At 69.7% G+C, this 224,353-nt stretch carries 200 protein-coding genes and 1 riboswitch (2 of these 201 only partly in view); of the genes, 99 read left to right on the plus strand and 101 right to left on the minus strand.

Annotation, left to right across the window (positions count from 1 at the left end; translation table 11 throughout):
- The 3 genes in view from ACO06I_RS20045 to ACO06I_RS20055 are tightly spaced (at most 19 nt apart) and all read left to right on the plus strand, a layout consistent with a single transcriptional unit that may run on beyond the window.
- On the plus strand, positions 1-970 hold the 3' end of the coding sequence (locus tag ACO06I_RS20045) for a CoA transferase (RefSeq protein ID WP_421934381.1). Its footprint begins 1,340 nt before the window's first position; only the last 970 of its 2,310 coding nucleotides appear in the window; the start codon falls outside the window, past its left edge; the stop codon is at positions 968-970.
- Between the two features lie 5 nt (positions 971-975).
- Entirely contained in the window at positions 976-2,292 is a 1,317-nt protein-coding gene (locus tag ACO06I_RS20050; protein WP_421934382.1) for a 2-hydroxyacyl-CoA dehydratase subunit D, read from the plus strand.
- A gap of 19 nt (positions 2,293-2,311) precedes the next feature.
- The gene (locus tag ACO06I_RS20055) at positions 2,312-2,806 is read left to right on the plus strand and encodes a MarR family winged helix-turn-helix transcriptional regulator (protein WP_421934383.1); all 495 of its coding nucleotides are present in this window, start codon (positions 2,312-2,314) and stop codon (positions 2,804-2,806) included.
- A gap of 138 nt (positions 2,807-2,944) precedes the next feature.
- Here ACO06I_RS20055 and ACO06I_RS20060 read toward each other — a convergent pair whose 3' ends face one another.
- The 6 genes from ACO06I_RS20060 to ACO06I_RS20085 form a co-directional block, all read right to left on the minus strand.
- Positions 2,945-3,871: an aldo/keto reductase gene (locus ACO06I_RS20060; protein ID WP_421934384.1), complete on the minus strand. Its 927-nt coding sequence runs from the start codon at positions 3,869-3,871 to the stop codon at positions 2,945-2,947.
- 68 nt (positions 3,872-3,939) lie between these two features.
- A complete protein-coding gene (locus tag ACO06I_RS20065; protein ID WP_421934385.1) occupies positions 3,940-6,327 on the minus strand; it encodes an ATP-binding protein in 2,388 nt (795 codons plus the stop codon).
- Positions 6,328-6,405: 78 nt separating this feature from the next.
- A complete protein-coding gene (locus ACO06I_RS20070; RefSeq protein ID WP_421934386.1) occupies positions 6,406-7,878 on the minus strand; it encodes an amino acid permease in 1,473 nt (490 codons plus the stop codon).
- 112 nt (positions 7,879-7,990) lie between these two features.
- Positions 7,991-8,767 carry an ethanolamine ammonia-lyase subunit EutC gene (gene eutC, locus ACO06I_RS20075; protein WP_421934387.1) on the minus strand — a complete coding sequence of 259 codons (777 nt, stop codon included), beginning with the start codon at positions 8,765-8,767 and terminating at the stop codon, positions 7,991-7,993.
- A complete protein-coding gene (locus tag ACO06I_RS20080; protein WP_421934388.1) occupies positions 8,764-10,143 on the minus strand; it encodes an ethanolamine ammonia-lyase subunit EutB in 1,380 nt (459 codons plus the stop codon). Before ACO06I_RS20080 ends, eutC begins: the two co-directional genes overlap by 4 nt.
- A 334-nt stretch (positions 10,144-10,477) precedes the next feature.
- On the minus strand, positions 10,478-10,627 hold the full coding sequence (locus tag ACO06I_RS20085; RefSeq protein WP_304699850.1) for a hypothetical protein: 150 nt from the start codon (positions 10,625-10,627) through the stop codon (positions 10,478-10,480).
- Between the two features lie 300 nt (positions 10,628-10,927).
- Here ACO06I_RS20085 and ACO06I_RS20090 point away from each other — a divergent pair, with 300 nt between their 5' ends.
- Genes ACO06I_RS20090 through ACO06I_RS20100 form a run of 3 tightly spaced genes read left to right on the plus strand, consistent with a single transcriptional unit; the run spans position 10,928 to position 15,602 of the window.
- A complete protein-coding gene (locus tag ACO06I_RS20090; RefSeq protein ID WP_421934389.1) occupies positions 10,928-12,715 on the plus strand; it encodes an FAD-dependent oxidoreductase in 1,788 nt (595 codons plus the stop codon).
- Positions 12,703-14,550 (plus strand): 2-oxoacid:acceptor oxidoreductase subunit alpha, encoded by a 1,848-nt coding sequence (locus ACO06I_RS20095; protein WP_421934390.1) that lies wholly within the window; start codon positions 12,703-12,705, stop codon positions 14,548-14,550. The genes ACO06I_RS20090 and ACO06I_RS20095 overlap by 13 nt, the downstream gene beginning before the upstream one ends.
- On the plus strand, positions 14,547-15,602 hold the full coding sequence (locus tag ACO06I_RS20100) for a 2-oxoacid:ferredoxin oxidoreductase subunit beta (protein WP_421934391.1): 1,056 nt from the start codon (positions 14,547-14,549) through the stop codon (positions 15,600-15,602). The genes ACO06I_RS20095 and ACO06I_RS20100 overlap by 4 nt, the downstream gene beginning before the upstream one ends.
- A gap of 134 nt (positions 15,603-15,736) precedes the next feature.
- Here ACO06I_RS20100 and ACO06I_RS20105 read toward each other — a convergent pair whose 3' ends face one another.
- Entirely contained in the window at positions 15,737-16,525 is a 789-nt protein-coding gene (locus tag ACO06I_RS20105; RefSeq protein WP_421934392.1) for a phytanoyl-CoA dioxygenase family protein, read from the minus strand.
- Between the two features lie 56 nt (positions 16,526-16,581).
- On the opposite strand from ACO06I_RS20105, the gene pseH reads away from it, so the two are divergent.
- The gene (pseH, locus tag ACO06I_RS20110; RefSeq protein WP_421934393.1) at positions 16,582-17,142 is read left to right on the plus strand and encodes a UDP-4-amino-4,6-dideoxy-N-acetyl-beta-L-altrosamine N-acetyltransferase; all 561 of its coding nucleotides are present in this window, start codon (positions 16,582-16,584) and stop codon (positions 17,140-17,142) included.
- A 143-nt stretch (positions 17,143-17,285) separates the two neighbouring features.
- On the opposite strand, the gene ACO06I_RS20115 is transcribed toward pseH, so the two are convergent.
- Positions 17,286-17,978, minus strand: coding sequence for a cytidylyltransferase domain-containing protein (locus tag ACO06I_RS20115; RefSeq protein ID WP_421934394.1), 693 nt, complete (start codon positions 17,976-17,978; stop codon positions 17,286-17,288).
- Positions 17,979-18,024: 46 nt separating this feature from the next.
- Between ACO06I_RS20115 and ACO06I_RS20120 the strand changes: the two genes are divergently transcribed.
- Positions 18,025-19,419 (plus strand): AMP-binding protein, encoded by a 1,395-nt coding sequence (locus ACO06I_RS20120; protein ID WP_421934395.1) that lies wholly within the window; start codon positions 18,025-18,027, stop codon positions 19,417-19,419.
- Between the two features lie 231 nt (positions 19,420-19,650).
- On the opposite strand, the gene ACO06I_RS20125 is transcribed toward ACO06I_RS20120, so the two are convergent.
- The 6 genes from ACO06I_RS20125 to ACO06I_RS20150 form a co-directional block, all read right to left on the minus strand.
- Positions 19,651-20,016, minus strand: a complete 366-nt coding sequence (locus ACO06I_RS20125; protein ID WP_421934396.1) for an MmcQ/YjbR family DNA-binding protein — start codon at positions 20,014-20,016, stop codon at positions 19,651-19,653.
- A complete protein-coding gene (locus ACO06I_RS20130; RefSeq protein ID WP_421934397.1) occupies positions 20,003-20,593 on the minus strand; it encodes a TMEM175 family protein in 591 nt (196 codons plus the stop codon). Before ACO06I_RS20130 ends, ACO06I_RS20125 begins: the two co-directional genes overlap by 14 nt.
- Before the next feature lie 89 nt (positions 20,594-20,682).
- Complete coding sequence (locus ACO06I_RS20135; protein WP_421934398.1) at positions 20,683-21,036, minus strand: GFA family protein; 354 nt, start codon at positions 21,034-21,036, stop codon at positions 20,683-20,685.
- Between the two features lie 8 nt (positions 21,037-21,044).
- Complete coding sequence (locus ACO06I_RS20140; RefSeq protein ID WP_421934399.1) at positions 21,045-21,566, minus strand: Mov34/MPN/PAD-1 family protein; 522 nt, start codon at positions 21,564-21,566, stop codon at positions 21,045-21,047.
- Positions 21,548-23,176: a ThiF family adenylyltransferase gene (locus tag ACO06I_RS20145; RefSeq protein WP_421934400.1), complete on the minus strand. Its 1,629-nt coding sequence runs from the start codon at positions 23,174-23,176 to the stop codon at positions 21,548-21,550. The genes ACO06I_RS20140 and ACO06I_RS20145 overlap by 19 nt, the downstream gene beginning before the upstream one ends.
- On the minus strand, positions 23,173-24,399 hold the full coding sequence (locus ACO06I_RS20150) for a CBASS cGAMP synthase (RefSeq protein ID WP_421934401.1): 1,227 nt from the start codon (positions 24,397-24,399) through the stop codon (positions 23,173-23,175). Before ACO06I_RS20150 ends, ACO06I_RS20145 begins: the two co-directional genes overlap by 4 nt.
- Before the next feature lie 80 nt (positions 24,400-24,479).
- Here ACO06I_RS20150 and ACO06I_RS20155 point away from each other — a divergent pair, with 80 nt between their 5' ends.
- The 3 genes from ACO06I_RS20155 to ACO06I_RS20165 all read left to right on the plus strand — a co-directional run bounded on the left by ACO06I_RS20155 (position 24,480) and on the right by ACO06I_RS20165 (position 29,069).
- On the plus strand, positions 24,480-25,205 hold the full coding sequence (locus ACO06I_RS20155) for a hypothetical protein (RefSeq protein WP_421934402.1): 726 nt from the start codon (positions 24,480-24,482) through the stop codon (positions 25,203-25,205).
- Positions 25,206-25,225: 20 nt separating this feature from the next.
- Positions 25,226-25,418, plus strand: a riboswitch (cobalamin riboswitch).
- Positions 25,419-25,571: 153 nt separating this feature from the next.
- On the plus strand, positions 25,572-27,548 hold the full coding sequence (locus ACO06I_RS20160) for a TonB-dependent receptor plug domain-containing protein (protein WP_421934403.1): 1,977 nt from the start codon (positions 25,572-25,574) through the stop codon (positions 27,546-27,548).
- Positions 27,549-27,605: 57 nt separating this feature from the next.
- Positions 27,606-29,069: a cobyric acid synthase gene (locus ACO06I_RS20165; RefSeq protein ID WP_421934404.1), complete on the plus strand. Its 1,464-nt coding sequence runs from the start codon at positions 27,606-27,608 to the stop codon at positions 29,067-29,069.
- On the opposite strand, the gene ACO06I_RS20170 is transcribed toward ACO06I_RS20165, so the two are convergent.
- Positions 29,047-31,386, minus strand: coding sequence for a TonB-dependent receptor (locus ACO06I_RS20170; protein ID WP_421934405.1), 2,340 nt, complete (start codon positions 31,384-31,386; stop codon positions 29,047-29,049). The genes ACO06I_RS20165 and ACO06I_RS20170 overlap by 23 nt on opposite strands.
- 151 nt (positions 31,387-31,537) lie before the next feature.
- Positions 31,538-33,502: a sulfotransferase gene (locus ACO06I_RS20175; protein WP_421935110.1), complete on the minus strand. Its 1,965-nt coding sequence runs from the start codon at positions 33,500-33,502 to the stop codon at positions 31,538-31,540.
- Positions 33,503-33,673: 171 nt separating this feature from the next.
- Between ACO06I_RS20175 and ACO06I_RS20180 the strand changes: the two genes are divergently transcribed.
- From ACO06I_RS20180 to ACO06I_RS20200, 5 genes are read left to right on the plus strand one after another with little or no spacing between them, the layout of a single operon-like run.
- Positions 33,674-34,480 carry a hypothetical protein gene (locus ACO06I_RS20180; RefSeq protein ID WP_421934406.1) on the plus strand — a complete coding sequence of 269 codons (807 nt, stop codon included), beginning with the start codon at positions 33,674-33,676 and terminating at the stop codon, positions 34,478-34,480.
- Positions 34,480-36,603, plus strand: coding sequence for an alpha-galactosidase (locus tag ACO06I_RS20185; protein WP_421934407.1), 2,124 nt, complete (start codon positions 34,480-34,482; stop codon positions 36,601-36,603). Before ACO06I_RS20180 ends, ACO06I_RS20185 begins: the two co-directional genes overlap by 1 nt.
- Positions 36,600-37,733 (plus strand): galactokinase, encoded by a 1,134-nt coding sequence (galK, locus tag ACO06I_RS20190; protein WP_421934408.1) that lies wholly within the window; start codon positions 36,600-36,602, stop codon positions 37,731-37,733. The genes ACO06I_RS20185 and galK overlap by 4 nt, the downstream gene beginning before the upstream one ends.
- Positions 37,730-38,743 carry a UDP-glucose--hexose-1-phosphate uridylyltransferase gene (locus tag ACO06I_RS20195; RefSeq protein ID WP_421934409.1) on the plus strand — a complete coding sequence of 338 codons (1,014 nt, stop codon included), beginning with the start codon at positions 37,730-37,732 and terminating at the stop codon, positions 38,741-38,743. Before galK ends, ACO06I_RS20195 begins: the two co-directional genes overlap by 4 nt.
- Positions 38,740-39,717 (plus strand): aldose epimerase family protein, encoded by a 978-nt coding sequence (locus ACO06I_RS20200; protein WP_421934410.1) that lies wholly within the window; start codon positions 38,740-38,742, stop codon positions 39,715-39,717. Before ACO06I_RS20195 ends, ACO06I_RS20200 begins: the two co-directional genes overlap by 4 nt.
- Here the strand turns inward: ACO06I_RS20200 and ACO06I_RS20205 are convergent.
- Positions 39,714-40,940 carry an MFS transporter gene (locus tag ACO06I_RS20205; RefSeq protein ID WP_421934411.1) on the minus strand — a complete coding sequence of 409 codons (1,227 nt, stop codon included), beginning with the start codon at positions 40,938-40,940 and terminating at the stop codon, positions 39,714-39,716. The genes ACO06I_RS20200 and ACO06I_RS20205 overlap by 4 nt on opposite strands.
- Before the next feature lie 182 nt (positions 40,941-41,122).
- On the opposite strand from ACO06I_RS20205, the gene ACO06I_RS20210 reads away from it, so the two are divergent.
- Genes ACO06I_RS20210 through ACO06I_RS20220 form a run of 3 tightly spaced genes read left to right on the plus strand, consistent with a single transcriptional unit; the run spans position 41,123 to position 44,195 of the window.
- Positions 41,123-42,016, plus strand: a complete 894-nt coding sequence (locus ACO06I_RS20210) for an aldo/keto reductase (RefSeq protein ID WP_421934412.1) — start codon at positions 41,123-41,125, stop codon at positions 42,014-42,016.
- Positions 42,013-43,080 (plus strand): LLM class flavin-dependent oxidoreductase, encoded by a 1,068-nt coding sequence (locus ACO06I_RS20215; protein ID WP_421934413.1) that lies wholly within the window; start codon positions 42,013-42,015, stop codon positions 43,078-43,080. Before ACO06I_RS20210 ends, ACO06I_RS20215 begins: the two co-directional genes overlap by 4 nt.
- Positions 43,077-44,195, plus strand: coding sequence for a YeiH family protein (locus tag ACO06I_RS20220; RefSeq protein WP_421934414.1), 1,119 nt, complete (start codon positions 43,077-43,079; stop codon positions 44,193-44,195). Before ACO06I_RS20215 ends, ACO06I_RS20220 begins: the two co-directional genes overlap by 4 nt.
- 155 nt (positions 44,196-44,350) lie before the next feature.
- Here ACO06I_RS20220 and ACO06I_RS20225 read toward each other — a convergent pair whose 3' ends face one another.
- The 3 genes from ACO06I_RS20225 to ACO06I_RS20235 form a co-directional block, all read right to left on the minus strand.
- On the minus strand, positions 44,351-44,944 hold the full coding sequence (locus ACO06I_RS20225) for a DUF3501 family protein (protein ID WP_421934415.1): 594 nt from the start codon (positions 44,942-44,944) through the stop codon (positions 44,351-44,353).
- A gap of 12 nt (positions 44,945-44,956) precedes the next feature.
- On the minus strand, positions 44,957-46,312 hold the full coding sequence (locus tag ACO06I_RS20230) for a (Fe-S)-binding protein (RefSeq protein WP_421934416.1): 1,356 nt from the start codon (positions 46,310-46,312) through the stop codon (positions 44,957-44,959).
- 226 nt (positions 46,313-46,538) lie between these two features.
- The gene (locus tag ACO06I_RS20235; RefSeq protein WP_304698448.1) at positions 46,539-46,955 is read right to left on the minus strand and encodes a rubrerythrin family protein; all 417 of its coding nucleotides are present in this window, start codon (positions 46,953-46,955) and stop codon (positions 46,539-46,541) included.
- Between the two features lie 298 nt (positions 46,956-47,253).
- On the opposite strand from ACO06I_RS20235, the gene ACO06I_RS20240 reads away from it, so the two are divergent.
- On the plus strand, positions 47,254-48,753 hold the full coding sequence (locus ACO06I_RS20240) for a flavin-containing monooxygenase (RefSeq protein WP_421934417.1): 1,500 nt from the start codon (positions 47,254-47,256) through the stop codon (positions 48,751-48,753).
- Positions 48,754-48,906: 153 nt separating this feature from the next.
- Here ACO06I_RS20240 and ppc read toward each other — a convergent pair whose 3' ends face one another.
- From ppc to ACO06I_RS20265, 5 genes are all read right to left on the minus strand, one after another.
- Positions 48,907-51,591, minus strand: a complete 2,685-nt coding sequence (gene ppc / locus ACO06I_RS20245) for a phosphoenolpyruvate carboxylase (RefSeq protein WP_421934418.1) — start codon at positions 51,589-51,591, stop codon at positions 48,907-48,909.
- Positions 51,592-51,676: 85 nt separating this feature from the next.
- On the minus strand, positions 51,677-53,863 hold the full coding sequence (locus ACO06I_RS20250; protein WP_421934419.1) for a penicillin acylase family protein: 2,187 nt from the start codon (positions 53,861-53,863) through the stop codon (positions 51,677-51,679).
- Between the two features lie 74 nt (positions 53,864-53,937).
- A complete protein-coding gene (locus tag ACO06I_RS20255) occupies positions 53,938-54,540 on the minus strand; it encodes a TetR/AcrR family transcriptional regulator (RefSeq protein WP_421934420.1) in 603 nt (200 codons plus the stop codon).
- A 67-nt stretch (positions 54,541-54,607) separates the two neighbouring features.
- Complete coding sequence (locus ACO06I_RS20260; RefSeq protein ID WP_421934421.1) at positions 54,608-55,630, minus strand: glutathione S-transferase family protein; 1,023 nt, start codon at positions 55,628-55,630, stop codon at positions 54,608-54,610.
- A 12-nt stretch (positions 55,631-55,642) separates the two neighbouring features.
- Complete coding sequence (locus ACO06I_RS20265; RefSeq protein ID WP_421934422.1) at positions 55,643-56,737, minus strand: ribonuclease Z; 1,095 nt, start codon at positions 56,735-56,737, stop codon at positions 55,643-55,645.
- A 110-nt stretch (positions 56,738-56,847) separates the two neighbouring features.
- On the opposite strand from ACO06I_RS20265, the gene ACO06I_RS20270 reads away from it, so the two are divergent.
- Entirely contained in the window at positions 56,848-57,750 is a 903-nt protein-coding gene (locus ACO06I_RS20270; RefSeq protein WP_421934423.1) for a haloalkane dehalogenase, read from the plus strand.
- 5 nt (positions 57,751-57,755) lie between these two features.
- Positions 57,756-58,169 (plus strand): DUF1330 domain-containing protein, encoded by a 414-nt coding sequence (locus ACO06I_RS20275; protein WP_421934424.1) that lies wholly within the window; start codon positions 57,756-57,758, stop codon positions 58,167-58,169.
- Between the two features lie 21 nt (positions 58,170-58,190).
- Here ACO06I_RS20275 and ACO06I_RS20280 read toward each other — a convergent pair whose 3' ends face one another.
- Positions 58,191-59,870 (minus strand): sulfatase-like hydrolase/transferase, encoded by a 1,680-nt coding sequence (locus ACO06I_RS20280; protein ID WP_421934425.1) that lies wholly within the window; start codon positions 59,868-59,870, stop codon positions 58,191-58,193.
- A gap of 92 nt (positions 59,871-59,962) precedes the next feature.
- The gene (locus ACO06I_RS20285; protein WP_421934426.1) at positions 59,963-60,976 is read right to left on the minus strand and encodes a formylglycine-generating enzyme family protein; all 1,014 of its coding nucleotides are present in this window, start codon (positions 60,974-60,976) and stop codon (positions 59,963-59,965) included.
- A 224-nt stretch (positions 60,977-61,200) separates the two neighbouring features.
- Between ACO06I_RS20285 and ACO06I_RS20290 the strand changes: the two genes are divergently transcribed.
- The 7 genes from ACO06I_RS20290 to ACO06I_RS20320 all read left to right on the plus strand — a co-directional run bounded on the left by ACO06I_RS20290 (position 61,201) and on the right by ACO06I_RS20320 (position 70,147).
- Positions 61,201-61,581 (plus strand): c-type cytochrome, encoded by a 381-nt coding sequence (locus ACO06I_RS20290; RefSeq protein WP_421934427.1) that lies wholly within the window; start codon positions 61,201-61,203, stop codon positions 61,579-61,581.
- A 140-nt stretch (positions 61,582-61,721) separates the two neighbouring features.
- Positions 61,722-62,183 carry a CopG family ribbon-helix-helix protein gene (locus ACO06I_RS20295; RefSeq protein ID WP_421934428.1) on the plus strand — a complete coding sequence of 154 codons (462 nt, stop codon included), beginning with the start codon at positions 61,722-61,724 and terminating at the stop codon, positions 62,181-62,183.
- Complete coding sequence (locus ACO06I_RS20300) at positions 62,180-63,007, plus strand: urea amidolyase associated protein UAAP1 (protein ID WP_421934429.1); 828 nt, start codon at positions 62,180-62,182, stop codon at positions 63,005-63,007. Before ACO06I_RS20295 ends, ACO06I_RS20300 begins: the two co-directional genes overlap by 4 nt.
- Entirely contained in the window at positions 63,004-63,633 is a 630-nt protein-coding gene (locus ACO06I_RS20305; protein ID WP_421934430.1) for an urea amidolyase associated protein UAAP2, read from the plus strand. Before ACO06I_RS20300 ends, ACO06I_RS20305 begins: the two co-directional genes overlap by 4 nt.
- A gap of 5 nt (positions 63,634-63,638) precedes the next feature.
- A complete protein-coding gene (gene uca, locus ACO06I_RS20310; RefSeq protein ID WP_421934431.1) occupies positions 63,639-67,256 on the plus strand; it encodes an urea carboxylase in 3,618 nt (1,205 codons plus the stop codon).
- A 4-nt stretch (positions 67,257-67,260) separates the two neighbouring features.
- Complete coding sequence (atzF, locus tag ACO06I_RS20315; RefSeq protein ID WP_421934432.1) at positions 67,261-69,039, plus strand: allophanate hydrolase; 1,779 nt, start codon at positions 67,261-67,263, stop codon at positions 69,037-69,039.
- A 61-nt stretch (positions 69,040-69,100) separates the two neighbouring features.
- The gene (locus tag ACO06I_RS20320) at positions 69,101-70,147 is read left to right on the plus strand and encodes a hypothetical protein (protein WP_421934433.1); all 1,047 of its coding nucleotides are present in this window, start codon (positions 69,101-69,103) and stop codon (positions 70,145-70,147) included.
- Here the strand turns inward: ACO06I_RS20320 and ACO06I_RS20325 are convergent.
- The 3 genes from ACO06I_RS20325 to ACO06I_RS20335 are packed head-to-tail and all read right to left on the minus strand — an operon-like array spanning position 70,122 to position 72,866.
- On the minus strand, positions 70,122-70,901 hold the full coding sequence (locus ACO06I_RS20325; RefSeq protein WP_421934434.1) for an ABC transporter ATP-binding protein: 780 nt from the start codon (positions 70,899-70,901) through the stop codon (positions 70,122-70,124). The genes ACO06I_RS20320 and ACO06I_RS20325 overlap by 26 nt on opposite strands.
- Positions 70,898-71,722, minus strand: a complete 825-nt coding sequence (locus tag ACO06I_RS20330; RefSeq protein ID WP_421934435.1) for an ABC transporter permease — start codon at positions 71,720-71,722, stop codon at positions 70,898-70,900. Before ACO06I_RS20330 ends, ACO06I_RS20325 begins: the two co-directional genes overlap by 4 nt.
- Before the next feature lie 40 nt (positions 71,723-71,762).
- Positions 71,763-72,866 carry a putative urea ABC transporter substrate-binding protein gene (locus ACO06I_RS20335; RefSeq protein ID WP_421934436.1) on the minus strand — a complete coding sequence of 368 codons (1,104 nt, stop codon included), beginning with the start codon at positions 72,864-72,866 and terminating at the stop codon, positions 71,763-71,765.
- A 253-nt stretch (positions 72,867-73,119) separates the two neighbouring features.
- On the opposite strand from ACO06I_RS20335, the gene ACO06I_RS20340 reads away from it, so the two are divergent.
- Positions 73,120-74,115, plus strand: a complete 996-nt coding sequence (locus ACO06I_RS20340; protein ID WP_421934437.1) for an isopenicillin N synthase family dioxygenase — start codon at positions 73,120-73,122, stop codon at positions 74,113-74,115.
- Between the two features lie 406 nt (positions 74,116-74,521).
- Here the strand turns inward: ACO06I_RS20340 and ACO06I_RS20345 are convergent, their stop codons facing one another.
- The 16 genes from ACO06I_RS20345 to ACO06I_RS20420 form a co-directional block, all read right to left on the minus strand.
- On the minus strand, positions 74,522-75,010 hold the full coding sequence (locus tag ACO06I_RS20345) for a CopG family ribbon-helix-helix protein (RefSeq protein WP_421934438.1): 489 nt from the start codon (positions 75,008-75,010) through the stop codon (positions 74,522-74,524).
- A 102-nt stretch (positions 75,011-75,112) separates the two neighbouring features.
- Positions 75,113-75,838, minus strand: a complete 726-nt coding sequence (locus tag ACO06I_RS20350) for a hypothetical protein (RefSeq protein ID WP_421934439.1) — start codon at positions 75,836-75,838, stop codon at positions 75,113-75,115.
- 2 nt (positions 75,839-75,840) lie between these two features.
- Positions 75,841-76,017: a hypothetical protein gene (locus ACO06I_RS20355; protein ID WP_421934440.1), complete on the minus strand. Its 177-nt coding sequence runs from the start codon at positions 76,015-76,017 to the stop codon at positions 75,841-75,843.
- 67 nt (positions 76,018-76,084) lie between these two features.
- Positions 76,085-76,402 carry a c-type cytochrome gene (locus ACO06I_RS20360; protein WP_421934441.1) on the minus strand — a complete coding sequence of 106 codons (318 nt, stop codon included), beginning with the start codon at positions 76,400-76,402 and terminating at the stop codon, positions 76,085-76,087.
- A gap of 148 nt (positions 76,403-76,550) precedes the next feature.
- Positions 76,551-77,003 (minus strand): hypothetical protein, encoded by a 453-nt coding sequence (locus tag ACO06I_RS20365; RefSeq protein ID WP_421934442.1) that lies wholly within the window; start codon positions 77,001-77,003, stop codon positions 76,551-76,553.
- Positions 77,000-77,596 (minus strand): response regulator, encoded by a 597-nt coding sequence (locus tag ACO06I_RS20370; protein WP_421934443.1) that lies wholly within the window; start codon positions 77,594-77,596, stop codon positions 77,000-77,002. The genes ACO06I_RS20365 and ACO06I_RS20370 overlap by 4 nt, the downstream gene beginning before the upstream one ends.
- Positions 77,597-77,620: 24 nt before the next feature.
- Complete coding sequence (locus ACO06I_RS20375) at positions 77,621-77,998, minus strand: hypothetical protein (RefSeq protein ID WP_421934444.1); 378 nt, start codon at positions 77,996-77,998, stop codon at positions 77,621-77,623.
- Positions 77,998-78,555, minus strand: a complete 558-nt coding sequence (locus ACO06I_RS20380; RefSeq protein ID WP_421934445.1) for a chemotaxis protein CheD — start codon at positions 78,553-78,555, stop codon at positions 77,998-78,000. The genes ACO06I_RS20375 and ACO06I_RS20380 overlap by 1 nt, the downstream gene beginning before the upstream one ends.
- The gene (locus ACO06I_RS20385; RefSeq protein ID WP_304698491.1) at positions 78,552-78,941 is read right to left on the minus strand and encodes a response regulator; all 390 of its coding nucleotides are present in this window, start codon (positions 78,939-78,941) and stop codon (positions 78,552-78,554) included. The genes ACO06I_RS20380 and ACO06I_RS20385 overlap by 4 nt, the downstream gene beginning before the upstream one ends.
- Positions 78,941-79,990, minus strand: a complete 1,050-nt coding sequence (locus ACO06I_RS20390) for a protein-glutamate methylesterase/protein-glutamine glutaminase (RefSeq protein ID WP_421934446.1) — start codon at positions 79,988-79,990, stop codon at positions 78,941-78,943. The genes ACO06I_RS20385 and ACO06I_RS20390 overlap by 1 nt, the downstream gene beginning before the upstream one ends.
- A complete protein-coding gene (locus tag ACO06I_RS20395; protein WP_421934447.1) occupies positions 79,987-80,871 on the minus strand; it encodes a CheR family methyltransferase in 885 nt (294 codons plus the stop codon). The genes ACO06I_RS20390 and ACO06I_RS20395 overlap by 4 nt, the downstream gene beginning before the upstream one ends.
- A complete protein-coding gene (locus ACO06I_RS20400) occupies positions 80,868-81,338 on the minus strand; it encodes a chemotaxis protein CheW (RefSeq protein WP_421934448.1) in 471 nt (156 codons plus the stop codon). The genes ACO06I_RS20395 and ACO06I_RS20400 overlap by 4 nt, the downstream gene beginning before the upstream one ends.
- Positions 81,339-81,340: 2 nt before the next feature.
- Complete coding sequence (locus ACO06I_RS20405) at positions 81,341-83,707, minus strand: chemotaxis protein CheA (protein ID WP_421934449.1); 2,367 nt, start codon at positions 83,705-83,707, stop codon at positions 81,341-81,343.
- Positions 83,708-83,736: 29 nt separating this feature from the next.
- Positions 83,737-84,108, minus strand: coding sequence for a response regulator (locus tag ACO06I_RS20410; protein WP_421934450.1), 372 nt, complete (start codon positions 84,106-84,108; stop codon positions 83,737-83,739).
- The gene (locus tag ACO06I_RS20415; RefSeq protein WP_421934451.1) at positions 84,105-84,413 is read right to left on the minus strand and encodes an STAS domain-containing protein; all 309 of its coding nucleotides are present in this window, start codon (positions 84,411-84,413) and stop codon (positions 84,105-84,107) included. Before ACO06I_RS20415 ends, ACO06I_RS20410 begins: the two co-directional genes overlap by 4 nt.
- Positions 84,413-86,038, minus strand: a complete 1,626-nt coding sequence (locus ACO06I_RS20420) for a methyl-accepting chemotaxis protein (RefSeq protein WP_421934452.1) — start codon at positions 86,036-86,038, stop codon at positions 84,413-84,415. Before ACO06I_RS20420 ends, ACO06I_RS20415 begins: the two co-directional genes overlap by 1 nt.
- 474 nt (positions 86,039-86,512) lie before the next feature.
- On the opposite strand from ACO06I_RS20420, the gene ACO06I_RS20425 reads away from it, so the two are divergent.
- Entirely contained in the window at positions 86,513-87,706 is a 1,194-nt protein-coding gene (locus tag ACO06I_RS20425) for an acyl-CoA dehydrogenase family protein (protein WP_421934453.1), read from the plus strand.
- Complete coding sequence (locus ACO06I_RS20430; RefSeq protein ID WP_421934454.1) at positions 87,706-88,797, plus strand: acyl-CoA dehydrogenase family protein; 1,092 nt, start codon at positions 87,706-87,708, stop codon at positions 88,795-88,797. The genes ACO06I_RS20425 and ACO06I_RS20430 overlap by 1 nt, the downstream gene beginning before the upstream one ends.
- Positions 88,798-88,845: 48 nt before the next feature.
- On the opposite strand, the gene ACO06I_RS20435 is transcribed toward ACO06I_RS20430, so the two are convergent.
- On the minus strand, positions 88,846-89,160 hold the full coding sequence (locus ACO06I_RS20435; RefSeq protein WP_421934455.1) for a GNAT family N-acetyltransferase: 315 nt from the start codon (positions 89,158-89,160) through the stop codon (positions 88,846-88,848).
- A gap of 163 nt (positions 89,161-89,323) precedes the next feature.
- Between ACO06I_RS20435 and ACO06I_RS20440 the strand changes: the two genes are divergently transcribed.
- The 5 genes from ACO06I_RS20440 (at position 89,324) to ACO06I_RS20460 (ending at position 94,298) form a co-directional block, all read left to right on the plus strand.
- A complete protein-coding gene (locus ACO06I_RS20440; RefSeq protein ID WP_421934456.1) occupies positions 89,324-89,872 on the plus strand; it encodes a Spy/CpxP family protein refolding chaperone in 549 nt (182 codons plus the stop codon).
- Positions 89,873-89,954: 82 nt separating this feature from the next.
- Positions 89,955-90,686 (plus strand): response regulator, encoded by a 732-nt coding sequence (locus ACO06I_RS20445; RefSeq protein ID WP_421934457.1) that lies wholly within the window; start codon positions 89,955-89,957, stop codon positions 90,684-90,686.
- Entirely contained in the window at positions 90,683-92,155 is a 1,473-nt protein-coding gene (locus ACO06I_RS20450) for an ATP-binding protein (RefSeq protein WP_421934458.1), read from the plus strand. The genes ACO06I_RS20445 and ACO06I_RS20450 overlap by 4 nt, the downstream gene beginning before the upstream one ends.
- 114 nt (positions 92,156-92,269) lie before the next feature.
- Positions 92,270-93,331 carry a helix-turn-helix domain-containing protein gene (locus tag ACO06I_RS20455; RefSeq protein WP_421934459.1) on the plus strand — a complete coding sequence of 354 codons (1,062 nt, stop codon included), beginning with the start codon at positions 92,270-92,272 and terminating at the stop codon, positions 93,329-93,331.
- Positions 93,332-93,416: 85 nt separating this feature from the next.
- Complete coding sequence (locus ACO06I_RS20460) at positions 93,417-94,298, plus strand: CPBP family intramembrane glutamic endopeptidase (RefSeq protein WP_421934460.1); 882 nt, start codon at positions 93,417-93,419, stop codon at positions 94,296-94,298.
- Here ACO06I_RS20460 and ACO06I_RS20465 read toward each other — a convergent pair.
- Positions 94,288-94,815 carry a hypothetical protein gene (locus ACO06I_RS20465; RefSeq protein ID WP_421934461.1) on the minus strand — a complete coding sequence of 176 codons (528 nt, stop codon included), beginning with the start codon at positions 94,813-94,815 and terminating at the stop codon, positions 94,288-94,290. The two genes, ACO06I_RS20460 and ACO06I_RS20465, sit on opposite strands and share 11 nt — an antisense overlap.
- 387 nt (positions 94,816-95,202) lie before the next feature.
- On the opposite strand from ACO06I_RS20465, the gene ACO06I_RS20470 reads away from it, so the two are divergent.
- Genes ACO06I_RS20470 through ACO06I_RS20480 form a run of 3 tightly spaced genes read left to right on the plus strand, consistent with a single transcriptional unit; the run spans position 95,203 to position 98,762 of the window.
- Positions 95,203-96,312, plus strand: coding sequence for an S-(hydroxymethyl)glutathione dehydrogenase/class III alcohol dehydrogenase (locus ACO06I_RS20470; RefSeq protein WP_421934462.1), 1,110 nt, complete (start codon positions 95,203-95,205; stop codon positions 96,310-96,312).
- A gap of 2 nt (positions 96,313-96,314) precedes the next feature.
- The gene (gene fghA, locus ACO06I_RS20475) at positions 96,315-97,139 is read left to right on the plus strand and encodes an S-formylglutathione hydrolase (RefSeq protein WP_421934463.1); all 825 of its coding nucleotides are present in this window, start codon (positions 96,315-96,317) and stop codon (positions 97,137-97,139) included.
- 51 nt (positions 97,140-97,190) lie between these two features.
- A complete protein-coding gene (locus tag ACO06I_RS20480; RefSeq protein WP_421934464.1) occupies positions 97,191-98,762 on the plus strand; it encodes a carboxylesterase/lipase family protein in 1,572 nt (523 codons plus the stop codon).
- On the opposite strand, the gene ACO06I_RS20485 is transcribed toward ACO06I_RS20480, so the two are convergent.
- Entirely contained in the window at positions 98,759-99,229 is a 471-nt protein-coding gene (locus tag ACO06I_RS20485; protein WP_421934465.1) for a hypothetical protein, read from the minus strand. The genes ACO06I_RS20480 and ACO06I_RS20485 overlap by 4 nt on opposite strands.
- Before the next feature lie 132 nt (positions 99,230-99,361).
- On the opposite strand from ACO06I_RS20485, the gene ACO06I_RS20490 reads away from it, so the two are divergent.
- On the plus strand, positions 99,362-100,312 hold the full coding sequence (locus ACO06I_RS20490) for an NAD(P)H-dependent flavin oxidoreductase (protein ID WP_421934466.1): 951 nt from the start codon (positions 99,362-99,364) through the stop codon (positions 100,310-100,312).
- Between the two features lie 36 nt (positions 100,313-100,348).
- Positions 100,349-100,717, plus strand: a complete 369-nt coding sequence (locus tag ACO06I_RS20495; RefSeq protein WP_421934467.1) for a hypothetical protein — start codon at positions 100,349-100,351, stop codon at positions 100,715-100,717.
- A gap of 44 nt (positions 100,718-100,761) precedes the next feature.
- On the opposite strand, the gene ACO06I_RS20500 is transcribed toward ACO06I_RS20495, so the two are convergent.
- Entirely contained in the window at positions 100,762-101,157 is a 396-nt protein-coding gene (locus ACO06I_RS20500; protein WP_421934468.1) for a hypothetical protein, read from the minus strand.
- 160 nt (positions 101,158-101,317) lie between these two features.
- Between ACO06I_RS20500 and ACO06I_RS20505 the strand changes: the two genes are divergently transcribed.
- From ACO06I_RS20505 to ACO06I_RS20515, 3 genes are read left to right on the plus strand one after another with little or no spacing between them, the layout of a single operon-like run.
- On the plus strand, positions 101,318-101,860 hold the full coding sequence (locus tag ACO06I_RS20505; protein WP_421934469.1) for an NADPH-dependent FMN reductase: 543 nt from the start codon (positions 101,318-101,320) through the stop codon (positions 101,858-101,860).
- A 54-nt stretch (positions 101,861-101,914) separates the two neighbouring features.
- Positions 101,915-102,901, plus strand: a complete 987-nt coding sequence (locus ACO06I_RS20510; protein WP_421934470.1) for a helix-turn-helix transcriptional regulator — start codon at positions 101,915-101,917, stop codon at positions 102,899-102,901.
- Positions 102,895-104,613 (plus strand): hypothetical protein, encoded by a 1,719-nt coding sequence (locus tag ACO06I_RS20515; RefSeq protein ID WP_421934471.1) that lies wholly within the window; start codon positions 102,895-102,897, stop codon positions 104,611-104,613. The genes ACO06I_RS20510 and ACO06I_RS20515 overlap by 7 nt, the downstream gene beginning before the upstream one ends.
- On the opposite strand, the gene ACO06I_RS20520 is transcribed toward ACO06I_RS20515, so the two are convergent.
- The 3 genes from ACO06I_RS20520 to ACO06I_RS20530 all read right to left on the minus strand — a co-directional run bounded on the left by ACO06I_RS20520 (position 104,610) and on the right by ACO06I_RS20530 (position 112,729).
- Positions 104,610-105,425, minus strand: coding sequence for a PIG-L deacetylase family protein (locus ACO06I_RS20520; protein ID WP_421934472.1), 816 nt, complete (start codon positions 105,423-105,425; stop codon positions 104,610-104,612). The genes ACO06I_RS20515 and ACO06I_RS20520 overlap by 4 nt on opposite strands.
- Positions 105,422-106,453 (minus strand): serine hydrolase domain-containing protein, encoded by a 1,032-nt coding sequence (locus tag ACO06I_RS20525; protein ID WP_421934473.1) that lies wholly within the window; start codon positions 106,451-106,453, stop codon positions 105,422-105,424. The genes ACO06I_RS20520 and ACO06I_RS20525 overlap by 4 nt, the downstream gene beginning before the upstream one ends.
- A gap of 186 nt (positions 106,454-106,639) precedes the next feature.
- Entirely contained in the window at positions 106,640-112,729 is a 6,090-nt protein-coding gene (locus ACO06I_RS20530; RefSeq protein ID WP_421934474.1) for a hypothetical protein, read from the minus strand.
- A gap of 1,084 nt (positions 112,730-113,813) precedes the next feature.
- Here ACO06I_RS20530 and ACO06I_RS20535 point away from each other — a divergent pair.
- Positions 113,814-114,311, plus strand: coding sequence for a GNAT family N-acetyltransferase (locus ACO06I_RS20535; RefSeq protein ID WP_421935111.1), 498 nt, complete (start codon positions 113,814-113,816; stop codon positions 114,309-114,311).
- A gap of 59 nt (positions 114,312-114,370) precedes the next feature.
- On the opposite strand, the gene ACO06I_RS20540 is transcribed toward ACO06I_RS20535, so the two are convergent.
- A complete protein-coding gene (locus ACO06I_RS20540) occupies positions 114,371-116,890 on the minus strand; it encodes a TonB-dependent receptor plug domain-containing protein (RefSeq protein ID WP_421934475.1) in 2,520 nt (839 codons plus the stop codon).
- A gap of 725 nt (positions 116,891-117,615) precedes the next feature.
- Between ACO06I_RS20540 and ACO06I_RS20545 the strand changes: the two genes are divergently transcribed.
- Positions 117,616-118,113, plus strand: coding sequence for a RidA family protein (locus ACO06I_RS20545; protein WP_421934476.1), 498 nt, complete (start codon positions 117,616-117,618; stop codon positions 118,111-118,113).
- A 56-nt stretch (positions 118,114-118,169) separates the two neighbouring features.
- Here the strand turns inward: ACO06I_RS20545 and ACO06I_RS20550 are convergent, their stop codons facing one another.
- Positions 118,170-119,369: a CaiB/BaiF CoA transferase family protein gene (locus ACO06I_RS20550; protein ID WP_421934477.1), complete on the minus strand. Its 1,200-nt coding sequence runs from the start codon at positions 119,367-119,369 to the stop codon at positions 118,170-118,172.
- Between the two features lie 127 nt (positions 119,370-119,496).
- On the opposite strand from ACO06I_RS20550, the gene dctP reads away from it, so the two are divergent.
- On the plus strand, positions 119,497-120,534 hold the full coding sequence (gene dctP / locus ACO06I_RS20555; protein ID WP_421934478.1) for a TRAP transporter substrate-binding protein DctP: 1,038 nt from the start codon (positions 119,497-119,499) through the stop codon (positions 120,532-120,534).
- A gap of 74 nt (positions 120,535-120,608) precedes the next feature.
- Positions 120,609-122,714, plus strand: coding sequence for a 3-hydroxyacyl-CoA dehydrogenase NAD-binding domain-containing protein (locus ACO06I_RS20560; RefSeq protein ID WP_421934479.1), 2,106 nt, complete (start codon positions 120,609-120,611; stop codon positions 122,712-122,714).
- A gap of 3 nt (positions 122,715-122,717) precedes the next feature.
- Here ACO06I_RS20560 and ACO06I_RS20565 read toward each other — a convergent pair whose 3' ends face one another.
- On the minus strand, positions 122,718-123,788 hold the full coding sequence (locus tag ACO06I_RS20565; protein ID WP_421934480.1) for a sensor histidine kinase: 1,071 nt from the start codon (positions 123,786-123,788) through the stop codon (positions 122,718-122,720).
- A gap of 230 nt (positions 123,789-124,018) precedes the next feature.
- Here ACO06I_RS20565 and ACO06I_RS20570 point away from each other — a divergent pair, with 230 nt between their 5' ends.
- The 3 genes from ACO06I_RS20570 to ACO06I_RS20580 all read left to right on the plus strand — a co-directional run bounded on the left by ACO06I_RS20570 (position 124,019) and on the right by ACO06I_RS20580 (position 126,054).
- Positions 124,019-124,498, plus strand: a complete 480-nt coding sequence (locus ACO06I_RS20570) for a MarR family winged helix-turn-helix transcriptional regulator (RefSeq protein WP_421934481.1) — start codon at positions 124,019-124,021, stop codon at positions 124,496-124,498.
- Positions 124,499-124,609: 111 nt separating this feature from the next.
- Positions 124,610-125,095: a toxin-antitoxin system HicB family antitoxin gene (locus tag ACO06I_RS20575; RefSeq protein ID WP_421934482.1), complete on the plus strand. Its 486-nt coding sequence runs from the start codon at positions 124,610-124,612 to the stop codon at positions 125,093-125,095.
- Positions 125,092-126,054, plus strand: a complete 963-nt coding sequence (locus tag ACO06I_RS20580; RefSeq protein WP_421934483.1) for a DUF4097 family beta strand repeat-containing protein — start codon at positions 125,092-125,094, stop codon at positions 126,052-126,054. Before ACO06I_RS20575 ends, ACO06I_RS20580 begins: the two co-directional genes overlap by 4 nt.
- Here the strand turns inward: ACO06I_RS20580 and ACO06I_RS20585 are convergent, their stop codons facing one another.
- The 5 genes from ACO06I_RS20585 to ACO06I_RS20605 form a co-directional block, all read right to left on the minus strand.
- Complete coding sequence (locus ACO06I_RS20585) at positions 126,055-127,065, minus strand: DUF2891 domain-containing protein (RefSeq protein ID WP_421934484.1); 1,011 nt, start codon at positions 127,063-127,065, stop codon at positions 126,055-126,057.
- Positions 127,046-127,996 (minus strand): DUF979 domain-containing protein, encoded by a 951-nt coding sequence (locus tag ACO06I_RS20590; protein WP_421934485.1) that lies wholly within the window; start codon positions 127,994-127,996, stop codon positions 127,046-127,048. The genes ACO06I_RS20585 and ACO06I_RS20590 overlap by 20 nt, the downstream gene beginning before the upstream one ends.
- Complete coding sequence (locus ACO06I_RS20595) at positions 127,993-128,658, minus strand: DUF969 domain-containing protein (protein ID WP_421934486.1); 666 nt, start codon at positions 128,656-128,658, stop codon at positions 127,993-127,995. The genes ACO06I_RS20590 and ACO06I_RS20595 overlap by 4 nt, the downstream gene beginning before the upstream one ends.
- Positions 128,659-128,723: 65 nt before the next feature.
- Entirely contained in the window at positions 128,724-129,932 is a 1,209-nt protein-coding gene (locus tag ACO06I_RS20600; RefSeq protein ID WP_421934487.1) for a thiolase family protein, read from the minus strand.
- Positions 129,929-131,482 carry an AMP-binding protein gene (locus ACO06I_RS20605; RefSeq protein ID WP_421934488.1) on the minus strand — a complete coding sequence of 518 codons (1,554 nt, stop codon included), beginning with the start codon at positions 131,480-131,482 and terminating at the stop codon, positions 129,929-129,931. The genes ACO06I_RS20600 and ACO06I_RS20605 overlap by 4 nt, the downstream gene beginning before the upstream one ends.
- Before the next feature lie 134 nt (positions 131,483-131,616).
- On the opposite strand from ACO06I_RS20605, the gene ACO06I_RS20610 reads away from it, so the two are divergent.
- The 11 genes from ACO06I_RS20610 to ACO06I_RS20660 all read left to right on the plus strand — a co-directional run bounded on the left by ACO06I_RS20610 (position 131,617) and on the right by ACO06I_RS20660 (position 142,015).
- Positions 131,617-132,798, plus strand: a complete 1,182-nt coding sequence (locus ACO06I_RS20610; RefSeq protein WP_421934489.1) for a cytochrome P450 — start codon at positions 131,617-131,619, stop codon at positions 132,796-132,798.
- Positions 132,798-133,970: a 4-hydroxybenzoate 3-monooxygenase gene (pobA, locus tag ACO06I_RS20615; protein ID WP_421934490.1), complete on the plus strand. Its 1,173-nt coding sequence runs from the start codon at positions 132,798-132,800 to the stop codon at positions 133,968-133,970. Before ACO06I_RS20610 ends, pobA begins: the two co-directional genes overlap by 1 nt.
- A gap of 63 nt (positions 133,971-134,033) precedes the next feature.
- Entirely contained in the window at positions 134,034-134,714 is a 681-nt protein-coding gene (locus tag ACO06I_RS20620) for a 4-carboxy-4-hydroxy-2-oxoadipate aldolase/oxaloacetate decarboxylase (protein WP_421934491.1), read from the plus strand.
- A gap of 5 nt (positions 134,715-134,719) precedes the next feature.
- Positions 134,720-135,811 carry a 4-oxalomesaconate tautomerase gene (locus ACO06I_RS20625; protein WP_421934492.1) on the plus strand — a complete coding sequence of 364 codons (1,092 nt, stop codon included), beginning with the start codon at positions 134,720-134,722 and terminating at the stop codon, positions 135,809-135,811.
- Positions 135,808-136,674, plus strand: coding sequence for a DUF1932 domain-containing protein (locus ACO06I_RS20630; RefSeq protein ID WP_421934493.1), 867 nt, complete (start codon positions 135,808-135,810; stop codon positions 136,672-136,674). The genes ACO06I_RS20625 and ACO06I_RS20630 overlap by 4 nt, the downstream gene beginning before the upstream one ends.
- Positions 136,671-137,690, plus strand: coding sequence for an amidohydrolase family protein (locus ACO06I_RS20635; protein ID WP_421934494.1), 1,020 nt, complete (start codon positions 136,671-136,673; stop codon positions 137,688-137,690). The genes ACO06I_RS20630 and ACO06I_RS20635 overlap by 4 nt, the downstream gene beginning before the upstream one ends.
- Complete coding sequence (gene dctA / locus ACO06I_RS20640; protein ID WP_421934495.1) at positions 137,687-138,955, plus strand: C4-dicarboxylate transporter DctA; 1,269 nt, start codon at positions 137,687-137,689, stop codon at positions 138,953-138,955. Before ACO06I_RS20635 ends, dctA begins: the two co-directional genes overlap by 4 nt.
- A gap of 8 nt (positions 138,956-138,963) precedes the next feature.
- Positions 138,964-139,845, plus strand: coding sequence for an amidohydrolase family protein (locus tag ACO06I_RS20645; RefSeq protein ID WP_421934496.1), 882 nt, complete (start codon positions 138,964-138,966; stop codon positions 139,843-139,845).
- Positions 139,838-140,221: a protocatechuate 4,5-dioxygenase subunit alpha gene (ligA, locus tag ACO06I_RS20650; protein WP_421934497.1), complete on the plus strand. Its 384-nt coding sequence runs from the start codon at positions 139,838-139,840 to the stop codon at positions 140,219-140,221. Before ACO06I_RS20645 ends, ligA begins: the two co-directional genes overlap by 8 nt.
- Complete coding sequence (locus ACO06I_RS20655) at positions 140,221-141,066, plus strand: class III extradiol dioxygenase subunit beta (RefSeq protein WP_421934498.1); 846 nt, start codon at positions 140,221-140,223, stop codon at positions 141,064-141,066. The genes ligA and ACO06I_RS20655 overlap by 1 nt, the downstream gene beginning before the upstream one ends.
- A 7-nt stretch (positions 141,067-141,073) precedes the next feature.
- Positions 141,074-142,015, plus strand: coding sequence for a Gfo/Idh/MocA family oxidoreductase (locus tag ACO06I_RS20660; RefSeq protein WP_421934499.1), 942 nt, complete (start codon positions 141,074-141,076; stop codon positions 142,013-142,015).
- A 21-nt stretch (positions 142,016-142,036) separates the two neighbouring features.
- Here the strand turns inward: ACO06I_RS20660 and ACO06I_RS20665 are convergent, their stop codons facing one another.
- The 3 genes from ACO06I_RS20665 to ACO06I_RS20675 all read right to left on the minus strand — a co-directional run bounded on the left by ACO06I_RS20665 (position 142,037) and on the right by ACO06I_RS20675 (position 143,932).
- The gene (locus tag ACO06I_RS20665; protein ID WP_421934500.1) at positions 142,037-142,507 is read right to left on the minus strand and encodes a GNAT family N-acetyltransferase; all 471 of its coding nucleotides are present in this window, start codon (positions 142,505-142,507) and stop codon (positions 142,037-142,039) included.
- A 13-nt stretch (positions 142,508-142,520) separates the two neighbouring features.
- Positions 142,521-143,135: a hypothetical protein gene (locus ACO06I_RS20670; protein ID WP_421934501.1), complete on the minus strand. Its 615-nt coding sequence runs from the start codon at positions 143,133-143,135 to the stop codon at positions 142,521-142,523.
- A 146-nt stretch (positions 143,136-143,281) separates the two neighbouring features.
- Positions 143,282-143,932, minus strand: a complete 651-nt coding sequence (locus tag ACO06I_RS20675) for a hypothetical protein (RefSeq protein ID WP_421934502.1) — start codon at positions 143,930-143,932, stop codon at positions 143,282-143,284.
- A 282-nt stretch (positions 143,933-144,214) separates the two neighbouring features.
- On the opposite strand from ACO06I_RS20675, the gene ACO06I_RS20680 reads away from it, so the two are divergent.
- Positions 144,215-144,961 (plus strand): calcium-binding protein, encoded by a 747-nt coding sequence (locus ACO06I_RS20680; protein WP_421934503.1) that lies wholly within the window; start codon positions 144,215-144,217, stop codon positions 144,959-144,961.
- 6 nt (positions 144,962-144,967) lie between these two features.
- Here ACO06I_RS20680 and ACO06I_RS20685 read toward each other — a convergent pair whose 3' ends face one another.
- On the minus strand, positions 144,968-146,035 hold the full coding sequence (locus ACO06I_RS20685; protein ID WP_421934504.1) for an alpha/beta hydrolase family esterase: 1,068 nt from the start codon (positions 146,033-146,035) through the stop codon (positions 144,968-144,970).
- Between the two features lie 202 nt (positions 146,036-146,237).
- On the opposite strand from ACO06I_RS20685, the gene ACO06I_RS20690 reads away from it, so the two are divergent.
- From ACO06I_RS20690 to ACO06I_RS20705, 4 genes are read left to right on the plus strand one after another with little or no spacing between them, the layout of a single operon-like run.
- The gene (locus ACO06I_RS20690) at positions 146,238-147,353 is read left to right on the plus strand and encodes a flagellar hook-length control protein FliK (RefSeq protein ID WP_421934505.1); all 1,116 of its coding nucleotides are present in this window, start codon (positions 146,238-146,240) and stop codon (positions 147,351-147,353) included.
- On the plus strand, positions 147,350-147,622 hold the full coding sequence (locus ACO06I_RS20695) for an EscU/YscU/HrcU family type III secretion system export apparatus switch protein (RefSeq protein WP_421934506.1): 273 nt from the start codon (positions 147,350-147,352) through the stop codon (positions 147,620-147,622). The genes ACO06I_RS20690 and ACO06I_RS20695 overlap by 4 nt, the downstream gene beginning before the upstream one ends.
- A 56-nt stretch (positions 147,623-147,678) precedes the next feature.
- A complete protein-coding gene (locus tag ACO06I_RS20700; RefSeq protein WP_421934507.1) occupies positions 147,679-148,473 on the plus strand; it encodes a transglutaminase-like domain-containing protein in 795 nt (264 codons plus the stop codon).
- Positions 148,466-149,368 (plus strand): NAD(P)/FAD-dependent oxidoreductase, encoded by a 903-nt coding sequence (locus ACO06I_RS20705; protein WP_421934508.1) that lies wholly within the window; start codon positions 148,466-148,468, stop codon positions 149,366-149,368. Before ACO06I_RS20700 ends, ACO06I_RS20705 begins: the two co-directional genes overlap by 8 nt.
- A 50-nt stretch (positions 149,369-149,418) precedes the next feature.
- On the opposite strand, the gene ACO06I_RS20710 is transcribed toward ACO06I_RS20705, so the two are convergent.
- Complete coding sequence (locus ACO06I_RS20710) at positions 149,419-149,811, minus strand: hypothetical protein (RefSeq protein ID WP_421934509.1); 393 nt, start codon at positions 149,809-149,811, stop codon at positions 149,419-149,421.
- 204 nt (positions 149,812-150,015) lie between these two features.
- Between ACO06I_RS20710 and ACO06I_RS20715 the strand changes: the two genes are divergently transcribed.
- The 4 genes from ACO06I_RS20715 (at position 150,016) to ACO06I_RS20730 (ending at position 155,344) form a co-directional block, all read left to right on the plus strand.
- Complete coding sequence (locus ACO06I_RS20715; protein ID WP_421934510.1) at positions 150,016-150,183, plus strand: Flp family type IVb pilin; 168 nt, start codon at positions 150,016-150,018, stop codon at positions 150,181-150,183.
- A 258-nt stretch (positions 150,184-150,441) separates the two neighbouring features.
- Positions 150,442-152,766, plus strand: a complete 2,325-nt coding sequence (locus ACO06I_RS20720; protein WP_421934511.1) for a TonB-dependent receptor — start codon at positions 150,442-150,444, stop codon at positions 152,764-152,766.
- An 18-nt stretch (positions 152,767-152,784) separates the two neighbouring features.
- Positions 152,785-154,059, plus strand: coding sequence for an MFS transporter (locus ACO06I_RS20725; RefSeq protein ID WP_421934512.1), 1,275 nt, complete (start codon positions 152,785-152,787; stop codon positions 154,057-154,059).
- 88 nt (positions 154,060-154,147) lie between these two features.
- Positions 154,148-155,344, plus strand: coding sequence for an MFS transporter (locus ACO06I_RS20730; protein ID WP_421934513.1), 1,197 nt, complete (start codon positions 154,148-154,150; stop codon positions 155,342-155,344).
- On the opposite strand, the gene ACO06I_RS20735 is transcribed toward ACO06I_RS20730, so the two are convergent.
- From ACO06I_RS20735 to ACO06I_RS20760, 6 genes are all read right to left on the minus strand, one after another.
- Positions 155,341-156,555 carry a glycosyltransferase gene (locus ACO06I_RS20735; protein ID WP_421934514.1) on the minus strand — a complete coding sequence of 405 codons (1,215 nt, stop codon included), beginning with the start codon at positions 156,553-156,555 and terminating at the stop codon, positions 155,341-155,343. The two genes, ACO06I_RS20730 and ACO06I_RS20735, sit on opposite strands and share 4 nt — an antisense overlap.
- Positions 156,552-158,411 carry a hypothetical protein gene (locus ACO06I_RS20740; protein ID WP_421934515.1) on the minus strand — a complete coding sequence of 620 codons (1,860 nt, stop codon included), beginning with the start codon at positions 158,409-158,411 and terminating at the stop codon, positions 156,552-156,554. Before ACO06I_RS20740 ends, ACO06I_RS20735 begins: the two co-directional genes overlap by 4 nt.
- Positions 158,412-158,465: 54 nt before the next feature.
- Positions 158,466-159,221, minus strand: a complete 756-nt coding sequence (locus tag ACO06I_RS20745; RefSeq protein ID WP_421934516.1) for an ABC transporter ATP-binding protein — start codon at positions 159,219-159,221, stop codon at positions 158,466-158,468.
- Positions 159,218-160,057, minus strand: a complete 840-nt coding sequence (locus ACO06I_RS20750) for an ABC transporter permease (protein ID WP_421934517.1) — start codon at positions 160,055-160,057, stop codon at positions 159,218-159,220. Before ACO06I_RS20750 ends, ACO06I_RS20745 begins: the two co-directional genes overlap by 4 nt.
- Before the next feature lie 118 nt (positions 160,058-160,175).
- The gene (locus ACO06I_RS20755) at positions 160,176-160,901 is read right to left on the minus strand and encodes a methyltransferase domain-containing protein (RefSeq protein WP_421934518.1); all 726 of its coding nucleotides are present in this window, start codon (positions 160,899-160,901) and stop codon (positions 160,176-160,178) included.
- Between the two features lie 26 nt (positions 160,902-160,927).
- Positions 160,928-161,965, minus strand: coding sequence for a dehydrogenase (locus tag ACO06I_RS20760; protein WP_421934519.1), 1,038 nt, complete (start codon positions 161,963-161,965; stop codon positions 160,928-160,930).
- A 110-nt stretch (positions 161,966-162,075) separates the two neighbouring features.
- Here ACO06I_RS20760 and ACO06I_RS20765 point away from each other — a divergent pair, with 110 nt between their 5' ends.
- On the plus strand, positions 162,076-163,152 hold the full coding sequence (locus ACO06I_RS20765; RefSeq protein WP_421934520.1) for a glycosyltransferase family 2 protein: 1,077 nt from the start codon (positions 162,076-162,078) through the stop codon (positions 163,150-163,152).
- Entirely contained in the window at positions 163,149-163,511 is a 363-nt protein-coding gene (locus ACO06I_RS20770) for a hypothetical protein (RefSeq protein WP_421934521.1), read from the plus strand. Before ACO06I_RS20765 ends, ACO06I_RS20770 begins: the two co-directional genes overlap by 4 nt.
- Here ACO06I_RS20770 and ACO06I_RS20775 read toward each other — a convergent pair.
- Together ACO06I_RS20775 and ACO06I_RS20780 are read right to left on the minus strand one after the other, a co-directional pair.
- A complete protein-coding gene (locus tag ACO06I_RS20775; RefSeq protein ID WP_421934522.1) occupies positions 163,465-164,223 on the minus strand; it encodes a PIG-L family deacetylase in 759 nt (252 codons plus the stop codon). The genes ACO06I_RS20770 and ACO06I_RS20775 overlap by 47 nt on opposite strands.
- The gene (locus ACO06I_RS20780) at positions 164,223-165,074 is read right to left on the minus strand and encodes a GNAT family N-acetyltransferase (protein ID WP_421934523.1); all 852 of its coding nucleotides are present in this window, start codon (positions 165,072-165,074) and stop codon (positions 164,223-164,225) included. Before ACO06I_RS20780 ends, ACO06I_RS20775 begins: the two co-directional genes overlap by 1 nt.
- A gap of 110 nt (positions 165,075-165,184) precedes the next feature.
- Here ACO06I_RS20780 and ACO06I_RS20785 point away from each other — a divergent pair, with 110 nt between their 5' ends.
- Positions 165,185-166,567, plus strand: a complete 1,383-nt coding sequence (locus ACO06I_RS20785; protein ID WP_421934524.1) for a hypothetical protein — start codon at positions 165,185-165,187, stop codon at positions 166,565-166,567.
- A 2-nt stretch (positions 166,568-166,569) separates the two neighbouring features.
- On the plus strand, positions 166,570-167,352 hold the full coding sequence (locus ACO06I_RS20790; protein WP_421934525.1) for a hypothetical protein: 783 nt from the start codon (positions 166,570-166,572) through the stop codon (positions 167,350-167,352).
- Here ACO06I_RS20790 and ACO06I_RS20795 read toward each other — a convergent pair.
- The 3 genes from ACO06I_RS20795 to ACO06I_RS20805 are packed head-to-tail and all read right to left on the minus strand — an operon-like array spanning position 167,342 to position 172,703.
- Entirely contained in the window at positions 167,342-168,472 is a 1,131-nt protein-coding gene (locus tag ACO06I_RS20795; protein WP_421934526.1) for a glycosyltransferase family 4 protein, read from the minus strand. The genes ACO06I_RS20790 and ACO06I_RS20795 overlap by 11 nt on opposite strands.
- On the minus strand, positions 168,469-171,666 hold the full coding sequence (locus ACO06I_RS20800) for a glycoside hydrolase family 99-like domain-containing protein (RefSeq protein WP_421934527.1): 3,198 nt from the start codon (positions 171,664-171,666) through the stop codon (positions 168,469-168,471). Before ACO06I_RS20800 ends, ACO06I_RS20795 begins: the two co-directional genes overlap by 4 nt.
- Positions 171,667-171,671: 5 nt before the next feature.
- Positions 171,672-172,703, minus strand: coding sequence for a sulfotransferase family protein (locus tag ACO06I_RS20805; RefSeq protein WP_421934528.1), 1,032 nt, complete (start codon positions 172,701-172,703; stop codon positions 171,672-171,674).
- A gap of 132 nt (positions 172,704-172,835) precedes the next feature.
- Between ACO06I_RS20805 and ACO06I_RS20810 the strand changes: the two genes are divergently transcribed.
- The 4 genes from ACO06I_RS20810 to ACO06I_RS20825 all read left to right on the plus strand — a co-directional run bounded on the left by ACO06I_RS20810 (position 172,836) and on the right by ACO06I_RS20825 (position 177,854).
- Positions 172,836-174,740: a hypothetical protein gene (locus ACO06I_RS20810; protein ID WP_421934529.1), complete on the plus strand. Its 1,905-nt coding sequence runs from the start codon at positions 172,836-172,838 to the stop codon at positions 174,738-174,740.
- Positions 174,737-175,759 (plus strand): hypothetical protein, encoded by a 1,023-nt coding sequence (locus ACO06I_RS20815; protein WP_421934530.1) that lies wholly within the window; start codon positions 174,737-174,739, stop codon positions 175,757-175,759. The genes ACO06I_RS20810 and ACO06I_RS20815 overlap by 4 nt, the downstream gene beginning before the upstream one ends.
- A 65-nt stretch (positions 175,760-175,824) precedes the next feature.
- Complete coding sequence (locus tag ACO06I_RS20820) at positions 175,825-176,688, plus strand: hypothetical protein (protein ID WP_421934531.1); 864 nt, start codon at positions 175,825-175,827, stop codon at positions 176,686-176,688.
- A 2-nt stretch (positions 176,689-176,690) separates the two neighbouring features.
- The gene (locus ACO06I_RS20825) at positions 176,691-177,854 is read left to right on the plus strand and encodes a hypothetical protein (protein WP_421934532.1); all 1,164 of its coding nucleotides are present in this window, start codon (positions 176,691-176,693) and stop codon (positions 177,852-177,854) included.
- Here ACO06I_RS20825 and ACO06I_RS20830 read toward each other — a convergent pair.
- Positions 177,851-178,678: a DUF6270 domain-containing protein gene (locus ACO06I_RS20830; protein ID WP_421934533.1), complete on the minus strand. Its 828-nt coding sequence runs from the start codon at positions 178,676-178,678 to the stop codon at positions 177,851-177,853. The two genes, ACO06I_RS20825 and ACO06I_RS20830, sit on opposite strands and share 4 nt — an antisense overlap.
- Positions 178,679-178,842: 164 nt before the next feature.
- On the opposite strand from ACO06I_RS20830, the gene ACO06I_RS20835 reads away from it, so the two are divergent.
- The 4 genes from ACO06I_RS20835 (at position 178,843) to ACO06I_RS20850 (ending at position 186,080) form a co-directional block, all read left to right on the plus strand.
- A complete protein-coding gene (locus ACO06I_RS20835; protein ID WP_421934534.1) occupies positions 178,843-180,573 on the plus strand; it encodes a type I secretion system permease/ATPase in 1,731 nt (576 codons plus the stop codon).
- Positions 180,570-181,937 (plus strand): HlyD family type I secretion periplasmic adaptor subunit, encoded by a 1,368-nt coding sequence (locus tag ACO06I_RS20840; protein WP_421934535.1) that lies wholly within the window; start codon positions 180,570-180,572, stop codon positions 181,935-181,937. The genes ACO06I_RS20835 and ACO06I_RS20840 overlap by 4 nt, the downstream gene beginning before the upstream one ends.
- Positions 181,938-182,161: 224 nt before the next feature.
- Positions 182,162-184,282 carry a beta strand repeat-containing protein gene (locus ACO06I_RS20845; RefSeq protein ID WP_421934536.1) on the plus strand — a complete coding sequence of 707 codons (2,121 nt, stop codon included), beginning with the start codon at positions 182,162-182,164 and terminating at the stop codon, positions 184,280-184,282.
- A 103-nt stretch (positions 184,283-184,385) separates the two neighbouring features.
- Positions 184,386-186,080: a glycosyltransferase family 4 protein gene (locus tag ACO06I_RS20850; RefSeq protein WP_421934537.1), complete on the plus strand. Its 1,695-nt coding sequence runs from the start codon at positions 184,386-184,388 to the stop codon at positions 186,078-186,080.
- A gap of 246 nt (positions 186,081-186,326) precedes the next feature.
- Here the strand turns inward: ACO06I_RS20850 and ACO06I_RS20855 are convergent, their stop codons facing one another.
- Both ACO06I_RS20855 and ACO06I_RS20860 read right to left on the minus strand, forming a co-directional pair.
- Entirely contained in the window at positions 186,327-187,388 is a 1,062-nt protein-coding gene (locus ACO06I_RS20855) for a M23 family metallopeptidase (RefSeq protein WP_421934538.1), read from the minus strand.
- Between the two features lie 58 nt (positions 187,389-187,446).
- Positions 187,447-188,169: a sulfotransferase domain-containing protein gene (locus ACO06I_RS20860; RefSeq protein ID WP_421934539.1), complete on the minus strand. Its 723-nt coding sequence runs from the start codon at positions 188,167-188,169 to the stop codon at positions 187,447-187,449.
- 220 nt (positions 188,170-188,389) lie between these two features.
- On the opposite strand from ACO06I_RS20860, the gene rfbF reads away from it, so the two are divergent.
- The 5 genes from rfbF to ACO06I_RS20885 are packed head-to-tail and all read left to right on the plus strand — an operon-like array spanning position 188,390 to position 192,936.
- Positions 188,390-189,163: a glucose-1-phosphate cytidylyltransferase gene (rfbF, locus tag ACO06I_RS20865; RefSeq protein WP_421934540.1), complete on the plus strand. Its 774-nt coding sequence runs from the start codon at positions 188,390-188,392 to the stop codon at positions 189,161-189,163.
- Complete coding sequence (gene rfbG / locus ACO06I_RS20870; protein ID WP_421934541.1) at positions 189,160-190,218, plus strand: CDP-glucose 4,6-dehydratase; 1,059 nt, start codon at positions 189,160-189,162, stop codon at positions 190,216-190,218. The genes rfbF and rfbG overlap by 4 nt, the downstream gene beginning before the upstream one ends.
- On the plus strand, positions 190,218-191,459 hold the full coding sequence (locus ACO06I_RS20875; RefSeq protein ID WP_421934542.1) for a methyltransferase domain-containing protein: 1,242 nt from the start codon (positions 190,218-190,220) through the stop codon (positions 191,457-191,459). The genes rfbG and ACO06I_RS20875 overlap by 1 nt, the downstream gene beginning before the upstream one ends.
- Positions 191,459-191,989: a dTDP-4-dehydrorhamnose 3,5-epimerase family protein gene (locus ACO06I_RS20880; RefSeq protein ID WP_421934543.1), complete on the plus strand. Its 531-nt coding sequence runs from the start codon at positions 191,459-191,461 to the stop codon at positions 191,987-191,989. Before ACO06I_RS20875 ends, ACO06I_RS20880 begins: the two co-directional genes overlap by 1 nt.
- 2 nt (positions 191,990-191,991) lie before the next feature.
- A complete protein-coding gene (locus ACO06I_RS20885) occupies positions 191,992-192,936 on the plus strand; it encodes an NAD-dependent epimerase/dehydratase family protein (protein WP_421934544.1) in 945 nt (314 codons plus the stop codon).
- A 110-nt stretch (positions 192,937-193,046) separates the two neighbouring features.
- Here the strand turns inward: ACO06I_RS20885 and ACO06I_RS20890 are convergent, their stop codons facing one another.
- The 4 genes from ACO06I_RS20890 to ACO06I_RS20905 all read right to left on the minus strand — a co-directional run bounded on the left by ACO06I_RS20890 (position 193,047) and on the right by ACO06I_RS20905 (position 198,389).
- The gene (locus tag ACO06I_RS20890; RefSeq protein WP_421934545.1) at positions 193,047-195,332 is read right to left on the minus strand and encodes a tetratricopeptide repeat protein; all 2,286 of its coding nucleotides are present in this window, start codon (positions 195,330-195,332) and stop codon (positions 193,047-193,049) included.
- Between the two features lie 144 nt (positions 195,333-195,476).
- On the minus strand, positions 195,477-195,758 hold the full coding sequence (locus ACO06I_RS20895; protein ID WP_421934546.1) for a SemiSWEET family sugar transporter: 282 nt from the start codon (positions 195,756-195,758) through the stop codon (positions 195,477-195,479).
- 117 nt (positions 195,759-195,875) lie between these two features.
- A complete protein-coding gene (locus ACO06I_RS20900; protein WP_421934547.1) occupies positions 195,876-196,901 on the minus strand; it encodes a sulfate ABC transporter substrate-binding protein in 1,026 nt (341 codons plus the stop codon).
- Between the two features lie 30 nt (positions 196,902-196,931).
- Positions 196,932-198,389: an OprO/OprP family phosphate-selective porin gene (locus tag ACO06I_RS20905; RefSeq protein WP_421934548.1), complete on the minus strand. Its 1,458-nt coding sequence runs from the start codon at positions 198,387-198,389 to the stop codon at positions 196,932-196,934.
- 195 nt (positions 198,390-198,584) lie between these two features.
- Here ACO06I_RS20905 and ACO06I_RS20910 point away from each other — a divergent pair, with 195 nt between their 5' ends.
- The 6 genes from ACO06I_RS20910 to phoB all read left to right on the plus strand — a co-directional run bounded on the left by ACO06I_RS20910 (position 198,585) and on the right by phoB (position 205,106).
- Positions 198,585-200,000, plus strand: coding sequence for an ATP-binding protein (locus ACO06I_RS20910; protein WP_421934549.1), 1,416 nt, complete (start codon positions 198,585-198,587; stop codon positions 199,998-200,000).
- Between the two features lie 92 nt (positions 200,001-200,092).
- Positions 200,093-201,535 carry a phosphate ABC transporter permease subunit PstC gene (gene pstC / locus ACO06I_RS20915; RefSeq protein WP_421934550.1) on the plus strand — a complete coding sequence of 481 codons (1,443 nt, stop codon included), beginning with the start codon at positions 200,093-200,095 and terminating at the stop codon, positions 201,533-201,535.
- Positions 201,528-202,820: a phosphate ABC transporter permease PstA gene (gene pstA / locus ACO06I_RS20920; protein WP_421934551.1), complete on the plus strand. Its 1,293-nt coding sequence runs from the start codon at positions 201,528-201,530 to the stop codon at positions 202,818-202,820. The genes pstC and pstA overlap by 8 nt, the downstream gene beginning before the upstream one ends.
- A 34-nt stretch (positions 202,821-202,854) precedes the next feature.
- Positions 202,855-203,700 (plus strand): phosphate ABC transporter ATP-binding protein PstB, encoded by an 846-nt coding sequence (gene pstB, locus ACO06I_RS20925; protein WP_421934552.1) that lies wholly within the window; start codon positions 202,855-202,857, stop codon positions 203,698-203,700.
- Between the two features lie 9 nt (positions 203,701-203,709).
- Positions 203,710-204,411 carry a phosphate signaling complex protein PhoU gene (gene phoU / locus ACO06I_RS20930; protein ID WP_304701434.1) on the plus strand — a complete coding sequence of 234 codons (702 nt, stop codon included), beginning with the start codon at positions 203,710-203,712 and terminating at the stop codon, positions 204,409-204,411.
- Between the two features lie 2 nt (positions 204,412-204,413).
- On the plus strand, positions 204,414-205,106 hold the full coding sequence (phoB, locus tag ACO06I_RS20935; protein WP_304701435.1) for a phosphate regulon transcriptional regulator PhoB: 693 nt from the start codon (positions 204,414-204,416) through the stop codon (positions 205,104-205,106).
- A gap of 23 nt (positions 205,107-205,129) precedes the next feature.
- Here the strand turns inward: phoB and ACO06I_RS20940 are convergent, their stop codons facing one another.
- Positions 205,130-206,128, minus strand: coding sequence for a class 1 fructose-bisphosphatase (locus tag ACO06I_RS20940; RefSeq protein WP_421934553.1), 999 nt, complete (start codon positions 206,126-206,128; stop codon positions 205,130-205,132).
- 185 nt (positions 206,129-206,313) lie between these two features.
- Here ACO06I_RS20940 and purD point away from each other — a divergent pair, with 185 nt between their 5' ends.
- Both purD and ACO06I_RS20950 read left to right on the plus strand, forming a co-directional pair.
- Complete coding sequence (gene purD / locus ACO06I_RS20945; protein ID WP_421934554.1) at positions 206,314-207,591, plus strand: phosphoribosylamine--glycine ligase; 1,278 nt, start codon at positions 206,314-206,316, stop codon at positions 207,589-207,591.
- A gap of 103 nt (positions 207,592-207,694) precedes the next feature.
- On the plus strand, positions 207,695-208,768 hold the full coding sequence (locus ACO06I_RS20950) for a phosphotransferase family protein (RefSeq protein WP_421934555.1): 1,074 nt from the start codon (positions 207,695-207,697) through the stop codon (positions 208,766-208,768).
- On the opposite strand, the gene lpxK is transcribed toward ACO06I_RS20950, so the two are convergent.
- Genes lpxK through ACO06I_RS20975 form a run of 5 tightly spaced genes read right to left on the minus strand, consistent with a single transcriptional unit; the run spans position 208,758 to position 214,505 of the window.
- Positions 208,758-209,768, minus strand: a complete 1,011-nt coding sequence (gene lpxK / locus ACO06I_RS20955; RefSeq protein WP_421934556.1) for a tetraacyldisaccharide 4'-kinase — start codon at positions 209,766-209,768, stop codon at positions 208,758-208,760. The genes ACO06I_RS20950 and lpxK overlap by 11 nt on opposite strands.
- Positions 209,765-211,030, minus strand: coding sequence for a 3-deoxy-D-manno-octulosonic acid transferase (locus ACO06I_RS20960; RefSeq protein WP_421934557.1), 1,266 nt, complete (start codon positions 211,028-211,030; stop codon positions 209,765-209,767). The genes lpxK and ACO06I_RS20960 overlap by 4 nt, the downstream gene beginning before the upstream one ends.
- On the minus strand, positions 211,027-211,998 hold the full coding sequence (locus ACO06I_RS20965; RefSeq protein WP_421934558.1) for a cation diffusion facilitator family transporter: 972 nt from the start codon (positions 211,996-211,998) through the stop codon (positions 211,027-211,029). Before ACO06I_RS20965 ends, ACO06I_RS20960 begins: the two co-directional genes overlap by 4 nt.
- A 30-nt stretch (positions 211,999-212,028) precedes the next feature.
- On the minus strand, positions 212,029-212,730 hold the full coding sequence (locus tag ACO06I_RS20970; protein WP_421934559.1) for a lysophospholipid acyltransferase family protein: 702 nt from the start codon (positions 212,728-212,730) through the stop codon (positions 212,029-212,031).
- A complete protein-coding gene (locus tag ACO06I_RS20975) occupies positions 212,727-214,505 on the minus strand; it encodes an ABC transporter ATP-binding protein (protein ID WP_421934560.1) in 1,779 nt (592 codons plus the stop codon). Before ACO06I_RS20975 ends, ACO06I_RS20970 begins: the two co-directional genes overlap by 4 nt.
- A gap of 111 nt (positions 214,506-214,616) precedes the next feature.
- On the opposite strand from ACO06I_RS20975, the gene ACO06I_RS20980 reads away from it, so the two are divergent.
- Complete coding sequence (locus ACO06I_RS20980) at positions 214,617-215,282, plus strand: fused DSP-PTPase phosphatase/NAD kinase-like protein (protein WP_421934561.1); 666 nt, start codon at positions 214,617-214,619, stop codon at positions 215,280-215,282.
- 3 nt (positions 215,283-215,285) lie between these two features.
- Here ACO06I_RS20980 and ACO06I_RS20985 read toward each other — a convergent pair whose 3' ends face one another.
- From ACO06I_RS20985 to ACO06I_RS21010, 6 genes are all read right to left on the minus strand, one after another.
- On the minus strand, positions 215,286-216,344 hold the full coding sequence (locus ACO06I_RS20985) for a hypothetical protein (RefSeq protein WP_421934562.1): 1,059 nt from the start codon (positions 216,342-216,344) through the stop codon (positions 215,286-215,288).
- Positions 216,345-216,438: 94 nt separating this feature from the next.
- Positions 216,439-216,675: a DUF4170 domain-containing protein gene (locus ACO06I_RS20990; protein ID WP_421934563.1), complete on the minus strand. Its 237-nt coding sequence runs from the start codon at positions 216,673-216,675 to the stop codon at positions 216,439-216,441.
- 22 nt (positions 216,676-216,697) lie between these two features.
- Entirely contained in the window at positions 216,698-217,492 is a 795-nt protein-coding gene (locus ACO06I_RS20995; protein ID WP_421934564.1) for a 3'(2'),5'-bisphosphate nucleotidase CysQ, read from the minus strand.
- Positions 217,489-218,820: a TldD/PmbA family protein gene (locus ACO06I_RS21000; RefSeq protein ID WP_421934565.1), complete on the minus strand. Its 1,332-nt coding sequence runs from the start codon at positions 218,818-218,820 to the stop codon at positions 217,489-217,491. Before ACO06I_RS21000 ends, ACO06I_RS20995 begins: the two co-directional genes overlap by 4 nt.
- Positions 218,821-218,917: 97 nt before the next feature.
- A complete protein-coding gene (locus ACO06I_RS21005) occupies positions 218,918-219,325 on the minus strand; it encodes an MAPEG family protein (protein WP_421934566.1) in 408 nt (135 codons plus the stop codon).
- Between the two features lie 76 nt (positions 219,326-219,401).
- The gene (locus ACO06I_RS21010; protein WP_421934567.1) at positions 219,402-220,928 is read right to left on the minus strand and encodes a UbiD family decarboxylase; all 1,527 of its coding nucleotides are present in this window, start codon (positions 220,926-220,928) and stop codon (positions 219,402-219,404) included.
- Positions 220,929-221,021: 93 nt separating this feature from the next.
- Here ACO06I_RS21010 and ACO06I_RS21015 point away from each other — a divergent pair, with 93 nt between their 5' ends.
- Entirely contained in the window at positions 221,022-221,246 is a 225-nt protein-coding gene (locus ACO06I_RS21015) for a hypothetical protein (protein WP_421934568.1), read from the plus strand.
- Here the strand turns inward: ACO06I_RS21015 and ACO06I_RS21020 are convergent.
- The 5 genes from ACO06I_RS21020 to ACO06I_RS21040 all read right to left on the minus strand — a co-directional run.
- Positions 221,243-221,587, minus strand: coding sequence for an MmcQ/YjbR family DNA-binding protein (locus ACO06I_RS21020; RefSeq protein WP_421934569.1), 345 nt, complete (start codon positions 221,585-221,587; stop codon positions 221,243-221,245). The two genes, ACO06I_RS21015 and ACO06I_RS21020, sit on opposite strands and share 4 nt — an antisense overlap.
- Positions 221,584-222,075 carry a hypothetical protein gene (locus tag ACO06I_RS21025; protein ID WP_421934570.1) on the minus strand — a complete coding sequence of 164 codons (492 nt, stop codon included), beginning with the start codon at positions 222,073-222,075 and terminating at the stop codon, positions 221,584-221,586. Before ACO06I_RS21025 ends, ACO06I_RS21020 begins: the two co-directional genes overlap by 4 nt.
- Before the next feature lie 46 nt (positions 222,076-222,121).
- Positions 222,122-223,267, minus strand: coding sequence for a S1C family serine protease (locus ACO06I_RS21030; protein WP_421934571.1), 1,146 nt, complete (start codon positions 223,265-223,267; stop codon positions 222,122-222,124).
- Between the two features lie 218 nt (positions 223,268-223,485).
- Positions 223,486-223,830, minus strand: a complete 345-nt coding sequence (locus ACO06I_RS21035; protein WP_421934572.1) for a VOC family protein — start codon at positions 223,828-223,830, stop codon at positions 223,486-223,488.
- Positions 223,831-223,874: 44 nt separating this feature from the next.
- A protein-coding gene (locus ACO06I_RS21040; protein ID WP_421934573.1) for a class I SAM-dependent methyltransferase crosses the window boundary here: on the minus strand, positions 223,875-224,353 show its 3' portion. The gene runs 184 nt beyond the window's last position; only the last 479 of its 663 coding nucleotides appear in the window; the start codon falls outside the window, past its right edge; it ends in the stop codon at positions 223,875-223,877.

Genomic DNA, 224,353 nt, shown 5'->3' on the forward strand with positions numbered 1-224,353 from the left:
CTGGTTCATCCACATGAACACGTCGAAGCGGGGTCTACGGATCAATATGAAGCACCCCCGCTGGCGCGAGGTGATCGATCCCCTGATCGCCTGGGCCGACGTGGTGGTGGAGAATTTCTCGCCCGGCACCATGGCCTCCCTGGGCCTCGACTACGAGACGCTCAGGGCCCGCCGTCCCGACCTGATCATGCTGAGCGGCTCCATCTACGGCCAGACAGGACCGCTGGCGCGCACGCCGGGGGTGGACGGCACCGGGGCGGCGCTCTCGGGGCGGCTGTTCATGACCGGCTGGTCCGACCGTCCGCCGGTGACCCCCAGCGCCGTGCCCTATGGCGACCTGCTGCTGCCCCCCTACATGGCCGCCGCCCTGGCCGCCGCCGTCGACCACCGCCGCCGGACGGGGGAGGGGTGTCACATCGATGCGTCGATGTACGAGATCTGCGTCCAGCAGATGGCCGGCGCCATGCTGGAAGCCCAGATCGACGGCCCGCCGCAGCGCACCGGCAACGCCGACCGCGCGGTCCTGCTGCAGGGGGTCTATCCCACCGCCGGCCAGGACCGCTGGATCGCCATCTCGGCCGAGGATGAGGCGGCCGTCGCACGCCTCGCGGGCCTGATGGCCGGCACGCCGAGCGACGATACGATCGCTGCCTGGACCGCGACACAGGACGGCTACGCGCTGATGGCCCGCCTGCAGGGCGCGGGCGTCGCCGCGGGCGTCGTCCAGACCTGCGCCGACCTGGTGGACCGCGACCCGCAACTCCGCGAACGCGCCTTCCTCACCTGCCTCGACAACCCGGTCCTCGGCGCCTTCGAGCACCAGGCCCTGCCCTACAAGCTGTCCCGCACGCCCGCCGTCATGACCACCGCGCCGGGCCTGGGCCAGCACAATGAATCCATCTGCCGCGACCTCATCGGCCTCTCCGCCGAGACCTATGCCGAGCTCGCCGCCGCCCAGCTTTTCGAGTAGCCGCCATGACCGACAAGACCGACGACATGATCCGCCAGACCGGCGAACGCTCCAGCAAGCGGCTCAATTCCACGGCGCTGGCCACCCGGTTCCAGCGCGAGTTCGTCAAGGAGCTGCAGGAGCGCGTCGTCGAGAAGGGCGAGCCCTTCGCCATCGTCCAGGCCGACACCCCGCACGAGATCTTCCACGTGATGGACATCCCCATGGTGACCAACCAGTGGTGGGCGGCCTACATCTCGGCCAAGCAGCTCTCGCCCTACTATTTCGAGGTGATGGAGCGGGAGGGCTTCCCGGCGTCGTCCTGCCGCTACTGCTCCCTGGGCCTGGCCTGCACCCTGGACAACGATCCGGAGAAGGCGCCCTGGGGCGGCCTACCGCGGCCCACCGTCCTGGTGGCCCGGCTCACCTGCGACTGCATCCAGCGGGTCTTCTCCCTGTGGGCCGAGGCCCTGGGTTCGCGCTTCTATCCCCTGGAGGCGCCGGGCTGGGAGCACAAGGACGGCCAGTGGTTCACCAAGGGCAAGCTGGAGTGGGACGAGGTCTACACCGCCCAGCGCATCGACCTGCTGGTGGAGGAGATGAAGGGCCTGATCCGCTTCCTGGAGGCCGAGACCGGGCGCACCTTCGACAACGGCAAGCTGCTGGCCCTGATGCACAGGATCAACGAGCAGGAGGAGCTGATGGAGGAGGCCGCCCAGCTGGCCACCCGCACCATCCCCTGTCCGGTCGGCATCGCCGAGCAGATGCCCAACGCCATGATCCCCCAGTGGCACCGCGGCGCCGACTGGGCCGTGGAGCACGCCCGCCTGTTCCGCGACGAGGTGAAGGCCCGGGTCGAGGCCGGGGCCTCCGTCGCCAAGACCGAGAAGATCCGGCTGATGTGGATCGGGGCGGGCCTCTGGCACGATCCCGGCTTCTACGACGCCCTGGAGGAGCGCCTGGGGGCGGTCTTCGTCTGGTCCATGTACCTGCCCTTCACCGGGGCCAAGTACATCCGCTACAACCTCGACGATCCGCTGCGGGCCCTGGCCAGCCGCATCTGCGGCATGAACGAGGTGCTGCACCTGCCGCCGTGGATGAACGACTGGATGGTCTCGGAGGCCAAGGCCTGCCAGATCGACGCCGCCGTCATCCTGCAGCCCACCACCAATCGCCTCTCGGTCTCCGGCACCAAGTTCACCAAGCTGGCCCTGGAGAAGGCCGGCGTCCCGGTCTACGAAATGCCCGCCGACATGGTGGACGCGACGGAATGGAGCCATGAGAGAATGGTTGACGATGTCGCCCGTTTCCTCAAGGAACGGACATCCGCCGCGCGCGAATAGCGCTGAAAGTTAGCCGCCCATGCCGCCAGTCTCCCCCAAGGCCGCGCCGGTCGTCGACCTGCCCGCCGACGTCGATCTGGGCGTGCTCAAGGACGTCATCGGCTTCCGCATCCGGCGGATCCAGAACCACCTGTCGCGGTCCTTCATCGATCGCATCAACCGCAAGGAGGTGCGGCCGGGCGTGTTCAGCGCGCTGGCCCTGATCGCCGCCAATCCGGGCCTGTCGCAGACGACGCTCGCCCGCGAGATCGGCTTCGACAAGGCCACGGTTGTGGCCCTGCTCGACAGCCTGGAACGCCTGGGCTGGGCCGAGCGCCAGCGCTCCACCGAGGACCGCCGCCGCCACTCCCTCTATGTGACCCCGGTGGGGGAGAAGGCCCTGGAGGACCTGCGCGAGGTCGCGGTCATCAACGAGGCCAAGATCCACGTCGCGCTGAACAAGGACGAACGCGCCCAGCTCTTCGGCCTGCTGGACAAGCTCTACGTCGCCTGCTTCGCGGATGAAGAGATCTAGCCAATCCAATTCCTCCCCGGGGAGGTGGATCGCAGGGGCAGCCTGCGAGACGGAAGGGGCTAGGGCGTGGCCGTTGCACAGCCCCAGCCCCCTCCACCGCTGCGCGGTTCCCCTCCCCCGGAGGGGGAGGAATTAGTCTCAGTCCTTGCCCACCAGCTTGGTCACTTCCTCCACCTGATCGGGCGTCAGCTTCCAGTCGCCGGCCTTGGCGTTGGCGACGATCTGCTCGACCTTGGTGGCGCCGGCGATCACCGAGCTCACCACCGGGTGACCCAGGATCCAGGCGAAGGCCAGCTCCAGCAGGGTGTGGCCGTTGTCCTTGGCCCAGGCGTCCAGCTTCTCGATCCGGTCGAAGTTCTTGTCGTTCAGGGCCGCGGCGCCGCGCGGGCCCCAGGCGGCCAGGCGGGTGCCCTCGGGCGGCGCCTCGCCGCGGCTGTACTTGCCCGACAACAGGCCCGAGGCCAGCGGGAAGAAGGGCAGGAAGCCCAGGCCGAACTTCTCGCAGGCCGGCAGCACCTCGCGCTCCACATTGCGTTCCAGCAGGCTGTAGTTGTTCTGGGCCGAGACGAACCGTTCCAACCCTTGCGTCTTGGAGATCCAGTCCGCGTCGGCGATCTGCCAGCCGGTGAAGTTGGAGTTGCCGAGGTAGAGGACCTTGCCGTCGCGCACCAGGTCGTCCAGGGCCCGCAGGGTCTCCTCGATGGGGGTGTCCGGATCGGCCCGGTGCATCTGGTAGAGGTCGATGCGGTCGGTGCCCAGGCGCTTGAGGCTGGCTTCGACGGCGCTCACCACATAGCGGCGCGAACCTCCCGCGCCCTCGCCCATGGCGAACTTGGTGGCGAGCACGGCCTTGTCGCGCTTGCCCTTCAGGGCCGCCCCGAGGAACTCCTCCGATTTCGTGCCGCCATAGACGTCGGCGGTGTCGAAGAAGGTGATGCCGTTATCGAGGGCCGCGTCGACCACGACCTGGGTCTCCTCGGCGCTGATCCGCATCCCGAAATTGTTGCAGCCCAGGCCGATGGCGCTGACCTTCAGACCGCTCGTCCCCAATCGCCGCTGTTCCATGTCGCCGCTCCCAAATGCATTTGTTTGAATGCGGGGAACATAGGACCGGATTGCGCGCCCGCGCTAGCTCAGGCGCAGCTGACGACGTCGAGTTCGGCGTCGGTCTCGTCCAGCACGGTCTGGATGGCGATCAGCAGGCGCTCCAGCTCCAGCGGCTTGGGCACCAGGACGTCCATGCCCACGGCGATGTATTCGGCCTCGTGATGGGCCATGGCGTTGGCGGTGAGCGCGATGATCGGGGTGCGGCGGCGGCCCTCGGCCTTCTCCCAGTCGCGGATCAGCCGGGTGGCGGTGGGTCCGTCCATCACCGGCATCTGCACGTCCATGAGGATGGCGTCCCAGTCGCCGCTGGCCGCGGCGGCGACGGCCAGCTCGCCATTGTCGACGCAGGTCACCTCGACGCCGACCTGGGCCAGCAGGGTGCGCAGCACCAGCTGGTTCATCGGGTTGTCCTCGGCCGCCAGGATGCGCAGGGCCGAGCCGTCCCGCAGGGGCGGGGCCTCGAAGGCCTCGTCGCGGACGGCGTGGGTGTCGGAGTTTCCCAGCCGGGTGAGCGGCAGGCGCACGGTGAAGACCGAGCCCTCGCCCAGGCGGCTGGCGACCTGGATGTCGCCCCCCATCAGGGTGGCCAGCTCCCGGCAGATGGCCAGGCCCAGGCCCGAGCCGCCGAAGCGCCGGGTGGTGGAGGTGTCCTCCTGGACGAACTTCTGGAACAGGGCGCCCTGGCGGTCGGGATCGATGCCGGGGCCGGTGTCTGCGACCTGGAACACCAGGTGCGGGCCGGCCACCGAGACGCCGACCCTGACCTCGCCGGCGCCGGTGAACTTCACGGCGTTGGAGACCAGGTTGTAGAGGATCTGGCGCACCCGGGTCGGGTCGCCGGCCCAGACGCCGCGGGCCTCCGGCGCCACCTCGACGGTGAAGCTGAGGTCCTTCTCGGTGGCGAGCGTGGTGAAGGTGGCCTGGGCCCCCTGGACCAGTTGAGCGACGTCGAGGCTGGAATCCTCCAGCTCCAGGCGGCCGGCCTCGATGCGCGACAGGTCCAGCAGGTCGTTGAGCAGGGCCAGCAGCGTTTCGCCGGCCTGGCGGATCACCATCAGCCGGTCGCGCTGCTGCGGCGGCAGCTCGTCGCGGGCCATGGCCTGGGCCATCCCCAGCACCCCGTTCAGGGGCGTGCGGATCTCGTGGCTCATGGTGGCCAGGAAGGCCGACTTGGCGGCGTTGGCGGCGTTGGCGTCGTCGCGGGCGCGCTTGAGGTTGGCGTTCAGCTCCCGCAGCCGCCGCTCCGACCGCTTCAGGTCCTGCACCGACTGGGTGATCACCACGCAGCGCACCGGCCCTTCGCCGGCGAAGCGGGCGGCGGTCATCCGGAACCACTCGCCGCTCACCGCCTGGTAGGCGCGGATGAAGGACTCGGTCTTGCCGGCCAGGACGTTGCGCAGGCCGCGGCTGAGCGCCTTGCCGTGGGCGCCCGGCAGGCGCTCCAGCACGCTGAACAGGTTGCGGCCCAGGGCGTAGGTCTCGGTCTTGGTGATCTCCGCCCCAGCGGCCTTGAAGGCCTTGTTGGCGGCGATGATGGCCCCGGTCTCGTCGATGACGGTCAGCATGGCCGCCACCCCGTCGATGACGCCGCGGCCGAAGCGCTCGGACTCCAGCAGCTCGGCGTGGGCCAGGCGCTGGGCGGTGATGTCCTGCATGGCGCCGTGGATGGCCACGCACTTGCCGTCCACCAGCTCGGGCTCGCCGACGATGCGGAACCACTTCTCCTGCCCGGCGGCGGTGAGGACGGGGGAGTCCAGCTCGATGCGGGCGCCGCTCTGCATGGCCGCGCGCAGGTGTTCGCGCACCGCGTCCCGGGCGCCGTCGGGATAGATCTCGAGGGAGCCCTGCAGGGTGTCGACGGCGCGGGGCCGGCCCAGCATCTCGCAGATCTCGGGGCTCCAGCGGACCTCGGCGCTGCGCAGGTTCACCTCCCAGCCGCCGAGCTGGGCCAGGTGGCCGGCCGAGCGCAGGGAGGTGGAGGTGGCCTTCAGCCGGGTCTCCAGCATCTTGGCCGAGGTGACCTCGGTCTGGACGGAGACGAAACCGTCATGGGCGCCGTCGGCGTCGAAGGTCGGGCGGACGTCGAGGTCGATCCAGAAGCGGCGGCCGGCCTTGCCCTGCAGCTGCACCTCGCGGCGGAAGCCCCGGGCCTCGGCCATCGCCTGGCGGATGTCGGTCAGGGTCTCGGGATCGGTTTCGGGGCTCTCCAGCAGGGCGCACGGCGTCATGCCGCGGGCCTCCTCCAGATTGAACCCGCAGATGGCGGTGAAGCCGGCGTTGACCCAGTCGATCCTGCCCTCGCGGTCGAGCAGGATCATGCCATTGGCGCTGGCGCGCGCGATGTTGGCCAGACGGGTGTCGAGGTCGGCCTGCATCCTGGGGGCGAATTCCTCGAAGCCAGCGATCCTTCCCATGCTTAATACTCGCCGCCGGGAATGAACAAAGGGGAAAGTCGGCCGCAGAAACGCTCCCTGACCCGGGCGCGGCGACGGCTAGCCGGCCTGGGACATGGCGAATTCCTCCTCCGGCGACAACACCAGCCTGTGGCGGCCCACCAGGGCGAAATAGGCGATGCCGACGGCGAACCAGATGGCCACCCCCAGGACGCCGGTCCGGTAGATCGGGTCCTTCAGTTGGTAGACGATGGTGACCAGCGCGATGACCACGGTCAGGCCCGCCCCGGCCACCCCCAGCGGGCTGCGATAGGGCCTGGGCAGGTCGGGGAGCTTGCGGCGCAGCAGGATGAAGCTCAGCCCCTGCATGACGTAGGAGAACATGGCCCCGAACACCGCCATGTTGAGCAGGGCGCCGCCGATCACCGCCGCGCCCTTTTCCGCCCCAAGGCCGAACCAGACCACCAGCATCACCGCCAGCCCCACCAGGCCGCCGATGGTCAGCGCCAGGTCGGGGGTCTTGCGGGCGCCGTGGGTCACCGACAGGGCGCGGGGGAAGTAGCCCGCCCGCGACAGGGAATAGATCTGCCGGCCATAGGCGAAGATGATGGCGTGGAAGCTGGCCACCAAGCCCGCCACCGCCACCGCCGACAGGGCCTTGGCCAGGCCCCCGCCGTAGATCACCGCGAAGCCGTCCAGGATCGGCTGCCCCGACTTCGACAGGCCCGCGGTTCCCGGCGGGATGGATGAGTTCAGCCACAGGACCAGCAGGGCCGAGGCGATCAGGGTGAACATGCCAAGCAGGATGCCCTTGGGCAGGTCCCGCTGTGGGGTGTGGGATTCCTCGGCCGCCAGGGGCAGCTGCTCGATGGCCAGGAACAGCCAGACGGCGAAGGGCAACTGGGCCAGCGCCCCGCCGATCCCGGCCGGCAGGAAGGGCCCGTGGCCGCCCTCCAGCACCGTCCCGCCCGGCCCGACATTCATGGCGTATTTCAGGAAGTCGGCCTGCGGGAAGGCGCTGACCCAGAAGACCACCAGGCTGGCCAGCGCCAGCAGGGTCACCGCCACCGTCACCTGGAAGGACAGCGCCACGCCCGCCGCATTGATCCCCACGAACAGCAGATAGGCGCCGATCCAGTAGACCGGCTGGAACTCCGGCGGGGTCTCGAAGATGGCCGACAGATAGGCGCCGATGAAGAAGCAGACCACCGCGGCGGTCAGCACATATTCGACGTTCTCGCACAGGCCGGTGATGAACCCACCCCAGGGCCCCATGGCCGCCCGGGCGAAGGAATAGGCGCCGCCGGTGTGGGGCTGGGCCGCGGCCATCTCGGCGATGGAATAGGTCAGGCCCAGATACATGGCGGTGATGATGGCCGTCGCCACCAGCATGCCGCCCCAGCCCCCGGTCCCCATGCCCAGGTTCCAGCCGGAGAACTGGCCGGAGATCACCGCGCCCACCCCCAAAGCCCACAGGGAGAAGACGCCGGCATAGCGCTTCAGGCCCCGCCTCTCGAAATAGTCGGCGCCCACGGTCTCGTAACTGACGCCTGCTTCCTTCACCTCGGCCATGATCGTTCCCCGGTTGAAGCGCCAGCATGCGCGACTCCTGGGCGGCTGCAACCGGAAGCTTAGGGGCGGCGGCTCCAGCTCCTCCGTGGCCCGGTTTGGCGGCGCCTGGCGGTCAAGCCGGCGGCAATCGCCCGAGCGGCTCTTCGATCAGGGCGATCAGGTCGCTCTCGTCCTTCAGCCCCACCCCGGTCAGGCCCAGCCGCCGGGCCTCGGCCACGTGCCAGGCCAGCTTGAAGGCCGCCTCCTCATAGGAGAGGCCGGCGGGGCGGATGTTGGAGATGCAGTTGCGCTCGGCGTCGGTGCGCCCCACGCGCGGCCCGTGGGTCAGATAGGCCCCCAGGCTGTCGGGGCTCGACAGGCCCGGCCGCTCCCCCACCAGCACCGCCACCATGGCCGCCTCCAGCACCTGCCCGATCTCGTCGCCCAGGGCCACGCGACCCTGGCTGGCCACCACCACGGGGCCCAGCCGCCAGCCGGCGCGGGCCACATAGGGGGCGAGGGCGGCGACCAGGGGCGCGGCGTGGGCGTGGACCGCGGCGCTGGAGAGTCCGTCGGCCACCACGATGACCAGGTCCGCGCCGCGCGAGGGCCAGGCCTCCAGCGCCTCGCGGCTCTCCGCCGACAGCCGCCGCCCCAGGTCGGGCCGGCGCAGATAGGTCGCCCGGTCGGGCGCGGCGCTGGTCACCTGCAGCGTCGGCTGGCCCAGGGCCTCCAGGCTTGCCGCCATGGCGTCCACGTCGAAGGGAGCGTGGACGGCGTCGCGGGCCTGGGCGTGGGCGAGGGACAGGGCCAGGACCTCCCGGGTCGGCAGGGCCGGACCCGCGCGGCCGAGCGCGATCCGCGCCGGGGTCAGGGCCGCCAGGTGGGTCCAGGGATCGGGCAGGCTCACGCCGGGCCCCCGGTCAGCAGGGGATGGCCCGCCGAGGGCGGCAGCAGGGCGCCGCCCGCCCCGGTGATCCGCATCTGGTTCAGCCAGGCCTCGAACTCCGGCGCCCGTTTCAGGCCCAGCAACTCGCGCACATAGAGGGCGTCGTGGAAGGAGGTGGACTGGTAGCCCAGCATCACGTCGTCCCCGCCGGGCACCCCCATGACGAAGGTCACCCCGGCCGTGGCCAGCAGGGTCAGCAGGGTGTCCAGGTCGTCCTGGTCGGCCTCCGCGTGATTGGTGTGGCAGATGTCGCAGCCCAGCGGCAGGCCCAGCAGCTTGCCGCAGAAATGATCCTCCAGCCCGGCCCGGATGATCTGCTTGCCGTCATAGAGGTATTCCGGCCCGATGAAGCCGACGACGGTGTTCACCAGCAGCGGCTTGAAGGCCCGGGCGACGGCGTAGGCGCGGGCCTCCAGGGTCTGCTGATCGACCCCGTGATGGGCGCCCGCCGACAGGGCCGAGCCCTGGCCGGTCTCGAAGTACATGACGTTGTCGCCCACGGTCCCGCGCTTGAGGGAGAGCGCCGCCTCCCGGCCCTCCTTCAGCAGGGCCAGGGTCACCCCGAAGCTGGCGTTGGCGGCCTCCGTGCCCGCGATGGACTGGAACACCAGGTCCACCGGGGCCCCGCGTTCGATCAGCTCGAGGGTCGAGGTGACGTGGGCCAGCACGCAGGACTGGGTGGGGATGGAGAACCGCCCGATCAGCTCGTCCAGCAGCCGCAGCAGCTCGCCGTTGGCCGCCAGGCTGTCGCTGGCCGGATTGACGCCGATCACCGCGTCGCCGCAGCCGTACATCAGGCCGTCCAGCACGCTGGCGGTGATCCCGGCCGGATCGTCTGTGGGATGGTTGGGCTGCAGCCGCACGGCCATGGTCCCGGGCAGGCCTATGGTGTCGCGGAAGGCGGTGGTCACCTTGCACTTGGACGCCGCCAGGATGAGGTCCTGGTTGCGCATGATCTTGCTCACCGCGGCGGCCATCTCCGGGGTGATCCCCGGCGCCAGGGCGGCCAGCACCTCCGTGGTGGTGGTCTGGGCCAGCAGGACGTCACGGAACTCGCCCACCGTCAGGGCGGCGATGGGGGCGAAGGCGGCGGCGTCATGGCTGTCGCAGATCAGCCGGGTGACCTCGTCGGTCTCATAGGGGATCAGGGGCTGGTCCAACAGCGTCTTCAGCGGCAGGTCGGCCAGGGCCAGCTTGGCCGCCACGTTCTCCTGGGCGCAGGAGGCCGCGAGCCCGGCCAGCGCATCCCCCGAACGCAGGGGCGAGGCCTTGGCCAGCAGGTCCTTCAGGTCCGGAAAGGTCCATGTGGTCGTGCCGACCACCTGCCGATAACCCATGTCGCGCCCCGGGTGAGGCGGCGATCATGGCGCAGGGCATAAGAGAGCGCGAGGCCTCTTCTCCTCTCTCCCGTGGGGGAGAGGGCAGGGCGAGGGGGCGCGCAGCAAGGCTGCGCGTCGCTGACGTGGAATGATCAAAGGAAATGCAGAAAGAGCCCTCAGATCCTCCCCCAGCGTGCAGCGCGATGTGGGGGAGGTGGCGCGGACCAAGGGTCCGTGACGGAGGGGGATCGACGTCGTCGACGTCAGCTCAGCAACCGAGAGTCATAGTCCCCCTCAGTCCGCTTCGCGGACAGCTCCCCAAGAGGGGAGCATCTTCCGCGGCCTTGGGTGTCTACAGAGCCCGCGCCAGCCGCAGGGCCTCGGCGTTCTCGGCGCGGGCGCGGCGGTCGTTGATCTCCACGTCGGCGTCGTAGAAGGCCGCGTCGTCGTCCTCGAAGGGCGAGGGGATGGCGTCGGGCAGCAGGTCCATTTCGTTCGGCATCGGACGCTTCTCCAAGGTTAGCGCTCGCCTGTCGCGGGAGGTCCAGAGTGCCGTTCATCTTTCATTAAGGAAAGCGTCATGATGCGCCGGGGCCGGACTCTCACGCACTGTTGACCCCGGCGACCCCGGCCGGAACACGGCGCCGATTCAGTGATCAACGATCAGAAAGCGTATTGGCGCGGCGGCGGAACGGTATTTAGATGAATTCCAACGCCGCGTCGGGGCTGGCGAACGCATTCCTGCAACATGGAGGGCGTTTTCGCCGCCGCGAGAGTAGAGCGTCGCGGGAAGGAAATTGTTTTGCAGCGCACCAGTACCGAGGGGCCTGACTACTTTCACAAGGTCGTCGATTGTCAGTGGGCCTGTCCGGCCCATACGCCCGTCCCCGAATACATTCGATTGATCGCCGACGGCCGCTACGCCGACGCCTACATGGTCAACTGGCGGTCCAACGTCTTCCCCGGAATCCTCGGCCGCACCTGCGACCGTCCCTGCGAGCCGGCCTGCCGCCGCGGACGGGTGGAGGACGAACCCGTCGCCATCTGCCGGCTGAAGCGGGTGGCCGCCGACAACAAGACCGACATCACCGGCTTCCTGCCGCAGGTCCCGGCGGTCTCCAACGGCAAGACCGTGGCCCTGGTGGGCGCCGGCCCCGCGGCCCTGACGGTGGCGAGAGACCTGGCCCCCCTCGGCTACACCGTGGTGGTCTTCGACGGCGACGAGAAGGCCGGCGGCATGATCCGCCGCCAGATCCCCCGCTTCCGCCTGCCGGAGGAGGTGATCGACGAGGAGGTGGGCTACATCACCGGCCTCGGCATAGACATGCGCCTGGGCCAGAGGATCGACAGCCTCAAGGGCCTGCTGGCCGACGACTATGACGCCATCTTCGTCGGCACCGGCGCGCCGCGCGGCCGCGACCTCGACCTGCCCGGCCGCAAGGAGGCCGCCGCCAATATCCATATCGGCATCGACTGGCTCTCCAGCGTCGCCTTCGAGCATGTGGACAGGATCGGCAAGCGGGTGATCGTGCTCGGCGGCGGCAACACCGCCATGGACTGCTGCCGCACCTCGCGCCGGCTGGGCGGCGAGGACGTCAAGGTCATCGTCCGCTCCGGCTTCGAGGAGATGAAGGCCTCCCCCTGGGAGAAGGAGGACGCCCTCCACGAGGACATCCCGATCCTCAACTACCTGGTGCCCAAGGAATTCACCCATCAGAACGGCCGTCTCACCGGCGTGCTGTTCGAGAAGGTGGTCGCGCAGTTCGACGCCAACGGCCGGCGCAAGCTGGTCCCCTCCGGCGAACCCGACGAGCACTTCGAATGCGACGACGTCCTGGTGGCCGTCGGCCAGGAGAACGCCTTCCCCTGGATCGAGCGCGACCTCGGTCTGGAGTTCGACGACTGGGGCATGCCCAAGGTCGACGAGGTCACCTTCCAATCCACCCTGCCCAGGGTCTTCTTCGGCGGCGACTCCGCTTTCGGACCCAAGAACATCATCTGGGCCGTGGCCCACGGCCACGACGCGGCCATCTCCATCGACCGGTTCTGCCAGGGTCAGGACGTGGCCGATCGCCCCCCGCCGGGCGCCTCGATGGTCAGCCAGAAGATGGGCATCCACGAGTGGAGCTACGACAACGACGTCTCCAACGACCTGCGCCACCGCGTTCCCCTGCGGGAGAAGGGCGAGGCGCTGCGGAACGTCAAGCTGGAGGTGGAGCTGGGCTTTGACCTGCAGCTCGGCCTGGCCGAGGCCCAGCGCTGCCTGAACTGCGACGTTCAGACGGTGTTCTCCGAGCCCATCTGCATCGAGTGCGACGCCTGCGTCGACATCTGCCCGGTGGACGCCATCACCTTCACCGCCAATGGCGACGAGGGCGATGTGCGGATGCGTCTCAACGCCCCGGCGCTCAACCTGACCCAGGACCTCTATGTCTCCGGCGAGCTGAAGACCGGCCGCGTCATGGTCAAGGACGAGGACGTCTGCCTGCACTGCGGCCTCTGCGCCGAACGCTGTCCCACCGGCGCCTGGGACATGCAGCAGTTCACGCTTGAGATGACCCACGCGGGAGAACACCCATGCGCCCGCTAGAGGCCGTCAACGACTTCGTCGTCAAGTTCGCCAACGTCAACGGCTCGGGCTCGGCCAGCGCCAACGCCATGTTCGCCAAGTCCTTCCTGCGGATGGGCGTGCCAGTGGCGGCCCGCAACATCTTCCCCTCCAACATCCAGGGCCTGCCCACCTGGTACGAGGTTAGAGTCACCGAGGCCGGCCACCTCGGCCGGCGTGGCGGGGTCGACCTGATGGTGGCCATGAACCCCCAGACCTGGGACCGCGACCTGGCCGAGATCGAGCCCGGCGGCTACCTGTTCTACGACTCCACCAAGCCCCTGCCGCCGTCGAAATTCCGCCAGGACATCACCGTCGTCGGCGTGCCCCTGACGCGGATGTGCAATGAGGCCTATTCGGTCCCGCGCGAACGCCAGCTGTTCAAGAACACCATCTATGTGGGCGCGCTGGCCGCCCTGATGGACATCGAGATCGGCGTCATCGAACAGCTCCTGGCCGAACAGTTCGCCGGCAAGGAGCGGCTCATCCAGGCCAATGTCGCGGCCCTGCGCATGGGGGCCGACTATGTCGGCGCCAACCTGCCCCGGATCGGCCTGCGGGCGCGCCGCGCCGACAAGGTGGGCGACCGCATCTATGTCGAGGGCAACATGGCCGCGGGCCTGGGCGCGGTCTATGGCGGGGCCACGGTCTGCGCCTGGTATCCCATCACGCCCTCGACCTCGCTGGCCGAGGCCTTCACCGACTTCTGCGCCGACTACCGGACCGACCCCAAGACCGGCAAGGCCCGCTACGCCATCGTCCAGGCCGAGGACGAGATCGCCTCCATCGGCATGGTGGTGGGCGCCGGCTGGAATGGGGCCCGCGCCTTCACCGCCACCTCGGGGCCGGGCATCTCCCTGATGCAGGAGTTCGTGGGCCTGTCCTACTTCGCCGAGATCCCCGCGGTGATCTTCGACGTGCAGCGGGGCGGGCCGTCCACCGGCATGCCCACCCGCACCCAGCAGTCGGACATCCTCTCGGCTGCATACGCCAGCCACGGGGACACCAAGCACGTCCTATTGCTGCCGCAGGACCCCGGCGAATGCTTCGAGTTCGGGGCGCTGGCCTTCGACCTCGCCGACCGCCTGCAGACCACCATCTTCGTCATGCTCGACCTCGACATCGGCATGAACGAGTGGCTGACCGCCCCCTTCGCCTGGGACGACAGCCGGTCGCTGGATCGCGGCAAGGTCATGACCCATGACGAGCTGGAGGCCGGCCGCGACTTCGGCCGCTATCTGGACGTCGACGGCGACGGCATCCCCTTCCGCACCTATCCGGGGACCCACCCCACCAAGGGCGGCTATTTCACCCGTGGCACCTCGCGCAACCCCTATGCCCGCTACAGCGAGGAGGGCAGCGTCTATGTCGACAACGTCCAGCGCCTGCTGAGGAAGTTCGAGACCGCCAAGTCCATCGTCCCGGCCCCGGTCCGCCGCGACGCCCCCAAGCCCACCAGGACCGGCGTGATCTATTTCGGCTCCACCGCCGCGGCCATGGACGAGGCCCTGCAGGTGATGGAGAGCCAGGGCCGCCACGTCGACGCCCTGCGGGTCCGCGCCTTCCCGTTCTGCGACGCGGTCTTCGACTTCATCGCCGCCCACGACCAGGTCTTCGTGGTGGAGCAGAACCGCGACGCCCAGCTCCGCGCCCTGCTGATCAACGAGGGCGGGGTCGATCCGGCCAAGCTCACCGCCGTCCTGCACTATGACGGCACCCCGATCACCGCCCGCTTCATCGCCGGCGAGATCGCCGGACGCCTCACCCCCGCCGAGCCCAGCCCCGAACGCCGCCAGGTCCCGGAGGCCGCCGAATGACCTACATCACCAAGCCCCAGCTGCATCACCCCAACCTGGCCCCCAACGCGCTGGGCAAGACGCGCCGGGACTATGAGGGCTCGGTCTCCACCCTCTGCGCCGGCTGCGGCCACGACTCCATCTCCGCGGCCATCATCCAGGCGGCCTATGAGCTGGACCTGCCGCCGCACCGGGTGGCGAAGCTGTCGGGGATCGGCTGCTCGTCGAAGACCCCGGACTATTTCCTGGGCGCCTCCCACGGCTTCAACACCGTGCATGGCCGCATGCCCTCGGTGCTCACCGGCGCCAACCTGGCCAACCGCGACCTGATCTATCTGGGGGTCTCCGGCGACGGTGACTCCGCCTCCATCGGTTTCGGCCAGTTCGCCCACGCCATCCGGCGCGGGGTGAACATGACCTATATCGTCGAGAACAACGGGGTCTATGGCCTCACCAAGGGCCAGTTCTCGGCCACCTCCGACAAGGGCTCGAAGTCCAAGAAGGGCGTGGTCAACCACGACAGCGCCATCGACCTGGTCAGCGTCGCCCTGCAGCTGGGCGCCACCTTCGTCGCCCGCTCCTTCTCCGGCGACAAGGCCCAGCTCGTGCCCCTGATCAAGGCCGCCCTCAGCCACCAGGGGGCGGCCTTCATCGACTGCATCAGCCCCTGCATCCAGTTCAACAATCACGCGGGCTCCACCAAGAGCTTCGACTATGTGCGCGATCACAACGAGGCGGTGAACAGCCTGGACCTCATCGTGCCGCGGGAAGCCATCCACGTGGACTACGCCCCGGGGACCACGACGCTGGTGACCCAGCACGACGGCTCCGTGATCAACCTGCACAAGCTGGCCGACCACTACGACCCCACCGACCGCATCGCCTCCATGGCCTATCTGGCCAGCCGTCAGGCCCAGGGCGAGATCGTCACCGGCCTGCTCTATGTCGACCCCCGCGCCACCGACCTGCACGAGGGCCTGGAGACGGTGGACACTCCACTGAACGCGCTCTCCGACGCCGAGCTGATCCCGGGGTCGAAGGTGCTGGACCGGCTGAACGCCAGCCTGCGCTAGCCACCAAGGTGTGTCATCCCGGAAAGCCCGGAGGGCTTGTCCGGGACCCAGACGCGCGGGGCGTGCAGGATGGATCGGTGCGTATGGGTCCCGGTCTTCCGCTACGCGGAAACCGGGATGACACTGTTGGATGCCTATCGGTCCCAGATCGACTTGAAGGCGCCGCCCCCGGTCAGGCGCTGGGCGGGGCTCTGCTTGTCGATGTGGCCGATCAGGCCGCGATAGACCCCGTACCCCACCAGCTCCTGCAGCCGGGGCGGGAAGCCCCGCACCATCTCCGGCGGGATACCCAGCTGCTGGTTCTCCTGCTGGCGGACGAAGCCGGCGCAGTAGTTCATGGCGATCCCGGTGCGGCGGGTGTCGGTGGCGTTGGCGCCGCCGCCGTGCCACAGGGCCCCGTCCCAGATCAGCACCGAGCCCTTGGGCATCTCGGCGGGGAGGGTCTCGTAGGTTCCGCCGTACTGGGGATTGGGCTTCAGGTGGCTGCCGGGAACCAGCCGCGTCGCCCCATTGGCCTCGGTGAAGTCGGTCAGGGCCCACATGGAGTTGCAGACCAGGGGCGCGTGCGGCTTGGCCAGCGGGATCACCTGGTCGTCGGCGTGGATCGGTTGGGCGATCTCGCCGGGGTCGATGGCGACGGAGGAGAGCGAGGAGATCAGGCAGCCCTCGTCCAGCACCCCCTCCACGATCGGCAGGACGGCGCCGTGGACCGGGACCTGGGCGAAGACCGGGTCGTGGATCAGCAGGTTGTAGATCCGCACCGTCCTGTGGCCCTCGAAACCGTTCATGGCCGGCTTGGCGTCCAGCTCGCGCTCCAGGCGCGACAGCGCGTCGTTGAGGGCCTCCACCAGGCCCGGCGCGATGGCGTTCTCCACGATGGTGTAGCCGTCGCGCTTCACGCGGGCGATGTGGTCGGCGACCATCGGCTTGCTCCCTGTCGGTTTTGCGCGATCTTAGCGACTCATCTGAGGGAGGCGCCATGACCGTCGATGTGAAGATGCGCGGCGTCAGGCCGGAGGACAGCGAGCGGCTGCTGGCCTGGCGCAACCTGCCGGAGGTGGCGCGCTGGATGTATTCCGACCATGTCATCACCCGGGCCGAGCACGACCGCTGGTTCGCCGGCCTCGCCGCCGATCCCACCCGGACCTACTGGATCATCGAGCTGGACGGCGAGCCGGTCGGCCTGGCCAACCTCGTCGACATCTCTACCACCAATCGCAAGGCCTCCTGGGCCTATTACCTCGCCAGCCCATCGGTGCGCGGCAAGGGGATCGGCGCCTGGGTGGAGGTCTTCGTCCTCGACCACGTGTTTTCGACCCTGGGCCTCAACAAGCTCTGCTGCGAGGTGCTGGCCGACAACGAGGCGGTCTGGAGGATGCACGAGTCCTTCGGCTTCCAGCGCGAGGCCCTCTATCGCGACCACATCTGGAAGGGCGGCCAGCCCCACGACGTCGTCGGCCTGGCCCTGCTCGCCGCCGACTGGGCCAAGGTCCGCGAGGCCAGCGTCTCGCGCCTGCGCGAGCGGGGGTTTGCGATTTAGATGCTCCCCCTCTGGGGGAGCTCCCGGCCGAATGGCCGGGTGAGGGGGACTTTGACTCTTGTTTGTGGGCGGGAGCCCCCTCCGTCACGCGTCTATCGACGCGCGCCACCTCCCCCAAACCGCGCTGCGCGCTGAGGGAGGATCTAGCCCGCCGTCGAACTGTTCCAGTCCAGGGCCGCCACCGCCTGCGTCCCGAAGTCCGGGTCGCCGGCATAGAGCGCCCCATAGACGTGGCGCACGAAGTCGAGGTCCTCCGGGAGGTCCACGGTCCAGCGCAGGTGGGCCAGCGACGGGTCCCGGGTCAGGACCTCCGTCCGGAAGCGGCCGGCGCTGTTGTAGATGAAGGGCGTCACGTGCTCGCGGTCATAGGGGCTGACAGCCTCCTGGGCGGCCAGGCGCAGGACGGACGTCTTCATCACCTCCACGTCCAGGCCGTGGGGGAAGGTGCGGACAGCGGTGTTGTTGGCGTAGTCGGCGCCGCTGGCCCTGTAGAGGTCGATCAGGTCGTCCAGCACCCGCCAGTCCGTGAGCGGACAATCGGCGGTCATCCGCACCACGCTGGCGGCCTCCGGATAGGCGTCCAGCGCCAGGACGAAGCGCCCCAGCACGTCCTCCAGCGGCCCGCGCACCACGGTGAGGTCCAGGCGCGCGGCATAGTCGGCGAGCGCATCGTCGCCGGCCTGGTCGCTGGTGGCCAAGACGAGCTCGTCCAGCCGCCGCGAGCGCCGCAGCCGCTCCACCTGCCGCCCCAGCATGGGGACGCCGGCCACGTCGGCCAGCACCTTGCCCGGCAGCCGGCTCGACGACATCCGCGCCTGGATTATCCCGAGGATCATCTGATCACCTTACCCATCGCGCGCGCCTCGCGGTAGGCTCGCGCCCATGAACCTCTACGACCGCCTCATCACCCCCTCCGACCGCCCCTGCTTCCTGCTGCCGGACGGGCGCCAGATCACCTATGCGCAGCTCGCCGACGGCGCGGCCCGCATGGCCGCCCTGCTCATCGCCAAGGGCGTGGTCCCCGGCGACCGGGTGGCGGCCCAGACGCAGAAGTCGCCGGACGCGGTGATGCTCTACCTGGCTGCGCTGAAGGCCGGCGCCGTCTACCTGCCGCTCAACACCGCCTACACCGCCAGCGAGGTGGACTATTTCCTCACCGACGCCGAGCCGCGCCTCTTCGTCCAGGACGCCGCCGCCTTCGCCGCCGAGGCCGCGGCCTGCGCGCCGCTGGCGGCCAGCGTGCCGCGCGACGACGCCGACCTGGCCTCGATCATCTACACCAGCGGCACCACCGGCCGCTCCAAGGGCGCCATGCTCACCCACGGGGCGCTCCACGCCAACGCCACCGCCCTGCACCAGGCCTGGGGCTTCAGCGGCGACGACGTCCTGCTGCACGCCCTGCCGATCTTCCACGTGCACGGCCTGTTCGTAGCCCTGCACTGCGCCTTCCTGTCGAGCGCCCCCATGGTCTGGCTGGCCAGGTTCGAGGACGCCCCGGTGCTGGCGGGCCTGGCGAAGTCCACGGTGATGATGGGGGTGCCCACCTTCTATGTCCGCCTGCTGGCCAATCCCGGCTTCACGCGTGAGGCGGCCGCCCACATGCGCCTGTTCATCTCCGGCTCGGCCCCCCTGCTGGAGAGCACCTTCGCCGAGTTCGAGCAGCGCACCGGCCAGAGCATCCTGGAGCGCTACGGCATGAGCGAGGCGGTGATCATCACCTCCAACCCCCTGCACGGCGACCGCATCGCCGGCAGTGTCGGCTACCCCCTGCCGGGCGTCGAGCTTCGCATCGAGGGCGGCGCCGAGGTGGGCGTCATCGAGATCAAGGGCCCCAGCGTCTTCTCCGGCTATTGGCGCATGCCCGACAAGACCGCCGAGGACTTCACCCCCGACGGCTTCTTCCGCACCGGCGACGTCGGCCGCCAGGACGAAGACGGCCGGGTCTGGATCTCCGGCCGGGCCAAGGACCTGATCATCTCCGGCGGCTACAACGTCTATCCCAAGGAGATCGAGCTGATCCTCGACGAGCTGCCCGGCGTCACCGAGAGCGCCGTCATCGGCCTGCCCCACCCCGACTTCGGCGAGGCCGTCGCCGCCGTGGTGATCGGCCAGGGCGACGAGGCGGCGATGATCGCGGCGGCGCGGGAAAAGCTCGCCGCCTTCAAGGCCCCCAAGCGGATCTTCTTCGTCGAGGACCTGCCCCGCAACGCCATGGGCAAGGTCCAGAAGAACCTCCTGCGCCAGACCTATGGGGAGACGTTCACGGCGGGGACATGACCCGCTCATCCCGGCGAAGGCCGGGACCCAGATTCACCTCAGGCCTTCGACCAGCCCCCTGTTCGTGTGGTTCGTGTGGTTCGTGTGGTTCGTGGTTCCAGTTCTTGAGACCGCGCGGCGGCAGGGGCCCATCAGATTGTCCACGAACCACACGAACCACACGAACGGGCGGGCCAACCCCAAGCTCGCGGGATGAATCTGGGTCCCGGCCTGCGCCGGGATGAGCGGAATTTAGAGGTCCCGCACCAACCGCTTCGGCGCCGCCAGCCGCCAGCTGGCCGCCAGCCGTCCCGCCACGTGCTCCCAGTCGGGATCCGCCAAACTCATCCCCACCCAGCCCGAGGGCCACAGATAGGCCGGCTTGCTGAACAGGTCCGGATCGGCCTCGATCAGCATCTCCTGCTCGTCGCGGCCGGAGGTCTTCACGCAGACCACGGTCATGCCGTCCCCGTGATGGTCGTGGCGGAAATAGGCGAACATCTTGCCGGCCACGCGGAAGGCCGGGATGCCGTGGCTCACCACCTCGTCGGTCTCGGCCAGCGCCAGGGCCAGCCCCCGCAGCCGGGCCAGCACGCCCGCGGGATCAGGGCTGAGCATGGTGGGCCACGATATGCCGCTCCACGCGGCGGTCAGGCACCAGCCACATCAGGGCCACGGCCAGATAGGCGATCGCCGCCCCGGGCGCCCAGACGAAGGCCAACCCGATCCCCGCCAGATAGATCAGCGGCGAGATCTTGGCCTTCAGGTCCCGCCCCAGGGCCTCGCGCAGCACCGAGTGGTCCCCCTGCTTGCGGAAGATCACGCTCTGCATGACCGTCCAGGCGACCGCCGCCATCAGCAGCGACACCCCATAGAGGGCCGTCGGCGCCGGAGCGAAATGGTTCTCCCCCATCCAGGCGGTGGTGAAGGGCACCATGGACAGCCAGAACAGCAGGTGCAGGTTGGCCCACAGGATCGCCCCGTCCACCTGCCGCACCAGCTGGAAGAAGTGGTGGTGGTTGTTCCAGTAGATGCCGACATAGACGAAGCTCAGCACATAGCTGAGGAACACCGGCGTCAGCCCCACCAGGTCCTCGAACCGCGCCCCGTGCGGCGGCCGCAGCTCCAGCACCATGATGGTGATGATGATCGCCAGCACCCCGTCGGTGAAGGCCGTCAGCCGCTCGCGTTCCATGAAGCCCCCGTCATCCTCGCCCGAGGACCCATGATCACCGACTCGGATCCGGTCGCACAGCCCCCGCCGCCCGGCCCCCGCCCAGGGCCTCAGTCGAGATACCGCTCGCTCACCGCCCCATCCAGATGCCGCACCCGTGCCGCGGCCAGGACCTCCAGGTCCATCAGCCGCGCATTCACCCCCATCCGGTTCCGCCCCGGATCGACCGCGCTCCAGTGGGTGACGCAGCCGCAGGCCGCGCAGCGGTGGAACCCGATCGACCGGTCGTCCCACATATAGACCTCCGTCGCCCCGCCCTCGATCCGCACCTGCCCCGGCTCATAATAGGCCCACAGCACCCCATAGCGCCGGCAGATGGAACAGTTGCACTCGGTCACCTCCACCGGCGCGGGATCGCAGGTGAGGCGGACGGCGGCGCAGTGGCAGGTGGCGAGGGTGGGCATGGGATTATCTACCCGACTAAAAACGGTGCCTGGTCGCGGCGGGCATACACAAGCTCGTCCCGAGTCTCTTCGACCAGTTTGAGTTGGAACGGGCGCATGACCAATCGCCGTGGCTGGCTCAGAAAAACGCCGGGAGCTTGGCTGTCCGCCAGAATAATTCCAACTGCTGCCGATTTTAGATTTTGGGCCAACGTCAGCCACGCTCCCCGGTCGGCCGCGGAGGGCATTGGGGACCCGACGGGATGGCTATGCCAATCACCCACGAGGCCTACCTTTCCGTCGCCTGCTTCCCACGCGGCCACGGCTAGTTTGGCATGCCCCGGGTCTCGACGTTCGAAGGAGCGCCTCGTCGATCTATCCTGAGGACCCTCCAAGGTTGCCTCAGTGATCTCAATGTGTAGCCCCCTACGCAAGCCTAGCAAGAATCCACCGGTTTCAAGAGGTAGGTGGCTGGAACGCTCTTCCTGCATTCGTCGAAGCAAGCATTTTGATAGCAGGATTGCCCCTCCCGTCATGCGTCTTCGGAACATGCGGGGCAGAGCGCGCTTCGCGGCGGATTAGTAGGCTTGCGCTCCTGGGTTTCTGCATAGGAGAGCCTGATCGTACGCAGAAGAGGCCGGCCGTGGCCCCTCGCCCAGTCGGTCGCATGGTGGGCAGCAAGGGCAGAGGCTGCCATTGGAGCAGCAGGGCCGTATGGACTGAAAGGCGTCTCACCGCATCCAGTCGCTAACGTAATGTCGGCATCAGGACGCAGCACCGGGAACCGAGGCTCCTTCAAATGATCCGGATGCAGGCAACGGTAGCAGCCGAACTCAGGATCAGAGCCTAGGAATGACTGCACCGCTGCGCCGTTTCCTTCCACCCATGTGTGTAGAAGATCTGGTCCAGCCTTCCCCTCAGCCCGCTCGGCAAGCCGCCAAGCATTTAGCATCTCGCTGATACCCTGTTCGCCCGTAGCGTCGATGACAAGATCAGCCGAATTCACCTGGTGCCGGCAACGCTCAACAGATCGCTCAAGCGCGACAACGGACAGGCCGGGTAGCGCCAGATCGATTGCTTGCTTGCAACCAATTGCCTTCGCCAAGCCGGCCCTATCTATGCCGTTTCGGTGGCGCGCCACGTTACGGTCGGCAAGCTTTTCCGGATCGATCAACGTCAGCACGCCAGTCGAAAGACCAGCTCCGAGTTGAGCCAACGCTACCGATAGAAAGCCGCCGATGGCGCCGCATCCGACGAGAACAACTCGCTTTCCAGAGAGGGGCGCTGAGCCATCGTGGCTGTTAGTGCCTAGGATATACGGCGTATCCACACGGATTCCTTGCAGCCGCTTGATGGGCAATGCGAGGCCAAATCTCGCCTGCAGGAGTTTGGCCCAAGTTGAGGGTCTAGTGATCGCCGCAACCTGATTGGTCCCTCGACTCGATACCAATAGTTGGAAGCCGACAATCCCATTGGGTGCGTGAATCACCGCGTAGGGATCGGTCGGGCCCACTGCGGCTAGACGTTCGACCAATCGAACGCGCAAGCTGGAATCCCACGTATCCGCCCACGCGAGCACTTCAGCCAATGTTTGTGGTCTTCTCTGCCCAGCCCTGAACGATAGGGGGGTCGATGTGGCGACCACAACGGCACCTGTCTTCGGAGGCAAGATCGGCTCGCCGCTTCGACGCAAGCGCATCTTGTCGTTCTGATCGGCAAAAGGTTCGGCGAATCCATCGAACGGGCCGAACTCGACAGAGATTGTGTGCCCTCCCCAATGCCGGGGAAACTCTTCAGCGATCTCGGCTACTGCGGACGGCAACTGTCCCTTTTCTAGTACGAGCGCCGCGCGCCTAACGATGCCTCTAGCGAGCTCAGCAGCCCGATAGCGGTCTGCCACAAATTGGCGCTGATCTACGGCGCACAATTTTCCGTCCTCATCGAGATGAGGAAATACCCCCATCCCTAAAGCATCGGGGTTTTCAATGAAGATCGCGGGGGGGTGAGCGAACTCTGTGCCATCGTAGTCTAACCGAACAACAATCCGTTGTGCCCTGACTTGAAGCGCTCCCCTAAAGCTCAAACCTTGAGGGCTGACCTGGGGGCGAAAGCCGTCTAGTTCGAGCGCTCGCGCCACCCGCGCTGCAACAGTCTCAATCATCCCGACTTGGTGCGAGGCGGCATTGGTCGAGGTTGCGGTTCTGGCGGTGTCTGTCTGATGACCTGAACGGCCCCGAGGGTGGAAATTAGTTCGAAGTCATCTGGTATCCGCGGGCCGAATGCTACTTTTGCCCGGTTCAGAGCTATTTGCCGGTTCAGAGTGTCATGGATCGCCGCCTCAAGTTGGTCCGCCACGTCACTGAACGTCTTGCACACCAACGCTCGAAATTCGGGGGTCCATTCAGCACAAAGGCACTTGTCGCTGATGCCCGGTAGCGCGGGGTTCTCCACCGGATCTTGGAAGATTTGAGCCATCTCCCGAGCGACATACATCAGCGCCAAATCGTCTCGATTTGGGTCTTGGTCGTTCAACCGCTCGTAAGCTCCCACTACGCCGGCCATCAGGCAAATAGAACTTGGCCCGCCTTCAGTCCATTTAGCGTCCCTAAGGCCCTTGTAGGCGCGGGACACGCGACGAACTTGGTCGCCGTAGAGGTTAATCGCGTTTCTGAACCAATCTTCCAGTTTTCGAGGATCAGACTCCAGCCATCCCTTGGTGCGGTGGGCCACCAAAATTTCCGCCGCCTCGAGTCCATAATATATTTCATCTCGAAGCTCAGTCCCGACTGCAGCATCCATAGCGTCGAAAGACTTCTGCATCGACGCCAGAGCCGACTCTACCAGAGAATTAAAAGCTTCGTCCCGAATCGCATACAGAGGAAGGTCTATATGTAAGCGAGGGTTGATCTCGACTCGAACGCATGTATTCTTTTCTCCACCTGGATTTAGACTCCACCCACGCGCTTGGCAGAGCGGAGCCAATGCTTGCTCCACTAAGCTGAAATAGGCCCGGGAAGCGATTCCCGGCTTCGTGGTGCCTCCATTTGTAAGGAAGCTCATTGGCAAGAACACGCCGTCGTCTTGATCAATTTGCTGGGGCGGCGTTTGCTGGCAGTCGTTCGCAGTATGATAGGCAAAGCTGCCTTGGATGCGAAATTTAGGCGCGGCCAACTGAACGTTAGTCGCTGCCTTAAGAACCAAGCTATCGAACATCTCCGTCCTGCGGACGTAGGATTCCCAGTCTCGAAAGGCATCCCGGAGAGTTTGCCTTATCTCCTCACGGGCCTTCTGAAGCACGATGGCTTCAGACATTTCGACCCGCAAATTGTCCAGGTAACCATCGCGGCCCGCGAACAGCTTATGCAGATTCAAGGTCGCGGCCATGCGGCCCTCCGACTTCTAGCTTTACCTTAAATAGGGTACACCGAGTCGGGAACAAGGGGCGAACATGAGATGGTGGGCCAATGATCAATGCGCTTCCGACCGCATGGACGGTGCGAGCTTTGGTCTTCGTGGTGGTCGCGCTATGCGCTTCAGTTATCTGGCTTCACTCGCCAACTGACGCTGGTCGTCTTTTAGCAGCTGCCGGTGCCATCGTGATGACGGTAAACGTCCTCATCCTCCTGCTGACAGTTCGGCCTGTATTCGGCCGTTTCCACAGATGGACGCAGGCACGCGTCTGGTGGTTTCCCCTTCTCGATGGAGAATGGGACGGCGAGATTTGGTCCAACTGGGCTCGGTTGGAGACCACGCTTTCGGCTGCCCGGGGTGGCAAGGCTCGCTTCAATCCTCTGACGCATGACCTTGCAGAAGGCACGGAGAAGCCAACCAAAATTGAAGCTACGATATGTAGTTCGCTCTTTGAAATTGTGATCGACACCAAGGTTCCCGGCACCAACCGCACCAGTAAGACGCTGTTCGTTCGTCCGCAGTGGAGACGACCAGAATCACCGCGCCTTACGTATGTCTTCGAGCAGGTTGACCAGGGTCCAGTGTCGGCAACCGATGTTCCCAATCATCTGGGCGCAGGTGATCTGATTTATTTCGCTGAGGCAGATGAGTTGCGTGGGCAGTTCTGGACGCAGCGTCAGGGAAGCAAGGGGTTGAATACGGCTGGAACACTAGTTCTCCGTCGCCGAAAGCCCGGTCCCCAAATCAGTAAGCCAACCCTCGACATCCCCCCACATTGACCCCGCCCCCACCTTCGCCGTAAGTCCCCCCTGCGACAGGTTCCCCGTGAGGGGATGAAAAGGGAACTCGGGTGGAAAACCCGGGCTGCCCCCGCAACTGTAAGCGGCGAGCCCGCGCGCCATCAGCCACTGGGTCCCTCGGGACCTGGGAAGGCGGCGCGCAAGGGGTGCTGACCCGTGAGCCAGGAGACCTGCCTGACGCAGTCGTCCTTCGTCCGGCCGGGGTGCGCCGAGCGAACGGGGTCTTCCCGAGAGGCGACGTTTGTTGGGCCGCGGCCCGGCGATCGTGCGCCTCGACGCCGCCCCTTGGCGTCCTGACGTCCGCGCGCCGCTCGCGGCTCGCCGTCAGTGAAAGGGGCAAGACCCATGAAGACCCATCTCTACTCGACCTGCGCGGCCCTGGCCGTGCTCTGCGCCCATCCCGCCTTCGCCGAGACACCGGTGTCGGTGGCGTCTGTGGCGCCCAGCCCCGACGCCGGGGGCGCCGAGGCGGCCAATCCGGTGAGCGAGCTGATGGTGACGGCGGCCCGCGGGCCGCAGGACCCGGCCAAGGTCGGCGCCTCGGTGACGGTGCTCAATCAGGCCGCCATCGAGGCCCGCCAGCAGGTGCTGGTCTCCGACCTGATCAGCCGCACGCCCGGGGTGGCCTATTCCCGCAACGGCGGGCCGGGGGGCATCACCACCATCCGCATCCGCGGGGCGGAGGGGGACCAGACCGTGGCGGTGGTGGACGGGGTGAAGATCAACGACCCCTCGGCGCCGGGCGGAGGCTACAACTTCGCCAACCTGCTCACCGGCGACGTGGCCCGCATCGAGGTGCTGCGCGGCGCCCAGTCGACCCTGTGGGGCAGCCAGGCCATCGGCGGGGTGGTCAATATCGTCACCGCCGAGCCGACGGAGGCCCTGGAGGCCAGCCTGCAGGCCGAGGCCGGCTCGCTGGCCAGCAGCTATCTGCGCGGGGCGGCGGGCGGCAAGGGCGAGCGCCTGGTCTGGCGGCTGGCGGCCAGCCGGCACGAGACCGACGGCGCCTCGGCCTACCGGCTGGGGAGCGAGCGGGACGGCTATCGGCAGGACGCGCTCAGCGGGCGGGCGCGGGTGATCCTCAGCGAGGCCCTGTCGCTGGACCTGCGCGGGGTGTGGAGCAAGAACCGCAACGACTTCGACGGCTTCCCGGCCCCGGCCTACGCCTTCGCCGACACCGCCCAGTACGCGGAGATCGAGGAGACCGTCGGCTATGGCGGGCTGAACCTGGATCTCGGGCGGCTGAAGAACCGGCTGGCGGTGGGCTATACGCGCTCGGCCAGCCAGAACTTCGATCCCGCCCAGGCGGTGACACCGGTCACCTTCGACTCGACGGGGACCAACCGGCGCTATGAGTACCAGGGAGCGTTCGCGATCTCGCGCGCCTGGACCGCCACCTTCGGGGCCGAGGCCGAGCGGGCCTCGATGCGCACCCGGTCCCCCAGCGCATTCGCCCCCAACCCCCCCACGGCGCGGGCCAAGGCGGGGATCGACAGCCTCTATGGCCAGGTTCAGGGGGACCTTGACGGTCACCTGTCGGTCACGGTCGGCCTGAGGCGCGACCGCCACGACACCTTCGGCGACCACACCACCGGCCAGGTCGCCGCGGCCTGGTCGCTGAACGAGGGGGCGACCATCGTCCGCGCCAGTTTCGGCCAGGGGTTCAAGGCGCCGACCCTCTATCAGCTCTATTCGCAATACGGGAACCTGGGCCTCCAGCCGGAGAGCGACGACAGCTACGATTTCGGTGTGACGCAACGGGTTGGCGGCGGTTCGTTGTCGGTCACCGGCTTCGCGCGGGAGACGGAAAGCCAGATCGACTTCGTCTCCTGCGCCTTCGGGTCGGGGGCCGTCGCCTGCAATCCGGGCGGGGTGTTCCGCTTCGGCTATTACGACAACATCGCGCGGGCCAAGGCCCACGGGGTGGAGCTGGCCGCCGCCGTCCCCCTGGGCCCGCTCACCGTGGACGCCAACTACACCTGGACGCATACCGAGAACGCCGCCGCCGGAAACCCCAATCGCGGCAAACAGTTAGCCCGCCGCCCCGAGCACCAGGCCAACCTGGCGGCCACCTACCGATGGGGGTCTGGTCTCTCCGCGACGGCCGACATTCGCTATGTCGGGGCCAGCTTCGACAATGCGGCGGGCAGCTACGTCCTGCAGAGCTACACCCTGCTGGACCTGCGGGCGTCGTACCCGGTGACCGAGGCCGTCGAGGTCTATGGCCGGGTGGAGAACGTCTTCGACGACGACTACGAGACGGTGCGCAACTATGGGACCCTGGGGCGGACCGCCACCCTCGGCGTGCGCGCCAGGTTCTGATGGGATAAGGGTTTGCGGCGGGGCAGAGCCCCCGCCGCAGCTCTCTTGGGGGGCCCCATGGCCGCACTGATGATCCAGGGCTGCGGGTCCGACGTCGGCAAGTCGGTGCTGGTGGCCGGCCTCTGCCGGCTGTTCGCCAACCGCGGCCTGAGGGTCGCCCCCTTCAAGCCGCAGAACATGTCCAACAACGCCGCGGTGACCGCCGACGGCGGCGAGATCGGCCGCGCCCAGGCCCTGCAGGCCCTGGCCTGCCGGGTCGCGCCCACTGTCGACATGAACCCCGTCCTGCTCAAGCCGCACAGCGACACCGGCGCCCAGGTGGTGGTGCGTGGCGAGGTGGTCGGTAACCTCGAGGCCGCCGCCTACCAGGGCCGCAAGGGCGAGTGGCTGGCCGTGGTGCTGGAGAGCTTCGCCCGCCTGGAGGCCGCCCACGACCTGGTGCTGGTGGAGGGCGCCGGCAGCCCCGCCGAGACCAACCTGCGGGCCGGCGACATCGCCAATATGGGCTTCGCCCGCGCGGCCAATGTGCCCGTCGTCCTGGTGGGGGACATCGACCGAGGCCACGTCATCGCCGCCCTGGTGGGGGCGCATGCGGTGCTCGATCCCGACGACGCGGCGATGATCAAGGGCTTCCTGATCAACAAGTTCCGCGGCGATCCGGCCCTGTTCGACGCCGGCCGCGCCGAGATCGTCGCCCGCACCGGCTGGCGCGACTGCGGCATGGCCCCCTGGCTGGCGGCGGCCCGGGCCCTGCCCGCCGAGGACGCCCTGGTCTTCGACCGGCCGACCGGGGCCAGGACCAAGATCGCCGTGCCCCTGCTGTCGCGGATCGCCAATTTCGACGACCTCGACCCCCTGCGGGCCGAGCCGGCCGTCGACCTGGTGTTCGTCCCGCCCGGGAGCGCCCTGCCGGGCGACGCCGACCTGGTGATCCTGCCCGGCACCAAGGCGACCCTGGCCGACCTCGCCTTCCTCCGCGCCCAGGGCTGGGACATCGACCTGGCCGCCCATGTCCGCCGCGGCGGCCGGGTCTTGGGGATCTGCGGCGGTTTCCAGATGCTGGGGACCAGGGTGGCCGATCCCTCGGGCCTGGAGGGCCCGCCGGGGCAGGCGAGGGGCCTGGGGCTGCTCGACGTCGAGACCGTGCTGGCGGGGGACAAGGTGCTGCGCCCGTCGGCAGGGCGGCTGACGGCTGGCGGCCGGTTCACGGGCTACGAGATCCACCTCGGCCGCACCACGGGGCCCGGCCTGTCGCGGCCCTTCCTGGTGCGGGAGGACGGCGTCCCGGGGGGCGCGGTCTCCGCCGACGGCCGCGTCGCCGGCGCCTATGTCCACGGCCTGTTCGGCTCAGGCGAGGCGCGGGTGGCGTTGCTTGCGCAACTGGGGACGGCCTCCCAGGGCGGGGACCACCACACCGTGGTGGACGCCGCCCTGGACGCCTTGGCTCAGGCCCTGGAACAGGCCTTCGACATCGAGGCCCTGGCCGCCATCGCGGGCCTTAGAACGACTGGCCGAAGCTGATGGCGATGGTCCGCGGACGGGTCACCACGAAGTAGGGCTCGGCGCCGCAGACCGGGCACCCGACGTAGCGGTATTGGTCGCCGCGCTTGTCGAAGGCGTTGAGGATCGACAGCTCCATCCGCCAGTTGTCGCGCTCGATGCCGGCGGTGAAGTCGGCCTGGGCGTAGGCCCGCAGCTTGCCCAGCGCGGCCCGTTCGGCCAGGCGCAGGTCGCCCCAGTTGGAGGACTGGTAGACGAAGGCCCCCTGCAGGTGGGCGTCGAAGCCGTGCCAGGGGAACTCGTAACGCACCGTGGTGTTGGCCTTGACCTTGGGGGTCACCGGCAGGGAGGTGCCGGTGGGGGCCTGGGGCGTGGCGCAGGTCTTCACCGGCTTGCCGGTGGCCGGGTCCACGGTGCCGCAATAGTCCTCGGTGAGCTTGGCGTCGGTATAGGTGGCCGCCCCGCCGATGGTCAGGCCCTGCATGGGCACCCAGCTCAGCTCGACCTCGGCGCCCTTGATGCGCGCCTGGCCGGCGTTCTGGATCTCGGTGAAGGCGTTGGGGCCCAGGAAGGAGAACTGGAAGTCCTTCCAGTCCTCCATATAGACCGCCCCGTTGAACCGCACCGTGTTGTCGGCCCACTGGGTCTTCCACCCCAGTTCGTAGTTGTAGAGGTAGTCGGAATCGTAGGGCGCCCGCGTGCCGCGACGATTGATTCCGCCGGGCCGGAAGCCCTCGGAATAGGTCGCGTAGACCATCTTGTCGTCGTCGATGCGGTAGGTGGCGTTGACCTTGAAGATCTGGCCCGTCTCCTTCACCCGCTTGTCGAGGTTGGTGCAGGGGCCATGGCCGACGGTGGCCGGCGCGAAGCAGGCCGCCTCGCCGGTGCGCGAGCTGAAGCCCGCCCCGAACCCGAAGAAGCCCTTCAGGCTGTTGTCGGACTTGAAGGCCCGGACCCCGCCGGTGACCGTCAGCTTGGGGGTGACGTCGTAGGAGACCTCGGCGAAGGCCGCATAGTCACGGTCTACGCGGAACTGCTCGGTGAGCCAGATGGTGCCGGGCCAGCCGGTCGGCGACAGGGCCGGGTCGAAATTGGTGATCTGGTAGTTCTGCTCGATGAAGTGGCTCTGCCGCTGGGCGAAGGCCCCCGCCACGAACCGCGTGCGCCAGTCCTGGGGCGAGGACAGCCGGATTTCGTGGCTGTAGCGGGTGAACTTGTCGTGCCCGCTGATCCGCTGGGTGGGGTCGATGATCGCCCCCGAGGAGTCGGTGATGTAGGCGCCCGAGCCGAACAGGGTGTCGTAGAAGTAGGAATAGTCGGTGTAGTCGGTGTGGCTGTCGATCTTCCGCGACATGTAGGCGCCGGTATAGACGAGGTCGAGGTCGGAGACCTTGCCCTCCACCGCCAGGGCGGCCTGGTACCAACGGTCGTGGTTGTCCTCGGGCAGGTAGTGCTGGACCTTCAGCTCGCCGATCAGCGGGTCATAGCCGAAGACGCCGGTGGTCTTCTGGTCCTGGCCCATGAGGGTGGGCTTGATGGTCCAGTTCTCATTCAGCCGCAGCAGCAGGGCCACACGGGCGCCGTAGGTGTCGACCTCGTTGTAGTCCTTCTTGGCGGTGCTGGTGAGGGTGACGCCCGACACCGGATAGGTGCGCGAGCCCACGACATTGTCGATATAGCCCGCGTCATGCTCGTCCCAGGCCACCAGGCGGATCGCCATCTGGTCGCTCATGGGCACATTGACCATGCCCTCCAGGACGTGGCCGTGGCCGCCGTGCGCCACAGTGTTGGCCTGCAGATCGTACTTGGCGCTGTATTGCCCGATCTCCGGCTGGTTGGTGATGATCCGCAGGGTGCCGGCCTGGGAGCTGGCGCCATAGAGGGTGCCCTGGGGACCGGCCAGGGCCTCGACCCGGGCGATATCGTAGATGTGCAGGTCCAGGGCCCCGCCGATGGTGGTGATCGGCGCCTCGTCCAGATAGGTGCCGACGCTGGGCAGGGAGCCGGAGTGGTTGCCGTCGCCGCCCGAGGCCACGCCGCGCATATAGACGTTGGAATAGCCGGGGGCCCCGCTCTGGAAGGCGACGCTGGGCAGGAACTTCACATAGTCGTTGAAGTTGTTGACGTTGAGCTGCTCGAGCTTCTTCGTCGTGAAGGCGGTGACCGCCACCGGCACGTCCTGGAGGTTCTCCTCCCGCTTCTGGGCGGTGACTACCAGTTCCTCGACCTCGGCGCTGCCCCCCGACTGGGCGTAGGCCGCCCCGGCCAGCATGGTGCTCGACAGCAGCAGGGCGCTCAGCGCCGCCTTCCGCCGCAGGTTCCGGTTCACAGGCATCATGGTTTCAGGCCCCTCTTGGTCGACATGCCGACTCTCTGGGCGCCAGTGCCACCCCTGGTCGCGTACACTGTCAAGCTATCGAAGGCAGGTCGTCGAACGGTGTTGCCCGGGCGCCACCCCGTGAGCCGCCGATTGACGGAGTCCGGACAGTTCAGGCGTCGAAATCGGGCGCCTCGGGATAGGCCTCCAGCACCGGCCCCAGGGCGGTCTTCAGCGGCCCCAGCCAGGGTTCGAACTTCCGCCACTGGTCGACCCCCTCGGTGAAGATCGGGCGGCGGACCTGCTCGGAACTGGCGGTGCGCACGGCCCGGTCGTTCTCGTGGAAGGCCAGGCAGCCGGGCTCGTAGTCCAGGCCGCAGGCCGCCAGCAGCGCGCGGACTTCACCCTCCGGATCGGCCACCATCGCCTCATAGATCACCCGATGGACGCGGCCGGGCAGGACGGCGTCGAAATGGGCCATCAGGGCCACATAGTCGGCATAGTAGCGGCCGAGGTCGGTCAGGTCGTAGGTGAAGGCCTGGCCCCGGGCGAAGTGCTGCTTGAAGCCCGAGAAGCAGCACCCCAGGGGATGACGCCGCGCGTCGATGATCTTGGCGTTAGGCAGGATCAGGTGGATCAGCCCGACGTGGCTGAAGTTGTTGGGCATCTTGTCGATGAAGAAGGGTCGGTCGGTCTTCCGCTGGCGCCGCGTGCGCTCCAAGTACTCTTCCCCCAGGGCCTTCAGGGCGTCGGGGTCGAGGTCGGCCAGCACCTGCGGATAGGCGCTGGGGTCGTCCCGACGCGACCGGGCGCCCAGGCGCTTGGCCATGGCCGGCAGGTCGGGCAGCTCCATGGTGCCTTCCACGAGACTGTGGCTGGCCAGGATCTGCTCCACCAGGGTGGAGCCGGAGCGCGGCAGGCCCACCACGAAGATCGGGTCGGGGGCGTCATGGCCCTGGCCGCTCCGCGCCGCGAAGAAGCCCGGGGTGAACAGGGCCTTGGAGCGCGCCAGGTGGGCGTGGGTCTCCTCGGGGTCGTAGTCCAGGGTCTCGCGGCGCCGGGCGTTTCCCCGGGCATAGGCCTCGAAGGCGGCCTGGGCCTCGCCGGCGTCCTCCAGGGCCTTGCCCAGGGCGAACTCCAGGTGGAAACGGTCCTCGTCGCCGAGGTCGGTCCGCCCCAGGGCCGCGCGCATGGCCGCCAGATCGGCGGGCTCGAACCGCCAGGTCTTGAGGTTGGCTAGGCTCCACCAGGTCTCCCCCAGCTGCGGCGCCAGGGCCAGGCTGCGACGGTAGGCGGCGATGGCGTCGGCCTGGCGCCCCACGGTCTTCAGGGCGTGGCCCAGGCTCATCCAGGCCTTGGGCTGGGCGGGGAAGTCGGCCAGCAGGGCCTGATAGATCTCGATGGTCCGCTGGTACTCGCCGAGCTGGCCCAGGGCCGCGGCCAGCAGGTTGCGGTAGCCGGGATTGCGCGGGTCGCCCGCCAGCAGGCGCTCGGCCTGTTCCGCGGCCGCCGCGGCCTTGGTCTGACGATAGAGCACCACGGCGTAGTTCATCCGCGCCGCGGCGAATTCCGGCGCCAGCTCCAGCGCCCGGGCCAGAAGGGTCTCGGCGTTTTCGTAGCGGGCCAGGCGGGTGGCCACCTCGGCCAGCATGCGCAGGGCCGCGACCTCGTCGGGGCGCTCGCGCAGCAGGTCGCGCAGCGCGTGCTCGGCCACGGCGAGCTTGCCCTCCACCAGGGCGGCGGCCGCGGCGAGAAGCTGGGGATCCTGGGTCGAGGCCGCCAGGTGCCGGGCCACCGCGGCCTCGGCGGCCCGCGTGTCGCCCGCCAGACGGTGCTGTTCGGCCAGCAGCCGCCAGGCCTCGGCGAGGTCGGGCTTCAAGGTCACTGCGGTCTGCAGGGCGGCCAGGGCGCCGCTCCCGTCCCCGGCCTCGCCGCGGGCCCGCCCCAGTTCCAGGTGCGCCATCGACCAGCGCGGCTGGGACGCCGCCAGGGGCTCGAGCAGGGCCAGGGCCTCGCCCAGGCGTCCCTGCCCCCCCACGGCCTGGCCCAGCAGCAGGACCGCCTCGGGATGACCCGGCGCGACCGTCAGGATCTCCCGGGCCTGGACCTCGGCGAGGTCCGGCCGCGCGGCCAGCATCCGGCGGGTATGGGCCAGGGCGGTGGCCAGGGTTCCGACCGGTTCGGAGGTCTCGGTCACGGGCGCGCCTGGGGTTGGGACATGGCCGATCAAGACCGGGGCGTGCCGAACCTGTCAATTGCAGCGTCAGGGCTGTTTCCTCGGGCGGCGGGTTCAACCTATGTTCGGGGGATGAGCTATGCTGATGAAGTGGCCGCCTGGATCAAGGCTCGGGTGGCGCGCGACCCGCCCCTCGCCAAGGAATCCGAGCTGAGCACCATGCTGCGGGTGCTGGCCATCTGGCGCTCCCGGTCCATCGCCGCGACCTTGGCGCGGCTGCACGACGGCAAGATCCTCAACGGCCCCTTCGCCGGCATGGACTATGTCAAGGACGCCACCGAAGGGGCGCTGGCGCCGCGCCTGCTGGGCTCCTACGAATCCGAACTGCATCCGGCGATCGCGCGGTTCGCCGCCGAGGACTTCGACTGCGTCATCGATGTGGGCTGCGCCGAGGGCTACTACGCCGTCGGCCTGGCGCGTCTGATGCCCCAGGTCACGGTCTACGCCTATGACATCGTCGAGAAGGCCCGGGTCGCCTGCGCCGAGCTGGCCGCCAAGAATGGTGTCGGCGACCGGGTGATCATCGGCGAGCTCTTCACCCCCACCGGTTTCGAGGCCTTCGCCGACCGCAGGTGTCTGGTGATGATGGACGTGGAGGGGGCCGAGGACGACCTGCTGCGTCCCGACCTGTCGCCGGCCCTGGCCCAGATGAGCCTGATCGTCGAGACCCACGACGTCTACAAGCCCGGCGTGCTGGAGCGCCTGCGGGAGCGGTTCGACGCCACCCACGACATCCAGCGCCTCGACCAGCAGGGCAAGACCACGCCCCTGCCGGACTGGCTGGCGCGGCTCGGGCATCTCGACCACCTGCTGGCGGTCTGGGAGTGGCGGATCAAGCCCACCCCCTGGCTGGTCATGACCCCGAAGGCGCGGTCCTGATGTCCCAGGGCTTCCGCCTGGATGGGGGCGGCGAGACCCTCGTCTTCCTCACCACCGAGGCCGGGGCGCCGCGGCTGGTCTATTGGGGCCCGGATCTGGGCCCCGCCGACCCCGTGCCGGCCCTGGCCCGTCTCTCCCTGCGCGCCATCCCCCACGGCATGCTGGATGGCGGCGAGCGGCTCACCTGGCTGCCGGAGGCGGGGCAGGGGTTCACCGGCCACCCCGGCTTGCTGGCCCATCGCGACGGCGCCGAGCTGGTCACCCAGATGACCCTGGCCGCCTCGGAGCTGGCGCCAGGCGCCGCCCACCTGGTGCTCGAGGACGCCGCCGCGGCCGTGCGCCTGAGCCTGACCCTGGCCCTCGACGCGGCGAGCGGCGTGCTGTCGAGCCGCGCGGCCCTGACCAACCTGGGGACCGAACCCCTGACCCTCGACTGGCTGGCGGCCGGCGCCTTCGACAGCCCCCACGCCGACCTGCTGCTGTTCGACGGGCGCTGGACGCGGGAGTTCATCCCCGTCCGCCAGACGCTGTCCACCGGGCTGATCGCCAAGGAGAACCGCACGGGCCGCACCTCCCATCACGCCCCGCCCTTCGCGGTGATCGGCGAGTCCGGGTTCGGCGAGATCCACGGCGAAGCCATCGGCCTGCACCTGGCCTGGAGCGGCGATCACCGCATCTTCGCCGAGCGCCTGCGGGACGGCCGCATCCAGGTCCAGGCCGGCGAGCTGCTGCACTCCGGCGAGGTGATCCTGGCGCCTGGCGAGACCTACGAGACCCCGGCCCTCTACCTGGCCCGATCGGCGTGCGGCCTGAACGGCCTCTCGGACCGCTTCCACCCCTTCGTGCGTGACGTGATCCTCGGCGGCCGGCTGCGGGGCAAGACCCGGCCGGTGCACTACAACGGCTGGGAAGCCATCTATTTCGACCACGACCTGGCCACCCTGAAGACCCTCGCCGACTTGGCCGCGGAGGCCGGCGCCGAGCGCTATGTGCTGGACGACGGCTGGTTCAAGGGCCGCCCCGACGACCGCTCAGGCCTCGGCGACTGGAGCGTCGATCCGGCCAAGTACCCGGACGGCCTGACGCCGCTGATCGACCACGTGCGCGGCCTGGGCCTGGAGTTCGGCCTCTGGGTCGAGCCGGAGATGGCAAACGCCGACTCCGACCTGCTGCGGGCCCACCCCGACTGGATCCTCGGCGATCCCGGCCGCGACCAGCCCCTGGGGCGCGGCCAGTACGTCCTGGACCTGACCCGGCCCGAGGTCAGCGACAACCTCTTTGGCCAGCTGGACGCCCTGCTGAGCCAGAACGCCATCGGCTATCTGAAGTGGGACATGAACCGCGACCTGACCCACGCGCTCAGCGGCGGGCGGGCGGCGGTGCATCGCCAGACGCTGGCCGTCTACGCCCTGATCGATCGGCTGCGGGCCGCCCATCCGGGGGTGGAGATCGAGAGCTGCTCCTCCGGCGGCGGCCGCGCCGACTACGAGATCCTGCGGCGCACCGACCGCATCTGGACCTCGGACTGCAACGACCCCATCGAGCGCCAGGCGATCCAGCGGGGCTTCTCCATCTTCTTCCCACCCGAGGTGATGGGCTCCCATGTCGGGGCCGCGGCCAGCCACACCACGGCGCGCACCGCCAGCCTCGACCTGCGGGCCATGACCGCGCTGCCCGCCCACATGGGGATCGAGGCCGACCTGCGGGCCTTCTCCGACGCGGAGCGCGCCGCGCTGGCCGCCGCCATCGCCGTTCACAAGACCCTGCGGGCGGAGCTGCACGCCGGGCGCACCCTGCGGCTGGAACATCCCGATCCTGGCTGCCTGGCCTTCGCCCAGCTCGGCGAGACCCTGGGCCTGGTCTCCGCCGCTCAGGTGGCGACGCCCCTGACGGTGGGCCTGCTCCCCCTGCGCCTGGTGGGCCTGGAGCCAGAGGCGACCTACGAGATCACCATGGTCAATCCGCCCGAGCGGCCCTTCGCGGTGATGAAGCGGCGCATCCCCCTGGTGAAGGGCGACGTCCTGCGCGCCACCGGCCTGATGCTGGCCCAGCTGGGCCTGCCCCTGCCGGTTATGCGGGCCGGGGAGATCGCCGTCTTCCGCCTGGAGCGGGTCGCCCCGTGAGCCCGGCCGACCTCGCCGCCGCCTTCCGCGCCCGCTTCGGCGCCGCGCCCCGCCTGTTCCAGGCGCCGGGGCGCATCAACATCATCGGCGAGCACACCGACTATTGCGGCGGCTTCGTCCTGCCCGCCGCCATCGACCGCTGGTGCCGTGTGGCCGCCGCGCCGAACGGCCGTGCGACCCTGCGGGTGGCCAGCGCCACCCTGGGGGAGCAGGCGGAGCTGGACCTCGCCGCCATGGCCCGTCGCGGCGACTGGACCGACTATGTGGCGGGCGTGGCGGCGACCCTGTTGCGGGCCGGCGTCCCGGTGGCCGGCGCCGACCTCCTGATCGAGTCCGACGTCCCCATGGGCGCCGGGGTCTCCTCCTCGGCCGCCCTGGAGGTGGCTGTCACCCTGGCCCTGCTGGCCCTGGCTGGGCGGAGCGCCGATGGACGCCAGGTGGCGCTCTGGGCCCAGGCCGCCGAGAACGATTTCGTGGGTGTGCCCTGCGGGATCATGGACCAGTTCGCATCGGCCAACGGCGTGGCCGGCGGGGCGGTGATGCTGGACTGCCGCAGCCTGGAGGCCACCCCGGCCCATCTGCCGGAGGGCGCGACCTTCCTTTTGGTCAACAGCATGGCCGAGCGCCGCCTGGCCTCGGGCGAGTACAGAGCGCGCCGCGAGGACTGCGAGGCGGCCGCCGCCGTCCTGGGGGTGGCCAGCCTGCGCGACGTCGGCGCGGCCGACCTGCCGGCGGCCCTGGCGCGGCTCGACGGCGGCCCGGCCCGCCGCTGCCGCCACGTGGTGAGCGAGAACGCCCGGGTGCTGGCCGCGATGAAAGCCATGGCCATGGGGGACCTGCCGGGTCTAGGTCGGCTGATGGACCAGTCCCACCAGAGCCTGAGCGAGGACATGGAGGTCAGCCTGCCCGCGCTCGACAGTCTGGCGAGGATCGCCCGCGCGACACCGGGCGTGCACGGGGCCCGCATGATGGGCGGCGGCTTCGGCGGCTGCGTGATCGCCCTGGTGGACCAGGACCGGGCGGACGCCGCCATGGCCGCCATCCAGGCCGCCTACGGCGAGGCGATCGGCCGGGTCCCCGACGCCTTCCTCTGCCGGACGGTGGGCGGGGCGGCGGAGGTGAGGCCATGACCGCGCCCCGGCCCGAACGGCGTCTCAACCTGCTCACCGGCGACTGGGTGCTGGTCTCGCCCCAGCGGGTCAGTCGGCCCTGGCAGGGGGCGGCCAGCGCGCCCAAGCCCGCCTCCGGCCTGATCCACGATCCGTCCTGCTATCTCTGCGCCGGGGTGACCCGGGCCGGGGGGGCGGTCAATCCGGACTATCAAGGGGTCTATGTCTTCGACAACGACTATCCGGCCCTGCTGCCGGGCCTGACGGCGCCCGGTCCGGAGCCCGATCCGCTGCTGGTCTCCGAGCCCGAGGCCGGGGTCTGCCGGGTGATCTGCTATTCCCCCGACCACAGCCTCACCATGGCCGGGATGAGCCGCGCCCAGATCGAGGCGGTGATCGACGCCTGGACCGAGCAGTTTGTGGAGCTGGCCGGCCGCCCGGACATCGGCGCGGTGACCATCTTCGAGAACCGCGGCGAGATGATGGGGGCGAGCAATCCCCATCCCCACGGCCAGATCTGGGCCCAGCAGCACCTGCCCAACGAACAGGTGGCCGAGGACGCCTGCCAGCGCGCCTGGCTCGTCGCCAACGACGTCCCCCTGCTGACCGCCTATCTGGAGCGCGAGTTCGAGGTCGGCGAGCGGATCGTCGTGCAGAACGACACCTTCGTCGCCCTGGTCCCCTACTGGGCCGCCTGGCCCTTCGAGACCCTGGTCCTGCCCCGCCGCTCGGTCACCGGCCTGGACGAGCTGAGCGTGCGCGAGCGGGCGGGCCTGGCCGATGTGCTGTCGCGGCTGACGCGGGCCTATGACCGGCTTTTCGACACACCCTTCCCCTACACCATGGGTTTCCACCAGCGTCCGGTGGACGGGCGGCCCGAGGAACACATCACCCTGCACGCCCACTTCTACCCGCCCCTTCTGCGCTCGGCCTCCGTGCGCAAGTTCATGGTGGGCTACGAGATGCTGGCCATGCCCCAACGCGACCTGACGCCCGAGGAGGCCGCCGCGCGGCTGCGGACCCTGGTATGAACGACCCCATCGCCATGAAGCCCCTCAGCCGCCTGCCCAGCGGCCCGATGGTGGACGCCTACACCCTCACCAATGTGCACGGGGTCTCGGTGCGGATCCTCACCTATGGCGGGACGGTCCAGTCGATCCGGGCGCCGGACCGGGACGGGACGCTGGACGACATCGTCCTCGGCTACGACCACCTGGAGCGTTATCTGGAGAGCCCGCGCTATTTCGGCTGCCTGGTGGGGCGCTATGCGGGCCGCATCGCGGGGGGAAGGTTCGCCATCGACGGCCGCGCCTACGAGTTGGACCGCAACGACGGGGACAACTGCCTGCACGGCGGCCGCGCCGGGTTCGACAAGGCGGTCTGGACGGCCAAGGCCCAGGAGACCCGCGCCGGCGCCCAGGTGAGCCTCTCCCATGTCAGCCCCGACGGCGACATGGGCTTCCCCGGCGAACTCACCGTCCAGGCGACCTATGAGCTGACCCGCGGAAACGAGCTGCGGCTCGAGCTGCGGGCGACCACCACGGCGCCCACGGTGGTCAACCTCACCAACCACACCTACTGGAACCTGGCCGGCCTCGACGCCCGCCACGTCCGCGACCACGAACTGCAGGTCCTGGCCCACGGCGTCCTGGCCACCGACGAGACCCTGTGCCCCACCGGCGAGATCCTCGACCTGGCGGGCTCGGAGCTCGACTATCGCCAGCCGCGGATCCTGGCCGAGGAGCTGGACCACACCTTCGTCCTGGCCGACAGGAAGCGCGGCGTCCTGGCGCCGGCCGCCCGGCTGAGCCACCCGGCCACGGGACGCAGCCTCGACATCGCCACCACCGAGCCTTGCCTGACGGCCTATACCGGCTGGGGCGGGATCGCGCTGGAGACCGAGCACGCCCCGGACGCCCCCAACCAGCCCAACTTCACCCCCACCCTGCTGCGGCCAGGCGTGGTCTGGAAGTCGACCACGGTGTTCAAGCTGGATGCGACCTAGTCCGCCGGGGTGATCCTCGGGACCAGCAGGTGGATCCAGGCCAGCGCCAGCAGATAGGCGCCGGCCACCACTGCGAACATCGGCAGATAGCCGCCGCCATTGTCCAGGGTCCAGCCGGTGAAGGTCTGGATGCCCAGGCCCCCGAGCGTCCCCGCCGTCGCCCCGATGCCGATCACCGCGCCGATGACCTTGGCCGGGAAGACGTCGGCGGTGAAGGCGAAGATGTTGGTGGAGAAGGCCTGGTGGCCGGCGAGCGCGATTCCCAGGACCAGGGCCGCGACCCAGTAGCTCTGCGCCCCCAGCACCAGCGGGATCGGCGCCACCAGCAGGGCGCCCCCCAGCATGACGCCCTTGCGCGCCAGGTTCACATTCACGCCGGCGGCCAGCAGCCGGCTGGCGATATAGCCGCCCGCGAACGATCCGCACGCGGCCAGGCCGTAGACGATCGCCAGGGGCGGACCCAGCCTGTCCAGGCCCAGGCCGAACTGGCGGTGGAAGAAGTCCGGCCCCCAGAACAGCAGGAACCACCAGCCCATGTCGGTGAGGAACTTGGCGCCGGCCACCGCCCAGGTGCGGCGGTCGGCCAGCAGGGAGAGCCAGGGGGTGGGCGCGCCCTCGACGGCGGCCACGTCCACCGCGCCTTCCTCCTCCACCGCGTCGCTGCGCCGGCCCATCACCAGCCAGGCGGCCAGCCAGACGAAGCCGATTCCCCCGGTGATTAGGAAGGCCGCCCGCCAGCCCAGGGCGAGCGCCAGGGCCGGCACCAGCAGCGGCACGAAGATGGCGCCCAGGTTGGGGGCCGAGTTGACGATGCCCATGGCCAGCGACCGCTCCTTGGCCGGGAACCAGGCGGTGGTGGTCTTGATGGCCGCCGGGGTGTTCACGGTCTCGGCGACGGCCAGCACCACCCGGGCGCCGGTGAACTGGCCGATGGTGTAGGCCAGGCCGTGGGCCATGGCCGCCAGGCTCCAGACGCCCACGCCCCAGGCATAGCCGCGGCGCACGCCCACCCGGTCGACGAACCAGCCCGCCGCCATCAGCGAGCACGCCGTGGCCAGCTGGAACTTCTCGATGATCCCGGCATAGTCGCTGTTGGTCCAGCCGAGGTCGGCCTCCAGCACGGGCTTGAGCAGGGCGATGATCTGGCGGTCGGCGTAGTTGATGGCGCTGGCGGTGAAGACCAGGGCCAGGACCACCCAGCGGAGACGTGAGGCGGCCGCCATCTCAGGCGTCGCCGGGGGCGCGATGCGTCATGTGAAGTCCCGTTTCCTCGAGGCCTGGTCCGGCGTGAAAAATCTGCGCTCCGGGCGAAGGAGGACCTTGCGGTTCCGCGTCGCGCCCATCATTGGTTCGCTTCGCGCACAATCATCATATTTTTTCATTTTCCAACCGGCGTCCACACCCCATGACGGAAATGTCCCTCGGCCAGAGCGCCCTGAAGGTCTCGCCCCTGGCCTGGGGGATGTGGCGGTTCAAGGGCTCCGACGTGAAGGCCGCCCGCGCCCGGGTCGAGGCCGCCCTGGCCGCCGGCCTGACCTTCCTGGACACCGCCGACATCTACGGCCCCGACAACGGCGAGCCCTTCGGCGCCGCCGAGGCCCTGTTCGGCCAGGTGCTGAAGGAGGCCCCCCAGCTCCGCGACCGCATGGTCCTGGCCAGCAAGGGCGGCATCGTCATGGGCACGCCCTACGACTCCAGCCCGGGCTACCTGGAGAGCGCCGTTGAGGCCTCGCTCTCCCGCATGGGGGTCGACCGGATCGACCTCTACCAGATCCACCGCCCTGACCACCTGGCCCACCCGGCGCAGGTGGCCCAGGTCCTGACCCGCCTGCGGGCCGCCGGCAAGATCGGCGAGATCGGCCTCTCCAACCACACCGCCGCCCAGGTCTCCGCCCTGCAGGCCCATCTCGATTTCCCCATCGCCTGCGTGCAGATCGAGTTCTCCCCCCTGGTGGTGGGGCCGCTCTATGATGGGACCCTGGATCAGGCCCTGGAGACCGGCATGGGGGTCATGGCCTGGTCGCCCCTGGCCCAGGGGCGGCTGGCGGACGGTCCGTCGACGGACGAACGCGTCCTGGCGGTCCGCGCCGAGCTGGACAAGGTGGCCGCCGCCCACGGGATCTCCCGCACCCTGGCCGCCTACGCCTGGCTGCTGGCCCACCCGTCCAAGCCCATTCCCATCATCGGCTCGCAGCAGCCGGAACGGATCGCCGAGGCCGCCAAGGCGCTCGATGTCCGACTCACCCGTCCCGAATGGTACGCCGTCCTCACCGCCGCCCGTGGAGTTCCCCTGCCGTGACCCAAGCCCCCTGCGAAGTCTCCTGGTTCTCGGCCCTCTGCGACGACGACTACGAGTTCCTGGGCGTACCCGACCCGGCCCTGGCCTCGAGCTGGGAGCACTGCCGCAACATCGCGCTCACGGCGGAGAAGGGCGGCTTCGACAACATCCTGCTGCCGTCGGGCTACGGCCTGGGGATCGACACCCTGGCCTTCGCCGCCGGGATCGCCCCGATGCTCAAGCGCATGCGCCTGCTGGCCGCCATCCGCTGCGGCGAGATGTGGCCGCCGCAACTGGCCCGTCAGCTGGCCACCATCGACCAGATGCTGAACGGCCGCCTGACCATCAACATCATCTCCAGCGACATGCCCGGCGAAACCCTGGCCAGCGCCCCGCGCTATGCCCGCACCGTCGAGACCATGCAGATCCTGCGGACCCTGCTGAACGGCGAGGCCCTGGATTTCGACGGCGAGTTCTACAAGCTGAAAGTGGAGCCGCCGCGCATCCGCACCGTCTCGGGCAAGTCGCCCCAGTTCTATTTCGGCGGCCTGTCGGAGGACGCCCGCGAGGCCGCCGCCAAGGGCTGCGACGTCTATCTCATGTGGCCCGACAAGCAGGAGGCGGTGAAGGAGATCATCGCCGACCTCACCGCGCGGGCGACCAAGCACGGCCGCAAGCTGAAGTTCGGCTACCGCGTCCATGTGGTGGTGCGCGAGACCGAGGCGGAAGCCCGCGCCGCCGCCGACCGCCTGCTGTCGCACCTCGACGCCCCGGCCGGCGACGCCATCCGCGCCAAGTCCCTGGACAGCCAGTCGGTGGGCGTCCGCCGCCAAGCCGAGTTGCGGGAAGGCGCCTCCGATGACGGCTATGCCGAGGCCAACCTCTGGACCGGCATCGGCCGGGCCCGCTCGGGCTGCGGGGCGGCCATTGTCGGCGACCCCGACCAGGTCCTGGCCAAGCTGCAGGCCTACCAGGCCATGGGCATCGACGCGTTCATCCTCTCGGGCTATCCGCACGCCGCCGAGGCCGACCTCTTCGCACGCCATGTCCTGCCGAGGCTGAACCACGGGCCCCTGCTGCCGTGACCCCGCAGGCGGGGGACCCACGGGTGGGAGAGCCCGAGCAGCACGAGTTCGCCTTCGCCTCCTTCGACTCGCTGGAGGGGGTGCCGGTCCTCGCCCCGGCCCCGGCCGGGACGCCCGCCTATCAGCGGCTCTACCAGTCGGTCCGCCGCATCCTGCCCGGCGGGCTGATCGCCATCCTGGTGGCGCTTTCGGCCACCTGGCTCGCCGACCACTACGGCGCGCCGGTCATGCTGTTCGCCCTGCTCATCGGCATGGCTGTGAACTTCGTCGGCCAGGACGCCCGCTGCCGCCCGGGCATCGACTTCATGGCCCGCACGGTGCTGCGGCTCGGCGTCGCCCTGCTGGGCGCCCGCATCACCTTGGACCAGGTCAGCTCCCTCGGCGGCAAGGTGCTGGTGATCGCCGCCGGCGGGGTGATCCTCACCATCCTGGCCGGCTGGGCCCTGTCGCGGGCGCTCAAGCTGAAGCCCGACTTCGGCATCCTCACCGGCGGGGCCGTCGCCATCTGCGGCGCCTCGGCGGCGCTCGCCCTCTCCTCGGTCCTGCCCCAGACCCCGACGCGGGAGCGCGACACCACCCTGACGGTGGTGGGGGTCACCACCCTGTCGACCATCGCCATGGTGATCTATCCGGTGATCGCCGCGGCGCTGGGCCTTTCCCACACCCAGACCGGGGTCTTCCTGGGCGCCACCATCCACGACGTGGCCCAGGTGGTGGGGGCCGGCTACGGGGTCTCCAAGGAGACCGGCGACACCGCCACCATCGTCAAGCTGTTCCGGGTGGCCCTGCTGCTGCCCACCATCCTGGTGGTGGCCCTGATGTTCCGCTCGAAGATGACCGCCGGTCCCTCGGGCAAGCGCCCGCCCCTGGTGCCGATGTTCCTGGTCGGCTTCGTGGTGCTGGTGGCGATCAACTCTTCGGGGGCGGTGGCGACCGGGATCATGGAGCAGGCCGGAACCGCCTCGCGCTGGTGCCTGGTGACCGCCATCGCCGCCCTGGGCGCCAAGACCTCGCTCGGCGAGCTGGTCTATGTCGGCTGGAAGCCGGTTCTGCTGATCGTCGCCGAGACCGCCGTGGTGCTGGCCTGGGTGCTGGCGATGCTGCTGCTGGGTTAGCGGCTGGCGAGGCTCTAGCGGGAAAACCCACTCCGTCATCCCGGGCGACCGCAGGGAGACTTGGGACCCAGGGGGGTGATTGCGGCCCCTGGGTCCCGGCTCTCCGCTTCGCTACGGCCGGGATGACGTACATATTTTCAGGAGACGAGGCTCGCCTAGGCGAAGTCCCGCGCCAGCTCCGCCCGCGTCGCCGGGCTGAGCAGGGCCAGGTGCCCGTAGCTCTCGTGGTCGCAGCCGATGGCCACGGTCACCGCCGGATCGCGGAACACCGCCACCTGCTCGGGCTTCAGAGCAAAGCGCAGGAAGTGGACCGAGGAGGTCTTGCCGTCCTCCCGGGTGCGCTCCACGTCGCCCTCGGGCGCCCCCATCATCCGGTCCTCGCCCACCTGGACGAAGAAGTGATCCTCCACCCCGCCCAGCCGGGCCAGCGTCGCGGCGCGGCGCACCTCGTCCTCGATCTCGAACATCACCGTGGCCACCAGTTCCTGGCCCTGCGGGATCAGCGGATTGTAGGCCGCCAGCTCGTCGGCCAGCTGGGCCTCGCCGCCCTTCTCGATCAGCAGCATCTCCTGGACCTGGAACAGCATGGTCTCGAAGCACTCGAAATAGAACGAGCAGATCGGCCCCAGGTCGATGCGGCGCAGGCGCTTGGTGGGCAGCAGGGCCTTGCGGCGTTCGCCGCGCACCTTGGCGAACTCGGCGTCCGGGAGCAGGTCGGCCTTGGTGATCTGGCGCAGGTTGGCGGGCATGGCGGCGGACTTTCAGAGGGCGTAGGCGCGGGCGAGGATCTCGATGGGGTGGGACTGGCGCGGCTGGGCGCCGCCGGTCTCGGCCTCCAGCATTTGGCCCAGGTGCTTGCAGGCCAGGGGGCAGTCGGAACAGAGCTCGGCATTGGCCTTCTGCGCCACCTGCTTGGTGGTGGGCTTGCCCACCTTCAGGGCGGCGGGCCGGGTCGCCTTCATGATCCCGAAGGTGCCGCCATGGCCCGAGCAGCGCTCGATGACGTCGACCTTGGTGTCGGGGATCAGCCGCAGCATGTCGGCCGACTTCTGGCCCATGTTCTGGGCCCGGGCGTGGCAGGCGTGGTGCACGCTGACCCCGCCGGGCACGGGGCTCAGGCCGGGCGCCAGGCCCTCGGTGCGGGCGATGTCGACGACATATTCGCTGATGTCGCGGGTGGCGGCGGCCAGGCGGCCGACGGCGTGGTTCTCCGGCAGCATCAGCGGCCATTCGAACTTCATCATCAGGCCGCAGGAGGCGGTCAGCGCCACCACGTCGTAGCCGTCGGCGATCCAGGGCTCGAAGGCCTTGGCGATCCGCTCGGCCCGGCCGGCCACGTCCTTCAGGTCGCCGGACTCCAGCTGCGGCATGCCGCAGCATTCCGGATAGATCAGCCGCGTCTCCACGCCCTGCAGAGCCAGAACGCGGGCTGCGGCCACCGCCGTGTCGGGCTGGTTGTAGTCCACGAAGCAGGTGGCGTAGAGCACCGCCTTGCGCAGGCCGAAGGCCGGGCCTTGCGGGTTGGGCGGCACGGGGACGGCCAGCCGGTCGGTGGCGGTCTTCGAGTGGTATTTGGGCAGCTCGGCCTCGGCGTCGATCTCCGCGATCGCGTCCAGCAGCTTGCGCAGGGGCGTGTTCTTCCGCGCGGTGGCCCAGTTGGCCAGGCCCGCCACCGGCTTGGCCAGCTTGCCGTTGCGGTCGGTCTGGCCGAGCTGGTCGCGGATGAAGTCCTTCTCGCCCGCCCGCCGCTTGGCGGCCCGATAGCGCAGGATCAGGTGGGGGATGTCGATGTCGAACTCGTGCGGCGGCACGTAGGGACACTTGGTCAGGAAGCACATGTCGCAAAGCGTGCAGGCCTCATCGACCTTGGCGTACTCCGCCTTGGGCACACTATCGAGTTCGCCGGTGGGCGCCTCGTCGATCATGTCGAACAGGCGCGGGAAGCTGTCGCACAGGTTGAAGCAGCGCCGGCAGGTGTGACAGACGTCGAACTGCCGCTCCATCTCCTTCTCGACGGCGGCCAGGTCGTAATAGGCCTCGTCGCGCCAGGCGATGGGATGGCGGAAGGGCGCATCCAGGCTCCCCTCCCGCGCGGCGGTCTTCGGGCTCTCGTCCAAGCGCCATCTCCCAAGGGCGTCCTACTCCCCCTGCGGGAGAAGGTGTCGGGCGAAGGCCCGACGGATGAGGGGTCGCGCTCCGCTCTCAACCCTCCACGTCATCCCGGGCGAAGCGCAGCGGAGACCCGGGACCCAGGGGCGGCGCGTGTGGCCCCTGGGTCCCGGATCGCCTATCGGCGTCCGGGATGACGGAAAGATAGGCCGAGTGAGCCGACCCGGATGTTGCTCAGCCCAGGGTCTCGAGCGCCCGCTGGAAGCGGCCGGCGTGCGACTTCTCGGCCTTGGCCAGGGTCTCGAACCAGTCGGCGATCTCGTCGAAGCCCTCGTCGCGGGCGGTTCGCGCCATGCCCGGATACATGTCGGTGTATTCGTGGGTCTCGCCTGCGATGGAGGCCTTGAGGTTCAACTCGGTGCCGCCGATCGGCAGGCCGGTGGCCGGATCGCCCACGCCTTCCATGAATTCGAGGTGCCCGTGGGCGTGGCCGGTCTCGCCCTCGGCGGTGGAGCGGAACACCGCGGCCACATCGTTATAGCCTTCGATGTCGGCCTTCTGGGCGAAATAGAGGTAGCGCCGGTTGGCCTGGCTCTCGCCGGCGAAGGCGTCCTTGAGGTTCTGCAGAGTCTTGCTGGTGGCGAGGGTCATCTGGTCATCTCCCGTGAGGCTAAGGATCTCCCAGCGTCGAGGCCGGGTCTTGCTCAAGGTCAAGTATGGCCGCTTTTCCGCATAGAACTAATCGAATTAATCTATCCGCAGCATAGAGCGCGTCGATGAAAAGCCCTTGTCGTAGTGCGGGCTTCCATTTGTGATCAATGATAAGTTATCTTGATTCCGATCAAGGCGGCCCCCGCGCGGGGCGCGAACCTTGGCGACGAGGAAACAAACGGAACGCCCCCGGACGTCCCGATCAACAGCGACCCTTTTGCGCAACGAGAGCCGAGCCATGTCCGAAGCCGCCACCCTGACCCGCACCACCCAGAAGACCGAGCATTTCGACGTTCTGATCGTCGGCGCCGGCATCTCCGGGGTCGGCGGGGCTTATCACCTGGCCAAGGAACGGCCGGGGACCAGCTTCGTGGTGCTGGACAACCAGGACAAGTTCGGCGGCACCTGGACCACCCACACCTATCCGGGCATCCGTTCCGACAGCGACCTCTACACCTTCGGCTATCACTTCAAGCCCTGGGTCGGCGCCCCCATCGCCACCGCCGAGGAAATCCTCCGCTACATGGGCGAGGTGATCGAAGAGAACGATCTGGACCGCCACATCCGCTACAAGCACCGCATCCTCAGCGCCGTCTGGTCCAGCCAGGACAACCTCTGGACCCTGGAGGCCGAGCGCACCGACACCGGCGAGCGCCTGCGCTTCACCACCAACTTCCTGTGGATGTGCCAGGGCTACTTCCGCCACTCCAAGGGCTACACCCCCGAGTGGGAGGGCATGACCGACTACAAGGGCCAGATCGTCCATCCCCAGACCTGGCCGGAGAACCTCGACTACAAGGGCAAGAAGGTCCTGGTGATCGGCTCCGGCGCCACGGCCGCGACCCTGGTCCCGGCCATCGCCGGGGACTGCGAGCACGTCACCCTGCTGCAGCGGTCGCCGACCTATTTCATCCCGGGCCGCAACGCCAACGAGCTGGCCGACACCCTGCGCGAGCTGAAGATCGACGAGAAGTGGATCCACGAGATTGTCCGCCGCAAGATCGTCCATGACGGCGACGCCTTCGCCCGTCGGGCGGTGGAGGACACCGAGGCGGTCACCGCCGAGCTGCTGGGGGGCGTCCGCGCCTTCCTCGGCGAGGACTTCGACGTGGCCAAGCACTTCACCCCCCGCTACCGCCCCTGGCGTCAGCGCATCGCCTTCATTCCGGACGGCGACCTGTTCCAGGGCATCGCCTCGGGCAAGGCCTCCATCGTCACCGACGAGATCGACCGCTTCACCGAGAAGGGCATCCTGCTGAAGTCGGGCCAGGAGCTGGAGGCCGACATCATCGTCACCGCCACCGGCTTCGAGCTCTGCGTCCTGGGCGACATCGACTTCACCATCGACGGCAAGAAGCTGAACTTCGCCGACACCGTCACCTATCGCGGCATGATGTTCACCGGCGTCCCCAACATGGTCTGGGTGTTCGGCTACTTCCGCGCCTCCTGGACCCTGCGCGCCGACATGGTGGCCCAGTTCGTCCTGCGCCTGCTCAAGCACATGGACGAGAAGGGCGCCAAGAAGGTCGAGGTCGCCCTGCGGCCCGAGGACAAGGACATGCCGCTGCTGCCCTGGATCGATCCGGAGAACTTCAACCCCGGCTACCTGATGCGCGGCATGCACCTCTTGCCCAAGAGCGGCGACAAGCCCGAATGGCGCCACAGCCAGGACTACCTCACCGAGAAGGAACAGTTCCCGGCCATCGACCTCGACGACAAGGCCTTCGTCTACAAGTAGGGCGCTGAGCCACCGTGCGACTCCTCGCCCCCTTCAGGGGGAGAGGATGGGTGAGGGGGCCTCCGCGCAGCGGAGGTCTTCCGCCTACGGAGCAACAACGGCGCTTCAGAAAGAACCCTCACCCAACCTCTCCCGCAAGCGGGAGAGGAGGAGCTACCCCGAGTTCCTCAACCCCGCCGCCACGCCGTTGATGGTCAGGTGGATGCCCTCGCGCACCTCGGGCGTGTCGTCGCCGGAGCGCCGCCGGCGGATCAGTTCGATCTGCAGGTGGTTGAGCGGGTCGATATAGGGCAGGCGCGAGCGGATGATGGCCGCCAGGTCGGGATTGTTCTCCAGCAAGCTGGACTGACCGGTGATGGAGAGCAGGGCCTGGGTGGTGCGCTCCCACTCGGCGCTGATCTGGCCGAAGATGGTGTCGGCCAGGCCGCGGTCCTCCACCAGGCCGGAATAGCGCTTGGCGATGGCGATGTCGGCCTTGGCCAGCACCATCTCCATATTGGCGAGCGTCGTGGAGAAGAACGGCCAGTTGCGGTGCAGCTCCTGCAGCTGCTCGGGGGGCAGGCCCGCGGCCGCCACCGCCGAGCCGAAGCCGTACCAGCCGGGCAGCATCACCCGGGCCTGGGACCAGGAGAACACCCAGGGGATGGCGCGTAGGCCCTCGATGGTGCGGGTGGCCTGGCGCGAGGTCGGCCGGCTGCCGATATTGAGGTCGGCGATCTCGGCGATCGGCGTCGCGGCGAAGAAGTAGTCGGCGAATCCCGGGGTCTCGTAGACCAGGGCCCGGTAGGCGCGGAAGCTCGCCTCGGACAGCCGCCCCATGATCGCGCCATAGGCCTCGCGGGTGGAGACGTCGCGCTTGCGCAGGGAGGCCAGCACCACCCCGGCGGTCAGGGTCTCCAGGCTCTGGCGGGCCAGTTCCGGGTCGGCGTACTTGTTGGCCACCACCTCCCCCTGCTCGGTGATGCGGATGTGGCCGTTCACCGTGCCCGCCGGCTGGGCCAGGATGGCGTCGAAGCTGGAGCCGCCGCCGCGCCCCACCGTGCCGCCGCGGCCGTGGAACAGCTGCAGGGACAGGCCCGCGGCCCGGGTCGCCGCCACCAGGGCCGTCGAGGTCTGGTGCAGGGTCCAGGTGGAGGTCAGGTAGCTGCCGTCCTTGTTGCTGTCCGAATAGCCGATCATCACCTCCTGCCGCCCGGCGCCGGCCAGCAGGGCGCGGACCAGGGGCAGGGCGAGATAGCGGGTCATGGTGCCCGGCGCGTCGCGCAGGTCGGCGATGGTCTCGAACAGGGGCTCGGCGAAGATCCGCGTGTCGGCCGGATCCTCGGGGCGGTAGAGGCCGACCTCCTTCAGCAGCAGATAGACCTCCAGCAGGTCGGAGACCGAGGTGGTGTTGGAGACGATATAGGCCTTGATGGCTTCGGGCCCGTAGAGCCGGACAGCCTCGGCGGCGGCCTGGAGCACGGCATATTCCTTGGCCGTCTCCTCGCTGTAGGCGGCGTAGGGCGAGTACAGCAGCCGGCCGTGGGAGAGCTCCCTCACCAGCAGGTCGCAGCGCTCGTCTTCCGGGAGAGCCTCATAGTCCGCGCAGACACCCGCCACCTTCAGAAGTTCGGCGGCGACCCGGGCGTGGACCGCCGAGTTCTGGCGCATGTCCAGGGTCGCCAGGTGGAAGCCGAAGCAGTCGACGGCGCGGATCAGGTCGGGCAGGGCGCCCTCGGCGAACACCTCGCCATGCTGGGCGATCAGGGCGTCCTGCAGCACCTGCAGGTCGGCCTTCAGTTCGTCAGGGCCGGTATAGGGCTGGCCGGTGAAGGGGGTCGGGCGGACCGAGCCGCCGGTCAGGGCCGGATAGGCCGCGGCCAGCCGGGCGTAGACACCGGTCAGGGCCCGGCGATAGGGCTCGTCGGCCCGGTTGGGCGAGGTGTCGGGCGAGCGGTCCGCCAGGGCCTGCAGGGCCGGCGGGGTCTGGGCCAGGGTGGCGGAGATGGAGAGTTCGGCGCCCAGGGCGTTGATCCGCGCCAAGTGGGAGTCGAGCGCCGCGCGCGCCTGCCGGGCGAAGGCGTGCCGCATGATGTCGGCGGTGACGAAGGGGTTGCCGTCGCGGTCGCCCCCGACCCAGGACCCGATCTTGAGGAAGCTGGGGACGCCGGCCCCGGGCGTCAGCTCGCGCCAGTGGGCGTACAGCCTGGGCAGTTCGGTCAGGAAGCTGCGCTCGAAATAGGAGACCGCGTTCTCGATCTCGTCGGCCACCCCCAGCTTCACGCCGCGCAGCAGGCGGGTGCGCCAGATGATGGCGATCTGCCGGACCAGCTCCCGTTCGTGCGCCGCGCGGGCGGCGACGTCGGGGGTGTCATGGGCCTCCAGGGCCTCCATGATGGCCCCGGCGCGATCCAGCAGGCTCTTGCGGCGCACCTCGCTGGGGTGGGCGGTGATCACCGGGGCGATGACGGCGTCGGCCAGCAGGTCGGCCACCTGGTCCGGCCCGATCCCGGCCTCGGCCAGGCTCCGCAGGGCGCCGGCCAGGGTGTCGGGGCGGCCATCGCCCTCACGGCCGCGACGCCGCTGGATCTGGTCCTCGGCGATATTGGTGATCTGCAGGAAGCAGGCGAAGGAGTGGGCGAACCGCACCGCGTCGGGCAGGGAGAGCTGGCTCAGCCGGGACTCGACGCCCTTGGCGTCGGCGTCCGGGCCGTCGCGGTGCAGGGCCACCGAGGCCTGGCGGATCTGCTCGATCTCCTCGAACACCGCCAGCCCGTCCTCCGAGCGGATGACGTCCCCCAGGATGCGTCCCAGGAAACGCACCGTGGCGCGGAGCTGGACCGGCAGGGAATGGGGCATGGGCGACCTCTCGACAAACGCTCTATGACACCGGTGTCAATTAGCCGGCATCCCCCTTGGGGTCCACTTCATCAAGCGTCCAACCTCAACGCCCCGGCTGGTAGGTCCGCTCCGTGTGACCCACCAGCTGCTCGGGATAGAAATAGACCTCCCGCAGATCGCCGGCGGCGTAGCGCCCGGCCTGGTCGTTGAAGTGCGGCGACGTCGGATCGCCGCTCTCGCCCCCGGCGGTCACCGCCCGGGCCTTCACCCGGTCGCCGAACTCCACCACGGCGACGAAGCTGTTGCCGCTGGTCCCGTAGTACTTCCTGGTCCCCGGCTTGCGCCCGGCGCCGAAGGAGGCCAGCGATCCCCACTGGGCCGAGGCGAAGGGCACCGGGATGCTGGGGGCGGAGTCGTTGAAGGGCTGGACCAGGTCGCCGGTCAGGCGCTGGAAGCGGTTGATCTGGCCCCAGGGCGTGCGCCAGGTCCCGAAGTCCGCCGCCAACCGATCGGAGGCGGCGGCCAAGGCGACGAGCCTCTGCTGCGGCGTGGTGCGGCTGGCCATGTCCTCATAGACCGATCGCCCCGCGGCGCGGGCCGCGGCGGCCACCTCGCCCCAGAGCTGCTCGCCCCAGAACACCGCCAGCGAGGTGGCCTCGGAGTCCGCCGACCAGCGATGGTCCCAGCCGCGCAGCAGGGCGATCTGGTCGGCCAGCCGGGCCTTCAGCGGGTCGCCGGCCGGGGCCGCGTCATAGGCCGCCAGCAGCGGCGGGATCAGCTGGTCGAAGGCGGTCAGGCGCGGGTCGTAGGCCGCCGCGATCAGGGTCGGCAGGGTGAAGTCCTTGCGGTCCTTCAGCACCAGGTCGGCATGGACGCCGCGGGGGTTCTCGCCGGCCGAGTCCATGTAGCGCGGATAGTCGGCCTTCCTGGGGCTGTAGGCCCCGGCCGCCGAATAGGGCCAGTTGTTGGTGTTGGCGATCCAGCCATTGGGCGGGTTCAGCAGGTGCGGCGCCTCGTCCAGCGCGTGCAGCCCCTTCCAGTCGGTGGTGGGATCGGAGCCGTCCACCGGCTTGGTGTAGTCGAACCGGTCGTCCCGCCGGGGGATGAACTGCGGGTGCAGATAGGCCACCTCGCCCTTGGCGTCGGCGAACAGGGTGTTGTTGGAGGAGTTGGCCTGCAGGGCCATGACCTTCATGTAGCTGGCGTAGTCGACGGCCTTGGTGCGCAGGAAGGACTGGCTCAGCGCGGCCACTGGCCGATGCATCAGGGCGACGCTGATCCACTTGCCGCCGGCCTCGCGGACGATGGGGCCGTGGTGGGTGCGATAGACGGTGAAGGCCCTGCTCTTCATCGCCCCGTCGGCGGCGCGGTAGGGGACGGTGATGACCGAGGTCGCGACCCGGCGATCCTCGGTCCCGTAGCGATAGGTCAATCTGTCGCCCGAGCCCGCGATGGTCTCGGCGAACTCGTCGATGACGTCGACCCCGCTGGAGGTGTGCATCCAGCCGGCCTTGGCGTTGAAGCCCTGGTAGATGAAGAACTGGCCCCAGGTCGCCGCCCCATAGACGTTCAACCCCTCATCGCTGCTCACCTGCTGCTCGGAACGGAAGAAGAAGCTGGTGTGGGGATTGATCAGCAGCAGGGCGTGCTTGGCCGCCGTGTTGGAGGGCGCGATGGCGAAGCCGTTGGAGCCCGAGGGCTCCTTGAACTGGGCCAGGGCGAACTGCTCGTCGGCCATCGAGGTCCGCCGCCCGCCATAGAAGGCCTCGAGCTGGGGCAGGGAGATGCTCTCGATGTCGCCGCCGATGCTGCCCTCGGTGAAGGAGAGCGCCATCCAGGGCTCGAAGCGCTTGATCACCCGCGGCGTCACGGTGGGATGGGTGGCGAGGTAATAGTTCAGCCCGTCGGCCCAGGCGGTCATCAGGGTCTGCAGCCAGGCGGGACTTTGCGCGTACTGGGCCTTGAGCTGGACGGGATCGATGAACAGCTTCATCCGTAGGTCCTGCCAGATGGCCTTCTCGCCCTCTGCCTCGGCCAGGCGGCCCATGGCGTTGATGTAGTTGGTCTCGACCCGGTTGAAGTCGTCCTCCGCCTGGGCGTAGACCATGCCGAACACCGCCTCGGCGTCGGTCTTGCCGTGGACGTGAGCGATCCCCCAGTCGTCGCGGACGATGGTCACGTTCTGGGCCCGCGCGGCCCAGCGGGCGGCGTCGCCGTCGGCGGCGGCGGCCGGGGAGGCCAGGGCGATCAGGACGGCGATCAGGGCGAAGGCGCGGGGAAGGACTTGCATCCCGCGACGCTAGGGTCAGGCCGTGGCCACGGCAACGCCGCAGCCGTGGGAAATCGTCGGCGGCTGTCCCGGCGCTAGCCGATGAGGCGCCGAACGGCGGCGTCGAGCACGCCCTGCGCCTGGGCCGGGGCTAGCCCCTGCTCGCGGCGCAGGCGCGACCAGGCCTCGAAGCTCAACATCAGGTCCAGGGCCTCGAGGGTCACCGGATCGACCTGCCCGTCCACCACCCGCTCGAGGATATCCCGCAGGGCCTTCACCAGCCGGCTTGCGTCATCCCCCAGAAACCGGGAGCGGTGGCGGAAGGTGTCCGACGCCCGGCGGAAGGGGCCGATTTTCTCGAAGACCATGCTGCGGCGCTCCACCAGCTCCAGCACCCGGCCGCGCCAGTCGGGCGCCTTGAAGGGCTGGTCGGCGATGGCGCGGACCTCAGCCTCGATGACTTCGGACATCTCGCGATAGAGGCCGTCCATGTCGCTGAAGTGCCGGAACACGGTGCGCAGGCCGACGTCGGCCCGGGCCGCCACCTGCTCGGCGCTGGGCGCCACCTCACCGGACTGGACGATCTCCAGCATGGCCGCGACGATGCGGGCGCGGTTGTCCTCGCCGCGCCGGCGACGGCCGTCGGAGGACGCGCCGGCCTCGGGTTCGACGAGGCTGAGCTTGGGTCGGGATGTCACGCGGCTACACACTCACCAGGGCATCGAAGGCCGCTGAATAGAGCCCGTCGCGCTCGCGCGCCAGGGGTCAGGCGAACAGGGCCATGCATCCGGTGGACTGGAGGGCGGAATCGACCCTGGTCCGGGCGTCCGCCTCCAGAGCCGCCCGCGCCTGGCGCAGCCACTGCAGGCATTTGGCCTGGTAGGGGAAGGGCTGCTGGTTCCAGGCCTGACCGTCCACCGTCGCGGCGACCTCGCTCGCGCCGTCCATCACCGCCTTGGCGTTGGCCAGCATGACCGGCGGATAGACCCGGCCGATCTCGGTCAGCAGGGCGATCAGGGTCGGGGGCAGGGCGTCCATGGAGACCCAGCCGTCGTCCCTCGGCTCGACCCCGGACTGGTCCTCCATCATGCCCACCCAGGCCGTCACCCGCGGCGCGACCTTCAGGGTCAGCGCCATGGGGGTGGGATCGAACTCGGCGAGCTGGGTGAGTTGGCCGAACACCGCGAAGTCGCAGGCCGCGGGGCGTTCGCCCAGCAGGTAGGGCTGGCGGGCGAGGTGGGCGTCGAAGGCTCGCAGGAACCGTTCATAGGCCGCCTCGATCACCGGCCCGGTCGCGGGGTTGGAGCCGACATAGCGCAGGCGGCCGATCTGCCGCTCGGCGAACATCGCGCCGCGCGCCGCCAGTTCCTCGTCGGGGACGCAGTAGCCGCGCCAACAGGGCAGGATGGCGGCGGCCTTGGCGATGTCGGCCTCGTAGGCCCAGCGATAGTGGAACATGGCCTTGGTGAGCCACTCGTCGGCATAGTCCTCGATCAGCTCGTCGAGGAAGGCCAGGGCCGGGTCGGCTGGGATCAGGCTGCGGCCGGTGTGCTCGCGCTCCAGCCGCCGGATGATCGGGGTGGAGTCGGTGACCGCCTGCAGGGTCCCGGCCTCGTCGGGCAGGTAGAAGGTGGGCAGCAGGGCGACCTTGGGCTGGGGCAGGCCGGCCAGGGCCGGGCCGCTGGCGGGCAGGAAGCGGTAAGGGATCCGCCGGTAGCGCAGAACCGCCAGCATCTTGCGGGTATAGGGCGAGCCGGGGGCGCCTGAGAGGGTGACGCGGTCTGACATGTCGGGGTCTCCTCAGCGGAAGGTCTGGAGCCGGTTGGAATATCGGATTTCCGTCGTTCCGGCCGGCAGGCTCACCAGGTCGCCATCGTGGCCGACGCGGATCTCGCCCTTGAAGATCTCCCGCGACTTCCCGAGGAACGGCGCCTCCAGGGCCCGCATGGGCAGGGGCGGGATGATGTGGGTGAACAGCAGGGACTTCACCCCGGCCCGCTGGGCGATGCCCGCCGCCTGCTCCGGCGTCGTGTGATAGGTGAGGATGTCGTTGAAGATGGCCGCCAGGTTGCCGCGGTGGTTGGCCAGCGCCGCCTTGCGCTGCAGGGCCACCAGGTTCGGCGCCAGGCCCTCGTGCACCAGCAGGTCGGCGCCCTTGGCGGCCGCTTCCAGGCGCGGCGAGGCGGTGGTGTCGCCGCTGATCACCGCGCGGCGGCCCTTGTAGATGAACAGGTAGCCCACCGCCGGATCCACCGGATTGTGATGCACCGGGAAGGCGATGACCTTCAGGTCCGGCTCGTCGATCAGGGTGACGTTGGGCCGGTCGGCGCCGACGACGAAGGGATGGGGCGCGCCGCCGAAGCCGCTGGGCGGGATCACCTTGGGCCCGTGGTGGGCGATGCGGTAGCCGCTGTCGAGGGTGTAGGCCGACTGGAAGCCCGCCACCACCTGGTCGACCCCGGTGGGGCCGTAGATCGGCAGGGGGCTGGTGTTGGCGCCGCTGGCCCAGCGCTGCAGCATCAGCTCCCCCAGGCCGTCGATGTGGTCGGAGTGGAAGTGGGTGATGAAGACCCCATCGACGCGGGCGGGGGGCAGGTTCATCAGGGAGAGGTTCTTGGTGCTCCCGGCGCCGGAATCGACCACGAACAGCTTCTTGCCCGCCAGCACCACCGTGCAGGGGCCGGCCCGGGTCGGGTCGGGCATGGGGGAGCCGGAACCGCAGAGTCCGACGTGCAGGCCGTCGGCCAGGCCGGCATAGGGATCGGCGCCCATGGCCTGCATATAGATCCGCGACATGGCCGCCGTGGCCAGCTTGTCTCGCACGAGCCAGGCGCCCGCCAGACCCAGGATGATCACGCCCACCAGCACCAGGACAACTGTCCGCAATCCGCGCATGCCCGTTCTTCCCCTGTCCCATGTCCCCGGCTTGACCCCGGGATATATTGGCACGCATATTGTCACTAGTTTCAGTCAAGGGCCAGGGGCAACTGGCGCCGGAGGATGCGATGCAGGTTCTGAGGACGCCGGACGAACGATTCACCGGCCTGGCCGACTGGCCCTTCGCCCCCCACTACGCCCAGGTCACCGACGCTGACGGCACGGAGCTGCGCCTGCACTATGTGGACGAGGGCCCCCGCGACGGGGCCGTGGTGCTGCTGATGCACGGCGAGCCGTCCTGGGCCTATCTCTACCGCAGGATCATCGCCGCCCTGGCGGCCAAGGGTCACCGGGTGATCGCGCCGGACCTGATCGGCTTTGGGCGGTCCGACAAGCCCGCCCTGCGCACCGACTACACCTATGAGCGCCACGTGGCGTGGATGAGCCAGTGGTTCCTGGGCCTCGACCTGAAGGACGTCACCCTATTCTGCCAGGACTGGGGCGGCCTGATCGGCCTGCGCCTGGCGGCCGCCTTCCCCGAGCGCTTCGCCGGCCTGGTGATCGCCAACACCGACCTGCCGGTGGGCTCGGGCATGACCGAGGGCTTCAAGGCCTGGCTGGAGTTCAGCCAGACCATCCCGGAAATGCCCATCGGCATGATCGTCAACATGGGGACCGGCCGCGACCTGACCCTGGCCGAGATCGCCGCCTACGACGCCCCCTTCCCGGATGAGACCTACAAGGAGGGCGCGCGCCAGTTCCCCACCCTGGTGCCGGTGACCCCCGAGCACGGCTCGGTGGCGGAGAACAAGGCCGCCTGGCAGGTCCTGGAGACTTTCGACAAGCCGGTGGTCACCGCCTTCAGCGACGGCGACGCCGTCAGCCGCGGTGGCGACGTCGCCTTCCAGACCCGGATCCCCGGCGCCAAGGGCCAGCCCCATGTCACCACCCAGGGCGCCCACTTCCTGCAGGAAGACTGCCCCGAGGCGATCACCGCCATCATCGACACCCTGATCCGCGCCCGGAGCTGAGCCCCATGAACGTCGTCAACGCCGTCCTGCCGCCGATGACCCAGGCCATGGAATTCTTCGGGGCGCCCGAGGACGGGCCCTTCGTCATGGTCAACCTGCTGAAGTTCAAGCCCAGGGCCGAGTACCCCGACGGCGCCGACGCCCATCTCACCGGCCGCGAGGCCTATGCCCGCTACGGCGTCGAGGTGACCAAGCTGGTGGAGGCCCTGGGCGGGGCCATGCGCTACAGCGGCGAGGTCACCGGCCTGATGATCGGCGACGTCGAGGAGCTGTGGGACATGGTGGCGCTCGCCGAATATCCGTCCCTGGCGGCCTTCCGCGAGATGGCGATGTCGCCGGCCATGCACGCCATCGAGCACCACCGCGCCGCCGGCCTGGCCGGCCAGCTCAACATCAAGACCAGGCCCCTGACGGGCTGAGCGCGCGGCCGCGCCCGCGCCTCAGTTGTCCCAGAGGATGTATTCGTCGCCCGGCTTCTGCGGAACCCCGCCCGGCTTGTCGACCATCACCGCCCCCTGCAGCAGGGAAGGCCACATGGGCTTCACGCTCTGGGCGTCCTGGGTCTTGAGCAGGGCGAGCAGGGCCTTGACCTTCTCGGGCTGGGCCTGGGCCAGGTCGTGCTGCTCGGTGGGGTCGGCGGCCAGGTCGTAGAGCCAGACCTTGCCCCTCGCCTCGTTGCTCTGCAGCTTCCAGTCGCCGTCCAGCACCACCTTGTACTGGCCCGAGCGCCAGAACATCGTCTGGTGCGGCCGACCCGTGGACTGGCCCTTCAGATAGGGGAGCAGGTCGACCCCGTCGATCACCCGGTCCCTGGGCAGGGGCGCCCCGGCCGCCGCCGCGGCGGTGGCGAAGATGTCGATATGCCCCACCGGATAGGGATAGCGCGAGCCGGCCTGGATGGCGCCCGGCCAGCGCATGAAGAAGGGCGCGTGGATGCCGCCCTCGAAGAAGGTCGACTTGAAGCCGCGATAGGGCCGGTTGATGTCGGGCAGACCGATATAGCCGGCGCCGCCGTTGTCGCTGGTGAAGATCACCAGGGTGTTCTGGTCCAGACCCTCGTCCTTCAGGGTCTGCAGGATGCGGCCCACATTGCGGTCCAGGTTGCGCACCATGGCGCCGTAAACCCTAAGCCGGTGGTCCTTGATCTGGGGCAGGGCGTCATAGTCGGCCTTGGTCGCCTGCAGCGGCGTGTGGATGGCGTTGGGGGCGAAGTACATGAAGAACGGTCGGTTCTTGTTGGCCTTGATCGACGCCACCGCCTCATCGGTGAGGTAGTCGGTCATGTAGCCCTTGGGGGCGAACATCGGCGAGCCGTTGTACTGCACTTGGTAGGGCAGGTTGGGCCACAGGAAGCGGTCGATGGGATCCCAGGGCTGCTTGGAATTGACCACGTCGGGGGCGTTTTCCGGCAGGTACATCGAGCCGCCGGCGATGAAGCCCAGGCTCTCGTCGAAGCCCTGGGCCTCGGGCCGCGAGCCGGCCGCGCCCCCCAGGTGCCACTTGCCGAAATGCAAGGTGTGGTAGCCCCGGGTCTTCAGCACCTCCGCGATGGTGAGTTCGCCGGCGGGCACGCTCAGGGTGTTGACCGCCGTCGGCGTGGGATCGGCGCTGCCGGGGGGCATGTCCTTGACCCGGTCATGGAAGAACTTGGGCTTGAAGATCGCGCCGGGCTCGGCCTGCGTGCCCACCATCTTCTCGAAGGCGACGGGGGCCGGGGTGAATTCGAAGCCGAAGCGGGTGGGATAGCGGCCGGTCATGATCGCCGCCCGCGAGGGGGCGCAGGTGGCGTTGCCGGCATAGCCGTTGGCGAAGGCCACCCCGTCGCGGCCGATGGAGTCGATATTGGGGGTCGGGACCTGGCCGCCGGCCACGCCGCCGCCGTTGAAGGTGATGTCGTTGAAGCCCATGTCGTCGGCCAGGATGAAGACCACGTTGGGCGGCCGCGCCCCCGGCGCCGGGGCAGCGGGGCCCTGGGCCCAGGTCACCGGATGGTTGGGCTCAATGTGCGGCAGCCGCGAATGGGCGATCATGGCGAAGATGGTCGCCCGGTTCATCGCCGCCACGGCCACAGCGCCGGCCACCACGACGAGCGCCACGCCGATCCAGATCCGGAGCTTCATGTCTTTCCCCCGCGCCCGCGCTGTCGGCGGGCATATATTGGCATCTAGAGTGTCATTAGATGCGCGGGCGGGCAAGCGTCCTTGCGTGACCCCTAGCCGGCGGCCCGCTTCACGGTCCGGAAGCCCAGGTGCGAGGAGCCGGTGTCCGGCGGTCCCGGCTGCCGGGCCGAGGGGCGGTAGCGGAAGCAGTAGTCGTCGGCGCAGAGATAGGAGCCGCCCTTGATCACGTGCTTGGGCGCCGTGGCCCGGGGCTCGGCGGGGTCATAGGCCATCTCCTGACCGGGGCCGTGGGGGTCGGGACCCGAGCCGGTCAGGCCGGGCTTGTAGAAGTCCTTCGTCCACTCCCAGACATTGCCGGCCATGTCGTAGAGGCCGTAGCCGTTGGCGGCGAAGCACCCCACCGGGGCGGGGCGGGCCTGATAGCCGTCGGCGCCGGTGTCGATGGCGGGGAACACACCCTGCCAGTAGTTGGCCCGGGGCTTGGTCTGGCTGGAGGGCGTGTCGCCCCATTCGTAGCGGGCGTCCGTCAGGCCGCCACGGGCGGCGAACTCCCACTCGGCCTCGGTGGGCAGGTCGCGGCCGCGCCAGCGGGCGTAGGCGAGGGCGTCCTCATAGGCGATCTGCACGGCCGGCAAGCGGTCCTGGCCGGCGATGGCGCTCTTGGGGCCGGTGGGATGGCGCCACTGGGCGCCGTCGACGATCTGCCACCAGGTCGCGGGATTGACCAGCTTGGGATCGGCCAGCGCCCCCTTGAAGACGATGGCCGAGGGCTTCAGCAAGGCCGGGTCGACGCCGGGATAGAATTTCGGGTCGGGCTGGCGCTCGGCCAGGGTCACATAGCCCGTCGCCTTCACGAACTGGGCGAACGCGCCGTTGGTGACCTCGGTGCGGTCGATGGAGAAGGGCCCCACGCTCACCGTCCGCGGTGGGCCCTCCTCCGGGCGCAGGGGATCCTCGCCCATGGTGAAGCGGCCGCCCGCCAGGGCCACCTCGCCCATGGGCTGGGCCGCGCAGGGCCTGGGTCCAGGGCCGCCTGCCGCCGTCCTTTCGGGCCCGCAGGCGGCCAGGAACAGCATCAGGGCCAGGGGCGGGGCGATCCGGATCATCGGCGGACACTCCCTCATTGCGGCGATCCGCGCCAGCGGTCAGCCGCCGGGGAGTTGATCCCGATCAAGGTGGCGGCCCCCGTCCAAGCTTAGCAAGGGGGGCCGTGAAGGCCGATTCCAGCGACGGGACGTCCGCCCCCCGGGCCCCCTGCTGGACGGGCGCCCCGGAGAGAGATCTCCGGGGCGCTCTCTCCGCTCCACCGGACCCGCAGAGGGCGAACACCATGTCGACGTCTCCCCACGACCCCTCCCGCACAGCCGTCTGGCGCAGGCTCCGGATCGCGGCCCTGTCGCTTTCGGTGCTCACCGCCGGTTGCGCCACCTCGGCCTCGGACGGGGTCGCCCCCGGCTCGGCGGCGGAGCGGGGCCGCGACCTGGCCGAGCTGCGCTGCGGCGGCTGCCACGGCCTGGGCCTCTATGGCGAGAGCCCCCGGTCGCCCTCCACCCCCTTCCGCGACATGCGCCGCCGGATGACCGCCCTCACCTTCCAGCAGCGGATGACCGACATCGCCGAGGGGCGGCACTACGACATGCCGCGCATCGGTCTGAGCGTCAGCGAGACCGAGGACATCGCCGCCTATATCGAGAGCCTCGAGAAGCCCTGAGCCTCGCCCTCGGGGGGCGGAAGCCGCCGCGATAGGCGCCCATGGCAGGCTCTGCCTAAGAGAAGGGCGCCTGGCTGCCCGTGTGCGCTGTCGACGTATTACGATTTGATCAGATCGTAATACCGCCCGCACATCGGGGCATGAACGTCGAAAGCCTTCCCCTGGCGCGATTGAGTCTGAGCATGCCCGCCGAACTGGTGGCGCAGCTCGACGCCATGGTCACCGAGCGCGGCCTGCCCAGCCGCTCGCAGATGATCGCCGAACTGATCCGTCACGAGCTGGCCGAGCACGGCGAGGAGCGGGCCGGCGTGGTCCTGGCCGGGACCATCACCCTGATCTACCGCACCGAAAGCGGCCGGGTCCGGCAGGCGCTGGCCCAGGCCCAGCAGGCCTATCTGGAGGAGGTGATCTCCTCCCAGCACGTCTTCCTGGAGGACGACCAGTCCCTGGAGGTGCTGCTGGTCCAGGGCCCCTCGGAGCACCTGCGCGACCTCTGCGACGAGCTGCGCAAGATCCGCGGGGTGCAGCAGATCAAGCTGGTGACCACCACCGCGCTCCTGCCGCCCCTGCACGCCCTGCTCGATCCGAAGGACGCGACATGAGCACCGACACCGCCAATCCCTATGCCGCCCAGGCCCACGCACGGGCCATGGCCGGAGCCCGGGTGGAGTCCATGCCGACCCTGCCGGCCTCGGCCGCCGCCGACCTGCCCCCCGGCGTCGCCGCCGAGTCGATGATCTGGGAGGAGACGATCGCGCCCGGTGGCTACGCCGCCAAGCAGATCGCCCGCGGCGCCCGCCTGCGGCTGGTCGACCTGGCCGGCGACGCCTGCGCCTCCATGCTGGTGTTCAACGCCGAGCGGCCCATCGAGCGGCTGAACGTCGCCGACACCCTGAAGGTCCAGTGGAACGCCTATCTGGGCGCCGGCAAGCTGGTGCTATCGGACATGGGTAAGGTGATGCTCAGCGTCCTGGCCGACGAGGCCGGAACCCACGACGCCTTCTGCGGCGCCTCCAATCTCGCCACCAACGCCGCGAAATACGGGACCGGCGACAACTGGGGCCCCCACCCCAACGCCCGGGACCGCTTCAGCCTGGCCCTGGCCAAGTTCGGCCTGGGCCGCCGCGACATCCATCCCTGCATCAACTGGTTCAAGGGCGTGAAGGTCGAGGACGACGGGTCCCTGACCCCGCAGCACGGTCCCTTCGCCCCCGGCCGCGGCCTGACCCTGCGGGCGGAGATGGACCTCATCGCGGTGTTCGCCAACTGTCCCCACGTCCTGGACGCGCGGCCCGACTACAGCGTCACCCCGCTGCGGGTCAGCGCCTGGCGCGGGCCGGTGACCCCCGCCGACGACCCCCTGCGCAACGCCACGCCGGAGGGCCTGCGGGCCTTCCTCAACGTCGAAGCCGAGTACAGCCGATGAGCGATCCCCTGAGTGGCCTGACCGGCCCCATCGCCCGCGACGACATCGTGCCCGCCCGCGCCCCCTGGGACGCGGTGGTGCGCAAGGGCCAGACCCTGCGCATCGTCGACCTGGAGGGAAACCAGGCCGTCGACTTCCTGATGTACGCCCTGGCCGACGACGCCGAGCGCTATTCGGCCCAGGACACCATGGCCGCCCAGGGCAATATCTTCCTGAAGACGGGGTCGGTGCTGCTCTCCAACGAGGGGAACCCCATGGCGACGGTCACCGGCACCTCGGTGGCCTATCACGACACCATCGGCGGGGCCTGCTCGTGTGAAAGCAACACCCTGCGCTACGGCCACCACACCAAGAGCCAGCACGCCTGCGTCGAGAACTTCCTGCAGGCCAACGCCAAGCACGGGCGCGGCAAGCGCGACATGGTCTCCAACATCAACTGGTTCATGAACGTGCCGGTGGAGGCCGACGGCGCCCTGGGCATCGTCGACGGCATCTCGGCGCCCGGCCTCTATGTGGACCTGCGCGCGGAGATGGACCTGGTGGCCATCGTCTCCAACTGTCCGCAGATCAACAATCCTTGCAACGGCTTCAATCCGACGCCCGTGCGCATGATCATCGCGGGGTAGGGCGGTTGTTCACCAAGGTCCTGATCGCCAACCGGGGCGCCATCGCCTGCCGGATCATCCGTACCCTGAAGACCATGGGGGTCGGCTCCGTCGCGGTGTTCTCCGACGCCGACGCCGGCAGCCTGCACGTGTCCCAGGCCGACGAGGCGGTGCGCATCGGCCCCGCGCCCGCCGCCCAGTCCTATCTCGACATCGACGCCATCCTGGCCGCGGCCCAGGCCACCGGCGCCCAGGCGATCCATCCGGGTTACGGCTTCCTGTCGGAAAACACCGTCTTCGCCGAGCGCTGCGAGGCCGCTGGCATCGCGTTCATCGGCCCGACGCCCGCCAACATCCTGGCCTTCGGGCTGAAGCACACCGCCCGCGACCTGGCCCAGGCCCAGGGCGTGCCCTTGGCCCCCGGCACCGACCTGCTGACCGACGCCCAGGCCGCCGGCGAGGCGGCGGAGCGGATCGGCTTCCCGGTGATCCTCAAGGCCACCGCCGGCGGCGGCGGCATCGGCATGCGGGTCTGCGAGACCCCCGAAGCGGTGGCCGAGGCCTTCGCCGCCGTGGCCCGCCTGGCGGGCTCCAACTTCTCCGACGGCGGGGTCTTCCTGGAGCGCTATGTCCGGAAGGCCCGCCACATCGAGGTCCAGGTGTTCGGCGATGGGCGCGGCCGAGTCGTCGCGCTCGGCGAACGCGACTGCTCCCTGCAACGCCGCAACCAGAAGGTCATCGAGGAGACCCCGGCGCCGCACCTGCCGGCCGCCACCCGCGCGGCCCTGATGGCCGCAGCCGTGCGGCTCTGCGAGGCCGCCGACTACCGCTCGGCCGGCACCGTGGAGTTCCTCTACGACGCCGGGCGCGACGACTTCTTCTTCCTTGAGGTGAACACCCGCCTGCAGGTGGAGCACGGCGTCACCGAGCAGGTCACAGGCGTCGACCTGGTGGAATGGATGATCCGCGGGGCGGCGGGGGACTACGGTTTCCTGGGCGGCTTCGACGGGACCGCCCAGGGCGCCTCGATCCAGGCCCGGCTCTATGCCGAGGACCCCGGCCAGGACTACCGGCCCTCCTCGGGCGTGCTCACCCAGGCGAGCTTCCCCGAGGGCGTGCGAGTCGATACCTGGGTCACCGACGGCTCGGAGGTCAGCGCCCACTACGATCCCCTGCTGGCCAAGCTGATCGTCACCGCCCCCGACCGCGCCGCCGCCGTCCGCGCCCTGCAGGAGGCCCTCGACCGCACCGCCCTCTACGGCCTGGAGACCAACCTCGAATGGCTGCGCCAGGTGGCGCGCAGCGAAGCCTTCGTCAGCGGCCAGGTCTCCACCCGCGCCCTGGCCGAGATCACCTTCGCACCCTGCACCATCCGGGTGCTGAGCGGTGGGCCGGCCACCACCGTCCAGGACTATCCCGGCCGCATCGGCTACTGGGACGTGGGTGTGCCCCCCTCCGGGCCCATGGACGCGCTCGCGTTCCGGCTGGGCAACCGGCTGCTGGGCAATCCCGAGGGCGCGGCGGGGCTGGAGATCACCGCGCTCGGCCCCAGCCTGATCTTCAACCACGACGCGGTGGTCTGCCTCACCGGCGCCGAGCTGGAGGCCAGCCTCGACGGCGAGCCGGTGGCCACCTACGCCCCCATCGCCATCGCCACGGGCCGGACCCTGAAGATCGCCCGGGTCAAGGGGGCGGGCCTGCGCGCCTATCTGCTGGTACGCGGCGGGCTCGATATCCCGGCCTATCTGGGCAGCCGCTCCAGCTTCACCCTCGGCGGCTTCGGCGGCCATGCGGGCCGCACCCTTGCGGCCGGCGACATCCTGCACATCGGCCAGGCCGCCGCCGGCGAGGTCGCAGCCCCCCTGGCGCCCGCCCTGCGGCCGGAGCTCTCCAAGGTCTGGGTGCTGCGGGTCCTGGCCGGGCCCCACGGCGCCCCGGACTTCTTCACGCCGGGCGACATCGCCATGGTGCGCACCGCCGAATGGAAGGTGCACTACAACTCCAACCGCACCGGCGTGCGCCTGATCGGGCCCAAGCCCCACTGGGCGCGGCGCGACGGCGGTGAGGCGGGGCTGCACCCCTCCAACATCCACGACAACGCCTACGCCATCGGCGCCGTCGACTTCACCGGCGACATGCCCATCATCCTGGGGCCGGACGGCCCCTCCCTGGGGGGCTTCGTCTGCCCCTTCGTGGTGATCCAGGCCGACCTCTGGAAGGTGGGCCAACTGGCGCCCGGCGACACCGTCATGTTCGATCTGGTGGACGACGCCGCGGCGACCGCCGCCGAGATCGACCAGGACCGCCTGGTGGCGCGGCTCGAGCCCGCCCCGCCCCCCGTCGCAGCGCCGGTCCACGACCTGGCGGACCTCACCGATCCGATCTTGGGGACGATCGAGGCCATCGATCACCGGCCCCGCGTGGTCTACCGCCGTCAGGGGGACCGCCATCTGCTGGTGGAGTACGGCCCCATCGTGCTCGACCTGGAGCTGCGCCTGCGCATCCACGCCCTGATGCTGGAGCTTCAGGCCCAGGCCCTACCGGGCGTCATCGACATCACCCCGGGCATCCGCTCCCTGCAGGTCCACTATGACAGCCGCGTCCTGCCCCAGGCCCGGCTGCTGTCGACCCTGATGGAGATGGAGGAGCGCCTGGGCGGTCTCGACGACTTCGAGATTCCCAGCCGGGTGGTGCACCTGCCGTTGTCCTGGAAGGACCCGGCGATCTACCAGACCATCGACAAGTACATGGCCTCGGTGCGCGACGACGCCCCCTGGTGCCCCGACAACATCGAGTTCATCCGCCGCATCAACGGCCTGGAGTCTGAGGACGACGTCCACCGCATCGTCTTCGACGCCCGCTACCTGGTGATGGGCCTGGGCGACGTCTATCTGGGGGCGCCCGTCGCCACACCGGTGGACCCGCGCCACCGCCTGGTGACCACCAAGTACAACCCCGCCCGCACCTGGACCCCGCCCAACGTCGTCGGCATCGGCGGGGCCTATATGTGCATCTACGGCATGGAGGGGCCGGGGGGCTACCAGCTGTTCGGCCGCACCATCCAGGTCTGGAACACCTACCGGCAGACCCAGGCCTTCACCGAGGGCAAGCCCTGGCTGCTGCGCTTCTTCGATCAGATCCGCTTCTTCCCCGTGACCCACGAGGAGCTCACCGAATGGCGCCGTGACTTCCCCCTGGGCCGCCGCGAGATCCGCATCGAGGAGGAGACCTTCAGGCTCTCCGACTACCGCAGGATGATGGCCGACGAGGCCGAGAGCATCGCGGCCTTCCAGGCGACCCGCCAGGCCGCTTTCGAGGCCGAGCGGCACGACTGGGAGCTGAGGGGCGAGTTCGCCCGGGTCGAGGCCTTGTCGAGTGAAGCGATCGATGACGCCCCCGCGGCCGCCTTCGAGGCGCCCGGCGGCTCGGAATTCGTCGAGGCGCCCCTCGGCGGTAGCGTCTGGAAGATGCTCGTCGAGGTGGGCGACCACGTCGAGAAGGGCGCGATCATCGCGGTGATCGAGGCCATGAAGACCGAATGCGATGTGGCCAGCCCCAGCGCCGGGGTGGTGCGCCAGGTCTACGCCCAGGAGCGCCAGCCCATCGCGCCGGGCGCCCCCATGATCGCCCTCGAACCGGCCTGACCCCATGACCCGTCCCTACGTCGCCGCCATCGCCGCCCAGGTCTCCAGCGGCCAGCGCTCCGCCGAGAGCGTCATCGCCGAGGCCCTGGACGCCATCGTCGCCTATGACGAGGTCCAGGCCCACGCCTGGATTATGCGGCCCGACCCACAGACGGTGCTGGCCCAGGCCCGCGCCGTCGACGCCCGGATCGCGGCGGGGGAACAGCTTCCGCTCGCCGGCGTCCCCTTCGCGGTGAAGGACAATATCGACGTGGCGGGCCTGGCCACCACGGCGGCCTGTCCGGCCTACGCCTACGAGCCTGACGAGACCGCCACCGTCGTCGCCCGCCTGCTGGCGGCCGGCGCGATCTGCATGGGCAAGACCAATCTCGATCAGTTCGCCACCGGCCTGGTGGGCGCCCGCAGCCCCTATGGCGCGCCGGGCTGCGTCTACAACCGCGCCTATGTCAGCGGCGGCTCCAGCTCCGGCTCGGCGGTGGCCGTGGCCGCGGGCCTGGTGGCCTTCGCGCTCGGCACCGACACGGCGGGCTCGGGCCGGGTGCCGGCGGCCTTCAACGGCCTGATCGGCTTCAAGCCCACCAAGGGCCGCTGGAGCAGCTCCGGCGTCGTCCCGGCCTGCCGCTCCCTGGACTGCGTCACGGTGCTGGCCAACGACGTCGCCGACGCCGCCCTGGTGGACAGCGTCGTCGCCGCCTTCGATCCCACCGACGCCTATTCGCGGCTCCCGCCGTCGCCGGCCCCCCTCCTGGGGCAGAGCTTCCGTTTCGGCGTGCCCAAGACCGACCAGTTGATCTTCATGGGCGACGACCAGGCCCAGGCCTTCTACGCCAAGGCGGTCGAGCGTCTCACCGCCACGGGCGGCGTCCCGGTCGAGATCGACATCGAGCCCCTGCTGGAGGCCGCCAAGCTGCTCTATAGCGGCCCCTGGGTCGCCGAGCGCACCGCCGCCATCGAGCCCCTGCTGCGGCAGACCCCGGCGGCGGTGAACCCCACGGTCCGCGCCATCCTGCAGGGCGGCTTCGGGGTGACCGGGGTCGAGACCTTCCGCGGCCTCTATGCGCTCGCCGACCATGCCCGGGCCGCCGAGGCGATCTGGCCCCAGGTCGACGTCCTGCTGCTGCCCACCACGCCGACCATCTACCGCCTCCGCGAGGTGACGGCCGAGCCCTTCGCCCTGAACGGGGCGCTGGGGCTCTACACCAACTTCGTCAACCTGCTGGACATGAGCGCCATCGCGGTGCCGGCCGGGTTCCGAGAGAACGACACCGGCTTTGGCGTCACCCTGATCGGCCAGGCCTGGGCGGATCACGTCCTGCTCGACCTGGCTCGCCGCTACGAGGAGATATCCCCCATGCCCGCCGCGCCCGCCCTCGACACCGCCGGCAAGCCCCAGACGGTGAAGCTCGCCGTGGTCGGCGCCCACCTGGCCGGCATGCCCCTGCACTGGCAGCTCACCTCGCGCGACGCGCGCCTGGTGAGCCGAACCAAGACCGCGCCGGCCTACAAGCTGTTCGCCATGACCAACACCACCCCCTTCAAGCCGGCCCTGATCCATGTCGGCGAGGGCGGGGGCGCCATCGAGGTGGAGGTCTACGAAATGGGGGTCGAGGCCTTCGGCAGCTTCGTGGTGGAGGTGCCCGCGCCGCTCGCCATCGGCACGGTCACCCTGGAGGACGGCGGCTCGGTGAAGGGCTTCGTCGCCGAACCCCGCGCCATGGTCGGCGCCGAGGACATCACCGCGCTCGGCGGCTGGCGGGCCTATATCGCCAAGCTGCCGGCCTAGCGGACGGGGGCGGACGATTGCTAGAAGGGAGCTGACGCTTCCTCTCGACAACAAGGCCTCCATGCTGAGCTGGATCCATTCGACCCTGGGCTACGCCTGGGGACCCCTGCGGCTTTTCGAGTCCTTCTTCTTCCTGGCGGGCATCGGCTTTGCGCTGTGCGCGCTGAGCACCTGGATCCTGCTGCCGAAGCTGTGGTCGCGCCTGCCCACCGACCGGGGGCGCGCCTTCGCGGTCAACGCCGAGATGAGCGTCGGCAAGCCGATCAGCGCGGGGCTGATCTTCGTCAGCATCTTCTGCATCGCCAGCCTGATCTTCGTGCCCTTCGGCGCGCGCTGCCTGCTGACCTTGCCGCTGATGGTGGCGGCCATGCTGGTGGGCTATTTCGACGACCGGCGCGGCGGGTTCTCCGAATACCAACTGGCCCTGATGGACGCCGCCATCGCGGTGGGCGCGGCCATGGTGATCTGCGGCTTTACGCCCACCACCATCTGGCTGCCGATCTGGAAGGGGACCCTGACCCTCGGTCCCTGGCTCTCCATTCCCCTGGCCAGCGGCCTCATCTGGCTCTCCATCAACGCCACCAACTGCTCCGACGGGGTGGACGGGGTCTCCGGCAGCCTGACCGGCACCGCCATCCTGCTGCTGGGCGGCCTGCTCTACGCCGTGCTCGGCAACGAGGTGGTGGCTGGACACCTCAACGTCCCCTTCACCCGCGAGGGCGCCAACTGGGCGATCATGGCCTTCCTGATGGTGGGCTGCGTGGCCGGCTACCTCTGGTACAACGCCGCCCCCAGCCTGGTGCTGATGGGGGACGCGGGCTCCCGGCCGCTGGGCCTGCTGATCGGCATGCTGGTGGTGGCCACCAACAACCCGCTGTTCCTGCTGCTGGTGGGCTCGGTGATCCTGATGAACGGCGCCACCGGCCTGGTGAAGGTGGCCCTGCTGCGGTTTTTCGGCCTGAAGATCCTGGCCGGGATCCGCTTCCCCCTGCACGACCACTGCCGCAAGGAGCTGGGCTGGTCCAACACCCAGGTGCTGGTGCGCTTCATGTTGGTGCACCTGGGCCTCTCGGCCCTGCTGGTCATCCTGGCCCTGAAGGTCCGCTGAGCCCCGCCAGCACCGGCGGCACCGCCCGGCTCATCTTGTCGTCCAGGGGGAAGTCGTAGACCGCCGTCGAGCCGTAGCGGTGCGGGGCCTGGGGATCGTGGCGGCGCTTGTCGAAGGCCACCACCCGGGTGCCCAACTTGAAGGCCTCCTTGATGTCGTGGGTGACCATCAGGATGGTGAGCCTGTGCTCGGCCCAGAGCTCGGTGATCAGGCCGTGCATGTCCAGCCGCACGCCCGGGTCCAGCGCCCCGAAGGGCTCGTCCAAGAGCAGGATGCGCGGCCGGGTCACCAGGGCCTGGGCGAGCGCCAGGCGCTGCTGCATGCCGCCGGACAGGGCGCGCGGATAGGTCTTGAAATTGTGCTCCAGCCCCACCCGGGCCAGCAGGGCCTTGGCGGTCTCCCGCGCCGCCTTGCGCGCCTTGCCCGACAGCCGGCCGCGCAGGGGCGAGCCCGCGCAGTCCAGGCCGAAGGTGACGTTGTCGAGCGCGTTCATGTGCGGGAAGACCGAGTAGCGCTGGAACACCACGCCCCGGTCGGGACCGGGCTCCGGCGACAGCGGCTCGCCGTCCAGCAGGATCTCGCCCCGGCTCGGCGCCTCCTGGCCCAGCGCCAGGCGCAGGAAGGTGGACTTGCCCGCCCCCGACGGCCCGATGATGGAGACGAAGGCGCCCTCGGCGACGTCGAGGCTCACCTTCTCAAGGACGATCTTGGACCCGTACTCGACCCAGACATTGCGGAAGGACAGCACGCTCATCGCACGTTCCGCGGCGGGTGGGCCCAGGCGAAGCTGGTGCGGCTCCAGGCCTGCAGGGCGAGGTCCATGATCACCGCCAGCAGCGAGATCCAGACGACGTAGGGCAGGATGATGTCCATGGCCAGATACCGGCGGACCAGGAAGATCCGGTAGCCGAGGCCGACGTCCGAGGCGATGGCCTCGGCCGAGATCAGATAGACCCAGGCCGGGCAGAGGGAGAGCCTCAGGGAGTCGATCAGGCGCGGCAGGGCCTGGGGCAGCGCGACCCTGAGCAGGGTCAGCCAGGTCGAGGCGCCGAGTGTCTGGGCCTTGACGATCTGCTCCTCGGGAATGGCCGCCACATGGCCGGCAAGGTCCCTTACCATGACCGGGGTGATGCCCACGAAGATCAGCACGATCTTGGAGGTCTCTCCCAGCCCGAACACGATGAAAAGGATGGGCAGGATCGCGATGGGCGGGATCACCGAGATGGTGGCCACCAACGGCCCGAGGCTGGCGCGGACATAGGGCAGCAGGCCGATCGTCAGGCCAAGGATCAGGGTGGTCGCGGCCGCCAGCCCGACGGCGATCCCCAGCCGCCTCAGGCTGGCGCGGGTGTCCGACAGCAGGGGGACCTCGCCGGTGCGGGGGTCGGGCTCGAAGGCCATGGTGTGGATGCCCGCCGCCATGGCGGCCGGGATCGGGGTGATCTTGTCGCGGGGGTTCTCGGTGTGCCGCGCGGCGGCCACCACCAGGTAGAGCAGGACCAGGGCCAGGATCGGCAGCAGGCCCAGGAGGAGGCGACCCCCGACACGCGGCCGCGCGTTCAGCAGACGGCGCATCGGAAATCGCCTCCTTGGATAAGCGGTTACTGAGCGGGGCCTAGAGCTTGCCGTCGGCGGCGGCCTGCACCCAGGTCGGGTCGTAGCGCAGCTTCACGTTCTTCGGGTCGCCCAGGATCTTGCCGCCCGGGAACTCGATGCCGATGTCGTCCACCGACTTGGCGCCCTGGCCGAACAGGCCGTTCTCGAAGCTGAACTTGCGCACCTTGTCGTTGGCGGTGACCAGGTCGGGGCTGGTGGTGGCCGCGAGCGCCGCCTTGGGATCGTAATAGAGGTAGGTGGTCTTCAGCTGGCCCTCGTAGCCGGCGAGATCGGTGCCGGAAATCTTGGCCATCGCCTCGCGGGCGGCCTTACCGGCGGCGTCCTGCTGGTTCATCAGCATGGTGGTCTCGTACCAGATGCCGGCCAAGGCCTTGGCCAGGTTCGGATTGGCCTTGGCCGCCTCGGTGGAGATGATCATGCCGTCCAGGATCTCGCCGGGGATCTTGGAGCTATCGAACACCTCCTTGGCGCCCGGCAGCTTCTTGATCTCCGAAAGCTGCGGATTCCACGGCACCACGGCCTTGGTCTCCGGGGCCGAGAAGGCCGCCACGATATCGGCGTCGGAGGTGTTGACCACCTTGACGTCGGTCATCTTCAGGCCGGCGCTCTCCAGCCCTCGGGCCAGCAGGTAGTGGGAGACGGAGTTCTCGACGAGGTTGACCGGACGGCCCTTGATGTCGGCCAGCGTCGCGCCGCCCTTCAGGATGATCCCGTCATTGCCGTTGGAATAGTCGCCGATCATGATGAAGGTGGTGTCCTTCCCGGCGGCGGCCGGGATGGTGAGCGCGTCCATGTTGGTGGAGGTCACCGCGTCCAGTTTGCCGGCGGTGAACTGGTTCAGGCTCTCCACATAGTCGTTGATCTGGACCAGCTTGATCTTGACGCCGTACTTGTCGGACCACTTCTTCACGATCCCGGCCTGCTCGGCATAGGGCCAGGGCATCCAGCCGGCATAGATGGTCCAGCCGACGGTGTATTCCTTGCCGGCCGGGGCTGCGGCGGCCTCGGTCTTGGTTTCCGTCTTCGGGCTGCAGGCGGCGAGCGCCAGGCCGACAAGGGCCGCCGTGGCGGCGACTTTCACTCCGGTAAGCCACTTGGTCATATCGATCCCCTGTTCCGCAGACCGGCCCTCGCCCGTCTTTCGAGCGATATTACTGAGTGGGCAGATCGTAATAATCCACGGCTCCGGTCCGGCGGACGGCGAGAGGCGCAAAGGCGCCGGAAAACTACGCAGGGCGCCGCCCAGTTGTGCGCTCAGGCGTCAATCGCGCCGGTCCGGCCGCCCTCGGCACGCGCGGGGGGCGTGAATACGAACCGGTCGATTGGTAATACGCGCGACAGTGGGGAGCCCGCTCGTGACACGCAATTTCCAGACGGTGCCGGTGGTGGATATCGCCGGTCTCGGCGCAGCCGATCCGGCCGACCGCCAGGCGGTGGCGGACGCCCTCGGCCGCGCGGCTCGAGAGACGGGCTTCCTGTATGTGACGGGTCACGGCTTTGGCCCCGCCTTGATCGCCGATCTCCTGGCCGCCGCGCAGCACTACTTCGCCCAACCCATGGATGCCAAGATGGCCTCCTATATCGGCCGCTCCACCAACCACTCCGGCTATGTCCCGGAGGGGGAGGAGGTGTTTCCCGGCGGCAAGATCGACAGGAAGGAGGCCTACGACATTGGCCTCGACTGGCCGGCCGGAGACGACCGCGCGCCGATGATGGGCCCGAACCTGTGGCCCGAAGATCCCCGGTTCAAGGCCGCGGCCGCTGCCTACTACGCCGCGATCGCAAGCCTGGCCCGGCGGCTGTTCGGCGGCTTCGCCCTGGCCTTGGGCCTGCCCCAGGACGCCTTCGAGCCCTACCTTACCTGCCCGCCCAGCCAACTTCGGGTGATCCACTATCCCTTCGATCCCGACGCCGAGCCCGACCAGCAGGGGATCGGCGCCCACACCGACTACGAGTTCTTCACCCTGCTGCACGGCGCCGCGCCGGGCCTCGAGGTCATGAACGGGCAGGGCCAGTGGATCGACTGCCCGCCGATTCCCGGCGCCTTCGTGGTCAATATCGGCGACATGCTGGAGGCGTGGACCAACGGCGAATTCGTCGCCACCTCCCACCGGGTCCGCAAGGTCGGCGAGGAGCGCTACAGCTTCCCCTTCTTCGCCACCTGCGACTACTGGACCGTCGTCGAGCCGCACCCGGCCTTCGTCACGCCGGAGCGCCCGGCCCGATATCCGCGCCTGGTCTCCGGCGACCACCTGCTGGCCCAGACCATCGCCACCTTCGGGTATCTCAAGCACCGCCGCGAGGGCGTTTCCCAGGCGCCGGTCTTCGGGCAAGAGGCGAAGACGATCTAGTTCCTCCCCGTCCGGGGGAGGGGGACCGCGAAGCGGTGGAGGGGGTTGGGTCCGTGGGAGCCTCGGCGCCCAAGCCCCCTCCGTCTCGAGGCCTTTGGCCACGATCCACCTCCCCCGAACCGGCCTGCGGCCTGGGGGAGGAACTGGGCGCCGCTGCCCCGCATCCGTGCTTTCGAGGCGATATCCTGCCCAGGACTTAGGCAGACGTCTTGAGTTCATCGAGTCCCGGCCGCCTCGCCATATCGGCCCCGCCGCCCCGGCCTACCCTCGAACCTCGCCCGGAGGTTCCCATGACCCCTCGAAACACCGCCCCGAAAGCCGCTCAGCCGTTGGCCGCCGTCCCCTGGATCGTCCTGCTGCGCTCGGCCCTGTTCCAGGCCATGACCTTGCGAGCCGACCGGCTGGGCTAGCGCGCGTCGGCCCGCCGCCGGGCGGTCGCCGGCTCGGCCGTTCCGTGCGCGTGCAGGGGCGGCAGCAGGGAGCGGGTGGTCACCAGCTTGAGCTGCTGCACGGCGCGCACCCGCCGCAGCCGGTCGCAGAGCTGGTGCAGCCGTTCGGCCGAGCCCTGGACCAACAGCACCTCCAGGGAGCGGTCCTCCTCCAGGAAGACGTGCTGGGAGGAGATCACCTCCGGCAGGTATTCGCTCTGCACGCGGGCCAGGGCATGGCGCACCCGGCCGCTCTCGGCGCGGTAGATCAGGGTGATGGTCCCGGCCAGGGCCCCGTCGGCCAGGCCGCCGTCCGGATCGGCCAGCTCATGGCGGATCAGCTCGGCGATCATCTGCGACCGGCTGGGCAGGCCCCGGCGCGACACCAGGGCGTCCAGCTGCGCCAGCAGCTTGCTGGGCAGGCTGATGCCGATGCGGGCGAGCTGGGGAAGGAGATCGGAGTCCAAGGCGTAATCCAGACATGACAGGCGACGCGGCCGACGGTCGCACGGGCGGTGCGCGGCGAGCAACGCGGCAGAGCCGATTTCACGGACTCTCGGCCGGCCGCCTCAGGAGGGAGCAGGCGCCGGGACGTCGCAATCGATCAGGGTCCATTCCGCGGGATCGACCCCGCCGATGTCCTGGCCCTCGAGCCAGGGATAGGTGGACAGGGTCACCCGGCGCCCGGCGCCTGCCACCCTGCCGTGGCAGATGCGCAGGGACAGCGCGGCGAGGGCCGCCTCGCGCCGCCCCGCCCCCAGGGCCTCGCTGACGATGGCGGCCAGGGATTCGCCCTTCGGCAGGGGCGTCGCGCGGTCGAGAATCTCGGTGAAATAGCCGCCGGCGATCACCAGCAGGCCAGCGCCGCCCGTTCTCCGATAGGCGACCAGGGGCGAGGCGCTACCCGGCTCGCGCCGCCAGATCTCCTGGTAGTCCGAATGGATGCCGTCCTCGATCATCACATCGCCGCTCACCGCGAAGGTGGCCTCGTCGGGTGAGCCGCTGGGGGGCTGGTAGTCGAGGTCGCGCCGCCAAAGGCAGATGTCTCCCGTCGCGGTCAGCTCGCCGGCGAAGCCTTCTACGGCTGCAAGCTGGATCAGCTCGGCGTCGCTGTAGTCGGCGAACCCCGTCGCCCCGGGCCGCGCCGGACGGTCGGCCTTGACCCGGATGTCGGCGTACCAGGAGCGGGTCTGCAGCCACAGCACGCGGGTGGTCTCGTCGCGATAGCCCTTCGGGGTGGTGATCACCTCGCGGCGCCACAGGCCGGTGAGCGCGGGGGGGACGAAGGCGGTCATGGTCAGGCCTCCAGGGGCAGGCGCTCGGCCCAGAACTGGAACTCGCCCGGCCAGTCGCCGGTGTCGGCGCCGGCCTCGAAGGTGGTCAGGACCACCACCTTGATGGGGATCGGCGCGGCCGCCGCCGCCAGGGGCGCGCCGCAGAGCAGCACGGCGAGAACGAAGACGAGGCGTCGCATCGGCCCTCCGGTGAAGGTCTCAGCAGTCAGCCTCAGCCGGAGGTGTCGGACAAGCCCCCGGGCGGGATCAGCGGGTCTTCTTCGCCGGGGCGCCCGCCGGGGCGGCGGCCACCGCCCTGGGCGCGCCAGGGCCATAGTTCTTGGTGAGATAGGCGGCCACGTCGTCGAGCTGGCCGTCGGTGGCGATCAGGCCCTTGTCGATCATCCGGCCGAGGATGGCGTCCCATTCGTCGGCGGTGTGGGGGCGGCGGGTGACGTTGTCGAGGGTGTGGCAGGTGGCGCAGAGCCGTTGCACCGTGGCCTGGCCCGCGCCCGGCTTCAGGGCGCCCTGGGCCCGGGCCGCGCCCCCCGCCGAGATGGCCACGGCGGCCAGGAGGCCGCTCATCACAAACCTATGCATTCCGCACCCGCTCACGAACGTCCCTCGTCCATCCCATAGCACGGCCGATAATATGCGAACTAGTGAGTTTGTTGTGATGCCGCGCCTGGGCGTCGCGGGGAGGGCGGCCTTGAGGTGGCGTGCGGCGCTCGGCCTAGCTGGCGTCGAGGCGGTCGGTGATGGCCCACAGGCCATCGACCACGGACTTCAGCTGCTCGGCGTCCTTGTCGTCCTTGCTCCAGATCAGGCGCAGGGCGTTGACGTGCACGCCGATGGAGGTCCAGTCCTGACGGTCCTTGGTGCGCAGGCGGTCGGTCAGCTCGCACAGGCTGTAGGAGGCGTCGCACAGGGTGCGCATGTCGAACATGCCGGCGATGTCGAGCACCACGGCGCTCTCGACATAGATGTCGTCGGGCGAGGCGGTCTTCTCGGCGCACATGGTCTCCAGGCGCCCGATGGTGACGCCGAGGGATTTCTTGGCGTCGCCTGCCTGGGCGGCGAGCTCGCGCCGCGCCCGCTGGGTGGCGATGTCGGCGGTCATGCCGCCGGGCTTGGCCACCTGTTGGGACAGGCGGTGTTGGACCTTGATGAACTCGGTCTTGCTCAAATTTGCACCCGTGCAGGCTTCATAAGCATGTCGACCTCGTTTTGATCCATGTTGGGATCGACGGCGGCGCCGACGTGGGTGGACAGATCGTCCTTACGACGGCCCTTCACCCCGAGGGGCGGGCCGAGATTCTTGAATCGACGGTCAGGGCCCACATAGTTGGCGCTCTTGACCATCTGGCGTTCGTCCCGGGCCACCCAGAAGATCCGCTGCAGCAGGATCTCGGGGGTGAAGGGCCGGGTGAGGATGAAGTTGGCGCCGGAGTCGCGGCTCTTCTCCACCATGCTGCGCGGGGCGTGGCCGGTGAGCATGATGACGGGGGTGAAGATCAGCTCCGGCGGTGCGTCGCGGCGCAGCCAGCGGACGAAGTCGTAGCCGTCCATGTCGGGCATCTGGGCGTCGGTGATGATCAGGTCAAGTTCCTGATTCTTCACATAGTGCATGGCCTCGGCGCCCGAGCCGCACTTGAACTGCTTGCGGACCCCGAACCCACGGACCATCGCGCTCAGCGCCTCGAGCGCCTGCGGATTGTCATCCACGAGCAGCACGACCGAGCGATCGAGGTTGATCCGGATGTTGGGGTCTAGGGCCATGGCGTTTGGGGGTTTCGCTGGGGGCTAGAAGAGGTCGAGGTCGCCGGACTCGGCGGCGGACAAGGCTTCGGCCTCGCGCGTCACCTGGGCCAGGCGCATGGCCAGGTCGCCGAGGGTGACCCCGGCGATGGCGTCGGACAGATCGTAGTCGCCGCCGTCCTGGGACTGGGTCGAGAGCTTGCGCGTGAAGGTGGCCAGGGCCGCCAGGTGCTGGGTCAGCACATCGACGGTCTGGGCTTCGTGCAGGGCGATCTCCAGGGTCTCGCCACGGCTGGCGCGGACCAGCTGGGTGACGAGCATCTCCAGGCGGTCGCAGAGCGCGCCGGCGTGTTCCAGCTCGTCGGCCAGGGAGGCGAGGACCTGCGGGGTCTGGTTGGGTTTGGACTGGGCGGAAGAACTCATCAGAACAGCTCCAGAGACCCTTCGTCCTCGACCACCGGCACGGGTTTGGGCGGCGCTTTCAGGCGCGCCACTTCGTTGGTGTCGGTGACGGTGCGCTGCTGCGCGCGGCCGGTGGTCGGCCAGTATTGGACCCGGCGCGCGCCGACGCCGCCGAGACTGCCGCCCACCACCGGAATGCCTTCGTCGCGAAGGAATTTCTCGGCGAAGGCCGCGTTGGAGGCGCCCACATCGGACAGGCCGTCGAACATGCGGGCGCCGCCGAACAGCTTGGCCTCCATGCGTTCGCGTCGGGCGCCGTTGCGCAGAAGCTCGTTGATCAGAAGCTCCATGGCGTAGGCCCCGTAGCGGCGGCCCTCATCCAGGCCCTCGACCTTGCCCTCGGGCAGGAGGAAGTGATTCATGCCGCCGATGCCGGTCTCGGTGTCCCGCAGGCACACCGCGACGCAGGAGCCGAGAATCGTCGTCAACATGACGTCCGGGTCGGAGGAGACGTGATGCTCCCCCTGGACGACATGGACCCGTTTGCCGGGACGATTTGAGACGTTCTCAACGATCATGAAAGGGGTCCAAACACCGCTTCGATTTTTTCTTTTAGGGTCTGTGTCGTGAACGGTTTGACCAGATAATTGTTGACGCCGAATTGAACCGCCCGCTGAACCAGCTCGCGGTCGGCGCGGCCGGTCAGCATGATCACCGCCACTTTCGAGGTCGGACCGTGGGCGCGGATGGCGCGCAACAGGCCCAGGCCGTCCAGCTTGGGCATGTTGAAATCGGTGATCACCAGGTTCACCGGCGTGCTCAGCATGGCCCGCAGGGCTTCCTCGCCGTCGGGCGCCTCGCGGGTCTGGGTGATACCCAGGGCGTGCAGGCTCGTGCGGATGAGCGAGCGCATCGTCTGTTGATCGTCGACGATCAGGGTTTTCAGGGCGGACGCGGCAGGCATCACACGTTCCTTTGTGACTCGGCGGTCGCCGAGCAGGTGTTGAGAATGGCCGGGCCCATCCGTGACAGGCCGACCTGCTTTTCCACCGCCCCGATCTCGAAGGCGGCCTTGGGCATGCCGTAGACGACGCAGCTGGACTCGTCCTGACCGAGCGTGCGGGCCCCGGCGCGGCGCATCGCGGCGAGGCCTTCGGCGCCGTCGCGGCCCATGCCGGTCAGGATCACGCCCACGGACGGACGGTTCAGCTTCGCCACGGACTCAAACAGCACATCGACCGAGGGACGATGGCCGTTGACGGGCTCGGACTCCCGCAGGCGGCAGACCGGGTGGCTGGAGGAGACCACCTCCAGGTGCGCCGCGCCGCCGGGGGCGACATAGACGTGGCCCGGCAGCAGCCGCGCCCCGTCGCTGGCCTCGGCGACCGTCGCCCCGGAAATCCGGTTCAGGCGGTCGGCGAAGCTCTTGGTGAAGGTCGCCGGCATGTGCTGGGTGATGACCGTCGGCGGGCAGGTGTCGGGGAAGTTGGCCAGGATGGTCATCAGGGCCTCGACCCCGCCGGTGGAAGAGCCGATCGCCAGGATCAGGTCGCCGGCGGCGGCGTAGTTCTTGTCGCGCTCCACCGGAGCGACGGGACCGCTATAGGGGCGCACGCGGGCGCGGGCGGCGGCCTTCACCTTTTCCGGCAGGTCGGCGAAGGCCTCGTGCGGGGTCACGCCGCCGCCGGGCACCGGCTTGCCGACGCAGTCCACCGCTCCCAGCTCCAGGGCCTCGATGGTGATCTCGGCGCCCTTCTGGGTCAGGGTCGAGACCATGACCACCGGGGTGGGCCGCAGCCGCATGATCTTCTCGAGGAACTCGATGCCGTTCATGTGCGGCATCTCGACGTCGAGGGTGACGACGTCGGGATTGAGCTTCTTGATCTGCTCGCGGGCTTCCAGCGGATCGTTGGCGAAGCCCAGGACCTCGATGTCCGGATCACGCTTCAGGGCCGCGGCGATCAGGCCGCGCATGGTCGCCGAATCGTCGACGATGAGGACTCCAACCGTCATCGGCCGCTCCTCAGGGAATAGGTGGTGAGACCCGTGGTCTCGAAGATCTGGGTCGCCGGACCCGTCACCCGTTCCGAGTGGCCGATGTACAGCGTACCGCCGGGGTTGAGCATGGGGGCGAAGCGGCTCCAGATGCGTTCCTGGGTGGGTTCGTCGAAATAGATCACGACGTTGCGGCAGAAGATGACGTCGAACTTGCCCTTCATCGGCCAGTCGCCGATCAGGTTCAGCTCGCGGAAGGCGACCAGGGCGCGCAGCTCGTCGGCCACCTCCCAGCGGTCGCCGCCGCCCGAGGCGGGCTTCTTGAACCAGCGGCGGCGCAGGTCCACCGGCACCGGGGCGATGGCTTCCTCGCGATAGATGCCGGCGCGGCCCTCGGCGACCATGTTGGGATCGATGTCGGTGGCCAGGATCTTCACGTCGAGATTGGCGGCCTCGGGCAGGGCGGCCAGCACCGTGATCGCCATGGAATAGGGTTCCTGCCCGTTGGAGCAGGCGGCCGACCAGAGGCGGATCTTTCCGCCCTTGCGGGCCCGGTCCACCAGGGGCGGCAGGACCACGTCACGCAGGTGGTCGAAATGGTGCGGCTCGCGGAAATAGCGGGTCACGTTGGTGGTGAGCGCGGCCATCATGGCCTGGCGTTCGTCCACCTCGTTGGAGTCCTCCACCAGGGCGCAGTATTCGCGGAAGGAGCGCAGGCCCAGCGAGCGCAGCCGCTTGGCCAGGCGCGAGTAGACCAGCGCCGCCTTGCCCTCGGCCAGCGCGATGCCGGCGTGGGCGTGCAGGATCTGGGCGATCTGCTGGAAGTCCTCGTTGGTGAAGAGGAACTCACCCTCGACGAGGCTGCCGTTCCTGCCGCGGGACTCGGGGAAGCTGCTCATGCGGCCTCCGCTTCGATTTCGGGCAGGACGCGCTCCAGCGAGATCAGGCTGACCATGCGGCCATCGATGGCGAACAGGCCCTTCACGAAGGTCTTCACCTGGTCGCAGGCCACGTCCGGCGTGGGTTGGACCATGTCCTCGGTGACGTTGATGATGTCGCTGACGGCTTCCACCAGCAGGCCCAGGGTCCGGTGACCCTGATTCACCACCATGATGACGTGGCGAGCGCTGGGTTCGGCGGTGACCAGGCCCAGGCGCGCGCCCAGGTCAACGATCGGCAGCACCGCGCCGCGCAGGTTGATGACGCCCTTCATATAGGCCGGAGTGCGGGGCAGGGGCGTGGCCGTCGTCCAGCCGCGGATTTCCCGCACCTGCATGATGTCGACACAGAACTCCTGGTCACCGATCCGGAAGGCGATGAGTTCGCGGGAGGGCCCGGCGACGTGGGTGTTGATGGCGGTGGTCATGCTCAGCTGGCCATTCGCTTTTCGCTACGGGGCGCCGGCTTGCGGCGCTGGGTGGTGACAAGCGCGTCGACATCGAGGATCAGGGCGACCCGGCCGTCGCCCAGGATGGTCGCGGCGGCCACGCCGTCGATCTGCTGGTAGTTGGCTTCCAGGCTCTTGATGACGACCTGGCGCTGGCCCTGGATGGCTTCCACCAGCAGGGCGGCCTTGCCGCCGCCTTCGCTCTCCACCAGCACCGCGACGCCGGAGGCCGGGTCGATGGCGGTCTCGCGGAAGCCCAGGGCGACGCCGACGTCGATCAGGGGCACGAAGATGTCGCGGATACGGATCACCGCGTCCTTGCCGCCGATATAGTGCACGTCCTCGGTACGCGGGGTCAGGCTCTCGACGATGGCCGAGAGCGGGGCCACCAGGGTCTGTTCGGCGGCGGTGACCACCATGCCGTCCAGGACCGCGAGGGTCAGGGGCAGGGACATGGTGAACTTGGAGCCCTTGCCGGGCTCCGAGGAGATGGAGATGCGGCCGCCCAGCCCCTGGATGGAGCGGCGGACCACGTCCATGCCGACGCCGCGGCCGGAAATGTCGGAGATGGTCTCGGCCGTGGAGAAGCCTGGCAGGAAGATCAGGTTGTCGATCTCCTCGTCCGACAGCACCTGGTCCTCGGTGATGAGGCCCTTGTCGACGGCGATGCCGCGGACGCGGGGACGATTGATGCCGCGGCCGTCGTCCTGCAGTTCGATGACGATGCGGCCGCCACGGTGCAGGGCGCGCAGACGCACCACGCCCTCGGCCGGCTTGCCGGCGGCGGCCCGGCCCTCGGGATCCTCCAGGCCGTGGTCGATGGCGTTGCGCAGCATGTGGGTGATCGGGTCGGTCAGGCGCTCGATCACGGTCTTGTCGACCTCGGTGCCTTCGCCTTCCATCACCAGCTTCACGCGCTTGCCGGTCATGTCGGCGACCTCGCGGGCCAGACGCGGCATCCGCTGGAAGACCGACTTCACGGGCTGGGCCCGGATGGCCATGACGCTGTCCTGGATCTCCCGGGTCAGGAGTTCCAGGTCCTCAAGACCGAGGGCGACGTTGGAGGACCGCGCCAGGCCGCTCTCCAGGACCCGCTGCGAGAGCATGGCCTGCTGGATGACCAGCTCGCCGACGGCGTTGATCAGGCGGTCGACCCGATCCAGGTCGACGCGGATGGTGGCGGTGGGGGCGGCCGCGGGCGCGGCGGCGGTGTTGGCGGCGGGCGCGGCGGCCGCAGGAGCCGCGGCGGCGGGAGCCGGGCGGGCCTCGGCCTTGGGGGCCGGCGGCGTCGCGACGCTCTGGGCGCGGGCGATCAGGGCGGCGACGTCCTCGGCGGGCGCCTCGGCCGGCGCTTCCGCGGCGGGCTGAGCCATCGGCTCGACTTCGGCTTCGGCCGGGGCGGCGGCTTCCGCTCCGCCCACGCGGGCCAGGAGGGCGGCGATGTCGAGGTCGGCGTTGGCCGACGCCGCGGCGGCGCGGTCGTCGTCGCTCAGGGCGTCGTCGGCGGCCGGCGGCGCGGCGGCCTCGGCGCCTTCGCGGGTGATGGTCAGGTTGCAGTCGTCCTCGACGAACTCGAAGACCTCGCGGATGGCGGCTTCGTCGGAGTCGGTGAACAGCTGGATGCGCCAGCTGACATAGGCCTGCTCGGCGGCGAGCTGGTCCAGGGGCGGCAGGGTCTCGTCCAGCAGGGTGACCCGGGTCTCGCCCAGGCGGGCGAGTTCGCGCAGCACCAGGCCGGACTCGTTGGCCTTGGCGTACATCTCGGTCTTGGGCGAGAACTCGATGATCCAGGAGACTTGGCTGATCTCGTCTTCGATGGCCGGCGCGTCGACCTCGGCGGCCGAATTCTGGGCGTCCAGGTCGATGAAGCCGCCGGGGGCGCCGTCGCCATCGACGCTGAGGGTGACCGGCACGAAGCCGAAGTCCTCGTCGGCGCCGTTGTCCATGTCGTCGTCGGCGTCCTCCGCGCCGATCAGGCCCTTGAGTTCGCCGAGCGCGCCGAGCGAGCGCGTCTCCTCGACCGAGCCGCCGTCGCGGGCGGCGTGAACATGGTCGGCCAGGACGTCGAAGGCCCGCAGCAGGACCTTGGCGACCTCGTCGGTCAGCTCCATCTTCTCGGAGCGGACCTCGTCCATCACCGTCTCGAAGACGTGGGCGAACCGGATCAGCTGTTCGAGGCCGAAGGCCCCGGCGCCGCCCTTGATGGAGTGGACGGCGCGGAAGACGGCGTTGATCGTCTCGGAATCCGCGTCCCCCGACTCCATGGCCAACAGGCCCTGTTCGGCGTCGGTCAGGAGTTCATCGCACTCCTGGAAGAACGTCTGTTTGATGCTCTCGAACGGATCCAACGGAACGCTCCGAAACGGCTTCTAGAGGGTTAGGCGGCGACGCGACGGACGGCGTCGACCAGCTTCACCGGATTGAACGGCTTCACGATCCAGCCCGTGGCGCCGGCCGAACGGGCCCGCTCCTTCTTGGCCGCATCGCTTTCCGTGGTCAGGACCAGGATCGGCGTGGCGCGGTGCTCGGGATTGGCGCGAACGCCCTCGATCACGCCGAAGCCATCGAGGCGGGGCATGTTGATGTCGGTGATCACCACATCCACCGTGCCGGCGTTGGCTTGGAGGACTTCCAGGCCGTCGATGCCGTCCACCGCCTGGATGACGCGGTAGCCCGCCTCCACCAGCGCGTGGTTCAACATCTCCCGCATGGTGCGGCTATCGTCGATGGTCAGTACTGTCTTGCTCACGAAAGTTCCCCTTCCGGCTCGAAATGAAGCTCGGGTTCCCCGAACGCCGCCAATTGCTCTGAAAACGCCAAAGACGGTTGATCCACCGTTAAGTTGACGCCGTCTTCGGCCCAGATTTTGCGCGCCGACATCAAAACCTGCAGACACAGTCCGCCCATACGGGTGACCTGAGAGGCGTCGAGGTCCAGCGGGCGGCCGCGCAGCGACATCAGTTCGGCCCGCAGCGGCTCAGCCGCCTGCAGGTCCAGAACCGGGGCCAGGCTGACCGTCGCCCGGTCCGCCAAGGTTGCGGAGTCCATGGACATCAGAATTCTTCCCATTCATCGGCGCCGGACTGCGGCGCAGGTTTGCGGAGCGCCGATCCGTCGCGCGCGGAGGCGTGGACGGGGGCGGCGTGCCGGGCCGACGGGGGCGGCCGGCGGGCGGGGGTGGTGTTGTGTCGCGCCACGGCCGCAGGCGGCCGGTGCTGCTCGCCGATCTGGAACAGGCTCACCGAATTGGCGAGACCCTCGGCTTCCTGGGCGAGGTTGTGGCTGGCGGCGGTGGATTGCTCCACCATGGCCGCGTTCTGCTGGGTCACCTGGTCCATCTGGTTGACCGCGGTGTTGACCTGCGCCAGGCCGACGGACTGCTCCTGGGCGCTGGCGGCGATCTCGTTCACCAGGCCGTCGATCTCGGCCACCCGGCTGACGATGCGTTGCAGGGCCTCGCCGGTCTGGCCCACAAGTTGGACGCCGGTGCTGACCTGGGCGCTGGAGGCGCTGATCAGGGACTTGATCTCCTTGGCGGCCTCGGCCGAGCGCTGGGCGAGCGCCCGGACCTCGGAGGCGACGACCGCGAAGCCGCGGCCTGCCTCGCCGGCGCGGGCGGCCTCGACCCCGGCGTTCAGGGCCAGCAGGTTGGTCTGGAAGGCGATCTCGTCGATGACCCCGATGATCTGGCTGATCTGGGTTGAGGACTGCTCGATCTCGCTCATGGCCGAGACGGCCTGCTGAACGACATCGCCGCTGGTCTGGGCGTCGCCGCGGGCGGCCACCACCACATCGGCGCAGGCCTTGGCGCCGGTGGCGGTCTTGCGCACCGTGACGGTGATCTGGTCGAGGGCCGCGGCGGTTTCCTCGAGGGTGGCGGCCTGTTGCTCGGTGCGGTGCGACAGGTCGTCGGCGGCGCCGGAGATCTCGCCGGCCCCGGCGTGGATGCCGGAGACGTTGCCGGCGATGGCGCCCATCACCCCCTCGAGGTGGCTGACGGCCTTGTTGAAGTCGGCGGCGAGCTTGGCGTAGTCGCCGGTGAAGGTCAGGGCCATGCGGTGGCGCAGGTCGCCCTGGCTGAGCGCCTCCAGGGCGCCGGCCAGGCCATGGAGGGCCTTGCGCTGTTCCCGGTCGGAGTCCTCGCGCAGGTGGGCGGCCTCGGCGTGGCGATGTTCGGTGATCTCGGTCTGGGCCGACAGCAGCAGGTCCATGTCCAGCAGGGCGGCCTTGATCACCGCGCCGATGGCGTCGGCGGCCTTGTCGCGGGCGCCGGCCTTGGCGCCGAAGCCCTTCGGCCAATGGGCGGCCAGGATGGCGCGCACCAGCTCATCGAGGATGCGGGCATAGCCGCCGATCGCCCAGTCGGCCTGGAAGCCTATGTTGACGTGGGCCTCGCCGATGGCGCGGACGTCCTTCAGATAGGCCGCGTCGTATTGACCCGAGAGCACCGCGCCCCAGCGGCTGATCTGCCGCTGCTGGGCCTTGGCCATGTGCTCGGCGCCGCCGAAGACGCTGCGGGTCTCCTCATGGCGGGCGAGTTGTTCGTAGAAGGCGGCGATGGCGATCGGGAGGGCGCGTTCGACCACCGGACGCGCGTCGGCCAGGGCGGCGCGCGCCCTGGCGTCCATGCCGATGAAGTCGAGACGCCGATCCAGTGCGATCGCCTTGGTATCAGCCATGCTAGGGCCTGACCTTCAGCGCGGCGGCCAGCGTTGTCCGGCGCGCATAGAGTCCGGGGCTCGAAGAACGACGATCTTTCGTCAGCGTGAGACTCGGGGTCTCTCCGCCGATGTTCTCGCGGGGCTGCAAATACTTCGACATACTGTTCGCGATCATCGATGAGCCCCCTGCTGATCTTTCCGTTCTGGCGGAATGTCTTGGCCGCGACGCACGCGCCAAGGCCAGTCCAACCGAACGTCTGAATTGGGTAAGGTGTTTGGCTTGAAGAAATGGTTACCGGAATCTTGGGCCGCACCGGGCGATTGGGGTGGTTTCCCAACGAAAGCCGTGGCTTGCAGGCAACCGCGACAATCTGGCACGGCGATGGTCACCAGATCTCGAGCGGGTCAGGGGTTCCGCGAGGTCAGACTTGCGGCCGGCGCCGGACGGTGGTCGCCTGTGATCCAAGAACCGACGTTGCGCAGGAGGACGCCATGGACCTGAGGCTCACCCCCGAGATGGAGGCCTTTCGAGACGAGGTGCGCGCCTTCCTCGCCGCCCATCGGGACCGGTACGCCGCCGACGCCGGCGCCGAACGCCCGCGGGAGGCGGCCATGGCCTGGCAGGCCCTGCTGATCGACCATGGCTATGCGGCCCGAACCATCCCCAAGGCCTATGGCGGCTACGGCGCCGAGCCCGACATCCTCAAGTCCCGGATCATCGCCGAGGCGTTCACCGCCGCCGGCGCGCCGCGGGGCTTCGCCAACCAGGGCATCTCCATGCTGGTCCCGACCCTGCTGGAGGTGGGGTCGGAAGAGCAGAAGACCCGCTGGATCGCACCCACCCTGCGCGGCGAGGTGGTCTGGTGTCAGGGCTATTCCGAACCGGGCGCGGGCTCGGACCTCGCCAACCTGCAGACCAAGGCGGTGGAGGACGGCGAGGACTTCCTGATCTCGGGCCAAAAGATTTGGACGAGCACGGCGGCGCAGGCCGACATGATCTTCTGCCTGGTGCGCACCGAGCCGCAGGCGCCTAAGCATGACGGGATCTCCTACATCCTGTTCCCCATGAGCACGCCGGGGATCGAGGTGCGGCCGCTGAAGACCATGACGGGGTCGGCCGAGTTCAACGAGGTGTTCTTCACCGACGTGCGGGTTCCGCAGAGCGCGGTGGTGGGCGGGCGCGGGCGGGGCTGGTTCGTGGCCAATGCGACGCTGAAGCACGAGCGCGGCATGCTGGGGGACCCCAACGCCACCGAGGCGCGGTTCGCCGCCCTGATCGACCTGATGAAGAGCGAGACGGTGGACGGACAGCGATTGATCGACAATCCGGTGATGGCCGACCGGCTGATGGCCCTGCAGGCGCGGGTGATGACCATGAAGTTCAATGGCCTGCGCACGATCACGGCGTCCATGACCGGTGAGAACCCTGGCCTGGCCGGCATGGTGGTCAAGCTGCAGGGCTGCGAGCTGAACCATCAGATCGCCGCCCTCGCCATCGATGCGCTCGGAGAGCTGGGGGTGCTCTATGAGGACGGGCCGCACCTGCGCGCCAAGGGCAACTGGCAGCGCAACTATATGTTCGACCTGGGCCTGATCATCGGCGGCGGCACCGCCCAGATCCAGAAGAACATCATCTCCGAGCGCGGGCTGGGCATGCCGCGCGAACCCAAGCTGGCGGTGGCCTGATGGACTTCTCCCTGACCGACGACCAGCGGATGATGCAGGAGAGCCTCAGCCGGACCCTGGCCGAGGCGTCCTCCCTGGACCGGGTGCGCGCCTTCGCCGGCGATCCCGCCGACCGCGGCGCCGACATCTGGGCGGCCCTGACGGACTTCGGCCTGCCGGGCATCGTCATCCCGGAGGAATTCGGCGGCCTGGGCCTGACCCTGCTGGACGCCGCCCTGATGGCCGAGGCGCTGGGCCGGGCGGTGGCGCCGGTTCCCTTCCTGGGGGCGGTGCTGGCGCCGCTGGCCCTGCGGCTGGCGGGCTCGAGCGAGCAACAGGCGACGTGGCTGCCGAAGCTGGCCTCGGGCGAGGTGACGGCGGCCGTGGCCATCTCCGAGGCGGTGGCCGGGGCCCGCGACGGAGCCGGCGTCACGGCCGCGGCCGGCAAGTTGACGGGCAAGGCCCTGTTTGTGCCCGGCGGACTCGGCGCGGACCTGCTGATCGTCGCTGACATCGGTGGCGGCCTGCATCTTGTTGACGGGAGAGCGAGTGGCCTGACCCGCGAGATCATGACCGGCATCGACCTGACGCGGCGGATGGCCGAGCTGACCTTCGACAAGGTCGCCGCCGAGCCGCTGAGCGGCGGGCAGGGGGTGCTCGCCCGGCTGCGGGACGCCGGCTGGGTGCTGCTGGCGGCCGACACGCTCGGCGCCTGCGACGTGATGATCGAGAAGGCCGTGGCCTACGCCAAGGAGCGCAAGCAGTTCGGCCGGGTCATCGGCTCATTCCAGGCGGTCAAGCATCTCTGCGCCGAGATGGCCGCCGAGCTGGAGCCCTGCCGGTCCCTGGTCTGGTACGCCGGCTACGCCTTCGACGCGGCGCCGGACGAGGCCTCGCTGGTGGCCGCCCACGCCAAGGCCCATCTGTCGGAGGTCTCCCGCTTCATCGCCCGGACCTCGACGGAGGTGCACGGCGGCATGGGCATCACCGACCTGCTGGGCCTGCACTTCTGGTTCAAGCGGGTGGGGCTGAGCCGCCAGTTGCTGGGCGGCCCCGAACGGGTGCGGGCGCTCGCCGCCCAGATGCAGGGCCTCACCGGCGCTCTTGCCTAGGTCGCGTGACGGGCGCCTGAACCGGTGTCCACTTCAGGCTGTCCCGCTCTAGGGGACCTTGAGCCCCTCCCGCATGTCCGGATGCACCAGCTCGTGCAGGTCCGGCCGCTTGGCGATGTAGGCGTGGAAGAAGGCGCAGGTGGGCTTCACCCACAACTTGTGCTCGCGGGCATAGGCCAGGCCCGCCTGCACCAGCTTGCCGCCGACGCCCTTGCCGCCGAAGGCCTCGGGCACGACGGTGTGAGGGAAGATGATGCTGTCGCCGGCCAGCCTGTACTCGGCGAAGGCGATCTCCGCGCCCAGCTTCACCTCGAACCGGGAGGTGTCGGTGTTCATGGTCACGGTGAGTTCGTCGTCGGCCATAGGGCTCTCCCGGAAGGGTTGTCGGGGACAAACAAGCACGTCGACGCGGGCCAGGGCTAGAACCCGCCCGTTTCAATTCTGTTTCAATCGCGAGTTTATGACTGACATCAAGGCGCGCCCCGGCTGTGCGAGCTTGACTGCAAGTCTCCAAGGGAGGAATTCCATGACCCGATACGCAGCCCTCGCCGCCATTGGCTTGTTTGTTCTCGCCGGCCCCGCCGCCGCCCAGCCGCCCGCCCCGCCGCCCGGCGGCATGCACGGCATGATGCCCGGCATGGCGGGCATGCCTGATCCCGCCGCCATGAAGGCCCGCATGGCCGAGCACATGGCGCAGATGGACAAGGACATGCACACCATCCTGCGCCTGCGCCCCGAGCAGGAGACCGCCTGGCGCGCCTTCCGCGACGCCATGCATCCGCAGGACATGCCGGCGATGAAGATGGCCGAGCCAAAGGCGCCCCAGACCACGCCCCAGCGCCTGGACGAGATGAACAGGATGGCCGCCGAGCGTCAGGCGCGCCATGCCAAGATGGAAGCCGCGACGCGAGCCTTCTACGCCGCGCTCTCCCCCGAGCAGCAGGCCGTGTTCGACGCCCTGCACCGGATGCATGGACCCGGCATGATGATGCACGGTCCCGGCGGCGGCGGGATGATGGGCCAGCAGATGATGATGATGCACGGCGGGCCCGGCGGCGACGGTCCGCACGACTGAGCTTGCATGGCCGGGGGAACCGGGGGCCAATTGTGGCGGGCGTGCGATAGAGCCGCCACTTTTGGCCTGCACTGACGCTTCCATGACCCCGGCCGCCAACGCCTTTCCCGTTCCCCAGATCCTGGTCGTCGATGATGACGGGGATCTGCGGGCGGGGATCGCCGACTATCTCTCCCAGCACGGCTACGAGGTCGCCCAGGCCGGCGACGCGCTGGCCATGGAGCAGGTCCTGGCCGCCGGGCCCATCGACCTGGTGGTGTTGGACCTGATGCTGCCGGGGGAGGACGGTCTGTCCATCTGTCGGCGGCTGGCCGACGGGGGCGGCCCCGCGATCATCATGCTCTCGGCCATGGGCGAGGAGATCGACCGGATTCTCGGCCTGGAGCTGGGGGCCGACGACTACCTGGCCAAGCCCTGCAGTCCCCGCGAGTTGCTGGCCCGGGTCCGGGCCGTGCTGCGCCGGCGGGAGGACGCGCGGACGCCCGGACCGCCCAAGGGCAAGGCCTACCACTTCCTGGGCTTCACCCTGGACGGGGTGCGCCGCCAGCTCCGCGCTCCCAACGGGGTCAGTATCCTGCTGACGGCGGGCGAGTTCTCCCTGCTCAGCGTCTTCCTCGACCATCCGCAGCGGATCCTGTCGCGGGACGAACTGATCGAGAAGGCGCGGGGCACCGACGCCGACGTCTTCGACCGCGCCATCGACGTCCAGATCAGCCGCCTGCGCCGGAAGCTGCACGACTGCGCCCCCGCCGAGATCATCAAGACCTATCGCGGCGCGGGCTACCTGTTCGACGCCAAGGTGACGCGGCCGTGACGCCTGGGGGGCGCACCCGCGCGCCCATCGCCCTGCAGCTGGTGGCCCTGCTGGTGGTGAGCCTGATCGCCGCCCAGGTGATGACCTTCGCCGTGGTGCTGCTGATGCCGCCGCCGCCGCGCCCGGTCTACCGGCTGGAGGACGTGGCCCAGGCCCTGAAGGGCGGCTCCCTGACGCCGCGCTTCGGCCGGCCCCTGCTGCGGGAGATGCAGGCCGCGCCGCCCCCCGAGCCCGCCGATCGGCCCTTCCCCAGCGAGCACGCCCGCCATCAGCTGGCGGCCCAGCTGGGGGTCCGGGAGGCCGACGTTCGCCTGGCGCAGCACATGACCTTCCCCGGCCGCCTGCATCGCACCCTGGGCATCGGCGGCGCGGCCATGGAGATGCGTCACCAGAGGATCATGGCCGACGAGTTCGGGCCCGAAGGGCCGCCGCCGGCCGGGCCGCCGGGCCAGCGCCGGTTCGACGTCTTCGTCGCCGGGCCGCCCGGCCCGGAGGGCCAGCCGCCGATGATGGCCTTCCGGGAGACGGGCCCGCCGATGTTCGGCGAGTTCAGCGCCGCGGTGCGCCAGAGCGACGGCCAGTGGCTGGTGGTGCGGCCCCAGCCCGAACCCTTCCCCAACGACTGGCAGAGGCGCGTGCTGCTGTGGCTGGCCGGGTGCCTGCTGCTGGTGGCGCCGCTCGGCTACTTTTTCGCCCGCCGGATCACCGCGCCCCTGGACCAGTTCGCCCGCGCCGCCGAGGCCCTGGGTCGCGACCCCACCGGCCCGCTCATGGCGCTGTCGGGTCCCGCGGAGATCGGGGCGGCGGCGCGGGCCTTCAACGACATGCAGGCGCGGCTGAAGCGCTTCATCGACGACCGCACCGCCATGGTGGGCGCCATTTCCCACGACCTGCGCACGCCGCTGGCGCGCATCCGCTTCAAGCTGGAGGGCGCGCCGGCGCCGGTGAAGGCGAGCGTCCTGGCCGACGTCGCCCAGATGGAGGCCATGATCACCTCGGTCCTGGCCTTCATCCGCGACGCCAGCGCCTCGCGGCCCCGCGAGCGCCTGGACCTGCTGTCCCTGCTGGAATGCCTGGTGGACGATGCTGGCGACCAGGACCTGACCCTGACCGAGGGCGCGCCGGTGACGGTGGAGGCCGACACGCTGGGCCTGCAGCGGTTGTTCGGCAACCTGCTGGACAACGCGGTGAAGTACGGCGAACGCGGACGGGTCCGGGTCTTCCAGTCGGACGGCCACGCGGTGGTGGAGATCGCCGACGACGGGCCGGGCCTGGCGGCGAGCGAACTCGAGCGCGTCTTCCAGCCCTTCTATCGCGCCGAGGCCGCGCGGACCCTGGACCGCGGCGGGGTCGGGCTTGGCCTTGCCGTGGCGCGGTCCATCGCCCGGGCGCATGGGGGGGACGTGGTGCTGGTGTCGTCTGCGTCGGGGCTCGTGGCGCGGGTGAGGTTGCCCCTGTCGGTGGGGTAGGGCGGCCCGGTTGTTGAGCGATTCCCGCACTGCTAGGCTGTCGAGAAGAGCGCGGGGGGCGTGGACGGCGGGCGGGACCAGACCTGAGCCGGCCTCCGGGGCGGAGGGCGCCAGATGCTGACGACGGCCGCGCCAGTGTTGCGGGGCGTCGCGATCGGGGCGTTCCTGGTGATCGCCCTGGGCGTCGGGCGCAGCGAGCTCAGCCGTGACGCCAAGCTGACCACGATCCTGACCTTCCTCAGCGGCGCGGCCTGGACGCTCACCGGGTCGGAGCAGACCTCGGCCCTGCTCGGCCGTCCCCACCTGCTGCTGTGGATGACCTTCCCGGCGGCGGGCTTCTTCTGGGCCTTCGTGGCCTGCGTGTTCCAGGACCGGCCCCTTCGCGGATCGGCCTTCGCGCCGGCGGCCCTGCTCCTGTTGCTGGGCGGTGCGGCGACCTGGGCGCCGACGGGCCTCGACCGCACGCTGCTGGCGGCCTTCAATCTTGCCGCGGCCCTGATCTGCCTGCACGCGATGTGGATGATCCTCCGCAGCTGGCGCGGCGACCTGGTGGACAGCCGCAGAGCGTCCCGGGGCCTGATCCTGGGGATCGCCGCCCTGTTCGCGGCCACTCAGGGCGCGGCGGGGGCCCTTCACGGGCTGGGGCAGGGTGGAGCCTGGGCTTCGGCGGCCCTTGGAGAGGCCTTCGGCGCGGTCGCCATCTCCGCCCTGGCCCTGGCGATGGGTTGGCTGTTGCTCCAGGCCCGGACGCCGCTGTTCGCGACGCCGGCCGTCGAGCCCCCCGCGGCCGACGCCAGGCTGGTGGCCGCCGAGCGGGTGCTGCTGGCCAAGCTGGAGGGGTTCATGGACGCGGGCGGCTGGCGGCGCGAGGGGCTGAGCATCGCGGCCCTGGCGCAGGAGTTGGGAACCCAGGAACACCGGTTGCGCCGGCTGATCAACACCCGCCTGCGGCATCGGAATTTCGCCGACTTCGTGAACGGCTACCGCATCGAGGCGGCCAAGGCGCGACTGGCCGATCCGGCCGAGGCCGAGGCCACCATCGCGAGCCTGGCCTTCGACCTGGGGTTCGGCTCCCTCAGCCCGTTCAACCGCGCCTTCCGCGCCGCCACCGGAGCCACGCCCACGACCTGGCGGCGTGCGGCCCTGGCGGCCCAGATCTCCCCGGACATCGAATAAGTTCGGAATCGACGAGGCTTTTTCAGTGTCGCCGAGACGATGCGCCGGGGTGCCGGCCCTCTGACGTTTTTGGAGGGTCTTGGACATGCGCAATCAAAGGAAACACTCAGGCTCCAGAGCCGAGCCCGAGGTCCGCCGCGCGAGCGGGCTTGGGGTCTTCTACCTCCTGGTCTTCGCCTGGGCCTGGGGCGTCGGCCTGCTGTACGCCGTGGCCAGCGGACCGATGGTCCGGGTGTTCGGGGAGGTCACCCTGGGCAATCCGCTCATCTTCCTGACCGTTTGGTCGCCCACGATCCTTGCGTTCGCGGTCACGGCCGTCCATGGCGGCCGGGACGGCCTTCGGGATCTGGTGGGCCGGATATTCCGGTGGCGCTTCCCGCTGCGCTGGTACCTGGCGGCCACCTTCGGGGTCGCGGGGTTGACCCTTGGGGCGCGGTTCCTGCAGGCCCACCTTTCGGGGGCGGCCCCGCCGCCCGTGGGGGACTTCGCGCGCTGGCCAGAGTTCGCCATGGGGGGCCTGGCGATGATGGTGCTGGATCCGGGCCCCATCGGCGAGGATCCCGGTTGGCGAGGGTTCGCCCTGCCCAGGATGCTGGAGCGCTTCAACCCCACCACCGCGGCGGTGTTGCTGGGGGTCATCTGGGCGGTCTGGCACCTGCCGGCCTTCCTGTTCTCCGGCATGCCGCAGTCCAGCCTTCCCCTCGGCTGGTTCTGCCTCTCCATGGTGTCGGTGACCGTGCTGATGGCCTGGGTGACCATCAATACCGGCGGCGCGGTGATCCCGGCCATCCTCATGCACTGGTCGTTCAACCGCTTCAGCGACCTGGGGCAGGAGGGCGCGATGTACGCCGCCTTGGCCTACACCGCCGGAGCCCTGCTGGTGATTATCGGCACATGCGGCTCGCTGGGCTTTCGGGCGGCTCGGGCCGGAGCTTCGGCTCCGGCCCTTGGACGGGTCAGACGGTGACGCCGGTCTCGACGGCGGTCTCGGCGGCCGACGACGCGTTTTGCGCCGTGGTGAGGATGCTGGCGGCGGTGGAGGCGGCGGCGGCCTCGGCGTGGTGGCGATGATGCTTGGCCTGCATCGCCTCCAGACCCTTGGTCAGTTCATCGACGTTGAGCTTGCCGTCGCCGTCGGTGTCCAGCTTGGCGAGCGCGCTGGTGAGGTCGTTGGCGGTGCTGGCGCCGGACTTGCCGCCCTTCAGGCTGGCCTCGATCTCCGACAGGCTCAGCGAACCGTCCCCGTCGGTGTCGACGTCGCCGATCAGCTTGTTGGCGATGTCGGTGGCGGTGGGCTTGTCCTCCTGGGCCTGGAGCAGGCTGGCCAGGGTGTTGGAGGAGAACTGGCTGGAGGCCTGGGAGTCCGCGCCCGGCGGCGGACCTGGCGGGCGGCCCGGCGGCGGTCCCGAGGGGCTTTCGGCCCCGCTGACGCCCGGCATATCCTGCCCGGCGCCCTTCTGCTGCGCCAGCAGGGCGGCCAGCATGCGCTGGGCCCCACTGGCGGCGTAACTCGTTGCAATGCTTGATATACTCATTCGTCCCTCGCGAATTTGGCCAGGGGATCCGGCCGCGGCGGCGTCCGAGGGGGCGCAGCGTGGGCCGATGCCCTGCAATTGCGGACGCACAGGGTTCCGGCGGGGTTTGTTGCGGAGCTAAGGGCGCGATTGAAACAAACCCGCCACGAAGCGGCCGATCGGCCGCCGAGCGGCCCGCCGATGACACGCTGGCGTCATACTCCGCGCCGCGCGACTCACGACGGGAGGGGGCGATTTCGGACAGTGGGAAAATATCTCCGTCCAGGGCGTCCCCGGGCGCCTTGCCACTCCGGCGACGGGCCGACATGGTCCGCCTTCGCTCTGGAGAATCTGCCCATGAAGACCCGCGCCGCCGTCGCCTTCCAGGCCAAGCAGCCGCTCGAGATCGTCGAGGTCGACCTGGAGGGCCCCAAGGCCTTCGAGGTGCTGGTGGAGATCAAGGCCACGGGGGTCTGCCACACCGACGCCTACACCCTGGACGGGCTGGACTCAGAGGGCATCTTCCCCTCGATCCTCGGCCATGAAGGGGCGGGTATCGTCCTCGAGGTGGGCCCCGGCGTCACCAGCGTGAAGCCCGGCGACCACGTGATCCCGCTCTACACGCCTGAATGCCGGCAGTGCAAAAGCTGTCTGTCGCGCAAGACCAACCTCTGCACGGCGATCCGCGGCACCCAGGGCAAGGGCCTGATGCCGGACGGCACCAGCCGCTTTTCCTACAAGGGCCAGGCGATCGCCCACTACATGGGCTGCTCGACCTTCGCCAACCACATCGTCTTGCCCGAGATCGCGGTGGCCAAGATCCGCGACGACGCCCCCTTCGACAAGGCCTGCTACATCGGCTGCGGGGTCACCACGGGGGTGGGCGCGGTGGTCAATACGGCGGGGGTGGAGCCGGGCGCCAATGTCATCGTCTTCGGCCTGGGGGGCATAGGCCTGAACGTCATCCAGGGCGCGCGGATGGTGGGCGCCGGCATGATCGTCGGCGTCGACATCAATCCCGACCGCGAGGCCTGGGGCCGCAAGTTCGGCATGACCCACTTCGTCAATCCCAAGGCCATCGACGGCGACATTGTCGCCCATCTGGTGGCGCTCACCGACGGCGGGGCCGACTACACCTTCGACTGCACCGGCAACACCACGGTGATGCGCCAGGCGCTCGAGGCCTGCCATCGCGGCTGGGGCGAGAGCATCATCATCGGGGTGGCCGAGGCCGGCAAGGAGATCGCCACCCGCCCGTTCCAGCTGGTCACCGGCCGGGTCTGGAAGGGCACGGCCTTCGGCGGCGCGCGCGGCCGTACCGACGTGCCGAAGATCGTCGACTGGTACATGGACGGCAAGATCGAGATCGACCCGATGATCACCCATGTCATGCCCCTGGAGGACATCAACAAGGCCTTCGACCTGATGCATTCGGGCGAGAGCATCCGCTCGGTGGTGGTGTTCTAGGGGTGGAGATCCTCAAGTCGCACAGGGTCCACGGCGGGACGCTGAGCTATTGCCGGCACGCCAGCGAGGCCACCGGCACGCCGATGACCTTCTCGATCTTCGTGCCCGCCGGGGAGGGGCCGTTTTCCCTGCTGGTCTGGCTCTCGGGCCTGACCTGCACCGAGGACAACTTCACCACCAAGGCCGGCGCCTATGGGGCGGCGGCGGCGGCTGGCCTGGCCATCGTGGCGCCCGACACCAGCCCGCGCGGCGAGGGCGTGGCCGACGACCCGGCCTATGACCTGGGCCAGGGGGCCGGCTTCTATGTGGACGCCACCCAGGCGCCCTGGGCCAGGCACTTCCAGATGGAGACCTATGTCACCGTCGACCTGCTGGCGGTGGTGGGGCAGGGCTTCCCAGTGGACATGGGCCGCGTGGGGATCTCCGGCCACTCCATGGGCGGGCACGGAGCCCTGACCCTGGCCCTGCGCCACGCCAACCTGTTCAAGTCCGTCTCGGCCTTCGCGCCGATCTGCTCGCCCGCGCGGTGCGACTGGGGCCGCAAGGCCTTCACCGCCTATCTGGGGGAGCACGAGACCGCCTGGGCGCCGCACGACGCCACGGTGCTGATCGAGGCCGGGGCGGCGCGGTTCGACGACATCCTGGTGGACCAGGGGACGAGCGACGACTTCCTGGTGGGCCAGCTGAAGCCGGACCTGCTGGCGGCTGCCTGCAAGTCCGCGGGCCAGAAGCTGACCCTGCGGATGCAGGAGGGCTATGACCACTCCTACTTCTTCATGACGAGCTTCATCGCCGATCATGTCGCCTGGCACGCCGCCCGCCTCTGAGGCGTGACACCGGTGTCAAGGCGGGTCTATCCTTCCGGCAAAAGCGGGAGGATGCAGATGCCGGACCTGTCTAGACGCGGGGTTGTCGCGGCCTCTGGCCCGCTGCTTCTGCCCTCTGGCGTCCATGCGGCGGGCGCGTCGCCGGTGGTGAAGACGACCAATGGCCCGGTGCGCGGCTATGTCGACCAGGGGATCAAGGTCTTCAAGGGCGTGCGCTACGGCGCCGACACCGGCCCGCGCCGGTTCAGGCCGCCGCTGGCGCCGACGCCATGGACCAGGACGCGGGAGGCCACGGCCTTTGGGCCAAGCTCACCCCAGGTCGGCCGGGACGAGCAGCCGCAGAGCGAGGACTGCCTGTTCCTCAATGTCTGGACGCCCGGCCTGGGCGACGCGGCCAGGCGGCCGGTCATGGTCTACCTGCACGGCGGCGCCTATTCGAACGGGTCCGGCTCCTCGCCCCTCTATGACGGGGTGCGCCTCTGCCGGCGGGGCGACGTGGTGGTGGTGACGATCAACCACCGGCTCAACGTCCTCGGCTACGGCTTCCTGGCGAAGCTGGCGGGGTTCGCCGACAGCGGCAATGTCGGGATGCTGGACATCCTGCTGGCGCTGCGGTGGGTCGCCGACAACGCCGCCGCGTTCGGGGGCGATCCCGCCCGGGTCATGGTGTTCGGCCAGTCCGGCGGCGGGGCCAAGATCGCCACCCTGATGGCCATGCCGGCCGCGGCCGGCCTCTTCCACAGCGCCGCCACCATGAGCGGCCAGCAGGTGACGGCGTCCGGCCCGCTTCACGCCACCGAGCGCATGACCCTGTTCCTGGCCGCCGTCGGTCTGAGCCCCGAGCGCGCCGCCGAGGCCGCGACCCTGCCGACGGGCAAGCTGCTGGAGGGGTTGGCCGTGCGTGATCCGTTCACGCCGGGGAGCCTCTATTTCGGCCCCGTCCTGGACGAGCGGTCCCTGACCCGCCACCCGTTCTGGCCGGACGCGGCGCCCCTGGGGCTGAAGATCCCGATGATCATCGGCAACACCCACGACGAGGCCCGCGCCTTCGTGGCCCATTCCAGGCCCGATCCTTTCGCCATGGGCTGGGGCGAAGTCGCCCGCCGGATCGCGCCGGAGATGCGGGTGGACATCGACCCCGACCACGTGGTGGCGGAGTACCGGAAACTGTACCCGGACTATTCCCCCAGCGACGTCTTCTTCGCCGCCATCACGGCGGGGCGCTCCTGGCGCGGGGCGGTGATCGAGGCCGAGGAACGGGCGCGGGCCGGGGCTCCGGCCTTCGTCTACCAGCTGGACCTGCCCAGCACCGTGGAGGGCGGCCGCCTGCGGGCCATGCACACCACCGACATCCCCCTGGTGTTCGACAACCTGGCGGCCAGGGGCTCGCCGGTGGCGCCGTCGGCGGCCGCGCAAGGCGTGGCCGACCGGATGAGCGAGGCCTTCATCGCGCTGGCCCGGACGGGCGACCCCAACACGCCGACGATCCCCGCCTGGACGCCCTACGACCTGACGCGGCGGGCCACCATGGTCTTCGATGCGGAGACGCGGCTGGTGGACGACCCGCGCGGCGCCGAGCGACGGCTGTTCGCCAAGGTCCCCTATATCCAGCCGGGCACCTAGACCGCCCGGCGGAAGGGGACCACGACCTTTGCCGCCTCGCGGACCTCGGGGCCGGGGGCCATGTCCGGGACCCGCAGGACCAGGCCGTTGAAGCCGAAGGTCTGGGCCACCAGGCAGGCGGCGGCGGCGAAGGGGGCGCGGGGGGTGTCGGCCAGCAGCCAGGCCAGGTGAGCCTCCAGGCGCGGATAGTCCTCGGCTTGCGCGGCGGCGAACAGGGCCAGGATCAGTTGCTCGTCGCGGCTCAGCGGCAGGGAGCCGGGGACGCCGAGGGTCACCCTGCGCCGCCCGTGGCGGGCCAGTTCGCGGACGAAGACCTCCAGGGCGTTCAGGGCCTCCGCGCCGCCACAGGCCTGGTCGAAGGACCGCCGGACCAGGGGACAGGCCCCCAGCTCGAAGGCCAGGGCCCGGAAGCCGAAGAGCAGCAGGCGCTCGCCATGGGTGAGGTCGGGGAGGGTGTCTTGCGCCATGGACGACTCCTTGCGGGCCTCCAGGCTTATTGCGTTTGAGAATGACTCGCAACAAGAGATCGCGAGCCAGCTTGACGGTCCCTGCGGCGCCCGCCGCTAATGGCGGAAAATCCGTCTGGGAAGGGACGCCGCATGATCAAGAACCGCATCACCGAGCTGCTGGGCGTCCAGTATCCCATCGTCCAGGCCCCCATGGGCTGGATCGCCCGCTCGCAGCTGGCCTCGGCGGTCTCCAACGCCGGCGGCCTCGGCATCATCGAGACCTCCTCGGGCGAACTCGACGCCGTGCGCGAGGAGGTCAAGAAGATGCGCCAGCTCACCGACAAGCCGTTCGGGGTGAACATCGCCCAGGCCTATGTCCGCGACGCCGACATCGTCTCCTTCGTGGTGGACCAGGGGGTGAAGTTCGTCACCACCTCGGCCGGCGACCCCAACCGCTACTGCGCCGAGCTGAAGGCGGCCGGGCTGACCGTCTTCCACGTCGTGCCCTCCCTGGCTGCGGCGCTGAAGGCCATCGCCGCCGGGGTCGACGGCCTGGTGGTGGAGGGCGCCGAGGGCGGTGGCTTCAAGAACGCCCGCGACGTCTCCTCCATGGTCCTGCTGCCGCTGGTCTGCTCGAAGGTGGACGTGCCCGTGATCGCCGCCGGCGGCATGGTGGACGGACGCACCATGGCCGCGGCCTTCGCGCTCGGGGCCGAGGGGATCCAGATGGGCACCCGCATGGTCTCGGCCGCCGAGAGCCCGGTGCACCAGAACTGGAAGGACGCCATCGTCGAGGCCAAGGAGACCGACACCGTCTTCCTCAACCGCTTCGGCCCTGGCGCGGCCCTGCGCGCCCTACGCACCGAACGCACCTCGCGCCTGGAGCGCGATCCGGGCGAGAACGGGGTGATGTCGGAGTTCAAGAACACCCAGGCGCTCTACTTCGGCGGCGACATGGAGGCCTCCATCGCGCTGTCCGGCCAGGTCGCCGGCCGCATCGACGCGGTGAAGCCCGTGGCCCAGATCATCAAGGAGATCATCGAGGAGTTCGAGGCGACCATGGCGGAGATGAGCGGGAAGTATGTGAGGGTGGGCGCGTAGATGCGGTGCTTCGGAGCAGGTGGTCTGATTTCCATATTGCTGTTCGTGGCCACCCCTGCGCCGGCGCTTGCGCAGGGCGCGGTTTGGCTGCGCCACAAGCAGGTCCTCTGCATCGGCGAGTTTTACCGGGAGTGCGATGCAGACGGATCGAAGTGCGTCGGATCGAAATCCAAGGCTGTGTGGAAAATCGACTTCCCACGCAAGTTGGTCACCTATGTCGGATCGGACTACACCGAAGATATCGTCGCCTTCATAGATGACGATGAGGCGATGCTGCTGAGCACCGGCCGCCTTCTGCGCTTCCACAGCGAAGAAGGTAGCGAGAATTTTACGGCAAGCTTGCTTGGCACTCTGTCGGGCCGGACCTTCGTCTTTCACCACCTCAACTGCAAACCCAGCGAGTAGGTGACATCCTGCTTTGCAGGCTGCTCTCCTCGGAGAGTTCTTTGCTAAGCCGCCACCGACTGCCGCTCGTCCGCAAACTCGTAGCTGGCTTCGTCCCAGAGGGAGTCCCATTCGGCGAAGCGGGCGTTGGCGTCGCGCAGGCGGGCGTCGTCGCGGACGCTGACCACCTCGCCCTGGGCCTCGTCCCAGACCACGGTCAGGTCGGCCAGGCGGTGGTCGCCGGCGGCCAGGCGGCCCTGGACCTGCAGCCGTTCCACCATCTCAGGCGAGACCCGCAGCTTCATGCGGCCGCCGGCCTGGCGCACGGCGATGTCGGCGTGGGTGATGACCTTGGCGATCATGTCGGCGTTGGCCGCCTCCACCGGGCGGCGGACGTCGAACAGGAACAACGGTTCGGAGCGGACGGCGCGGGGGCGGCGGAGTTGAGCGACGTTGGGCATGTGTGGCTCCTTTCGTTTCGGCATCATCAAGGTAGGATGCCGGTGCGTCAGAAACGGACGTACGTTTTTGCTATGTTCTCTTTTTCCCGGTCCCAGACCCCGGACCGACTCGGCCTATCAACGGTCGATGAGTCACGAAGTTGCCCTGAGGGGATAATCCATGCGCCTGCTCGCCCTCTGCGGCAGCCTGAGGGCCGTCTCCTCCAACAGCGCGGCTCTGCAGGCCGCCGCCCTGCTGGCGCCTGCCGGGGTGGAGGTCGTGGCCTATGGGGGCCTGGCGGGCCTGCCGCACTTCAATCCCGATCTCGACACCGACGCCCCGCCCGCGGCCGTGACGTCCCTGCGCGAGGCCGTCGGCGCCAGCGATGGCCTGCTGATCAGCTCGCCGGAATACGCCCATGGTGTGCCGGGCGCCCTGAAGAACGCTCTGGACTGGCTTGTGGCCAGCCTGGAGTTTCACGACACCCCCACCATTCTCGTCAGCACCTCGCCGGCCTCGATCCACGCCCCGGCCCAGTTGCGGGAGATCCTGACGACCATGTCGGCGCGGCTGGTGGAGGCGGCGTTCGTGACCCTGCCCCTGCGCGGCCGGCCCCTGGACGCCGCCGCCATCGCCGCCGATCCGGAGCTGGCGTCGGCCCTGGCCGGCGGCCTGGCGCGTTTCGCGGCGGCCATCGCCGCCCAGCCCCGCGCGGATCGGTAGCCGGAGATGTCGCCGACCGGCTAAGGAGGAGGTGACCAAGTCGGAGGGCGAAGCTTGCGGCACGAGAAGGCGACACGGCTGCTGGAGTTGGCCCGCCTCCTGGCCTCCTCCGCCGAGGGCCTGACCCTGGACGAGATGGCCGAGGCCATGGGGGTGGGGCGGCGCACCGCCGAGCGCATGCGCGACGCCGTCCGCGACGCCTTCCCGCAGATGGAGGAAGTGGAGGATCCCCCCACCCGGCGGTTCAAGATTCCCTCCGGCCTGGACGGCATCTTCCAGGCGCCCACCGCCGACGAGTTCGCCGCCCTGCACGCCGCGGCCGAACAGTTCCGGGCCATGGGCGCAACCGGGCGGGCCGCGGCCTTGTTGAACCTGGAACAGAAGGTGCTCTCGGCCATGCGGGCCGGGGTGCGCCGCAAGCTCGCCCCGGACCTGGAGGCCCTGTTGGAAGCCGAGGCCATCTCCATCCACGCCGGCCCCCGCCCCTTCGAGGACGAGGCGGTGCTGGGCGCCATCCGCGAGGCCATCAAGTCCCTGCGCCGCCTGCGCTTCCGCTACCAGGGCGGCTCGACGCCGGGGCGGGTGCGGGAGGTGACGCCCTTCGGGGTGCTGTTCGGCCGCGCCAACTACCTGGTGGGGGCGGAGGGCAAGTCCACCGAGCCCCGCACCTGGCGCCTGGACCGCATCGCCGACCTGGAGGTCACCGACACCTTCGGGGCCAAGCCCGAGGACTTCACCCTGCAGGCCTTCGTCGAGCGATCCTTCGGCATCTATCAGGACGTGGTGGAGGACGTGCGGCTGCGCATCCTGCCGCATGGGGCCGAGGAGGCCATGGGCTGGCGCTTCCACCCCACCCAGAGGCTGGAGCCCCAGGCGGACGGCAGCGTGATCGCCAGTTTCCAGGCGGCCGGCATGCGCGAGCTGGCCTGGCACCTGTTCACCTGGGGCGACAAGGTGGAGATCCTGGCGCCCGAGCGGTTGAAGCAGATGATGCGCGACGAGCTCGCCGTAGCCGTGGCCGCCCACGACGCGTCATGCTGACGCCGCGCCCCGACGGCCGGGTGGAGAGCCAGGTGGCCGTCACCCTGCCGATCATGGCCCCGCGCCTGCAGGGCGAACTGCACGCCGACGGCCGGGTGGAGCTGGCCCTGTGGGGCGCCGGCGACCTGGGGCGGCTGCGGTTCTCCGCCCTGGCCGGGCCCTATGTCCATGCGCCGAATCTGGTGGCGACGCCGTCGGGCGGGGCCTGGGCGGCCCAATCCGACCCGGTGCTGGTGCTGCGCGGCGTCGCCTACCGCGGCTTCACCCCGTCGCGCAAATGCGCCGCCTGGGACCGCACGGCCCACCCGAGGTCGAGGGTCACCCGCCGGGGCGATCGCCGGCGGATCGACCTGCCCTGGGCGGTGCTGCTCATCGAGACCCGGGGCGACGACCTGGTGGTCTCGGCCGGCGCCGACCTCGACGAGGCCGAGCGGGGCCTGGGGCTGGCCGCGGAGACCATCGTCACCGAGGCCGAGCACTACGCCGCCCATTGCGACCAGATGGCCGAGGCCGATCCGGTGCTGCGCTCCATGGTCATGCAGGGGACCCACGCGGCCCTGTCGGCGGTGCGCCGCGACGAGCGGGGACGGTTCGACGGCCTGGCGGCGGGCCTGGCCTATAGCGCCCCGGCGCGGACCTATTACCGCGACGGCTACTGGACCCTGCAGCTGCTGCTGACCGCCGCGCCGGCCGTGGTCCATGCCCAGATCGACCTGCTGGCCGCGGGTGTCCAGCCCGACGGGGAGGCCCCGAGTGGCGTGATTGTCTCCGGCCCCGAGATGGCCCTGGCCTGGGAAACCCTGCGCACCACGGTGTTCGGCTATGACTGGATCCACAAGCGCCGCGCCGACTGGTGGAGCGACCATTTCGACAGCCCGCTGTTCTTCGTCCTGGCGCTGGGGGACTATGTCCGCGCCACGGGGGATGTGGAGCCGGTGGATCGCAACTGGCCCTTCGTGCGGGCGATCTACGAGCGCTATGTCGGGCTCAGCCGCGACGGCCTGCCGGCCAAGCCGCGCCATGACCGGGACTGGGCCGACAACGTCTATCGGGCCGGCCATGTCAGCTACAATATCGGGCTCTGGATCGGAGCCCTGGACGCCATCGTCGAACTCGGCGCCGGCCAGGACCCGGATCTCGCCGCCCAGGCCGGGGCGACGGCCGAGGCGGCGCGGGCGGCGGTGGCCACGCAGCTGAAGCGGCCGCACGGCGGTTATCCCGACTATCTCGACACCCCGGCCGACATCGCCGAGGACCACCTGACCCTCGACAGCCTGACCCTGCTGCGCCACGACGCCGTGCCGGGGGCCGAGGCCCTGGAGGTGCTGGAGTCCGTTCGCCGCCGCCTGGAGACCCGGCACAATCCCGGCCAGGGGTTCGGCGACTGGGGAATGATGTGCGCCCACCCGCCCTTCAGCCGGCGGGGCGACCTGAGGTCCAAGACCGTCTTCCCCTACCGCTACCACAACGGCTCCGACTGGCCCTGGCTGGACGGCCTCTATGCTGGCGAACGGCTGCGGCGAGGCCTGCCCGGCTGGCGCTATCCCCTGACGCGCTGGTGGGAATTCTGCCTCAGCCAGGGTTGGATGGGGGCCGTGGAATACTTCTCACCGCCCTGGGGCCGCGGCTCCCTGCTGCAGGGCTGGTCCAGCCTGCCGGCGGCGGTGGCCCTGGCGCACCGGGAGACGGTGCTGGCGGGGGATGCGGATTAGCGGCTGAAGGCCAAGGCGAAGTACTCCCGGTCGAACAGGCGGTAGTAGAGCCAGGCGGGGACCCGGTCGTAGCCAGGCTGGACCTCGGCGATGACCTTGGCCTGGCTGGCGTGGACATCCAGCAGGCGGCGCTTGACGGCGGCCTGGCGGGCGATGGGAACCGCGACGGTGGGGGCCGGCAGGCCGGCCTCGGGATCTGTCGGATAGTTGTTCCGGAAGGCGGCCACCAGCTTGAGGGCCAGCTTGATCATCGCCCGGGGCAGGGTGGCCTGGTAGAGGCGGCGGACGGAATTGTCCTCCTGCGCCAGCTCCCGGGCCCAGCGGCCGACGGCGATGTGGTCGGGGTGGCCGTAATAGCCGACGCGCTCGTCGAAGCTGATCAGCAGGCTGGGCTTCCAGTGGTCGATCCGTTCACGGAGCACCGTCTTGATCGCCTCGCCATCGGCGGTGGCGAGGCCGCCGTCGGGCCATTCGAGGACCTCGACGGCCTGGGCGCCCAGGGTCGCGCCCGCGGCCTGGGCCTCCTTTCGCCGCACCTGGGCCAACTCTTCGCGGCTGTAGCCGGTGTCGCGGGCGGCCTCGCCGCGGGTGACATAGACCAGCACCACGGCCGCGCCCTCCCGCGCCAGGTTGGCGAGGGTTCCGGCGCTGGTGATCTCGTCGTCGGGATGGGCCCAGATCGCCATGACGGTGCTGGGCTGGCCGCCCGCCAGCAGGGACCGGGCCCTTGGGACGGCGCCGTCGTTCAACTGGCCGCGCGCGACCAGGAAGGCCCCGATCGCCAGGACCAGCAGGACGGCGAGGAGGCTCACGGCCGGAAACAGTCCACCAGCTCCGCCAGCCAGGCCTTGAGGTCGTCCTTCCTCTCGGTGGGTGTCTTGCCATGGCGCACCACCACCAGGTCGAGCTCCGGGGCGATCAGCGTGAACTGGCCCTCGTGGCCGTTGGCCGAGAAGCTCCCCGGTCCCGCCATGCCGAGCCACCAGTGGGCGCCATAGGCCCCCTCGGTGACGCCGGCCTGCTGGAAGGTGGGGGTTCTCGCATAGTCGACCCAGCCCTCGGGCAGCAGACGCCGGTTCTCCCAGACCCCGCCGCGCAGATAGAGCAGGCCGAAACGGGCGAAGTCCTGGGCGGTGGCGAAGCAGAAGGAGGAACCGATAAAGGTTCCGGCCGCATCGAACTTGGGGACCGGGCTCGCCATGCCCAGGGGCTCGAACAGCCGCCGCCGCATGAAGGCCTCGAAGTCGGGGCCGTAGGCGTCCAGCGTCCTGGCCAGGGTGCGGCTGACAATGTTGGTGGTCCCGCTGGAATAGGACCAGTGGCGGTCGGGGGCGTAGTCCAGCGGCTTGTCGGCGGCGTAGTGGGCGACGTCGTCCTTCCCGGAACCCCACATCATCTCGATGGTGTCCGACGGCTTGTCCGGCTCATAGACCTCGCTGAACCTCAGGCCCGAGGACATGCGCAGCAGGTGATCCAGGGTGATGGCGCCGCGCGGATCGCCGGCGTCGCGCCACTCGGGCACGTCGGCCGGGGCGTGGATATCGAGTTTGCCGTCCCCCACCAGCAGACCGGTGAGCGCATGGGTGATGCTCTTGGCCTTGGACCAGGACAGGCAGGTCTTGTCGGGGCCGTGATCGGGGCCATAGCGCTCGAAGATCAGCCGCCCGTCCTTGACGATCACCAGGGCGTGGGCCTCACCGAAGGCGAGCTGATCGAACTGTTCGGCCATCAGGTCGTCGAGGCGCAGGCGGTCGAAGCCGGGCGGGAAGAGGCCGAGCGGCCATTCCTCAGTCGGCCAAGGGGTTCCGGCGGGCTGGGTGGGCAGGGACGGCAGGCTCATGGGGGGAGACTGGCCTGAAGGGGCGGCCTTGTCATCTACCCACACGGTGTCATCCCGGAAAGCCCGCAGGGCTTGTCCGGGACCCAGACGCGCGGGGCGTGCAGGAGAAATCGGTGCTTCTGGGTCCCCGGTCTTCCGCCGCGCGGAAACCGGGGTGACACGTTTGAGAGGGCTTCCCGGTAGGGATCAGAACTGCATGCGGAACTTGATCGCCCCGGTGTCGTCCCGGTAGCGATCGCCCTGGCGGGTTTCGTACTCGAGCCGGATCGCGCCCTTCTCGAAATCGGCCTCCAGGCCGACTGCGGCGCGGGTGAGCTGCCGGGGCAGCTCGGTCTTCACCGTGAAGTCCGGCGCGGCGGCGGGGGCGCTCTCCAGCCGGGCCTTGATGTCCCAGCTTCCTTCCGAGAAGCGGGTGACGCCGACATTGGCATAGGGCCGCAGCACCACACCCTTGGCGGTGACGTGGGTGGCCCCGATCTCGAGATTGGCCGTGCCGGAGGTGAAGGACTGGTCGGAGTCCCGGACGATCAGGTTCAGGCCGGGGGCGCCGCTCTCGCGATAGCCCTTGAGGCCCAGGTGATAGGCGTCGGCCTCGATCGAGGGGCGCAGGTAGAAGGTCTCGCCCTGGGCGAGGTAGGCGGCGCGCAGGCGCAGGGAGGCCAGGTCGGTCACCGGATGGCTGCTGGCGGCGACCTGGGCAATCGGGAAGTTCACCGACCGGGAGAGATCGGCGCGGCTATATTGGTAGCTGGCGGCGGCGGCCAGCAGCAGGGGGCCCATCTCGCGCTTGATGACGCCTCCGGCCTGGACGCGGCGGGCCCGGGAATGGGCGGGGGCGCCTGAGTCGAACTGGCTGTCCTCGAGGCCCAGGGACAGGCCGCCGAACCAGCCGGGCTGGGGCAGGGCGAACTGGCCGCCGGCCTGCAGGCGCATGGCGTGCTGCTGGTAGCCGGGCTCGGCGCCGGCCTCCATCCGGCTCGATCCGCCGCCGGCCTTGGCCCAGTAGCAGGACCCTTCGTGCAGGACGTCGGCAGCCCCCTCGCCGCCGGGACAGCTCATCAGCCCACCGACGAAGGTCAGGGAGGACATCAACGGCGAGGCGCCCTGGGTCGGCGCGGCGCCAGGGTCCAGGCTGTTCACCCGGGCGACATAGGCGGGGCGGGATTTCTGGAAGGCCAGGTCGTCCAGCAGGGGCTCCTGGGCCGCCGTGCCGCCGGCCGCCCAACTGGCCTGCAGGTGCCGGGTGATCTCCACCTGGTTGGGGGTGAGGCCAGCCAGCACGAAGTCGACCTTGTTGGTCCCCACCTTCAGCTCAGTGGCCGTGGCGGTCAGGCCGTAGTCCACCACCAGGGTGTCGCTGGCGTCGGCGGCGATCCCGTTGTTGGTCAGGGCGGCGGCGGTCAGCACCGTGACGTACCTGCCCGGGATGAGGTCCAGGACGTGGTAGGGCTCGAGGATCACCTGGCCGGCCAGGGCCGCGGTCCCCGCGACCTCGATCCGGTCGGCGGTCCCGGCGTGATAGCGGGCGTCGATCTTCAGGCCGCCGGTGGAGGCCTGGGTCAGGTCGCCGAGGATGCGGGTGGTCCCCACGCTCCCCGCGCCGTAGGGTGAGAGCAGGCCGGCGTTGGCGAAGGTCCCGCCGTTCAGGGCGATGACCCGGTAGCCCTCCACCAGGCCGGCGGCGCGGTTGGTGAAGCTGTTGGCGCCGCCCCCCAGGCCGATCTCGCCGGTGACGCGGCCGGCGTTGTCCACCGCGTCGTCGCCGTCCGAGCCCAGTATGGCCAGCAGCGACTTCGAGGTCACCGCCCCGCCGCCGATGGTGAGCCTGTTGTGCGCTCCCCCGGCCAGGAAGATCCCGGCCCCGCCGTTCGCGCCGCCCTGGATCGTCCCGTTGACGGTGACGTTGATGTCGCCGCCGCGGCCGTTGGAGCCCTGGCCGCCCACGCTCTGGGCCAGGATGCCGTGGGCCCCGTCGCCGAAGGCCTTGATGTCGCCGGCGTGGACGATGGTGATGGCGCCCGCCGTTCCCTTGTCGCCGTTGGAGCCGGAGAGTGCGATGGCCGCCGGGAAGCTGTTGGCCCCCGTGCCGCCGACGCCCCCGCCGCCGCCGACGCTCTGGGCGTAGATGCCGTGCGCCCCCTGGCCGGTGGTGGTGATGGTCCCGCTGGTGGTGACCTTGACCGCCCCGCCGTCGCCGCCGGCCCCGCCGCCGCCGCCCATGCCGAGGCTGGCGACGGAATAGGGGATGCCGGTGTCGATCTTCACAAGGCCCAGGGGATCGACCCCGAACACCAGGGTGGCCGGAACCACGCCGCCCCCCAGGCCGCCGCCGCCGCCGACGCTCTGGGCCAGCACGCCATAGGCCGCCTTGCCGGAGGTGGCGATGGCGCCCTTCACGGAGACCTCGACATCGCCGCCATCTCCGCCCGAGGTTCCTGAACCGCCCAGGGCGACGTTTAGATAGTTGGACGCATTGGCCGCGCCGCCGACGCCGCCGCCCCCGCCGATGGACTGGGCGAGCACGCCCGCGGAACTGGCGCCGAAGGTGACCACGTCCCCCTCCTGGGCGACCTTGACCGCCCCGCCATTGTCCACCGAGCCGCCCTTGCCGCCGATGGACAGCGAGAAGGAATAGCCGCCGCCGATCTCGCCGGCGCCCGTGCCGCCGATCCCGCCGCCGCCGCCGACGCTCTGGGCCAGGATCCCGTAGGAGAGGTCGCCGAGGGTGGAGATCGCGCCCTTATTGGCGACCGTGACCGCGCCGCCCGCTCCCGAGGCGCCGCCGGCCCCGCCCAGGCCGCCGCCGATGCTCATGTCGCCGGTGGCGCTGCCGTCCCCTCCGCCGCCCGATCCGCCGCCGCCGCCGACGCTCTGGGCGAAGACGCCTGAGGACATGAAGCCGGCCGTCAGGATCTCGCCGCTGTTCTCCAGGGCCACGTCGCCGCCCTTGCCGGCCGCCCCGCCGTAGCCGCCGACTCCGATGGAGATGGCGATGCTGTCGGGGGCCTTGCTGGTCTTCTTGCCGACGTCGCGGGCCAGGTTCTTCCCGAAGGAGCCGGGGTTGGAGAGGATGCGGGAGAACTCGCGCTTGAAGCTGGCGTACTTCTCCGTCGCCTTCTGCTTGAGGCTGGTGTTGGCGTCCTCGCCCTTGCCGTCGGGCAGGACGGTGGGGATGTCGACCCCCTCCAGCAGGGAGCCCATCGACCCCGCGCCGCCGGCCCCGCCGCCGCCGCCGACGCTCTGGGCGGTGACGCCGTTGGCGCCCGAGCCCAGGGTGACGATGGCGCCCGAATTGACCACATGGACCAGGGCGCCGTCGCCGGCCGCCCCGCCGTGGCCGCCCACCGCCACCTTGATCTCGGCGCTGCGCACCTGGCCGCCGACATTGAAGGCCGCCGTGGTGGCCGAGGCGTCGCCGCCGGCCCCGCCGCCGCCGCCGACGCTCTGGGCGAAGATGCCGGTGGAGCCGTCGCCGTAGGTGGTGATCAGGCCGCCATTGTCGACATTGACGATGTCGCCGGCTCCGCCCTTGCCGCCGGAGCCGCCCACGGCGACCGCGACATTGACCTCGGTGCCCTTGCCGCCCGCCGCGGTGATGGCGGTGGCCGAGGCGTCGCCGCCGCGCCCGCCGCCGCCGCCGACGCTCTGGGCGAAGACGCCCGCGGCGTTGAAGTCATAGGTGGTGAGCTGGCCAGTGTTGGTGACGTCGACCCGCTTGCCGGCCCCGCCGTCGCCGCCGGATCCGCCCACGGCCACGGAGATGGCGACCGCCACCTTGTCGCCGCCGGCGATGGCCACCGAGGTCGCCTGGCCGCCGGCCCCGCCGCCGCCGCCCACGCTCTGGGCGAAGATGGCGTTGGCGAAGTCCCCGGCCGCCTCGATGGCGCCCGCGTTCCGGACATTGACCGTGGAGGCGTCGCCGCCGGAGCCGCCGGAGCCGCCCACGGCCACCGAGGCCGAGACGAAGGCCCCGGCGCTGATGGCGGTGGCCGAGCCGCCCTTGCCGCCGCCGCCGCCGATGGACTGGGCGAAGATGGCGTCGGCGCCGAGACCCGAGCTCTTGATGACGCCGTCGTTGCGCACCACCACCGCGCCGCCCTTGCCGCCGGCCCCGCCGGCCCCACCGACGGCCACCGAGGCGAAGGCCCCGACCCCGAAGGCGTCGCCGCCATTGCCGCCGCCGCCGCCGACGCTCTGGGCGAAGATCGCCGAGGCGCCCTGGCCAGAGGCGGTGAGGGTCCCGCCCTTGGCGTTGACCGCGGTGACCAGGCCACCGTTGCCCGCGTCGCCGCCGGAGCCGCCGGAGACGCTGATCCAGCCGCCGGCCGACCCGCCGTTGCCGCCGCCGCCGCCGATGCTTTCCAGGAACAGGGCGTGGGCTCGGGCGCCCTGGGTGGTGATCGTTCCCATGTTGCTGAGGCTGACGGCCCCGCCGTCGGGGCAGACGAAATAGACCCGGCAGCGCGCTGACTCCGCGGTGCCGCCATTGCCGGCGTCGGAATAGAAGATGCCGTCCGAAGAGCCCCCGTCGCCCCCGACGCCCCCCAGGCTCTGGCCGAACATGCCGTAGGATTCCAGGCCCTTGGTGGCGATGATCCCGGTGTTGCTCATGGTGATGGCGCCGCCGGGCGCCGAGGCTCCGCCCTTGCCGCCCTGGCCCACGAAGATGGAGTCGCCGTCGCCGCCGTCGCCGCCCTTGCCGGCCAGGGACTGGCCTAGCATGCCATAGGCGCGGTCGCCGGAGGTCTTCAGGGTCCCGGCGTTGGTGAGGGTGACGTCGCCGGTGAGGCCACCGTCGCCGCCGGTGGCGCCCGCATAGGCGTTGTTGCCGCCGCCGCCGCGCCCGCCCTGGCCGCCCAGGCTGAACCCGGCCACGGCGTGAGCGCCCGCGCCGGAGGTGGTGATGGCGCCGCCCGAGGCGATGTCGACGCGAACCGCCCCGGAATCGCCGCCCCGCCCGCCGGCGTTGGAGCTGTCGCTGACGCCCGAGGCGCTGTCGCCGGCCGAGCCCTGGCCCCCCAGGCTGCGGGCCAGGACGCCATAGGCCTTGGCGCCGGTGGTGACGATGGCCGACTTGACGGTGACCAGGATCTTGCCGGCGAAGCCGCCGGTGACGCTGGGGCTGTCGTTCACCGACTGGCCGCCGAGGCTCTCGGCCAGGATGGCGTGGCCGCCGACCCCGGAGGTGGTCAGGGCCCCGGTGGTGGTGACGGTGACGTCGCCGCCGCGGCCGCCCTGGACCCCCGGGGCGCCAAGGCTCAGGGCCGCGATGGCCGGGCCGCTGACCCCGCTGGTGGTGACCGCCCCCCGATTGTCGACGGTGACCGCGCCGCCGGCGCCGCCGTTGGTGTAGACATCGAGGCTGAAGAGGCCGGTGTTGAAGCGGAACCGCCCGATCCCGCCCTGGGACTTGGCCAGCAGGCCCGCGCCATAGTCGCCGCTGGCGCTGACGGCGGCGGTGTTGGTCAGGCTGACGGTCCCGCCCGGCTCGCCGTCCTGGAAATTGGCCGCCGCGCCCCCGGCGCTGATCGCCGGCACGGCGCCGGTCAGGCTGTCGAGCACCTCCTCGGGCTGGGGCGGGGCGTCGAGGAAGGTGAGCGTATTGGTCTGGACGGCGATGTAGCCCAGCACATAGGGGGCGAGCCTGGCCTTGTCCGGCGCCCCGCCGAACAGGCAGCCGGGATTGATCGTGCAGTTGAAGAAGAACAGCGCGCTGGCAGCCGCGGGGCTTGTGTCGCCGTTGATGGCGGCCAGGGCGTTGGTCCCGAAATCGAGGCGGCCCTGGGCGTTGTTGCGGTCGCCCACCCGGTTGAAGGTCACCGCCCGCGACTGGGCCGTGGCGCCGCTCGCGTAGGTGGCCGGGGCCGTGTTGACGACGTCGAGATTGGGGCCCGGCGCGGCGGCGGCGGCGAGCGGGCTGGCGGCCTCCACCGCCAGGGCCAGGGCGGCGGCGCGGCCGATCAGGCGCCGCGTGGCCTGGTCCAGCCTCCGGGCGCGCCGGTCGGCGGGGCGCGGGATCGGGACCCGGTTCGCCGGCGGCAGGGCCTGGACCGCAGCCTCCACGGCCTCCAACGCCAGGTAGAGTCGCTGGGTCGCCGCGGTGGCCGGGCTGTCCCCCACCAGACGGCGCAGGGCGGAGAGCTCGGCGAGGGTTCCGGAGAACTGGCGGCGCAGGGCCGCGGCGGTGTGGGGATCGGCGGCGCCGGCCAGCAGCCTTGCGCGCAGGCTTTCAAGCGCCTGCGCCAGGCGCAGCAGCTTCTGCGTCCGTTCCGACATGAAGCAAACCCCCGACACACCGTCCCGGGGAGTCCCCAAGACGGCTAAATCTACCCGTGTTATTCAAGGGTCTGGCGTCGCAACCGGCAATTGGCGAATTTTGGGGAGGGATTCGCCCGCCGGTGTTGCGGGGTTCGCCTGAGGGGCGAGCGGGGAGAGGGTGTGGATGCCGACGAGCCGGATTTTCGACGACCCCTTCGACCTGGGGGGATGGCCGCCGAGGCTGACGGTCGAGGAGATCGCGCAGGTGCGGCGCCATCCCAATTTCGGCGCCGCGTTCCTGGACAGCGGCGAGCACGCCACCCGGCCGGCCCTGACCCTGGGCCCGCTGCGCAGTCTGTTCAAGGATCGCGGCAGCCAGACCATCGGCACCCTGGCTCTGTGCCTCTACGACACCGAGGAGGGGCTGACGGCGGGCCGCCTGACCCGGATGTGCGTGGAATCGGGGATCTGCAGCGCCGGTCGCGTGGAGAGCTACCTGGCCCTGATGCGCCAGCGCGGCGCGCTCATCCCGCTTGGCAAGGCCTCGGGCCTGCCCGTCCGCCACGGCTTCAGCGAGGACTACCTGGCCTGGTTCCGGGACTATGTGCGCTCCGGCCTGCGCGCCCTGGCCCTGGTGGACTCCGCCGCCGCCGCGGTCCTGCCGCTGATGGCGGGGTCGGACTTCTTCCACTACATGCGCCGCAGCATGGCCAGCGCCAGCGTCAATCCGCCCCTGACCCATCCCGGTGGGGGCCCCGAGCTGCTGCTGTTCGCGCAGCGGGATGCGGGCCTGGCGATCCTGTCGGACTTGGTGGCCGGCCAACTCGCCTCGCAGGCCGGCGGCGCGCCGACCTCAGTCGCCGATCTGGCGCGGCGTCACGGGGTCTCGCGGGCCCATGTGCTGAAGCTGCTGCGGGACGCCGACGAGGCCGGGGCCTTCGCCTGGAACCCGCAGGCGCGCACCGTGACCCTTCCGGCCTGGATGCTGGAGCGGCTGGAGCAGGGGGTGGCGGTGACCCTGCTCAACCGGCGCTACGCCGCCCGCGCCGTCCTGGCCGCCCCGCGCGGCGCCCTGGCCATCCGGCCGGCCACCACGGGGGACATGGGCGCCCTGCGGGCCCTGATGGAGCAGGCGATCCGTATCCACCTGGCGGCCTATCTGCCGCCGGAGGGGGTGACCGCCTCCTTCGAGATCATGGGCCTGGACAGCCAGCTGATCGCCGACGGCACCTATTTCGTGGTGGAGGCCGATGGCCAGATCGCCGGCTGCGGCGGCTGGAGCCGGCGGGCCACCCTGTTCGGCGGCGACCACAGCGCCGGCCGCGACTCAGGCCTGGTGGACCCCGCGGTCGAGCCCGCCCGCATCCGGGCCATGTACACCCATCCCGACTTCGCCCGCCGCGGGGTGGGCAAGCTGATCCTGGACACCTGCGAGGCCGCCGCCGCCGCCGAGGGCTTCCGCCGGGCCGAGATGGCCGCCACCCTGTCGGGGGAGCCCCTCTATCGGGCCACCGGCTATCAGACAATCGAGCCCTTCGAGGCCGAGACCTCCACCGGGTTCAGGGTGCCGCTGATCCGGATGGGCAAGGCGCTGGCGTGAGCCCAACGAAAAAGGGCGGCCCGTGAGGACCGCCCTTCGCCGTGCTCCTGGCCGCGAGGTCAGAAGGTGTAGGTGATCCGGCCGTAGTAGTAGCCGCCGTTGATGCCGAAGGGCGAGTAGCTGGGATACTGGCCCACGCAACCGCTTCCCGAGGCGACGCAGGCGGCCTGGAACTGGGCCGACAGCTTGTCGGGGTATTTGTTGAACAGGTTGTTGGCGCCGACCGAGAGGGTCACCGCGTCGACGAACTTGTAGGAGACTTCCAGGTCGGTGATGGCCGTCGTGCCGATCGAGGTCTGCAGCAGGGGGCCGGTGCCCGGATCGGACAGCGACGAGGACTTGCCGTAGACGGTCTCGGTCAGGTTCACCGTCAGGGCGCCGAAGGTGTAGAGCGCGTTCAGGCCGATCTTGTACTTGGGCGAGGCCTTTTCCAGGAGGTCCTTGGCGTTGCCGGCGAACAGGGTCTGTCCGGTCGGGTAGGGGACGCTGGGGGTGGTCAGAGCCGCGGGCGGCGCCTTCACCTTGGTGACCTTGGTGGTGTTGTAGTTGCCGCTCAGGGTCCAGTCGATCCGGCCGTAGTCGCCCAGGTCGGTGGGGTAGGAGATCACCAGGTCGACGCCGCGCGAGCGGGTGTCGAGGCCGTTGGAGAAGATGTTGATCCCGGTGGTGGTGACGGTGGGGTCAAGCACGTTGCCGTTGGCGAGGATCGCGGCCAGCACCTGCGGCGAGGCCAGGACGCCGTTGCGGGTGCCGTAGAGCGAGCTGGAGCCGAAGATCCGGTCAGTCAGCTCGATCTGATAGGCGTCGAGGGTCAGGGTCATGGCCGGCAGCGGGTGGGCCACGATGCCGACGCTGTAGTTGGTGGATTCCTCCGGCTTCAGGGCGTCGATGCCCAGCAGGCGGGCCGCCGGCGAGTTGGGCGCCAGCTGCACGAAGGCCGAGGTCGGCGACACGTTGGTGGCCGAATAGTAGGACTCCGCCAGGGTCGGGGCGCGGAAGCCGGTGCTGACCGTGCCGCGGAGCGCGATGGCGTCGTTGAAGTCGTAGCGGCCGGTCAGCTTGGCGACGGTGGTTTCGCCGAAGTCGCTGAAGTGCTCGTAGCGGACGGCGGCGTCCACCTGCAGGGCCTCGATGGGCGAGACCGCCAGGTCGGCGTAGATGGCCCAGCTGTCGCGGCTGTGCTTGCCGGCGTCGGTCAGCGCGAAGCCCGGATAGGACTGCGAGCCCTCCTTGTAGCGCGACGCGGCGTCGCCGGCGCCGATCTCGTAGGTCTCGTGACGGTTCTCGAAGCCGAAGGCCGCGGCCAGCGGGGTCGCCAGGCCGACCTCGAACTCCTTGGAGAGGTCGAGGTTGTTGGTCAGCTGGGTCGTGGTCCAGCTCCCGGCGTGGAAGCTGGTGGGCGAGGAGCCCTTGGTCGTCAGGGTGGAGGTGTCGGCGTAGAGGCTGGCGTTGATGGAGTCCTCGACGCGGACCTCGATGTCGTCGACGCCGTAAGTGGAGCTCAGGTCGAAGTTCCAGCCGCCGACGACGCCGGAGATCCCGAGGGTGCCGGCGTAGTCGTCCTCGATGATGCGCTCGCGCGGGCTGAAGCCCTGGGGATAGGGCCGGTCGGCCGCGCCCTGCTTGCCCTGGACGCGGTTGTAGCGGCGGTAGTTTTCGTAGGCCGAGGCGTCCTTGTGGCCGTAGGAGCCGAAGGAATAGACCTCGAGGTCGTCGGTGACCGAGACGCCGCCGTTATAGCCCAGGTTGCTCAGCCGGTATTCGGCGTCGCCGGAGATCAGGTTCAGGTTGGGGAAGCCGGGGACATTGGCGCTCTCATAGGCGAAGTGGGCGGCCGAATAGGAGGGGCTGGCCGGGTTGAAGACGCGCTGGTCGGGCAGGCCGCGGTTGCTGAAGCCGTGGTACTTGGTCTCGGCCGTCAGGTTCAGCCAGCTGTTCTCGGTGGGCGCCGTGCCGATGTTCATGGAGAGCGCCGCGGTCTTGCCGCCCTCGTCCATGTATTCGCCGCCGGTGGCCGAGATCGAGCCGCCCGCGTCGGCCTTCTTCAGGATGACGTTGATGACGCCGGCGATGGCGTCGGTGCCGTACTGGGCCGCGGCGCCGTCGGTCAGCACCTCGATGCGGCCGATGGAGGCCATGGGAATGAAGCTCAGGTCAGTGGCCGCCGCGCCCTGATAGGCGCCCGACAGGACCGCGAAGTTGGCGGTGGTGTGACGCCGCTTGCCGTTGATCAGCACCAGGGCGTGATTGGGTGACAGGCCGCGCAGCCGCGCCGACAGGGTCAGGTTGGCGGTGTCGCCGCCGAAGGCCTGGGCGTTGAAGGAGGGCACCAGGTTGCTGAGGCCGACCCGCAGGTCGGTCTGGCCGGTGCGGGTCAGGGCGGCGGTGTCCACCACCTGCACCGGCGCGGCGCTGTCCTCGACCTTCAGGCCGGTCTGGCGCGTGCCGGTGACGATGACTTCATCGACATCGGTGACGGCCGCGGCCAGGGTCTGGGCCTGGGCGCCGGTGGCGCCGGCGATCAATACGGAAGCGAGCGAGACGCTCGCCAGCCATGCGTTTCGGGTCGTGGTCTTCATCTTGTAGGCCCCCTCATAATCGCGGCGCAGATTGGCCGCAGATCCCCCGGGCGCCGGGTGTGCGCGGCGCCGGGGCGTTGACGGACGGTCCAGGACTGGGCTTTGGCCCTTAGTTCCTGGTAGTCGCCCAGAAATGTCGGTGATTTGGCTCAATATCCGCGTAGAGAACCGCGAGATGTCCGGCTGATATAGCCGCATCCAAGTTATAAGCTGAATTATCAACACTCATACCGAAGAGCTCACGCAGAAGTTGAGATCGCCCGGCCCGGTTGTTTCCCAAAATTTCTTATATCTGTACTGACGTCAGAGGCATTTCCGACCTGATTTCTTCAAGGGCGTTCATCTGACAGTAAGACTGTCCACATGAATCCTTTTTCGTGTCAACGCGACCGGAGCGGACCGTCGTGATGTCTCCGGATTTTGGAGTTTTGGCGCATTCTGTGCGCGATAAACGGGCATGACATCCGGCGGTTGCGCCAGATTTCCGAACACGTGTCGGGTTCAAGACCTGGATGGACTCGAGTGACCTCCACGATAACTGCACGATAACTGCGCTCGGTCTGCCCGCGCTTTAATCACACAGGACATTTTGCGGGCGATCTGGGGCGCCCGGACTCATCGGAGCGGGCGGCGGGAGAGCAGGCGTGGCTTGAACAACCCCGCTCGCCTGTCCGAAGGTGGGCCGCCCTCGCCGAACGCCGGCGCCGACATGAAGGAAGACCCCGATGCGCAGACTGATCCTGGCCGCCCTCCTGCCCGTGCTGGCCGCCGTCGCCGCGCCTGCCGCCGCCGCCGACACCATCGTGCGGGTGGGTCCGCCCACCGCCGCCATCCTGCAGGGCGCGGTCGTGCCGGCCGGCTACGAGACCTTCTATGTGAGCGGCCAGACTCCGCCGCCGCTGAACGCCGGCGCGCCTGCCGGGACTCCCGTGGAGTTCGGCGACACCAAGACCCAGACCATCGGCATCATGAAGAAGATCGACGCGGTCCTGAAAACCCAGGGCTACACCATGGGCGACGTGGTGATGATGCGCGTCTATCTGGTGGGCGACCCGGCCAAGGGCGGCAAGATGGACTTCGCCGGGATGATGGAGGGCTACACCCAGTTCTTCGGCTCGCCGGACCAGCCCAACAAGGTGGCCCGCGTGACCATGCAGGTGGCCGCCCTGGTGGCGCCGGGCATGCTGGCCGAGATCGAGGTCCAGGCCGCCAGGAAGAAGTAGCCGCCGAAGGGAATTGCAGCGCCGCTCGCCTCACGCGGGCGGCGTCTTGCCGTGGGCTAGACCGCCCCGGCCGCCTTCAGGGCGGCGATGCGCGCGTCGTCATAGCCGAGGTTCCTGAGAATCTCGTCGGTGTGCTGGCCGAGCGTCGGGGGCGGGGCGACGCGGTCGCCCTCGGGGCGGCCCAGATCGAATCCGAGATTGAGAGTGGCCGCCTGGCGGTCCGTGCCCGGCAGGTCGAAGGCGGCCCGCAGGGACCGGCTGGCGACATGGGTGTTGTCGGCGATCTGCGGCACGGTGCGAACCGCCCCGGCCGGGACGTCGGCGGCGTTGAAGGCCAGCTCCCAGGCCTCGGCCGTGCGGCTGGCGAACAGGGGATGCAGGATCGCCAGCAGGGCGGCCTCGTTGTCGATCCGGACGTTGGGGTCGGCGAAGCGGGGATCGGCGATCAGCTCGCCGCAGCCCAGGACCGCGCACATCTTTTCGAACTGCTTCTGGGTGTTGGCGCCCAGCAGCAGGGGGCCGTCGCTGGCCTGGAAGGTGGCGGCCGTGGGGCTGGGGTTGAAGCCGCGATTGCCGACCCGCGCCGGCTCGTCCCCGGCGATCAGATAGGGCCCGATCATCGAGATCATCAGGATCAGGGAGGAGTCCAGCATGGCCACGTCCAGGTGGCGGCCCCCGCCCCCGAACCGCAGCCGCTGCAGCACCGCGGCCAGGCAGGCGAAGGCGCCGGCGTAGCCGGTGAAGGTGTCGATCATCGGGAAGCCGACCTTGGCCACCTCGCCCTGCGGATCGCCGGTGAGGGACATGACCCCGCAGATGGCCTGGACGATGTGGTCATAGGCCGGGTTGTCACGCATCGGCCCGGTCTGGCCATAGCCGGAGAGCGAGCAGTAGATCAGCTCGGGATTGGCCGCCCTAGCCTGCTCGTAACCCAGACCCAGCTTGGCCAGGACGCCGGGGCGATAGTTCTCCACCAGGATGTCGGCCTTGGCGATCAGGTCGAGGACCACCTGGACGGCGCCCGGATTCTTCAGGTCCAAGGTGATGGACTTCTTGCCGACGTTGACGGTCTGGAAGGCCGGCGCCATGCCGACGAACTCGGGGCGCCGGTCGTAGTGGCGGAAGACGTCGCCCTCGCCCGGCCGCTCGATCTTGATGATCTCCGCCCCCAGCAGGCCCAGCACGTGGGTGCAGAAGGGTCCGGCCATGACGTGGGTGAGATCCACCACGGTCATTCCCGCCAAAGGCCCGGACATCCTGCTACGCTCCTTGTCTCGTCGTTATTGGTGATTAGACACGTATTGTTTAATTTGCAAACGATTGAGACCTGAACCAAATTGCGGCCGACGGACGCGGGGCCAACCGCGCACAGGGAGACCCAGGATGACGGGCAGGAAGCTGATCGGCATGGTCGTGGCCCTGATGCTGCTCGCCGCCTGCGCGCCCGCCAAGCCCGCCGGCGGGGTGGAGGTGCTAAGATACGCCTCCCCCTATTCGCCCAACCACCCCTTCAGCCGCGCCGACATCATCTGGATGAAGCATGTGGAGAGGGCGTCGGGCGGCCGCCTCAAGATCCAGCCCTTCTGGGGCGGGGCCCTGATCAGCTCCGACCAGAGCGTCATCGAGCTGCGCCATGGGGTGGCCGACATCGCCCTGATCACCCCCATCTACATGCGCTCGGGCATGCACGTGATGAAGACCCAGGCGGGCTTCTACGGCGGGGTGAGGACCATCGAGGACCAGGTGGCGGTCTATCGCTGCCTGGAGCAGGCCTTCCCGATCTTCGGCCAGGAGATGGCGGGCGTGCACGTCCTGGCGGTGCAGGGGGGCAACCTGCCCAATGTGCTCACCCGCGACAAACCGGTGCGTGGCCTGGCCGACCTTCGGGGCCTGCGCCTGCGGGCGCCCGGCGAGTTGACGCCGGTGCTCCAGTCCCTGGGGGTCGACGTGGTCACCATGCCCATGGGGGAGGTCTATTCGGCCATCTCCAAGGGGGTGGTGGACGGGGTGGTGGCGCCGGCCGACGCGGTGAAGTCGCTGCACTTCAACGAGGTGGCCCGGCATCTCTCCCTGCTGCAGGTCAGCCGCGGCGCCTATCCGGCCCGGGCCATCTCCGACGCGCGCTGGCGCACCCTCAGTCCGGACCTGCGCCAGGTCCTGACCGAGGCCACCCCGGTCTGGGAGGCCGCCCTGGCCCGGGAGATCGGCAAGGCGGAGGCCGAGGGCATGGCCATGGCCCGCACCGAGGGGATGTCCATCGTCCCCGTCGACCCGGCCGAGCAGGCCCGCTTCGATGCGGCCTATGACGCCGAGGCCCTGAGGAACGCCCGGCGCCTGGCCGAGTACGGCCTGCCGGGGGAAGCCATCTACCGCAAGGCCCGCGCGGTGATCGCCCAGGGGACGCCGGTCAAGGCTTGCTAGGCCCCGCGCCCTGGTGTTAGGCAGCGATGAAAATCATTTGCCTAACTTACAATAAGCGACCCCGGGGAGCCCCTATGAGCAGCACCGTCAGTTTCGATGTCCGTGGCGACGTCGGCGTGATCCTCGTCGACCGCCCCCCGGTGAACGCCATCGACGTGACCGTGCGCGACGGGATCTGGAAGAGCCTGGACAAGGCCCTGGCCGACTCTGCGGTGAAGGTGATCCTGCTGGCCTGCACCGGCCGCACCTTCCTGTCGGGCGCGGACCTCAACGAGCTGAACGGGACCATCGAGGCCCCCACCTATTACGCCACCCTCGACCGGCTGGAGGCCTCGGCCAAGCCGGTGGTGGCCGTCCTGCACGGCACGGCCATGGGCGGCGGGCTGGAGACGGCGCTCGCCTGCCACTATCGCGTGGCGACCGCCGACGCTCGAATGGGCATGCCGGAGATCACCCTCGGCATCGTCCCCGGCGCCGGGGGCACCCAGCGCCTGCCGCGCCTGATCGGCGCCCGTCCGGCCCTCGAGATGATGATCGCCGGGGCGCCCGTCGACGCCGCCAAGGCCAAGGCCCAGGGGATCATCGACGCCATCGTCGAGGGCTCGCCCCTGGACGGTGGCCTCGCCTACGCCCAGACCCTGGCTGACGAGGGCGCGCCCGTGCGGCGCACCGGCGACCGCCCGGTGGACACCGCCGGCTTCTCCGAGCCTGAGATCGAGGCCTACCTGGCCAGCCAGGCCCGCGCCCTGAAGGGCCGCACCACCCAGTTCCGCACCCTGGAGGCCGTCAAGGCCTCGACGACCCTGCCCCTGGCCGAGGGCCTGAAGGCCGAGGACGTCATCTCCCGGGCCTCCCTGAAGGACCGCGAGGGCCTGGCCCTGCGCCACATCTTCTTCGCCGAGCGCGAGGTGGGAAAGATCCCCGGCTTGCCGGCCATGGACCCCGAACCGATCCGCGCCGCGGCCGTGGTCGGCGCCGGCACCATGGGCGGCGGCATCGCCATGAGCCTGGCCAATTCCGGCGTCCCCACCGTGCTGATCGACGTCAGCCAGGCGGCCCTGGACCGCGGCCTGGGCGTGGTGCGCGGCAACTATGAGGTCACCGTCCAGCGCGGCCGCATGACCCCGGACGAGCTTGAGCAGCGCATGGGCCTGATCACCGGCGCCGTCGGCCTGGAGAACGCCAGGGACGCCGACGTGGTGATCGAGGCGGTGTTCGAGGACATGGACCTCAAGAAGAAGATCCTGGCCGAGCTGGACAAGGTCTGCCCGCCCCACACCATCCTCGGCTCCAACACCTCGACCCTGTCGGTGACCGAACTGGCCTCCGTCACCAGCCGGCCGGAGAAGGTGGTGGGCCTGCACTTCTTCTCGCCCGCCCACGTCATGCGCCTGCTGGAGATCGTCCGGGGCGGCAAGACCTCCTCCCAGACCCTGGTCACCAGCCTGGAGATCGCGCGCAAGCTGAAGAAGATCGGCGTGGTCTCCGGCGACGCCTTCGGCTTCATCGGCAATCGGATGATGCAGGAGGGCTATTTCCGCGAGGCCGAGCAGCTGCTGCTGGAGGGCGCCGGCGCGGCCCAGATCGACTCAGCGGTCGAGGCCCTGGGCTTCGCCATGGGTCCCAACAAGGTCAACGACATGGCCGGGGTCGACGTGGGCTACAAGGTCCGCGAGGAGCTGTTCAAGCACCAGACCCGGCCCGACCCCTATTTCGCGGTCTCCGATGCGCTGGCCGCCCAGGGCAAGTTCGGCCAGAAGACCGGGGAGGGCGTGTTCCTCTATCATCCGGGCGATCGCACGGCCCATCCGAACCCGGCCACCGAGGCCCTGATCGCCCAGCTCGCCGCTGACCGGAAGATCGCGCCGCGCCAGATCACCGACGCCGAGATCCAGGAGCGCTGCATGCTGCCCCTGGTCAATGTCGGCGCCCAGCTGCTGGACGAGGGGATCGCCTACCGGGCCAAGGACATCGACGTGGTCTGGACCTCGGGCTACGGCTTCCCGCGCCATCTGGGCGGGCCGATGTTCTACGGCGACACGCTCGGTCTCGCGCACGTGCTGGAGCGGGTTGAGCACTATCACAGGCTGCTCGGCCACTACTGGAAGCCGGCCGACCTGCTGGTGAAGCTGGCCCGCGAGGGCGGCAGCTTCGAGGCCTACGACGCCAGCCGGAAGTAGGCCTCAGGCCGCACGCGGCACGGTCGCCATGGCGCCCCGCCGGATCGAGACGGTCATGCCCGGCCCGTTGCGGACATCCATCTTCGCCTCGAGCTGCTTGACCAGGGCCTCGACGATGACCGTGCCCAGGCCGCCCGGCTTCGTCCGGACCGGGTCGGCCACCTTGCCGACGCCGTTGTCGGCGACGGTCAGGGTCCAGTCGTCCCCGTCGCTGGCGAAGGAGACCAGGATCTGGGCGTCGGCCTTGGTGTCGGGGAAGGCGTATTTGACGGCGTTGATCACCAGCTCGGTGACGATGAGGCCGATGCTGACGGCCTTGTCCGAGCCGATCAGGCCGCCGTCCGCCGTGACCTCGAGCTCGATCGGCTGCTCCTCGCCGATCATCGAGCCGCCCAGGCTGTTGCAGAGCTTGCTGAGGTAGGCGCCGACCTCGATCTTGTCGAGGCCGCCGGAGGCGTGCAGGTGGGCCTGGACCTCGGCCACCGACATCACCCGCTGGTGGGCGTCCTTCAGGTGGTCGCGGGTCTCCTTGGAGGTCACCGCCCGGGCCTTGAGCATCAGGATGCTGGCGATGATCTGCAGGCTGTTGGCCACGCGGTGCTGCATCTCCTGCAGCAGCACCTGCTTCTGTCCCAGCAGGTCCTCGGTGCGTTCCAGCAGTTCGGCCTTCTCACGCTCGATCAGCCGCCGGGCGGTGATGTCGGTGAAGGCCAGCAGGATCGTGGTGTCCGAACTGCGCTGATAGATCACCTTGCGGGCGTTCAGCAGCATGTTGCGGTGGCCGAGGCCGGGGAAGTCGTGCTCGACCTCGAACCCGTCCATGGCCGTGTGCTCGGGGATGATGGTCTCCAGCAGCAGCCGCAGGGCCGGGATGTTCCACTGGCCATCCCCCAGGGAATAGAGGAGCCGCCCCATGGTGTGCTCGGGGTCGACCTGGAAGATCTCGTAGAAGGACCGGCTGGCCGCCAGCACGCGAAACTGGGCGTCGAGCACCAGCAGCGGCTCATGAATCGTGTCGACAATGGCCTGGGCCAGCGTCTGGGCGTCTTCGATTCCCTGGAGGGAAGGCTTCATGGGGCGGGGAATTTATCCGATCCTGATCGCCAGGATCTCCACGATCGGCCGCGCAGGCGAGCCAACGCCGAAGCTGTACGCCCTTTATCTCCCAATGTCGTGGCATGGTTCTGTGTGTCGGGTGCGCCGCTTAGGTGTCGGGACGCGGAAATCGGCCGGCCTGCGGCTCCCCGTCGCTGCAGTGCAAACAATCGTTTGTGATGCGTCGCTTCCCCGGTATCCTTCCCCCCATGAGCGATATCGAAATCCTCGCCGCCGAACCGGGGCTGGCCAACACCGGGAAGCTGGACCTCGACGGCCTGCCGGACCTGCTGGGCTTCCACCTGCGTCTGGCCCATGTCGCCGTCTATCGGGACTTCACCACCGCCCTGGCCGCCCTGGACCTGACCCAGAAGCAGTGCGCCACCCTGCAGTTGATCGGCGCCAATCCCGCCGTCAGCCAGGTGGACCTGGCCGCCACCCTGGGCACCGACCGCGCCACCATGATGGCCATGATCGACCGCCTGGAGCAGCGGGGCTTCGTGATCCGGCGCCGCTCCACCGAGGATCGCCGCCGGCAGGAGCTCTACCTGACCGAGGCTGGCCAGACGATGCTGGCCGACGCCAAGCGCGCGATCGAGGAGCATGAGCGAGGCTTCAAGGCCCGCTTCACGCCGGCTGAACTGAAGACCCTGGTGGCCTTCCTGAGTCGGATTCACAACCAGGTCTGACGGCCGCCGCCGTCCCGAGACTGCAGCAAGCCCGCCGTCCGCGGCGGGCTTTCGCATGCCTGCGTCACGATGGTGTTGACGTGACACCATAGTGGTGTCTAACTGACGCCCATGGACATCAAGCCCTTTGTCGACGCCCTGCGTCAGGATCTGACCAACGCCGCCGAGGCCGGGGGCGAGGCGACCCGCGCCGCCGCCGAGCGCCTGGCCATGGCCCTTGAACCCGCCGTGCGTCTCGCCCTGATGGAGGCGCTGAGCCAGGCCGCCGCCGACATCACCGCCGAGCTCGGCGGGCCGGTGGTGGACGTGCGCCTGCAGGGCCGCGAGCCGGTCTTCGTGGTCTCCGGCGCCGCCGTGGCCTCCCCCATCGTCGAGAACGGCGAGGAGGAGGGGGACGACGCCGTCACCCGCATCACCCTGCGCCTGCCCGAGACCCTGAAGGTCCGGGCCGAGGAGCTGGCCGGCCAACGCGGCCAGTCGCTGAACACCTGGCTGGTCAACGCCGCCCGCGCCGCGGCCGGCGGATCGGCCCCCATCGGACCCGGAGCCCCGGGCCGCAACCGTTCGTCCAAGCGCATCCAGGGATGGGCGCGATGACCCGGGAGATTTCCATGCACAGCTTCCAGACCCCCGATCCCGTCAAGCTGCGGGTCGAGCTTTGGCAGGGACGGGTCACCGTCCTGGCCTCCGAGACCGGCGCCACGACGGTCGAGCTGAGCGCCATGCTGGGCGACTCCCACGCCCAGGAGCTCATCGACCAGGCGACGGTGGAGCAGCGGGGCGACGAGATCGTCGTCCTGCTGCCCCGACCGCGGCGCCGGCTGTTCCAGATTCGCGGCGGGGTGCGGGCGGTGATCACCGTGCCCACGGGCAGCGACGCGCTGGTCCACACCGGCTCGGCCGACGTGGAGACCAAGGGCCGGCTCGGCCGCGTCTCCACCCACGGGGGCTCGGGCGACGTCGCCCTGGAGCACGTGGCCCGCGCCCAGGTCCAGACCGGCTCCGGCGATATCGAGTTCGGGACCGTCGACGGCGATTGCGAGGCCAAGGGCGGCTCGGCCGACGTCAGCGCCAAACGGATCGGCGGTGACGCCGAGATCATCACCGGCTCCGGGGATATCGTGATCGGCGAGATCGAGGGCGCGCTGAAGGCCAAGACCGCCTCTGGCGACATCGAGGTCCGGCGCGCCGGCCACGCCGACCTCACCAGCATCTCCGGCGACATCGAGGCCGGCGAGATCACCGGCGACTTCAAGGCGGTGACCGGATCGGGCGACGTCACGGTGCGCCAGGCCGGCGACACCGTGGACGCCTCGGCGGGGTCCGGCGATCTCTCCGTCACCCGCGTGGACCACGGGCGGGTGCGGGCCAAGACCGCCTCGGGCGACATCGTGGTCGGGGTGGCCCAGGGCTCCTCAGCCTATCTGGACGTCTCCACGGTCACCGGGGACGTGAAGTCGGCCCTCGACGCCAGCGACGCGCCCCGGGCCGGCGAGCCGCAGGTGGAGCTGTTCATCCAGGCGGTGACCGGCGACGTGGTTCTGCGCAGAGCCTGATCAGGCGGTCAGGGCCAGCAGGGCGAAGCTGGCCAGCCAGTGCTCGCCCATATAGTCGCCCGCGACGTGGGGAAGGCTGGCCGCGAGGTGGCGCTCGGCGGCCTCGTGGGCCCCGGCGCGCAGGTGGTCGTCAGGGTCCAGGCCCTGTGCGATCGCCCGCCAGCACCAGGCGCGGCTGAGGTTCAGGCCGTCCAGGTGGGCGATCTTGCCGTCGCTGCGGTCGCTGACCGTGGCCGGGGTGAACAGGCTGGCCGGCGCACCCTGGGCCGCGTCCGGGAGGAATGCCGCGAACCACGTCCGGAACTCCGCCGGCGGCAGCAGGCGGCGCAGGGCCTCGGCCTCCATCAGGGTCGGCGACAGGAAGTCGTCGCCGGACGGCTCCCAGGCCGCGGCGTCGCGGTCGGCCCCGTACCAGCTCCGCGCGGTGTCCCGCAGCAGGGTCTCGAAGGCCGCGTCCTGCGTCGCCTTGGCGAAGTCGGCCGCCAGCGCCAGGGCGAAGGCCGTGGAATTGTGCACCCCGGTCCGCACCGGGTAGGTGGCCTTGGGCAGGAAGGCGCGGAAGCGGTCGGCGAAGGCCTCGGCCAGGGGCGCAAGGCGCCGCGCCCAGGTCTCGTCGCCGTGCCGCATCAGCTCGGCCTGCAGCATCAGCAGCCAGGCCCAGCCATAGGGGCGTTCGAAGCCGCGGGCTGACGGGCGGTCCAGATAGGCGCGCTCTGCCTCGACCTTCTCGTGGGTGAAGGCGCCGGCGAACAAGTCGTCGATGGCCTTGGCCTCGGGAATCTCGGGATGCAGGCGGCGCAGGGTGGCCAGCGTCCAGTAGCCGTGGACGCAGGAATGCCAGTCGAAGCTGCCGAAGAAGATGGGGTGCAGCTCGCGGGGCCCGACGGCGTCCTGCGGTCCGTCCAGCACGTGGTCCATCTTGTTGGGATATTCGCGCTCGACGTGGCCCAGCGCGATGCGGGCGAAACGCGAGGCGACCTCGGCGGTCAGGTCAGCGGAAGGCGAGGACATACATCAGCACCATGTTGGCGAGCAGCAGGGGAGCGGCCGTGGGGATCTGGGCGCGGATCACCGCGTGGCGGTCCTTTAGCTCCAGCAGGGCCGCCGGCACGATGTTGAAGTTGGCGGCGAGCGGCGTCATCAGGGTCCCGCAGAACCCCGAGAGCATGCCGATGGCGCAGACCACCGCCGGGTCGCCCCCGAACTTCACGATCAGGAAGGGCAGGCCGACCCCCGCGGTCATCACCGGGAAGGCGGCGAAGGCGTTGCCCATGATGATGGTGAACAGCGCCATCCCCAGGCAGTAGACCGCGACCGCCGCCAGGTGTCCGTCCATGGGGATCGCGGTGGTCACCAGGTCGCCCACCACCTTGCCGACGCCCGCCAGGGCGAAGACGGCGCCCAGGGCCGCCAGCATCTGCGGCAGCAGGCCGGCCCAGCCGACGGTGTCCATCAGGCGGCGGCCCTCCTGCAGCGGGCTGAGGATGGGCTGGCGCAACAGGATCAGGGCCGTGATCACCGCCAGCACCGCCCCCAGGGCGAGCGAGATCAGCGTGGCCTGCTTGGCCTGGAACAGCGGCGCGCCGCCGAGGGCGACGTGCTGCAGGACGAGTGTCCCGATCAGCACCGTGGCCGGGATCACCAGGGCCGGGATGAAGAGCTTGTTCCCCCACCGCTCCGCCGACAGCTTGCGCGCTTCCGGGGAGCCGTCGGGCTCTCCGCGTCCCAGGCCGCCGACGCCGGAGATCAGGGCCATGCAGAGCACCAGCACCCCGTTGCCCAGGTCCCCCAGCCAGTCGCCGGCCAGGAAGCTGAGCGCGAACAGGCCCCAGAAGCCGGTGTTCATCCAGCGCTTGGGATTGCTGGCGTCCCGGGCGCTCAGCACCGCGAAGGCGGCGAAGACCAGGCCCGCCAGCAGGTAGACGAAGCCGAGCTTGATCATGCGCCCGGCCCCTTCAGCCTGCGTTCGAACAGGACCAGGCGGGCCGAATGGATCAGGAAGGCGACAATGGCTGTTGGAATGGCCCAGACCGACAGGTGCAGGGGCTCGATGACGATGCCGCTCTGGGCCAGGAAGCCCACCATCAGCAGGATCGAGCCGATGGCCAGGAAGATGTCCTCGCCGAAGAACAGGCCGATATTGTCGGTGGCCGCGGCCATGGCCCGGACCCTCTGGCGGGTCTCCTCGGGGAGCTCGCCGCCCTCGCCCTGAGCAGCCGCCTCGGCCATGGGGGCGACGATGGGCCGGATGGTCTGGGCCTGGCCGGCGATGGAGGTCAGGCCGAGCGCGGCGGTCAGCTGGCGGAACAGCAGGTAGCCGATCAGCAGGCGGCCCAGGGTCACCGACCTGAAGCCGGCGATCAGGCCGCGTGCCCGCTCCTGCAGGCCGGCCCGCTCCAGCACCCCGATCACCGGCAGGACCAGCAGGGCGGCGCTGACATAGCGGTTCTCGTTGAAGGCCTTGCCGAAGGCGGCCAGCACCTCCAGGGGCGCCAGGCCCGCGGCCATGCCGGTGAGCACGGCCGAGACCATCACCACCAGCAGCGGATTGAAGCCGGCCGCGAAGCCCGCCACCACCACCGCCACCCCCAACAGGATCAGCATCCGCGCCTCCGCCGGTACGACTCATCGCAACGGACAAGTCGTACCTCAAAGCATCGGCGGCGGCGCTAGCGGCTGGAAACCTCCACCACCACGGCCATGGAGCTGTCGCCCGCCGCGCAGCCCTGGAACAGACCCAGGCCGCCGCCCTTGATGGCCAGCTCCTCGATCAGCTCGACGATGGCCCGCAGGCCGGTGGGGCCCTGGGGGTGCCCCCAGATCAGCGAGCAGCCATAGTTGTTCATCCCCATGACATCGATCCCCATGGCCTTGGCGAAGGCCAGGTCGTTCACGGCGAAGGGGTTGTGCGACTTGATGGCGGCGATGTCGCCGATCTTCACGCCGGCATGGTCCAGGGCCCGCTGGCTGGCCTGGATCGGCGCCTCGGGCATGAACTTCAGGTCCGCCCGGGACTGGCCGAAGCCGCGCAGGGTGACCTTGATGGACGGATCCTTGGAGAGCTCCTGGGCCCGCCCGGAGGTGGTGAGGATCAGGCCGACATTGCCGTCGGCCGGGTGGGTCTGGCTGCCGAAGGTCACGGTGCCGCCCTCCTGGGTCGGTTTCAGCCTGGCCAGGCCCTCGGCGGTGGTGGCGAAGACCCCCTCGTCGCCGGCCATCACGCCGTCCTCGCCCTTGAAGTTATGCTTGGGCACCGAGAAGGGCAGGGTCATGTAGCGGCGCTGGAAGGCGTGGTCGTCGGCGAGCGCGTCCTGGTACTGGGCGTAGCGGCGCAGGGTGACCTCGTCCTGCTCCTCCTTGGTGATCTGGAACTTGCGCGCCACGTTCTCGGCGGTGTCGAGCATGGAGTGCCCGGCGATGGCGTCGTGCATCATGTTGTAGGTGACCTGGTCCTCCGACTGGCCATAGCCGCCGGGGCCCTTGGGCGCGGGATAGTAGATGTGCGGCCCGTTGGAGCAGCGGTCGGCGGCGATCAGCAGGGCCTGGTCGGCCAGCCCCAGCTGGATCTCCGAAGCCCCGGCGAACACCACCCGGGCGCCGGTGGCGCAGACCTGGCTGATCATGTGGCCCGGCGTATGGGTGGCGCCCAGCTCGTAGAGCGGCCAGGGCGCGCCGTAGAAGGACTGGTACTGGGTGTTGGTCATGCCGAACACGCCGGTGTCGAAGCTCTTGGGGTCGATGTTCCGCTCGGCCAGCCAGCCCTTGGCCACATGGGCGGCGAACTTCATGGCGTGCAGGTGCTGCAGGCTTCCCTGCCACTTGGCGAAGGGGGTAGACCAATAGGCGCCATAGGGGATTTCGACGCGATCAAAGCTCACGATGGGGACTCCGTTTGGGCCTCGGCGAAGGCGCGCCGAAGGATGTCTTTCTGGATCTTGCCAGACGCCGTGCGGGGCAGGGCGTCGAGGAACCGGATGTGGGCCGGGCGCTTGTAGCGGGCCAGCCGGCCGTCGCACCACGCCAGGACCGCGGCGATGTCGCGGGCGTTTCCGGGGCGCAGCACCACATAGGCGCAGCCGGCCTCGCCCCAGCGGGGATCGGGCACGCCCACCACGGCGGCCTCGGCCACCAGGGGCATGTCGGCCAGCGCCGCCTCGACCTCGGCCGGGTAAACGTTCTCGCCGCCGGTGATGTACATGTCCTTCCAGCGGTCGACGATGAAGTAGTAGCCGTCCTCGTCCTGGCGGGCGGCGTCGGCGGTCCTGAACCAGCCGCCGGGGGCGAAGCTCTTGGCCGTCGCCTCGGGCTGGTTCCAGTAGCCGGGCATGACCGAGGGGCCCCGCAGCCAGACTTCCCCTGGTTCGCCGGGCTTCACGTCGACGCCGTCGCGACCCACCAGCCGCACCTCGATGGCCGGCGCCGCGACGCCGGCCGACCCCACCTTGGCCCGGGCGATCTCGGGGTCCAGGGGAACCCCCAGCACGGTGCCGTTCTCGCTCATGCCGTAGCCGTTGGAGGGCCGCACCCCGGCGTCCAGCAGGGCGAGCGTCAGCGGCGCCGGCATGGGCGCGCCGCCGGTGAACAGCCGCAGGCCCTCCAGATCGGCGCCGGCGAATCCGGGATCGTCCAGCAGGGCCTGGGCCATCTGCGGAACGCAGAAATAGTGGCTGACGCCGAGTTCGGGGTCCGACAGTCGGCGCAGGGTCTCGGCCGGGACGAAGCGGTCGGCCAGATGCACCGTGCCACCGGTGAAGAAGCTGCCGTGCAGGATGGCCAGCAGACCCACCACGTGGAACAGGGGCACGTCGCAGAGCATGGCGTGGTCGGCGCAGAGCTCGCCCACCTGGCTGTAGTTCATGGCCGAATGGAAGGCGGTCTTCGGGGTGACGATCACCCCCTTGGGCCGGCCGGTGGTGCCCGAGGTGTAGAGCAGCATGGAGGGCGCGGCCGGGTCGATGCGGCCGGGCTCGCCGACCGGGGTCACGCCCGCCAGGGCCGCGGCGAAGGCGTCGTCGCCGGGCGCGAGGCGCAGGACGCTCGCCACCGGGACCTGGGCCAGGGCCGCCTGGGCCTCAGCCTCGAACTCGGCCTCATAGATCAGCAGCTCGGGCGTGGCGTCTTCCAGCAGGACCGCCAGCTCCGGGCCGGTCAGCCGCCAGTTGAGGGGCTGGAACACCGCCCCGGCCCTCGGGCAGCCATAGAAGAGGGTGATATGGTGCAGGCAATTGCGCGCCAGGATCGCCACCCGGGCGCCGGGGCCGCTGAGGGTCGCCCGCAGGTAGGATTCGCAGGTCCGCAGCTCGGCTTCGAGGGCGCGATAGGTGAGGGCGCGGCCGCTGGCCAGGGCCTGGGCCGCCAGCTTGCCGGGCCGCACCTTGGCCTGGCGGAAGATGAAATCCCGAGACAGCCAGGCGTCTTGCGCGTCCATGTCCTCCCCCTTCCTCACCTCTCTCCACCTCTTTTTTGCGCCGCCTCTGGACGTGAGGCCACCTTACCGGCAAATTGTTTGTGACACATACTACTTGAGAAGCCCCGGCGCAAAGGGGTCTTCGGGGAAACGCCATGACTGACCGACCCTCCGACTTCGATCCGTTGGTTCCGGAGACGTTTGACAGCCCCTATCCGATCTATGCCGATCTGCGGGCGCGATGCCCCGTCGCCCACACCGAGGCCTGGGGCGGGTTCTGGGCGCTCACCAAGTATGACGACGTCCGCAACGCGGCCTCCAGCTTCGACACCTTCATCACCTCGGTGCAGAACGTGGTGCCCAAGGTGGCCTTCACAGGCCGCCGCCCGCCGCTGCACCTGGACCCCCCCGAGCACACGCCGTACCGCAAGGCGCTGGACCCCCTGCTGACCAAGGCCAAGGCCGAGGCGCTTGAGCCCACCATCCGCCGCATCACCATCGACCTGCTGGATCCGCTGATCGCCCGGGGCTCGGCCGACATCTGCGCCGACTTCTCCAGCCACCTGCCGATCCGGGTGTTCGCCGAGTGGATGAACCTGTCGGAGGCGGGGGTCGCCTCCCTGAGCGAGGTGGGCCGAGCCTATAATGTGGCGGTTCAGGCGGCCGTCGACGACGTGGTCAAGGTCACCTCCCTGCAGCTCTACGAGATGGCCCGCGACCTGATCGCCGAGCGCAAGGCCAACCCCCAGGACCCGAAGATCGACCCCACCAGCGCCCTGCTGGCGGCCCGCGCCAATGGCCAGCCCCTGCCCGACGACCTGATCATCGGCACGGTGCGGCAGGTGCTGGTGGTGGGGATCATCGCGCCGACCGTGATGATCGGCTCGATCGCCGTCCACCTCTCGCGAAACCAGGACCTGCAGTCCCAACTGCGCGCCGATCCGTCCCTGATCCCGGCGGCGATCGAGGAGTATCTGCGGCTCTACACGCCCTACCGGGGCTTTGCGCGGACCGCCAACAAGGAGGTCCAGATCCGCGGCCAGACCATCTGCCCCGGCGAACCCATCGCCCTGGTCTACGCCTCGGCCAACCGCGATGAGGAGGTGTTCGAGAATCCCGACCAGTTCATCCTCGACCGTCCTAACATCAACCGCCACCTGGCCTTCGGCATGGGTCCCCACGCCTGCGCCGGCTCGGCCCTGGCGCGGGTGGAGCTGCGGGTGGCGCTGGAGGAACTGCTGGCGCGGACCAGGCGGTTCGAGGTCGCCGGCGAGATCAAGCCGACCCGCTTCCCGGAGATCGGGGCGCTGAACGTCCCCTTGAGGTTTGAAGCCTGATGCGCACCCAGGTCGCCATCATCGGAGGCGGTCCCGCCGGCCTGCTGCTGCAGCAATTGCTGCACGTCGCCGGGATCGAGAGCGTCGTGCTGGAGCAACGCAGCCGCGACTATGTCGAGGCCCGCATCCGGGCCGGGGTGCTGGAGATGGGGGCGGTGCGCCTGCTGGAGCAGGTGGGAGTCGACGCCCGTATGAGGCGCGAGGGCCTGATCCACGACGGCTTCTCCTTCGCCGTCGACGGCGAGATCCACCGCATCGACCTGAAGGGCCTGACCGGCGGCTCGACGGTGATGGTCTATGGCCAGACCGAGGTCACCAAGGACCTCAACGACGCGGCCGCCGCGCGCGGAACCCCGGTGATCTTCGAGGCGCAGGACGTCGCCCTGCACGATCTGACGACCGACGCGCCCTTCGTCACCTACGCCAGGGACGGGGTCGCCCAGCGGCTGGACTGCGATTTCGTGGCCGGCTGCGACGGTTATCACGGGGTCAGCCGGCCCTCGATTCCCGCCGAGGTGCTCCGGAGCTTCGAGCGGGTCTATCCCTTCGGCTGGCTGGGCATCCTGGCCGACGTGCCGCCCTGCGACCACGAGCTGATCTACTCCAATCACGAGCGGGGTTTCGCGCTGGCCTCCATGCGCTCGGCCGTCCGCAGCCGTTACTACATCCAGACCCCGTTGGACGCCGACCTGGCGGACTGGCCGGACGACAAGATCTGGGACGAACTGGCCCTGCGCCTGGGTCCCAAGGCCGCCGCTTCGATGACCCGCGGCCCCTCCATCGAGAAGTCCATCGCCCCCCTTCGCAGCTTCGTGGCCGAGCCCATGCGCTGGGGCCGGTTGTTCCTGGCCGGCGACGCCGCCCACATCGTGCCCCCAACCGGCGCCAAGGGCCTGAACCTGGCGGCCTCGGACGTCCACTACCTGTCGGAGGCCCTGATCGCCTTCTACGCCAAGGGCTCCGGCGACGGGATCGAGGCCTATTCCGCCAAGGCGCTCGCGCGCGTGTGGAAGGCCGAGCGGTTTTCCTGGTGGTTCACCGGCCTGACCCACCGCTTCCCCGACACCGACGCCTTCGGCCGCCGGATGCAAAGGGCCGAGATCGACTATATCGTCGGCTCCCACGCCGCCCAGGTGACCGTGGCCGAGAACTATGTGGGCCTGCCCTATTGATTGACGGGGAGGACCAAAATGTACGAACTAGATAAAACATTGCGACTTAGGTAGGACCCGAAGATGGCGCTCGTCGTTCGAAACATCCCGCGCGCGGAGTCCGCCGCCATCGACGCCCTGGCCGAGTATGGCGTCGCCACCGTCCATGAGGCCCAGGGCCGGATCGGCCTGCTGGCCTCCTACATGCGGCCCATCTACCGGCCCGCCAAGATCGCGGGCTCGGCGGTGACCTGCGAGGTCGCGCCGGGCGACAACTGGATGATCCATGTGGCGGTGGAGCAGTGCAGACCCGGCGACGTCCTGGTGGTTTCCCCCACCAGCCCCTGCGAGGACGGCTATTTCGGCGACCTGCTGGCCACCTCGCTCCAGGCCCACGGCGTGCGCGGCCTGATCATCGACGCCGGGGTCCGCGACATCGCGGTCCTGACCGAGATGGGCTTCCCGGTCTGGTCCAAGGCGGTGTTCGCCCAAGGGACGGTCAAGGAGACGATCGGCAATGTGAACACCCCGGTGGTCTGCGCCGGCGCCCTGATCCATCCGGGCGATGTGATCGTCGCCGACGACGACGGGGTCTGCGTGGTGCGCCGCGAGCTGGCGGCCTCGGTGGCGGAGAAGGCCCGCGTCCGCGAGGCCAACGAGATCGACAAGCGCGCCCGCCTGGCCGCGGGCGAACTCGGCCTCGATATCTACAAGATGCGCGAGCGCCTGGCCGAAAAGGGCCTGGTCTGGGTCGACGAGGCTTGAGGCGCATGCAGACCGCCATCCCATGCACGGTCATGCGGGGGGGCACCTCCAAGGGGCTCTATTTCCGTATCGAGGACCTGCCCGCTGACGTCGCCACCCGCGACGCGGTGCTGCTGGCCGCCATGGGATCGCCCGACCCCCGCGAGATCGACGGCATGGGCGGCGCCCATCCCCTCACCAGCAAGGTGGCGGTGGTGGGGCCTGCGACCCGCCCCGACGCCGACGTGGACTATCTGTTCCTGCAGGTGGTGGTGGACGAGCCCCGGGTGGATCCGGGCCAGAACTGCGGCAACCTGCTGGCCGGGGTCGGCCCCTTCGCCATCGAGACCGGGCTGTTTCCCGCCCGGGACGGGGTGACCGAGGTCCGCATCCACATGGTCAACACCGGCTCCATCGCCGTCGCCGCGATCCAGACGCCGGGCGGGGTGGTGCGCTATGACGGCGAGGCCCGCATCGACGGCGTGCCGGGGACGGCCGCGCCGATCCCCACCGACTTCCTCGACGTGGCCGGATCGAGTTGCGGCGCCCTCCTGCCGACGGGAAACGCCCGCGACGTGATCGACGGGATCGAACTCACCGCCATCGACAACGGCATGCCGGTGGTGGTCATGCGCGCCGCCGACTTCGGCAAGACCGGCTACGAGACCCCCGAGGCCCTGGAGGCCGACGCCGAGCTGAAGGAGAGGGTGGAGGCGATACGGCTGCAGGTCGGGCCGATGATGAACCTGGGCGACGTGGCCAGGAAGACCGTGCCCAAGATGTGCCTGGTGGCGCCGCCCCAGCACGGCGGGATCATCTGCACCCGGAACTTCATTCCCCACCGCGTGCATGAGGCCATCGGCGTGTTCGGCGCGGTCAGCGTCGCCACCGCCTGCGTCGTCCCCGGCTCCATCGCCGCCGAGGTGGCCGGGATCGCCGACGTCGAGGCGGTCAAGGAGCTGGAGGTGGAGCACCCCACCGGCTTCTTCACCGTGGCCCTGGACGTGGCCGTGGTGGACGGCCAGGTGAGCGTCCGGCGCTCGGCCCTGCTGCGCACAGCCCGCAAGCTGATGTCCGGCGAGGTCTATGTGCCGGCCAGCGTCTGGAGCGGCAAATGACCCGTATCTGCCTCATCGGATTCGGCGAGGTCGGCCAGATCCTGGCCGAGGACCTGGCGGCGGGCGGCGCGGCCGAGCTGTCGGCCTATGACCTGCTGTTCGCCGACCCGGAAAGTCCGCCCAGCCGCGCCCTGCCGCGCCACGCTATCCGCGACTGCGGGGCGGCGGCCGACGCCGTCGCCGGCGCGGCGCTGGTGATCAGCGCGGTGACCGCCGCCCAGGATGTCGAGGCCGCCCGCTCCGTGGCCGGGGCGATAGTCGAGGGCGGCTTCTTCCTCGACCTCAACTCCGCATCGCCGGGCATGAAGCAGGCCTCGGCGGCGATCATCGAGCGCGCTGGCGGCCGCTATGTCGAGGCCGCGGTCATGGCCCCGTTCCCGCCCAAGCGCCTGGGCTCCCCCATGCTGCTGGGCGGACCGCACGCCCAGGCCTTCGCCGACCTGGCCCAGCCCCTGGGCTTTTCCGGGTTGGAGGTCTTCTCCGACCAGGTGGGCCAGGCCTCGGCCACCAAGATGTGCCGCAGCGTGATGATCAAGGGGATCGAGGCCCTGCTGACCGAGTCCATGCTGGCCGCCCGCCATTACGGTGTGGAGGCCACGGTGCTGGCCTCCCTCTCCGACCTGCTGCCCCTGCCCGACTGGGAAGCGACGGCCCGCTACATGATCAGCCGCTCCCTGGAGCACGGCGTGCGCCGGGCCGAGGAGATGCGCGAGGCCGCCCGCACCGTGGAGGAGGCGGGCGTCGCCCCCACCATGAGCGCGGCCATCGCGCAACGTCAGGACTGGGCCGCCGACTATCGCGGGGCGCTGGCCGAAACCGACCTGGGCGCCATGCTCGACCACATCATCAGGAAGACGGCATGATCATCGACTGCCATGGCCACTACACGACGGCGCCGGCTTCCCTGCAGGCGTTCCGCGAGCGGCAGATCGCCTGCAATTGCGACGCCCATCAGCTGGCCCGCCTGACCCTGCCCAACATCTCCGACGACGAGATCCGCGAGAGCCTGGAGGGCGCGCAGCTGAAGCTGCAGCGGGAGCGGGGCACCGACCTGACCATCTTTTCCCCCCGCGCCTCGGCCATGGCCCACCACATCGGCGACGAGGCGGTCAGCCTGCAGTGGTCGCGGCTGTGCAACGACCTGATCGGCCGGGTGGTGGAGCTCTATCCGGAGAACTTCGTGGGCGTCTGCCAGCTGCCCCAGTCGCCGGGCGTGCCCGCCGCCCATTCGGTGGCGGAGCTGGAGCGCTGCGTCACCGAGCTGGGCTTCATCGGCTGCAACCTCAACCCCGACCCATCGGGCGGCCACTGGACGGCGCCACCGCTCACCGACCGCCACTGGTATCCGCTCTATGAGAAGATGGTGGAGCTGGACGTGCCGGCCATGGTCCACGTCTCGGCCTCCTGCAATCCGGCCTTCCACGCCACCGGCGCCCACTACATCAACGCCGACACCACGGCCTTCATGCAGTTCATTCAGGGGGACCTTTTCAAGGACTTTCCGACCCTGCGGATGATCATCCCGCACGGCGGCGGGGCCGTGCCCTATCACTGGGGCCGCTACCGGGGCCTGGCCCAGGACATGAAGCGGCCACCGCTCTCCGAGCTGGTGATGAACAACGTCTTCTTCGACACCTGCGTCTACCACCAGCCGGGGATCGACCTGCTGCTGAAGGTGATCCCGGCCAAGAACATCCTGTTCGGCTCGGAGATGGTGGGCGCCGTGCGCGGCGTCGATCCCGAGAGCGGCCAGTATTACGACGACACCAAGCGCTACATCGAGGCCAGCGCCATCCCCGACGCCGACAAGACGGCGATCTTCGAGGGCAACGCCAAGACCGTGTTCCCCCGTCTCGCCAAGCGGCTGGCCGCGGCGTGAAGTGGATCGGCCAGCTCTGGGTCCAGGTGCTGGCCGCCACCGTGGCCGGCGCCCTGCTGGGTCACCTCCACCCGGAGCTGGGGGCGGCGATGAAGCCGCTGGGGGACGCCTTCATCGCGCTGGTGAAGATGATCATCCCGCCGGTGATCTTCTGCACCGTGGTGCACGGCGTGGCCGGGATGGGGGACTTCGCCAAGGTGGGCCGGGTGGCCGGCAAGGCCCTGGCCTATTTCCTGGCCGTGACCGCGCTGGCCCTGGTTTTCGCCATGACCGCGGCCAATGTCTTCCAGCCGGGCGCGGGGATGAACATCGACCCCGCCGCCCTCGATACGGGCCTGGTGGCCGACTACGCCAGGCAGGCCGAGGCCCAGACCGTGCCGCAGTTCCTGGCCGGGATCATCCCCACCACCTTCGTCTCGGCCTTCACCCAGCCCAACGTCCTGCAGGTGCTCTTCGTGGCCCTGCTGTTCGCCTTCGCCCTGGCGCTGACCGGCGAGCGGGGCCGGCCGGTGCTGGACCTGATCGAGCGGGTCTCCGAGGTCTTCTTCAACGTCGTCGGCTTCATCATGCGCGCCGCCCCCGTCGGGGCCTTCGGGGCCATGGCCTTCGCGGTGGGCAAGTTCGGGTCGGCGGCGCTGATGTCGCTGGGCGCGCTGATCCTGGAATTCTGGGCGGTCTGCCTGGTCTTCGTCCTCTTGGTGATGGGGACCATCGCCTGGGCGGCGGGGGTCAACCTCCTGCGGCTGCTGGTGCTGCTGAAGGAGGAGATCGCCATCGTGGCGGGCTCCGGCTCCACCGAGGCGGTGCTGCCCCGCGTGATGCAGAAGCTCAAGGGCCTCGGCTGCGACGAGGGCGTCGTCGGGCTGGTGGTGCCCACCGGCTATTCCTTCAACCTGGATGGCACCTGCCTCTATCTGGCGACGGCGGTGATCTTCCTCGCCCAGGCCACCAACACCCCCATGACGCTCGCCCAGCAGGCCGGAATGATCGGGGTGATGATGCTGACCTCCAAGGGCGCCGCCGCCGTGCCGGGCGCGGCCTTCGTGGCGCTGGCCGCCACCCTTGGCACGGTGGGCCATATCCCGGTGGCCGCCATCGCCCTGATCCTGGGGGTCCACAAGCTGCTGGCCGAGGCCCTGACCTTCGTGAACCTGGTGGGCAACACCCTGGCCAGCATCGTGGTCTGCCAGTGGGAGGGCGCCATCGACCGCTCGGTCATGGACCCGCAGATCGGCTTTTCACCGCGCCTCGAAATTAGTAAGTAAGACATACAATGGACCCCGACTGGCTGCCCTTCCACCCGAACCCCAGCAAGCCCGCCTACCGGCCGCCCCCCGGCGCGGTGGACGCCCACTGCCACGTGTTCGGGCCCGAGGTGTCGTTCCCGTATGCGCCGGAGCGCAAGTACACCCCCTGCGACGCGGGCAAGGACCAGCTCTTCGCCCTGCGCGACTTCCTGGGCTTTTCCCGCAACGTCGTCGTCCAGGCCACCTGCCACGGCAAGGACAACCGCGCCCTGGTGGACGCCCTGAAGGCCTCGAAGGGCCTGGCCCGCGGCGTCGCCACGGTGGGGGAGGAGATCAGCGAGGCCGAGCTCCAGGCCCTCCACGAGGCCGGGGTCCGCGGCGTGCGGTTCAACTTCCTGCGCCGGCTGGCCGACTTCACCCCGCACGACGTCCTGCAGCGGATCGCGGCCAAGGTCGCCCCCTTGCGCTGGCATGTGGTGGTCTATTTCGAGGCCCCGGACCTGGCCGAGCTGCAGCCCCTGTTCACCCGCCTGCCCACCAGGGTGGTGGTGGACCATATGGGCCGGCCCGACGTGGCGCTGGGCGTCGACCACCCGCAGTTCCAGCGCTTCATCCGGTGGATGGAGGACGACCCCGACGTCTGGTCCAAGGTCTCCTGCCCGGAGCGCCTGAGTCTGGCTGGGCCGCCCTATGACGATGTGGTCCCCTTTCAGAAGGCCATCGTCGACCGCTTCCCCGACCGGGTGCTGTGGGGCACCGACTGGCCGCACCCCAACCTGAAGGGCCACATGGCCGACGACGGCGTCCTGGTGGACCAGATCCCCAAGTTCGCCACGACGGAAGCGGCCCGCCGCAAGCTGCTCATCGACAATCCGATGGCCCTCTACTGGGGAGACGACCGTGGCTGAGAACCCCTTCAAGGACATTCCCGGCACCACGCTGTTCGACGCCGAACAGTCGCGGAAGGGCTACCACCTCAACATGTTCTGCATGTCGCTGATGAAGGCGGAGGGCCGCGAGGCCTTCAAGGCCGACGAGCGGGCCTATCTCGACCGCTACCCCATGACCGAAGCCCAGAAGCAGAGCGTTCTGGATCGCGACTGGAACGGCATGATCGCGCTCGGCGGCAACATCTATTTCACCTCCAAGATCGCGGCCACCGACGGCCTCTCCTTCCAGCAGATCGCCGCGGTGATGTCGGGCGTCAGCCAGGCCGACTACGCGGCCATGATGCTGGCCGGGGGCCGCTCCATCGAGGGCAATCGCAGCAAGGGAGACGCCTGATGGCGCGTATCACCGCCGGCGTCGCCACCAGCCACGTGCCCGCCATCGGCGCGGCGATCGATAACGGCCGCTCGGGCGACGACTACTGGAAGCCGGTGTTCGCCGGCTACGAGGCCTCCAAGGCCTGGATCGCCGAGGCCAGGCCCGACGTGGTGATCCTGGTCTACAATGATCACGCCAGCGCGTTTTCGCTGGAGCTGATCCCCACCTTCGCCATCGGCTGCGCCGAGAGCTTCGCGCCGGCCGACGAGGGCTGGGGCCCGCGTCCCGTGCCGGTGGTCCAGGGCCATCCGGAGCTGGCCTGGCACCTGGCGCAGTCCCTGATCCTCGACGAGTTCGACATGACCATCGTCAATCGGATGGACGTCGACCACGGCCTGACCGTGCCGCTCTCCCTGATGTTCGGCCAGCCCGAGGCCTGGCCCTGCAAGGTCATCCCCCTGGCGGTCAATGTGGTCCAGTACCCGCCCCCCACCGGCCATCGCTGCTTCAACCTCGGCAAGGCGATCGCCCGCGCGGTTGCGAGCTTCCCGCAGGACCTCAATGTCCAGGTCTGGGGCACCGGCGGCATGAGCCACCAGCTCCAGGGCCCCCGCGCCGGTCTGATCAACAAGGAATTCGACACCGCCTTCCTCGACCGGCTGGTGGCCGACCCCGAGGGCCAGGCGAGAATCCCCCACATCGACTATGTCCGCGAGGCCGGGTCGGAGGGGATCGAGCTGGTCATGTGGCTGATCATGCGCGGGGCCTTGCCCCCCAAGGTGCGCGAACGCCGCCGCTTCTATCACGTGCCCGCGTCGAACACGGCGGTGGGCCACCTCATCCTCGAACCCATTCCGGAGTAGCCCCACAATGAAGATCGTCATGGCCGGCCAGGGCGCCTTCGGCATCAAGCACCTGGAGGCGATCGAGAAGATCGACGGGGTCGAGGTCGTCAGCCTGGCGGGCGGCAGCCCCGACAGCACCAAGGCCGTGGCCGAGCGGTTCAAGATCCCGCACTGGACGACGGACCTCGCCGAGGCGCTCGCCCAACCCGGCGTCGAGGCCGCCATCCTGGCCACCCCCACCGGCCTGCACGCGGCCCAGTCCATCCAGTGCCTGGAGGTCGGAAAGCATGTGCAGGTCGAGATCCCCATGGCCGACAACCTCGCCGACGCCCAGGCCCTGGACGCGGCCCAGAAGAAGGCCGGCAAGATCGCCATGGCTGGCCACACCCGGCGCTTCAATCCGTCCCACCAGTGGATCCACAAGAAGATCGTGGCCGGCGAGTTGAAGGTCCAGCAGATGGACGTCCAAACCTACTTCTTCCGCCGCACCAACATGAACGCGCTGGGTCAGCCGCGCAGCTGGACCGACCACCTGCTGTGGCACCACGCCTGCCACACGGTGGACCTCTTCCAGTACCAGACGGGCGAAACCGCCAGCATCGCCCGCGGCGTCCAGGGCCCGCCGCACCCCGACCTCGGCATCGCCATGGACATGTCGATCCAGATGAAGGTCCCGGGCGGGGCGATCTGCACGCTGAGCCTGTCCTTCAACAACGACGGGCCGCTGGGCACCTTCTTCCGCTACATCTGCGACCAGGGGACCTACATCGCCCGCTATGACGACCTCGTGGACGGCAAGGAGAACCCCATCGACGTCAGCCAGGTGGACGTCTCGATGAACGGCATCGAACTGCAGGACCGCGAATTCTTCGCCGCCATCCGCGAGGGCCGCGAACCCAACGCCAGTGTGGCCCAGTGCCTGCCGGCGATGGAGACCCTGGACAAGATCGAGAAGAGCCTGGGGTAGGGGCGACCTCGAGGGCGAGGATCAGGTGCGGCGTGCGGGGGACGACCTGATCGTCTTCCCCCGGAACGTGCACACCAGGTCGGGCCTGTAGGGCCTGAAACAGCGGATCGGGCGGTAGCCGGCCCGGCTGTAGAGGGCGATGGCGGCGGGCTGGCGGCGGCCGACCTCCAGGCGCAGGCGCCAGAGGCCAAGCTGCGCGGCGCGGCGCTCCGCGGCGGCCAGCAGGCGGGCGGCCAGGCCCAGCCGTCGGGCGCCGGGGCGAACATAGAAGCGCTTGAGCTCTCCGACCCGGTTCCCGGCGATCAGGGCGCCGCAGCCCATCAGCCTGCCCCCGACCCGCACGATGAGGAAACTGACCTCCGGTCCCGCCAGCGAGGCCACCGGCAGCAGGGTCGTGTCTCGCTCCGGATAGAGGGCGGCGAAATAGGCGTCGCGCTCAGCCAGCAGGGCGGCGATCTCCGGCATGTCGGGATCGGCGAGGGCGACGCTCACCCGGCCCAAGGATTCACCCCGCCTTGGCGGCGCGCACCGCGTTCACGAAGGCCGGGGCGTCGTCGGGATGCAGGCCGATGGTGAGGATGTCGGGTTTGCTTCGGAACAGGGTGCGCACCGACCTAGGGCGGACGAGCTCGATCAGGGTGTTAGGATGGGCCAGGGCCGAGGCCTTGAGGAAGCCGGGGCGCTTGGGGTCTCCGCAATCCTGGACCAGGCGGACCTCCGCCATCTCCTCGAAGACCACCCATTGGTCCACCAGCAGGCCAGCGCGGACCCGCACGCCCCTTGGGGTCACCAGCAGGGGCAGCTTGGCGAAGGCGTTGATGAGGCCCAGCAGATAGATCACGCCGATCGTGCTGAGGGCCGAGACGATCCCCCCGATCCGCGGGCTCATCAGTCGCAGGGCCACCAGGGTGACGCCGATCTCCAGGGCCGAGACCGCCAGCAGCATCCAGAGCAGGACCTGCATGTTGCGGTGATAGGAGAAGGCCTGAGCGCCCACCGGCCTGTCCGGCCGCGCCCACCAGGCCGCCGCGAACCAGAGGATCCGCAACTCGGTGGTCACCGTGCGCAGGACCGCGTCGATCAGGCGTCGCTTCCCACCGTCCTCGCCAAGCCCCGCCATCGGCCCGTCCCCTGCCCACCCGATCTGCGCGCACAATCGCAGCGTGCGCCCGATCGGTAAAGCCGGCCTCACGCCCTACGGCCGCCCGCCATGGCGCCGGTCGCGGGCGGCCTGAGCCGGAGGCCTGAGCGGCCTGTGCGAGCGCCTCAGCCCGCCGGGATCACGTCGCAGCCATAGAAGTACCAGTCGATCTTGGTGTCGTAGGGCCAGAACACCACCTGGGCGCGGGTCGTGTCGTCGGGTGAGCCGGGGGGCGCGGCGATCAGGACGTGGCCCTGGGCGATGGGCGCCATCCCCTGGATATAGGCCTGGCCGCCGGGGCCGGAGATCCCCGCGCCGTTGACATAGTACTTGGCCTGGCTGGCGCCGCCCTCCCGGGGGTCGACGGCGCAGTCGATGAGATAGGTCTTCTGGCCGAGCGGCTTGAAGGAGACCTGCGCCCAGCCGATGGGCTTGATGAGGGCGCTGCCGTGGCCGGGCTCCGCCGACACAGAGGCCTCGCCAAGGGAGAGGTAGGCCGAGGCCGTCGCCGGGGCGTCGGGGGTCAGCTGGACCTTCTGGCCCACCGTCGGCGGCAGGGCGCCGGGCGCCAGCTGGCCGAAGGCCTGGACGATCCGCGCCGGCGCCAGGGGTGGCGGCTTGGGTGGCGCCGGCAGGACGCGCAGAGCCGCGGGCAGGGCGCTTGGGGTGACGAGCGGCGCCGGGACCCGCGCCAGGCGCGGTTGACCGGCGGCGGGGGCTGCCGCGGTCAGCAGGACCGCCGCGACGGTGGCGAAGGCGGACAGGCGAGGGGTCATGGCCGTTCACTCCAGGGTGCGCGCCCCGGCCTCGCCGTGCGCGCCCGCCGCAACGCTCCGCCCGACGGGGAGCCGGGGCCTTGATCCGGATCAATCCCGCCTCAGGCGCTGTGTGCCGATGAGCGCCGGCTCGACCCGCCGTATTCACCTTGCTTGTCGCCGGAGCCGTAACCGTAGCCGGCTATGGATGCTTCGCTTCCGATTTGTTTGAGGCGCTGCGCGGGTCGCGTCGTCCTGGATCGGAAGGTTGCGCAAAGCGCGATGTGACTCTGGAGGATTTCAATGCCCTACGACCCCGCCGACACCGACTTCGTGGCCGCCACCGCTTCCGGCGCCCATCTCTCGAGCCCTGATGAAACCGAGCCCCATGGCGACGACACGCTCGGCTCCGGCGTCGAAACCGAGTCCGGGGCGCACACCATCCACGGCGCCGACGGCGGCGACTCCCTCGAAGGCACGGCCGGCGACGACCACATCCAGGGCGGCGAGGGCGAGAACCACCTGCGCGGCGGGGATGGGAACGACGACGTCCGGGGCGGGTCCGGGTTCGACGACATCAAGGGCAATGTGGGCGCCGACACCCTGCACGGCGGCGACGGCGATGACTGGGTCGTCGGCGGCAAGGACGATGACGCCGTCTCCGGCGACGGCGGGGACGACATCGTCAACGGCAACCTCGGCAACGACACCACCGACGGCGGCTTGGGCGATGATCAGATCCGCGGCGGCCAGGGGAACGACAGCGTCTCTGGCGGAGACGGGAACGACTGGCTGTCCGGCGACCGCGGGAACGACACCCTCAGCGGCGGGGCGGGCGCCGACACCTTCCACTTCTTCGCCGGCGCGGGGATCGACCGGGTGACGGACTTCTCCGCCGTCCAGGGCGATCATGTCCTGCTGGATCACGGGACGTCGTTCACGGTCCACCAGGCCGGCGCCGACGTGGTGATCGAGACCTCGGGCGGCGACCAGATGATCCTGGCCAATGTTCAGCTGTCGAGCCTGCCGGAGGGATGGATCTCCAGCTGACGGCGTCTAGCGCATTAGCCCCGCCGCCCGCAGGGCGTCCTCGATGACGGCCAGCAGCGGGTTGGCCGGGGCCGGGCCGCCGGTCCTGGTCTTGCGCGGTCGCGTCGGGGGCTTGTCCATCAGATCCCAGGACCGGGCGATGGCGATCGTCGAGGCCAGGCCGACGTCCAGCATATAGGCGCCGCTGACACCGCCGCCGGGGGCGCCGTCGGGCTTAAGCGGCACGCCGTGGCCCATGCCCTCCACCAGCACGTGCTCCAGTACCGGCCGGCCCCGCGCGTCATGCCAGGTGCGGCGGGTGTGACCGGCTTGCGCGTCGGTGTGGCTGGGATCCTCGTCCAGGCGGTGGAGGCCGCGCCACTGGTGGAGCAGGGCCTCGCCGTTGGCGGGGCTGACCGTGTGGTCGGCGCCCCCGTGCCAGACCGACAGGGCCGGCCAGGGCCCCTTGTGGGCGCTGGCCTTGCGGACCAGGCCGGGCAGGGCGTCCGGCTCCGGGCCGCCGTGGCCACGCATGCGGTCGAAGGCCTCCAGGGGCGAGCCCGCCACCCCATAGGGCAGGCCGGCGATCACCGCCCCGCCAGCGAAGACCTCGGGATAGCTCGCCAGCAAGACGTTGGCCATGGCGCCGCCGGCCGACAGACCGGTGACGAAGACGCGGCGGCGGTCCAGGCCGTGGGTGGTGATCATCTTCTCGATCATCTGGCGGATGGAGGCGGCCTCACCCCGGCCGCGGCGGATGTCGCCGGGCTCGAACCAGTTAAAGCAGAGGTTGAAATTGTTGGCCCGCGCCTGTTCCGGGAACAGCAGGGCGAAGCCCGCCTGCTCCGCCAGGGCCGACCAGCCCGAACCGAGATCGTACTCCGCCGCGCTCTGGGTGCAGCCGTGCAGCACCACCACCAGGGGCGCGTGGCGCGGCAGGGCCTCGGGGACATAGGCCAGGGCGCGCAGGCCGCCCGGATTGCCGCCGAAACCCTTGAGCTCGACCAGCCGGTCGGAGCCGGGGCGGCCCGCCATGGCGCTCGCGGCGTCGCGGAAGGCGGTCATCCGCATCAGGGTGTCGGAAAGGGGTCGCATGCCGGGGTCCTTTCAGCGGGGCCAAAGGGGCGCCGACCCGCTATAACGCAGGTGCAGCATGCTTCGTTGCTGCAATGCAGCAAAAGCGTCCCCGTACGTGACCGCCTGGCCGAGGTCCTGGCCGCGGCGGAGTAAACCCCGCCTTAAGGCCTGCTTCACCCTGCGACCCTAGAATCAGCCGGGTGTTTAGCCAGGCCGCGCCATGAAGGTCGCACCGCTCACCTCGATCCCCTCCGCCGCCCTCGTGCCGGCGCTCACCCCCGTGCGCCCGGTCGCCCGGGTGGTGGGGGGCGAGCTGCTGCGGGAGATGCAGCGGGCGGTGGAGGCCGACGCGGTCGATCCGGCCCTGCCCGTCGAGGGCCCGGGCCAGGCCGCCCAGGTCAAGACCGCCCCGCGCCAGGCGCCCCCCCTTCCCCTGCCCCAGACCCAGGGTCAGGCCCTGGCCACGGCCATGCGCTCGGCCCTGACCCGTCAGAGTGGACTGGCCCCCCTGCTGGCCGATCTCGGCCAGGCCCTGCAGGCCCAGGCCCTGTCGCCGCCGGCCCGCGCCGCGGCGATGCAGATGCTGACCCAGCTGATCCCCCTCGACCCCAAGGTGGGCGCCGCCGACATCAAGCGGGCCCTGAAGGGCTCGGGCCTGTTCCTGGAGGCCAATCTCGCCGCCCAGCCGGAGGTCTCGCCCCTCGGTCGTGACCTGAAGGCCGCCCTGCTGGTCCTGCGCCAGGCCCTGGGGCCGACCCCCAACCGCCGCGCGCCCGGCGCCACGCCGCGCCCACCCTATGGCGGCGCCCCAACCTCGGCCCAGCGGGCGGCCCTGCCCAGCCTGCCCCTTGAGGCCGGCGCCGGCGCCATCGGCGAGACCCTTGCCGCCGAGACCCAAGGGGCGCTGGCCCACCTCGACCTGCTGCAACTGGCCTCCCTGCCCGACCCCGAGCGGCCGGGCGAGCCCACCCGCTGGATGTTCGAGACCCCGTTGCAGACCCCCCAGGGCCCCAGCGTCGCCCAGTTCGAGATCAGCCGGGACGGCGGCGGCGGCCAGGGCCGCGAGGACAGCCGCGAGCCCCTGTGGCGGGCCCGATTCTCCGTGGACTTCGAACCCGTCGGGCCGGTGGACGCCCAGCTGGCCTTCGAGGGCGACCTGGCCCGGGTCAGCCTGTGGGTCGCCCGCGGCCCCATCGCCGATCGACTGCGCGCCGCCCAGCCGGCCCTGGCCCAGGCGCTCGCCGCCGCCAACCTGCAGCTGGAGATGGCGGTCCATTCCGGCCCGCCGCCCGCGCCCGCCACGCCGTCGGGACGCCTGCTGGATCAGTCGGCATGACCCCGGACCGCAAACGCCTGGCCGTGGCCCTGCAGTACGACGCGCCCAATGCGCCGCGCGTGGTGGCCTCCGGACGTGGTTTCGTCGGTGAGCGGATCATCGCCGCGGCCCAGAGCCATGGCGTGCCCCTGGAACACAATCCCCTGCTGGCCGAGGCCCTGTCCAAGGTCGAGCTGGACAGCGAGATCCCCGAGCGGCTGTTCCTGGCCGTCGCCGAGATCCTCGCCTTCCTGATGCGCGAGGGCGTGGAGCCCCAGGGCGACATCTGAATTCGCGCGTCGGCAACATCCAGCCCGCCCGCGCGTTGGGCCGCGCGGAGGGCCCCATGCGACTTTCGATCACCGCCGACCTGACCTACCGCTTCGAGCGGCCCTGCGAGGTGCTGCTGCTGCTGGAGGCCGCCCGCGCCCCGGACCAGGCCATCCATTCCGAGCGCCTGACGATCACCCCGGCCGCCGAGATCGCCCGCCTGGACGACTCCGTCACCGGTGAGCGCCGCGCGGTGTTCACCGCCCATGGCGAGGTGGCCATCGCCTATGTCGCCCAGGTCGAGCTGCTGGCCCGCGACGCCAATCTCAAGGGCGCCGCCGCCACCGCCATCCGCGACCTGCCGGGCGAGGCCCTGCGCTACCTGCGCGCCAGCCGCTACTGTCCGTCGGACCGCTTCGAGGCCTTTGTCGACAGGGAGTTCGGCGATCTGCGGGGCGGCGACAAGGTGGCCGCCATCGTCGCCTGGATCGGCGGGCATCTGGCCTATGAGGCGGGCGTCAGCGACTCCGCCACCACGGCGCTGGACACCTTCGTCGACCGGGCCGGGGTCTGCCGCGACTTCACCCACCTGGCCATCAGCCTCTGCCGCGCCGCCGACATCCCCGCCCGCGCCGTCTCGGCCTATGCCTGGAAGCTGGAGCCGCCGGACCTGCACGCCGTGGCCGAGGTCTATCTGGGGGGGCGCTGGCGGCTGATCGACGCCACGGGTCTGGCGCCCATCGACGGCCTTGTGCGGGTCGCCACCGGCCTGGACGCCGCCGACATCGCCTTCATGACCATCTTCGGCAAGGCCGAGCTGGTGTCCCAGAGCTTCGCCATCGCCCAGACCAAGGCCGAGCGACATGGATGAGCCCCTGGACGCCGTCGTGGTGGGCGCCGGCCCCGCGGGCCTGACCGCGGCCATCTACCTGGCGCGCTTCAGGCGCCGCGTCGTCGTCCTGCACGACGACTCCAGCCGCGCGGCCTGGATTCCCCGCAGCCACAACCATCCGGGCTTCCCCGGCGGGATCGCCGGCCTCGACCTGCTGGCCCGCATCCGCGCCCAGGCCGAGGAATTCGGCGCGGTCATCGAGGACGCCGCCGTCACCGCCCTGGCCGTGGAGGATCACGGCTTCACCGTGGAGACGGAGGGTCCCGCCTATCGCGCCCGCGCCGTGATCCTGGCCACCGGGGTGGTGGACAAGGTCCCCGACCTGCCGGGCGTGGAGGACGCCGTGCGCCGCGCCCTGCTGCGCATATGCCCGATCTGCGACGGCTTCGAGGTTTCCGGCCAGGCCGTGGCGGTGATCGGCGACGACGCCTTGGGCGCGCGCGAGGCCCTGTTCCTGCAGACCTACAGCGACCAGGTCAGCCTGATCCATGTGGGTGCGGCCGAGGCCCTGCCCGAGGCCGACCGCGCGCGCCTGGCCGCCCACGGCGTCCGGCTCATCGAGGGCCAGGTGGCCTCCGTGACCCTGGACAACGAGCGGCTCACGGCGCTGGCCTTCACGGAGATCGGGCCGGTGGAATTCGACGCCCTGTACTCCGCCCTGGGGGTGCGGCCCCGCTGTGGCCTGGCGGTCCAGGCGGGGGCCCGGCTGGGGGAGGACGGCCGCCTGATCGTCGACGATCACCAGCAGACCACCGTGGCCGGCCTCTACGCCGCCGGCGACCTGGTGCGCGGCCTCAACCAGATCAGCACCGCCCAGGGGGAGGCCGCCATCGCCGCCACCGCGGTCCACAACCAGCTTCGCGAGACCGAATAGCGCGCTCCCGGGGAGGGGCGTGGCCCGCGCCGCCACATCGCGGGCGACGCTCAGGTCCCGGGCGGGGCGCGGTAGGGCAGGTAGCCGCGCTCGACCATCCGGCGCATGGCCTCATAGGCCTCGGCCAGCTCCTCATAGGCCACCCGCAGGGCCGAGAGGCGGGCCACCTGGTCGGGCCGGGGATTGACGGTCTCGCTGAGCGCCAGGGCTTCCTTCACCCACTGGGCGCGGGCCATGGCCGCGGCCACCGCCATCCGCTGGAACTTGCCGCTGTCGGCATAGCCGAGGACCGCGCCGATCACCTCCTTGTTGGAGGCGAAGGCCGTGTAGTCGATCTGCTCAAGCTGTCCGCGCATGCGGCGCTGGGCCTGAGGGTCGTCGGTCTCCTGCGGTTCGAAATGATCGACCGCGTGCCGATGGTAGCTGGACGTACGGGTCGCCATGACGGGCTCCCTTCCTTGTTCCGCGCCAGCCTAGCGCCTGGGACCTACAAAGGCGTTAAGAGCCCGCGGTAGGGTGAACGGGCCGTCAACCTTGATGCATCTTATTCGTGCTTGGAAAGCTTTGCTTCAACCCAACCGAGCAAAGCTGCGCTTAGCGTCGCGGGCACGGGCCTGGCGGGGCTCCCAGAAAGGGGAAAGGTGCACATGTCCAAGTTCCTGCGCAATTTCATCGCCGATGAATCCGGCGCCACCGCCATCGAGTATGGCCTGATCGCGGCCCTGATCGCCGTCGTGCTGATCGCATCGATCTCCGTTCTGGGAGAAAAGGTCGGCGGCACCTTCGACAAGGTCGGCACCGCGATGCCGCAATAGGCCGACCCCCTCTTTCCAGGTTGGAGCGTGACCACCGCCTGAGCCGGCCTCGGCCTCAGGCGGACCGCGCTCCAGGCCGGAGCGACACCCCCCCGTTTGCTCCGGCCACCTGAGGCCTGGACGCCACACCCGATCGCGACCTGATCGGACTCTAATTGTTCGCCTCGCTTACCATTGACGAGGCCGATCATCTCTCCCACTCTCCGCCCCAATCGGGGCCGCGGACGAACCGTGGCCATTCCTGGGGAGGGAGCTGCGATGTGGGTTTCGAGGCATGAATCGACGCGCGCCAAGGCGCTGATGGCCGGCGCCGCGCTGGGGGTGATGGCCCTCGGCTTCGCGGGCCAGGCCCTGGCCCAGACCGAGGTCGCCGAGGTGGTGGTCACCGCCGAGCGGCGGGAATCCAGGCTGCAGGACACCCCGGTCTCGGTGAGCGCCTTCTCCCAGGAGACCATGGCCGCCCGCGGGGCGACCAACCTGCAGGACCTGGGCAATTTCACCCCGAACCTCGAACTGCACCAGACCAATCGCCCGGCCGGCGGCGGCTCGGCCTATGCGGGCTACATTCGCGGGGTCGGCACCGGCGACTTCCAGTTCCCCACCGACCCCGGCGTCGGGGTCTATGTGGACGACGTCTACCTGGCCCGCGCCGTGGGCGGCCTGATGAACCTGGACGACATCGCCCGCGCCGAAGTGCTCAAGGGGCCGCAGGGCACGCTGTTTGGCCGCAACACCATCGGCGGCGCCATCAACATCGTCACCGAGCAGCCCAGCCTCACCGAGCTGTCGGGGGTGCTGAAGGCCCGGGTGGGCTCCTATGGGCGGACCGACCTCGCCCTGGGCGTCAACGGCCCGATCATCGAGGGCAGGCTGGCCGGCAAGCTCTCGGCCTCGTTCCTCAACTCCGACGGCTGGTCCACCGGCCTGGATCACCGGAGCGGTAACAACGAGCACCGAATCGTCCTGCGCACGGCCCTGCGCTACGCTCCCAGCGACACCGTCGACGTGCAGTTCAACGCCGACTATTCGGAACAGAACAATGTGGGGCCGCAGGGCTATCTGGTGAAGTTCCTCACCAGCCCCGCCCCCTTCCCGCCGCCCAAGGCGGCGCGGTTCAACACCTATGCGGCGGCCGCCGAGAACCTTCGCCTCGGCCTGCCGGCGGGCTCGCTCTACGACAACCGCTGGGCGACGACCGATCCCTATACGAACAACGCCCTGCAGGGGGGCTATGACGACTACCAGATCGGCGGCGCCTCGGTCGTCGCCACCTGGGATGTGGGGGACGCCCTGACCATCAAGTCGGTCACCGCCTTCCGCGGGGTCTCGGCCAAGATCGGGGTGGACGGGGACCAGACCCCCTATTCCCTGCAGACCTCGCAGACCGAGCTCTACGACCACCAGTACAGCCAGGAACTGCAGTTCTACGGCAGCGCCCTGGACGGCCGGCTGAAGTACTTGGTGGGGCTCTACGCCTTCCAGGAGAACGGCTCGTCCAAGCTCTACACCGAGAGCTTCCACGGCATCTGGGAGAACATCCCCCTGGCCCTGCGCACAAACGCCGACGCCGCCGACACCTTCACCTATTTCTATATGAAGGCGAAGAGCTACGCGGTCTTCACCCAGGAGAGTTTCGCCCTCACCCCGCAGATCGAGCTGACCCTGGGCGGGCGCTATAACTGGGACGAGAAGGACTACGCCTTCGCGGTGAACTTCACCCAGCGGGGCGTGGCCCAGGTGCCCTTCAGCCGCGACAGCCAGAGCTGGGAAAGCTTCACCCCCAAGGCGGGGATCAACTGGCGTCCGGCCAGCAACATCCTGGTCTATGCGAGCTATCAGGAAGGCTCCAAGTCGGGCGGCTGGGGCGCCTCCAACAGCGCGCTCGCGCCCACCCCGCGCTATGAGCCCGAGACCATCGCCACCTGGGAGATCGGCGCCAAGAGCGACTGGTTCGACCGCCGCCTGACCGCCAACCTCGCGATCTTCCAGAGCGACTACAAGGACATCCAGTTCACCGTCCAGAAGGTCGATCCGGCCACCGGCGCCAACCTGCGCACCACCCAGAATTCCGGCGACGCCGACATCCAGGGCTTCGAGGCCGAGTTCGTCGCCGTGCCCACCGACGGCCTGACCCTGAACCTGGGGGTGGGTTATGTGGACGCACAGTTCAGCCGGCTGTCGCCCCAGGCCCTCGCCATCCTCGATCCCTTCAACCGCCCGGGCGCGGTGAAGATCGGCGATCCCCTGCCGCAGGTGCCCGACTGGTCGGTGAACGCCGGCGCCCAGTACGTCTTCCACCTCGGGGCGGGGGACCTGACCCTGCGGGGCGACGCCTCCTACAAGGGCGACCAGTTCCTGACCCTGGGCGACCCCACCTCCTTCCAGGCGGCCTACACCCTCTACAACGCGGCCATCGTCTTCGCGCCGAACGCCGTCCCCGGCCTGGAGCTGTCCGTGAACGGAACGAACCTCAGCGACGAGGTCTACTACGCCTATCACGCCACCCTGCCGCCGACCGGCGAGGAGGTCGCCCTGCCGGTCCAGCCGCGGCTGGTCTACGCCACGGCCAAGTACAGGTTCTAGGAGAGCGGAGCGGGCGTCATGGAGGACATCGCCGCGGGCATCCGCCGCAAGCTGATCCCGCGCCTCCTGGCGCCCGTCGTCCTGCTGCATTTCTTCAACGCCCTGGACCGGTCCAACCTGTCCTTCGCCGCCCTCAGCATGAACCCCGACCTGGGGCTGGATCCCAAGGCCTACGGCTTCGGGGCGGGGCTGTTCTTCGTGGGCTACCTGGCCTTCCAGGCCCCCCATGTCTGGCTGCTGACGAGGATCGGCGCGCGCTGGTGGATCTTCGCCACAGTGCTGGTCTGGGGCGCCGTCGCCACCGGTATGAGCCTGGTCCAGGACGCCGCGGGCTTCAACCTGATGCGCCTGGCCCTGGGGGTCGCGGAGTCCGGTTGGGCGGCGGGGATCATTCTCTATCTGGGCCGCTGGATGCCCAGGCGCTATCGGGCCGGCGCCTTCTCGGCTCCCATGCTGGCCATCCCGCTCTCCGTGATCGTCGGTGGGCCGCTGTCGGGCTGGCTGCTCTCGATGGACAACCCCCTGGGCCTCGCCGACTGGCGCTGGATGTTCGTCGCCGAGGGCCTGCCCACCATGCTGCTCGCCTTCGTGGCCCTGGCCTGGTTCAAGGACGACCCGACCCAGGTCGCCTGGCTGACCCAGGCCGAGAAGGACTACCTGACCCAGGACGCCGCGGCGGCCGCCCGCCAGCCCGAGAGTCTCGACGACTGGCGGGCCCTGTTCGTCAGTCCCCGGGTCTGGGCCAGCGTCGGCCTGTGGTTCACCCTGCTGACCGGCGCCTATGGCCTGATCTTCTGGCTGCCCCAGGTGATCAAGGCCGCCGGCGGCGGCGACCCGCTGCGGGTGGGGATCCTCTCGGCCCTGCCCTGGGTCGGGGTGGGGATCGGCATGGCGGTCAACGCCTGGCATTCCGACCAGACCGGCGAGCGCTACTGGCACGTGGGGGTACCGGCCCTGCTGGCGGCGGCGGGCTTCGCGGCGGCGGCCTATGTGGGGGCCGGCGGTCTGGCCCTGGCGCTGCTGGTGGTGGGCGGCCTGGGATTGGGCGCGGCCCAGGGCGCCTTCTGGGGCGTGCCCTCGACCTTCCTGACCCCGGCCACGGCGGCGGTGGGCGTCACCCTCATCAACATCGCCGGCTCCACCGGGGGCCTGGCCGGCCCCAACATGATCGGAACCATCCGCCAGGCCACGGGCTCCTTCGCCCTGCCGGTCTACACCATGGCCGGCCTGCTGGCCGCCGGCGCCCTGCTCACCTGGGCGATCGCGGCCATGAACCGGCGGGCCGGAAACTGACCATGGATCACCTGAACATCACCACTGGCGCGCGGCGGCGCCTTGAGGCTTCCTGCCAGCCGGGAATTTGCGAACGGGGGAATCGGTCATGACCGCAGCGGTCGCCAAGCGTCTCAGCCCAGGCTTCATTGTCGCCATCTGTTTCTGCATCGCGGCCCTGGAGGGCTACGACATCCAGGCCTTCGGGGTCTCGGCGCCGCACATGGCGCCGGAGCTCCACCTCAATCCCGGCCAGATGGGCTGGGCCGGCAGCGCGGCCATGATCGGCCTGGTCATGGGCGCGCTGACCGGCGGCTGGTTCGCCGACCGGGTGGGGCGCAAGCCGGTGCTGGCGGTCTCGGTGGCGGCCTTCGGGGTGTTCTCCGTGGCCACCGCCTTCGCCCAGAGCTTCGAGGCCCTGACCGTCGCCCGGCTGCTCACCGGCATCGGGTTCGGCGGGGCCATGCCCAACCTGATCGCCATCGCCACCGAGATCAGCACCCCCTCCAAGCGCGCCGCCACCACCACCAGCATGTTCTGCGGCCTGCCGGCGGGGGGCTCGCTGGTGTCCCTGCTGGCGAGCGGCGGCGGCGAGGCCCTGGATTGGCGGACCATCTTCCTGATCGGTGGGGCCCTGCCGCTGCTGCTGACCCCGGTGGTGATCTTCCTGCTGCCGGAGACGAGGCCCGAGCACGATCCCGCCGCCGACCGCGGTCTGGCCCGGGGCCTGTTCTCCGAGCGTCGGGCGCTCACCACCCTGCTGATCTGGCTGGTCTTCGGCCTGGACCTGCTGGTGACCTACCTGCTGCTCAACTGGCTGCCGACCCTGGTGGTGGCCAAGGGCTTCACGGCCGCCGACGGGGCGGTGGTCTCACTCTATTTCAATGTCTTCAGCGTCGTGGGCGCCCTGATCCTCGGCTGGCTGGCCGACCGGGTCGGCTTCCGCTGGCCGTTGCTGGGGGTGTTCCTGGTCCTGGCCGGCGCCATGTACGGCCTGGCCCAGTCGACGGGCCTGCCGGCCATCAACGGCTTCGCCGCCCTGGCGGGCTTCACCGTGGTGGGAGGGCTCTACGTCCTCTACGCCCTGGCGCCCATCTACTATCCGGTCCAGGTGCGGGCCGCCGGCGCGGGCGCCGCCATCGCGGTGGGGCGCCTGGGCTCCATCGCCGGCCCCCTGATCGCCGGCGAACTGCGGGGGTTGGGCTACAGCGCCGATCAGGTCTTCCTGTCCATGGTGCCGGTGGTGCTGGTGGGGGCCGTCGCGGTCTTCGCCCTGATGGGCGTCGGGAAGGCGGTGAAGGACTAGCCCCGGATCGCCGCCATCGCCGCGCGTTTGACCTCGTCGGGCAGGGTGGTGAACCAGGCCCGGGGCGAAAGGCGTTCGGCCACCTTCCGGCGGCCCGCCTGCGCCAGGCGGCGCGCCAGGTCGGGCTCGGCGCGCAGGCGCCTGAGCGCAGCGGCGGCGGCGTCGAGGTCGGGATCGGCCCAGGTCTGACCCTTGTAGATGCCCTGGCTGTCCTCCACCGGAATCCGGCGCGCGGGGATCAGCAGGGCGCTGGCGGCGTCCATGAACTCCATATTGCCCGACCAGCCGGTGGCGATCACCGGGGTTCCCAGCGCCATGGCCTCGGCCGGGGTCAGGCCGAAGCCTTCGGCCCGGTGCAGGGAGACCAGGACATCGGCCGAGGCGATCAGGCTCTTGACCTGGGCGTAGGGCCAGACCGCGTCCTCGATCGCCGCATTGGTGGGCGCCAGGCGCCGCAGGCGCGCCAGGTGCTCCGGGAAGAGGTGGCCGTTCTGGGTCTTCATCACCAGGCGGGCGGTGGGGTCCTCGCCGAAGGCGCGCGCGAAGGCGGCGATCACCCCCTCCGGATTCTTGCGGGCGGCGGCGGAGTTGAAGTCGAACAGGCTGACCGCCAGGAAGCCCGGCGCCCGGAGGGCGGGGACCACGCCGCTGTAGTCCTCCAGGAACAGGGGATGGGGCACGACCCGCACGGGGGCCGCGGCGCCGGCCAGGGCCTGGGCGGTGTAGGCGCTGGGCGCCCAGATGCCGTCCACCAGGGCGCCGTCCTTCAGCCACAGCTCGGGCGCCTTGGGCAGCTCCCAGGCCCAGTAGCCGTAGCGGGGTCCGCGGACCCGCTTGGGGCCCAGGAAGGCCAGGGCCGCCAGCAGCTCGGGCGGGTTGAGGTGGAAGATCCAGGGCCCCGCCGCCGACGCGGGGCCGGCCTTGCCCAGCCAGTCGAGCTGGGCGGCCGAGACGTCCACCTGCTCCACCGGAACCCCGAGGGCCTCGAAGGCCCGGACGGCCAGGCGGGCGGAGGCGGCGATGCCGTGGGAGCCCTCGAAGAACCCCACCACCCGGATCGGTCCGTCGGCCGACTCCGCCCCGTGCGGGGCGCGGGCCGAGGCCCGGACATAGGCCGCAAGCGCCCGGCTCAGAACCGGCTGGGCGGCGCGGCGCAGGGACTCCGGCACCAGGCCGCGCCAGGCCCGGCGGGCGGCGGCGACCGGGCTCATGCGCGGGCCGCGCGCCAGGCGACCCCGTGGGCCAGCAGGGCGATGGCGTCGGCGGGGATCAGGCCCCGGTCGGTCTGGAAGACCACCTCGCCCACCTGGGCGGGCGGCAGGGCGGGGCCGCCGGCGGCGCTGCGGAACCGGGTCGTGGCGGCCTCGAAGACCGGGGCGCCGGCCCCCTCGGCCCAGCGCTCCATCACCACCAGGGTCGGGCAGGCGCCGAGCGCCGGCGGCCGTCGCGGGACCTGGGGGGCATGGCGGACGGTAAGGCGGGCGAGGCGGAAGACCGGGTGGTTGCGGACGCTCGCCGGAAGGGCGGCGACATCGATCCCCAGCTCGGCCAGGCCGCCGCCGATCAGCCAGCGCAGGAAGGCGAACCTCTGACCGAAGCTCGCCAGGGGGAACAGCCGCTGCAGGTCGCCGCGGTCCTCCCAGATGTCGAGGAACAGGCATGGGAAGGGCAGGCCCCGGGCCAGGTGGGCCGCCGGCGCTTCCAGGCTGGGATCGGTCAGGCCGTGAGGCCAGCCGGCGCGGTCGGCCAGGCCGTAGGCGGCCACCTGCAGGCGCGCCTCGGGCGCCTCGCCCACCACGTAGCGGGCGGCCCGCGCCACCAGGCCGGGGTCGCGGATGTCGGTGGACAGCAGGCGCGCGTCGAACCGGCCGGCCAGGGCCTCGGGCCCCAGCAGCCAGGCCCGCAGGCCCCTGTCGTCATCGGCGAAGCGGTCGCGCAGATCCCGCCGCCCCGCCAGCATGGCCGCCAGGACGGAGGCCGGCGAGGTGTCCCTCAGCCAGCGGACCAGGTCCTCCGACGAACCGAGCCAAGGCCCCGGCGGCGGGGCCACCGGCTGGCGGGCGCTCTCGCCGGAGGGGGCGTCGAGCCAGGCCTCCGCCGCAGCCGTTAGGCCGCCGCCGAAGGGCTCGCCGGCCCGCGCCGCCGCCAGCATCCGCCGCCGCTCGTCCGGCGTCACCAGCCGCCCCGAGGGGAAGCCGCGGTGGCCATAGGCGATGGTCCGGGTCTCGGCGTGACCGTTGCGCAGCATGGCGCCGGCATAGTCCTTGAGCAGCTCGGCGAGCGGCGAGCCCGGCGCCACCTTGATGCGGTCCTGGTGCTTGGAGAGCAGATCCGGCCGGGCCGGATCGAAGCCGGAGAAATGGAAGAAGCCCAACGGCTCGCTGTCCACCCGCCAGCCGTCGGCGGTCTTCTCCAGGGTCCGGCCCTCCAGGTTCCAATAGGCCAGGTTGAGGGCGGGCGTCCGCAGGATGGCGAGATCGCTGACCAGGCCCGGCGCGAGGTCCATCCACTTCTGGTCGGTGAACAGGCCGGCGGCGAAGTCCACGCGGCAGTCGAATTCCAGCTTCTCCGCCCACCAATCCAGCAGGGCTTCGATCTGAGGCTCGTTCCGCACCGCCATGAAGCCGAGATTGTAGGCGCCCGAGGTCAGGATGACGTGGTCGTTGGGATTGGCCTCGCCCTTCAGGGGCCGGGTCATGTGGGGCGTCAGGGCCAGGGGCGCGCGGGCCAGGGCCTCGCGCACCTCGACGAGCGGCCGGTAGACGAAGATGTCGGGGTCCAGATAGACCGCCGAGGTCACGCCGGACTCGGCGAGCAGGGCGCGGAAGGCGTGCGGCTTGACCGCGGTGTTCAGCTCCAGGGCGTCGTAATAGGCGCACATCGCCGCGAAGTTGGGCGTGAAGGTCCCGGCCTCGATCACCCGGATGGCCGGGTCGGAAAAGGCGATCGGACCGTCGGTGGCGATGACCACGCGAGCCAGGTCGGGCTCGGCCGCGGCCAGGCTCTGCATCAGGGTCGCCGCCTGGGCCGCGTAGTTGCGCGATACGATGGTGAAGACGACGTCCACGGGGTCTCGCGCCTGCCTCTGGGATCGTTGGTCTAGCAGTCCCGGGCCGCGCCGTCAGGCGTCGGCGAGCAGGTCGTCCAGGTTCTTGACGCTGGTGACGGCCGAGGCGACGCCGCCCTTCATCACCATCACCTTGTTACAGTAGAGGCGGATCAGGTCGATGTCGTGGGAGGCCAGCACCAGGATGCCCGCCCGCTCCATCAGCGACAGCAGCCGCTTGTGGGCGATCTTCTGGAACTGGGCGTCGCCGACCGCGATCCACTCGTCCATCAGCAGGACGTCGGCGTCGACGGCGGTGGCCACGGCGAAGGCCAGGCGCGCCTGCATGCCGGCCGAATAGGTCTTCAGCGGCATGGCCAGGAAGGGCCCCAGGCCGGTGAAGTCGCCGATCTCCTCCAGCTTGTCCTCGATCTCGCGGGCGGTGAGGCCGGCGATGCGGCCGCGCAGGCGGATATTGTCATAGCCGGTGGCCGAGGCGTCGATGCCCAGGTTGAGGTCCAGCAGGGAGGCGATCTGGCCATGGATCTCGATCTGGCCCTCGTCGGGCTCATAGGCCCCCGACAACGCCCGCAGCAGGGTGGTCTTGCCCGAGCCGTTGTGGCCGATCAGCCCCAGCCGGTCGCCGGCCTTGAGCTTGATATTGACCTTGGAAAGCGCCGTGACCTCGGTGGCCCCAGTCAGGGACGAGCCCAGGCGGCCCCCCACCGTGACGGTGGCCAGGCTCTTCTTCAGCGACTTGGCGTCCACCCCGTAGACGGGGAAGCGCATGGTCAGGTCGCTGACCGTGATGGAGACCTGCGGGCCCTTCATAGGTAGTGCACGATCCGGCGGCGGGTGAGGGTGAAGGCGGTGAAGGCGCCGGCCCAGCCCAGGACCGCCAGCAGGGCCAGGATCGGATAGGTCCCCGATCCCGACTGGCCGCCCATCAGGGGGGTGCGGATGCCGTCGATCATGTGGAAGAAGGGGTTCAGCACCAGCAGGGCGTGGGCCCGACCGCCGCTCATGCGGCCCGGCTGCCAGAAGATCGGGGTCATGAACATGGCGAACTGCATGATCGAGCCGACGATCTGCGGCACGTCGCGGAAGCGGGCCGAGGCGATGCCGACCGCCATGCTGACCCAGGAGACGTTGAGCATCAGCAGCACCAGGCCCAGCAGGGCCATGGGCACGTTGGCCACCTTCCAGTAGCCGAACCAGAACAGCACCACGACCACGATCACCAGGTGGTGGGCGAGCGTGATCAGGTTGCGCAGCACCGTGCGCCACACGAAGGTGAACATCGGCAGGGATGTCTGGCTGAGCATGCCCGAGGCGTGGACGAAGGTGTCGCAGCCCTCGGTGATGACGCCCACGATGACGCCCCAGAAGACGATGCCGAGCGCCACGAAGGGCATGTATTCCTGGATCGGGACCTTGAAGATCTCGGCGTAGAGGAAGCCCATCCCCAGGACCATCAGGCCCATGGAAAGCGTGATCCAGAAGGGGCCCAGGATCGAGCCGCGATAGCGCGAGACGATGTCGTGCCAAGCCAGCGACCAGGCCAGGTCGATGCGTTTCGTCGAGGCCTTGAGGTCGGCGAACGCCATGCCGAATTCGTGCAGGGCGCCGTGACGGCCCGTGCGCAGCATGTGTTCCGAGGTTTGCATCAACTCTCCCGACCGGGGCCGCTGGTAACAGGTCGCATTTTGCGGCGCAAGCGTGGCGCGGGGCCGCAAATCTCCAGGAAATCCGCGAAATTCCGGCGCTTTTCCTCGGACCGCCCGGCTACAGCTCGCCCTCGTCCTGGAAGGGCGGCGGGCTGGTCTTCATGTGGGCGTGGTCGGCCCGGTACTGGTTGAAGTGGCGCCGGTCGGCCGCGGCCGGCTGGACGGTGTCGCGCACCAGGCCGCCATAGGCCAGTTCGCGGGCCGTGCGCTTGCGCACCACGAACTCGATGCCGCACTCGCCGATGGGGGTGAGCGTCTGGTCGAAGCGGGGCAGGTCGTAGCGGAAGGTGGAATTGAGCAGGGCCAGCCGCTCGATGTCGGCCGCCTCGCCCAGGCCCGACAGCAGCTCGACCAGGTTGATGGACCTGTCGCTCCAGGAGCGGCTCTTCAGCACCGTGAAGGTCCACTTGTGGTCGCGGTTGTGGGTGGAGGGGAAGACCCCCTGCTCGTAGAGATCCTCGTCCGGCACCGTCACCACCAGGAAGCCGCCGGGCTTGATCACCCGGAACCAGGCGGCGAGTCCCTCGACCGGATCGACCAGGTGCTCCAGGCAGTGGCTGGAATGGACGAAGTCCAGGCTCTCGGCCGCCAGGCCGGCCAGCTGCTGGGCGTCGCCGTCCTCCCAGTCCCAGACCCGCACCCCTTTGATGGCCGGGAAGAACGGGGCGTAGAGCGACAGGGGGTCGGGCTTGCCGCCGATGTCGAGGCCCTCGCCCACGAACCAGCGCCGGGCGAAGTTGGGGTCGGCCATGCGCCGCACGATGGACTTGGAGAGCTCTTTCACGTCTCGGCTCTAGCCGTTTTCGCCGCTCACCGCACCACCCAGGATTCGGCGCCGACATCGGCGAAGCGCGCCGACTGGGCGGCCCCGCCGAAGCTGGCCAGCAGGCGCTTGAGGCCGTCGCGCTTGGTGGGGTCGATGAGGAACATCATGAAGCCGCCGCCGCCGGCCCCGCTGACCTTGCCGCCGAAGGCCCCGAAGGCCTTGGCGGCCTCATAGACCTCGTCGATCTTGGCCGATGAGATCTTGGCGGCCGTCAGCTTCTTGGCGGTCCACCCGGAGTCCAGCAGGGCGCCGAAGCGGGGCAGGTCGCCGGCCCGCAGCGCCTCGCGCATGGCGAAGGCCCCGGCCTTCAGCTCGTGCAGGCCCTCCAGGGACTTGGGCGCGTGAGCCTTCATATTGGCGGTCTGCTCGTCGATGATCGAGGCCGATTCCCGGGAGACCCCGGTGAAATAGAGCACCAGGGAGGCCTCCAGCTCCTTCATCACGGCCGGATCGACCTCGACAGGATCGACGTCCACCCGATCGCCGGACTGGAAGTGCATCAGGTTCAGGCCGCCGAAGGCCGCGGCGTACTGGTCCTGGTGGCCGCCGGCCAGGCCCAGCTCGCGGCGCTCGATGTCGAAGGCCAGGGCCGCGACAGCCTGGGCGTCCATGGGGACCTCCAGGAACCGGCGGAAGGCCTCCACCATCGCCACCACCAGGGCCGAGGACGATCCCAGGCCCGAGCCCGGTGGGCAATCGGCGTAGGTGGTCAGGGTGAGGGGAATGGCCGTCCCGCCCGCGTGGTCGGCCATGAAGCGATTATAGACCCCCTTCAGCAGCCGCAGGGGCTCGTCGGTGGGGAGCGGAGCGCTCGCCCCGGCGTTCCAGTAGTGCTCGCGGTCGGCGGCCACCAGGCGGACCTGGCTGTCGTCGCGGCGTTCGAGGCTGACATGGGCGAAGAGGTCGATGGCGGCGTTCAGCACCACCCCCCCATGCTCGTCGCAATAGGGAGAGACGTCGGTGCCGCCACCGCCGAAGCCGAGCCGGAGCGGCGCGCGGGCGCGCACCAGGTGGTGGGGCATGTGTCTCGCCGCTTGAGGGACGTCAGGTCGGCTTCGGGGGTAGTCGCAGGCCGCGCGCTTTGCAACCGCCGGGAGCCATGCTAGCCGACCAGCATAGGGGAAAACGCCTGATGCCGCCGACGCCACCCGACGCCACCATGGTCCAGGCCCGCTCGGCCCGGCCCGTCGTCGCGCCGGTCCCCGGCCTGCCCAGCCTGGAGGGCTCGGGCACCTGGATCGTCATCCCCTGCTACCGCGTGCGCGACCATGTCCTGAAGGTGATCGCCAAGATTCCCGCCTGGGCCGACGGCATCGTCTGCGTCGATGACGGCTGCCCCGAGCGCTCCGGGGACTTCATCGAGTCCGCCGTCTCCGACCCCCGGGTGGTGGTGGTGCGGCTGTCCAAGAACCGCGGAGTCGGCGGCGCCGTCCTGGCCGGCTACGCCGAGGCCATCCGCCGGGGCGCCCGGGTGCTGGTCAAGGTGGACGGCGACGACCAGATGGACCTGGGCTACATCCCCCACCTGGTGGCCCCCATCCTCCTGGGGGAGGCCGACTACACCAAGGGCAACCGCTTCACCTCCATCAGCCACCTGAAGGCCATGCCGGGCGTCCGGGTGTTCGGCAACGCGGCGCTCAGCTTCGCAGCCAAGGTCTCCACCGGCTACTGGAACGTCTTCGACCCCACCAACGGCTTCACCGCCATCGAGGCCTGCGTCGCCGACCGGGTGATGGAGAAGCGGGTCTCCCAGCGGTTCTTCTTCGAGACCGACCTGCTCTACCACCTGGGCACCCTGCGGGCGGTGGTGCGCGACGTGCCGATCCCGGCCCGCTACGGCGAGGAGGTCAGCAACCTGCGGATCAGCGCCATCGTCGGCCCCTTCGCGCTCAAGCACTTCACCAACTTTTGCCAGAGGGTGATGGGCCAGTACTTCGTCCGCGACTTCCACGCCGCGACCCTGGAACTGATCTTCGGGACCTTGTTCTTGGCCTTCGGGGCGACCTACGGCATCCACTGGCTGGCCACCCGCGCGCCCGGCCACACCGCCTCGGCCGGCGTGGTCATGGCCGCCGCCCTGCCGGTGATCGTGGGCACCCAGATGCTGCTGCAGGCCATGAACTTCGACGTGCTCAACACCCCGTCGCGGCCCATCCACCCCTATCTGCGCACCATCGCGCAGATGGAAGCCGGCGAGCACGGGGCGTGAAGGCCCTGGACTACCTGCTCTGCGCGGGCTTCGCCGTCGCCCTGCCCATCGGCCAACTGCTGTTCAAGTGGGCGGCCCTCTACCAGGCCCAGATCGCCGGACCCATGCCCTGGAAGCTGCTGCGCAACTTCCCCCTGATGGGCGCCTTCGGCTGGTACGGCCTGACGGCGCTGGTCTGGTTCTACATCCTGACGCGCACCCCGCTCTCCACCGCCTACGCCTTCTCGATCCTCGGCTCGGCCCTGGTGCCGCTGATGGCCTGGGTGATCTTCAAGGAGCCGGCGAGCTGGAAGTTCGCCGTGGGCTACGGCCTCATGCTGGCGGGCTTCCTGGTGATCCTGCAGGCCAGGCCGTCCTGATCGCCTCGGCGATCTCGGCATAGGGTACCCCGTACATCCGCTCATAGAGCAGGGGCCCCGCGTGCGGGCGCTCGGTCACGCGGGCGGGGCGAAGCGACTGATAACCGAAGCCGCGCGCCAGATGGGTGGCGAACATCGCCGGCCACAGCCCCAGCCAGGTCCGGGTCTGGGACGGGAACCGCCGCACCCCGGCCGCGAAGGCCAGCCACGCCGGCAAGGACAGCCGGACGCGAATCGGTGGGCCGTTCTCCGCCAGGGGCGCCCCGGCGCGGAACAGGCGGCCCGGCAGGCGCGGGCCGTTGTAGAGGCTGAACTGCTCCACCGGCGCGCCGTCGGAGACCGCGACGGCGAGGGCCGCGCAGACGTCGTGGTCCATGTGGCCGCCCTCCCAGGCGGTGACGATCAGGCGGTCGACCTCGCCCATCCGCGCAAGCTCGCCGGCCAGCAGGTCCCGCAGCCGGGGCAGGTGGCGGTGGACGGCGCCGTCCAGGGCGCCGGAGCCCGCGCCAACATGGATCACGTTCTCCGGCGGGACCCCGAGGTCGGCCAGATAGGCCCGTGTCTCCGCCATCCGTCGCGCGGAGTGCGCCGGGCTGGCGTAGTCCGCGAGATAGAGGAATTTCTGCTCGGCCTGCATGTCGACGAGGCGCCGGATCAGCGGCGTGGCGAAGTACTCGTCGTCGAAATGGGCCAGGATGTAGGCGATGGCCATCAGTAGGGGTCGAAGTCCAGGAAGCCGATGGCGGTGCGGGCGGCGTCCAGGCTGGCCGGCGCCGGGGCGTTGAGGGGCCGGTAGATCAGGTTGAGCGGCGAGGGGCGGAACCGCTCCGGCAGCCGCAGGAAGCCCAGCGCCTTCAGGTCCAGGCGCGGCTCCAGGCCGATGAACAGGCTGGCGCCCAGGGCCGGGCCGCGGGCCTCCACCAGCCCCTCGCTGACGAAGCCCGCGCAGCGGACCATAGGCAGGTGGGTGGGCGCCGAGATCACCGTCAGGCCGGCCCGGTCCCGCACCCCGTATGTGGCTGCCGGATTGGCCAGCCGCCAGGCCAGGCGGCGCGGGGTCCAGTCGATTCGGAACCCGGTGTCGCCGGTCTCGAACCGGCTGGGGCGGCGCAGCAGCAGGCCCGCCTCCAGGGGCGCCACCAGCTGGAAGCCCAGCTTGCGCAGGAAGCCGGGGGTGGAGTTGGCGTTGGCCACCCCCATGACGAAGCCGAATCCCTCACGCGCGGCCGCCGTGTAGGTCGCCTGGGCCAGGCGCGTGAACAGGCCCTGGCCGGCATAGACGGGGTCGGTGGCGGTGTTCAGGGACAGCAGGCCGCGCACCGATTCGGCGCCGATCCGCGCGGTGGTGGGACAGGTGACGTAGTGGGCGCAGAGCCGCTCCCCGTCCCAGGCGTCGAACCCGAGCACCGTCCCGTCGGGATTGTCGCGATAGCGCCAGGCCAGGGCTTGGGGCGAGAATTTCTCCGCGGCCCCGAACACCTTCTGCAGCAGGTCCGAATAGGCGGCGAGCTCATGGGCGGCCGCGCCGGTCGGTCGGATCTGGAGGTTTGCCGGGGTCGTCATGCGGGGGCGATCATGGAAGCGTCGCTGCGTCGCGGCAACGGACGCTTTTTTGCACCTTCTCATCGCCCTCCGCGCGCCCTACCTCTCAGGCGGGACGGGGAGCTTGGCGCATGCCGCGACGGAGTCTGGATCTAACCGCCGACGACGTGGTTCGCGGCCTGCTGATCGCGGGGTTCCTGTTGATGCTGGCCGGCGCCATGCCGGGCCACCTGTCGCCGGATTCCATCTCCCAGCTCTTCGAGGGCCGGATGGGGACCCGCGAGACCTGGGGCCCGGCGGCCTACGCCTCGGTGCTGGCGATCTTCGATTCCATCGTGCCGGGGACTGGCCTCTATCTGGTGGCCAGCGGATTCATCCTGTTCGCCAGCCTGCTTGGCCTGCGGGGCCTGCGCCCCCGGGCCTCCTGGGCGGCGGTTCCGGTGGCCCTGCTGATGGTAGCCTCGCCGGCCATCCTGGTCTTCCAGGGCATCGTCTGGAAGGATATCCTGTTCGCCAACCTCGGCATCGGCGGCTTTTTCCTGCTGGCCCGGGCGTCGGTGAGCTGGCCCGCGCGCCGGCCGCCCTGGATCGTCCTGGCCGGCGCCCTGCTGGCCCTGGCGCTGGCCGCCCAGGTCCGCCAGAACGGGATCATCCTCGCCCTCTTCGCGGCCCTCGCCATCGCCTGGGCCGTGCGCGGCGAGGGTTGGCGGCGCAGCCTGGCCTGGGGCCTGGGGGCGCTGCTGGTGATCGTCGTGGCCTCCCACCTGATCGGCGTGGCCTCGCAGCCGGCCAAGGCCGGGCCCGACAAGGCCTCGGGCGTCGGCGTCCGCATCCTGGAGCAGTACGACATCATCGGCGCCGTGGCCCACGATCCCACCCTGCAGCTGCGGGTCTTCAACGCCGCCGACCCGGAGGCCCAGCTGGTGATCCGCGCCCGGGGCGCGCCGCTCTACACCCCGGTCCGCATCGACTATCTGGACGCCGACCCGGCCGTCGGCGCGGTGCTGTGGCGCCAGAGCGACCAGGTGGTGCGCGACCAGTGGCTGGACATCGTGCTGCACCACCCCCGCGCCTATCTGGCCCACCGTCTCGACGTGTTTCGCTGGGTGTTCCTGACGCCGAAGATCGATTCCTGCCTGCCGCTGTTCGTCGGGGTCGACGGGCCGGCCGACACCCTCAAGAAGCTTGAGATCGCCGGCGGCAAGGACGCCTCGGACCGGGCGATCTACAACTATGGGACCTGGTTCCTGGACGGGCCGCTCTATTCGCACCTCAGCTATGCGGTGACCGCCCTGCTGACCGCCGGCGTCCTGCTGCTGCGCCGCGACCGGGCCGATATGGTCATGGTGGCGATGCTGGCCGCCAGCCTGGCCTTCGCCGGCAGCTTCCTGGCCATCTCCATCGCCTGCGACTACCGCTATCTCTACTTCCTGGACCTGGCGGCCCTGACCGGCCTGCTCTACCTGGCGCTCGATCCCCCCGTCGCCCAGGTCCGCCGGCTGCTGAGGCGATGACCATGGCCCGCCCGATCCTGCCGATCCTGGCCCTCGTCCTGGCGCTGTCGGCCTGCGACAAGCCCGCCCCGCGCACCCCCAAGCTGGCGCCGGTCCCCAGGCCCGCCCTGCCGGTGGAGAAGGTCGTGGCCCCCTCGACGCGGACCCAGCCGATCACCTGGGACCCCGCCGACCAGACCTTCCGCCTGCGCGCCGCGCCCCTGAAGGCGGTGCGGCTCTGGACCTTCGACGGCGCCAGCGACGGCTGGGTGCTCACCGGCGGCCTGACGGGTCTGGCCCAGAACGCCGGCCTGCGGCTCACCAACCAGGCGGCCGACCCGGCCCTGCGTTCCCCCAGCGGCCTGGAGCTCAACGGCGCCCGCGGCTCCCTGGTGCTGGTGCGCCTGACCCGCAAGCAGGCCAGCCCCGCCTGGGACGGCACCCTCTACTATTCGACCCTGGCCCATGGGGAATCCCAGGGCTTCTTCGCCAAGCCGGCGATGGGGGGAAATCCCGCCGTCAACGAGACCCTGATCCTGGCCTATGACATGGCCCATCCCGCGGGCGGCGGCGATGACTGGACCACCTCCCTCGTCAGCCAGATCCGCCTGGACACCGACGATTCGCCCGGCGGCGCCTTCGTGATCCGGCAGATCGCGGTGACGGAGAATCCCGGCCGCGAAGCCCTCGGCCTGGCTCCGCCGCCCAAGCCGCCCGAGCCGGCCAAGTCGAAGCCTGCTGAACCGGCCAAGCCGCCTGAGAAGCCGCCGGCCAAGCCCGCGTCGAAGCCGGCCGCTAAGCCCTAGCCAGCTCGTCCAGCCGGGCGGCGTAGCGCAGGCCCACGGCCCGGGCGCTGAACTGGGTGCGGATATGGCGGCTGGCGCGGCGGCCCAGTGCGCGGGCCTCCCCCGGATGGTCCAGCATGCGGGCCATCAGCGCGACCGCGTGATCAACATGGGCGTCGGCCCAGACCTGGCCCTCGGGGAACAGATAGGCGTCGGCGGGCACCGGAATCAGGTCGCAATCCACCAGCAGGCTGGTCTCCGGCGTCATGAAGTCCAGGTTGCCGGAGTAGTTGGTGGCTATGGCCACTCGGCCGAGCGCCATGGCCTCGGCCGGCCCGCGCCCGAACCCCTCCGAGCGGTGCAGGGAGACGAAGGCGTCGGCGCAGCGGATGAGGTTCTTGTTCTCATTGTCGGAGAGCTCGCGGGTGATCCCCTGGGCCCGGCCGCCGAGGGCCGCCAGCCGCGCCTCCAGGGCCTTGCGGGCCGGGTGATTGGCCTCGCCGCCCTTGTACTTGACGATGGCGTGCAGGGGCGCGGCCGGCCGCAGGGCGCAGAGGCGCTCGAAGGCGTCGAGCATGGCCAGCGGGTTCTTGCGCTCGGAGAAGGACGAGAAATCGAAGGAGAACAGCACCACGAAGGCGTGCTCGGGAATGCCGAAGGCGCGCCGTCCGAGGAAGCTCGACAGGGTCAGGTCGACGGCCAGCGGCATGTGGACCACCGGCTTGCTCACCGCGGGCTCGATGGCCCGGCCGATGAAGTCCGACGGCGCCCAGACCTCGTCGAACCGCTCCAGGATCCGCGCCCAGGGCTCGGGGTATTTCGCCAGCTCCCAGGCCGGATAGATGATGTTGTAGGCGCTCTCGAAGGCGGGCTTGGAGCCGGTGGCCTCCAGCACTCCCATGGCCTGCTCCACCTCGTTGGCGTTGATGCAGAACAGATTGGTGCGGGGGCTCAGCGTCGGAACCGTATGGGGCCCGAACTCGCGTTCGAAGTCGACGTCCTTGTTGCGATCCAGGCCATAGATGTCGATCAGGCCCGGCGAGATCCCCGCCGCCCGGAACGCCCGCCAGGCCGAGCGGACGTGCTCGGCCATGCCGATGGCCGAGAAGGGGTGGCCCACCAGGACGAGGTCGCCGCTCATGGCTTGTCCAGCAGGGCGGCGTCGGCGGCGTTCTGCACCGCCTCCAGCCAGCCGTGGCCATAGCGCTGGTCGGGCTCCAGGTGCGCGCCCTCGGCCCATTCGTTCCAGGCGTTGATGAAGACGATCCGCTCCTCGCCGAAGTTCTGCCGCCGGGTGTCGGCGAACATGGCCTCCAGCCAGGCCTGGAAGGCGCCGGGCGTGGCGTGGTGGTGCGACCAGCTGTTGTCCTGCCGGCGCGCGGTGTTGTCCCAGCTCGGCATGGCGCCGCGGAAGCGGGTGTGGGGCGGGACGGCCTCGGCCATGTAGCGGCGCACGATCTGGCGGTAGTCGTTCACCCGGCCCTCGAAGCGGGCATTGTAGAGCGGCCCGGGCGGATGGATGAGGGCCTGGGACCCGGCCGGCGGAAACTCCACGCTGGCGTCGAAGCCCAGGCTAGCCGGATCGGTCGCCCCGCCGGCCATTTCGAAGCTCTCCACATAGGCCAGGTAGATTTCGCCCACCCCATTCTTCGCGCACCAGTCGCGCCAAAGGGCCGCCCACAGCTTCGCATCGGGCAGGAGCCCCGGCCGGTAGAGCAGGACCAGGGGCTTGCCGTTGACCCGGATGTAGTTGGGGCGCTTGAGGTACGGCCCCATCTCGGCGATCAGGGCTTCGGCGTCGCCTTCCTCATAGGTCTGGGCCAGCAGCACGTCGCCGGACTGGCCGTCCCAGGTCCGGGTCCAGTTTTCGTTGGCCCAGCACAGGCAGAAGGGGAAGTCCCCGGCCGCCCCGGTCAGCAGGTGCTCCAGCGGCTTCTCCAGCACCCGGCGGCCGCCGGAGAACCAGTAGAAATAGTGGCAGAAGCCGCCGATCCCGTAACGGGCCGCCAGCTCCCCCTGGCGCTTCAGGGCCTGGGCGTCCGACAGGTCGTAGAAGCCCAGGTCGGCGGGCAGGTGCGGCTGATAGTGGCCACGATAGTTGGGCAGGGCCCGGGTGACGTTGGTCCACTCGGTGAAGCCCGCCCCCCACCAGCGGTCGTTCTCGGGGATGGCGTGGAACTGCGGCAGATGGAAAGCGATGGTGCGGATGGTGTTCAGCGCGTCCAGCCGCTCGCCCCAGCGCTCGACGAAGGCCTGCTGGTTCCGGGTCGCCAGCCGCATCTTGTAGCCGGCGTCGATGGAGTTGGCGGTCACCGACAGGTGGTGGACAATCTCCGAGGTCGGCTCGTAGAGGATCCGCAGGCCCCGCTCCCGCAGGCGGAAGCAGAGGTCGGCGTCCTCGCAATAGGCCGGGGCGAAGGCCAGGTCGAAGCCCCCGAGCTCGGCGAACACCGCGCGCCGCACCGCCAGGCAGGCGCCCGAGGCGTAGTCCACCTCGCGCCGCACGTTCCAGCGGGGCAGGGCCGGGTCCTCGAACAGGCCGATCATCTCGGCGGTCCCGTCCGGCGCGATGCGGGCGCCAGCCTCCTGCAGCCGGCCATCGGGGAACAGCATCTTGGGCGCCACGGCCCCGACGTCCGGCGCCTCGTCGAAGGGCGACAGCAGGGCCGCGAGCCAGCCGGGCCGCACCTGGACGTCGTTGTTCAGGAAGATCACCACCTCGCCCCGCGCGGCCTGCGCCGCCCGGTTGCAGGTGCGGATGAACCCCAGGTTCTCGGGATTGGTCAGCAGGGTCAGGCCCGGAACCTTGGCCAGCGCCGCCGAGGTCTCGTCGGCCGAGGCGTCGTCGATGACGATCACCTCGGCGCGCTCCAGTCCCCCCGCGGCCTGCAGGGCGGCGAGGCACTCCAGGGTGAACTTCAGATTGTTGTAGGCCGGGATGACGATGGAGGCCGCCGGCTGGGCGCACGTCTCGAAGGCCAGGCCCGCCGCCCCCTTCTCCAGGTCGGTGATCTTGATCAGCTTCAGCGGCTTGACCTTGAGGCCCGCCTTGCGCCCGTCCTCGATGCGCCGCCGCTCGGTGGTGAGGTCGCGATAGGCCTGGACGTCGTAGAGGCTGGCGTCGCGGTTGCGCGCCCCGCGCAGCTGCTCGAACAGGCCCACATCGGAGCCGCCGGCCCGGGCGTGGCCGGCGCCCGGGTCGGGCTTGGGCGCCCGGCTGAGCGCCCAGTGCTCGAGGGCCGAGATCGGGGCCTCGGCGGCCTGGGGATTGGCGGCCAGATAGGCCAGCTCGTCGAAGTCGGCGGCCGGGGAGGCGCCCTCGAAGGCGCCCGTGGCCATGTAGTGCAGCACCGGATGGACGCCGGCCGGCGCCTGGGGGTTCTGCTCCAGATAGAAGGCCGAATCGAAGTGGGCGCTGGGGTCGCGCCCGCCCTCGCGGCCGTGGGCCAGGAAGTCGGCCAGCGGGCTGGCGCCCAGGGCCGTCGCGTCGCGGTAGCGGTCGGCGTACCAGCCAGTGTCGAACAGGGGATGGGGCGGGCGGCCCTCGCCGGCCCCGCTGGTGACGTAGTGCAGCAGGGGCGGCACGCCGCGCTCGGCCACGTCGGGGTTCTGCTGCAGGTACCAGGCGCCGGAGAACAGCGGATGCGGCTCATAGCCCAACCGCCAGCCCTCGCGGAGATAGTGAGCCAGGGGGTTCTCGCCGGAGCGGGCCACAGCCTCGGCCTGACCGACATAGTGGCGAAGGTCGAACAGCGGGTGCGGGTCGAACCCCTCCCGGGCGCCGGTGAAGACGAAGTGCTGCAGGGCCGTCAGGCCGCTGGCGGCGATCTTGACCGCGTGGCGCGAGCGGTAGTCGGCCAGGTCGAACAGCGGGTGCGGATCGCGCCCCTCCCTGTCCCCGGCCACCAGGTAGTGGGCGAGCGGCGCCCAGGCGGTGCCGGCCAGGTCCGGGTTCTTCTCCATATACCAAGTCTGGTCGAACAGGGCCTTGGGGTGGGCGTTGGAATCGGGCCCTGCGCGGACATAGCTGATGACCCCACGGGTCGCTCCCCCCTCGCGCCCCAGGCCCCGGTCCAGGCCGAAGGTCCAGAGCCCGGAGCGCAGGATCAGGGCCACGCGCCCCGGCCACTTGCCGCGCGCCAGGGTCAGGTCGAACCGCTGCTCCAGCCGGCCGCGCTCGCGGTCCCACTGGCGCCTGGCGGCGGCGGCCTGGAAGCGTTTCCAGCGGTCCTCGGCCAAGGCCACATGGGTCGCGTGCAGGGCGCGGCGGCGGTCCAGGAGCTCGATGGCGACGGCGGAGATTTCCGTCTTTTTCCGGGTGGGGCGTTTGGTCAAGGCGGTCAGCGGGCGGCCAGCAGCTTGTCGACCTGGGCCTCGATCGCGGCGCGCTCGCGGCGCAGCAGGGCCAGCTCGGTCTCCAGCTCACGGGTGTGGAAGGCGTCGCGCGCCCGATCCTGCAGGGCCTCGTCCAGTTCGGCGCGGGCGGCCGACAGGGCGCAGGTCACCGGGGAGACGAAGGGCCCCATCTTCGCCTTCAGCTCGGCGATCTGGGCGGCGGCGGCCTCGAGGGGCGCGAGCGGCGGGTGCGGCCCCACGGCGGCGGCGGCGAACCAGTCGAACACGGTCTTGGCCATCGGCCCGACGGTGGGCACGGCGGCCAGGTCGCCGGCCCCGGCGTTGTGGCGCAGGTCGCCGGTCAGGAAGGCGTCGATCTCCCGCTCGGCGTGCGGGCTCATCCGGGGCAGGGGCGCGCCATGGGCGGCCTCGATGCGGACCACCTCGGCGCGCCAGTCGGCGATCAGGCCGTCATAGGAGATGAAGGCCCGGGGCAGGTCGCGGGAATAGAGTTCGGCGGCCAGCATGTAGGCGCACCAGAGCAGCACCGACTTCTCCACCGGGAACCCGTCGCGGCGCGCCAGCGACCCGGCCACGGCCAGGGGGGAGCGGACGGGAATCACCACCCGGGCCGGCATGCCCACGTCCTTGAGCACCGTCCGCCACAGGGGGGCCAGGACCGAGACGCGGGGGTCCTTCAGCAGGGGGAAGCGGGCCTCGCCGAACTCGTCGCGATAGAGGGCGGTGGCGCGTGCGATCCAGGCGGCCTCGTCGGCCTTGGCCAGCGGGGCGTAGGGCAGGGCGAAGACGTCGTCCCAGGAGCTGCCGCCGGCCCGCAGGCGTTCGTCGTTGAACAGCGCGATCTTCCAGGGCTCGAAATAGCCCCGCGCGTTGTGCTCGTCGCCGGGCATGACGTTCTGCGGCAGCTCGGCGCCGGCGAGCGCCAGCAACTGGGTCGCCGCCGAGGTGCCGGACCGGTGCATGCCCAGGACGAGATAGGCGCCATGCTTGGCCGGTCGGGTTGTCGTTCTCGCCATCGGGCCCCACTGGCGCGCCGCGAACGCGCGTGAACCCTTGCCTCTATGACCGCCGGCGCGCGCGGGCAAGGGCGCGGTTGATCGGGGCGGGTTTCTGCGGCACAGGTCGCAGCCTTGGAGAGAGTTCGTCCCATGGCCGCCGCCCTCGATCGCAGCCTGCTGGTGCTCGGTCCGGCCGTGGACGTGGCCTTCTATGGCGCGACCTATCCGGACCTGGCCGCCACCGGCGTCGACCTTCTGGTCCACTATGCCCAGGCCGGCTGGCGCGAGGGGCGCGATCCCGCCCCCTGGTTCTCCACCACCGGCTATCTGGAGCGCTATCCCGATGTGGCAGAAGGCGGCGCCAATCCCCTCTACCACTACCTGGCCATGGGCCGCCGGGAGGGCCGCGAGGCCGTGCCCTCGGCCCAGGCTCTGGCCTATCTGGAGGCGCGGAAGCTGGCGCGGGACGGCAAGGCCGACATTCCCGTCACCGCCGCCGACCGGGCGCTGGCCGCCACCGAGTTCGATGCGGCCTTCTATCTGTTCAACAATCCCGATGTGGCCGCCGCCGGCCAGGACCCTCTGGACCACTTCCTCCAGCGCGGCTGGAAGGAGGGGCGCGATCCGTCGCGGGACTTCAGCCTGGCGGATTATCTGGAACTCAATCCCGACGTCGCCGCCGCCGGGGTGCAGCCCTTCGTCCACTATCTGAGCCAGGGACGGCGCGAGGGCCGAGTCGCCATCCGCCGCCTGGGTTTCCGCCACGACGCCGTGGCCCGGCTGCGCCCATTGCAGGAACGCCTGGCCGACTGCGAGGTCTGGGCCCGCGCCGTCGACCTCAGCCCCGCCGAAGAGCTCGCGGCGGGTCTCGCCGAGTCTCGCTCCGGGCGGCGGGCCCTGCACATCACCTTCAGCCACGACAACTACGCCGCCGTGGTGGGCGGGGTGCAGGCCAGCGTCCAGCGGGAGGCGCAGCGATTCGCCGAGCTGGGCCGCGACCACCTGCACATCTATCCCGCCTCGCCCTGGCCCATCGTCGCCACCGGCCTGTCGGGCCCGCCGCTCGGGGTGCTGTGGAACGGGGTGAAGCTGGGCGCCTTCGCCCCGCCGGCGCTGATCGAGGGGCTGCGGGGGGCCCTGGCGGACTGGGGCGATGGCGAGCGCAGCTTCGCCATCCATTCCATGCTGGGCCATTCCAGCCGCGAGGTGATCGACGTGGTGCGGATCGCCGGCGCCCAGGCCGGCTGCTACTGGACCCACGACTTCACCAGCCTCTGCGCGGGGATCCATCTTCTGCGCAACGATATCGAGGACTGCGGCGCCCCGCCCCCGGGCAGCCCGGCCTGCGGCATCTGCCTCTATGGACCCTATCGCGCGCTGCACATCGCCGAGCACACCCGGCTTTTCCGCCACCTGGACCTGACGGTGGTCTCCCCCTCCCAGGCGGCGATGGACACCTGGCGCGCAGGCTCGGACCTGGACGCCGTGGACACCCGCGTCCTGCCCCTGGCCCGCCTGGTCCCGGGCCGCGCGCGGCCGCGCCCGCCGACCCCTGGCCCCTTCCGCTTCGCCTTCCCGGGCACGCCGTCCCTGCACAAGGGCTGGCCGATCTTCCGCGACCTGGCGATCCGGTTCGAGAAGGACCCGCGCTACGTCTTCCTGCACCTGGGCAAGACCCCCATGCCGGGCCTGCCCCTGGAACATCACGCGGTGTCGGCCACGGCCCGCAAGCCCATGGCCATGCGCGATGCGCTGCGGCGCCTGGAGATCGACGCGGCGATGATCTGGTCCCTGTGCCGCGAGACCTTCTCGCTCACCGCCTATGAGGCCGCCGCGGCCGGGGCGGCCATCGTCACGGGCCCCGATTCGGGCAATATCGCCGCCTTCACGCGGGAAGGCGGCCATGGCCTGGTCCTGCCCGACGAGGCGGCCCTGTTTGCGATGTTCGAAAGCGGCGAGATCCTGCGGCTCGCCCGCGCCCGGCGCGCCCCGCCGCTCTATGACCTGGAGTTCAGCAACCTGACCGCCGACCTGATCGCGGAGACCGCAGCGTGAAGGTCGTCTGCTTCTCCAGCTTCACCTTCTCCTATCTGAACCGCGCCCGGGTGCTGTTCCAGACCCTCAAGGCCCACCAGCCGGACTGGGAACGGGTGGCCCTGATCACCGACGCCCCGCCGCCGGGCTTCCGCTTCGATCCGGCCAGCGAGCCCTTCGACCGGGTGGTCTATGCCGAGGAGCTGGGCATTCCCGACTTCAAGACCTGGCTGTTCAAGCACGACGTGGTGGAGGTCTGCACCGCGGTGAAGGGCCCCTTCCTGCACCAGGCGCTCGCCGCCGGCGCGGACGCGGTCGTCTATCTCGATCCCGACACCGCCCTGTTCAGCAGCCTCGCCCCGCTGGAGGAGATGCTGGCGGTCGACGACATCCTGCTCACCCCCCATCTCATCGACGCCAATGACGAGCTGGAGGCCATCCTCGACAACGACCTCTCGGCCTCGCGCACCGGCATCTTCAACCTGGGCTTCGTGGCGGTGAAGGCGGGCGGGGAGGGGGTGAGGTTCGGCAAGTGGTGGAACGACCGCCTGCTGTCCTTCTGCTACGACGACATCCCCAACGGCCTGTTCGTCGACCAGCGCTGGTGCGACCACGTCCCGGCCCTGTTCGACCGCGTCAAGGTGGTCCGCGATCCCGGCTACAACGTCGCCAGCTGGAACCTCTCCAAGCGCATGGTGGCGGTGGGCAAGGACGGGGCGATCACCGTCAACGGCCGCCCCCTGCGCTTCTGGCACTTCACCAAGCTCGGCCCCACCGGCGACGCCATGACCAAGCGCTACGCCGGCGACAACCACGCGGTCTACGAGATCTGGCGCTGGTACAAGGACGAGGTGGCCAAGACCACCGACCCCATCATCCCCGAACGCTACTGGGCCCATGAGGCCTACAGCGACGGGACGAAGATCGCCAAGGCCCATCGGGTGCTCTATCGCGGCCGCCCCGACCTCCAGGCCGCCTATCGCGACCCCTTCGACGCCGGCGGCTACCTGGCCTGGCTGGCCAACGAGGGGCTGGCCTAGCCCCGGCTTGCGTGGGCGCGGGCGCTTCCCTACCGTGCCGCTCCCTTCCGCAAACCGGCTGCTCGATGCGAATCCTGGTCACCATCGCCCACTATTTTTCCGCCGAGGTGAACGGGAGACACGCGTCGACCAAGGAAGCGCGGCGTGAGGATCGGCGGCGTGCGGTCGAGGAATTGATCTGCGCCTATCGCGGCCAGTTCGGGACGTCCACGACCCTCGATGTCGGAACGCGCAGCTTCCAGCAGGGGGTGGGGTCGGACGATGATGTCGATATCGTCGCCGTCACCACGGGGGAAAAGCACCTGCTGACTTCGGAATTTTGTTTCGACCTAAGGGTGAAAGTCGCCAAGCTGGAACTGGAGAACCCCCGCATGCTGGGGTTCAGCGCTCACCAGATCCTCGCCCAACGGGCCAACCAGTACGATCTTTTCGTCTTCAGTGAGGATGATCTGCGGATCAACGATCCCAGCTTCTTCTCCAAGCTGGCCTGGTTCAACCAGACCTATGGCCAGAAGCGGGTGCTGTTCCCCAACCGCATCGAGTGGAACCGCAAGGCCCCGACCCTCAAGACCTATATCGACGGCGACCTGAAACCGCAGATCGCCGACCAGATGAACGCCTTCGTCCCCGACGAGGACGCCCTGTACGGCGCGCCGCTCGGTCGTCAGACCGTGTTCCGCCGCGCGCGCAATCCCCATTCCGGTTTCTTCGCCCTGACCCGCGACCAGCTGAACTACTGGATGCGCCGTCCGCACTGGATGGACCGGGACGTCAGTTTCATCTCGCCCCTGGAGAGCGCGGCCACCCTGGGGATCGCCAAGACCTTCTCGATCTACAAGGCCTATGGCCGTTCGGCGGGTTTCCTCGAGATCGAGCACCTGGATTCGGCGTTCTCCAGCCTGAAGCTGCCCGTCGTTCCCCCGCTCTAGCCGTGGCGATCCCCACCAATCCAGGGCAGGACGGCCCCGATCTCCTCGCCAAGGTCGAGACCCTGGCCCTGCGCCACGCCGCCCTGCGGGAAGAGACGCAGCGCGCCCAGACCGCCGAGGCCCTGACCCGTTCACGCTTGAGTCTGGCCCTGGCCGAGGCCCTGGTGGCCAACGCCCAGGCGCAGGCCGAGGGACGGGCGGCGGCGTCGGCGTCCTATCGCGCCGCGGCGGCGCCGAAGATCCGCGCCGCGCGCCGCAACCGCGTCAAGCGCCGGCTCGACCGCGTCCTGGCCCGCCTGCGGTCGCCGGGCGGAGCCCTGGTGATCGCGCGTTCGGGCCTCTGGCGCGGCGGCGACCTGCGGGCGATGGCGGCCTATGCGCGGCGCGGCCCCGACGCCGGCGTCCAGCCCGCCGCCCTGCTGGACCAGGCCTGGTATCTCAGCGCCTATCCCGACGTGGCCGCCGGACGGCTGGCGCCCCTGGTCCACTACCTCTCCCAGGGCTGGATGGAAGGCCGCGCGCCCCATCCTCTGTTCGACCCCGCCTACTACGCCGCGCGCAACGCCGCCGAACTGGCCGCCACGGGCCTGTCGCCCCTGGAACATTTCGTCCACATCGGCGCGGCCCTCGGCCTCGATCCCCATCCCCTGTTCAGCATCGGCCACTATGTCGCCCAGGCGCCGGAGCTGGCCCAGAGCGGAGAGAACCCCCTGGCCCACTATCTGCGCCAGGGCTGGAAGGACGACCTCGATCCCCACCCCCTGTTTCAGGCCGCCCGCTACCGCGCCCGATTGAACGGCGAAGCCGCGCAGGTTCCGGCCCTCGTCCACTACCTCACCGTGGGGTCGGCCCAGGGCCTGAAGCCGCACCGGCTGTTCGACCCGGCTTGGTATCGCACCGAGTACCCCGACGTGCCGGCCGGCGGTTTCGAGGCGCTGAGCCACTATGTGGCCGCCGGGGGCCGAGAGGGGCGCAACCCCGGGCCCTGGTTCGACGCCGGTCGCTACATGGCCCTGCGCGGCGACCAGCTTCGCGCCGACGTCGACCCGCTCACCGACTATCTGCAGGGCGGGGCCTGGACTGTCGCCGAGCCCCTGGTCTCCGACGCCGGCGACCCGCGCCTGACCCCCCTGGAGCATTGGGCCTCGCTGTCCGACGACGGCTAGACTCCGAGGTCGCGCAGCTGGCGCCAGATGTCCCGGTAATAGTCGGCGACATAGTGGAAGGGGCTCAGGCCCCAGCGGTGGCCGACGTCCCCCACCATGTGGCTCGGGTCGGCCTGGACCCGGGCCGCGCCGGTCAGGGCGGCGAATCGGTCCTGGTAGCGGCTCAGCAGGGCGTTGTGGGTGTCCAGCCGGCCTAGGTTGCCGTCAAAGATCATCACCTCCGGATCGAAGTCCTGCGGCTGGCCGGCGCGGTCCAGGAAGCGCTGCGCCCACTGGCTCTCGTGCAGGATGATCCGGGCCTCCCGCAGGGGAGTCTGGCGCAGGAAGGCGGCCAGCTCCGCGCAGGCCTCGCGCCAGAGCTGGTCGCATTCGGACGAGGCCCGCGGCACGATCCGTGCATGGGAAAAGCCCGGTTGGGTCAGATAGCCGCTGACCTCAAGCTCCCAGCTGTGCGTTACCAGGGTGTCGCGCGCCGCCAGGAGGTCGAAACGTTCGTCGATGAAGTCGAAGATCACATGGGTGGGACGGTGAGCGATCAGCGCGGCCAGGGACGATTTCCGCAGATCGGCCTTCACGGCGTTGTTCTGGTGCCGCGCCAGGCCGGGCGGCGGATCGGCGGCGACCTCGACCCCCGTCAGGGGCGGGGCGAACAGGCTCGGCAGGCTGGTGCGCGATATATAGAGCAGGTCCGCGGGCGCTTCGCCCAGGATCGGCCACAAATCGCGGGTTATGCAGCTGCCGACTATTGCGACCCTGGCCACGCGGGCACGTCTCCCATTAAAACTCTCTCGCCCGCTCCTTACCACAGCTCGCCCGCTCGCCATCCCGCGACGGGCCGGGCGCTCGCCGGGCGCGGGCCTGTGGCATTGACATCGCGAAGGGCCCCGATCATCTCTCGCGCGCTATTGCCGCCCGCTGTCGGATCAGTTGGCGTCCACGATCCGCGCTGCGAACCTTCGCCCGCAAGTAACGAGACGGCCTGGCGCTCATGAAGATTTTCAAACTGCTGTCGGCGGACCAACCGGACAATCCGCTCACGCGGTCGATCCGCGAGGGTTATCCGTCCCTGGCCGTCGCCTTCGTCTTCACGATGGTCTCGAACCTGCTCTACATGGCCCTGCCGCTCTACACCTTCCAGATCTATGGGCGGGTGATGACCAGCGGCAGCATTCCCACCCTGCTGGTGATCACATTCGGCGTCCTGGCCACCTTCGCGGTCTCCAGCGTCATCGACCACTACCGGTCCAAGGTGTTGATCAACTTCGGCGTGGTGATGGACCAGCGGGTCTCGGGCCATGTCTTCTCGGCCCTGTTCGACGGCGTGGTGCGCGGCAATCCCGCGATCCGCTCCCAGGCCCTGCGCGACCTCGACCAGTTCCGCCAGATGCTGACCGGTCCCACCTTCGGGGTGGTCTTCGACCTGCCCTGGATGCCGATCTTCATGATCGTGCTGTGGATCATCGATCCCATGGTGGGCATGGTCACCCTGCTGGGCGCCGTGGTCCTGGTGGCCATCACCCTGACCCAGGACCGCATGACGCGGCCCATGCTGGGGGAGGCCAACGAGGCGGCGCTGCGCAGCTACTCCTTCACCGACGCGGCCCTGCGCAACAGCGAGGTGGTCCGCGCCATGGGCATGGTGGAGCCGCTCGGCGGCCGCTGGACGGTGTTCCGCCAGGTGACCATGGACCGCAGCGCCCAGGCCAGCGCCCTGGCCAGCGGCCTCTCCAATGTCTCCAAGTTCTGGCGCCAGGGCATCCAGGTCCTGATCATCGCCATCGGCGCCTATCTGGTGGTCAAGGGCAAGATCCACTCGGGCCTGCTGTTCGCCAACATGATCCTGGCGGCGCGCGCCCTGCAGCCCATCGACCGGCTGGTGGGCTCCTGGGACGGCATGCTCCAGGGCACCCGGGCCTTCGATCGCCTGATGCTGATGTTCGGTGACTACAAGCCCGCCAAGCCCGTCACCGGCCTGCCCCGCGCCGCCGGCCGCCTCTCCGTCGAGGGCGTCAACTTCGCCCCCCCCGGCGCCCAGAAATTCGTGCTTCAGGGTGTCAATTTCAAAATCGAACCCGGTGAGATGTTGGGCATCATCGGTCCCTCCGGCGCCGGCAAGTCGACCCTCTCGCGCCTGATGATGGGAATCTGGCAGCCCAGCAGCGGCAGCATCCGCCTGGACGGCGCCGACGTCTTCACCTGGGACCGCCAGGACTTCGGCAAGAACGTCGGCTACCTGCCGCAGGATACCGAGCTGTTCGCCGGCACCATCCGCGACAATATCGCCCGCTTCCAGCCCGGCGTCGACGACAGCCGGGTGATCGCCGCGGCGCAGCTGGCCGGGGTGCATGAACTGGTCCTGCGCCTGCCCAAGGGTTACGACACCGACCTCGGTGAGAGCGTCCATGTGCTGTCGGCCGGACAGCGGCAGCGGATCGGCCTGGCGCGCGCCGTCATGGGCGAGCCGAGCTTCGTCGTCCTGGACGAACCCAACGCCAGTCTGGATTCCGAGGGCGAGGAGGCCCTGATGTCGGCGCTCGACGCTCTGAAGGCGTCCGGCGTCACCATCGTGGTGGTCTCGCACAAGCCCAATCTGTTCCGCGCCGCCGACAAGATCCTGGTCCTGCGTGAGGGCCGCATGGAGCTGTTCGGCCCCCGCGACCAGGTCATGGCCCGCTTCACCCAGCCGGCCGCCGTACAAGCCATAGGCGCCGCGCGATGAACCGCGAAGTCACCCCCCTCAAGCCCTATGTGACGCCCGCCTTCAGCGGCGCCGACCAGACCCTCGATCCGGACCTGAAGCGCAAGCTTCGGCAGCCGATGATCGTCGGGGGGGCGGTGGTGGGGATCTTCGTGGTCGCCATGACCATCTGGGCCGCCGTCTCGCCGATCCGCAGCGCGATCATGGCGCCCGGCATCGTGCGCGTGGAAGCCAACCGCAAGGTCATCCGCCACCGCGAGGGCGGCACCGTCAAAGCCATTCCGGTCAAGGAAGGCCAGCACGTCATCATGGGCCAGCCGCTGCTGGTACTCGACGACGTGCAGCCGCGCGCCGCGGTGGACGTGTTCCAGAATCAGTACGACGCCCTCGCCGCTCAGAGCGCGCGCTTCGAGGCGGAAGCCACCGGCCGGCGGGTGCTGAGCTTCCCGCCGGAGCTGACCAACCGCATGTCGGATCCGCGGGTGGCGGGCCTGATCCGCGACCAGCAACTGCTGTTCACCACGCGCCTGCAGTTCTTCGACAGCCAGGCCGATGTGCTCAATCAACGGCAGAGCCAGATCGAGTCGCAGATCGCCGGCGTGCAGGCGCAGCTCGACGCCCTGGAGGAGTCGGTCAGGCTCACCAAGGAAGAGCTGGCCGGCTACCAGACGCTCTACGAGAAGGGTTACGCGCCCAAGACCCTGATCCTGCGCTACGACCGCAGCCTGGCCGATCTGGCCGGCCGTCGCGGCGCGCTGAACGCCGAGATCACCCGGCTTCGCCAGCAGAAGGGCGAGACCCGCCTGCAACTCAACACCCTGCGTGACCAACGGGTCAGTCAGGCGGCCGAGGGCCTGCGCCAGATGCAGTCGGGCATGTCCGACGCCTCGCCGCGCCTGACCGCGTCCTTGCAGACCCTGCAGCACTCGGTCGTGCGCTCGCCGGTTGACGGCTATGTGCTCGACCTCAGCCAGTCGACCATCGGCGGCGTGATCGGGCCGGGCGAGGTGCTGATGAATATCGTGCCCGCCAACGCCCCGCTGATCGTCTCGGCGCGAATCAAGCCGGCCGACATCGACGACGTGAAGGTCGGAATGAAGGCTCAGGTGCGTCTCACGGCGTTCAACTACCGCAAGGTCTCCCCGGTGAAGGGCGACGTGATCGCCGTCTCCGCCGATCAGCTCAGCGATCCCAAGACCGGCGAGGGCTACTTCCGCGCCGACGTGCGCATCCCGCCGTCGGAGCTGGCGAGCCTGCCGAAGGGCGCCAAGTTGAGCCCCGGAATGCCGGCGACGGTATCGATTGTGACCGGCACGCGCACCATCCTGTCCTATGTCGTCAGCCCGCTGACCGACACGATCCGCGACTCCTTGAAAGAGGACTGATCAGGGGGCGAACCGTCCTCGCCTGCGCCTTTGAAAGGGGCGGGTTGCCCGCCGTTTTTACTGTTGCGCATTTTCGACGGTTCCGATACGTCTTCCTCGGGCTCGTTTAACCTTCGCCACGACCATGTTATGGCGAACGGTAAGGACTTCCTGGGACCGCGCCATTCGGCAATGGTGGCCAGGCGTTTTCAGGCGGTCCGTGTGACACATGACTGGAGAGACTCATGGCTACGTATTATTTTGACACAATGACGGCGGCGAACGCGGCGGCCTTCACTGGCACCGACACGCTCGTCTTCCCCTCGGCGGCCACGGCGACCGCCGTCTCGGTCGTCTACGTCCCGGCGGCGGGCGCCAGCCCGGCGCGCATCGACGTCACCTACGCCGGCACCACCCGTTCCTTCGACCCGGCCGTGATGACGACGGACAACGAGTTCAGCGTCTTCAGCGACGGCTCCGTCCTCGACATCGGTTCCAACAACGCTGACGGCCCGACGGCCGGTAGCGCTGTCAACGACGCCCTCTACGGCGGTGGCGGCAACGACACCCTGAGCGCGCTCGCGGGCAAGAACTACGCCCAGGGCAACCTCGGCAACGACAGCATCCTCGCCGGCACGGGCGCCGATACGCTCCTCGGCGGCCAGGGCGACGACACCATCAACTCCGACGATGGCGCCAACTACGTCCACGGCAACCTCGGCAACGACAGCCTCTTCGCCGGCACCGGCACGGGCGCTGACACCATGCTGGGCGGCCAGGGCAACGACTTCATCAGCGCTGGCGACGGCGCCAACCTGGTCTTCGGCGATCTGGGCAACGACACCCTGGTCGGCGGCACCGGCGCCGACAGCCTGCAAGGCGTGGACGGCAACGACAGCCTGGTTGGTTCCTCCGGCGCCAACTCGCTTGACGGCAGCACCGGCAACGACACCATCACCGCCACCGGCGGCAACGACGTGATCTTCGGCGGCGACGGCGATGACTCCATCGTGGCTGGCGACGGCGTCAACAGCGTCCAGGGCAACCAGGGCGCCGACAACATCACCGGCGGCATCAACAACGACAGCCTGCTCGGTGGCCAAGGCAACGACATCATCTCCACGCTGGACGGCTCCAACTACGCCCACGGCAACCTCGGCGATGACTCGATCCTCGGCGGCGCTGACACCGACACCATCCTCGGTGGTCAAGGTGCGGACACCATCGACGGCGCCGGCGGCGGGGACCTGATCTTCGGCGATCTGGGCTCCGACTCCCTGGTGACCGGCTCCGGAAATGACACCGTCTTCGGCGGCGACGGCGACGACGCCGTGTCCAACGTGGGCGGCGGCAACGACGTGGCCGATCTGGGCGCTGGCAACGACGCCTACACCGGCGGCGCCAACAACGACACCGTGACCGCGGGCGCCGGCAACGACGCCCTGAGCCTCGGCACCGGCACCAACTACGCCACCGGCGACCTCGGCAATGACTCCATCACGGGCGGCGCCGCCGGCCGGGATACGATCTACGGCAACGACGGCGCTGACACGATCACCGCCGGCGCTGGCACCAACTACGGCGATGGCGGCGTGGGCGACGACAGTCTCCTGGGCGGCGCCACCGAAGACACCCTGATCGGTGGCGACGGCGCTGACACCCTCAGCAGCGGGGACGGCCTCAACGTTCTCGACGGGTCCGCTGGTGCTGACTCCATCCTTGGCGGCGCCGACAACGACGTCATCACCGGTGGGGCCGACGCTGACACCATCAACGGCGCGGCTGGCGACAACAACATCGCCGGCGGCACGGGCAACGACTCGATCACGGTCGCGGCTGGTGCTCAGACGGTGTCCGGTGAAGATGGCAACGACACCATCAGCAGCACGGGCGCTGGCACGGGTGCGCTCTCGGGTGGGATCGGCAACGACTCCATCACGGGCGGTTCCGGGTCCGAGACCATCAACGGTGGTACGGGCGTGGATACGATCGCGGCCGGCTCCGGTGGCGATGATCGCTTCGTCTTCACGGCGGGCGACTCCTCCACCAGCGCCTTTGACCTGATCACCGGTGCGGTTGATGTTGCTGCGGCGGGTGGCCAAGACACCTTCGCGGTCGGCGTCACCGGCACGGCGACGAACTTCCTGCTCGGCACGACGGCCACCAGCCTGTCGCAAGCCATCGCGGATGCGACCTCGCTCATCGGCGGTGGTTCGCGCGACATCGTGGTCATCACGGTTTCGGGCACCACCAGCGACGATGGCGACTACGTCTTCGCCGACAGCTCCGGCACCAACTCGATCACCACGGCGATCAAGTTGACGGGCGCCACCGGCGGCTGGGACTTCGCCGACTTCGTCGCCTAAGACCGACGACGACGGACCAAGGTTTGGGGCCGCCCTTCGGGGCGGCCCCTTTCTTTTTGGGCGGATTTGTAGCGCCGCCGAATATCCGCTACGGCCTAGGCCGATGAGCAACGCGGCGATCTACTTCCACCCCGACGGCTATGACACCACCGGCGCCCGGCTGATGGGCCGGCACGCGGCGGGGGAGAGCTTCCTCCGGGGGTTCCTGCGGCACGCCGCGATCGACCGCCTGCATCTGTTCAACGCCGGAACGCGGCCGCCCGCGGCCCTGCAGCCGCTGCTGGACCGGATCGAGCCCAACCCGCACCCCGTGACCTGGCTGAGCCGGATGGGCAGGGGTAGTCTGGGCGACCCTGGATGCCTCTATCTCCCGCAGCCAACCCTGGCGGCGGAGTCCTGGCTGCGCCGCCCCCTCGGCCGGACCCGCTACAGCCTCTGCGGCATCACCCACACCACCGCCACCCACCGCGCGACCGACATCCTGGCGGACATGATGACTTCGCCGGTCGAGCCCTGGGACGCACTGATCTGCACCTCCGACGCCGTCCGCTCGGGCGTCGAGGCGCTGCTGGCGGCGACCCGGGAGGATCTCCGATCGAGACTGGGCGCGACCCGCTTTCCCACGCCGGAATTGGCCACCATCCCCCTAGGGGTCAACGCGTCCGACTTCGCCGCATCCGACGCGGCCCGCGCGGCCTGGCGCACGCGCCTCGACATTCCGGCCGACGCCGTCGTCGCCCTCTATCTCGGCCGCTTCCATGCCGCCGGGAAGATGAACCCCGCCACCATGGCCCTGGCCCTGGAGGCCGCGGCCCAGCAGACGGGCCAGCCGATCTACTGGATCGTCGCGGGCTGGTCGGCCACCGACGAGACGACCGCCATCTTCCATGATCAGGTTCGGGCCTATTGTCCCAGCATCCACTACCGGCCGGTGGATGGTCGCCCTGCGGACACCCGGTTTTCCCTCTGGTCGGCGGCCGACTTCTTCATCTCCTTTTCGGAGAACGTGCAGGAGACCTTCGGCCTGACGCCGGTGGAGGCGATGGCGGCGGGGCTCCCTTCGGTGGTCACCGACTGGGACGGCTACCGCGACACGGTCCGTCACGGCGTGGACGGGTTCCGGATTCCCACCACCGCGCCCAGGCCAGGCCTCGGGCGCGACCTGGCCTACCAGTACGCCAATGACTGGATCAGCTACGAGCTCTACCTGGCCACCGCCGCCCAGATGACCGGGGTCGACCATGGCGCGGCCACCGCGGCCGTGGTGGCCCTGGTGACCAATCCGCAGTTGCGGCGCACCATGGGGGCGGCCGCCGCGCGCCAGGCCCGGGACCACTTCGACTGGTCGGCGATCATTCCGCGCTATCAGGCGCTCTGGTCCGAGTTGGCGGTCCGGCGCAAGGCGGCCGCGGCTTCGGTGACCACGCAGCCATCCGTCACGGTCGACAATCCGCGGCGGCTCGATCCCTTCCTGCTGTTCGAAACCTATCCGACCCGCATCCTCGCCGTCTCCGATCGCCTGCGGGTGGCGCCCGGCATGGCCTGGGAGACCGGGCGGGAGCGATTGACCCATCCCCTCGGCGCGCTCGGCGCGGCCTGGGCCCTGCCAAGCCTGGCCGAGGCCGAGGCGGTCTTCAGCCTGCTATCCTCGCGGCCGGAGGCCAGGGTGGCGGAGATTCTCGAAACCTGCGCTCCGGGCCGGCGGTCATTCCTGGAGAGGGGCCTGCTGTGGCTGGTGAAGTTCGGGATCCTGGAGCTCGTCGACCCCCCGACCGTCCCGACCGCCCTCACGACCTGAGATCGCAACACCCCGCAAAGGGCGCGACCTAAAGCTCACGATTTTCGGAGAGGCGAGAGGCCGGGCGGCTCACCCTGGGGCTGACCGCCCGGCCAAAGCGACACAGCCTTGGAGAGCTCGGCTGACAGAAAACTGTAATCCAATTCAAAGGCGGAAAAAAGAAAATCCCGCTGTGGGGGAAATCAACAGTTCGAGAGGAGGCGATGAGAAGGCGCTCCGCCACCCCGCCTTTGGCGAGCCTGAGGCCTAGAGCGTCAGTTGCTCGGGCCGGTCCACCACGACCGCGCCGGCCCGAGTGACAGTATAACGCAAAGTATATCGGCCCGACGGCCAACCCGCGGCGGGCCGTTTCTTGCCCACATAGACAAGGTATTGGGCCTTGTCCCGGTCCAGGGGGGGCAGCTGGGAGCGGGCCAGGACCTGGCCGGCCGGATCGCTGAGGATCACGGTCTGGACGTCCCCCTGCCTCAGACGGATGGCGCGGGCGTAGGCCACCAGCATCGGGCTGTCGGCGGTAGGTGCGGCGATCCCGCCGGCCTCCACAGCTTCACCGGAAACCGGCGCCGCGGCGAAGCCGATGTTGAGCACGGCCCCCTGTTGATAGGCCAGTTTCCGACCGGTGGCGGGGTCCCATAGGCTGGACCCCGCGGCGGCTCCCGGATCGCAGGCCGCGCCGGGGGTCGGCGAGAAGGGATCGATGGTCACCCCGTTCCGCCGCACGGTGAGATGCAGGTGGGGATACTCGGTATTGCCCGACAGTCCGACCTTGGCGAGGGGATGACCTGTGTCCACCAGTTCGCCGGTCTTCACGACGATGCTGCCTCGGGCCAGGTGGCAGTACTGAGTCTCCCAGCCGTTCCCATGGTCGACCACCACCCCGTTGCCGCACTCACGGTTGGCCACATCGACGCCGGCGGCGCGCACCGAGATGTCCTCCACGCCATCTCGCAGACGGGTGACGCGGCCCGGGGCGGCGGCCAGCACCAGGACACCGGCGCGCTGGGCGGCCATGTCGCGAATCCGGAAATCGATTCCGCCGTGGGCCTCATAGGTCTGACCGCCGCAGCGATAGTCCTGGACCCCGGGACCGGGGTCGCGGTCCAGGTAGTTCTGCACCTCGCAGTCGACCCCGATGGCGCAGGCGATCGGCAGGGCCAGGCGCGGCGCGTCGGACGGCGGCGGCACGACGGCCGACACGGGCGTCGCCGGGGCTGGGGCGGGCTTGGGCGCTGTGGCGGCCGGCGTCCCGGGGCTGCAACCCGTGATCAGGACCACGGCGGCGAGGGCTGAGTAGCGGTTCACGGTCATTGGCCGGGCTCCTGGAGGCCACGATCCTGGGGGTGGGCTGGGACGGAACTGTGACGGGTCAGAACACGATCCCGGTGAGGGCCTTCAGCCGGGCGAGATCGGCGGCGTAGACCCCGCGCAGATGCTGGATATCGATCGGTTCCAGCCCCGCCATCTCCTGGCCGACATGGACCGCGCGCGGGCTGGTGGGCGGGGGCGGCGGCGCGCCCAGGAAGGCGCAGACCGCGCCCAGCACGCGGTTGGGATCGGTCCTCAGATCGTCGGCCTTCAGGGCCAGAATCTGGTCGCGAGGGAAGAGGCCGTAGAGGCGTTCGAACTGTTCGCCGTAGAAGCCGCGCTCCACATAGGAGAATTCCCGGTGATGGCCCCAGGGTTGGCTGTCGAACAGCCGCTGGCGGCCCTGGCGGACGCACCAGGCGAAGGGCTCGTGTTCGGCCCCGCGGGTGGTCTCCATCCGCCAGTGGGACCAGGCGCGCTCGACCGGGTCGCGCAGCATGACGATCAGGCGCATGGCCGGATTGTAGGCCGCGATCCGCTCCAGGCTCTGCGGCCAGTAGAGGTAGATGGGGGTCGCCTCGCCCACGACGGCGCCTGCCGTCGGCGGGAAGTGGGCGTGGTAGGCGCCGTAGTCGGGGCGGGTCCAGTCCACGGTCTCGTCGTCGAAGAAGTGGACTTCCTTGGTGGTGGAGAGCGCGATGCCCGGGACATCGCCCAGGTGATCGAACAGGGCCGTCGTCCCGGCCTTCTGCACACCGGCGATGATGAAGTCGACGAGGGGCATGGTACCTCTGGGCTCACCCTGGGCGCGAGACGGGGCGGCCCCGACCTACGCTTGGCGTGGATACGACTTCATGCGCGCGGCGACACGCGATAATAGGGAGGAGACCGCGCCGCCGGCCCTCGACGGGCGTAAGGCGGCGCCACGCTAGAACGGGTTTCAGAGCCTTGACCGCCAAGATCGACACCGCCGCGCACGCCGGCAAAGCCCCCGCGAGCGCCCGATGAAGGCGGTCATCCTGTGCGGCGGGCTCGGGACCCGCATCTCCGAGGAAAGCCATCTGAAGCCCAAGCCGATGATCGAGATCGGCGGCCGACCGATCCTCTGGCACATCATGAAGCTGTTCTCCCACTACGGCTTCAACGAGTTCATCATCTGCCTTGGCTACAAGGGCTACGTGATCAAGGAGTACTTCTCCAACTACGTGCTCCACAACGCCGACTTCACCGTCGACCTGGCCAGCGGGTCGATGGAGTACCACGCCACCAATCACGAGCCCTGGAAGGTCACCCTGGTGGAGACCGGGCCCGACACCATGACCGGCGGGCGGCTGAAGCGGGTGGCCAAGTACCTGACGCCGGGCGAGTCCTTCTTCTTCACCTACGGCGACGGCGTGGCGGACGTGGATCTTGCGGCCCTGGCCGCATTCCATAAGTCGCACGGCAAGCAGTCGACGGTGACGGCGGTCTCGCCCCCCGGCCGCTATGGCGCGCTCGACATCGTCAATGGCGCGGTGGAGCGGTTCATCGAGAAGCCGCCGGGCGACAATGGCCTGATCAATGGCGGCTTCTTCGTCCTGCAGCCGGAGGTGGTCAGCCGCATCGCCGGCGACGAAATCCCCTTCGAATCCGCGCCGCTGGAGGGCCTGGCCGCCGACGGCGAGCTGATGGCTTATCGGCACGAGGGCTTCTGGGCGGCCATGGACACCCTGCGCGACAAGAACCAGCTTGAAGCCCTCTGGGCCTCGGGCCGGGCGCCGTGGCACGTCTGGAAATGAGCCGACCCGATCCCGCCTTCTGGTCGGGCAAGCGCGTCCTGCTCACCGGCCACACCGGCTTCAAGGGCTCGTGGGCGGCGATCTGGCTGACCGCGCTCGGCGCGAGGGTCACCGGCCTGGCGCTCGCCCCGGACCAGACTCCCGCCCTGTTCGACCAGGCGGGGGTCGGGAGCCTGATCGAATCGAAGATCGCCGACCTGCGCGACCAGGCCGCTGTCGAGGCGGCGCTCAAGGGCTGTGACTTCGACCTGGTGCTGCACATGGCCGCCCAGCCGATCGTGCGGGCCTCCATCGAGGATCCGATCGCCACCTTCTCCTCCAACATCCTGGGCACGGCCCACCTGCTACAGACCCTGCGCAGGCAGGCGGACCTGAAGGCCGTCCTGGTGATCACCTCCGACAAGGTCTACGCCAACGCCGAGACCGGGCGGGCCTTCACCGAGACCGACGCCCTGGGCGGCAAGGACCCTTATTCGGCCTCCAAGGCGGCGGCCGAGATCGTCACCCAGAGCTTCGCCCGCAGCTTCTTCGACAAGGCCGGCGTGCCCGTCGCCACGGCGCGCGGCGGCAACGTCATCGGCGGCGGCGACTATTCCCGCGACCGCATCGTCGCCGACATCGTCCGCGCCGGTCAGGCCCAGGGGGTGACGGTGCTGCGCCATCCCGAAGCGACGCGCCCCTGGCAGCACGTGCTGGATTGCGTGGCCGGCTATCTGACCTATCTCGAGCGCCTGGCCACCGACCCCGCCGCCCCCCGCGCGTTGAACTTCGGCCCCCGCCCCGGTGGGCCGGAGGTGACGGTGGGCGAGCTGGCCACCACCGCGGTCAAGGCCCTGGGCGCCAAGCCCTGGCGCCACGAACCCGACCCCAACTCCCTGGAAGCCAGGTCCCTGGGCATCGACGCCAGCCTCGCCAAGCGCGTGCTGGGCTTCGAGAGCCGCCTCGACGCGCCGGTGGCGGTCGAATGGACCATGGACTGGTATCGGCTGCAGGCCGACGGCGGCGATGCGCTCACCCTGTGCCGGGACCAGATCTCGCGTTACGAAGGCCTTTGATGACTGTTCCCACCTGCCGCTTCTGCCGTGCGCCGCTCACCCAGGACTTCATCGACCTGGGCAGCCAGCCGCTGGCCAACAGCTACCTGACCCCGGCCCAGCTCGCCGCCGGGACCGAGAAATCGTACCCGCTGCACACGCGGGTCTGCGGCAATTGCTTCCTGGTCCAGGCTGACGATCCGGTGGCCGCCGACGACATCTTCGACGAGGGCTACGCCTATTTCTCCGCCTATTCGGCGAGCTGGGTGGCCCACGCCAAGCGCTATGCCGAGGCCATGGCCCAGCGCTTCAACCTGGGGCCGCAGTCCCTGGTGGTGGAGGTGGCCTCCAACGACGGCTACCTGCTGCAGCATTTCAAGGCCATGGGCGTCCCGGTCCTGGGGATCGAGCCCACGGCCAACACCGCCGAGGTCGCGGTCCATGAGCGGGGCATCCCCACCGAGGTCTCGTTCTTCAACGCCGCCACCGGACGCGCCCTGAAGGCCCGCGGCATCGCCGCCGACCTGATGGCGGGCAACAATGTCCTGGCCCACGTTCCCGACATCGGCGACTTCGTGGCCGGCTTCCAGTACGTGCTGAAGGCCGAGGGGGTGCTCACCTTCGAGTTCCCGCACCTGCTGAACCTGATCGAGCTGGTGCAGTTCGACACCATCTATCACGAGCACTATTCCTACCTGTCCCTGCTGGCGGTGGAGCGGGTGCTGCGGGCCAACGGCCTGCGGCCCTTCGACGTGGAGCTGCTGCCGACCCATGGCGGGTCGCTGCGCCTGTTCTGCGCCCATGAGGCGTCGAGCCATCAGGAAACCCAGGCGCTGAAGGACCTTCGCGCTCGCGAGCAGGCGGCGAACCTGGACAAGCTGTCGGGCTATCAGGGCTTCACCGCCCGGGCCGAGGCGGTGCGCGCCGACTTCCTGGCCTTCCTGGCCAAGGCGAAGGCGCAGGGCAAGACGGTGGCGGCCTATGGCGCCGCGGCCAAGGGCAACACCTTCCTGAACTATGCCGGCGTGGGGACCGACGACATCGTGGCGGTGTTCGACGCCAACCCGCACAAGCAGGACCACTACATGCCGGGCAGCCACATCCCGATCTATGCGCCGGCCAAGGTCGATGAGATCAGGCCGGACTACCTGCTGATCCTGCCCTGGAACCTGAAGGACGAGATCATGGGCCAGCTGGCCCACATCGCCGACTGGGGCGGCCGCTTCGTGACCGCCTCGCCGGAGACGAAGGTCATCAGCTGATGCGGTTCGCAGGGACAGCCATCGACGGGGTGACGGTGGTGGATCTCGATCCGGCCTCGGACGAGCGCGGATCCTTCGCCCGCCTGCACTGCCCCGACGAGTTCGCCGCGGCCGGCCATCCCTTCGTTCCGGCCCAGACCAGCCTGTCGCGCAACACCGCCGCCTACACCCTGCGCGGTCTGCACTATGAGGCGCCGCCGCGCGCCGAGGTGAAGCTGGTGCGGGCGACGCGGGGACGGATCTTCGACGTGGCGGTGGACCTGCGCCCCGACAGCCCCACCTATCTGAAATGGACCGGGGCCGAGCTGTCGGCCGACAATGGCCGGGCCCTGCTGATCGGGGCGGGCATGGCCCACGGCTTCATCACCCTGGAGCCCGACACCGACGTCCTCTACCAGATCGACCGGATGTTCGAGCCCGGCCACGGCCGCGGGGTGCGCTGGAACGACCCGGCCTTCGGCGTCGACTGGCCGGCCCGGCCGGCGGTCATCTCCGAACGCGACGCCACCTATCCCGACCACGGCGCCTGAGCATGGCCAGGATCCTGCTCACCGGGGCGACCTCCTTCACCGGCGTCTGGATCGCCCAGGCCCTGAGCGAGGCCGGGCACCAGGTGATCGCGCCCCTGAAGCGCGCGGCGGCCGACTATGACGGCCTGCGCCTGGACCGGATCGTTCGGCTGAAGGCCGTGGCCGACGTCACCTTCGCCGCCCCCTTCGGGTCGCCCGCCTTCCTCGACCTGTTGAAGGCCGCGGGCCCGTTGGACATCCTGGCCCACCACGCCGCCGACATCCCCGGCTACCGCAACGCCGACTATGACGTGGCCGCCGGCGTGACCCGCAACCTCGGCGGCGCGGGTCCGGTGTTCGAGGCCGCCGCCAAGGCGGGCGTGCGCGGGATCATCGCCACGGGCACCGGCTTCGAGGACGCTGCGGGCGGCCTGGCGGTCTCGCCCTATGGGCTGTCGAAGAAGCTCACCAATGACGGCTTCCGCCACCTGGCCCTATGGCGGGGCCTCGCCTTTGGCCGTTTCATGATCAACGGCCCCTTCGGTCCGCTGGAGGAGGGACGGCTGGTCTGGTCCCTGTTCCAGGCCTGGTTCGCCGGCCGGGCGGGGGTGGTCCGCACCCCGGACTATGTGCGCGACAACATCCCCGTGGTGCTCCTGGCGCGGGCCTATGCCGAGTTGGTGGCGGAGATGCTGCGGACGCCGAAGCTGGACCGGGTCTGCCGTCCGGCCGGCTATGTCGGCGCCCAGGGCGACTTCGCCCTGCGGGTGGCCAGCGAAGCCAGCGCCCGGCTCGGCCGCGAGTGCGCGGTGGAATGCCTGGCCCAGACCGATTTCCCCGAGCCCTACCTGGTGGCCAACACCGAACCGACCCTGACCCGGCCCTGGGACGAGACCGGATTCTGGGACGCCTATGTCGACTACTACCGCGAGGTCGAGGCCCGGGGCCTGCTCAACGCGCCGGCCTAGAGCGCGTCAGGGGCAAGTGGAAGGCGGTTAACCCGTCCGACGCGCTCTATCTCTTTGAATTAGAGCCCTTTTTGAACGGGTCAGATGAGTCCATCTGACCCTAAAAGGCTCTAGGCCTTGCCGGTGACCGCCTTCTCGATGAGATCGAAGAAGTCGTGGGCGAACTGCGTGGTCTGGCCGATGGGGCTGTTGCGCATCCGCTCCCGCAGGCCGGCCCGCAACTCGCTGATGCGGTTGGGATCTTCCGCCAGGGTCACCGCCGCGGCGATGTAGCCGTCCACGTCCCGGGCGCAGAGCTCGGGCATGTCGCCGTTCATCAGGCTGGAATAGCTGAGCCGCTCGAACAGGGTCTCCCCCACCAGGGTGACCACCGGCGTCCCCATCCAGAGGCTCTCGCAGGTGGTGGTGCCGCCGGTCTGGGGGAAGGTGTCCAGGGATATGTCCATCTGGTTGTAGAAGGGCAGGTGGGCGCCGCGGACCGCCTCGAAGCGCACGCGGTCGGCGCTGACGCCCTCCTGGGCGAACAGCGCCAGCAGGTTGTTGCGGAAGCTGTCGGATCCGCCCTCGGGCCGCACGAACATGAACTTCGAATTGGGGACCTTGGCGACGATCTTGGCCCAGGTGCGCACGAGGTCGCGGTTGTACTTGTAGGGATTGTTGGCCGTGCCGAAGGTGACATAGCCGTTGCGGGCCACGGGGGCGGGGTTCTCCACCGCCACGCGCTCGTTGAAGGCGCCGGCCGACAGGGCGAACCAGCCGTGCGGCAGGACCAGGGGCTTCTCGATCAGCAGGCCGTCATGCTCGGGCAGCATGAAGGGATCGACGATCAGGTAGTCGATGGCCTTCAGCCCCGCCGAGTGGGGATAGCCCAGCCAGCTCGCCTGCAGGGGCGCGGGCTTGTAGGCCATCACCGTCAGCTTGTTCATGTGGGTCGATCCGCCCAGCTCGATCAGCATGTCGAGCTGGTCGTCGGCGATCAGTTGGGCGGCGTCGCGGTCGCCGATGTCGGGGTTCCAGCGGAAGCCCTGCACCATGCCGGCGATGCGCTTCTGGGTCGGGTCCTCCTGGCCGGTATAGTAGGAGTAGCAATAGACCTCGAACCGGTCCCGGTCGTAGTGCTCGAAGAGCGGTAGCGAGAAGTAGGCCACCGGATGGGACCGGAGGTCGGAGGACATGAAGCCGACGCGGATCTTGCCGTTGGGCTGGCGCGGGGCCGGATGGGTGATCGGCCGCCGGGCGGCGATCTTCTCCACCAGTTCGCCCCAGATGCGGTGCTGGTGGACCAGTTCCTTGCGGTCCTCCGAGGTGCGGACCCGGGCCAGGTGTGAGAGCAGGGCGGTGTGGCGGCCGTTGGAGGCCCACAGGCGGCCCAGGTGCTGGAAGTCCCCCAGGGCGTCGGCGGCGTCGTAGTCGGCGACGCGGACGAAGATGTCGCTGGCCACCTTCACCGGGCCCGCCCCATCGCCGACCTTGTCGATCACGGGCTTCAGCAGCTGGTAGGCGCGCTCGAGGTTTTGCGCCTCGTCGCCCTGCCGAGTCCGGGAATAGCTTTCGGCCAGGGCGAGCTGGAACTCGGCGTTGTCCGGCTCCAGTTCGTGAGCCTTCTCCAGGTGGGTGTTGGTCCGCACCCGGTCGAAATCAGCCAGGGTCATGCCCAGCTGGTAGTGGATCCAGCCCTGGTCCCCCAGTTCGGTCAGCAGGCTGAGCAGATAGTCCTCGGACTCCTTGTTGCGGCCCGCCCGCCGCAGCATCACGGCCTTGGCCTCACGCATCTTGTGGCTGTCGGCCAGGGCCGCCACGGCCCGGTCGAGCACCGGCAGGGTCTCGGCCGCGCCCTTCACATCGGCGGTGAGCGAGGTCAGGTCCAGCCAGGCGTCGACATAGTCCGGCTTGAGCTTCACCGCGAGGTTGAAGCGCATCTCGGCCTTGTCGAGGTCGCCAGCGTTCCAGTAGGCGCGGCCCAGGGAGCGCTGGTGCTCGGCGTTGGTGGGCCCCTGGCGCAGGATGCGGGTGAAGACCTCGATCGCCGCCGGACCGTTCTTCATGTCGTTGAAGATGTTCCCACGGTTGATGTGGGCGGTCATGCTCTTGGGGTTGATCTTCACCGCCCGGTCCAGGACCTTCAGGGCCTCGGCGTGGCGGCCCAGGCGACGCAGGGCGACGCCCAGGATGTTCCACAGGTCGTAGTCGCGCGGATAGCGGCTGGTGGCGACCTCGGCCCAGTGCTGGGCCTGGTCGTACAGCTTTTGCCGGATCAGCATCGCCGTGAAGTTCTGGTAGACGCGCAGCGGGGCGTCGGGCTCGCGGGCCAGCTCCTCGGCGGTGAGGCGAATGCCTTCGTCCCGATTCCCAGCCTTGAGGGCGGCTTCGGCCGGGGCGAACCGTTCCATCGACATCGCGGCGTCCTGTCACGCGTGAGGGCTCGGGAATCCGAGGCGCCATCGGCCGCGATTGGGGGTTGTGGTGTGCGGGCTCGTCGTCGCGCCCGCGGTTGGCGGCAATCTAGAGTGCGACGGTCGCGGCGCCAACCGGTCAGCGGCTCAGCCGGGCTTTCCGCTGAACCGCCACTTCAGGGCCAGGATCGCCGCCGAGAGGGCCAGGCAGACGGTGTTGGAGGCGGCCACCGGCCAGCTCTCGATCAGCACGCCATAGGCCGTCCACAGGATGAAGCCGGTGACGGTCACCACGTACATCCGCAGCGACACCGAGGCGGCGTCCTTCTCGCGCCAGATCTTGGCGATCTGGGGGACGAAGCTGGCCATCGAGCAGAGGGCCGCCAGGGTTCCCACGAGATCGGTGAGCGACAGGTGGGGAACGGTCATGCGCGGGCCCTCTTCAGCGCCGCAGAAAACGGACGCCCGAGGCGCGGGTTGCCTTTGGCCCACAAGAAAGGGCGCGGGAGGGGAGTCCCGCGCCCGGCGACCTTCGCGAGGGGGACCTCAGCGGGGCTTGTAGATCTTGTCGAACACCCCGCCGTCGGCGAAGTGCACGGCCTGGGCCCTCTTCCAGCCGCCGAAGGTGTCGTCGATGGTGGCGAAGGGGATCTTTGGGAAGTTGGCGGCGTACCTGGCCACCGCCTGCGGATTGCGCGGCCGGTAGAAGTTCTTGCCGATGATGTCCTGGGCCAGCGGGCTGTAGAGGAAGTTCAGATAGCCCTCGGCGATGGTCCGGGTCTTCTTGCGGTCCACCACCTTGTCGACGATGGCCACCGGCGGCTCGGCCAGGATCGAGCTGGACGGGTAGACGATGTCGAACTTGTCGCCGAACTCCTCGCCGGCCAGATGGGCCTCGTTCTCCCAGGACAGCAGGACATTGCCCAGGCCGCGCTGGGCGAAGGTCACGGTGGAGCCGCGGGCCCCGGTGTCGAGCACCGGCACGTTGCGATAGATCTGCTCGACGAAGGCCTGGGCCTTGGCCGGGTTGCCGCCCGGCGCCCGCAGGGCCGCGGCCCAGGCGGCCAGATAGGCCCAGCGCGCGCCCCCCGAGGTCTTCGGGTTCGGCGTGATGACCTCGATCCCGGGCTTCACCAGGTCGGGCCAGTCGCGGATCTTCCAGGGGTTCCCCTTGCGGACCAGGAAGACGATCGTCGAGTAGTAGGGGCTGGAGTTGTTGGGCAGGCGAGATTGCCAGTTGGCCGGCAGCAGCCTGGCCTTGGCGGCGATCTCGTCGATGTCGGAGGCGAGCGCCAGGGTGACGACATCGGCCTGCAGGCCGTCGATCACCGAGCGGGCCTGCTTGCCCGAACCGCCGTGGCTCTGGTTGATCACCAGGTCCTGGCCGGTCTTGTCCTTCCAGTACTTGGCGTAGGCGGCGTTGATCTGCCTGTAGAGCTCCCGGGTGGGGTCGTAGCTCACGTTCAGCAGGGTGATGGGCTTGGCGCCGGCGGCCAGGGCGGGGGCGGCTGCGGACAAGGCGGCGCCGATCGCCAACACGCCGCGGCGCGTTGGCGTGTTGAGATCACGCATGGATCGAAATCCTTAGGGTTGCGGCTCGGGCTAGAAGGCCAGTTGCGAGCGTAGATTGAGGGCGTGGTAGTCCTGGCCGATAGCCAGACCCGCGGCGTTCTTCCGGTCCACGCTGACGTTGTAGTAGTCGAGCATGAACTTGACGGCGGGGTTGGGGAACCAGTTCACCCCCACCGTCCAGATGTCCTGCTGGCCGCCGCGCACGCGGTCGGCGGCGACGAGGCTGTTCTCCGCATAGTTGAGATCGATGGTGGAATACCGGGCGGCCAGCTCCCAGGCGCCCCATTGGCCCTTGGCGAGGTCGAAGGGCTTGTCGACGCCGGGCGCGTCAAAGGCCGCGGTGGTGATGTTGTACTTGCGCCGTTCGCCGGTCAGCACCCAGCCGCCCTCGACATACCAGCCCTTGAAGCTGGGATCCGACGCGCCAACGGCCGGATTGCGGCGGTCGACGGAGATGTCGAAGTACTCACCCTGGACGAACAGGTTCTGCTTCTGGGCGGCCAGTTCCAGGCCATAGGCCTGGGCGCCCTTGGCGTCGATCTGGCCGGTGTCGATGAGCCGCGTGCCGTCGACCCGCAGTTCGGGACGTTCGCGAAGCTGCAGGGCGTAACGGGTGGCGGCCGCGGCGCCCAGGTCGGTGGGCTGGGCTACGATGCTGGCGTTGGCGCCCACATGCACCAGCCAGTCGAAGCCGTGGAGCGGCGTGCCGGCGACCCGCAGGGCGTAGCCCTGCTGCTCGTCGAAGATCGGAGCGTTGAAGGCCGTGGCGCCGGAGTTCAGGCTCTGGACCAGGGGCCCGGTGGCGATGGCCGAGGCGAACCAGTGGTCGCCGTTACCGATCACGCCGGCGCCGATACGGGTGTCGCCGCCGGCCAGGCCGCGGGCGATGTCGGCGGCGGCCGGACGCTCGGGGAACAGCGCCCCATTGGTGGAGGCCGCGTCTTCGAGGCCGAGCGGCGGGGCGAAGGCGCCGACCCGGAACCGCAGGGGCTTGAGGCCCGAATACTGGACCCACATCTCCTGTACGCGGCCAGAGTCCTCGGCGCCGCTGCCGCCGAAGTCGAAGAGGATGTTGTAGTCGAAGGCGCCGAACACCTTGCCGTCGACGCCGATGCGGGCGCGGCGGAAGTTGGCGCCCCCCGACAGGTCACGGGCGGTGACGGCGGCCGGCAGGCGGTCCTCCTGGTCGTACTTGGCGGTGTCGAGCTGCATCACCCCGTGCAGGGTGGCGGAGAACTTGCCGTCCGAGGTGGCGATGGTCGGCTTGCCATTGGCGATGGTGGCCGAGGTGGTGGTGGCGTCGGTGCGCAGGGCCGCGATGCTGGCCCCCGTGGAGACCTTCAGGTCGGCGATCTGCGCCTGCAGCAGGGCGAGCTGCGCCTCGAGCGCGGCGATCTTGGCGTCCGTGGCCGGATCAGCCGCGGCCAGGCCGGGCCAGGCCAGGACGAGCCCCGCGGCCCCCACCAGCAGTTTCGATTTCCAAGCCATTTGGCCTCTAGCCCCTCGTTTGTTGGAGTTTTCCAAAACTCAGGCCCGTAAAGACCGGATAAATCCCATCGGATAAATAGAGATTGATTTGAAGCGAACGCAGATTTCCTGACAGGGCCGCCAAGCTTGGGCGGCTGTCATGTCGGTGTCATAAGTCTGGAGCCTGCTCGGATATTGCAGTTTCGGAGATTCGCCTTGTCGCAGACGCCGCCGCGCCGATGGCTCCGGCTCTCGGGCCCGGCGCTGATCACCGGCGGCCTGGGCGTCCTGGCCTTGCTGGTGATCTCCGCCGGAAGAGGCGATCAGAGCGACGCCGCGGCCTGGATGGCCCTGGTCGTGGCGCTTCTGGTCCTGGCCGTCGCCTGGCGGGCCGGTCAGCTCGCGCAGGAGGCGACCGAGGCGCCGCAGGTTCCGGCGCGGCCGCCGCACGAGAACGCGCCGCCCTATGTCAGCATCATCAACGCCCTGCCCGACCCGGTGCTGGTGATCGCAGCGCATGAACCCGATGACCTCACGGGGCGGCGCTTCGTGGTGGTCAACGAGGCCGCACGCGACCTGCTGAGAATTCAACACGACGCCGGCCTCCTGGTTACGGCGATTCGCGACCCGCAGGTGCTGGAGGCGGTGGATGAGGCCCTGTTCGGCGGTCTCGACAGCCAGGCGATCTACGCCCTGGGCGGGGCCCAGGCCCGGGTGCTGAGGGCCTTCGCCAAGCCGCTCGGCGAGGCGCCGGACGGCTCGCGCCTGGCCCTGCTTGTGCTGCGCGACGAGACCGACATCCGGCGGGCCGAACAGACACGCGCCGATTTCCTGGCCAACGCCAGCCACGAGTTGCGCACGCCGCTCGCCTCCCTCAGCGGCTTCATCGAGACCCTGCGCGGTCATGCCCGCACCGACGAGGCGGCGCGGGAGAGGTTCCTGACCATCATGTCGACCCAGGCCGAGCGGATGGCGCGCCTGATCGACGACCTGCTCTCGCTTTCCCGGATCGAACTCAACGAGCACATCGCCCCCCAGGGCGAGACCGACCTGACCTTGGCGGTGATGGACGTGGTCGACGCCCTGGGGCCGCTGGCCCGTGAGCGCGGCGTGACCCTGGCCCCCTGCCTGCCGCCGCGGGGCGAGGTGGTGGTGGCCGGTGACCGCGACCAGATCGTCCAGGTGGTGCAGAACCTCGTGGACAACGCCCTGAAGTACTCCCCCAAGGGCGAGGCGGTGACCATCGCCCTGCAGTCGGCCCTGACCGCCGACGCCGCCGCGGCTCCCCTGCGGCCCCAGGCCGCGCGCCTGTCCCTGCTCACCCCGGATCATGGGCATGATCTCTATGCTGCTTTGCGGGTGTCCGACTCCGGGGTTGGCCTCAAGCGTGAGCATTTGCCGCGGCTGACGGAGCGGTTCTATCGGGTCGAGGGCCAGAAGAGCGGCGAGCGGTCCGGCACCGGCCTGGGCCTGGCCATCGTCAAGCACATCATGAACCGACACCGGGGCGGCCTGGCGGTGGAGAGCGTGGAGGGGGAGGGGACCACCTTCAGCGCCTATTTCCCGCTTTCCGCCGCCGCCCTGGCCATGCCGGAGCCGCCCATCGAGGGCGCTGTTACAAAACCGTCTTAGAAGTGTCGTAAGCCGACAGCATTGCGCAGGCAGGTTCCGCGCGGTGTCAGGCGGATCTCCGTCGGGCATGTTGTTTAGGCTTTGGAGCCCCGATGCTCACCTGGATCGCCCTGCTGGCGCTCTTCCTGTTCTCCGGCGCGACCTACGCCTTCGGTCGCCGCAAGGCCCAGGCCCTGGTCCGCGGACAGAAGGGCGCTCTCCATTCCCTGCCGGGCTACCATGGGAGCTATGTGGCCCTGTGGGCGGGCCTGCCGGCGGCTCTGGTGGTCCTGGCCGCGGCCATGTTCGGCGGCCGCATGGAAGCCGCTCTGCTGCGGGCCGACATCCCCCCCGCCGTCGCGGCCCTGCAGGGCCAGATGCAGGACGTGTTCTTCGACGACGCCCGCGCCCTGGCCCACGGCGGCCAGGCCAGCGAGACGGCCTATGACGGCGACCTGAGGGTCGCGCTGGAGGCCAAGGCCCAGCAGGCCAAGCGCCTGGAGCAGCTGATCCGTTACGGGGCCCTGGCGGCCGGGGCGGTCCTGGGCCTGGCGGGTCTGGCGCTGGCCTATCCGCGCATCAGCCCCACCTTCCGCGCCCGCAACCGGGTGGAGGGCTGGATCGCGGTGCTGTTCATCGCCTGCGCCGTCACCGCCATCCTGACCACGGTCGGCATCGTCGCCTCCCTGGTCTGGGAGAGCTGGCGCTTCTTCCAGTCGGTGTCGCCGATCGACTTCCTGCTGGGGACCGACTGGGACCCGCAGATCGCCATGCGCAGCGACCAGTACGCCACCAAGGGCGCCTTCGGGGCCGTGCCGCTGTTCGTGGGCACCTTCCTGATCATGCTGATCGCCATGATCGTCGCCGCCCCCATCGGCCTGTTCTCGGCGATCTACCTGTCGGAATACGCCCGGCCCCTCACCCGGGGCGTGGTCAAGCCGCTGCTGGAGATCCTGGCCGGGGTGCCCACCGTGGTCTACGGCTTCTTCGCCGCCCTCACCGTGGGGCCGATCTTCCGCGAGGGCTTCAACAGCCTGGGGCGCCTGATGATCGGCGGCCCCCTGGACGGCCTGGGCCTCTATCTCAGCCAGGTTCAGAACCAGATGGCCCTGGTGGCCGGCGCGGTGATGGGGATCATGCTGATCCCCTTCGTCTCCTCGCTTTCCGACGACATCATGAACGCGGTGCCCCAGTCCCTGCGCGACGGCAGCCTGGCCATGGGCGCCACCCGCTCCGAGACGGTGAAGAAGGTGGTCCTGCCCGCGGCCCTGCCCGGGATCATGGCCGCCATGCTGCTGGCCGTCTCGCGGGCCATCGGCGAGACCATGATCGTCACCATGGCCGCCGGCCTGCAGGCCAAGACCACCCTCAACCCCCTGGACACCGTGACCACGGTGACGGTGCAGATCGTCACCCTGCTGACCGGCGACCAGGAGTTCGACAGCCCCAAGACGCTCTCGGCCTTCGGCCTGGGTCTCACCCTCTTCGTGGTGACCTTCATCCTGAACGTGATCGCCCTGCGCATCGTCCAGAAGTACCGGGAACAGTATGACTGACGCCGCCCTCCCCATCGACAAGGCCGCCTTCCGCCAGGGGCTGGAGGCGCGCCTGAAGAAGCGCTACGCCCAGGAGCGGCGTTTCCGCCTCTATGGCCAGCTCGCCATCACCCTGGCGCTGGGCTTCCTGGTGCTGCTGGTGGGCCGCATCGCCCTGCAGGGTTATTCCACCTTCATCGACTACCAGATCACCCAGTCGATCTATGTCGATCCGGCCAAGGTCGATCGCAACGACATCGGCGGCGCCAATTTCGATCTGCTGGTGGCCGACCAGATGCTGGCCCGGCTGGGGGAGAAGGACGACGAGTTCGGCGAGAGCTCGGGCAAGATGATGGACATCATCTCCAACGACTTTGGCTTCCAGCTGCTGAAGATGGTCAAGGCCGACCCGACCCTGATCGGCAAGACGGTCAAGGTGAGCGGCCCGGTCAAGGCCGACGCCGCCCTCTACTACAAGGGCGAGCTGAAGCGCTCGACGCCGGAGACCGAGCGCAAGCTCGACAACCGGCAACTGGCCTGGCTCGACCGGATGCAGGCCTCCGGGGCGGTGTCCAAGGGCTTCAACTTCGGCTTCCTCACCAAGTCCGACTCCACCGAGCCCGAGCAGGCCGGCGTCCTGGGCGCGGTGGTGGGCTCGGCCATGATGCTGCTGGTGACCGCGGTCCTGGCGGTGCCCATCGGGGTGCTGGCGGCCACCTATCTGGAGGAGTTCGCGCCGAAGACCCGGTGGACCGACCTCATCGAGGTCAACATCAACAACCTGGCCGCCGTGCCCTCCATCGTCTACGGCCTGCTGGGCCTGGCGGTGTTCATCAACTGGCTGCACGTGCCCAGGTCCTCGCCCCTGGTGGGCGGGCTGGTCCTGGCCCTGATGGCCCTGCCGACCGTGATCATCGCCACCCGCTCGGCCCTGAAGGCGGTGCCGCCCTCGATTCGCGAGGCCGCCCTCGGCGTCGGCGCATCGCGCACCCAGACGGTGTTCCATCACGTCCTGCCGCTGGCCATGCCCGGCGTCATGACCGGCGCGATCCTGTCCCTGGCTCACGCGCTCGGCGAGACCGCCCCCCTGCTGATGATCGGCATGATCTCCTTCGTCCCCGGCGTGCCCGAGGGCTTCACCGGGGCCGCCACCACCCTGCCGGTCCAGGTCTTCATCTGGGAAAACGCCTCGGAGCGCGCCTTCCACGAGCGCACCGCCGCGGCGATCCTGGTCCTCCTCGCCTTCATGATCATCATGAACCTGGCCGCGATCCTGCTTCGCCGCCGCTTCGAACGCCGGTGGTAGTCCGATGATCCCGCGTCAAACCTCAAGGTCCCCCATGCCCAGCCAGCGCGATGACAGCCAGGCCCAAGGCGCCGCGCCGGTCCACATCGCCGTGGACCGCGCCCACGCCGACGGAGCCGCCACGGGCATCAAGATCCGCGCCCGCGACGTCAACGTCTTCTATGGCGACAAGCAGGCCCTGTTCGATGTCTCCCTGGACGTGCCGGAGAAGTCGGTGACCGCCCTGATCGGGCCCTCCGGCTGCGGCAAGTCCACCTTCCTGCGCTGCATCAACCGGATGAACGACACCATCCCCGGCGCCACGGTGCGCGGGCGGATCGAGCTGGACGGCGAGGACGTCAACGACCGCTCCATCGACCCGGTGATCCTGCGCGCCCGGGTCGGCATGGTGTTCCAGAAGCCGAACCCCTTCCCCAAGACCATCTTCGAGAACGTCGCCTACGGCGCCCGCATCCACGGCCTGACCAGCAGCAAGGCCGAGCTGGAGGCCCTGGTGGAGACATCCCTCAAGAAGGCCGGTCTCTGGGGCGAGGTGGCCGACCGGCTGCACCAGCCCGGCACCGGCCTCTCCGGAGGCCAGCAGCAGCGCCTGGTGATCGCCCGCGCCATCGCCGTCTCGCCGGAGGTGATCCTGATGGACGAGCCCTGCTCGGCCCTGGACCCCATCGCCACGGCGCGGATCGAGGAGCTGATCGACGAGCTGCGCAATCAGTACTGCATCGTCATCGTCACCCACTCCATGGCCCAGGCCGCGCGGGTGTCGCAGAAGACCGCCTTCTTCCACCTGGGCAAGCTGGTGGAGGCTGGTCCCACCGGCGAGATCTTCACCAACCCGCGCGACAGCCGCACCCAGGACTACATCACCGGCCGGTTCGGCTAGGGGCACGACATGAACGAGCACATCGTCAAATCCTACGAAGACGAGCTGAACACGCTCACCGCCGAATGCGCGCGGATGGGGGGGCTCACCGAGGCCCAGGTGGGCGACAGCATCGAGGCGGTGGTCAAGCGCGACCAGGCCCTGGCCGAGGCCATCGTCGGCCGCGACGAGCGCCTCGACGTGCTGGAGGCCGACATCGAGCGTAAGGCCATCCGGTTGATCGCCCTGCGCCAACCGATGGCGAACGACCTACGCAAGACCGTGGCGGCGATGAAGATCGCCATGAACCTGGAGCGCTGCGGGGACCTGGCCAAGAACATCGCCAAACGCACCCTGGTGCTCACCGAGGCCGAACCGATGAGCCCGCTGACCCGCTCCATCGAGCGGATGGGCAAGCTGGTTCTGGGCCGGCTGAAGGACGTGCTGGACGCCTATACCGGTTCCGATCTCGACCGGGCCCTGGCCGTCTGGTCCCGCGACGACGAGGTCGACGAGCACTACAACAGCCTGTTCCGCGAGCTGCTGACCTACATGATGGGCGATCCGCGCACGATCACCGCCTGCGCCCACATGCTGTTCGTGGCCAAAAACCTGGAACGGATCGGCGACCACGCCACCAACATCGCCGAGATCATCCACTACGAGATCACCGGCGCCGAGACCATCGGCTCGGCCCGGCCCAAGACCGACGACCTGCTGCGGGACGCCTGATCATGATCCCTAACATCCTGGTGGTGGAGGACGAGGACGCCCTGTCCACCCTCCTGCAATACAATCTCGAGAAGGAGGGCTACGACGTGGTCGTGGCCGCCGACGGCGAGGAGGCCCTGACCCTGGTCAGCGAGCGCCTGCCCGACCTGATCGTGCTGGACTGGATGCTGCCCAAGGTCTCGGGCATCGAGGTCTGCCGCCGGCTGCGCCAGCGCACCGAGAGCCGCAACGTGCCGATCATCATGCTGACGGCCCGCGGCGAGGAGAGCGACCGCATCCGCGGCCTCGACACCGGCGCCGACGACTATGTCATCAAGCCCTTCGCCATGAGCGAGCTGTCGGCCCGCATCCGCGCTGTGCTGCGCCGCATCCGGCCGGGCTTGGCCGAGGATCGGGTCCATATCGGCGATCTGGTGATCGACCGCGTCGCCCACCGGGTGAAGCGCGCCGGGTCCGAGGTCCACCTGGGCCCCACCGAGTTCCGGCTGCTGGACTACCTGATGCAGCACCCCGGCCGGGTCTTCTCCCGCGAGCAGCTGCTGGACGCCGTCTGGGGCTCGGACGTCTATGTCGAGGCCCGCACGGTGGACGTCCATATCGGCCGCCTGCGCAAGGCCCTGAACCGCCAGGAGAGCGAAGCCGATCCGATCCGCACCGTGCGCTCGGCGGGCTATTCCCTGGACATGGACGCCTAGACCCGGAGGGGCGTAGCGGGTCCTCAGACGCCCGTCGCCTCGGCGTGCAGCGCCATCAGGTGCTCCACCTCGGCCCGCGAGCCCAGCATCACCGAGATTCGCTGGTGCAGGGAGGTGACCTCGGCGTCGAGGATGTGGCCCTGGCCGTCGAAGGCCGCGCCCCCGGCCTGCTCCACCAGCATGGACATAGGGTTGGCCTCGTACATCAGCCGCAGCTTGCCGGCCCGGTCGGGCTCGCGGGCGTCCCACGGATAGAGGAACACCCCGCCGCGCACCATGATGCGGTGGACGTCGGCCACCATCGAGGCGATCCAGCGCATGTTGAAGTTCTTGCCCCGCGGCCCCTCTTCGCCGGCCAGGCAGGCCTCGACATAGCTGCGCACGGGCGTGGCCCAGTGGCGCAGGTTCGAGGCGTTGATGGCGTACTCCTTGGTCTCGTGCGGGATGGTGATCGCGTGCGCCGTGGGGACCCACTCGTCGTTGAGCGGATCCAGGGTGAAGGCGCGGACCCCGTTCCCCAGGCTCAGGACCAGGGTCGTCTGGGGCCCATAGACCACATAGCCGGCGGCCACCTGGTTGCGGCCGCTCTGCATGAAGTCGGCCGTGGCCGCCGGCCTCGGGCCGTCGGCGCGCGGCGCCGGCAGGATGGAGAAGATGGTGCCGATGGAGACGTTGACGTCGATATTGCTCGACCCGTCGAGGGGATCGAACAGCAACAGGTAGCCGCCCTCCGGGCCGACCTCGCGCACCGGATAGATGTCGTCCATCTCCTCCGAGGCCATGGCGACGAGGCCGGGGGCCTCGGCGCAGCGCTGAAGCAGAATCTCGTTGGAGATGACGTCCAGCTTCTTCTGCACCTCGCCCTGGACGTTCTGGCTCTCCAGGGCGCCGAGGATCTCGCCGGCCGCGCCGCGGCGCACCAGGGCGCTGATCTGGCCGCAGGCCTCCACCACCGAGGCGATCAAGGCGGTGAGGCGCGGATCGACCGCGTCGTGGGCGAGAAAATCATCAAGCTTGATCAAGACCGATCACCTCCGAAGTCGCCCTGGCCGGGCTTAAGGCCCGTAAGACCACAAGGGCGGGAGGGACGACAACCCCATCCTCGCCCGCGGCGCCCATGCCAGGGCGCGATCTCGCCGCGCGGCGGCGCGGGCCGGCCCAGGCTGGCGGCTTGACCGCCCGGGCCTAACGGGCGAAAGCGCGGATCATGAACATCCTCCTCGTAGGTTCGGGCGGGCGCGAACACGCCCTGGCCTGGAAGATCGCGGCCTCGCCGCTCCTGGGGCGCCTGGTGATCGCGCCCGGCAATCCCGGCATGGCGGCCCTGGGGGAGCTCCGGGCCATCAAGGCCACCGACGTTCCGGCCCTGGTGGCGCTGGCGAAGGAGATCGCCGCCGACCTGGTGGTGATCGGGCCCGAGACCGCCGTCGAGGCGGGCCTGGCCGACGCCTTGGCCGAGGTTTCCATCCCCTGCTTCGGCCCGACGGCTTTCGCCGGGCAGCTGGAAAGCTCGAAAGCCTTCACCAAGGCTTTCTGCGACCGCCACGATCTCCCGACCTCGGCCTATGGGGTGTTCGAGGACGCGGCCAAGGCCAAGGCGGCGCTCGACCGCTTCAAGCCGCCCTACGTGATCAAGGCCGACGGGCTGGCGGCGGGCAAGGGCGTGGTGATCGCCGAAGACCGCGCGACGGCCGAGGCGGCTATCGATGACACCCTTGGCGGCCGCTTCGGGACCGCCGGCGCGCGGGTGGTGATCGAGGAGTTTCTGGTCGGCGAAATCGGCTCGCTGTTCGCGCTCTGCGACGGCAAGACCCCGATGCTGTTCGGCGGCGTCCAGGATCACAAGCGGGCCTACGATAATGAGCAAGGCCCCAACACCGGCGGTATGGGCACCTATTCCCCCGCCCCCGTCTTCACCCCGACCCTTATGGAACAGACGCGCGAACGCCTGGCCGAGCGGGCCTTCGCCGGCATCGCGGCCGAGGGCGCGCCCTATCGCGGCGTGCTGTTCGTCGAGTTGATGGCGACGGCCGAAGGGCCGAAGCTGGTGGAGTTCAACGTCCGGTTCGGCGACCCGGAATGCCAGGTGCTGATGCTGCGGCTGGAAAGCGACCTGGTCCCCTACCTGCTGGCCTGCGCCACCGGAACCCTGGACCAGATGTCCGCCCCGGTCTGGCGCGACGAGGCCGCCATGTGTGTTGTGATCGCCGCCGAGGGCTATCCGGACGCGCCGAAGACCGGCGCGGCCATCACCGGCGCCGAGCAGGACTTCGGGCAGGACGTGATGGTCTTCCACGCCGGCACGAGCCGAGACGCCGACGGAACCCTGCGGGCCAGCGGCGGCCGGGTGCTCAATGTCTGCGCTCGCGCCCCCACCCTCAGAGAAGCCCGCGACAAGGCCTATGCGGCGGTGGCGAGGATCGATCTGCCGGGCGGATTCCACCGCTCGGACATCGGCTGGCGCGTGCTCGGCAAGCCCGCCTGAATCTTCGAAGTTCTGGTACGCAGATCGCCTCTTGCCTTGCCGCGGGGGCAGGGGGATCGGTATGGTGTTTTCAAACACGCGTAAGAGAACAAGGGGAACGCTCATGGCCGACGCAGACGAGCAGGCTCGCGAGCAGCTCAACACCGGCACCAAGGAAGTCGTCGAGAGCCACCGGTTCGACGAGGCCGCTCTGGCCGCCTGGATGGAGGCCAACGTCGAGGGCTATGCCGGTCCCTTGGAGGTGCGCCAGTTCAAGGGCGGCCAGTCCAACCCGACCTATCAGCTGGTGACCCCGGGCAAGAAATACGTCCTGCGCCGCAAGCCGCCGGGCAAGCTGCTGCCTTCGGCCCACGCGGTGGACCGTGAGTACAAGGTGATCACCGCCCTGCACACCACCGGCTTCCCGGTGGCCAAGTCCTGGGGGCTCTGCACCGACGACAGCGTCATCGGCACCATGTTCTACGTGATGGACATGGTGGAGGGCCGCATCCTCTGGGACCAGAGCCTGCCGCAGTACGAGCCGGCCGAGCGGCACGCCATCTACATGGCCAAGCTCAAGACCCTGGCCGACCTGCACAACACCGACTACGAGGCCATCGGCCTGGGCGACTACGGCCGGCCCGGCAACTATATGGGCCGTCAGGTCGACCGTTGGACCAAGCAGTACAAGGCCAGCGAAACCGAGCACATCGAGGAGATGGAGCGGCTGATCACCTGGCTGCCCCAGAGCCTGCCCGAGCAGGAGCGCACCTCCATCGTCCACGGCGACTACCGCCTCGACAACATGGTGCTGCACGCCACCGAGCCGCGGGTCGTCGCCGTGCTGGACTGGGAGCTCTCGACCCTGGGCGAGCCCCTGGCCGACTTCACCTATCTGCTGATGAACTGGGTCAATGGCGGCATCTCGGCCATCCCGGACCTCAAGGCGCACGGCATCCCGACCCTCGACGAGTATGTCGCCGAATACTGCCGGCTGACCAATCGCGAGGCCCTGCACGACCTCAACTGGTTCTTCTCCTACAACATGTTCCGGCTGGCCGGGATCTGTCAGGGGATCGTGGGCCGCGCCCGCGACGGCACGGCCAACAGCCCGCAGGCCGCCGCCATGGCCCTGCGCGTGCCGTTGCTGGCCAAGGCCAGCTGGACCTACGCACAGAAGGCCGGGGCTAAGGCCTGAGCGCCCGGTCGAGCAGCGCCTCCAGCGCGGCCTCGTCCTCGAACACCGCCTGGACCGGCCAGGCGGTGATCCGCGCGCGCCAGTCGGTCGGCAGGCGGGCCCAGTCCTTCTCGGTGGTCACCAGACCCGCGCCGAAGGTGGCCGCCCGTTCGGCCAGGCGGCGCAGGGTGGCCTCGTCATAGGCCATGTGGTCGGGGAAGGGCGCGAAGTCCTTCAGGTCGCAGCCGGCGGCCTGCAGGGAGCGCTCCACCTTCCACGGCTTGCCGACCCCGGCGAACCCCACCTGCGGGCCTGATGGCGGCGGGGCGACGGGCGCCAGGCGGGCGATCAGCACCGGCTTGCCGGGGAACATCGCCATCAGTTCGGGATCGGGCGCCTCCAGGTCCGAGGGCAGCATCAGGATCACCGCATCGGCCCGGGCCAGGCCCACGGCCAGGGGCTCGCGCAGGGGACCGGCCGGGAACACTGCGCCGTCTCCGAGCGGCCATTCGTTGTTGCGCGTCTCGCCGTCCACCACCACCAGGGACAGGGACTTCTTCACCGAGGGGTTCTGGTGGCCATCGTCCATCACCAGGGCCTGGGCGCCGGCCCAGGCGGCGGCCAGGGCGCCCTTGGCCCGGTCGCGCGATATCCAGATCGGCGCGTCGGCCGCCAGCATCAGCGGCTCGTCCCCCACCTCGGCGGCGGCGTGCTTGGCCGGGTCCACCTGGACCGGACCCTCCAGGGAGCCGCCATAGCCCCGCGACAGGCCCTGGGCCTCCACATGCCGCGCCCGCAGGCGTTTCAGCAGCTCGCGCACCACCGGGGTCTTGCCCGTGCCGCCCGCGGTGAGGTTGCCGACGCAGATCACCGGGACGCCGGGATCGAGGGGAACGGTCCGCGCGATCCGCCGCGCCGTCACCGCCGCCCAGATCCAGGATGCCGGCTTCAGCAGGGTCCGCGCCACCGGCGCCGGCGCGCCGTCGCGGACGTACCACCATCGGGGCGTGGGCAGCTTCATGCGGGCAGCAGAGGTTCGAGCAGGGTCATGGCCCGGTCCAGGGCGCCTTCCTGGCTCTCGGCGTAGGCCAGGGCCGCCTCGCCCATGCGCTGGCCGATCCGGGGATAGTCCGCCAGGCCCCTCAGGTGACGGGCCAGGGTGGTGGCGTCCGGCGCCTCGATCGCCGCGGCCAGGGCCAGGAGGTCGGCGTAGAGGGCGGTGGCGTTGAAGGCGTGGGGGCCGGTGAGGATCGGCCGCGCCAGCCGCGCGGGCTCCAGGGGATTGTGCCCGCCGATCCGGGGCAGGAAGGCGCCGCCCATCACCACCACGTCGGCCAGGCAGTAGAGCAGGCCCATCTCGCCCAGGGTGTCGGCGACATAGGCGGTGGTCGCCGCCGTGAGCGCCTCGCCCGCCGCCCGCCGGGCCGTCTGGAAGCCGGCGGTCCGCAGCAGGGCCGCCACGGCCTCGCCCCGGGCGGGATGGCGCGGGGCTATCACCAGCAGGCTGTCGGCCAGGGCCGCCTCACGGACGGCGGCGATGACGATTTCGTCCTCGCCCGCATGGGTGTTGGCGGCGAGCACGACGCGGCGGTCGCCGGCCGAGGCCTTCAGCCGGGCCAGCTCGGCGGCGTCGCAGGGCAGGGCGTCGCCCACCGTCTTCAGGTTCAGCAGCGGCCCGGTGCGGGCCCCCAGGGCCTGGAGCCGCGCGGCCGTCTCCGCCTCCTGCGGCAGGATCAGGTCGAAGGCGCCCAGCAGGGCGGTGGCCGCGCCGCGCATCCGGGCCCACCCGTCGGCGCTGGCCTGGGTCATCCGCGCCGAGATCAGGGCGAGCCTCACCCCGCGCTCACGGGCGCCGAGGATCAGGTTGGGCCAGAGTTCGCTCTCCACCAGAATCCCGAGGCTTGGCCGCCAATGATCGAGGAAGCGGGCCACGGCGCCGGGCGCGTCCACCGGCGCGTATTGGTGGATCACGCCCTCCGGCAGCCGTTTGGCCAGCAGATCGGCCGAGGTCCGGGTCCCGGAGGTCACCAGCAGGGTCAGGCCCGGACGCGCGGCCAGGGCTTCCACCAGGGGCAGGAGGGACATGGTCTCGCCCACGCTCACCCCATGCAGCCAGACCAGGGGACCGTCGGGGCGGGGAAGGCCGGAGCGCCCCAGCCGCTCCTCCAGGCGGGCCGCGTCCTCCTTGCCCGCCTTGACCCGCCGCCGCAGCAGCGGCCGGGCGCAGGGTTCCAGGAGGCCTAGGGCGGCGGCGTATAGGGTGAGGGAGAGCGGGCGTCTCACACGGCTTCCGCGGGCGAGAGGCGGCACACCTCCGCCCCGCCCATCTCCACCTGCAGGGTGCAGTGGCCGATGTTGAAACGCTTGGCCAGGCCCTCACAGGCGGCGTGCAGGAAGGCGTCGCAGTCGGGATTGGTCGGCCGGGTCAGGTGGGCGGTCATGGCCGTCTCGGTGGTGCTCATGGCCCAGACGTGCAGGTCGTGGACGTCGGTGACCCCGGGCAGGGCCGTCAGCCAGGATCGCACCTCGCCCACGTCGATCCCCTTGGGGGCGGCGTCCAGGGCCAGGTTCACCGAGTCCTTCAGCAGGCCCCAGGTGCCCAGCACGATCACCACGGCGATGCCCAGGCTGAGCGCCGGGTCGATCCAGCCCAGGCCGGTCAGGGCCATGACGCCCGCGCCCACCACCACCGCCAGGCTGACGGCGGCGTCGCTGGCCATGTGCAGGAAGGCGCCGCGGACGTTCAGGTCGTCGTGGCCGCGCATGAACATCAGGGCCGTGGCGGTGTTGATCACCACCCCGATGGCCGCGACGATCATCACCGGCAGGGTGGCGACGTCGGCGGGTTCGGCGAAGCGGCGCACCGCCTCCGAGGCGATCACCCCCACGGCCACCAGCAGCAGGACGGCGTTGGCCAGGGACGCCAGGATGGTGGCCTTGCGCAGGCCGTAGGTGCGCCGCGCGCTCGGCGCCCGGCGGGCCAAGATGGTGGCGCCCCAGGCCAGCAGCAGGCTGAGCACGTCCGAAAGGTTATGGCCAGCGTCGGCCAGCAGGGCCAGGGACCCCGACCAGAGACCGGCCCCCACCTCGGCCAGGACGAAGCCGAAGTTCAGCGCCACCCCGATGGCGAAGGCGCGGCCGAAGTCCTTCGGCGCGTGGCTGTGGCCATGATCGTGCGCATGGCCGTGGGCGCCATGATCGTGGTGGTGATCATGGTCGTGGTGGGAGTGATCGTGGTGATCGTGGGCCATGCCCCTATGTCTCACCGAGCGGGCGGCGGATCAATCCGCCGCCACCCGGGACTCCGCCTGCCGGGTGGCCGCCGAGAGCTTCGAGGCCCAGTCGGCGGTCAGGGCCTCGATGGCCGCGTCGTCGGCGTCGGCGGGGACGTAATAAGGGCCTTCCCAGATCGCCGAGCCCTTGCCGAAGGGGGCGGCCACCATGGCGGTGTCCCAGCTCCCGAGCCGCCTGGCCGGAGAAGCCGCCAGGCCCACCAACAGCACCGGCGCCCCGGTGCGCTTGGCGATCTGCAGGGCGCCGGGCGCCATCACCTCGTTGGGGCCGCGCGGGCCGTCGGGGGTGACGATCAGCACCCCGCCGCCCTTCACCCAGGCCATGGCCTCGCGGAAGGCGGCCACCACGGCCCGGGCCTTGGCCGAGTCGCCCTTCTTGGCCGAGGAGGCGCGGATCGAGGGAAAGCCGTTGTGGGCCATGGCCTGGGCGAAGAACTCGCCGTCCGCCGAAGGCGACACCAGGCAGTGGGCCAGCTTGGTCTGTTTGAGGATCGGGGCGACGGTCAGCGCCACCGGGATGCGCCCGTGCCAGAGCAGGGCGATGACCCCGGGTTCGGCGCGCAGGACCGCATTGGCGCCCTCGAGGTTCTCGTGCCGCCAGCGCACGCTGTGGCGGATCAGGCTCATATAGCCCGCCAGCACCCAGCCGAGGAACGCCTGGACGGCGGGTCTGCGGATGAACTTCTTCACGCCGCGGTCTCGGCCTCGAGATCCTGGCTGCGCGCCAGGCGGGCGTAGAGGCCGCGCTTCTTGATCAGGGAGCCGTGGTCGCCGGTCTCCACCACCCGGCCCTTGTCGATCACATAGATGCGGTCGGCGCCGCGCACGGTGGACAGGCGGTGGGCGATCAGGATGGTGGTGCGGCCGGCCATCAGGCGGGCGAGCGCCGCCTGGACCTGGGCCTCGCTCTCGGTGTCCAGCGCGCTGGTGGCCTCGTCCAGCAGCAGGATCGGGGCGTCCTTCAGGAAGGCTCGGGCGATGGCGATCCGCTGCCGCTGCCCCCCCGACAGCCGCGCCCCGGCCTCTCCCACCAGGGTGTCGTAGCCGCCCGGTAGCGACAGGATGAACTCGTGGGCCGCCGCCGCGCGGGCCGCGACCTCGATCTCCTCCTGGCTGGCCTCGGGACGCGCATAGGCGATGTTGGCCCGGATCGTGTCGTCGAACAGGAAGGGCTCCTGGGTCACCAGGGCGATCTGGGCGCGCAGGGACGACAGGGTCACGTCGCGGATGTCGGTCCCGTCGATGGTCACCCGGCCGGCGGTGGCGTCGTAGAAGCGGGGGATCAGGTTGAGGATGGTGGTCTTGCCGCCGCCCGAGGGCCCCACCAGGGCGACCGTCTCGCCGCGATGGACCTCCAGGGTGACGTCCTGCAGGGCCGGGGGACCGTCGGCGTAGGAGAAGCCGACGCCCTCGAAGCGGATGGTGGTGTCGCCGCGCGGCAGGGCGCCGGCGCCCGCGTGCTCGCGCACCTCCGGCTCGACGTCCAGGGCCGCGAACAGCCGCCGCGCGGCGCTCAGGCCCTCGGCCATCACGGTTTGCAGGTTGGAGAGCTGGCGCAGGGACTGGGAGGCCAGCCCCAGGGCCAGGATGAAGGCCATGAAGGCGCCGACGTTCATGGCGCCTGACTGCGAGCGCCAGCCGGCATAGGCGATGACCGCGGCGGTGATCAGGGTCATCACCAGCTCGGTGGCCGGGGCGGCGCGGGCCCGCGCATTGGCGCCCTTCACCAAATGCTTCTGGCGGCGCTGCACCACCTCGGCGACCCGGGCCTCCTCATAGGATTCGCGGTTCTCGATCTTCACCACCCGCACCCCGTCCAGGCTCTCCATGATCGCTGTCGACAGCGCCGAGGTCTCGGCCATGGCGCCCTTGGCGGCCTTGGAGGTGCGCTTGGAGAACCGGCGCATGATGAAGCCGGTGATGGGGGCCGCCGCCACCAAGGTGAGCGACAACAGCAGGTCGTTGGAGACCATCACCGTCACGGCCCCGATAACGGTCAGCAGGTGCTGGGTGTAGTTGATGACGCCCGAGGTCGCCGCCTCGCGGATCAGGCTGGCGTCGTAGAGCACCGAGGAGACATAGGCCCCGGAGTGCTGGGTGCGCAGGTGGGCCAGGTCGGCGCGGACCAGCTTGCCGAAGAGCTGCACCTGGACGTCGCCCACCACGGCGTTGCCGATCTGGTTGACCAGGGAGGCCTGGATCACCTGGGCCAGCGCCCGGCCGATGGCCAGGGCGCCGATGGTCAGCGGCACCATCACCAGGGCGCCGGGCTTGTGGTTGACCAGCAGGTCGTTGATGGCCGGCTCGAAGATCTGCACCAGCTTGGCCGAGAGGAAGGCCACGGCGATGGCCGCCACCATGGCGGCCGTCCAGGCCTTCCACCGGGGCCGCATATAGACCCTGGCGATCCGCGCGATCAGGGTGCGGGCCGGAAGCTCGGCGGCGTCGGAGACAGGCGCAGTCATCGTCCTTGGGGTCGGCTGTCAGGGCGGCGAAGTCAAGCGGCGGGCTGTCGCGGCGGTCTTTCGCAAGGGCGCACAAACGCCTAGTTAGGGGGCAGTCTTCTGGAGCGCCCCTTGGCCGAATTCGATCTGAAATCCCCCGGCGGGCGGCTTTCCACCACGCTGAACTACCTGTGGAACGACCATGCCTATCTGCGGCTGGCCTTTTCCAACGCCCACTGGGTCAGCGACGAGCTGGTGCGCACCAACCAGCCCTGGCCCTTCCAGCTGGCCGAATGGAAGCGGCGCGGGATCAAGACCATCATCAACCTGCGGGGCGGGTTCGACGCCAGCTTCCACGCCCTGGAGAAGGACGCCTGCCAGCGCCTGGGCCTGAAGATGGTGGACTTCACCATCACCAGCCGCGAGGTCCCCAGCCGCGCCCGGGTTCATGGCGCGAAGGAGCTCTTCGAGACCATCGAATATCCGGCCCTGATGCACTGCAAGTCCGGGGCGGACCGGGCCGGGATCATGAGCGTCTTCTACATGCACTTCCGGCAGGGCAAGCCGATCCGCGAGGCCCTGGAGCAGCTGTCGCTGAAGTACCTGCACATCAAGCACGGCAAGACCGGGGTGCTGGACTACACCTTCGAGCGCTACCTGGCCGAGGGCGGGCCGAAGGGTCAGACCTTCCTGGAATGGGTCGACAGCCCGGCCTACGACGAGGCGGCGATCAAGGCCGACTTCCGCAGCGAGATGTGGGGCCGGTTGCTCACAGAGGGCCTGCTGAAGCGGGAATAGGCCTCAGCGGCCCTTGTTCAGGTTCAGGTACTCCACCAGCCGTTCCTTATCGCGGCTGATCTGGTCGCCGATGGTGTTGTCCAGATCGAGCGTCGCGTAGCGGATCCAGGCCTCCGATCCCAGCTTGTCGCGGGCGAGGTTCAGGGGTGTCTTCCAGAAGTGGTAGCTGGCCCAGGCCAGGCCCAGCCCGAGCACCAGGGCCACGCCCTGGAACAGGCGGAAGGCCCAGGGGGCCGCGGCGATGGTCTGGCCGGTTTGCAGGACCAGCAGAGCGATCCAGGCCGCCAGGATCAGCACCACCAGGATGCCGCCGGCCCAGTTGATCCAGTAGCGTTCGCGGCGCACCCGCCACATCTCCACCTGGATGAACTTCTCCAGATATTCCATGCGCTGGGCCACCCACATCATCAGCCGCACCAGATAGGCCGAGCGCGCGCCCCAGGCCTTGCCGGCGTTGACGTGGCGGGTCTCCTCCTGGTCGGGCAGGGCGCGCAGGGTAGTGTAGAGGTTCTGCAACTCCCGGGTCCGCTGGACGATGAGCCGCGACAACTCGTAACTGCGGTTCTCCAGGCTGATCCGGTACTGCTGGAAGACCAGCGCATTGATCCCGGCATAGACCGGCAGGATCAGCAGCATGGTCGCGAGGATCGCCGCCACCTGGGCCAGGCCGCCCAGGCCCATCCCCGCCACCATCGCCGGTCCCTCCACGGCCATCAGCCAAAGACAGAAGAGCGCCAGGGCGAGCAGGACCCGTTTGGCGGCCACATAGCCCACAAGGGAGCCGAAAAAGGCCCGGCCATAGCGGCTGATGACGTCGCGGATGTCCCGATCGCCGGGAAAGCGCTCGTCGATGCTGGCTTCGTAGAAGTCGTAGAAGCGGTCGGGCTTGCGGGCGTGTTCCGAGAACGGGAACATGTCCAGCGGGGTGTTGTAGTAGCGGTCGATCTCGGCGCTGAGCTCGGCCTGCCGCTCGGGACTGGGATTGATGTAGTCGGACTCGGAGATCTGACCGAGTTCGTGACGGGCGCGGCTGGTGGCCGGCTCGGAACTCTCGCCGCTCATGATCGTGATCCCCGAACTTCCGCCGCCCAGATTAGGGCAAGCGGAAGTTGAGGGCCAGACGGCTCGCCGCAGACGAGAGCCCGCCGGTGGCGGTCTAGTGCTGGTGCTCGTCCTTGTCGGGGTCGAGCAGCTTGTGGGCGTGGATGATGAAGTAGCGCATCAGGGCGTTGTCCACCGTCGACTGGGCCTTGGTGCGCCAGGCGGCGACCGCCTCGGCGTGGCTGGCGTAGGCGCCCACCAGGTCGACCTTGGAGAGGTCGCGGAAGGTGTTGTGCTCGAGGTCTTCAAGTTCGCCGCCGATGACGAGGTGCAGGAGCTGCTTATCGGGCATGGCTGAGGTTTTCCGAGATGAATCAATTCCTCAAGGCGATATGCGAGACCCGGTTAAGGATCAATGGCGCCAATCGCGGCGCGGCGCAGACAAGGCTCGGTTGCGAGGGATTGGCCCGGTTGTAGGCGAAGGGCTGGCCCAGGTGGTCGCCGCAATAGGCGCCGGCCTCGCGGGCGATCAGGTCGGCGGCGGCCAGGTCCCAGTCGCTCTTGCGCACGATGGCGATCGCGGCGTCGAAGGCCCCCGAGGCCACCAGGCACATGCGGTAGGCTGTGGAGTTGCGGGCCTCGATCCGCATCGCCGGCCAGGGCTCGGGCCAGGCGGGATGCTCGAACATCCGCTGGTCCCCGATCATGCCGCACCCGTGCACCAGGTCGACGTCGCTGGCGCGGATGGGTTCGCCGTTCATGAAGGCGCCCTGGCCGGCGATGGCGGTGTAGGTCTCGCCGACGTCGGGGGCGAAGACCACGCCGGCGATGGGCAGGCCGTCCTCCACCACGGCGACGGACACCGCCCACCAGGGCCGGTCGCGGATGAAGGCCCGGGTGCCGTCGATGGAGTCCACCACGAACAGGCGGCGGTTGGCCAGGCGGTCGGCGTTGTCGGCGGTCTCCTCAGACAGCCAGCCGTAGTCGGGCCTGGCCCCGCGCAGGCGCTCGGTCAGCAGGGCGTCGGTGGCGAGGTCCGCATTGGTGACCTGGGTCTTGTCAGCCTTGATCTCCACCGACAGGCCCTCGCCCCGCAGGCGCAGGGCCAGGTCTCCGGCCTCGCGGGCCGCGGCGACGATCAGGTCGAGGTCCGCGCCGGCTCGGCTCATTTACCAGCTATGGCCAGGCCGTCGACGAGGATCGAGGGCGCGTTGGCCGAACCCCGGAACTCCAGGTCCGAGCCGGGGATCAGGCGGGCGTAGATGTCGATCAGGTTGCCGGCCACGGTGATCTCGGTCACCGGATAGGCCAGCTCGCCGCCTTCGAACCAGAAGCCCGCGCAGCCCACCGACCAGTCGCCGGTGTTGGCGTTCAGCGAGGGGCCGAACATCGAGGTGATCAGCACCCCCTTGCCCGCCTGCGCCATCAGGTCCGCCTGGTCCTTGTCCCCGGGAAGCAGGGTCAGGTTGGTGGTGCTGACGCCGGGAGGGCCGGCGAGGCCGCGGGAGGCGTGGCCGGTGGTCTCCAGGCCCAGCTGCCGGGCCGAGGAGGAGTTCATCAGCCAGGTGGTGAGCACGCCGTCGTCGATCAGGTTCCAGGCGCGGTTGGCCACCCCCTCGTCGTCGAAGGGAGAGGAGCCCAGGCCCCGAACCTTGTGCGGGTCATCGGTGACCGTGATCCCCTTGGCGAAGATCTGCTGGCCCAGCCTGTCCTTCAGGAAGGAATTGCCACGCGCGATGGAGGGCCCGGAGATGGCGCCGATCAACGGCCCGATCAGGGACATGGCCAGGCGGTTCTCGAAGATCACGGGGGCGGTGGTGGAGTCGATCTTTCGGGCCCCAAGCCGGGCGGCGGCCCGGCGGCCAGCCTCGGCGCCGATGCTCTCCGGTGTGGGCAAGTCGGATTGCCAGCGGGTGGAACGGCCATCATAGCCCCCCTCCATCTCGTCGCCCTCGCTGGCGATCACCGAGACGCCGATGGAATAGCTCGAGGCGCGGTGCACGCCGGAGAAGCCGCCGGAGGTCACCAGCCGCCACTGGCCGGAGGAGGTGGAGGCCGATCCGCCGTCGGAATTGGTGACGCGGGGCATGGCGCGGCCGGCGTCCTCGGCGGCGCGGGCGCGGTCCTCCAGCTGTTCGGGGGTCGGCTCGGCGGCGTCATAGAGATCAAGGTCGGGGAACGGGCCCCTGGCCAGGCGGGTGGGGTCGGCGAGACCGGAATAGGGATCCTCGGGCGCCAGGCGGGCCATGGCCACGGCGCGTTCCACCAGCTTGGCGCGGGCGTCGGCCGAGATGTCGGAGCCCGACACGGTGGCCTGCTGCTTGCCAACGAAGACCCGCAGGCCTAGGTCGCGCGACTCCTCGCGCTCCACCTCCTCCAGCTTGCCCAGGCGGACATTGATCCCAAGGGCGGCGCGCTCGGCGCCCACGGCTTCGGCGCTATCGGCGCCGGCCTTCAGGGCGGCGGCGACGACATCGGCTAAGAGGCTCTCTTCCATGCGGTGGATATGGCCGGGCGGAGGCTCCGGGGCAAGCCCGGCGCCCTCTCGTGCGCGCGACGGACGGCGAAACCGCCTCCACTTTCGTCTGTCACGCTCAGGCGATGGCGTAGAACAGCAGGGCCACGCCGATGAAGACATAGGCCAGCCAGGTCATCAGGACGCCGATCGCCCGCGGGAACGAGGTGCCGCCGCTGTTGGACAGACCCACCGCGTGCAGGCCGCGCCCCACGAACATCACGAAGCCCGCCAGGTGGATGGCCAGGGTCGGGGCGTTCACCAGCGCCAGGACGGCGAGGCCGGCCATGGCGGCGGGGATGTATTCGGTGGCGTTGCCGAAGGCGCGGATGGCCTGGGCCAGCTCCGGAATGCCCTCGTCGCCCAGGGCCACCTTGTGCTTCTGGCGCTGGCGCACCACCAGCAGGGACAGGACCAGCACCAGGAACATGTGCAGCCCGACCCAGAGGGCCGCGGCGTTGCCGGATGTCGATGTCACTGCGTCCATGGTCTCAGTCCCTCGGCCCCCCCGGGCTGGCGCGCAGTTGGGGTCGGAAATCGGCAAAGGGCAAGCCTATGCACCCCTAGGTGACAGGCGCTCCGCCGCCGGGCAGGCCAAGCCTGGACCACTTTTCGGTCACCAGCTTCACCGTGGCCTCGTCCATGCCCAGCTTCTCGCCCCACTCGCGATGGGTCTCCGGCGGCCACTTGTTGGTGGCGTCCAGGCCCACCTTCGACCCCAGCCCGCTCTCGGGCGAGGCGAAGTCGAGATAGTCGATGGGGGTGTTCTCGATCAGGGTGATGTCGCGGGCCGGATCCATGCGGGTCGACAGGGCCCACATGACGTCCTTCCAGTCGCGGGCGTTGATGTCGTCGTCCACGACGATCACCCACTTGGTGTACATGAACTGCCGCAGATAGCTCCAGACGCCCATCATCACGCGCTTGGCGTGGCCGGGGTAGGCCTTCTTCATGGAGACCACGGCGATGCGGTAGGAGCAGCCCTCCGGCGGCAGCCAGAAGTCGACGATCTCCGGGAACTGCTGGCGCAGCAGGGGGATGAAGACCTCGTTCAGCGCCTCCCCCAGCACGCTGGGCTCGTCCGGCGGCCGGCCGGTGAAGGTGGTCAGGTAGATGGGGTTCTTCCGCATGGTGATGGCGCTCACCTGGAAGACCGGGAACTGTTCGACGGAGTTGTAGTAGCCGGTGTGGTCGCCGTAGGGGCCCTCGTCGGCGTACTCGTCCAGCAGGACGTGGCCCTCGATGACGATCTCGGCCTCGGCCGGCACCAGCAGGGGCACGGTCTTGGCGGCCACCAGTTCCACCTTGGCGCCGCGCATCAGGCCGGCGAACTGGTACTCTGAAAGCGTGTCAGGCACCGGGGTCACGGCGGCCAGGATGGTGCCGGGATCGGCCCCGATCACCACGCAGGCGGGCAGGGGCTCGCGCTTGCCGGCGCTCTTCCAGCGGCGGTGGTGCTGGGCGCCGCCGCGATGGGCCAGCCAGCGCATGATGGTGCGGTCCTTGGACAGCACCTGCATCCGGTAGATGCCGAGATTGTAGTCGTCCTCCCGGTCCTCCGAGGGGCCCTTGGTCACCACCAGGGGCCAGGTGATCAGAGGGGCGGGCTCGCCGGGCCAGCAGGTCTGGATCGGCAGCTTGGAAAGGTCGATCTGGTCGCCGGTCCAGACGATCTCCTGCACGGGCGCCTTCTTCACCGTCGCCGGGCGCATGGCCATGATGGTCTTGGCGAGCGGCAGCATGTCCCAGGCGTCCTTCAGGCCGCGGGGCGGTTCGGGGCTGCGCAGGAAGGCCAGCAGTTCGCCCACCTCGCGCAGGTCGGCGGCGGTTGTGCGCTCGCGGCCCTCCAGGGTGACCCCCATCGCTACCCGCTTGACGGTGCCGAACAGGTTGACCAGACAGGGCATGCCCGAGGGCTCGCCGTCGGCGCGGGTGACGTTCTCGAACAACACTGCCGGCCCGCCCGTCGCCAGCATCCGGCGCTGAATCTCGGTCATCTCGAGGACCGACGAAACAGGCTCCTTGACCCGCACCAGCTCGCCGGCGGCTTCCAGCTTGGCGATGAAGTCCCGCAAGGACCGATAGGCCATGAATGCTCCCAGAGATGTGCGGGCGGAAGCTAGGGCCGGGGCGCGCGTCTGTCACCCTTTGCGGCCGGCGAGCGGCGGGCTAAAATCCAGCCCATGAAACGCCTCGACCTTGACGACCTGCCCCCCAAGCTCGCCCAACTGCTCACCGGTCTGGCGGAGGGCGAGGAACTGCTGCTGGTCCAGGACGGCATGGTGGCCGGTCACCTGACCGGCGGCGCCCCCGTGCCCGCAACCACCGGCGAGCCCGAACCGCCGCCGGAGGAGCAGGCCTCGGAGATCTTCGAGCAGTTCCGGGCGATGATGGAAGACGAGTTCTAGACCTTCGCGGCGTCGAACTCCTTGACCCACTTCTTCGGCGCGATCTCCCGCCAGCGGCGGTCCAGGAAGTTGCGGAACGAGCCGGGATGCAGGCTGTCGATCCGGGCCAGGACGGCCGGATAGTCCTTGTAGTGGGCGGTGATGTGGAAGGTGGCGGGCTCGGCCTCCATCAGCATCTCGCGCTCGTCGAAGCTGATCCCGGTGAGCACCATGCTCTGGTCGTCGCGGCGCAGGCGGGTGAAGAACTTGCCGTTCACCTTGAAGGCCGGCGAGCCGTAGGACATGCCCTCCTCGACGCCTGGAAACGACAGGACGATCTCGCGCATTTCGTCGGCGGTCATGGAGTCCTCGTGTTTTGTGGGCGACCCGAGCGGGCGAGCCTCCGTGGAGGTCCTGAGTGGGGCTGCCTGGCGCTTGGAAAGAAGTTCGGCGTCATCGCGCCAGCATAGCCCCGGGTCTCAGCCCTGGGCCAGCGCGGCTCGCCGACATCGCTCAACACCATGGCGTAGGGCCAGCTCTGGCCGTCGCGCTCGGCATAGCTGGAGACGATCTTGTGGTCGGGGTTCACATGGCCCAGGTCCACGTCCTCGTGCGGGAAGACGACGATGCGGCGGGTGTCGATGCAGACCACCAGCTCGAAGCCCTCCAGCACCCGCCGCGACATGGCCTTGATGCGGGAATAGTAGGGCTCCCGTTTCCAGGCCATGGGGCTGGCCGGATCGACGATGACGTTGAGCCGCCGGCCGTCCTTCTCGGTGTACATCAGGAAGCGGGCGCGGTCGGGCCGCCAGGCCGCGTCCAGCTTCTCGCTATCCAGCCACAGGCACATGAAGCCGACGCAGGGCGGCGGACTAGGACGTTCCCGTGACGGTGTCTTATCGGCCCGGCGCAGGTCCGGAGAGCTGCAGCGACAGGAAGTCCAGAGCATCATCAATTGGGATAAAGAAATTGATGCCGCGCGGCGCCTTCTCCTGCCCGACGCCCGAGACGGTGACCCCCACCACTTCGCCCTTGGCGTTCAGCAGTGGTCCGCCGCTGTTGCCGGGGTTCACCACCACGTCGCTCTGGATGTAGCGATAGCCGTCCAACACGCGATTACCGGAGACGACGCCCTGGGTCAGGCTGCCCTGCAGGCGCTTGTCCAGGGGTGTGCCGATGGCGAAGACCGTGTCGCCGGGCTGGACCGCGCCACGGCGCAGGGGCAAGGGCTGGCGACCGCGCGGCTCGGTCTTCACCAGGGCGATATCGCGGCCCAGGTCGGTCCGCACGACCTCGCCCACGGTTTCGATCCCGTCCGACCACTTGACCTTCAGATATTTCGAGGCGCCCACCACGTGACGATTGGTCAGCAGATGTCCGTCGCGGGACACGAGGAAGCCGCTGCCCATGCCGTCGCCGGTGAACAGGACCACCACGGACCCCGAAACCTCGGCCAACGGACGGGGTGACGCTGAGGCCTGCGGCAGGACAATGGGCGGACTCTGCTTCGGGGCCCTGGGCGCAGATACGGAGGGACCGGCGCTCAGCACGGCGGCGCGAAAGGCGTCCGTGGCCGCCAGGGCCCGGACATTCTCGGCGAATACCTTGGTGAGCATTCCAAGGACGATTTCGGTCTGGGGGTCCTTGATGTCTACTCGGGTCTCGGTCGGAATCTTGGCCAGGATGCGGGACTCGACGGGCGAATAGATCTGCCACTCCACGGCCATCTGGGCGGAGCCCACAGCGGCCGCGTCCTTGAGTTCGAGCTTCCGGTCCCGGGCTGTGAAGCCGGCGCAGGCCATGATGGAGATGTCGGTGACCAGGGCTCCCACTTGGAGTTCGGCCCCGTCATCCCCTTCCTTGAAGAGATTGTTGGGATCCCCCGCGACCTCAAAGCCGAGCGCGGTGAGTTCGTCCCGGAAAGCGCGATCGAGCAGCGGATCCTTGGCGTAGGAGTCGCGCTCGGAGTCCCAGGTGGCCAGATTGTCCTCGGGGCACTTCCGGCCCCACATGATCAAGGCCCAGGGTTGCCCCTGCTTCATGCTGTCGCCGACCCGGGCGAGGGAGACGCTTCGCGGCTTCGAGCCGGGACCTAGGGGTTTCGCCACAACCTCCGGCGGCCGGGGTTCTGAAAAAACGGAAAGTGTTTGCCCCCACGCCGCGGAGCCCCACCAGATCATCATCGCGGCCAGCGCCGCCAAGCCCTTCCACATCGCCGTCGCCCCCGCTCCTTAGCCTCCGGACTTCAACCTTAGGTCGCTTAATCCTCGGTGAACACCGCCAGCTCATTCCCGCTGGGGTCGCGGAAGTGGAACCTCCGGCCGCCGGGGAAACTGAAGATCGGCTTGAGGATCTCGCCGCCCGCGGCGGTCACCTTGGCCAGCATGGCCTCGATGTCGGTGGTGAAGATCACCACGAGGGGCGCCTTCGGAAGCTCGGCCGGGTCGGCCTGGAAGCCGCCGTCCAGGCCGCTGTCGCCGAAGGCGGCGTAGGTCGGGCCGTAGTCGGTGAAGGTCCAGCCGAAGGCCTGGCCGTAGAAGCTCTTGGTGGCCGGCAGGTCCGTGCCCGGCAGCTCCACGTAGTCGATCTTGCCGTCTTCGCGCATTTCGGTCGCCGCTTTCAGTTCCGTGTTTGTTCTTTTCTAAAAGCTCAATCCGAGAGAGTCCAGACGCAGGTTTTCTTCACCTCACGGTCCTCCAGCTCGCGGGTGGTGGCCACCTGGTATTCGGCCAGCTTGGTGAGGCCCGAGCGGGGGAAGTAGGAGCGGCCCGGATCGCCGATCAACACGGTGGCGCCAGCCGCGCGCGCGGCGATCAGGAAGGCCATGACCGCGTCGGTCATCGGCTTCTCGTAGCAGATGTCGCCGGCCAGGATGACGTCGGCCGCGGGCGCCGGCGACTCCAGCAGGTTGGCGTCGGTGAAGTCCACGGTGACGCCATTGGCCTGGGCGTTCAGCGACAGGGCCGCGCCGCAGAAGCCGTCGATGTCGGCGGCCAGCACGCTCGTCGCGCCGGCCCGCATGGCCGCGATCCCGACGATGCCGGAGCCCGATGCGAAATCGATCACCCGCTTGCCCGCGACGATCTCGCGGTTATCCAGGACGTAGCGCGCCAGGGCCTGGCCGCCGG

It is taken from the genome of Phenylobacterium sp. (genome assembly GCF_965229015.1).
Taxonomy (GTDB): Bacteria; Pseudomonadota; Alphaproteobacteria; order Caulobacterales; family Caulobacteraceae; genus Phenylobacterium.

What these genes read in the sequence shown, in the direction of transcription:
- ACO06I_RS20535 (WP_421935111.1), top strand. Translation starts at nt 113,814, where the DNA reads ATGGGCGCCCTGCGGGCCCTGATGGAGCAGGCGATCCGTATCCACCTG.
- ACO06I_RS20545 (WP_421934476.1), top strand. Translation starts at nt 117,616, where the DNA reads ATGCGCAGACTGATCCTGGCCGCCCTCCTGCCCGTGCTGGCCGCCGTC.
- ACO06I_RS20205 (WP_421934411.1), bottom strand. Translation starts at nt 40,940, where the DNA reads ATGGCGGCCGCCTCACGTCTCCGCTGGGTGGTCCTGGCCCTGGTCTTC.
- ACO06I_RS20305 (WP_421934430.1), top strand. Translation starts at nt 63,004, where the DNA reads ATGAGCGATCCCCTGAGTGGCCTGACCGGCCCCATCGCCCGCGACGAC.
- ACO06I_RS20645 (WP_421934496.1), top strand. Translation starts at nt 138,964, where the DNA reads ATGGACCCCGACTGGCTGCCCTTCCACCCGAACCCCAGCAAGCCCGCC.
- ACO06I_RS20290 (WP_421934427.1), top strand. Translation starts at nt 61,201, where the DNA reads ATGTCGACGTCTCCCCACGACCCCTCCCGCACAGCCGTCTGGCGCAGG.
- ACO06I_RS20140 (WP_421934399.1), bottom strand. Translation starts at nt 21,566, where the DNA reads ATGTTCCGAAGACGCATGACGGGAGGGGCAATCCTGCTATCAAAATGC.
- ACO06I_RS20210 (WP_421934412.1), top strand. Translation starts at nt 41,123, where the DNA reads ATGACGGAAATGTCCCTCGGCCAGAGCGCCCTGAAGGTCTCGCCCCTG.
- ACO06I_RS20895 (WP_421934546.1), bottom strand. Translation starts at nt 195,758, where the DNA reads ATGACCGTTCCCCACCTGTCGCTCACCGATCTCGTGGGAACCCTGGCG.
- ACO06I_RS20565 (WP_421934480.1), bottom strand. Translation starts at nt 123,788, where the DNA reads ATGAAGCCTTCCCTCCAGGGAATCGAAGACGCCCAGACGCTGGCCCAG.
- ACO06I_RS20690 (WP_421934505.1), top strand. Translation starts at nt 146,238, where the DNA reads ATGAAGGTCGCACCGCTCACCTCGATCCCCTCCGCCGCCCTCGTGCCG.
- ACO06I_RS20260 (WP_421934421.1), bottom strand. Translation starts at nt 55,630, where the DNA reads ATGTCAGACCGCGTCACCCTCTCAGGCGCCCCCGGCTCGCCCTATACC.
- ACO06I_RS20975 (WP_421934560.1), bottom strand. Translation starts at nt 214,505, where the DNA reads ATGACTGCGCCTGTCTCCGACGCCGCCGAGCTTCCGGCCCGCACCCTG.
- ACO06I_RS20845 (WP_421934536.1), top strand. Translation starts at nt 182,162, where the DNA reads ATGGCTACGTATTATTTTGACACAATGACGGCGGCGAACGCGGCGGCC.
- ACO06I_RS20135 (WP_421934398.1), bottom strand. Translation starts at nt 21,036, where the DNA reads ATGCCCACCCTCGCCACCTGCCACTGCGCCGCCGTCCGCCTCACCTGC.
- ACO06I_RS20070 (WP_421934386.1), bottom strand. Translation starts at nt 7,878, where the DNA reads ATGGCCGAGGTGAAGGAAGCAGGCGTCAGTTACGAGACCGTGGGCGCC.
- ACO06I_RS20285 (WP_421934426.1), bottom strand. Translation starts at nt 60,976, where the DNA reads ATGATCCGGATCGCCCCGCCCCTGGCCCTGATGCTGTTCCTGGCCGCC.
- ACO06I_RS20900 (WP_421934547.1), bottom strand. Translation starts at nt 196,901, where the DNA reads ATGCGTGATCTCAACACGCCAACGCGCCGCGGCGTGTTGGCGATCGGC.
- ACO06I_RS20225 (WP_421934415.1), bottom strand. Translation starts at nt 44,944, where the DNA reads ATGCCCGCCAACCTGCGCCAGATCACCAAGGCCGACCTGCTCCCGGAC.
- ACO06I_RS20295 (WP_421934428.1), top strand. Translation starts at nt 61,722, where the DNA reads ATGAACGTCGAAAGCCTTCCCCTGGCGCGATTGAGTCTGAGCATGCCC.
- ACO06I_RS20990 (WP_421934563.1), bottom strand. Translation starts at nt 216,675, where the DNA reads ATGCCCGATAAGCAGCTCCTGCACCTCGTCATCGGCGGCGAACTTGAA.
- rfbF (WP_421934540.1), top strand. Translation starts at nt 188,390, where the DNA reads ATGAAGGCGGTCATCCTGTGCGGCGGGCTCGGGACCCGCATCTCCGAG.
- atzF (WP_421934432.1), top strand. Translation starts at nt 67,261, where the DNA reads ATGACCCGTCCCTACGTCGCCGCCATCGCCGCCCAGGTCTCCAGCGGC.
- ACO06I_RS20385 (WP_304698491.1), bottom strand. Translation starts at nt 78,941, where the DNA reads ATGCCTGCCGCGTCCGCCCTGAAAACCCTGATCGTCGACGATCAACAG.
- ACO06I_RS20465 (WP_421934461.1), bottom strand. Translation starts at nt 94,815, where the DNA reads ATGCTGGCCGCCCTGCTGGCGCAGCAGAAGGGCGCCGGGCAGGATATG.
- ACO06I_RS20180 (WP_421934406.1), top strand. Translation starts at nt 33,674, where the DNA reads ATGAGCTATGCTGATGAAGTGGCCGCCTGGATCAAGGCTCGGGTGGCG.
- ACO06I_RS21020 (WP_421934569.1), bottom strand. Translation starts at nt 221,587, where the DNA reads ATGACCGCCGACGAAATGCGCGAGATCGTCCTGTCGTTTCCAGGCGTC.
- ACO06I_RS20670 (WP_421934501.1), bottom strand. Translation starts at nt 143,135, where the DNA reads ATGGCGGGGCTTGGCGAGGACGGTGGGAAGCGACGCCTGATCGACGCG.
- ACO06I_RS20485 (WP_421934465.1), bottom strand. Translation starts at nt 99,229, where the DNA reads ATGGCGCAAGACACCCTCCCCGACCTCACCCATGGCGAGCGCCTGCTG.
- ACO06I_RS20760 (WP_421934519.1), bottom strand. Translation starts at nt 161,965, where the DNA reads ATGCCCCACCACCTGGTGCGCGCCCGCGCGCCGCTCCGGCTCGGCTTC.
- ACO06I_RS20430 (WP_421934454.1), top strand. Translation starts at nt 87,706, where the DNA reads ATGGACTTCTCCCTGACCGACGACCAGCGGATGATGCAGGAGAGCCTC.
- ACO06I_RS20530 (WP_421934474.1), bottom strand. Translation starts at nt 112,729, where the DNA reads ATGTCGGAACGGACGCAGAAGCTGCTGCGCCTGGCGCAGGCGCTTGAA.
- ACO06I_RS20125 (WP_421934396.1), bottom strand. Translation starts at nt 20,016, where the DNA reads ATGCTCAGCCCTGATCCCGCGGGCGTGCTGGCCCGGCTGCGGGGGCTG.
- ACO06I_RS20590 (WP_421934485.1), bottom strand. Translation starts at nt 127,996, where the DNA reads ATGATCAAGCTCGGCTTCGTCTACCTGCTGGCGGGCCTGGTCTTCGCC.
- ACO06I_RS20765 (WP_421934520.1), top strand. Translation starts at nt 162,076, where the DNA reads ATGCCGCCGACGCCACCCGACGCCACCATGGTCCAGGCCCGCTCGGCC.
- ACO06I_RS20200 (WP_421934410.1), top strand. Translation starts at nt 38,740, where the DNA reads ATGAACGACCCCATCGCCATGAAGCCCCTCAGCCGCCTGCCCAGCGGC.
- ACO06I_RS20695 (WP_421934506.1), top strand. Translation starts at nt 147,350, where the DNA reads ATGACCCCGGACCGCAAACGCCTGGCCGTGGCCCTGCAGTACGACGCG.
- ACO06I_RS20885 (WP_421934544.1), top strand. Translation starts at nt 191,992, where the DNA reads ATGGCCAGGATCCTGCTCACCGGGGCGACCTCCTTCACCGGCGTCTGG.
- ACO06I_RS20680 (WP_421934503.1), top strand. Translation starts at nt 144,215, where the DNA reads ATGCCCTACGACCCCGCCGACACCGACTTCGTGGCCGCCACCGCTTCC.
- ACO06I_RS20700 (WP_421934507.1), top strand. Translation starts at nt 147,679, where the DNA reads ATGCGACTTTCGATCACCGCCGACCTGACCTACCGCTTCGAGCGGCCC.
- ACO06I_RS20165 (WP_421934404.1), top strand. Translation starts at nt 27,606, where the DNA reads ATGGCCGCACTGATGATCCAGGGCTGCGGGTCCGACGTCGGCAAGTCG.
- ACO06I_RS20375 (WP_421934444.1), bottom strand. Translation starts at nt 77,998, where the DNA reads ATGAGTTCTTCCGCCCAGTCCAAACCCAACCAGACCCCGCAGGTCCTC.
- pobA (WP_421934490.1), top strand. Translation starts at nt 132,798, where the DNA reads ATGCGCACCCAGGTCGCCATCATCGGAGGCGGTCCCGCCGGCCTGCTG.
- ACO06I_RS20350 (WP_421934439.1), bottom strand. Translation starts at nt 75,838, where the DNA reads ATGACCGCCTTCGTCCCCCCCGCGCTCACCGGCCTGTGGCGCCGCGAG.
- ACO06I_RS20995 (WP_421934564.1), bottom strand. Translation starts at nt 217,492, where the DNA reads ATGAGCCGAGCCGGCGCGGACCTCGACCTGATCGTCGCCGCGGCCCGC.
- ACO06I_RS20810 (WP_421934529.1), top strand. Translation starts at nt 172,836, where the DNA reads ATGGCCGCCGCCCTCGATCGCAGCCTGCTGGTGCTCGGTCCGGCCGTG.
- ACO06I_RS20860 (WP_421934539.1), bottom strand. Translation starts at nt 188,169, where the DNA reads ATGCCCCTCGTCGACTTCATCATCGCCGGTGTGCAGAAGGCCGGGACG.
- ACO06I_RS20685 (WP_421934504.1), bottom strand. Translation starts at nt 146,035, where the DNA reads ATGCGACCCCTTTCCGACACCCTGATGCGGATGACCGCCTTCCGCGAC.
- ACO06I_RS20360 (WP_421934441.1), bottom strand. Translation starts at nt 76,402, where the DNA reads ATGAGCGGCCTCCTGGCCGCCGTGGCCATCTCGGCGGGGGGCGCGGCC.
- ACO06I_RS20840 (WP_421934535.1), top strand. Translation starts at nt 180,570, where the DNA reads ATGAACCGCGAAGTCACCCCCCTCAAGCCCTATGTGACGCCCGCCTTC.
- rfbG (WP_421934541.1), top strand. Translation starts at nt 189,160, where the DNA reads ATGAGCCGACCCGATCCCGCCTTCTGGTCGGGCAAGCGCGTCCTGCTC.
- pstA (WP_421934551.1), top strand. Translation starts at nt 201,528, where the DNA reads ATGACTGACGCCGCCCTCCCCATCGACAAGGCCGCCTTCCGCCAGGGG.
- ACO06I_RS20050 (WP_421934382.1), top strand. Translation starts at nt 976, where the DNA reads ATGACCGACAAGACCGACGACATGATCCGCCAGACCGGCGAACGCTCC.
- ACO06I_RS20595 (WP_421934486.1), bottom strand. Translation starts at nt 128,658, where the DNA reads ATGCTGATCCTGTTGGGGGTGGCGGTGGTGGTGGCGGGCTTCGCGGCC.
- ACO06I_RS20445 (WP_421934457.1), top strand. Translation starts at nt 89,955, where the DNA reads ATGACCCCGGCCGCCAACGCCTTTCCCGTTCCCCAGATCCTGGTCGTC.
- ACO06I_RS20265 (WP_421934422.1), bottom strand. Translation starts at nt 56,737, where the DNA reads ATGCGCGGATTGCGGACAGTTGTCCTGGTGCTGGTGGGCGTGATCATC.
- ACO06I_RS20620 (WP_421934491.1), top strand. Translation starts at nt 134,034, where the DNA reads ATGGCGCTCGTCGTTCGAAACATCCCGCGCGCGGAGTCCGCCGCCATC.
- ACO06I_RS20185 (WP_421934407.1), top strand. Translation starts at nt 34,480, where the DNA reads ATGTCCCAGGGCTTCCGCCTGGATGGGGGCGGCGAGACCCTCGTCTTC.
- ACO06I_RS20055 (WP_421934383.1), top strand. Translation starts at nt 2,312, where the DNA reads ATGCCGCCAGTCTCCCCCAAGGCCGCGCCGGTCGTCGACCTGCCCGCC.
- ACO06I_RS20950 (WP_421934555.1), top strand. Translation starts at nt 207,695, where the DNA reads ATGGCCGACGCAGACGAGCAGGCTCGCGAGCAGCTCAACACCGGCACC.
- ACO06I_RS20585 (WP_421934484.1), bottom strand. Translation starts at nt 127,065, where the DNA reads ATGTCCTCGCCTTCCGCTGACCTGACCGCCGAGGTCGCCTCGCGTTTC.
- ACO06I_RS20735 (WP_421934514.1), bottom strand. Translation starts at nt 156,555, where the DNA reads ATGAGCCCGGTCGCCGCCGCCCGCCGGGCCTGGCGCGGCCTGGTGCCG.
- ACO06I_RS20880 (WP_421934543.1), top strand. Translation starts at nt 191,459, where the DNA reads ATGCGGTTCGCAGGGACAGCCATCGACGGGGTGACGGTGGTGGATCTC.
- ACO06I_RS20355 (WP_421934440.1), bottom strand. Translation starts at nt 76,017, where the DNA reads ATGCGACGCCTCGTCTTCGTTCTCGCCGTGCTGCTCTGCGGCGCGCCC.
- ACO06I_RS20280 (WP_421934425.1), bottom strand. Translation starts at nt 59,870, where the DNA reads ATGAAGCTCCGGATCTGGATCGGCGTGGCGCTCGTCGTGGTGGCCGGC.
- ACO06I_RS20270 (WP_421934423.1), top strand. Translation starts at nt 56,848, where the DNA reads ATGCAGGTTCTGAGGACGCCGGACGAACGATTCACCGGCCTGGCCGAC.
- phoU (WP_304701434.1), top strand. Translation starts at nt 203,710, where the DNA reads ATGAACGAGCACATCGTCAAATCCTACGAAGACGAGCTGAACACGCTC.
- ACO06I_RS20425 (WP_421934453.1), top strand. Translation starts at nt 86,513, where the DNA reads ATGGACCTGAGGCTCACCCCCGAGATGGAGGCCTTTCGAGACGAGGTG.
- ACO06I_RS20095 (WP_421934390.1), top strand. Translation starts at nt 12,703, where the DNA reads ATGCGCCCGCTAGAGGCCGTCAACGACTTCGTCGTCAAGTTCGCCAAC.
- ACO06I_RS20195 (WP_421934409.1), top strand. Translation starts at nt 37,730, where the DNA reads ATGACCGCGCCCCGGCCCGAACGGCGTCTCAACCTGCTCACCGGCGAC.
- ACO06I_RS20120 (WP_421934395.1), top strand. Translation starts at nt 18,025, where the DNA reads ATGAACCTCTACGACCGCCTCATCACCCCCTCCGACCGCCCCTGCTTC.
- ACO06I_RS20905 (WP_421934548.1), bottom strand. Translation starts at nt 198,389, where the DNA reads ATGGCTTGGAAATCGAAACTGCTGGTGGGGGCCGCGGGGCTCGTCCTG.
- ACO06I_RS20440 (WP_421934456.1), top strand. Translation starts at nt 89,324, where the DNA reads ATGACCCGATACGCAGCCCTCGCCGCCATTGGCTTGTTTGTTCTCGCC.
- ACO06I_RS21030 (WP_421934571.1), bottom strand. Translation starts at nt 223,267, where the DNA reads ATGAAGCAGGGGCAACCCTGGGCCTTGATCATGTGGGGCCGGAAGTGC.
- ACO06I_RS20850 (WP_421934537.1), top strand. Translation starts at nt 184,386, where the DNA reads ATGAGCAACGCGGCGATCTACTTCCACCCCGACGGCTATGACACCACC.
- ACO06I_RS20775 (WP_421934522.1), bottom strand. Translation starts at nt 164,223, where the DNA reads ATGGCCATCGCCTACATCCTGGCCCATTTCGACGACGAGTACTTCGCC.
- ACO06I_RS20745 (WP_421934516.1), bottom strand. Translation starts at nt 159,221, where the DNA reads ATGAAGGGCCCGCAGGTCTCCATCACGGTCAGCGACCTGACCATGCGC.
- ACO06I_RS20630 (WP_421934493.1), top strand. Translation starts at nt 135,808, where the DNA reads ATGACCCGTATCTGCCTCATCGGATTCGGCGAGGTCGGCCAGATCCTG.
- ACO06I_RS20540 (WP_421934475.1), bottom strand. Translation starts at nt 116,890, where the DNA reads ATGAAGACCACGACCCGAAACGCATGGCTGGCGAGCGTCTCGCTCGCT.
- ACO06I_RS20790 (WP_421934525.1), top strand. Translation starts at nt 166,570, where the DNA reads ATGGCCCGCCCGATCCTGCCGATCCTGGCCCTCGTCCTGGCGCTGTCG.
- ACO06I_RS20550 (WP_421934477.1), bottom strand. Translation starts at nt 119,369, where the DNA reads ATGTCCGGGCCTTTGGCGGGAATGACCGTGGTGGATCTCACCCACGTC.
- ACO06I_RS20635 (WP_421934494.1), top strand. Translation starts at nt 136,671, where the DNA reads ATGATCATCGACTGCCATGGCCACTACACGACGGCGCCGGCTTCCCTG.
- ACO06I_RS20710 (WP_421934509.1), bottom strand. Translation starts at nt 149,811, where the DNA reads ATGGCGACCCGTACGTCCAGCTACCATCGGCACGCGGTCGATCATTTC.
- ACO06I_RS20085 (WP_304699850.1), bottom strand. Translation starts at nt 10,627, where the DNA reads ATGCCGAACGAAATGGACCTGCTGCCCGACGCCATCCCCTCGCCCTTC.
- ACO06I_RS20830 (WP_421934533.1), bottom strand. Translation starts at nt 178,678, where the DNA reads ATGGCGAGCGGGCGAGCTGTGGTAAGGAGCGGGCGAGAGAGTTTTAAT.
- ACO06I_RS20300 (WP_421934429.1), top strand. Translation starts at nt 62,180, where the DNA reads ATGAGCACCGACACCGCCAATCCCTATGCCGCCCAGGCCCACGCACGG.
- ppc (WP_421934418.1), bottom strand. Translation starts at nt 51,591, where the DNA reads ATGCCCCATTCCCTGCCGGTCCAGCTCCGCGCCACGGTGCGTTTCCTG.
- ACO06I_RS21010 (WP_421934567.1), bottom strand. Translation starts at nt 220,928, where the DNA reads ATGGCCTATCGGTCCTTGCGGGACTTCATCGCCAAGCTGGAAGCCGCC.
- ACO06I_RS21035 (WP_421934572.1), bottom strand. Translation starts at nt 223,830, where the DNA reads ATGCGCGAAGACGGCAAGATCGACTACGTGGAGCTGCCGGGCACGGAC.
- ACO06I_RS21025 (WP_421934570.1), bottom strand. Translation starts at nt 222,075, where the DNA reads ATGTGCCTGTGGCTGGATAGCGAGAAGCTGGACGCGGCCTGGCGGCCC.
- ACO06I_RS20785 (WP_421934524.1), top strand. Translation starts at nt 165,185, where the DNA reads ATGCCGCGACGGAGTCTGGATCTAACCGCCGACGACGTGGTTCGCGGC.
- ACO06I_RS21005 (WP_421934566.1), bottom strand. Translation starts at nt 219,325, where the DNA reads ATGGACGCAGTGACATCGACATCCGGCAACGCCGCGGCCCTCTGGGTC.
- ACO06I_RS20500 (WP_421934468.1), bottom strand. Translation starts at nt 101,157, where the DNA reads ATGCCCAACGTCGCTCAACTCCGCCGCCCCCGCGCCGTCCGCTCCGAA.
- ACO06I_RS20160 (WP_421934403.1), top strand. Translation starts at nt 25,572, where the DNA reads ATGAAGACCCATCTCTACTCGACCTGCGCGGCCCTGGCCGTGCTCTGC.
- ACO06I_RS20250 (WP_421934419.1), bottom strand. Translation starts at nt 53,863, where the DNA reads ATGCAAGTCCTTCCCCGCGCCTTCGCCCTGATCGCCGTCCTGATCGCC.
- ACO06I_RS20325 (WP_421934434.1), bottom strand. Translation starts at nt 70,901, where the DNA reads ATGAGCGTGCTGTCCTTCCGCAATGTCTGGGTCGAGTACGGGTCCAAG.
- ACO06I_RS20580 (WP_421934483.1), top strand. Translation starts at nt 125,092, where the DNA reads ATGACCCGGGAGATTTCCATGCACAGCTTCCAGACCCCCGATCCCGTC.
- ACO06I_RS20370 (WP_421934443.1), bottom strand. Translation starts at nt 77,596, where the DNA reads ATGGCCCTAGACCCCAACATCCGGATCAACCTCGATCGCTCGGTCGTG.
- ACO06I_RS20675 (WP_421934502.1), bottom strand. Translation starts at nt 143,932, where the DNA reads ATGACCCCTCGCCTGTCCGCCTTCGCCACCGTCGCGGCGGTCCTGCTG.
- ACO06I_RS20130 (WP_421934397.1), bottom strand. Translation starts at nt 20,593, where the DNA reads ATGGAACGCGAGCGGCTGACGGCCTTCACCGACGGGGTGCTGGCGATC.
- ACO06I_RS20965 (WP_421934558.1), bottom strand. Translation starts at nt 211,998, where the DNA reads ATGGCCCACGATCACCACGATCACTCCCACCACGACCATGATCACCAC.
- ACO06I_RS20660 (WP_421934499.1), top strand. Translation starts at nt 141,074, where the DNA reads ATGAAGATCGTCATGGCCGGCCAGGGCGCCTTCGGCATCAAGCACCTG.
- ACO06I_RS20515 (WP_421934471.1), top strand. Translation starts at nt 102,895, where the DNA reads ATGCTGACGCCGCGCCCCGACGGCCGGGTGGAGAGCCAGGTGGCCGTC.
- ACO06I_RS20455 (WP_421934459.1), top strand. Translation starts at nt 92,270, where the DNA reads ATGCTGACGACGGCCGCGCCAGTGTTGCGGGGCGTCGCGATCGGGGCG.
- ACO06I_RS20240 (WP_421934417.1), top strand. Translation starts at nt 47,254, where the DNA reads ATGTCCGAAGCCGCCACCCTGACCCGCACCACCCAGAAGACCGAGCAT.
- ACO06I_RS20750 (WP_421934517.1), bottom strand. Translation starts at nt 160,057, where the DNA reads ATGCAAACCTCGGAACACATGCTGCGCACGGGCCGTCACGGCGCCCTG.
- ACO06I_RS20715 (WP_421934510.1), top strand. Translation starts at nt 150,016, where the DNA reads ATGTCCAAGTTCCTGCGCAATTTCATCGCCGATGAATCCGGCGCCACC.
- ACO06I_RS20400 (WP_421934448.1), bottom strand. Translation starts at nt 81,338, where the DNA reads ATGACCACCGCCATCAACACCCACGTCGCCGGGCCCTCCCGCGAACTC.
- ACO06I_RS20415 (WP_421934451.1), bottom strand. Translation starts at nt 84,413, where the DNA reads ATGTCCATGGACTCCGCAACCTTGGCGGACCGGGCGACGGTCAGCCTG.
- ACO06I_RS20170 (WP_421934405.1), bottom strand. Translation starts at nt 31,386, where the DNA reads ATGATGCCTGTGAACCGGAACCTGCGGCGGAAGGCGGCGCTGAGCGCC.
- phoB (WP_304701435.1), top strand. Translation starts at nt 204,414, where the DNA reads ATGATCCCTAACATCCTGGTGGTGGAGGACGAGGACGCCCTGTCCACC.
- ACO06I_RS20275 (WP_421934424.1), top strand. Translation starts at nt 57,756, where the DNA reads ATGAACGTCGTCAACGCCGTCCTGCCGCCGATGACCCAGGCCATGGAA.
- dctP (WP_421934478.1), top strand. Translation starts at nt 119,497, where the DNA reads ATGACGGGCAGGAAGCTGATCGGCATGGTCGTGGCCCTGATGCTGCTC.
- ACO06I_RS20985 (WP_421934562.1), bottom strand. Translation starts at nt 216,344, where the DNA reads ATGAGCGGCGAGAGTTCCGAGCCGGCCACCAGCCGCGCCCGTCACGAA.
- ACO06I_RS20115 (WP_421934394.1), bottom strand. Translation starts at nt 17,978, where the DNA reads ATGATCCTCGGGATAATCCAGGCGCGGATGTCGTCGAGCCGGCTGCCG.
- ACO06I_RS20460 (WP_421934460.1), top strand. Translation starts at nt 93,417, where the DNA reads ATGCGCAATCAAAGGAAACACTCAGGCTCCAGAGCCGAGCCCGAGGTC.
- ACO06I_RS20730 (WP_421934513.1), top strand. Translation starts at nt 154,148, where the DNA reads ATGACCGCAGCGGTCGCCAAGCGTCTCAGCCCAGGCTTCATTGTCGCC.
- pstC (WP_421934550.1), top strand. Translation starts at nt 200,093, where the DNA reads ATGCTCACCTGGATCGCCCTGCTGGCGCTCTTCCTGTTCTCCGGCGCG.
- ACO06I_RS20625 (WP_421934492.1), top strand. Translation starts at nt 134,720, where the DNA reads ATGCAGACCGCCATCCCATGCACGGTCATGCGGGGGGGCACCTCCAAG.
- ACO06I_RS20490 (WP_421934466.1), top strand. Translation starts at nt 99,362, where the DNA reads ATGATCAAGAACCGCATCACCGAGCTGCTGGGCGTCCAGTATCCCATC.
- ACO06I_RS20420 (WP_421934452.1), bottom strand. Translation starts at nt 86,038, where the DNA reads ATGGCTGATACCAAGGCGATCGCACTGGATCGGCGTCTCGACTTCATC.
- ACO06I_RS20795 (WP_421934526.1), bottom strand. Translation starts at nt 168,472, where the DNA reads ATGAGCGGCGACCTCGTCCTGGTGGGCCACCCCTTCTCGGCCATCGGC.
- ACO06I_RS20060 (WP_421934384.1), bottom strand. Translation starts at nt 3,871, where the DNA reads ATGGAACAGCGGCGATTGGGGACGAGCGGTCTGAAGGTCAGCGCCATC.
- ACO06I_RS20820 (WP_421934531.1), top strand. Translation starts at nt 175,825, where the DNA reads ATGCGAATCCTGGTCACCATCGCCCACTATTTTTCCGCCGAGGTGAAC.
- purD (WP_421934554.1), top strand. Translation starts at nt 206,314, where the DNA reads ATGAACATCCTCCTCGTAGGTTCGGGCGGGCGCGAACACGCCCTGGCC.
- ACO06I_RS20805 (WP_421934528.1), bottom strand. Translation starts at nt 172,703, where the DNA reads ATGGCGAGAACGACAACCCGACCGGCCAAGCATGGCGCCTATCTCGTC.
- ACO06I_RS20105 (WP_421934392.1), bottom strand. Translation starts at nt 16,525, where the DNA reads ATGGTCGCCGACCACATCGCCCGCGTGAAGCGCGACGGCTACACCATC.
- ACO06I_RS20875 (WP_421934542.1), top strand. Translation starts at nt 190,218, where the DNA reads ATGACTGTTCCCACCTGCCGCTTCTGCCGTGCGCCGCTCACCCAGGAC.
- ACO06I_RS20235 (WP_304698448.1), bottom strand. Translation starts at nt 46,955, where the DNA reads ATGACCCTCGCCACCAGCAAGACTCTGCAGAACCTCAAGGACGCCTTC.
- pseH (WP_421934393.1), top strand. Translation starts at nt 16,582, where the DNA reads ATGACCGTCGATGTGAAGATGCGCGGCGTCAGGCCGGAGGACAGCGAG.
- ACO06I_RS20855 (WP_421934538.1), bottom strand. Translation starts at nt 187,388, where the DNA reads ATGACCGTGAACCGCTACTCAGCCCTCGCCGCCGTGGTCCTGATCACG.
- ACO06I_RS20525 (WP_421934473.1), bottom strand. Translation starts at nt 106,453, where the DNA reads ATGAGCCTGCCGTCCCTGCCCACCCAGCCCGCCGGAACCCCTTGGCCG.
- ACO06I_RS20480 (WP_421934464.1), top strand. Translation starts at nt 97,191, where the DNA reads ATGCAGATGCCGGACCTGTCTAGACGCGGGGTTGTCGCGGCCTCTGGC.
- ACO06I_RS20505 (WP_421934469.1), top strand. Translation starts at nt 101,318, where the DNA reads ATGCGCCTGCTCGCCCTCTGCGGCAGCCTGAGGGCCGTCTCCTCCAAC.
- lpxK (WP_421934556.1), bottom strand. Translation starts at nt 209,768, where the DNA reads ATGAAGCTGCCCACGCCCCGATGGTGGTACGTCCGCGACGGCGCGCCG.
- ACO06I_RS20470 (WP_421934462.1), top strand. Translation starts at nt 95,203, where the DNA reads ATGAAGACCCGCGCCGCCGTCGCCTTCCAGGCCAAGCAGCCGCTCGAG.
- ACO06I_RS20575 (WP_421934482.1), top strand. Translation starts at nt 124,610, where the DNA reads ATGGACATCAAGCCCTTTGTCGACGCCCTGCGTCAGGATCTGACCAAC.
- ACO06I_RS20725 (WP_421934512.1), top strand. Translation starts at nt 152,785, where the DNA reads ATGGAGGACATCGCCGCGGGCATCCGCCGCAAGCTGATCCCGCGCCTC.
- ACO06I_RS20380 (WP_421934445.1), bottom strand. Translation starts at nt 78,555, where the DNA reads ATGATCGTTGAGAACGTCTCAAATCGTCCCGGCAAACGGGTCCATGTC.
- ACO06I_RS20175 (WP_421935110.1), bottom strand. Translation starts at nt 33,502, where the DNA reads ATGCTGGCCGCGCGGCCGGACCTCGCCGAGGTCCAGGCCCGGGAGATC.
- ACO06I_RS20835 (WP_421934534.1), top strand. Translation starts at nt 178,843, where the DNA reads ATGAAGATTTTCAAACTGCTGTCGGCGGACCAACCGGACAATCCGCTC.
- ACO06I_RS20570 (WP_421934481.1), top strand. Translation starts at nt 124,019, where the DNA reads ATGAGCGATATCGAAATCCTCGCCGCCGAACCGGGGCTGGCCAACACC.
- ACO06I_RS20150 (WP_421934401.1), bottom strand. Translation starts at nt 24,399, where the DNA reads ATGGCCGCGACCTTGAATCTGCATAAGCTGTTCGCGGGCCGCGATGGT.
- ACO06I_RS20330 (WP_421934435.1), bottom strand. Translation starts at nt 71,722, where the DNA reads ATGCGCCGTCTGCTGAACGCGCGGCCGCGTGTCGGGGGTCGCCTCCTC.
- ACO06I_RS20705 (WP_421934508.1), top strand. Translation starts at nt 148,466, where the DNA reads ATGGATGAGCCCCTGGACGCCGTCGTGGTGGGCGCCGGCCCCGCGGGC.
- ACO06I_RS20890 (WP_421934545.1), bottom strand. Translation starts at nt 195,332, where the DNA reads ATGTCGATGGAACGGTTCGCCCCGGCCGAAGCCGCCCTCAAGGCTGGG.
- ACO06I_RS20335 (WP_421934436.1), bottom strand. Translation starts at nt 72,866, where the DNA reads ATGACCAAGTGGCTTACCGGAGTGAAAGTCGCCGCCACGGCGGCCCTT.
- ACO06I_RS20145 (WP_421934400.1), bottom strand. Translation starts at nt 23,176, where the DNA reads ATGATTGAGACTGTTGCAGCGCGGGTGGCGCGAGCGCTCGAACTAGAC.
- ACO06I_RS20780 (WP_421934523.1), bottom strand. Translation starts at nt 165,074, where the DNA reads ATGACGACCCCGGCAAACCTCCAGATCCGACCGACCGGCGCGGCCGCC.
- ACO06I_RS20720 (WP_421934511.1), top strand. Translation starts at nt 150,442, where the DNA reads ATGTGGGTTTCGAGGCATGAATCGACGCGCGCCAAGGCGCTGATGGCC.
- ACO06I_RS20320 (WP_421934433.1), top strand. Translation starts at nt 69,101, where the DNA reads ATGCTGAGCTGGATCCATTCGACCCTGGGCTACGCCTGGGGACCCCTG.
- ACO06I_RS21015 (WP_421934568.1), top strand. Translation starts at nt 221,022, where the DNA reads ATGAAACGCCTCGACCTTGACGACCTGCCCCCCAAGCTCGCCCAACTG.
- ACO06I_RS20080 (WP_421934388.1), bottom strand. Translation starts at nt 10,143, where the DNA reads ATGGGTTATCGGCAGGTGGTCGGCACGACCACATGGACCTTTCCGGAC.
- ACO06I_RS21000 (WP_421934565.1), bottom strand. Translation starts at nt 218,820, where the DNA reads ATGGAAGAGAGCCTCTTAGCCGATGTCGTCGCCGCCGCCCTGAAGGCC.
- pstB (WP_421934552.1), top strand. Translation starts at nt 202,855, where the DNA reads ATGCCCAGCCAGCGCGATGACAGCCAGGCCCAAGGCGCCGCGCCGGTC.
- ACO06I_RS20605 (WP_421934488.1), bottom strand. Translation starts at nt 131,482, where the DNA reads ATGGACGCGCAAGACGCCTGGCTGTCTCGGGATTTCATCTTCCGCCAG.
- ACO06I_RS20655 (WP_421934498.1), top strand. Translation starts at nt 140,221, where the DNA reads ATGGCGCGTATCACCGCCGGCGTCGCCACCAGCCACGTGCCCGCCATC.
- ACO06I_RS20610 (WP_421934489.1), top strand. Translation starts at nt 131,617, where the DNA reads ATGACTGACCGACCCTCCGACTTCGATCCGTTGGTTCCGGAGACGTTT.
- ACO06I_RS20065 (WP_421934385.1), bottom strand. Translation starts at nt 6,327, where the DNA reads ATGGGAAGGATCGCTGGCTTCGAGGAATTCGCCCCCAGGATGCAGGCC.
- ACO06I_RS20560 (WP_421934479.1), top strand. Translation starts at nt 120,609, where the DNA reads ATGAGCAGCACCGTCAGTTTCGATGTCCGTGGCGACGTCGGCGTGATC.
- ACO06I_RS20390 (WP_421934446.1), bottom strand. Translation starts at nt 79,990, where the DNA reads ATGACGGTTGGAGTCCTCATCGTCGACGATTCGGCGACCATGCGCGGC.
- ACO06I_RS20155 (WP_421934402.1), top strand. Translation starts at nt 24,480, where the DNA reads ATGATCAATGCGCTTCCGACCGCATGGACGGTGCGAGCTTTGGTCTTC.
- ACO06I_RS20395 (WP_421934447.1), bottom strand. Translation starts at nt 80,871, where the DNA reads ATGAGCAGCTTCCCCGAGTCCCGCGGCAGGAACGGCAGCCTCGTCGAG.
- ACO06I_RS20435 (WP_421934455.1), bottom strand. Translation starts at nt 89,160, where the DNA reads ATGGCCGACGACGAACTCACCGTGACCATGAACACCGACACCTCCCGG.
- ACO06I_RS20100 (WP_421934391.1), top strand. Translation starts at nt 14,547, where the DNA reads ATGACCTACATCACCAAGCCCCAGCTGCATCACCCCAACCTGGCCCCC.